This is a genomic window from Pseudomonas sp. ABC1, from assembly GCF_013395055.1.
Classification (GTDB): Bacteria; Pseudomonadota; Gammaproteobacteria; order Pseudomonadales; family Pseudomonadaceae; genus Stutzerimonas.
The window spans coordinates 516450-743392 of the sequence record NZ_CP058349.1 but is presented as its reverse complement, the minus strand read 5'-3'; the positions used below and the strand labels follow the sequence as shown (position 1 = coordinate 743392).

The window sequence follows — 226943 nt, the reverse complement described above, 5'->3', positions numbered from 1 at the left end:
TGGACCAGGAAAGCCTGGTGGCGGCATTGATCTACCGGGGCGTGCGTGAAGGCAAGATCAGCCTGGAAACCGTGCGTGGGCGCTTCGGGGCGGTCGTCTCCAAGCTGATCGAAGGCGTGCTGCGCATGGCCGCCATCAGTGCCAGCCTCAACCCGCGTGATTCGCTGGTGCTGGGCAGCCAGACCCAGGTGGACAACCTGCGCAAGATGCTGGTGGCCATGGTCGACGACGTGCGTGTCGCGCTGATCAAGCTGGCCGAGCGCACCTGCGCCATCCGCGCGGTCAAGAACGCCGACGACGAGCGCCGCCTGCGGGTGGCCCGCGAGGTCTTCGATATCTATGCGCCGCTGGCCCACCGGCTGGGCATCGGCCATATCAAGTGGGAGCTGGAAGACCTGTCCTTCCGCTACCTGGAGCCCGAGCAATACAAGAAGATCGCCCAGCTTCTGCATGAGCGTCGCCTCGACCGCGAACAGTACATCCAGAATGTGGTCAAGCAGCTCAAGGACGAACTGGCGGCCACCGGCATCCAGGCCGAGATCGATGGTCGGGCGAAGCATATCTATTCGATCTGGCGCAAGATGCAGCGCAAAGGGCTGCAGTTCAGCCAGATCTACGATGTGCGTGCCGTCCGTGTGCTGGTGCCGGAGGTGCGTGATTGCTACACCGCGCTGGGCATCGTGCACACTTTGTGGCGACACATCCCCAAGGAATTCGACGACTACATCGCCAACCCCAAGGAAAATGGCTACCGCTCCCTGCACACCGCTGTGCTTGGCCCTGAAGGCAAGGTGCTGGAGGTGCAGATACGCACCCAGTCGATGCACGAGGAGGCTGAGCTGGGCGTCTGCGCGCACTGGCGCTACAAGGGCACGGACGTCAATTCCGGCTCCAACCACTACGAAGAGAAGATCGCCTGGTTGCGCCAGGTGCTCGAATGGCACGAGGAACTGGGCGATATCGGTGGCCTGGCCGAGCAGTTGCGTGGCGACATCGAGCCGGATCGGGTCTATGTGTTCACCCCCGACGGCCACGCCATCGACCTGCCCAAGGGGGCCACGCCGCTGGACTTCGCCTACCGTGTGCACACCGAGATCGGCCATAACTGCCGGGGGGCCAAGGTCAACGGGCGCATCGTGCCGCTCAACTACAGCCTGCAGACCGGCGAGCAGGTCGAGATCATCACCGGCAAGCAGGGGGCGCCCAGCCGTGACTGGCTGAACCCCAACCTGGGCTACATCACCTCGAACCGCTCGCGGGCGAAGATCGTCCACTGGTTCAAGTTGCAGGCGCGTGACCAGAACGTTGCTGCCGGGCGTGTGCTGCTCGAACGTGAGCTGGGGCGTCTGGATTTCCCTTCGGTGGACTTCGAGCGCCTGGCCGAGAAGGCCAACCTGAAAGCCGCCGAGGATATGTTCGCCGCCCTGGGGGCTGGTGACCTGCGCCTGGCGCATCTGGTGGGCCTGGCCCAGCAGATGGTGGAGCCGGAGCGCGGCTCGGACCAGCTGGAACTGATCCCGCGTCGGCCGACACCGATCAAGCCGGGCCGTCGCGACGACGTGCAGATCCAGGGCGTCGGCAACCTGCTGACGCAGATGGCCGGTTGTTGCCAGCCGCTGCCGGGCGACCCGATCGTCGGCTATATCACCCAGGGGCGTGGCGTCAGTATCCACCGCCAGGATTGCGCCTCGGTGCTGCAACTGAGCGGGCGCGAGCCAGAGCGCATCATTCAGGTGAGCTGGGGGCCGGTGCCGGAGAAGACCTATCCGGTGGATATCGTCATCCGTGCCTACGACCGCGCCGGCCTGCTGCGCGATGTCTCGCAGATGCTGCTGAACGAGCGCATCAACGTGCTTTCGGTGAATACCCGCTCGAACAAGGAAGACAGCACCGCACAGATGTCGCTGACCATCGAGATTCCCGGCCTGGGCGCTCTGGGGCGACTGCTTGGGCGTATCTCCCAGTTGCCTAACATCATCGAAGCGCGCCGCCAGCGGACCTCGTGATGGATAGGGAGAAGCCGATGTACCGCCTGGATGACCTGCTGCACCTCATGGCGCGCCTGCGTGATCCGCAGCACGGTTGTCCGTGGGACTTGCGCCAGGACTATCGCAGCATCGTGCCGCACACCCTGGAGGAAGCCTACGAGGTGGCCGACACCATCGAGCGAGGCGATCTTGGTCAGTTACCGGGCGAGTTGGGCGATCTGCTGTTCCAGGTGGTGTATTACAGCCAACTGGGCGCCGAAGAGGGGCGTTTCGCCTTTGCCGATGTGGTCGATGGCATCGTCCGCAAGCTGGTGCGCCGTCATCCCCATGTCTTTCCCGATGGCGATCTCTATGGCGCCGTCGACCTGCCGCGCCTGGACGAGGACGCCATCAATCGGCGCTGGGAAGAGATCAAGGCGCAGGAGCGTGCGGAGCGGGCCGAGAGCCCTCAGCAATTGTCGCTACTGGATGACGTGCCTGTGGCGCTGCCGGCGCTGAACCGCGCGGCCAGGTTGCAGAAGCGTGCGGCACGGGTCGGTTTCGATTGGCCCGACGTGGCGCCGGTGGCGGACAAGGTTCGTGAAGAACTGGATGAGGTGCTGAATGCCTCCGAGCCGCAGGCGGTGGCCGAGGAACTGGGCGACCTGCTCTTTGCCGTGGTGAACCTGGCGCGTCATCTGAACGTGGACCCTGAGGCCGGGCTACGGGCCGCCAACGAGAAATTCGAGCGACGTTTCCGTTTTATCGAGGAGCGCTTGCGCCTTCAGGGCAAAGCCGTCGAACAGGCTTCCCTGGCGGAGCAGGACGCTTTGTGGGAACTGTCCAAACAGCATGAGAAGCATGCGCAGGCATCGACGGACAGGCTATGATCCGGCCTTTCGTCTGGCGGTGACTGTCACCTGATTGGGGGAGGTTATGGGTATTTCATTACGCGATCAGTTGCTCAAGGCAGGCCTGGTCAACGAGAAGCAGGCCAAGCAGGCGGGCAAGCAGCAACAGAAGCAGCAGCGCCTGGAGAAAAAAGGTCAGGTCGAGAAAGATGACTCGCAACGCCAGGCTGCGTTGCAGGCCCAGGCCGAGAAGCTGGCGCGCGATCAGGAACTCAATCGCCAGCAGAAGGAAAAGGCCGAGCAGAAGGCCCGCGCCGCACAGGTCAAGCAACTGATCGAAACCAGCCGCCTGCCGAAGCTGGATATCGACGACTACTACAATTTCGTCGACGACAAGAAGGTCAAGCGCCTTTCGGTCAACGCACTCATGCGCGACAAGCTGTCCAGCGGTTCCCTGGCCATCGTGCGTCACGGCGGTGGCTATGAAGTCATTCCGCGCGATGCGGCCCTCAAGGTGCAGGAGCGCGACCCGCGTCGTGTCGTGTTGCTCAACGAGCGCACGCAGGAGCCGGATGCCGACGATCCTTATGCCGCCTACCAGGTGCCGGACGATCTGATGTGGTGAGGAGAGGCGCATGAGCCAGGATGATCGCATCAAGCTCGATGCCAGTTGGAAAGAGGCCCTGCATGAGGAGTTCCAGCAGCCTTACATGCAGGCGCTGAAGGATTTTCTCGTACGAGAAAAGCAGGCGGGCAAGGTCATCTACCCACCTGGGCCGAAGATATTCAGTGCGCTCGATTCCACGCCGCTGGATCGGGTGAAGGTGGTCATTCTCGGCCAGGACCCTTATCACGGTCCCGGTCAGGCCCATGGCCTGTGCTTCTCGGTACAGCCCGGTGTGCCGGCGCCGCCGTCCTTGCAGAACATCTACAAGGAGCTCAAGCGTGACCTCAACCTGGAGATTCCCAATCACGGTTACCTGCAACACTGGGCTGACCAGGGTGTCCTGCTGCTCAACACGTCCCTGACCGTCGAGCGTGCGCAGGCGGGTTCACATGCCAAGATTGGCTGGCAGACGTTCACCGATCGGATCATTCAGGTGGTCAGTGAGCGTTGCCCGCACCTAGTCTTCATCCTCTGGGGCTCGCATGCCCAGAGCAAGTCGCATCTGATCGATCCTACCCGGCACTTGCTGCTCAAGTCCGTGCACCCGTCACCGCTTTCGGCCCACCGTGGTTTTATCGGCAATGGCCACTTCAGTCGTGCCAACCAGTTCTTGCAGCAGCATGGGATGGAGCCGATAGACTGGCAACTGCCGGCACAGGTTTGAAACCGCAGGCCGGACGTTCTGGGGCGCTGTCAGCGCAGCAGGTGTTTGGCTTCCTGGATGTCGATGTCGGACTCGTCGCCGTGGCGGAACTGGCTGACAGGGTCTATGCCCAGCTTTTGGAATGCCGGTACTTCGGCCCAGGGGAGGCTGGCATAAGGGTGTGACGTGCCTCGGTAGCTCTGCAGGATGGCGACCTGGACGATGTCGGTGTAGTCCGGTGAGCCGGAGTCGCGGTTGAAGTCCTGGTACTGGGTGGGCACCAGGGCGATCCCGTCGATGAACTCCCAGGTGCGCAGCAGTTTTTCGCCGAGGGTCGGGTGTATCTTCTCGATCACATGGTTGAGGCTGATCTCGTCGGCCAGCAAGGCGCGATTCTCTTCTGCGTAGGTCAGGATGGGCAGGATGCCGATCTGGTAGAGCAGGCCGGCCAGGGTCGCCTGGTCTGGCATCAGCCGGGCGTGCTTTCTGCACAGGACATGGCTGATACCGGCGATTTCGGTGCTCTTCTTCCAGACCTCGCGCATCTTCCGGTTGACCACATCGGTGGTCGCCCGGAACATCTGCTCCATGGCCAGGCCGGTCGCCAGGTTGCTCGTGTAGTTGATGCCCAGGCGGTTGATGGCTGCGTGCAGGTCGTTGATTTCCTTGCTGGCCCGCAGCAGAGGGCTGTTGACCACCTTGATGATACGGGCGCTCAGGGCCGCATCGTTGCCGATCACCCGACACAGCTCGCTGGTGCGTATTTCAGGGTTGGACGCAGCCTCGCGGACCATCTGCGCCACTTCCGGCAGCGTAGGCAGAATCAGGTCATCGTTCTCGATGGCCTGAATCAGTTCGCACTGAACTCTTTCCGCTAGGCTGCTCATGCTGTTCCTCGTCGTCGGCTCGTCAGCGCTGAATTTCCCGGTCGCTGTCCAGTTCATAGGGCAGGTCCAGTAGCTTCAGCTCGATCCCGTTCGGTGCGCCGAGGTGGATACGGCCATCGCTCACGGCGTTTTCCTGCAGTACCGCCAGCAGTTCGAAGCCTGCCGCGTCGGTTGCTGCGAGGACAACTTCGCCAACACTGGAGTCATGCACGGGGGAGAACAGCTCACTGCCTGGCTCCGGCAATACGTGTCCTGGCAGGTCTGCGCGTAGGCGTTGCAGCCTGCGTTTGAGCTTGCCCAGGTACTGCATGCGCGCAACGATTTCCTGCCCCGTATAGCAGCCTTTCCTGAAACTTACGCCGCCTACGGCTTGCAGGTTGATCATCTGCGGGATGAACAACTCGCGCGTCCCGCCGAATACCTGGCCGACCCCTGAACGAATCTGGCCCAGTAGCCATTCGTTGAGTGGTGCTTGGGTGGTCGTCTGCAGGATCTTCGCAACCTGTTCGGCCTTTTCTGGCGATACCCACAATTCTACCCGGCGGTTGCCAAGCCCGATGGCGAACAGGCCGTCGGTGCGAGTCACTTGGTTGGCCACGCCAGGGCTGGTCAGGTCCAATGCAGCAAGTTGCGCTTCGCAGGCGAACAGGCCGTGGCGTGTCCAATACTCGCTTTCGTCACTCAGCTTGCACTTGGAGAAAACGGCGTATTTCCCCAGGTCACTCAGTTGGGGAGCGAGCAGTTCACGGGCCATGGCCAGCAGGTAGCCGTCCTCATGGGAGCAGATGCGGAAACTCGATTGCATGCGCCCCTTGGAGGTGCAGCGCGCTCCAAGGCTGGACTGTTCAGGCTTCAGGTAATTGATGTTGCAGGTCAGTTGACCCTGCAGGAATTTGCCTGCGTCCGGTCCGCGTACGGCAAGGACGCCTTCATGCGACAGGAGACAGGAAGAAGCGGTGTCGGTCATGGGTGCCGTCATTGTGATTCCGAGATAAGCATCATAGCAGTGAGCAGTGGCTGCCTGGTAAGGTCGGGCATGCGAAACAACGCTTTCTTTTCATGGTGGTTGATGGCTGCAGCTATATACTGTGCGGCCTGTTCAAAGGAGTTGTGTGGCATGGTCGATCAATCCGAACTCAATCGTCTTTTCTGGCAGAGCCGTCGGGGCATGCTGGAGCTCGACGTACTGCTGGTCCCTTTCCTGCAAGAGGTCTACAGCGACCTCGATGAAGAGGATCAGCGCCGTTATCGCAAGCTGCTCAGTTGTGAGGACCAGGATATGTTCGGTTGGTTCATGCAGCGTTCGGAGCCGGAGGATGCGGACCTGCAACGCATGGTTCGTATGATTCTCGATCGTGTACAGCCATAGCACCTTCGAATGTGCCTGGCGACCTTCACCCGGGTTGCTGGGGCTTTACCTGATGCTCTGGGTGGTGGCGTGCGTGGCGGTCTTGCAGAGTGGTGCGCCGCTGGTGCTGATGGGCGCGATGTTGGCGTTCTGCCTGGTGCACGCAGTCTGGTTCATGTTTCGTTTTGTCTTTCCGAACAACCCTGGCGCATGGTGCAGGCTGCGACATGATGCGCAGGGTTGGCACCTGTGGTGTGCCGGGCAGGGGTGGCAGGATGTGACACTGTGCACGGACACCCTGGCTTCTCCCTTGCTCATCGTCTTGCGTTTGCGCCGCCCGGGCCGTCTATTTGCCGAAAGCCTGTGCCTGCCTGCTGACGCCATGTCGCCCGACGATCACCGGCGCCTGCGTGTTCTGCTCCGATTCAGTCGCCATAGGTGGGCGGTTGCAGAATAGTGTCCTGGGCAACGGGGAGGGTGTCTGGATAGTCCAGCGTATAGTGCAGGCCCCGGCTTTCCTTGCGCTGCATGGCTGAAAGAATGATCAGCTCGGCAACCAGCGCCAGGTTCCTCAGTTCGATCAGGTCGCGGCTGACTCTGTAATTGCTGTAGAACTCGTCAATCTCGCTTTGCAGCAGGCGAACCCGGTGCTGTGCGCGGGCCAGGCGTTTGTCGGTGCGCACGATGCCGACGTAGTCCCACATGAAACGCCGTAGCTCGTCCCAGTTGTGGGCGATGATCACATCTTCATCCGAATCCGTGACCTGGCTGGCATCCCAGTTTGGCAGTGTGGGCGACGGGTCGGGCATGTCTGCCTGGCGAGTGATATCCAGTGCCGCCGAACGGCCATAGACCACGCACTCCAGCAGCGAGTTGCTGGCCAGCCGGTTGGCTCCGTGCAGCCCGGTGAAGCTGGTTTCGCCGATGGCGTAGAGCCCTGGCACATCGGTGCGGCCACGCTGGTCGACGAGGACGCCACCGCAGGTGTAGTGCGCGGCGGGGACGACCGGAATGGCTTGTCGGGTGATGTCGATTCCGTAGCTCAGGCAGCGCTCGTAGACCGTCGGGAAGTGGCTGGTGATGAAGTCGGCTGGCTTGTGGCTGATGTCGAGGTAGACACAATCGATGCCCAGGCGCTTCATCTCGTGGTCGATGGCGCGGGCGACGATGTCTCGTGGTGCCAGCTCCGCGCGTGGGTCGAAGTTCTGCATGAAGCGCTCGCCGGTCGGCAGCTTGAGCTGCGCGCCTTCGCCGCGCAGGGCTTCGGTGACGAGGAAGTTCTTCGCTTGCGGGTGGTAGAGGCAGGTTGGGTGAAACTGGTTGAACTCCAGGTTGCCGACCCGGCAGCCGGCGCGCCAGGCCATGGCGATGCCATCGCCGCAGGCACCGTCGGAGTTGCTGGTATAGAGGTAGACCTTGGCGGCTCCGCCCGAGGCAAGCACGACGAAGCGAGCCTGGTAGGTATCGACTTCGCCACTGTTGCGGTCCAGTACATAGGCGCCCAGGCAGCGTTTTCCGGGCAGTCCCAGTTTGCTCTCGGTGATCAGGTCTATCGCGACACGTTGCTGTTGCAGGTCGATATTCGACCGGGCCTGGGCGCATTCGAGCAGCGAGTTGAATATTGCGGCCCCCGTTGCATCGGCTGCATGGATGATGCGCCGATGGCTATGGCCGCCCTCGCGTGTCAGGTGGAACTCGAAACTGCCGTGTTCATCGCCCTCCGTGTCGCGGGTAAAGGGAACCCCCTGCTGGATGAGCCATTCGATGGACTCCCTGCTGTGCTCGATGGTGAAGCGTACGGCATCTTCCCTGCAAAGCCCGCCGCCGGCATCCAGGGTGTCTTCGACATGGGCGTCGACCGTGTCGCTTTCGTCCAGGACAGCAGCGACGCCGCCTTGTGCCCAATAGGTCGAACCATTGGCAAGGTCGCCCTTGCTGAGTACCGCGATCCGGAAATGTTCGGGCAGGTTGAGTGCCAGTGTCAGGCCGGCAGCGCCGCTGCCGATGACCAGAACGTCGTATCGATGGTAGTGGCTCATGTGGATGTCCGGGCAGAATGTCACCGCCTAGTATATAGATGGCACCCTGCGGCAAAATAGTCTCGGCAGTATGTGGGAACTTTTGTTCTGGGGCTGTTTCTATAGACGGATGATGGATGCAAACTGCCATCGCTTCCCTGCTATGGGTAGTTGCCGCAATATTTGCCAATCAGAACGGCATCCTTGGCTCATCGAGGAGACCGCATGCAATGCCAAGATGCATTGTGGAAAGCGTGCTATGAGGGGGAGAACTTTTGCAGAAAGCCCGAGTCTATTCAGGCAGGTCGGTTTGCTGGTGTGAGCGGATACCCTTCATGTCGATGGAGGCGTACTCATGCTGACCCAGGAGCAGGACCAGCAGTTGGTCGAACGAGTGCAGCGAGGAGACAAGCGGGCTTTTGATCTGCTTGTGCTGAAGTACCAGCACAAGATCCTCGGTTTGATCGTGCGTTTCGTGCACGACTCCCATGAGGCTCAGGACGTGGCGCAGGAAGCGTTCATCAAGGCCTATCGTGCACTCAGTAATTTTCGTGGTGACAGTGCTTTCTATACATGGCTGTACCGCATTGCCATCAATACAGCGAAAAACCATCTGGTCGCACGTGGACGGCGTCCGCCAGATAACGATGTGAGTTCCGAGGATGCCGAATTCTATGAAGGCGATCACGCCCTCAAGGATATCGAATCACCGGAGCGATCTTTGCTCAGGGACGAGATAGAAGGCACTGTGCATCGCACGATTCAGCAGTTGCCCGAGGATTTGCGCACGGCATTGACCCTGCGCGAGTTCGATGGCCTCAGCTATGAAGAGATTGCCAGTGTCATGCAGTGTCCGGTGGGAACGGTGCGCTCTCGAATCTTTCGTGCGCGCGAAGCCATCGATAAGGCGCTGCAACCCTTGTTACATGAGTCCTGAGACAGCGGCGACAGCCAAGAGAGGAATCGCAATGAGTCGTGAAGCACTGCATGAATCGCTGTCCGCGGTGATGGATAACGAAGCGGACGAGTTGGAGTTGCGCCGGGTACTCGCCGTGGATGGCGAGTCAGGCGATGGTGACGAGGAGTTGCGTTCGACTTGGTTGAGATACCAGATCGCTCGTGCCGCCATGCACAAGGATCTGATCGAACCGCGGCTGGATATCGCGGCTGCCGTATCCGCAGCCCTGGCGAACGAGTCCATCGACCACGTCGAGGCACCCCGCGCGGAAACTCCCGTTGCACGGGCGGCTTCTGCCTGGCGCAGTGTCGGGCGCATTGCTGTCGCTGCATCCGTGACGGTCGCGGTGCTTGCCGGAGTGCGCTTGTACAATCAGGACGATGTCTCCGCTCCTCAGTTGGCGCAACAAACCGTTCAGCCAGGCCTGAATGTGTCCGCTGTGCCTCAAGGGCCTGCCATTCTGGCGGGTTACAGCGAAGAGGGTGGCGCCAAGGTGCAGACGGTTTCCGAAACCGAACCGGCCTCCGGCTGGCATGAGCAGCGCCTGCCTTCCTATATCCGCCAGCATGCACAGCAGGCTGCCTTTGGCGACGAAGCCAAGGCTGTCACGCCCCATGCTCAGGCCGCGAGCATGGAAGAGCGCTGAGTAGATTTTGAATGCGTCGCTCCCTGTCGTTCGTTCTCGCGTGGGGCTGGCTATCGACGCCAGCCTTTGCAACGGACGCCGATGAATGGATAAACCGTCTTATCGATGCCGAGTACCGGCAGAGCTACTCCGGCACATTCATCCATGAGAAAGATGGCAACCTGTCGACACATGCCATATGGCAGCAGGTCGGCGATGGGGTGTCTCGGGAGCGGATCCTGCAACTCGACGGAGCGCCCGCCGAGTTGGCCAGGAGTGAAGGTGGCTCCGTTTGCATGTCCGATGAAATGACTGCGTCAGTGGGTCTCTTTCAGGTGCTGCATACCTTTCCTTCCAATCTGGAAGCACTTTCCCGGTATTACGATTTCCGCCTGATCGGTGAGTCCAGGGTTGCGGCAAGGCCGGCCGTGGTACTTTCCGTTACGGCGAAGGACCGCTTTCGGCATAGCCTCGAGCTGCATCTGGACCGTGACAGTGCCTTGTTGCTCAAATCCGTTCTCCATGACGAGCAGCAGAGGCCACTGGAGCGGCTTCAATTCGTGAGTTTCAATACATCGGTCGTACCTGCCCCCAGCGAGCTTGCGTCTGGGGCTGCCTGCAAGCCCCTGGTACCGCGCTCCAGGCACCAGGCATCCGGCTGGTACTCGGACTGGGTGCCTCCAGGGTTCCAACTGCTGGCCAGCGATACCGCGCCTGATCCGTCTTCCGGGGAGCCGGTCACATGGCTTGGCTACGGTGATGGCCTGGCCAGGTTTTCGATCTTTCTCGAACCCTTGAGTGGTGCTGCTGGCGAGGAGGTGACTCGGCAGGCAGGCTCGACAGTGACCGTTTCCCATCGACTCAGTACGAGGAAGGGGGCGGTGATGGCCACGGTGCTTGGGGATGTCCCGTTGCTGGTGGCGGAGCGGGTGGTGTGGTCCATGCGTTATGCCGGGGGAGTCGAGCCTTGATGGACGCGATGGCTGCCTTGCTGTGTGAATGCACCTTGTTTATCGTTTGTCCCTTGGGTTGCCGGGGTGTGGAGGACGGATAGCCTGGGGTATCTGCCGCCATATCGGAAATGTGTTGTACTGGAAGTTGATCCAGTAGTTGTTTTCTTGGCTTTATTCAGTGGGGACTTGGATCATGTTCAATCGAAAGACCTGTCTGGCCTTTTGTGCCGGTATCGCATTGCTGGGCCAGGCCTTGCTTGCCCATGCCGAGCTGCCGGACTTCACCTCGTTGGTGGAGGATGCTTCGCCAGCCGTCGTCAATATCAGTACCAAACAGAATGTCCCGGTGCGCAGCGCCAGCGCGCAGATGCCGGACCTTGAAGGGCTGCCGCCGATCTTTCGTGAGTTCTTCGAGCGCAGTATCCCGCAGGCTCCGGGTAGTAGAGGGCAGCAGCGCGAGGCTCAGTCCCTTGGCTCGGGCTTTATCATCTCCGACGATGGCTACATCCTGACCAACAACCATGTAGTGGCGGATGCCGATGAAATCATCGTGCGCCTGCCTGACCGTAGCGAACTGGAAGCGAAACTGATCGGCGCCGACCCGCGGACCGACGTGGCAGTGCTCAAGGTCGAAGGCAAGGGGCTGCCGACCGTCAAGCTCGGAGATTCGAGCAAGTTGAAGGTGGGCGAGTGGGTCCTGGCCATCGGTTCGCCATTCGGCTTCGATCATACGGTCACCTCGGGCATCGTCAGCGCCACCGGGCGCAACCTGCCGAACGACAGCTATGTGCCTTTCATCCAGACCGACGTCGCGATCAACCCGGGTAACTCCGGTGGACCGCTGTTCAACCTCGCGGGCGAGGTCGTTGGCATCAACTCGCAGATATTCACCCGCTCCGGTGGCTTCATGGGGCTTTCCTTCGCGATTCCAATCGATGTCGCGATGGATGTCGCTGGCCAGTTGCGCACGTCAGGCAAGGTCAATCGTGGCTGGTTGGGTGTGGTCATCCAGGAAGTGAACAAGGACCTGGCCGAGTCCTTCGGTCTCGAGCGTCCGGCTGGTGCCCTGGTTGCCCAGGTGCTCGATGGCGGCCCGGCTGCCAAAGGCGGCCTGCGGGTGGGTGATGTGATCCTCAGCCTGAATGGCAAGCCGATCATCATGTCCGCCGATCTTCCGCATCTGGTCGGTTCGTTGAAACCGGGCAGCAAGGCGAGGATGGAGGTTGTCCGTGAAGGTGACCGCAAGACCCTGAGCCTGGCTATCGGCGCGCTACCCGAGGATGGCGAAGAGGTCGCGGCCAGCGGTAGTGGCCCGGCCAAGAGCAGCAATCGCCTGGGCGTCAAGGTGAGCGAACTGACTGCCGAGCAGAAACGCAACCTCGACCTGCAGGGTGGTGTGGTTATCAGCGAGGTCATGGATGGCCCGGCAGCGATGATCGGTCTGCGTCCAGGCGATGTGATCACGCACCTGAACAATCAGGCGATCAACAGTGCGAGTACCTTTGGCAAGGTCGCCGAGCAGTTGCCGAAGAATCGTTCGGTTTCCATGCGCGTACTGCGTCAAGGGCGCGCCAGTTTCATTACGTTCAAGCTGGCTGAGTGACACTTGCCGGGCAGGCAATAGCCTGCCCGGCCTTGGGAATGCGCTAAACGAAAACGCCCCGACTGGTTCGGGGCGTTTTCGTTGGTGGCTGTGTGGCCTTGGCTCTATTCCTGGGCAGGCCAGAAGCGCAGCGGCTTGCCTTCGGCAGGCCAGAAGCGCAATTGGTCGATGTTGGAGATATCCCAGCGTTCGACCTTGCCCAGAAGGTCAAGGAAGTGCCGCTCCTGCTGCATGATTTCATCGAGGCAGAGCTTGCGCGTGCTACCGATGTCGGTGAAGCGAATGGATTCCCCCTCCAACTGATAGTTGGCGAACCAGTGGTTGCAACCCGCATTGCCATAGGCGCGATCATCCGCCAGGGTCAGGGAGACAGGGTTGCGGCCAATGACGGCATCCTCGCCGACCCATTCGGCAATATAGGTCAGGTGAGTCTGAGGCGGCTGCGGTGCCTGGGAAGGCGAGGCGCTTTCACGGGTGCAGCCCGCGACCGCCAGGCCCAGCAGGGTGATGGGCAGGAGGGCAGATCTCACTGTGCGTGTTCCTTGCAGGTGGGGCATAGATGGCGTCCTTGCAGGCTGGTCCAGCCAAGTTCGGTGATTCGTGCTTCCGCGCTCTGCGCCCGCTGGGCCTGGCCAGTGGCGGCGTCGTGGGCGAACTCGAAGTCGAGGGTTTTCTCGCAGGCGTCACAGTTGACCTGCCAGTTGAGGATTTCCAGTTCTTTGAAGACCGGTCCTTTGGCCACGGCGATCCATTGGCCGGGCGGATTGATCAGGTGGCGAACCTTCTCCACGACCAGGCGTTGCGACAGGTCGCGGCTGCCCTTGAGGGTGACGATCAGGGTGTCTTCGGGGCGTATCGAGCCACCGCTGCCCGTGACCTGATAACGGCCTGGCATCAATGCCCGGCATTCGGTCAGGGTATGGGCGGGGCTCAAGAGGGTGTAGCGGAAGTCGTGTTCGGCCATGGTTCTGTCAGTCGCTCTGCGAGGGCAGCAATGCTAGGGGCTGTTGACGTTTAAATCTACAGTTGGCGGTGCGTATCCAGGGTGGTCGCCCTGCGCCCGTATAAAAGTGCCAGGTTACTCGTCGCGCCCTTCGAGCATGGTTCGCTTGAGCATCACGTAGATCGAGCCGGTGCCGCCATGGCGAGGCAGGCATGAGCTGAAGCCGAGGACTTGCGGATGCTGGCGCAGCCAAGTGTTGACGTGGCTCTTGATCAGCGGGCGTTTGCCATCCAGTCGCGCGGCCTTGCCGTGGGTGATACGCACGCAGCGGATTTCATAGCGGTTGGCTTCTGCGATGAAGGCCCACAATTGTTCGCGGGCTTTTTCCACCGACAAGCCATGCAGGTCGAGACTGCCTTCGAAAGCGATCTGTCCGGCCTTGAGCTTGCGCATCTGGCTGTCCTGCACGCCATCGCGGGCCCAGTAGAGTTCTTCCTCCGCCGTCACGTCGATGACGAACTGATCGGAGAGTCCGTCTATCTGCACGGATACCTGGCTGGTCACCGCATGAGCGCGGCGTTTGGCGATCTGCTGTTGATTGGTGCGAGTCTTGCCGGTATCGGCGCGGTCGTCGGTGATGGGCTTCACGCCACGGACCGCGTCCTTGAACAGTGAAAAGTCGTCGTCTTGCATGGGGGCCTCCAAAGTGGCGGCAGTTTACTCCATGGCATCCGCTACGGGATTTCAGTCACGCTTTTTCATCAGTTCCGGGGACAGACTCAACGAACCGGTCTGGCGCAGCCGGCGGCGCAGGCGACGCCAGAACGCTATTCCGCCCCAGAGCAGCACGATTCCGCTGATCAGCAATGTACTGCCGGTGGCGCGATTGGCCTGCATGGCGAGGATATCCCCGCGTTCGAACAGCAGGAGGGTACCGCTGAACGAGAGCGCGAGGCCGGTAGCGACGATCAGCAGCGCCAGCAGGAGGCCCAGGCGCCAGCGCCAGCCCTTTCTCGGGTCACGTGGCCGCAGGCGGCGCGCATCGAACCTGTCGGATAGTCTCATTCCGGTCACCTCTTGCATGAACAGGGCTATGACCGGAACAGGGGGGGCAGGTTCACTCACCTGCCTGGAGAAGGGCGGTATTTCAGATGAGCGCGTCAGCGTCGTCGACACAGACGGCGAAATTGTCCGCAAGGATGGTCATCTCCACCCGATGCACCAGCTCTGCCTCTATCTGCCCGTCGCCCTGGGGCAGGTGGCGGGTGGCGCAGGCGTTGTCGACCAGGGTGCAACGGTAGCCGTAGTCCTTGGCGGCGCGCACGGTGGTACTGACACTGGAGTGGGTCATGTAGCCGCAGACGATCAGGTCAAGGCGCCCATGCTTCTGCAGCAGGTCATGCAGTTCGGTGCCGGCGAAGGCGTTGGGCAGGCGCTTGGCGACGACCGACTCGCCAGGCAGTGGCGCGGCTTCCGGCATGATCTGCCCGCGCAGGCCCTGAGGGTCGAAGAGGCCGGCGGTGATGCCGAGGTGATGGACGTGAACGACCGGTGCGCCGACCTCCCGTGCGGTCTTCAGCAGTCGGGTGATCTGCGAGAGCGAGGGTTCGAGGTTCGGCAAGGCAAGGGCCCCGTTGCGATATTCTTCCTGAGCGTCGATGACCAGCAGGGTGGCATTGGCCCACTTGGCAGGGGCGTAGCTGCGGCCACTGAGTTGAAGCAGGGTCTGTGGCTTGGACATTTCGGGCTCCTTGTTGAGGTTCTGGGGCTGATTGTCGCGCTGGATTCGAGGGTTGTGAACCTCTGCGGGCTCCAATGTCCCGTCTTGTCGGCGCAATCGTCTTGTTACGAGGGGCGAAAGGCTATCTTAGGGGAAGCACAGAGGAAAGCTCAGTCGCCTTTGGGCTAAACTGGCGCTCCTTCTATCACAGGAGTTGCCATTGTGATCGCTTCGCCCTCCCGCCTGCGCACCCTGCGCGATTATATCCGCTGGGCCGTCAGCCGCTTTCATGCCGAGCACCTGTTCTTCGGCCATGGTACGGACAATGCCTGGGATGAGGCGCGCCAGTTGGTCCTGGGTGCATTGCACCTGCCCTGGCAGATGGCGGACCACTACCTGGACTGCCGTCTCGAAGACGATGAGCGCGAAACGCTGCACGAACTGCTGCGCAAGCGTATCGATGAGCGCGTGCCGACGGCTTACCTGTTGGGACAGGCCTGGTTCTGCGGCCTGCCTTTCGTGGTCGATGAGCGGGTATTGATTCCGCGCTCGCCGATTGCCGAACTGATCGACCAGCGTTTCGAGCCCTGGCTGGCGCAGGAGCCTGCGCGCATTCTCGACCTCTGTACCGGCTCGGGTTGCATCGGTATCGCTTGTGCCTATGAATTCGGCGCGGCCGAGGTGGTGTTGGCGGACCTGTCCTTCGAGGCTCTGGAGGTGGCCAACAGGAACATCGAGCAGCATGAGTTGGAGGATCGTGTCTACACCGTCCAGGGCGACGGTTTCGATGGATTACCCGGGCAGCGTTTCGACCTGATCGTTTCCAATCCACCGTATGTGGATGCCGAAGATTTCGCCGACATGCCCGAGGAGTACCAGCATGAACCTGAACTGGGACTGGCCTGTGGCGAGGACGGACTGGACCTGGTCCGTCGCATGCTGGCCGAGGCGGCCGATCACCTGACCGATAACGGTGTGTTGATCGTCGAAGTCGGCAACAGCCAGGTGCATGTGCAGGCGTTGTACCCTGAGGTTGACTTCACCTGGCTGGAATTCCAGCAGGGTGGCCATGGTGTGTTCCTGCTGGCGGCCAGTCAGTGTCGCGAGCACCAGGCGCTGTTTCGCCAGCGCCTGAAAGGCGTATAGCCATCAGAGGAATGCCGGGCGGGATACGTCTGGCAGCCGCTGCTCAGGCCTTGCGCGCGACGATAACCGCACGCATCGGGGCAGGTAGACCTTCGATCGTCCGGCTGTGATCGTCGGCGTCGAGGAAGTCGGGCAGGGACTGGTAGCGCATCCAGTCGGTGGAGCGTTGTTCTTCGATGCGCGTGACGCTGACATCGACACAGCGGATATCCGCGAAACCGGCCCGGCGCAGCCACAGTTCCAGTGCTGCCACCGACGGCAGGAACCAGACATTGCGCATTTGCGCATAGCGATCTTCCGGCACCAGCACGCTGTGCTGGTCGCCTTCGATGACCAGGGTTTCCAGCACCAGTTCGCCACCCTTGAGCAGGCAGTCGCGCAGCTCAAGCAGGTGATCGATGGGCGAGCGCCGGTGATAGAGCACGCCCATGGAGAATACCGTATCGAAGCCTTCGAGCCGGGCCGGCAATTCCTCGATGCCGATGGGCAGGTGCCAGGCCGGAGCGTCCGGCAGGTAGCGCTTCATGGCCTGGAACTGGCAGAAGAACAACCAGTTCGGATCGATGCCGACCACGCTGTCTGCGCCCGCGCCGAGCATGCGCCACATGTAGTAACCATTGCCGCAGCCCACGTCGAGGATGCGTTTGCCCTGTAGCTCCAGGTGCGGGGCAACACGGCTCCATTTCCAGTCCGAGCACCACTCGGTGTCGACATGGATACCGAACACGTCGAAAGGCCCCTTGCGCCAGGGCGACAATCCCATGAGCGCCTGGCGGGCCGCTTCCTGGGTCGCCTCATCGCATTCGCCATGAAGCTGGAAGCCATCGCGCAGTTCGATGGATCGTGGCGTGATGGCCGGGAGTGCAGCCACGGCCCGGCTCCAGCGCGGCAGGTCGCCGTGGCCGACTGCCAGCCGGGCATCCAGCAAGGCCTGCTGTGACTGGCTCCAGTCGGCCAGCGGTGTGCGGGCCATGTGCCTGGCCAGCGAAGAGAGGTCGAGGTTCATGGCAGGGCGATCAATGAGGCGAAGTTGAGGCATTGGAACCAGGGCGTGACGGAGGAAAAACCAGCCTCCAGCAGCCGTTGCCGATGGGTTTCCAGGCTGTCGGGTTTCATCACGTTTTCGATGGCGCTGCGTTTCTGGGCGATTTCCAGTTCGCTGTAGCCGTTGGCCCGTTTGAACCCGACATGCAGGTCGGTCAGCAGCTCATGCTGTTGTGGGTCTTCGAAACGCAGTTTTTCCGAGAGGATCAGTGCTCCGCCGGGCAGCAGGGCCTGGCGGATCCGGCGCAGCAATTGGGGACGTTGCGGCGGCGGTACGAATTGCAGGGTGAAATTCAGCGCCACCAGGGATGCCGGCTGGAAGTCCAGTTCGAGAATATCGCCTTCCAGCACGTCCACCGGGAGCAGTTCCTGGAACATCGCATCCTGGGCATGCAGGTATTCGCGGCAGCGTTCGACCATGGCCGGCGAGTTGTCCACGGCGATGACCCGGCAGTTGTCGTTGCGCACATGGCGGCGCAGCGCCTGGGTGACCGCGCCCAGCGAGCAGCCCAGGTCGTAGAGGTGGCTGTCGGGTTGGGCGAAGTTGGCCGCGAGTACGCCGATGTTCTCCACGATGGTGGGGTAACCGGGCACCGAGCGCTTGATCATGTCGGGGAAGACGCGCGCGACGTCCTCATTGAATACGAAGTCGTTTACCTGGCCCAACGGTTGGGCGAAGAGACGGTCGGGATCGTGGCTCACGGCGGGTCGGCTACTGGAACGGGGCGGTCATTATAGAAGCAGCGACCGACCCAGGCTACCAGGCCACGCGAAGCGTCGAAGCAGCAGCGGATGCTTGGCGAGCCGAAGGCTGGCCTGCACGGCTGCGGCACCTGAGGCTGCGTTACCTCTATTCCACTTCGATCCGGCAATCGAACAGGTCGGCCGGTTCGCTGTTGTTTTCCCACGGGCGTTGGTAGCTGAGGATCAGGCGACCGGAGCCGGCTTGTACGGCCTGGAAGCGCCAACTGGAGATGCCGTCCGCGCCGACCACATCCTTGCGCGATGAGCGGAAGACTTCCGGGCCGAGGCTTTTCAGGATGTCGCTGGAGGCTTCTTCGATTTTCCAGCGATAGCCCGTGCTGGGGTTGCTGGTCAGGTCGAGGGTCAGTGTCTGGCCGTTCTGCAGTTTCAGTGGGCAGTTCTTGTCATCGTTGACGACCAGGCCGCTGCCGGTGGGTGTCGTGCCGCAGGCGCCGAGCAGCAGTGCGGCAATTGGGGCGAGCAGGCGCAAGGAGGTTCCGGACATGATCGTTTCCATCTGGATTATGTGCCGACAGGATAGCGGGCCTGGGTGAAAAGGTCAGGCCCGCGTGCTTTCAAAAGAGCACCTTGGCCACATCGCTGAAGCGCTTGGCGAAGTGCACGGTCAAGCCTGTCTTGAGGTAGTCGGGCAGTTCCTCGACGTCGCCGCGGTTGGCTTCGGGCAATATCAGCTCGAAGATTTTCTGCCGGCGGGCTGCTATGACTTTCTCGCGCACGCCGCCAATCGGCAGTACGTGTCCGGTCAGGGTCAGCTCGCCGGTCATGGCCACGCCTTTCTTCGCTGGCTGGTTGCGGGCCAGGGAGAGCAGGGCGCTGGCCATGGTGACACCGGCGCTGGGGCCGTCCTTGGGCGTGGCACCTTCCGGTACGTGCAGGTGGACGAACGCCTCGTCGAAGAACGTGGCATCCGCCTTGAAGTCCGCCAGGTGCGAGCTGACGTAGCTGTAGGCGATCTCGGCAGACTCCTTCATCACCTCACCCAGTTGCCCGGTGAGCTTGAAGCCCCGGTTGAGTGTGTGGATGCGCGTGGCCTCGATCGGCAGGGTGGCGCCGCCCATGCTGGTCCAGGCCAGCCCGGTGATCACGCCCGTTCCGCTGAGTACCTGCTCGGTGCGGAACACCGGCTTGCCGAGGTGTTGCTCCAGCGCTTTCGGGGTGATGCGCACGGTCAGTTCGGGGTCTTCGAGCAGGCGTATCACGGTCTTGCGTATCAGCTTGCCGAGTTGCTTCTCCAGTTGCCGCACCCCGGCTTCGCGGGCATAGCCTTCGATGACTTGGCGCAAGGCACTGTCGCTGATGGCCAGGCGCCCCTTGGGGATACCGGCCTTTTCCAGCAGCCGCGGCCAGAGGTGGCGCTTGGCGATGGCGAGCTTTTCCTCGGTGATATAGCCGGACAGGCGGATCACTTCCATACGGTCGAGCAGCGGGCCGGGGATCGCGTCCAGGGTGTTGGCGGTGCAGACGAAGAGCACCTTGGACAGGTCCAGGCGCAGGTCCAGGTAGTGGTCGAGGAAGTCGACGTTCTGCTCCGGATCGAGGGTTTCCAGCAGCGCCGAAGCGGGGTCGCCCTGGTAGCTGGCGCCCATCTTGTCGATCTCGTCGAGCATGATCACCGGGTTCATCACCTCGACGTCCTTGAGCGCCTGCACCAGTTTGCCGGGTTGGGCGCCGATGTAGGTGCGGCGGTGGCCCTTGATCTCGGCCTCGTCGCGCATGCCGCCGACACTGAAACGATAGAAGGGGCGCCCGAGGGATTCGGCGATGGAGCGGCCGATGCTGGTCTTGCCGACACCGGGAGGGCCGATCAGCAGCACGATGGCGCCGCTGATCTCGCCCTTGAAGGCGCCGACGGCGAGGAATTCGAGGATGCGGCTCTTGATGTCGTCCAGCCCGGCGTGGTGCTTGTCCAGCACCTTGCGTGCGCGCTTGAGGTCCAGCTTGTCCTTGCCGTAGACACCCCAGGGCAGGGCTGTGGCCCAGTCCAGGTAGTTGCGCGTCACGGCGTATTCCGGCGAGCCGGTTTCCAGGATCGACAGCTTGTTCAGTTCTTCGTCGATCCGCTTGCGTGCCGCCGGAGGAAGCGCCTTGCCTTTCAGGCGCTGCTGGAATTCGTCGGTGTCGGCGCTGCGGTCATCCTTGGTGATGCCCAGTTCGCGCTGGATGATCTGCAACTGTTCCTTGAGGAAGAACTCCCGCTGGCGGTCGCCCAACTGCCGATTCACTTCGGCAGACAGCTCGTTCTGCAGGTGCGCGACCTCGACCTCCTTGCGCAGCAGCGGCAGCACTTTCTCCATGCGCTTGAGGATCGGCACGCAATCGAGCACGTCCTGTAATTCTTTGCCGGGGGCGGTGGTCAGCGCCGCGGCGAAGTCGGTCAGCGGGGAAGGCGCATTGGGGCTGAAGCGATTGAGGTAGTTCTTCAACTCCTCGCTGTACAGCGGGTTGAGCGGCAGCAGTTCCTTGATGGCGTTGATCAGCGCCATGCCGTAGGCCTTCACCTCGTCCCGTGCATCTTCGTCGCCCTGTGGGTACTCGACTTCCGCCAGGTAGGGCGGCTTGCGCCGCAGCCAGCCACGGATGCGTACCCGCGACATGCCCTGGGCGACGAACTGCAGCTTGCCGCCTTCGCGCGAGGCATGGTGGATGCGCACCATGGTGCCATGTTCGGGCAGGCTGTCCGGGTCGAAGGGTTCGCCGTTCTGGGGCGGGTTGTCGAGGTAGAACAGTGCCAGCCGCTTGTGCGGCGTGTTGGCGACCCGCTCCAGTGTTTCCGCCCAGGGATCTTCGTTGACGATGACCGGCAGCACCTGGGCCGGGAAGAACGGGCGGTTGTGGATGGGAATGATGTAGAGCTTGTCAGGGTGTTCCTGATCCGGCAGCGCCAACTGGGTGGCGGAGATGAGTTCCTGATCGGCATTCCGGTCGGCATTGTCGTTCATTACTGCACCTTGGATTCATACATACCGATATAGATGGGGCGGGCGGTTGGGCTTTTCAACGGGCGTCCGAAGGTATCTCCGAGGGGTAATTGAGAGGCTTTAATTGTTATGTAATAACATGGTAGCTTGTTCGGGCTTCGTTTCTTGACGCCCTTCCTGGGCATTCGTGTTCTGCGATTTACCCGCCTTGCCCGTGCATCGGACAAGGTGTCTTCTGGAGGATTACATGCAACTCATGCGTCATCCCCTGGCCTGGGCCGTGAGCCTGGCCTTTGCTTCCTGCGCCTGGGCCGACGAACCGGTCAGGTTGGACTCATCGGTCATCAGCGCCAGCCCCTTGGCCAACCAGCGCCATGAAATGACCACCCCGGTCGAGGTGCTTGAAGGCGACGAACTCATCAAGCGTCGTGGCGCTACGATCGGTGAAACCCTGGAAGGGCTGCCCGGTGTCAACTCCAGCAGCTTCGGCCCAGGTGTCGGGCGGCCGGTGATCCGTGGCCTGGACGGTGCCAGGGTCAAGGTGCTGAGCGATGGCGTCGAGGTACTGGATGCTTCCAGCATCAGCGCCGACCATGCGGTGACTATCGAGCCCTTGCTGGCCGAGCGCATCGAGGTCCTGAAGGGGCCGGCCAGCCTGCTCTATGGCGGTGGTGCCATTGGCGGTGTGGTGAATGTCATCGACAAGAAGGTGCCGACCCAGGTGCCGGAAAAAGGCTACGAGGGCGAGGCGGAAGTTCGTGCCAACAGCGTGGCGAACGAAGGCGCTGGCCTGTTCGGTATCACCGCGGGCAGCGGCAATTTTGCGGTTCGTGCCGAAGGCAGCAAGAGCCAGGCGAACGAGTACGATATTCCGTCTTCTCCGGGCAAGCAGGAGGGGGCCTACAACGACACCGACAGCTTCTCCATCGGTGGCAGTTTCATCGGCGAGCGTGGCTATATCGGTCTGGCCTACAGCGAGCAGAACAAGCGCTATGGCCTGTTGGCCCACGAACATGCCGATTGCCATACGCACGGGCCGAGCGACTGGCACTGCGGCAGCCATGGTCACGGGCATGGGCACAGCCATGATGACGAGCACGAGGGCGTGCCCTACATCGACATGGAGCAGAAACGCTGGGACCTGCGCGGTGATCTCTACGATCCGCTGCCAGGCTTCGAAAAGGCGCGGCTGCGCGTGGGGCATAATCAGTACCGGCACGATGAGATCGAAGGGAGCGAAGTTGGCACCCGATTCAAGAACGACGCAACCGACGCCCGTATCGAACTGACCCACCAGCCCCTGTTCGGCTGGCGTGGCGTACTGGGCGCCCAGACCTTGCGCCGCGACTTCGAAACCACCGGCGAGGAGGCCTACGTTCCGCCGACGATCACGCGCAACCATGGCCTCTTCCTGTTGGAGGAGTACACTGCCGGCGCATGGCGCTATGAGCTGGGCCTGCGCCATGAGTGGCAGGGCATCGACGCCGACGGCGCCCGTGATACGAGCCACTATGGCACCTCGGTCTCGGCTGGCGCGGTCTGGACGTTCGCCCCCGAGTATTCCCTGGGCTTCTCGCTGTCACGCTCGCAGCGCCTGCCAACGGCCGAGGAACTCTATGCCAACGGCCCGCACGCCGCCTCGCGTACCGTCGAACTGGGCGATACGGACCTGGACGAGGAAACCTCGCACAACGCCGAACTGACCCTGCGCAAGTTCGCCGGCCGCACGACCTTCAGCGTCAGCCTGTTCCGCAACCAGGTGAACGACTTCATCTACGCCGCCGACACCGGCCACGATGTCGGTGGTGGTTATCGCGAGATCGAGTACCGGCAGCAGGATGCGGTCTTGACCGGTGTCGAGGGCGAAGTGCGCTTCCAGGCTACCGATGCTACGGCGTTCACCCTCTTCGGTGACCATGTGCGTGGCAAGCTGCGTGATGGTGGTGGCGACCTGCCGCGCATTCCAGCGGATCGCCTGGGCGTTCGCCTGGACCAGCGTTTCAGCCAGGCCATCGACGGCCAACTGGAGTTCTATCGTGTCCAGCGCCAGGACAGCATTGCCGCTTATGAAAGCGAGACCGCCGGCTACAACATGCTGGGTGCCGGCCTCAGCTACAGCGGTTCGCTGAGCCAGACCGACTACACCCTCTACCTGAAGGGCAATAACCTGCTGGACGAAAAGGCCCGCAACCACACCTCGCTGATCAAGGACGAAGTGCTGCTGCCGGGACGCAACCTGACCGTGGGCGTTCGCCTGGCGTTCTGATCACCTGCTATCGGGATGGCCCGCACTTTGCCGGCCATCCAGTTCGCTGGCGGTGTGCAACGCACCGTCAGCGATGCCGGTAGCTCAGCAGCAGGATGCCGCTGAGTACGATACCGCCGCCCAGCATCTGCAATCCATTCAGCGTTTGCCCGAGAATCAGCCAGCCGAGCGCCAGGGTCGCGACCGGCTCGATGTTCATCACGGGCGCGTTACGCGGCATGTCCAGCCGCGGCATCGTGACGAACAGGACGGAGAACCCGGTTCCGTAAAGCAATGCCAGCACGCCCAGTGCCAGCCATCCGTGCAGGTGCTGGGGAAGCTCGAGCGCCGAGGGCATCAGTTCGGTGCTGCTGACCAATGCGGCACTGGAGAACACCACGCACATGGACAGCAGGCTGCGTACCGAGCCGCGCATGTCCTTCAATTTATGGTCCGAGACCCAAAGCGCCGAGGCAAACAACAGAGCTCCGCACAGTGCCAGTAGCACGCCGTTCTTCCAGGTCGAGGAGATAGGGCCGTTGCCGGCAAGCTGGCCGGGTACATCGAGGGCGCAGATCAGGCCCGCCAGGATCAGCAGCATCAACAGGCCCTGGCGCAGGCTCGGCCTGGGGCCGCCGAGCGCCCAGGTCAGCAGTGCCAGCAGGATGGGAAACAGATTGGCCACCAGCAGTGCCAGTGCGACCGGGATGCGTGCCACCGCCGAGTAGAGGCAAATGCTCTGCCCGGCGATGCACAGACCGAGCAGGAGCTGCCAACCCCAGGCATGCCGCCCCAGGCGGATCCCATGGCCTTGCCAGAAAATGATCGCCCCCAGTACCACGGCGGTGGCACCGGAACGGATCAGCACTGCCAGCAGCACACCCGCGCCGTCATCGAAGGCGATGCGTGCGGCGATATGGTTGCCGGCAAAGGCGCATCCCAGCGTCAGCAGAAGCAGCACGGCAAGGCGGCGTGGTATCAGGGTGTCAGGCATCGTGGGCGAGGCGGGCGGTGAAGGGGGCGATAACATGCCCTGATTCCTGGCCTACGGCAACAGAGTCCGGACACGGCGTCGCGCCATCCCAGCCGAAAGGCCGGTATTTCCCCTGGAAAACCCGGATAATGCCGGCCGATTTGTCTTGCTCGCTATTCTGGTGCCCCGCATGGAAATAAAGGTCAACTTTCTCGACAACCTCCGGCTCGAAGCCAAGTTCGACGACTTCACGGTGATCGCCGACCAGCCGATCCGCTACAAGGGCGACGGCTCGGCGCCGGGGCCGTTCGACTATTTCCTGGCATCCTCGGCCTTGTGCGCTGCCTATTTCGTCAAGCTCTACTGCCAGACGCGCAACATCCCCACCGAGAATATCCGGTTGTCGCAGAACAACATTGTCGACCCGGAGAACCGCTACAAGCAGATCTTCAAGATCCAGGTCGAGTTGCCCGAGGATATTTCCGAGAAGGACCGCCAGGGCATCCTGCGCTCCATCGACCGCTGCACCGTGAAGAAGGTGGTGCAGACCGGCCCCGAATTCATCATCGAGGATGTCGAAAACCTCGATGCCGATGCCCAGGCGTTATTGTTGCCGGTGCTGGACACCACTACCCGCATCCCAGGCAAGGACCTGCCGCTGGAGCAGACCATCGCCAATATGTCCGGCATCCTGGCGGAGCTGGGCATGAAGATCGAGATCGCTTCGTGGCGCAATATCGTGCCCAACGTGTGGTCGCTGCACGTGCGCGATGCGCATTCGCCGATGTGCTTCACCAACGGCAAGGGCGCCACCAAGGAAAGTGCGCTGGCTTCGGCGCTGGGCGAGTTCATCGAGCGGCTGAACTGCAATTTCTTCTACAACGATCAGTTCTGGGGCGAGGACATCGCCAACGCGGCATTCGTGCATTACCCGGACGAGCGCTGGTTCAAGCCGGGGCGCAAGGACGCACTGCCGAAGGAAATCCTCGACGCGCACTGCCGGGCGATCTACGACCCTGAGGGCGAACTGCGTGGCTCGCACCTGTACGACACCAATTCCGGCAACACGGCGCGGGGTATCTGCTCGCTGCCGTTCGTGCGCCAGTCGGATAGCGAGGTGGTGTATTTCCCCTCCAACCTGATCGAGAACCTCTATCTCAGCAACGGCATGAGCGCCGGCAACACCCTGGCCGAAGCCCAGGTGCAGTGCCTGTCGGAAATCTTCGAACGGGCGGTGAAGCGGGAAATCCTCGAAGGCGAGCTGGCGCTGCCGGACGTGCCGCCAGCGGTGCTGGCCAAGTACCCGGGTATCCTCGCCGGCATCCAGGGGCTGGAGGAGCAGGGCTTTCCGGTGCTGGTCAAGGATGCCTCGTTGGGTGGCGAATTCCCGGTGATGTGCGTCACCCTGATGAACCCGCGCACCGGCGGCGTGTTCGCCTCGTTCGGCGCACACCCAAGCTTCGAGGTGGCGCTGGAGCGCAGCCTGACGGAACTGCTCCAGGGCCGTAGCTTCGAGGGTCTCAACGATCTGCCGCAACCGACCTTTGAAAGCCAGGCGCTGACCGAGCCGAACAACTTCGTCGAGCATTTCATCGACTCCAGTGGCGTGGTGTCGTGGCGTTTCTTCAGTGCCCGGGCCGATTTCGAGTTCGTCGAATGGGACTTCTCCAGCCAGGGTGAAGACGCCAACGCCGAGGAGGCCGCGACCCTGTTCGGCATCCTCGAAGGCATGGGCCATGAGGTCTACATGGCGGTGTACCAGCACCTGGGGGCCACGGCCTGCCGCATCCTGGTTCCGGGCTATTCGGAGGTCTATCCGGTGGAAGACCTGATCTGGGATAACACCAACAAGGCGCTGGCGTTCCGTGAAGACATCCTCAACCTGCACCGCTTGAACGACGCCAGCCTGCTGGCGCTGGTCGAGCGTCTGGAGGACAGTGAGCTGGATGACTACACCGACATCACCACCCTGATTGGCGTCGAGTTCGACGACAACACCACCTGGGGCCAACTGACCATCCTGGAGCTGAAACTGCTGATCCATCTCGCACTGCGGCAATTGGACGAGGCGAAAGAGCTGGTCGAAGCCTTCCTGCAGTACAACGACAACACCGTCGAGCGCGGCCTGTTCTACCAGGCCATGAACGTGGCGCTGGAGGTTGAACTGGATGACGAGCTGGACATGGACGACTACGAAGCCAACTTCCGCCGTATGTTCGGTGAGGCGCGCATGGACGCCGTGCTGGGCTCGCTGGACGGCAGTGTGCGCTTCTTCGGCCTGGCCCCCACGAGCATGAAGCTGGAAGGGCTGGAGCGACACCAGCGGCTGATCGACAGCTACAAGAAACTGCATGCGGCACGGGCCAGGAGCGTGCCGGGTCCCGTCTGAACCCGACCTCTGGCAAGGCTGTCCTTCTATAGAGACATCGTCAGTAGAGCCTTCGCCATGTACCCCAGAACGCCGGATGGTCGTTACTTCGTCGTCAACGAGACCCTCTGGCGCTGCACCAATCCGGCGTTGCCGGAAGAGCAGCGCCAGCAACTGGTGAACGAGCTCATGCAGGCACGCCGGCAGGTGAAGCACGCCAAGGCCAACGGCGATGCCGTCGCGCTGAAGAAGGCCAGGGCGGGCGTCGATGCCGCCAAGGTCGCCCTGGGCGAGCGTGGCGAACCCTGGTGGAGCGATGGCAGCCCCGACTACAACCGCCGTCGCGTCACCCGGACGCCCTATGCAGAGTGGTTCCAGTCACTGGGCGAACAGAAGGAAGACGACTGATCCGCTGCGTCGAGGTCAGCCTGCTGTTGCCATGCATACCGTTTGCAGTTCTCGACATCTTTTCGACACCTGCGCCCCCAGAAAAGCAAAAGGCCCCGAAAATCTCTCGATTTTCAGGGCCTTAGGTGACGCGATCTGGAGCGGGCGATGGGAATCGAACCCTTTCCGGCGCCTTGCTGTGATCCGCAACGCCTTGCTTTTCGAGGCTTACCGCCTATCTCAAGCTGCTTTCTTCGGCTCTCTCTTGCACTGATTTCGACACTTTTTCGACACCTCTCCGGGCTAAGTTCGCTTTGCTCCGCTCTCGTCTGCTTCCCCACGTGAATCAGTCTCTTGTGGCCTGAGCGCTATTGCATTGATCTGCTATATCTTGCTGTGCTTGTGCCTTTTTTTGGGGCATAGTTGGCAACCGAGTAAATCGAACCATGTTCAGTGCTTTGCTGTGATTTCGACACTACTCTAGGCAAGGGTTGGATAGGGAGTAATACCTTCGTATTATGGTGTTTTTTGTCATTAAATTAATGCGCTGTACTTAATGTTGTATGTGTTTTCGGGAATTTTTGAGGTGAGTGTATGAGTGTTATTGGTAAGGCCCTTTCGGAGTTGTATTTTTATGAGTTGCGCGTTAGGGCGAGCATTTTTTCTAGGTTACAGTTGCATTATGCGGTATATGCTAGCGTTGTTGCTGTTATTTTTTATATGGGAAGAATGATTGATTACTCTGTTTCGCTTTGTTTTCTGCTTAACTTTTATATTTTTATTTTATTATCTCTACTTTGTTTGTTTCAATCTGTGCGTGCGACTTGGAACGCTTTGATCGGGCATAAATATGAGCTGCTTCCAAAGGCTGGGGAAATGTATGCTTTCGACAAAGTGCTCTTGTCGGATTGTGATAAGATTAGGAATTATAACTCTGAACATGAGGAGAATATTCCTATACCGGATCGTGATGCAAGATTTGAGTTTTATTTGAATGATGCTACTAGTAAGTGTATTGATCATAACCGTAGGGTAAATGAATATCGATATGGCTTGATTAGGACTGCGCTGTTAAATATGCTTTATTCTGGGGGGGCTTTGTTTGTCGCTGTATTGATTTTTGTTGCTGCAGATATGGATTCATCTTCCCCTCGAAAAATTTCAGTGTCTCTTGGTGAAGAGTCCCCGGTGGCAAATAATCTTGACGAGCTTAGTGTTTCTGTGGATAAATTGTTAAAATTTTTTATCCATGAAAGGAGTGAGGCCATGTCTGGTAGTAATGAAAATGGAAGTTCTAGTCAACCCCAAAATCCGTTGCCACCCACACCCACACCCACACCCACACCCACACCCACACCCAAACCACCACCGCCACAGTTGAGTAAGCCTGATTTTCCACAGAATCAGCATTCTTTCGAAAGCTATACTCCAACTATTCCTAGTCGGGTGACGGCCGATAATGAATAAGAGGTAGGCTTTTGAATGAGCCATGTAGCTAAGCTGCATGGCTTTTGGTTGGGTTTCTTGCGTTATGTATTGTGGTCTACCTTTGGCGATAACATGGACTAACTCTTACACGTCTGCATCGTCCTCGCCTTAGCAATAACTGCCGGGTTTTTCGGATCATGTTCCCACCAGAATTTACAGGCTCTGGAGTTCCACACTTCGTCATATCGTGCCTTTTCGGCTGCAATGGCCTGCTGGCGTTTCTGTTCTCTATGGGCTTGTACTTGACGTTGGGCAGCTTGCTGGCGTCTTTGTTGCTCTAGCCGGGCTTTGCGGTCTGCGATCTCTAACTGCTGTGCAAACTCTTTCAGCGCTTGCTCGACACGCCATTCCTGGAAACGGTCGTAGGCAATTTTTCCGCCCCAAAAGCCGCCAATGCCAATGATGGCCGCCAGGACAATAGCGTTCCCCTGGCTGATACCTTGGGATCGGATTCTGTGCGTGTGGTGATAGGTACGTATCTCGTCCTGGTCAGGACGGATGCTGTCTGGGTGTTCTGCCATGTAGCTTCCTTTCAAGGCATACCTTGCCTTGCTGTTGCATCCTGTCGCATAGGTCCTATGCGGTTTACACGTCTTGGCTAGCTGGTGCTCCGGGGCGGTTGAACCAGCGTTGTGCTGCTTCTTTTGTAAGAGCTATCCCGCGCCGGGTGCGGCCAATTTTGCATTGGCTTCATCATATTCCGGGCTGGTCTGTCCGGCCTCAGGGAGTATCTGTCCGCTGGCCAGCCATAGTGCGTATTGTGGATACGCTTTCACAAGCACGTCGATTTCTTCCGTGCTTACTCGGACGGCGCCCTTGCTGACACTGCGCCATCTGTCGTGGTTACCGCCACCTAGCTCACTAGCTCTTTTAGGACCTAGGCGTTTTATCAATGCCCTGGCTCTATCGCCTGCCGTATCCATATAGATAATTTTCATTCTAATAGCTGGGCAATAGCTTCCCATAAGCTGGGAGCTGGGATATATTTGCCCTATGGGAAATTATTGCCCAGCCAGTAAAGCTGGTTAGTGCGAAACACAGCGGAGCTAGAAGGATGCTACCACCAGACGGGTTTGACCCACAAAAGCTGCACGGTGCCCCACCGATGATGCCGTGGCAGGCATTCGCTGATTGGATCGGTATGGGTGAGGAACCGATTGTGGTCCGCACCTGGGTAGAGCGGGGCTACCTGCCAAGCTTGAAGGTCGGGCGGCGGCTGATGGTCAACGTGGCACTGCTGACAAAAGAGCTTTTGGAGCGGGAGTAAATGGAATGAACAAGCCCGACCCTTCTATCGAGGTACCCGCCGATGAATCTCAGCAAGTACCTGCATCAACCGCATCGACTGGACTGCGACTGCTCTGTCTGCTGGTCGAAACGCGAACTGGCGAAACACGCTCTCTCCCAATCCACACGATGCAACCAGTGCCGCCCTTCAACCGTATCCAGGGCAAATGGCCAGACGGTCGTTACGCCTGCTTCGTACTGCGAGAAACACACGCCAAGCGAGCGTCCGCCGAAGTGGTGGCACGTTGTGCACGACAGTGGCAAACCCACACCTTTCGTGCCAATCCACGAACCCTTCGAGCTTGAGGGCTAACCCATGCCTACAGCCATCGTCCTGACTCCCGCGCAAGCCTTCGAACTGCTGCCCTTGGCCAGTGCCCGGCTTGAACACCTGAAACGCCAGCAGACCGCTGCTGACGTGGCAGGCCGTCGCGAGAACTGGGGCGTGACGCTGTGGACCGAGATCGTCCAGGCACTGCGCGGCGACGGATCGGAGAGGGCGACAGCATGAAGCTTGCTCTCGCTTCTGCTTTCAAGGATCAACTATTGATCCGCTTTGTACTGGGGCCGAGTGGGGCCCCGCTCGCGGGGTCGAGGCCTGATACATATCCACGGGCAAAGCCGGTGGGTATGTGTCCCAGTCAACGCGATGACCGCACCGAAGTAAACAACGCAAGTACGGGATTAAGGAAACCCAAAGCAGCGCCTAACTAACCGGCTCACAAGCAATACGACGCACTGCGTGAAGTTGGCGCACCGGGGCTGCTTTGTCTTTGAAACGCGCACAAGCGCAACTAAGTGAGGTAACAACAGATGGCACGTTCGACTATGGAAGTTGCATTCCTGGGTACTCAAAAGACCGAAATGGAAGGGGCCAAGTATGTAAAGGTCTTCTACGGTGACGAACCGGACGGCAAGACCGAACACGGCCTTTCCATCATCGGCATATCCGCTGCGGATGAAGTCGCGGATGAAGTCTTCGCCGCCGGTGCCCAGTTCGAACCGCTGGAGCTGGTCCGCATCACCTTCGACGTGGCGCGTGGTGGCCAGAACAAGGGCAAGAACCTCGCCCTGCATATCGAGGCCGTCAATCCCAAGAAACCGATCAGCCAGGGCACCACGGCTGCTCCTGCTGGCCAGCAACAGTCTGCCGCCAAACCCGGCGACGCTGCCAAGTCCTGATTCAGGGGCCTGACCGATGAACCGGGAAACCATCCTCGATCTGCTGCTGGCAACGCTGGTCTTCGCCAGTGGCTATGCCATGGGTAGTGCTGACGGGTTCCTGGCTGGCGTGAACTTCATCGATCAGGCCCTGCAATGAATTTGATTGCTTGCGACGGTCAATGGACCACCGATAGCAGCGGCGCTGTTCGTTGCACCGGAACTCTGCAAGTTGTCGCAAGCGATCAGATAAACGCCGGGCATCCCGGCATAACTTCCGCCGAGATTAACGAACTCATGCCGTATGTTGTTTTGCTCTTCGCAACAGTGTTCGTTATCCGCGTGGCGGGCAAAGCTATCAAGTGAGGTGTTACATGAAAAACGTTCAAAAGCTGTTGGCTCGTGCTGGTGTGGCTGCTGCTGCCGCCGTTCCTGCTGTTTCCTTCGCTGCGGTCGATGTTACCGAAGCTCTGGCTGAACTGTCTGGCGGTACCGCTGCGGTTGCCGCTCTCGGCGGTGCCGCCCTGGTCATCATCGCTGCTGCTGCCGTGTTCCGCCTGGTTCGCCGGGCCGTCTAACCGGGTACCCCCTGTATTCGTACAGGGGGTTTAACTTTGGTGTGCGTATGTCCATAGACCTTAACTCTTATGTTCTTATCGTCCTTACGCTGGCCTTCGCGTCTCTCCTGCTTTCTCGCTATTAGCGCCATTTCCTTTTCTCCTCTCGCACTCGCGGAAGTCTCTTATTATGGAATTAGCAACTCCAATGTGAGAGAACATTTCTTTTCAACGCCGATGGAAGTTTGCCAAGCTTATTTGCCTCAATTCCCTGGCTCGACAATAGAGATGTCTGACGACAACGGCATGGCTCTTACCTGTAGTTTTGGAAAGCCTGACCCCTACTCAAGCAGCATGATTATTTTGGGCTACAGAACAGTCTTTAAGGAGGATTGCGGCAAAGAAGCATGGGATATGCATAATCCTGACCGTCTCGTTAACTTGCGTGGTGAGAACGGCATCATCATCAAAGATAGCTCAGGGCGCCTTTATGTTGCCGCACCAGAGCAGTCAGGGACTAATGCCTGTTACCTTGGATGTTCTTATACATATAAAAGTCGCTCAGATTGCTACTCGTCTGCCCCAGGAATTGGATTTTGCAATTTTACTGCCGCTCCGACCAGCAAGTTATGCCTGACTATTCCAGGCAAACAATTCGATGGGGCCCAGCAAGGTATGCCGGTCGATTACGACTGGTCCAATCACAACCCAGGTGGAAATACCGGGGGCGGTGATACGGGTGGCGGTAATACCGGGGGTGGAAATACCGGTGGTGGCAATAACAGCGGTGGAAATACGGGTGGCGGTAACTCAGGCGGTGGTAATAACGGCGGCGGCAGTGACAGCGGTGGAAACAATAGTGGTGGCAGTAATGGCGGGCCATCCGAGGTGACGGGTAACTGGGCTACTTCTGCGGACGTTAATAACCTTAGCAGCAAGCTGCTTTCTTCACTGGGCTCTATTTTATCTGAGATAAAAAGCAATAGCCCGGGGGTGGTGCCTGACTCTAAGATAGACGGCGAGCAGTACAGCGGAGTTCTTCGCTCAATGGGCTCTCTTGAAAGCGCGGTTTCACAATCCTCATCCCAGATCACCAACCAGATTGCAAATAATGCAACCTTAATATCACACTATTCAAATCAGATTGTTGACTCATTAAGCAATCAAACTCAGCAACTCACTCGTGAATTAAGCCAGCATACAGCCCAAGTCTCTGGGGCGCTGAATGGGCAAACTGGTCAACTTGCGGGCGCACTCGGTGCGCTGGTTGATATATCCGGTAAAACCTTGGGGGCTGTTGAAAAGATCGCATCATCCAATGGCGATCCTGGTGAAGCTGGCGAAGGTGAGGGCAATGGAAAAGAAAGCTCCGCCTCCGTAGAAAGCTGCTCGACCTTCTCCTGTAAGGGCGATGCCGTGCAATGCGCCATGTTGCGCCGCCAGCATGAAAACGCCTGCTTGGCTCAGGGCGTGGCGGATGAATGGCGTAATGCCGGTGGCAACTCCATGCAAGCCGTCCAGGGCGTTCTCAACGGCGACCCTAACGGCAAGGTTGAAGAAAAGAATGGCGGTGACCTTCGTGCCGCGTTCTCCAACATTGGCGGCTGGGGTAGTGCCTCATGCCCGCCACCGCTCTATGCCCGTTTCACGCTCGCTGGCAGGCCCATCACCATTGAATGGAGTTATGAGCCGCTGTGCCAACTGGCCATCTACCTGCGTCCGGTCATCATCCTGCTCGCTTATCTGCTGGCACTTCGCATCATCATGAGGAGGGATAAGTAATGCCTGCTTTTGTCGTAACCATCCTGCTGTCCATCGTTGGCCATCTTGCCGCTCGCGTCCTGTGGTCTCTGGGCGTCGGCATTGCTACCTATACCGGCCTCGGCTGGATCGTCGATCAGATCGAAACCCTTATTCGAACGTCCTACAACGGCGCACTGGCGGGCATTCCTCAAATCATGTCGCTGATGGGCTTCGACCATGCGATCTCCATCATCTTCGCCGCTGTCAGTGTTCGAATGACACTGATGGGCCTGAGTGCCATGTCTGACACCATCAAGAGTTGGACCTTCACCTGATGGCCACTCTAGTCTTTCGCACGGGGCTGATGGGGCACGGTAAAACCCTTAACTCCATCAAAGAGATCGACCAGCAGGCCAGCAAGGAAACGCGGCTGGTCTACTTCCACAATATCGATGGCCTCGACCCGCAAAAGCTCAAGGCCACGTGGCTGGAGTTCGATGACCCGCTCAAGTGGTACGAACTGCCGGACAACTCCATCATCGTGATCGATGAGGCCCAGCGTTTCTTTCCGCCCAGGTCTTCCGGTACGCCAGTGCCGCCATACTGCTCTGAGGTCGAAACGGCACGGCACAAGGGTTTTGAACTGAACCTGATTACTCAGGACTTCCGCCTGCTGGATGTTCACCTGCGGCGCTTGTGCGATTCGCATATCCACTACTGGAGACCTTTCGGCCTCAAGTCCACGTCCCGCTATCAATTTCAGTGTGCGACCGACTTCGGCAACATGACGGCCAGAAAGGATGGCCAGTTCACCCGCGTCAAGATTGATAAGAAGTACTTCGACGTTTACAAGTCGGCCTCCCACCACAACGTCAAAGCCAAGCTACCTCTGATCTTCTATGCGCTTCCTGCGCTGGCGATCATCCTCGTGCTGCTGGTGTACTACCTGGTCACGTTCTTTACGGACAAGATCGACCCTGGTGAGGCTGAACAGGCCAGCCCGGAAACGGTTGAACAGGTGATCGCGGCAGGACTTGCCAGCGCTGCTGGAGCCGAAGTCCCCCAGATTGAGACAACGCTTTCCTACTACGCGGCGCATACGCCACGCCTGGACTTTCTCCCGTCCAGTGCGCCTGTCTACGATGACGTGACCAAGCCCGCCTCATACCCGGACCTCAACTGCGGTGTACTCAAGAGCAGTGCCGGTGCCATTTCCTGCATGTGCTACACGCGGCAAATCACTCGGGTCCGTATTGATCCGCTGACCTGCTTTGCCCTGGTCGATTACGGCTATTTCGACCATGCCCGTCCTTCCTCCCAGCAGGCACAAGGCCAGGGGGCTTTTATGCCTTCCGCCTCCGCTGGGTTTTCCTCGTTGCCGATCTCCGTTTCGACGGTTTCGGATGCTGAAAAGAACAACCGACCCTGGAGGCGTTGATATGCGCTATCTCTGGCTTTTGCTGCTGTGCGGCTCGTTGACATGTACCGCTGCTGATCGTGTATCCCTGTCGAATCAGGACGTTGATATTCGGGTGGCTATCCCGCTACTGGCGGACTTCTGTGGCCGTAGCATCCTCCTGGGACCATCGGTGCAAGGCATCGTGTCGCTTAACTTCCAGGATGTGGAATGTGATGCCGCCATCGACATGCTGCTGGAGAGCAATGGCCTCTCCAGTCGCTATTTCGGTGATGTGCTGATGGTCACGGCCATGGCTGACAGTGTGGCCAAGGATCGGGAGTCGCGGAACTACGAGCTGCACCATGAACTATCGGGCGAAGTGATTCGCCAAGTGCTGCCGGTCGTGCACGCCAATGCCAGCAGCGTGGCTGAACTGTTCCGGGCGTCGTACCTGAACGCGGCGGACATGCCGGGGCTGTCGATAGCGGTCGATGAGCGAACCAACAGCATCTTTGCGGCATTGCCAGTCACTTATATCGACAGCCTGCGCAGTGTGATTGCGGCGGTCGATGTACCGGTGCGGCAAGTGGTGATCGAGGCGTCCATTGTTGAGGCCAATACCGACTGGTCCAAGAACCTCGGTGTGCGCTGGGCCAGCTCGGCCAACCTGGGCAACTGGAGCGGATCAGCTTCGACAGCAGTAGCCGCTGCATCGGCTTCGACACTCGGTGGCTTCGGCTATCTGAGCAGCAGCCTGTCGCTGGATCTGCAACTGAGCGCGATGGAGTCCAGCGGCCAGGGCGAGATCGTGTCCAGACCTACGGTGCTGACGCTCGACCGGGAAACCGCAACGATCTTGCGCGGCTCTGAAATCCCCTACCAGCAAAGTGCGGGCGATGGTGCGACCAGTGTCCAGTTCAAGCGCGCCGCCCTGCAACTCTCGGTGACACCCGCGATTGCGCCGGATGATGCGGTGGTGATGCACGTCTCCATCAACCGCGACATGCCCGACTTCGGCTCAGCCATGAACGGGGTTCCCCCGGTATCGACCAATCAACTCGACGCGAAAATCCGCATTGCTGACGGGCAAACGGTGGTCCTGGGCGGTGTGTATACGACGAACCAGCAGCAGGGGGCGGACGATGTGCCGGTGCTCTCGAAAATCCCGCTGATGGGTCGGCTGTTCAAGCGCCGGGCGCAAAGCCGGGAGCGCTCGGAACTGCTGATATTCCTGACCCCGAGGGTGGTGCCGGTGGAAGGGGCGTCGGGGCGTGCTGTAGCGGCCTCAGACCCGCGTATGGGGTTGTTCTGATGAACAAGACAAGGATCGGGCGCGGCGGCGGGCGGGTGGGCGAGGCACGAGCTGCACGCGCGCCTACGCGCCCGTGACGTCCCTGTAACACGTCTTATAAACCAATCTTCATTTCCGCAGTATTCAGCATTGGATGAGAGAATGAGCAAGGCAAAAGATCAAATTCGTTTGGATGTTGAGACAGCCCTGGAAGACCCGAAGGGGCGTCTGTTCATTTGCCCTGGTTCTCAGAAAATGACCGACCTGAGCCGGGTTCGGTTGCTCCGTTGCGGAGTGGATACGGTCCGCCAACTGTACCGGGGGATGCTTCGTCCCGAAGTCATGTGCCTGTTTGAGAAACCAGGCACCCTGGTCCAGTTCGCTGGCGAGACGTGGCATGCCGGTCGTGTCGGGCGCGACTCGGGCTACCAGTACAAGCTGCAGAACGCTGACCTTGGCATCATCCTGCTGATCAAGAACTTCAACGCCAAGCTGGAGAACGTCGGTCCACACCTGAAAGTCGAAGTCTCGCCCCATGCCATCGACAGCCAGTCACCGGAAAGTCTCCAGGCGCGCCTGGATGAACTGGCCGGGGAGGTGATGACGCATATCGAGCAGAACCAGTGTGCTGTCCACCTCGCGCTGGACCTGCAAGGCTGGGTGCCTCCTGTCGACCTGATTGCCCGGATGCATTGCCGTGCCCGCAACGTGCGGGATATTTCCGGCATCAACGAACTGCACTGGGACACAAAAAGCAGCGTCTACGGCCGCGGGGAAACCTTCATGTTCGGCTCTGCGGGTGGCGTCCAGCTGGCCATCTACAACAAGACCGATCAGGCCAGGGCAACCGATAAGCTCGACTACTGGGAAAGCGTCTGGAAACGCGGTGACAGCTTCGACGAAAGCGACCCGGCCAACTATGACTCGGAACAGGACGTGTGGCGTGTCGAGCTACGCTACCACCACTCGATCATCCAGCAATTCGCCAGTGGCTCGGTGGATATCCATACCGGCGTGGTGATCGACACGCGCACGTTCTCGGCCTTCTCGGGGCATCTGGACGGCCTGTGGCGCTACGGCATGCTCCAGTTCAAGTTGCTGAGCCGTCCTGGGTACTTCGAACCAATCTGGACCTTGATTCGTGAAGACGTGAAGGTCGATCTGCCGGTGTTCTCGCTGATCGACGACACCGCCTACAAGCGTTACTACAAGACCAGCAAGGGCTTCAGCGGCAAGAACGTCGAACTGTTCCTGGGAAACTTCGTTAGCCTGCTGGCTCGCGAGCGTGTCCCGGCAAAAAAGGCCTATAGGTGCCTGAAGCAGTGGGAGTGCTGGCCAGTAATCCGCGACCACTACGCGGCCAAGGATATGACCGAAGCCATGCTGTTCCACCATATCGAGATGCTTCTGGAAGAGCGGCATGTCAGATGGGGGCGGGCGGTCTGATGGCAATTGAGCAACTGCCCGATGGCCGCTGGAAAGCTGACATAGAACCGATCAAAGGTAAGCGTTTCCGCAAGACGCTCAAGACCAAGGCTGAAGCGTTGCGCTTCGAGGCTACCTGTAGGGCCAAGTGCATCGATACGCCTGATTGGTCGCCCAAGCCGAAGGATCAGCGGCGGCTCTCCGAACTGAGTGAGCGTTATTACGAACTGCACGGCCACACCTTGGCCGATTCTGTGCGCTTGCGTGGGGTGCTGGCCAAGTTGGTTGTCGAGCTTGGAAACCCTGTAGGCGTAAAGTTCACCGCCGACCAGTTCTGTGCACTGCGTGGCCAGTCGCTTGCTGCTGGGGTGCATGGCAAGACACTGAATAACCGCTTGGGTTATTTGAAATCAATGTTCAATGAGCTGATCCGCCTTGGCGAGATCGACTATCCGAATCCTTTGGCCAAGGTACGGCCACTGCGGTTGCAAGAGCGCCCTTTGTCCTTCCTGACTCATGCTCAGATTGAAGAGATTCTGGCTGCCCTGGATACACGACCGATCTGCATTCATATCGGCCTGATCGCTCGTATCTGCCTGGCTACTGGAGCGCGCTGGGGAGAGGCTCAGAATCTGACGGCTGAGCGTGTCAAGAATGGGATGGTGACCTTTGCCAATACCAAGTCGCGGCGAACCCGTACTGTCCCGATTGATACGGCGCTTGAGCAGGCATTGCTCGACCACTTCAAGACCCATGGCCCATTTACCAAGTGCATGCGGCATTTCAGCCGTGTTCTGGAGTCGACCTCGATCAAGCTCCCAGCAGGCCAAGCCACGCATGTTCTACGTCATACGTTTGCCAGTCACTTTGTGATGGGCGGCGGGAACATCCTGACGTTACAGAAAATCCTGGGCCATGCCTCTTTGTCGATGACTATGCGCTATGCGCATCTGTCTCCAGACCATTTGCTCGATGCCTTGCGCTTGAACCCTATCAAGGCAGGGGGAAAGAAGTGATGAGAATACATTCCTTTGACGGAATATTTGTGGGGGGCTATATTCAGCCATGACATGGGATATTGAATACACCGATGAGTTTGGCGAGTGGTGGGCAACTCTCTCGGTTGATGAGCAGGAATCGGTCGCGGTGTCTGTTCAACTTCTAGAGGCACGTGGGCCTTCGCTGGGGTACCCGCATAGCTCGGGTATCAACGGTTCTCGCCATGGTCATATGCGGGAGCTTCGTACACAGCATGATGGACGGCCTTTGCGCACGCTCTATGCGTTCGATCCCAGGCGTTCGGCAATCCTGCTGCTGGGTGGCGACAAGACGGGGGACGGGCGTTGGTATGAGGTCAATGTACCGATCGCTGATCGTTTATACGATGAGCACCTGGATCAGTTGAAAAAGGAGGGTTTGCTCGATGGCTAATAAATTTGCGGACCTGCGAGCCAAAATGCCCGCTGAGTCTCAAGAGCGTGTGATGGCCAAGGCGGAAGCGCTGTTGGCTGAAATGCCCCTGCATGAGTTGCGTCAGGCGCGTGGCTTGTCGCAAAAGATGTTGTCCGAGTTGCTGCATGTACAGCAGCCGGCCATCGCCAAGATGGAGAGACGTACGGATATGTATATCTCCACACTGCGTAGCCACATTGAGGCAATGGGCGGTGAGCTTGAGGTGATTGCTCGCTTCCCTGATGGCGCAGTGAGGATCAGCAACTTTTCCGATCTGGAATCCAACGGCGTTACCGCGTAACCCTTTGCCGTTTTCGACACTTTTTCGACACCTGTGTCCCCTTGAATACAAAAAGCCCCGAAAATCCTTTGATTTTCAGGGCCTTAGGTGACGCGATCTGGAGCGGGCGATGGGAATCGAACCCACGGCTCTAGCTTGGGAAGCTAGGGTATTACCATTATACGACGCCCGCTATAAGCGGTAGCCAGGGCTGTCCGCGAATTGCAGGGTGCTTTTTACCAGAAGCGGTCGTCGAAAAAAAGCCTGGCGTGCTATCAGAGAGCATTTGTCGCGATGGGGCCGCGTATCCGGAGGAGCCAGTGGCAGGATTTTCGGGTTTAGCGGTGTGCCGTTCCCGAGCAAGCATCTGCTTACAGCGTATGGGACTCTGCCGCTTTTGCGCAGGCGGGGCACAGGCAGGCCTGGCCCCGTAAGGATTGCGGAATGCGCTCCAGCGCCTGGCGTTCGATCGGGGTGTGGAAGCACCAGCAGTCGCCCGTCGGGTCGCAGGTATTCGATTGCCCGCAGAGCGGGCAGCGACTCTGGTCGACGGGTTGGCTGCCGGTGCTGTCCTGTTGCATCACATCACGCGCTGGCCTGGGCGGGCGCCGCTGTCCGGGCTGAGCAGGTAGATTTCTTCTCCACCAGGGCCGGCGGCCAGCACCATGCCTTCGGACAGGCCGAATTTCATCTTGCGCGCTGCCAGGTTGGCCACGTAGAGGGTCAGGCGGCCTTCGAGCTTGCTCGGATCAGGGTAGGCGCTCTTGATGCCGGAGAAGACATTGCGCTTTGCATCGCCGATATCCAGCGTCAGGCGCAGCAGCTTGTCCGCGCCTTCGACGAATTCGGCCTTCTCGATCAGCGCGATGCGCAGGTCGACTGCGGCGAAGGCATCGAAGTCGATGGTTGCCGCCAGGGGCGCCTTCAGCAGTTCGCCGTTACCCGGTTTGCTCTGGCTGGCCTCCAGGTCTTCCTTGGAGGCCAGCACCATGGCTTCGACCTTGGCTGGCTCGATACGGGTCATCAGCGGCGTGAAGGTGTTGAGGCGATGCTCGGCGAGCAGGCTGCGATGATCGTTCCAGGTCAGCGGCGGCACATTGAGGAAGGTCTCTGCGGCGCTGGCCAGGTTCGGCAGGACCGGCTTGAGGAAGATCACCAACTGGCGGAACAGGTTGATGCCCTGGGCACAGATCGCCTGGACTTCGGCCTGTTTGCCTTCCTGCTTGTTCAGTGACCAGGGCGCCTTGTCAGCGATCCAGGCGTTGGCACGGTCGGCCAGCGCCATGATCTCGCGCATGGCGCGGGCGAAGTCGCGGTTTTCGTAGGCTTCTGCGATCGACGGCGCCGCGGCGAGGAAGGCCTCGTTCAGTTCGGGGGCCGCACGCTCGGCCACGACAATACCGTCGTTGCCCTTGAGGATGAAACCGGCGCAGCGGCTGGCGATATTGACCACTTTGCCGACCAGGTCCGAGTTGACCTTTTGCACGAAGTCTTCCAGGTTCAGGTCCAGGTCGTCCACGCCGCGTCCGAGCTTGGCCGCGTAGTAATAACGCAGGTACTCAGGGTCAAGGTGCTGCAGGTAGGTGCGAGCCTTGATGAAGGTGCCGCGCGACTTGGACATCTTCGCGCCGTTGACCGTCAGGTAGCCGTGCACGTTGATGCCGCTGGGCTTGCGGAAGCCTGCGCCTTCGAGCATGGCTGGCCAGAACAGGGCGTGGAAGTTGACGATGTCCTTGCCGATGAAGTGGTACAGCTCTGCGCTCGAGTCCTTGCTCCAGAATGTGTCGAAGTCCAGCTCGGGGCGGCGCGCGCAGAGATTCTTGAAGCTGGCCATGTAGCCGATCGGCGCGTCCAGCCAGACGTAGAAGTACTTGCCGGGTTCACCGGGGATCTCGAAGCCGAAGTAGGGTGCGTCGCGGCTGATGTCCCATTCCTGCAGGCCGGCGTCCAGCCACTCGGACAACTTGTTGGCTACCGACTCCTGCAGCGTACCGCTGCGGGTCCACTGCTCCAGCATCGCCTGGAACTGGGGCAGCTTGAAGAAGAAATGCTTGGAATCGCGCAGCACCGGCACTGCGCCGGAGATGGCCGAGCGTGGGTTCTTCAGTTCGGTCGGCTCATAGGTGGCGCCACATTTCTCGCAGTTGTCGCCGTACTGGTCTTCGGCCGCACATTTCGGGCAGGTGCCCTTGATGAAACGGTCGGCGAGGAACATGCCCTTGTCCGGGTCGAAGTACTGCGTCACCGAGCGTGTGGCGATATGACCGGCGGCTGACAGGCGCCCGTAGATCAGTTCCGACAGTTCGCGGTTCTCTTCCGAATGGGTCGAGTGGAAGTTGTCGAAGTCGACCAGGAAGTCGGCGAAGTCGGCGCTGTGTTCCGCCTGCACATTGGCGATCAGTTGTTCGGGGGTGATGCCTTCCTTTTCCGCGCGCAGCATGATCGCCGAGCCATGGGCATCGTCGGCACAGACATAGATGCACTGGTTGCCGCGCAGTTTCTGAAAGCGCACCCACATGTCGGTCTGGATGTACTCGAGCATGTGGCCGAGGTGAATCGAGCCGTTGGCATAGGGCAGGGCGCTGGTGACGAGAATCTTGCGAGTTTCGGACATGGTGATCAAGGCTACATGGCTGACACGGAAAGACCGATCACTATAAAGGAAGCGCCGAGGCAGAGGCTATACGTGGTTGCGGCAACCGGTTGCGCTGCATGCGGCGACGCTGCTGTTATCATGGCCGCCTGTTTTACTCGGTCTTTCTGGAGTACCCATGAGCGTCGTGACTCGTCAGGCGGTTGAAGCCGTATTGCGTCAGTACACCGATCCACATCTTGGTCAGGACCCGCTCAGTGCCGGCTGTGTGCGAGGGATCGATATCCGTGGTGGGCAGGTCGATGTTCGTCTCGAGTTGGGTTATGCGGCAGCGCTGTTCCGCAAGGGCTGGTCGCAGTTGCTCGCGGGTGCCATCGAAGGGATCGAGGGGGTGAAGAGTGCCCAGGTGCAGGTCGAGTGCGTGATCGAGCCGCACAAGGCGCAGGCGCAATTGCCGGGGGTGAAGAACATCATCGCGGTGGCCTCGGGCAAGGGCGGTGTGGGCAAGTCCACCACCGCAGCCAACCTGGCGCTGGCGCTGGCGCGCGAAGGGGCCAGGGTCGGCATGCTGGATGCCGATATCTACGGCCCCAGCCAGGGCATCATGTTCGGTATTCCTGAGGGTACGCGGCCGCAGGTGCGGGATCAGAAGTGGTTCGTGCCGCTGGAAGCCCACGGTGTACAGGTCATGTCCATGGCCTTCCTGACCGATGATCGTACCCCGATGGTCTGGCGTGGCCCCATGGTCTCCGGTGCCTTGCTGCAACTGATCAACCAGACGGCCTGGAACGACCTCGATTACCTTGTGGTGGACATGCCGCCGGGCACCGGTGATATCCAGCTGACACTGGCGCAGAAGGTTCCGGTGGCTGGAGCTGTGATCGTCACCACGCCGCAGGACCTGGCATTGCTGGACGCCAAGAAGGGCGTGGAGATGTTCCGCAAGGTCAATATCCCCATCCTGGGGGTAGTGGAGAATATGGCCGTGCACATCTGCTCCAACTGTGGCCATGCTGAGCATCTGTTTGGCGAGGGCGGCGGTGAGCGCCTGGCGGAGCAGTTCGATGTCGAGTTGCTGGCTTCGTTGCCGCTGTCCATGGCCATTCGCAGCCAGGCGGATGCGGGGCATCCGACGGTGATCGCCGATCCGGAGAGCCAGATCGCCATGATCTACCAGCAAGTGGCACGGACGGTCGGGGCGCGCATTTCCCAGGGTGGGGCAAATGCTGGGCATGGCATGCCGAACATCACGATCACTGACGATTGATCGTTGTCGGCCCGAGAATGAAACGTGTCCGGTATCGAGCCATGTGTCGCTCGCGCAGCGCTGCAGCGAACTCTGGCGCAAGTCGTCAAGAACACTGTTGACGAACGCGGGGGCATCGTCCGCAGCCGATGGGTTGCGGGTGGCCGGGATTTTCCGGCGTTCTGTCATGCTGGCGGGCAGACGCAGTCATGCTTGATGGCAAGGGTTCCAGCTTGGTGCGGTGAGGGCTGGTGATTGAGCAACGGCTGGGGCGGCGGATTGCCGCCACGCCTTGCTATGTAGAAAGCGCACGTGCCAGCACGTCGAAAACCCGCTCATCGGTGGATTGCGCGACGTTGAAACGCAAGAAGTCACTCGCGCCCAATGACAGACTGAAAGCATTGCCCGGTGCCAGAACCACACCGTCCTTCAAGCAGGATCGGGCAATGGTTGCGGCATCTATCCCTTTCGGCAGCCGACACCAGAGGTAGATGCCCGCTTGGGGAACCAGCCAGGGCTCAATGCCAAGGGCTTCGAGCCGTGCAATGGTCTTCATCCTTTCCGTTGCCAGCCGTTGCCGGACCGTCTCCATATGCTTGCGGTAGCCGCTGTCGGTCAATGCCATCAGTACCGCATCAGCGGCCAGCCGTCCGCCCCCGAAGGTCGTGGCGATTTTCAGGTCGACAAGGCTTTCGATCCAATCCCTTCGTGCCGCGATATAACCGCAGCGAAGCGAGGCCGAGATGGTCTTGGAAAAACCGCCGATCTGGATCACCCGCGAGAGGCCATCAAAGGCAGCCAGCCTTGGGGCGGGAGCGATCTCGAAGTCCGCCCAAATGTCGTCCTCGACAATCACCAGATCGGAACTGTCGGCCAGTTTCAGGAGCCGGTGCGCCGTCACGGGGGAAAGTGTCGCCCCCGTAGGGTTGTGGATGCCCGAATTGGTGATGTAGAGGCGGGGAGAATGCTCTTTCAATGCGGCCTCGAACCGCTCCACATCCGGCCCGTTCGGCGTATAGGGCACCCCCACGGCCTGCACACGATGAGCCTTGAGCAAGGCATGGAAGTTGAAATAACAAGGGTCATCCACCAGCACGGTATCGCCCGGCTCCAGCAGGAAACGGCAGATCAGGTCAATGGCCTGCGTGCCCGATTCTGTCAGCATGATCTGCTCGGGAGCCGCCTCGGTGCCCGCTACTGCCAGCCGTCGCGAAAGAAACTGGCGTAGCGCCGGATGGCCAAGCGGCGTGGCGTATTCGGTCAGCTCCACTGTGTCGGCCCGCGCCAGCGCCCGCAGGGCGCGGCGCATCCCTGTCTCATACAGCCACGTGGAGGGTAGCCAGCCGCATCCCGGCTTGAGGACGGTGGCGTCCGCTTCCAGCGACTGGCGCGATACCCACAGCGGATCGACTTCCCGGTCGAGCTTGGGGCCGAGTTGCGTCAATGCGAGCGGAGCGACCGGCCCGCTCACATAGAACCCCGAGCCTGGGCGCGAAGCGACGACGCCTTCGGCGGTCAAGCGTTCATAGGCTTCCACCACGGTCGAGACCGAAACCCGCAGGGCCCGCGCCTGTGCGCGCACGGATGGCAGGCGAGTTCCCGGCAGATAGGTGCGAGAGGCAATCCGCGATTGGATGTCCGTCATTACCGCTTCGATTCTCGTGCCGTTCCGTGCCATTTTTTCCTCACCGTACTGGAGTCTAATCCAATACAGATATTTTCAATTGTATTGGATTGTACCTGGCTTGACCTGCACTGTCGGCGCTCTACTGGAACCCGTCAACCAAGGAGTTCCTGATGGAAAAAACAACGAGCGGCTGGATCAACGGATTTATCGGCGTGGCGATTTTTGCGGGATCGTTGCCTGCAACTCGCGTAGCCGTTGTTGACTTCGCCCCGACGTTTCTGACTTGCGCGCGTGCAACCATTGCCGCCGTGCTGGGCCTTGCGCTGCTGCTTCTGCTGCGACAGCCCCGACCGAAGGCTGTCGACATGCTTTCTCTCGCATTGAGCGCGTTGGGTGGCGTGATCGGCTTCCCACTGCTGACGGCGCTGGCATTGCAACACGTCACATCCGCCCATTCGATCGTTTTCCTGGGGCTGCTGCCGCTCTGCACGGCGGTCTTCGCGGTGCTTCGCGGCGGCGAGCGCCCCCGTCTGGCTTTCTGGCTGTTCTCGACCATCGGAGCAGCCTTTGTCGTCGGCTACGCACTCATGGGCAATGGTGAGGCTTCGCTGCAAGGCGACCTGCTGATGCTGGCCGCCGTTGTCGTGTGTGGCCTGGGCTATGCGGAAGGCGCGCGCCTGTCCCGCACGCTGGGCGGCTGGCAGGTCATCAGTTGGTCGCTGGTGTTGTCGCTGCCCATCATGCTGCCGATCGCGCTGCTGACCTTGCCTGCCTCATTCGACTCTGTAGGCACCCCCGCATGGATCGGCCTCGCCTACGTCTCGATATTCAGCATGTTGCTCGGCTTCGTGTTCTGGTATCGCGGCTTGGCGCAGGGCGGTATCGCGGCGGTCGGGCAACTCCAATTGTTCCAGCCCTTCATGGGGCTTGGCCTGGCTGCGCTGCTGCTTCACGAAAAGGTGAGCTGGACGATGCTGTTGGTGACGGTGGCCGCGGTCGTCTGCGTCGCAGGGGCAAAGAAGTACGCCAAGTGAGCCGCTATGCGCCATGCCTGGGGCTGCTCTGGAGCGCACTTCCTTCTGTGCCGGGCAAGCAGGCCACCAGACGCGTTGGGCGCCTTCTGCGCAGTACCGCGAGGGTAATACTTTGGAGGATGAAACCATGTTTTCCGGTTTGAGTGCTTTCCCGCTGTCTCCCTTGAGTGAGGCCGGTATCGACGAAGCTGCGTTCGCTCGGTTGATCGAACGCCTGGCTACGGCTGGCGTCGACTCCATCGGTGCCTTGGGATCGACCGGCAGCTATGCCTACCTCTCGCGGCACGAGCGCCTGCGTATTGCACGGCTTGCTGTCCAGCATGCGGGCGACGTTCCGGTGGTCGTCGGCATTGGTGCTTTGCGAACGCGCGATGTCCTGGAGCTGGCGCAAGATGCGCAGACGTCCGGCGCTCGTGGCGTACTGCTGGCACCGGTGTCCTATCAGAAACTCTCTGACGACGAGGTGTTCGATCTCTTCGACACAGTGACCCGTTCCTTGTCCGTACCGCTATGTGTATATGACAACCCGGCTACCACGCATTTCGAGTTCAGCGATGAACTGCATGGCCGAATAGCGCAACTTCCCAATGTCGCCTCGATCAAGATTCCGGGTGTGCCGACCGCCCCCGGCGCGGCGCAAGTGCGTATCGAACAGCTGCGTGCCCTGATCCCCCGGCATGTGACGATCGGTGTCAGCGGTGACGCCTTCGCCGCCACGGGTTTGAACGCTGGATGTGAAGCCTGGTACTCGGTGATTGCTGGCCTGTTTCCGCAAATCGCCTTGGCGATCATTCGGAATGCACAGGCGGGGAGTGTGGAGGAGGCTTCGCGCCTCTCCGAGCGGCTCGCGCCATTGTGGGCGCTGTTCCTTCAATACGGCAGCTTGCGCGTTACGGCCACGGCCGCCGAGCTTCGCGGATTGGTTTCCCGTCCTTGCCTGCCTTTGCCGGTTAAGTCGCTGCACGGGGACGTGCGGCAGCGCCTCGCGAGCATGCTCGATGAACTGGAGGTGGCCTGAAGTTGCCATGAAAAAAAAGCCCCGCACGAGTGCGGGGCTTTTTTCATGAAGCTGGGAGGGTTCAGATAACCTGAACTTCCTCGGCTTGCATGCCTTTCTGGCCGCGGGTAGCGACGAAAGAAACGCTCTGACCTTCTTTCAGGGTCTTGAAGCCGTCGCCTTGGATGGCGCGGAAGTGTACGAAGAGGTCGTCACCGGATTGCGGAGTGATGAAGCCGAAGCCTTTTTCATCGTTGAACCACTTAACGGTACCGGTTTGGCGATTGGACATTTGAATGTCTCCTTGAACGAAGTAAATGAAGAGTGGACGGGCTGTTACCCGACCGTGACTGTGTGCAAGGAGTAAAAGGAGTCGTACCAATGATTGGATCGAGATCTAAACATGTAGCGATTCACGGTGACACATGCAGCAGCAGCCGACGCAAGATACCTCATTTGCGTGGTAATGCGAATTTATTTTCACTGGTCATGCGCAGCCCTCTGGATTCAGTTCTTGGCGAGCTCAGGAAATAGTTGCCCACGCCCCATTCAAGGCAGGCTCTTTCGTGGGGCTGGTCGGTTCAGATGGGGTGGCTTCCAGGTGTGGCGTGGCGCCCAGCAGGCCTTTTGCCCGTCGCGCGCCCTGTGTAACGCTGGCGACCTTGGTCATGGCCCTTTGAAGCAGGGCGGTGCCTCGGTAAGATGCGCCATTGCAATTTTTATCATCCAGATCGGGACGCCCACATGAGCATCAAATCGGACAAGTGGATTCGCCGCATGGCGCTTGAGCACGGCATGATCGAACCTTTCGTCGAGCGCCAGGTGCGTGCGGAAGGTGCGAATGCGCTTATTTCCTATGGCGTATCGAGCTATGGCTACGATGTGCGCTGCGCCGATGAGTTCAAGGTGTTCACCAATATCAACTCGGCCACGGTCGACCCGAAGCATTTCGATGAAAAAAGCTTCGTCGATGTGAAGAGTGATGTCTGCATCATTCCGCCCAACTCGTTTGCACTGGCGCGCACCGTCGAGTATTTCCGGATTCCGCGTAATGTGCTGACCATCTGCCTGGGCAAGAGCACCTATGCGCGCTGCGGGATCATCGTCAATGTCACGCCGCTTGAGCCGGAGTGGGAAGGGCATGTGACGCTGGAGTTTTCCAACACCACCACGCTGCCGGCGAAGATCTACGCCAATGAAGGCGTGGCGCAGATGCTGTTCCTGGAGTCGGACGAGGAATGCGAAGTGTCCTACCGTGACCGTGGCGGCAAGTATCAGGGCCAGCGTGGCGTGACCTTGCCCAAGGCCTGACGATCCCGAGCGGCAGCTTCCGCCTGCCGCTCGAAACCACGGGTTCACCCGCCCAGATAGGCGTCGCGTACCCGCGAGTCGTTCAGCAACTCTTCACCGCTGCCCTGGATGACGATGTGACCGTTCTCCAGCACATAGCCACGGTCCGCCAGCTTGAGCGCCTGGTTGGCGTTCTGTTCGACCAGGAAAACCGTCACGCCATCCTCACGCAGCTGTTCGATGATGTCGAAGATCTGCTGGATGATGATCGGCGCCAGTCCCAGGGACGGCTCGTCGAGCAGCAGCAGTTTCGGCCTGCTCATCAGTGCGCGACCGATGGCGAGCATTTGCTGCTCGCCGCCGGACATTGTGCCGGCTCGCTGATGAAAGCGTTCCTTCAGGCGCGGGAACAGGTGCAGCACCTTGTCCAGTTGCTCCTGGAACGGCTCTGCCTGCGTGAAAAAGCCCCCCATCGCCAGATTTTCCTCGACGGTCAGGCGTGCGAACACGCGCCGGCCTTCGGGGACCACGGCAATGCTCTTGCGCATGATCAGCGGGGTTTCCAGGCCGACCAGTTCTTCGCCCTGGTAGCGAATGCTGCCGCTGCTGGCGCGTGGGCTGCCGCAAAGTGTCATCAACAGGGTGGATTTGCCGGCACCGTTGGCACCGATCAGGGTGACGATCTCGCCCTGGCGCACCTCGATATTGATGTCGTGCAGCGCCTGGATCTTGCCGTAGAAGGTGCAGATGTTTTCGAAATACAGCATCACGCCTCTCCCAGGTAGGCTTTGATCACGTCAGGGTTGTCGCGGACCTGCTGTGGGCTGCCATCGGCCAGCGGCGTGCCCTGGTTGATGACGAAGATGTGGTCGGAAATGCTCATGACCAGCTTCATGTCATGCTCGATCAGCAGCACGGTCACGCCGTGCTTGTCGCGCAGCATGCCGATCAATGCCTTGAGGTCTTCGGTTTCCCGGGGGTTGAGGCCGGCCGCCGGCTCATCGAGCATCAGCAGGGAAGGGCGGGTCATCATGCAGCGGGCGATTTCCAGGCGCCGTTGCTGACCATAGGCCAGTGTCCCTGCGTTGCGGTTGGCGACGTCCAGCAGGTCGACCTGCTCCAGCCAGTAGGCGGCGTTTTCCATGGCCTGCCGCTCGCTGCGACGGAAGGCCGGGGTCTTCAGCAGCCCGGAGAGGAAGTTGGTGTTGATATGCCGATGCTGGGCGACCAGCAGGTTTTCCACCGCGGTCATGTCCTTGAACAGGCGTACGTTCTGGAAGGTGCGCACCACGCCCTTGCGGGCGATCTTGTGGCCGGGCAACCCTTCGATCGCTTCGCCGTCAAGGAGAATGCTGCCGGATGTCGGGCGATAGAAACCGGTCAGGCAGTTGAACACCGTGGTCTTGCCGGCGCCGTTGGGGCCGATCATTGACACGACCTGTTTCTCCTTGACGCTCAGGTTCACGCCATTGACGGCCAACAGTCCACCGAAGCGCATGGACAGGCCGCTGGCTTGCAGAATGATGCGGCTCATCGTTTCAACTCCATGTGTGGACGCTGCATGGGCAGCAGGCCTTGTGGGCGCCAGATCATCATCAGCACCATCATGGCGCCGAACATCAGCATGCGGTACTCGCTGAACTCCCGCGTCAGCTCCGGCAGCAGGACCATGATGATGGCGGCCAGGATGATGCCCAGTTGCGAGCCCATGCCGCCGAACACGACGATGGCGAGGATGATCGCCGACTCCATGAAGGTGAAGGACTCCGGCGAAACCAGCCCCTGGCGCGCGGCGAAGAAGCTGCCGGCGAACCCGGCGAAGGTAGCGCCGAGGGTGAAGGCCGAGAGCTTGATCACGGTCGGGTTCAGGCCCAGTGCGCGGCAGGCGATCTCGTCTTCGCGCAGGGCTTCCCAGGCGCGGCCAATCGGCATGCGCAGCAGCCGGTTGATGACGAACAGGGTGATCAGCACCATGACCAGGGCGATCAGGTAGAGGAAGATGACCTTGTTCACCGAGTTGTAGGCAATGCCGAAATACTCATGGAAGGTCTGCATGCCCTCGGCGGCGCGACGGTCGAACGACAGACCGAACAGGGTCGGTTTGTCGATGCCGCTGATGCCGTTGGGACCACCGGTGACTTCCGTCATGTTGCGTAGCAGCAGCCGGATGATCTCGCCGAAGCCGAGGGTGACGATGGCCAGGTAGTCGCCGCGCAGGCGCAGCACCGGGAAGCCGAGCAGAAAGCCGAATATGGCCGCCATCAGACCGGCCAGCGGCAGGCAGATCCAGAACCCGAGCCCGTAGTAGTGCGACAGCAGGGCATAGGTATAGGCGCCGACGGCGTAGAAGCCCACGTAGCCGAGGTCGAGCAGGCCGGCCAGGCCGACCACGATGTTCAGGCCGAGGCCGAGCATCACGTAGATCAGGATCAGTGTGGCGATGTCCACCGCGCCCCGCGAGCCGAAGAACGGCCAGGCCAGGGCCAGCAGGATCAGGGCGAGGATCGCCCAGCGTTGGGTCGACGGCAGGGTAAGGAAGTTGCTGGCGCTTTCCGGGACCCTGGGCAGGCCCGGCGTCTTGCCCCAGGCGGCGCCGAGATAGCCGCGCAGCAATTGCCAGCAGAACATGCCGATGGCACAGGCGACGACGCTCCAGAGTACGGTCGGGCTGGCGCCATGGACTTCGAGACGGATTCCGACGGTGGTGAGCTTCAGGCCCAGTATCGGATAGGCGACGGCGAGTACCAGCAGGGCGCTGAAGAAAGCCGTCTTGAGATTCTTGCTAATGGCGGGGTTCATACTTTCTCGACCTCCGGACGGCCCAGGATGCCACTGGGTCGGAACAGCAGGACGAGTATCAGCAGGGAAAACGCCACCACATCCTTGTACTGGTCGCCGAACAGGTCGGCACCGAAGGCTTCCGCCACCCCCAGCAGCAAGCCACCGAGCACGGCGCCGGGAATGCTGCCGATGCCACCCAGTACCGCCGCGGTAAAGGCCTTGATGCCGGCGAGGAAGCCCAGGCTCGGGTTGATCACGCCGTATTGCATGCCCAGCAGGACGGCGGCCACGGCCGCCAGTGCGGCGCCGATGACGAAGGTCAGGGCAATGATGCCGTTGGTGTTGATGCCGAGCAGGTTGGTCATTTTCAGGTCTTCGGCGCAGGCACGGCAGGCGCGCCCCATCCGCGAGCGCGAGATGAACAGGGTCAGGCCGAGCATGGCCAGCAGCGTGACAATGAAGATCAGCACCTGCATATAGGAAATGACCACGCCGTTCATGCTGCTTTCGCCGAAGATGAAGTTACCGGGCAGCAGGGTCGGGATGGACTTGTCCTTGGAGTCCTGCGCCAGCATCACCTCGTTCTGCAGGAAGAGCGACATGCCGATGGCGGAGATCAGCGGGATCAGCCGGTTGCCGCCACGCAGGGGGCGGTAGGCGACGCGTTCGATGCTGTAGCCGTAGGCGCTGCACACGACGATGGTGGCGGCGAAGGCGGCCATGACGATCAGGGGCAGGCTTTCGATACCGAGCATGGTGAGCCCGGCGATGGCGATGAAGGCGATATAGGAGCCGATCATGTAGACCTCGCCATGGGCGAAGTTGATCATGCCTATGATGCCGTAGACCATCGTGTAGCCGATGGCGATCAGGGCATAGGTGCTGCCGACAGTCAGTCCGTTAACCAACTGTTGCAGGTAGTGGTAGAACTCGGGCATGGGTGTCTCTCGTCGATACCGATACAGAGCGTTTATCGCGGCAACCGTGGTTCAGATCACGCAGCGTTCCCGGGTGTCTGCAGAACGATTGCCTGGGGCGGGCCGCAAAGAAAACCCACGGCGCTTGCCGTGGGTTCTGGGCGAACGGATGTCAGCGTTACTGAGCGAGGGACTTGCTGCCGTCCTTGTGCCACTTGTAGACGGTGAAGTCGAAGCTCGTCAGGTCGCCCTTGGCGTCGAAGCTCAGGGTGCCGGTCGGCGTCTCGAAGCTGTAGGTGCGCAGTGCCTGGGCGACTGCCTCGGGTTCGGTGCTGTCGGCTTTCTCGATGGCCTGGGCGATGACCTCGACCGCCGAGTAGGCGAGCATGATGAAGAAGCCGCTGGGGTTGACGCCCTTGGCCTTGAGGGCCTCGACCAGCGCCTGGTTTTTCGGATCGTCCTCGAAGGCGCGCGGCAGTACTGTCAGCATGCCTTCCGAAGCATCGCCGGCGATCGCGCTGATCTCGGTGTTACCCACACCTTCCGGACCCATGAAGGTCGCATGCAGGCCTGCCTGTTTGGATTGGCGCAGCAGCAGGCCCATTTCCGGGTGATAGCCACCGAAGTAGACGAAGTTGACGTTGGCGCGCTTGAGCTTGGAGATCAGCGATGAGTAGTCCTTGTCCCCGGCATTCAGGCCTTCGTAGAGCGTGACCTTGACGCCGCTCTTCTCCAGGGTTCTTTTCACTTCGCTGGCGATGCCTTCGCCGTATTGTTGCTTGTCGTGCAGGACGGCGATGGTGTCGTCCTTGTGGTGTTCCAGAATGTAGCGTCCGGAAATCGGGCCTTGCAGGTTGTCCAGGCCGATGGTGCGGAACACCAGTTGGAAGTCGCGTGCGGTGATTTCTGGCGCGGTGGCCGACGGGGTCACCATCAGGATGCCTTCGTCTTCATAGATGTCGGACGCGGGTTGTGTCGAGCTGGAGCAGACATGCCCGACCACGAAGCGGATGCCATCGTTGACCACCTTGTTGGCAACGGCTACGGCCTGCTTGGGGTCGCAGGCATCGTCGTAGACGACCCCTTCGAGCTGGGCGCCATTGACGCCGCCGGCCTGGTTGATGCGCTCGATGGCCAGTTGCGCACCGGCGCGAACCATGTCGCCGTACTGGGTGACCGAGCCGGTTACCGGGCCGGGAAGGGCGATCTTGATGGTATCGGCGGCGAATGCACCGCTGGTGGCGCCACTCAGTGCCGCTGCCAGCAGCAGCCCGGAAAGATGTCGTCTGGTTTGCATAAATGCTCCACTTCTAATCGTTATTCTTTGAGTCCTTGTACTGGCCTTGGCCAGTAAGGGGCCGGAGATCGATGCTCCGGCAACTGTACCGGTACAGTGTAGAGGGGTAGCCGTTTTCTTGCATAGCCATCGGAGGGAAGCGCTATCATGTCCGGGTTTTTCTCAAGGGTTCTGGATGATGGAAGAGAAGGGCGTGCTCTACGCGAAGTTGCTCGGGGAGACCGCAGTCATTTCCTGGCAGGAACTGCAGCCTTTCTTCGCCCGAGGGGCGTTGCTGCATGTGGCGGACGGGGTCGATCTGGTCGAGGTGGCCCTGGCGTTCGCCGAAGACGACCAGGCGCGCGTCAGCCATTGGCTGGGTTCTGCCGGGGTCGCCAGGGTCGAACCCGGCAAGGCGCAAGACTGGCTGTCGAGGGACCCTGAACTCTGGGCGGTCGTGGTTGCACCCTGGGTGCTGGTGCAGGAGAGGGGCTGAGCATCGGCTCCGTCTGCTATCGTCGACAGGTCGTAAAAGTGGTATCCCGTGTTTCTCGTTGGCCTGCTAGTCGCTCATGTCTTGTGCCAGGTCAATGCAAGTCGACTCTTGCCTGCCGAGGCAGTGCGACTATTTTATGCTGTTCACATCAATCGAATTGGAGATAGGAAATGCGCAAGGTTCTGGTTGCTTTCGACGGGTCCGATAACTCGAAACGTGCCCTTCAATACGTTGTGGATTTTGCTCGTGAATACTCCGCCGAACTCGACGTGCATGTACTCAACGTGCAGTACTACGAGGGTGGCATGTATGGCGAGTATTTCACCGCCAACATCATCGAAAACCTGAACAGCGGGCTGCTGGCCAAGGCCAAGGGTGTGCTGCAGGAGGCTTCCGACGTTCTGGCGGCCGCTTCGATCAAGCACGAAACCCATGCAGTCTTCGGCAACGTCGCCGAGCAGGTGAGCGATACGGTCAAGCGCCTGGGTTGTGACACCGTCGTGATGGGGACCCGTGGTCTGGGCAGCTTCAGCGGCATGCTGCTGGGCTCGGCGACCACTCGTGTGATCCACGAAGTGTCGGTGCCGGTCATCCTGATCAAGTAAGTGTCATATGAAACGCCGGAGCGAGTGCGCAATGCCTCGCTCCGGCGTTTTGCTATCTGGAGTCCGTGGGGCTCTCAGTTCTTTCCTTTCTTCAACAGGTCCGACAGGTTGGCGAAGGCCTTGAAGGTTTCCTTCGGCCCGAGGTCACTGCCGGGGCGAGCTTCTGCCTGGTACTGATTGTCCGTGTAGCGCGAATGTTCGTTGTCGTGGCAATACAGGCACAACAGTTCCCAGTTCGAGCCGTCTTCGGGGTTGTTGTCGTGGTTGTGGTCCTTGTGGTGGACCGTCAGTTCGCTCAGGCGCTTTCCGGAAAACTCCCGAGCGCAGCGGCCGCAGACCCACGGGTACATTTTCAGCGCTTTTTCCCGGTAACCCTGCTCGCGCTGGCTATAGGGCGTGCTGCTCTTCGTCGTGCTCATCGCATCCTCTTCGCTGCACTGCAAGGAACATGGCGCTTGCAGTGCACTGCGTCATTCAGACCGAGAGGCCCACGTAGACATTCTGCACGTCGTCGTGGGCGTCGATGGCCTCGAGAAAGGCTTCCACTTCTTCGAGCTGTTCCGGCGTCAGGTTGCTGACGGGGTTCTTGGGCTTGTAGCCAAGCTTGGCGGTGTTCACAGTGAAGCCTTGTTCCGGCAGGGCGCGGCTGACGACATCAAGATCCGTCGGGTCGGTGACGAACAGGGTGTTGCCTTCATCGGCTTCTTCGAAATCCTGGGCGCCGGCTTCGATGGCGGCCAGCTCGGGGTCGGCACCGTTATCGCTGGAGGCCTCGATCAGGCCGACGTGTTCGAAGTCCCAGGCGACCGAGCCGCTGGCGCCCAACTGCCCCTTGCGGAACAGTACGCGGATCTCCGCGACCGTACGGTTGATGTTGTCCGTCACGCATTCGACGATCAGCGGCACCTGGTGGGGCGCGAAGCCTTCGTAGGTGGTGTGCTCGAAGTGCACGACTTCACCGCTCAGGCCGGCGCCTTTCTTGATGGCCCGTTCCAGGGTCTCCTTGGGCATGGAGGCTTTCTTGGCCTGGTGCACGGCCAGGCGCAGCTTGGGGTTCATGTCCGGGTCGGCGCCATTGCGGGCGGCGATCATGATTTCCTTGACCAGGCGTCCGAATATCTTGCCGCGAGCATTGGCTGCGGCTTCTTTGGGTTTGGCTTTCCACTGTGCGCCCATGGGGGTCTCGCTTGCTGAGGTGTGAACGGGGAACGGATTTTAGCTCGCCGGGGCCATCACGACGAGCGTGTCCTGCGGTTGTCTGCAGCGTTCAGCACCGCTGGCGCTGGGCGATGATCTCCGGCAGGTCGTCCCGGCGCATGTAGACCAGCAGCGGTGTGGTGATGACCAGACGGTCGTCCACATGCTGGTCGAGCAATATCTGCAGCAGCTCGCGGCGCAGTGCCATCAGGCCGCCCTCGACCGGTTGCCAGACGAATTCGTTGGCCGGCGTGATGCTGTCGTCGGCCACGTCCATGCCGAAGGAGTCTTCGCTGAAGCGGACGATGTGCTGCCCGCTCTTTCTGTTGAAACCGACGAAGCCTTGCAGGCGGTCGGCGGCTGCACAGATGTCGGATGATGTCGTGCTCATGGGTAAACCTCGTATGGATCGTTCGATGGTTTACACGCAAGTGTGCTTCGCTTCGGTGGGTTCCGAAGTCGTCATGGCTGGTTCTGCAAGCGCTCCAGCTCCCTTCGTACCATGGCCGCATAGGGCGGCGGGGTCAGTCGGTAAAGCTCGGTGGCCACCCAGGACAGCCAGTGCGCACCCAGTTCGCTCTTTTTCCGATAGAGGCGGGCGGCCTCGGCGGCGGCCTGGGTGGCATGTTGCTGATGGAATGCTGCGCGGCTCATGTGTGTGTCCGTGACCTGGAGAGCGCCTGAATAACAGATTGGTCATGGCATTTCCAGGCGCCTGCCATGAGCTGGACGTCGCTCCGAGCGGCCTGTCCGGCAATGCAGGCGTGTCGTGGTGAGGGCTGCGCCGGGGCTGGCGGGCATGACATTTGGTCGCAGCAGCAGACGCTACTGCCTTGCCTCGAAGATGTTGATTGGTATGTGTGCGGCATCGCGTTAGGCTTCGGGCTTTCGTCCGAGTCGAGTCGCATCATGTCGGAAGTGGTGAATTTCAAGCACAGGATCTCCCGCCAGCGTCCCCATGGCAGCAGGCCGGAGCCTGTTTCGTCGTTGGTGGACGAGAACCTGCAAGCGGTGATCGACCAACTGGAAAGCGACCGTGGGCGCATCATCAACTCGGCGGCCGTGCGGCGCTTGCAGCAGAAGACGCAAGTTTTCCCGCTGGAGCGTAATGCGGCCGTGCGCAGCCGCCTGACTCACTCACTGGAGGTGCAGCAGGTCGGGCGCTTTATCGTCAGAACACTCTACAAGCAGCTTGGCGAGCGTGCCGGCGAGTACGGGCTGGACGGCCTCGAGGGGGCTTTCGAGAGCCTGGTCGAAATGGCCTGCCTGATGCACGATATCGGCAACCCACCCTTCGGGCATTTTGGCGAATATGCGATTGGTGAATGGTTCGAGCGTTCGCTGGATGCGCTGTTCGAACGTGCAGTGCCGCTGGGTGATGGCGAGGGCGAGCTGCGCACGAAGATGCTGCGTGACCTCAAGCAGTTCGAAGGCAACGCCCAGGCGATTCGCCTGGTGACCACGCTGCTGCGCTTGAACCTGACCTATACGCAGACGGCTGGCCTGATGAAGTACGTGCGTCCGGCCTACGCCGCTAAGCCCGCCAAGGGGACGCCTGGCGCCTATCTGCACAAGAAACCCGGTTTCTATCTGTCGGAAGAGCCTTTCGTCGAGGGCATGCGCAGCGCACTCGGCCAGCAGGTGGGCACCCGGCACCCGGTGGTCTATATCATGGAGGCCGCCGATGACATCGCCTATTGCCTGGCGGATATCGAAGACTCGGTGGAGAAGGGCATCTTCAGCATCGACCAACTGGTGCAGTTGCTATCGGCCAAGTTCGCCCAGCATGCCTCGGCGGAGACGCCGTTGCCGGGGACGCGACGCAGTTTCCGCTCGATGCTGGAGTACGCCAAGGAGCGCGCTGACAAGGAGCCGATCAACAAGGTCGGGGAATTTTTCATCTGGTTGCGGGTGAACATGGTGCATCCGCTGGTGCAGCATGCGGCACGGCAGTTCATCGACAATATCGAGGCGGTCTATCACGGTACGCTGGATCGCGCGCTGCTGGAGGATGACAGCTTGCCCAATGCCATCGTGCAGACCTTCAAGGACGTGGCGATGGAGCATGTGTTCTGCCACCGCGAGGTCGAAACGCTGCAATTGCAGGGGTATCGGATTCTGCAGGGGTTGCTGGACGACTATGGCCGTCTGCTGCGGGTCACCCCGGATATCTTCAAGTCGCTGACGGAGGGTGCCTGCCGCAGCGAACCGCATTTGCAGATGCTGGCGCGGCGTCTGCCGAGCCAGTTGGTCAAGGCCTATCACGAGGCGATCAGGGCGATCGATGCAGATGCGGCGGATGCGCCGTTGTGGGAGTTCTATCACCGCACCCGGATGCTGCAGGACTTCGTCAGCGGCATGACCGATCAGCATGCGCAGGATGAGTACAGGGCGTTGAGCGCGCTGTGAGCGACTGTCCACGGCCGTTATGGCCGCGGACGGTCGATGATCACGCGTGGATCAGTTCAGCAGTTCGGCCGGCACATTGCCGCCGTTCTCGGCCAGTTTTTGCAGGACGGTCTTGTGCAGCCAGATGTTCATGCTGGCCGAGTCGGCCAGCTTGTCCGCCGGGCAGCCGAGTTCGCTGGCCAGCTCCTTGCGGGCGCCCAGGCTGCTGTCCAGGCCGAGCAGTTTGAGCAGGTCGACGATCGAGGTCCGCCAGTTGAGTTTTTCCGGGTGTTTCGCAGCCAGCTCTTCGAGCTTCGCGGTCACGTCCACCTTGCTGATGGCTTGGGTCGTCGGCGCTTCGGAAGGCGTGGCAGTTACCGCGTCGGGGGCGGGTGCCGCATGCGCTTTTTCGCCGAAGCCGAGTTTTTCCAGGATTGTGCTGAACAGGCTCATTGCAGGATTCCTTTGCGGATGAAGTGATGGATGAACTGCTTCGTTGTGACAACGCTTCGTCGAGATTGTCCAGGCCGAGGGTAAATGACTTTTCCATTTCTTGCCCATGGTCACATCTTTGCGTATTTGTGACGTTCGGAAATGGACCCGGCTTGCGTAAAGCGTCGAACAATGGCATAGCTTTAGGCACGCACAGTCATGCCAGAAGGCGAAAGGGGAAAAACCTATGCAAATTCAGGTTCATAGCGATAACCATATCGAAGGCAGCGCCCGACTGGTCGAGTGGGTCAGCGCCAGCGTGGCTGACCGGCTGGAGCGTTTCGACGAAGAGTTGACCCGTGTCGTGGTCCATCTGAACGATGAGAACGGCGACAAGTCCGGTGCCCAGGACAAGCGTTGCCAGATCGAAGCACGCCCGAAGGGGCTGCAACCCATTTCCGTGACCCACAAGGCGGAATCCCTCGAACTGGCCGTGGACGGCGCCATCGAGAAACTGGGCAACGCCCTTACGCACCAGTTCGGCAAGTTGCGCAGCAAGCGGGCGGCGGGTCAGCCGCAGGGTAACGACGGCCTTGCGCGGGCCGAACAGGATGCCCTGCTGGAAGAGGATTTCCTGGCTGACGAGCAGGTCCGTTCGTCCTGATTCTCCGCACCACATTGGCCTGTCCGGAGCCCTTCCGGCAGGCCATTTCCGATGATCCGATACCTTTGTCGCTAGTGTTTGTAATCCCTTCTCAATTATCCATTGCATATTGCCGGAAAAGCCGTTTCAAGACTGATTCTCACTAGGCTTTGATGGTCGATTTCGCTAACCTACCGCCCCGATATGATGTGGCGCGCGATGCCTTTCCGTGAAAGGTGCTGCCCGACTCATGAAACGCTGGGCGATCGTTTTCAGAACCGTTGCCCTCGCTACCTGGAAAAGGCAAAGGTTAAGTCAATGAAGGAAGGTTTCCGCCAGTCGATGGCCTGGCTGCACACCTGGACAGGGCTGGTGGTTGGCTGGGTACTGTTCTTCGTGTTCGTCACCGGTACCGCTGGTTATGTGACGAATGAAATCTCTCGCTGGATGCGCCCCGAGTTGCCCCTTGTCGAGCGTCTGCAGGACGTGGACCGTGGCGCGGCGCTCGAGCTTGCACTGTCGCGTCTGGAACGCGATGGCCTCAATGCCAAGAACTGGAGCATCGAGCTGCCGCACTACGATCAGGGCGCACGGCAGGTGCATGGCCTTGAAATCGCCTGGGAGGAAATGCCCGAGCGTGGCCAGACATGGGGGCGTTACAACAGCGAGGAGCTCGACTTCCGCACCGGCGAAGTGAAGGAAGCCGTAGAGACGCGTAGCACCGGTGGCGGTTCTTTGCTGTACCGGATGCACTATGCGCTGCACTACATTCCCTACGATGTGGCGATTCGCCTGGTGGGTGTCTGCACCATGCTCATGTTGCTTGCCATTGTTTCGGGCGTGATCACGCACAAGAAGATCTTCAAGGATTTCTTCACCTTCCGTCCTGGCAAGGGACAGCGTTCCTGGCTCGACGCGCACAACATCATCAGTGTGATGGCGCTGCCTTTCTTCCTGATGATCACCTACAGCGGCCTGGTGTTCTTTCCCTCGCAGTACATGCCCGCAGCGCTCGACACCCTGTATGGCAGTTCGGATGCCGGGCGCACCAAGTTCTATGACGAAATCTTTGATCGCAACACGGGCGAGGTCTACCTGCCCGTCAGCAAACCGGCTGTGTCGCTGGCGAGTGTCCTGGCGAAGGCCGAGGCACAGTGGGGAGAGGGCAGTGTCGCATCGCTGAGTGTGAGCCACCCCGAGAAAGAGGGTGCCTATATCGACGTGCACAAGCTCAAGGGCGGCCAGTTGCAGGTCTACGAGGCACCGACCTTGCGCTTCAGCGCCGAGGACGGGCAACCGATGATTCGCGAGGAGAAGGGCACGGCGGCAACCGAAACCCGTAACGTGATCCTGTCCCTGCATGAAGGCCGGTTCGCTGACTGGTGGTTGCGCTGGCTGTACCTGCTCTCCGGGTTGCTGGGCTGCGGGATGATTGGTACCGGCCTGGTCCTGTGGACGGTCAAACGGCGTGGGCGTCATCTGAAGAAGGATGCGGCGTCGCGTTTCGATGCCGCTGGCCTGCGCCTGGTGGAAATTCTCAACGCCGGCACCATCGTCGGTCTGCCGGTGGCCGTTGCGGCCTACTTCTGGGCCAACCGCCTCCTGCCTGTCGATATGGCCGAGCGTGCCGACTGGGAGGCGCACAGCCTGTTCCTGGTCTGGGGCTGGACGTTCGTCTATGCGGCGCTGCGTCCGGTGAAGAAAGCCTGGCTGGAAATCCTCTGGATCGCCGTGGTCGCTTACGCCCTGTTGCCTCTGCTCAACGCATTGACCACCGACAAGCACCTGGGGGTTACCGTGCCCTATGGGGATTGGGTCCTGGCCGGTTTTGACCTGACGATGTTCGCCTTGGCGGGGCTGTTCGCCTATGCGGCGTTCAAACTGAAGAAGAAATGGCTGAAGGTCGAGGCCGCGGAGAACGCAGCGAAAGCGACGGTAAAGGGAGCGGTGACGCAATGAATATCAGTGAATCGGCGCGTTATCGCTGGATGGTGGCGTCGCGGGTGCTGGCTGCCGTCGTTGGCGGGTACGCATTGACCTCTGCGATCACAGTATTGCTGGCGTTGCTATGGCCATTGCCCAAGGCGCATGCGGTCCTGGCGGCCACGCTGCTCAGCTTTGCGGTCTACGCCGGCGTTGTCGTCTGGGTCTTCAGCACCCGGAGTGCGACCCGTGCATGGGTGGGCATGGTCGTGCCCACTGCGGTTCTGTCCCTGATCTGTTGGGCGCTTCTGCCTGGAGGCGCTGCCTGATGATCGATGTCCTGATTCTGTTGACCAGCCTGGTGGGCTTCGTGGCATTGGCCCTGGCGATGGACAAGCATGCCAAGCATTTCCTGCGGCGAGCGCTTTCCGTCCGGCTCAGCCGTGTGCTGCGGGTAGTCGGCTGGACGTTGCTGGCGTTGGCGCTCTACATGAACTTCCACGTGCGTGGCTGGAGCGTTGGCAGCGTGGCCTGGCTCGGCTGGCTGACGATTGCCGGAGCCGCCCTGGTGTTCTATATGCCGAACTGGCCATGGCAACCGGTGCAGCCTCAGCCTGCGCGCAAGGGCAAGGAGGTCAAGGTTCCGGAAAGCCCCAGCCTCGACGGCATCAGCAACCCGTGGCGGCGTCGTATCGCTGTCGTATTGCTGTTGTTGCTGCCTGTCGGCTTTGCCGTGGCCTTCGTCAATACGCCCTTGAAGGCGACACTGCGCGACGATGCCTACAGCGATGCGATAGGTCCCTGGGAGTTCACCTTGGCCGAGGTCGACCACAAGCGTCCACAGGAGGCCGCTGGCTCTTTCCACAAGTCGTTCTACATTCGCTTCTGCGAGACATGCGATGCCGACATCCGTGCCGCCTACCTGAAAGTGCGCAAGCCTCGTTCGCTGCGCGCGGCCGGTAATGTCTTCAGTGGCACGCGTTGGGACCGCTGGGTCGAGATTCCGATTCCTCCGGCGGCCAAAATCTCGGATCAGCTCTGGCTGACGGTCGAGGCGAAAGATGGCAGCCTGCACCACAAGGCGATCAATTTTGCCGAGGTTTCCCCTTCGCTGACACGCTTCATCGAAAGCAAGTAAGCGCGACCGCGACAGTCGAAGCCCTCGAAGTCGTGGATGGCGTATTCCTCCATACCCCCAACCGGCGAGGCCGCCAGCATGGCGTCGACCTGCGCTTGGATGTCGTCCAGCTCCTGCATTGCGTCGATCCAGACGCCATGCAGGTGACCGGCGTTGTAGGCGGCTAGGTCGGCAACGCAGATCCTGATCTCTTCGCTCATGGCTTTCACTCCTTCGTCTTCAGGGTTCTGCGCTTGCGCTGCGCATGAACCCCTGCCGACTAGGGCGACTAAGGCGGTCGTGAAAAAATCAGGAAAAATCGCGGAGGCTCCACCCAGCGCAGCGGCCGGGTGGAAACCGTCTATTTTTCCTGATTTTGAGGGGGCAAGAACCCCTGCGTTTTTGTCCTAGAGCAGGTCAAGATCCCAAGCTATAAGGTTAGCCTATTCGGTTAGTCATCGTTCGAGAGCCATTGATTATATGTATCAAGAGGAGGACTGCGTCGTGGATTCAGCGGAGACCCTGTTACGGGTTTTCACGAGATGGCGACTGAATTTCTCTCAGCAAATCGATGAATACCCGGAGTACGGCTGACCTTAGATGAGCTATCCAGGCAGGCTGATCAACCTGGAGCTACCCCGCATCCAATCTTCCTCCGGCCTACCCGCGCCAGTATAAAAAGCCAACCGGTTCCTCAGAATTTTTCGCTTTTCCCAAGAACGTACAAGCAATGTCCAAGGCTGAACGCTTATGGTTTTCGCATGAAGCAACGGATCGTCGAAACAGCCTTCTCGGCGAGTAGATGGTACTCAATCTCAGGAAGGAATTAACAATATGGAAGCTGTAATTTCTCGCAAGCGGGCTGCGATCATTGGCTCGGGAAGCATCGGCATAGACCTAATGTACAAAGCCATGCGTTCTCCTCACCTGGACCTGAAAATGGTCGTGGGACGCAGCCAGGCCAGTGAAGGCTTAGCCCGTGCCCGTGATCTGGGCATCGCCACCTCGGCTGAGGGCATCGACTTTCTGGCGCACCACGCCAGCGGCATCGACATCGTGTTCGACGCCACCTCGGCGCAGTCGCACCGTATCAACGACCAATTCTTTCGCAAGGCCAACCTGATGGTCATAGACATGACACCCGCGAAGATCGGCGCGATCTGCGTACCCTCAATCAACCTCGACAGCATAGTCGCCGAGCGCAACGTGAACCTAGTGACTTGCGGCGGCCAAGCGAGCATCCCGCTGGCCTATGCCATCGCCCAGGCTTTCGACACGCTGGATTACATCGAAGTCGCTTCGACTATCGCCTCTGACAGCGCGGGCATGGCGACGCGCGAGAACATCAATCAGTACATTCTCACTACCGAGCAGGCGCTGCGGCAGTTCAGTGGTACTGGAAAAAGCAAAGCGGTGCTGAACATCAACCCGGCCAAGCCCGGCATCAACATGCAAACCACTGTATTCGCGAAGGGGCGTTACCAGAGTCTGGAGAAGGTGAAAGCAAGCGTGCGGGAGATGGTTGTCCGTGTTCAACGCTACGTACCGGGCTACGAAGTGGTGCTGGAACCGGTGGAAAGCAAAGGCTACCTCACCGTGGGTGTGACTGTGCGCGGCAGCGGCGACTACTTGCCTGCCTATGCTGGCAACCTCGACATCATCAATTGCGCTGCCATCGCGGTCGCCGAATTCAACGCTGTAAGCTGGGAACGGACCGCCGCATGATTGCCATCACTGACTGCACCCTGCGCGACGGCAACCACGCCGTGCGACATCAACTGAGCGAAGCACAGATTCGCCAGTATGCCCAGCAGGCCGATGCCGCCGGCGTCGACATCATTGAGGTGGGCCATGGCAATGGGCTGGGTGGATCTTCAGCGCTGCTAGGAACCAGCTGCCTGGCTGACCGCGACATGCTCGAAGCAGCCCGATCGGTGATCAAGAACGGCCGCCTTGGGATTCATTTCATTCCCGGGCTGGGTACCTCCACCGACCTTTCGACCGCCATTGAGGTCGGGGTCGATGTGTTCCGCATCGCCTCGCATTGCACCGAGGCCAACGTCACAGCGCCCTACATCGAGTCGGTGCGCAATCAGGGCAAGAGCGTGTATGGCGTACTGATGATGAGCCATATGGCCGAGCCCGCAGAGTTGGCGCAACAGGCTGCGCTCATGGCCAGCTATGGTGCCGATGCCGTAATACTGATGGATAGTGCCGGTTACCTAGCCCCCGACGACGTACGCTGGCGCGTGCAGGCAATCCAGGAACTGACTGACATCAAGCTGGGTTTTCATGCCCACAACAACCTTGGCTTGGCGGTGGCCAACTCGATGGCTGCGGTGGAAGAGGGCGCTGAATTGCTAGACGCCTGCATCATGGGCTTTGGTGCCGGAGCGGGAAACACCCAGTTGGAGACCTTGATCGCCGTGCTCAATCGTTCGGGCTATCGCACCCGCTGCACCTTCGATGCTGTGGCCGGGCTGGCGCATGCGTCGCAGCAGTACCTGGACTGCCTGACCCCGCACATCGGCACCGCCAACATCGCTAGCGGCATCAATGGGCTGTTTTCTGGATTCGCGCCGCACATCAAACGTGCGGCCGAACAGTTCAAGGTCGATGAGTTCCAGCTTTACCGCTTGCTAGGCCAACGCCAACTGGTGGCGGGGCAGGAAGACATCATCTTGGAGACCGCCGCCAGGCTGTCCACCACACACTAAACCCAGCTTCAGGTATCGAATCGATGGCTGCTATTGATAAGCAGGGCCTTCGCTCGCCCATGATTCATGAAAAAGTCGCTCACTGGGCGACCTTGACCCCCAATGCAGTTGCCGTTCGCAGTGCATCGGAAACTTTGACTTACACCGAATTAGATCGGCAGTCGTCAGCCCTGGCCGGTTACCTGCACGAGCAGGGCATCGGCACCGGGAGCCTGGTGGGGGTGTATTTCCAACCCTCGCCCGCCACGCTGGTGTGCATGCTCGGTATCCTTAAAAGCGGGGCCGCATATGTGCCGTTGGACGTCGCCAACCCCTCTGCCCGGTTGGCGCAGATGGTCGGGCAACTGGCCGACCTCAAGTTGATCTTCACCTCGGCGCCGTTCATGGCCAACCTTGATGGACAAGCTGTGTCCGTGGCCGACATCGAGCAGGTACGCGCGCTGTCGGAGGGGCTGCCGGTGGCCCGGCCGAGCCATTGGCCAGTGCAGGAAAACACCCTTTGCTACACCGTATTCACCTCAGGGACCACTGGAGTGCCGAAAGCGGTGGCTATCACTCACCGTAGTTGGGCGAACCTGATTGATTGGCACGTACGCGAATACGGCCTGGGGCAGGACTCTAACGGAATCCTGGTATCGGCTTACGGTTTCGATATCTCTCAACGCAGCCTGGTCACGCCGCTGTACAGCGGGGCAGCGATCTCGCTGACCAGCAGCCGCATGTTCGATGGCTACGAAATCGCGGGTTTGATCGAACAGCACCGGGTCGCCAGCATCCATCTGGCCCCCAGTTTGTTGTACCTGATTCTTCAGGCGGGACAGGCCCGTGAGCAATTGGCAAGCCTGCGGCACTTGTTCATCGGTGGTGAAGCCCTCTCGACCGCTCGGGTAGTGGAATGGGCCAAAGGCAAGGGGGCGGCCTGCAACCTGATTCACCAATACGGTGTGGCGGAATGTACCGACGTAGCCACCTGCCACCGCATGGTCGATTACGCCACCTACCTCACTGACGGCATCCCCATGGGCGAGCCGGTGGGCAATTGCCGCGTCGATGTGCTCGATGAGCATGACTGCCCTGTGACAGTCGGCGAAACCGGTCAGATCGTGATCTCCGGCATGGGAGTGGGCCAGGGTTACCTGAACAACCCCACGCTGCAGGCTGAACGCTTTAGACCCATGACCGTCGATGGCGTGACTCGTGCCGCTTACTTCACGGGTGACTACGCTCGCCGCAAAGCCGACGGCAGTTTCATCTGCGTGGGGCGGCGCGATAACCAAATCAAGATCCGCGGCATGTTGGTGAACCTGTCCGAGATCGAGAACGGCGTACGCAACGCGCTAGTCACCGTTGAGGACGCGATCGTGCTCAACACCCAGGCCCAGCCCGGTCAGGAAGCCGAACTCACCGCTTTCGTGACCACCACCGACGAACTGCCAACCCTACGCGATATCAGTCGCCAGCTCTCGGCCCTGTTGCCCAACCACATGCACCCACGGCGATACGTGGCCTGCAAACAGTTCCCCCTGACCCAGAACGGCAAGATCGACCGCCAAGCTCTGTTGGATATGGGCTGAACAACCCGTCACTACCAATAAGGAGTTTCACATGACACAGATGGACCAAAAAATATCCGCTACCACCGGCCTGCCGGCTAGTTCGGTGATCACTGACGATATTCGGGCAGACATCGAATCGTTCGAGCGCAACGGCTTCATCGGCCCGATCAAGTTGTACGAGCCCGAAGAAGCGGCGGATATCCTGCGGGCCTTGCGCGTGGCCAACCACGACCGCTCGCACATCCTGTACGACAACAACATGAACTACGACCGCCACTTCGATATTCCCGAATTGTCGCGGCACATAATGCACCCGACCATCCTCAAGTATCTGCGCGGCATTCTGGGTAGCGACCTACTGTGCTGGCGTTCGGAGTGGTTCGCCAAGTTCCCCGGTGGCCGCGGCACCGAGTGGCACCAGGTGCGCGACTACAGCTATACCGACGGCAATCCGCTGATCGTGCCGACAGAAACGGACTGGAATGCCTACATCGACCTAACCGTGTGGACCGCGTTCACCCCGGCCACCAAGGAAACTGCGTGTATGCGCTTCCTGCCTGGCTCGCACAAAAAGTTCTACTACGACGAGAAGAAGAGTGTCGCTACCGGTCGCAATGGTGATTACCAGCACTCCAAGACCGACACCGGCTTCTTCGGCTATGACTTCTCCGAATTCAAGGTCGACCCGGCCTGGGACCCGGAAAGCGCCAACCCGGTGGACATGGAACTGCAAGCCGGCGAATGCGTGATTTTCACCGCCTCCTGTGCACATGCCTCGCACAACAACACCAGCGAACGGCAAACGCGCCTGGCGATCTCCGGACGTTACGTCCCTACCCATGTGCGGGTGTATCCAGACCTGTCGAGCTACAACGCGCATGGTGAAACCTTCGACCTGACTAACTACGCCACCGTGCTGGTGTCGGGCGCCGACACCTACGGGCACAACCAGGTGCGCAGTGCCAATAACCGAGACCAGGCGTTTTCGTTCGCCGCACTGGAGGAGAAAGCCCCATGCTGAATGCCATTCATGAGATCTGCGCCAAAGCGCTGGATTACCCGCAACTGAAGTTGGACGACGACTTCTTCGACGTGGGCGGCCACTCGTTGATGATGGCCGAGATCCAGCGCCACCTTCACGAGGAACTGAAGGTGCAGGTCGACATGGAGTCGCTCTTTCGCAACTCGTCGGTAATCCAACTGAGCAAGGCCATCCAGCCGTCGTTCAGCCAGCAGGTGGGTTAATGCCGGGCTGGCCGGCCGTTATCAGTCGGCCACCCCTCAAGGAGATAGGAAGATGAGGACCTTTGCGTTGCTGGAGCACACTCACGGCGGTGAGCCAGCAGACCTGACGCTCAAGAGGGCGTCGCTGTTCGCTGCATTCATGAACCGGGCCACCCAATGCGTACCGGTCAGTGCCGACGCCGTCGCGGCCGCCGCGCAGGTGAACAGCCTGCTGGAAAAGGGCCATGTGCATTTCAACGCCTTGGACGGGGGCGCTTTCGAAGCCTTCTATGGCCCCTCGTGCGAGGCCACCGCACAGGTTTCCACACGCATTCCCTTCTGGTCGGAAAAAATCGTCGCGAAAATCCGTAAAAGTGTGCGCCAGTCGCAGGGTGCCATCTGCTCGCTGCAACTGTTTGATGCCGACAATAGCATCGATGTGTTCGTGACCGATTGGAGTTCCTGCACTGCCGCGTGCGCCATCGCCGTGCACAAATATCATTGGTTCACACGCAACCTCGCCGACCGGCCCGATGCGGACAACTACTTCACCGGCGCTTATGTGCGCAACCCGCTGACCGGTGACTTGATGTCGGTGTGGGTCGCTGATTGGGTCAAGCCTGATTTCGGCACCGGTGCCGTGCTGGTCAACCCCGCCCACAACAAGACCGACCTGGATTTCGCTCGACGCGTAGGTTTGCCGATCCGCTTCGCTCTGTCGATCGAGGCGCAGGCTGATGAGCACGCGATGCCTGTTCCTCCAGTACTCAAAACCGGCCACGCGGTGCGGTCGGGCTTTCTGGACGGTAAACCTGCGCCTCAGGTGCACAACGAAACGGTCAACGTGTTGCTGCGCAAGGGCTGTGCCCGGGCGTATGAAGACAAACGCATCCCTGGCGAAGCCATCGCCCGCATAGAACCCACTACACCCGAGCAGGCGCAGCTGTACTGGAGCCCGCACCTGGGCACATTCCATGAGGATGCGGTGCAAGGTCTGCCGGTTCGCGTCGAGTTCAGCGCTAGTTTCAAGGCCGCAGTGACCACCGTCACCCATCGCCCGGACCACCTGCAAGTGGATGCCTCTATCCAGAAAAAGAACATTGGTGCGCTCGCCGCGCTGATCTTCGACCTGGGGGGCTTGGAGGCTTTCGTGCCATTGACGCTGTTCGAATCGGTCGAGTACGCCGGCTGCCGCGCCGACGGTGACCAGACCGTGGACCTGGCGCTGCTGGTGGGTGAAGAACCGGAGAAAGTGCTGGTGATCCGCAAGGCGCTGATCGACCAGATCGACAGCTTTCTTAGTGGCTGCCAGAAGCTTTCGGCCCGGCTCGGCGAAAACGGCACGCTGCCGCCGGATCAAGTGAACACCTTACTGGAACATGGAGACGCGGTATCGGCGTTCCGCTCCCTGTACCAATGGCAAAAACAAATGGTCGCCAACGATGAAGTGATCGACCAGTGCGTCTACACCTCGGTGCTTTCGACGCTCGGCGTTCGGTCGGCTTGAACTAGGAAATCATTTGATGGAAATTTTCCTCTACGCCTTCAGCGTGATGTATAGCCCCGGGCCGGTCAACGTGATGGGCCTGAACGCTGGGCTCACTGGCCAGTTCCGCCGCACGGTTGGCTTTTTCATCGGGGTGGGCTGCGCTATGTTCGCGCTGTTCCTGGTCTTCGGTTACACCGGCGAGGCCTTGATCTCGCGCTCGGTGCTGCCGTACATGGCCTTGGTGGGCGGCCTATACACCCTGTACCTGGCGTTCAAGGTGTTCACTTCCAAGGTGGTGCTGCCGGGCAAAGCGGACCCAGCATCGCCGACCGAGAAACCGCTGACGTTCTGGAACGGCTTTCTGATCCAGGCCTTAAACCCCAAAGGGATGATGGTGGTGCTGCCGATCACCACAGTGATGTTCCCAGCGGCCCACGTCACTGGCATTAGCATTGCTGTGGTCTCGATCATGATCGCGCTGGGGGGCGCCGGTGCCCCGGGCATCTACTCGTTCCTGGGCGCGGTGCTAGGCAAGCGCATTACCAAAGAGTCGTACTTCAATTTCTTCAACCGTTTGATGGGTGTGGGGCTGGCGGTATGCGCGGCCTTTATGTTTCACGACTTCTACATTCATGTTCAAGGGGGCTGAGATGATCAAGCCAGATACGGCAGTCAATTGGAATGCCGTCGACAAAGAGCAGTTGGGGGACCTGATCGTGCGCCAGATCGTGCACGGTGACGAACTGATGATGGTCAAGCTGACGATGAAAGCCGGAGCGGTGGTCAAACACCATAGCCACCCCAACGAGCAGATGACCTACATTCTCAAGGGCAAGATCCGCTTCACCCACGGCTGGGAGATGGAGCAAAGCACCGTGTTGTGCGCCGGCGACGTGCTGCACCTCGCGGCCAACATGCCGCACGCCGCCGAGTGCCTGGAGGATACCGTGGACCTGGACGTGTTCACTCCACCACGGCGGGACTGGTTCGTGGCCAATGGCAGCGACTACTTCGCTCAGCCTGCCGAGGCTGGTCATGACTAGCCCGGCAGCGAACAAGTGGCTGCACCGGACCGTACAGCCCGAGGCACGCAGCCGCCTGCTGTGCTTCCCCTTCGGTGGCGGCAGCGCCTCGTTCTATCGCGACTGGCAAGCGCGGCTGGGGCCAGAGGTCGAGGTGTGTGCCGTGCAACTGCCGGGGCGCGAGGCGCGCTTCGCTGAGCCATTCTTCACCCAGATCGACGAACTGCTACCGCCGTTGGCACAGGCGCTGTCGGGCCTGTTCGACCTGCCTCTGCATTTGTTCGGCTACAGTCTGGGGGCGGGGATCGCGCACCGGTTCGCCAGCTACTGCGCCGAGCATTACCCGGTCGCACGCATCCAGTCCCTGACCGCCTGCGCCAGCTCCGCAGCGCTGGGTAGCCGAGTCAGCTCCTCCGCCATGAGCGACGAGCAGTTCCTGGCGTACATCCAGGCTTTGGGCGGCTTGCCTGGTGAAGTCGTGGATAACCCTGGCTTGCGTGCGATCGCCCTGAAAACGCTGCGTCACGATTTTGCGCTCTCCGAAAGTATTGACTTGCCCACCGCAGCCCCGGTAGCGCTGCCGATCCTGGCGATTGGAGGCGACCACGATCCCTCGGTGCCGGTCGACGGGTTGCAGGCCTGGGCCGCCAAGACCACTCAACCTACGCAGCAGCAGGTATTTCCCGGGGATCACTTTTTCGTTCGCCAGAACCTGCCAGGTGTGCTGCAAGCCCTGCGAAGCTTCGCCGCCGTGTGACCACCAGGAAGGGATAACAACTGTAATGGACTATCTGACTGCTTCGTTCAATATCGCTGCCGGAGCCGCATTGATATTGCTGATGCCGGGGCCTACCAACACTTTGTTGATGACCTCTGGCTATTCCAGCGGGCCCGCCCGCACCTCGCCGTTGATCGCCACCGAGGCGTTCGGCTACAGCATTGCGATCAGTGCCTGGGGCTTCGTGCTGATCGCGCTGGCTACGCGTTACCCCGACCTCGGCATCGGTTTGAAACTGTTGTGTGCAGGCTACCTGGGTCTGTTGGCCTACCGCATCGCCTCGCTGAGGCAGTTGGCGAGCGAGCCAAGGGGCAGCGTGGTCAGCTGCCGGGCATTGTTGATGCTCACGCTGCTCAACCCGAAGGCATTGATATTGGCGTCGGTGGTGTTTCCCCGCGAGGTGTATGCCACCGTTGAGCGCTTTGGTTGGGCGCTGCTCTCGTTTCTGCTCATCCTGGTGCCGATCGGTTTCGCCTGGGCATGGCTGGGCACCGTGGTGAGCCGCACGCCCCACCACAACGTGCACCGATGGGTGCCCAAGCTGGTCGGGCTGTCACTCTTGTCCTTTTCCGTTTACCTGACTTACTCGGCCCTCAAATGAACGTCTGTGACACTCATCGAACTGTATTTCGCAGCCACGGCGCACCCTCGGTGCTCGAACACGAGCCACTTGTGCTGAAGCCATTGGCACCTGGCCAGGTGCGTGTGCGCAACGAGGCGGTCGGGGTGAATTACATTGACACCTACTTCCGCTCCGGGCTATACCCACCGCCGTGCCTGCCCTCTGGGCTGGGCACCGAAGGTGCCGGCACGGTGGTGGAATGCGCGGCTGGCACCCAAGGTTTCGATGTGGGTGACCGCGTGGCGTACGTGCAGTCCGCCTTGGGAGCCTACGCCACTTACCACACCGTGGATCAGCATCGGCTGGTTCACCTGCCCGACGACATCTCCTTCACTACCGCCGCGGGCGGGTTGCTCAAAGGACTGACGGTACTGTGCCTGTTCAACCAGGTCAGCCAACCCCGGCCTGGTGACACGGTGCTCTTTCATGCGGCCGCCGGCGGGGTTGGGTTGCTCGCCTGCCAATACGCTAGGTGCCGTGGCATCCATCTGATCGGTGTGGTGTCTAGTACGGTCAAGGCAGCGCAAGCTGAACAAGCCGGAGCATGGGCCACTTTGCTAGCCGATGAATCCATCGCTGAACGAGCACGGGCACTGACTGGCGGCGAGGGCGTGCGTTTCGTTTACGATTCAGTCGGCCGCAGTACCTGGAGGGCCTCGCTTGGCGCTACAGCTGCCCGCGGCCACCTGATCAGCTTCGGCAATGCCTCCGGGCCGGTCGAGAACGTGGCCCTAGCCGAGTTGGCACAGGCGGGGTCACTGACCGTCAGCCGCCCGATGCTGTTCGACTACATCAGTGACTCGGCATCGTTGCAGGCGTTGGCTGAAACTTTTTTTCAGTGCCTTCGAGATGGCATGGACGTGCACATCGGCGCTACCTTCGCCCTGGCCGACGCTGAGCGTGCGCACGTGCTGCTGGAGAGCCGTAAAGCGACAGGCTCGATCGTGCTCATTCCTTGATGAGGTTTTTTATGACGATCGACCAATGGCCTTCAAGCTGTAGGATCCAAATGTTAATTTGACTCCATGCCTCCTTCAAATTCTTCATGCGATACGCCCCAAGATGGAACAACTTGCTAAGGATCAGCGTCATGATTGAACTGCCTTCCTCCAAAGACTGGGTACGGCACCTCCATCCGGCGTCCAAAATGGAGCGATTGGAGGCTTTTTTCAGTGGGCATGGTTTCGATCCGCACCGGCATGACACCTACGCAATCGGCCGTACCCTGGCAGGTGTGCAGAGTTTCCGTTACCGCGGCGAGGCGCGTAACAGCTTGCCGGGCAGCACCATGGTGCTGCACCCTGACGAAGAGCACGACGGCCATGCCGGCAGTGAGTCAGGCTTTCGCTATCGCATGCTCTACATCACCCCGGAGCTTGCGCAGGAGGTGCTCCACGGCAAACCCTTGCCCTTCCTCAAGGGGGGCATTTCGAGCGATCCGCAGTTGGCCGCCGCTGCCGACAGCATCCTTAATTCGTTCGATGATCCAGTCGACTCCCTAGCTGAGGACGACGCGATTTTCCAGCTGTTCACCCGGCTACAAGCCATGTGCGGTGGACAGCCAGCCAATAATGGCAATTGCTTCACGGCCGCAAACCTGGCGCGTGAATACATGAACGACAACCTACACTTGCCCGTGAGCCTGGACGACTTGGCCGAATGCACGGGGCGTGACAAGTGGAGCTTGTCGAAAGACTACCGGTTGTACTTCGGCACTAGCCCCCACCGCTACATCACTATGCGCCGCCTGGACCTCGTGAAAGCGTCGATCCTGTTGGGGCGCCCACTGAGTGAGGCATCGGTAGACGCCGGCTTCTTCGACCAGAGCCACATGAGCAGGCACTTCAAGAAGGCGTTCGGCGTATCGCCGGCACGCTGGTGCCGCTCCCGCGACAGGGCCTTGGGATAAGCCGCGCATGTTCTGATTGGCATACAGGGCCTGCACAGCCTGCCTGCGAATGGCAGTACAGCATCCCTCATGGTTTCCGTCAGGGGGCTTTCATGCCTTTAGAGATTATTGGAGGTGTTCGTGGTTGATGGCCTGGATGCGCTGCAATACGGCGTTCATGCCATTGCTACGTGAGGGCGATAGCTGTCGTGAAAGCCCCAGTTGCTGGAACCAGTCGACCAGGTCGAGCGTATCCAGGGCCATAGCATCCAGCCCCTGGATACGAGCCAGCAACAGGGCCAGCAAGCCTCGCAGCAAGCGGGCTTCACTGTCGGCGCGAAAATGCCAGTTTCCATTTGGTCGCTCTGCCACCAGCCAGACCTGGCTCTCACAACCCTGTATCCGGTTGGACTCGCAACGCTCGAATGGCTTCAGCGGTTCCAGTTTCGCTCCCCATTTCATCAGTAGGCGCGCATGGTCTTCCCAGCCCTTGCAGGTGGAAAACGCCGCTAGCGCCTCTTGGGCGCTGTCTGGCAGAGCGCTCATAACAGCAACTCCAGTGCTTGCTCCAGTGCCTCGAAGAAGCGCTGCAGGTCGTGCCCGTCGTTGTACAGGGCCAGTGAGACGCGCAGGGCGCCTTCGTGCCCCAGGCTGCGGACCAGCGGCATGGCGCAGTGGCTGCCGCTGCGTATGGCAATGCCTTGCTCGCCCAGCAAGTGCGCCAGGTCGGCAGGGTGAATGCCTTCCACTGTGAAGCTGGCCAGCGCGGTGTCCGGTGTCCCCAGCAGGTGTATGCGGGGGTATTGCTGCAACCCGTCGAGCAGGTGCTGGTGTAGTTGGCGTTCGTGGGCCTGGACCTGCTGTGGGTCCAGCGATGCCAGGTAGCGCAGGGTCGCGTCGAAGCCGATCACCGCACCGATGGGGGGCGTACCGGCCTCCAGCCCCATGGGGGCGGCGCGGAAGCTGGCGTTCTGGTAGTCGGTCTCTTGCAGCATCTCGCCGCCGAACTGCCAGGGCGACAGGCATGCAAGGGCTTCTTCCCGGCCATAGAGGATGCCCAGCCCGTCCGGTCCATACAGCTTGTGGCTGGAAAATACATAGAAATCGCAGCCCAGGGCGCGTACATCCTGGCGTGCATGGACCACGCCCTGGGCTCCGTCGACGACGCTCAGGGCATGGTTGCGCTTCGCCAGCGTCAGCAGTTCCTCAAGCGGCTGCTGGCGCCCCAGTACGTTGGAAAGCTGGCTGATGGCGAGGAGCCGGGTTTTTGCCCCGATGATCGTGCGTGCCTGTGCCAGGTCGATCTCGCCCTGGGCATCCAGTGGCAGCACGCGCAATGCCAGATTGCGACGGCGTGCCAGTTGTTGCCAGGGCAGGAGGTTGGCGTGGTGCTCGAAGGTTCCGATGACGATTTCGTCGCCAGCCTCGAAGCGGCTCTCCAGTGCGTAGGCCAGCAGGTTGAAGGCCTCGGTGGCGCCGTGGGTGAAGACGATTTCGCTGCTCGAGCGGGCATTCAGCCATTGCGCGACGTTTGCCCGTGTCGCTTCGAAGGCGCGGGTCGTGCGTTCGGCGGGCAGGTGCTGGGCGCGGTGGACGTTGGCCGTCCCCTGGCTGTAGTGGCCGAGCAGGGCATCGAGCATCGCCTGCGGCTTCTGCGCCGTGGCGGCGCTGTCCAGGTAGACCTGGCCTTCTGCCTGGAGGGCGACGATGCCGGGAAAGTCCTGGCGCCAGGGCGAGGCGAGTGACGGCATGCCTAGAATCCTGCGAAGAAGTGGATGACCAGCGCATTCACCAGGTCGATGAAGAATCCGCATACCAGGGGTACGAGGATAAAGGCCCGGTGCGCTGCCCCGTATTGTTGTGTCACTGCGGTCATGTTGACGACCGCGGTGGCGGTCGAGCCCAGGCTGATGCCGCCGAAGCCTGCACAGATGACCGCTGCTTCATAGTCCTTGCCCATAAAGCGGAAGACCACCAGCAGGATATAGGCGATACACAGCACCAGTTGCAGGCCGATGGCTACCAGTATGAAGAAGAACACCGATTGCAGCTCCCAGAGCCGCAGGCTCATCAGTGCCATGGTCAGGAACATGCCCAGGCAGATGTCGGAGATCAGCGCCAGCCCCTGTTGCGCCCCTGGCCAGTTGCGCGCCAGCTTGCGCCCGAGCAGGTATGGCAGCAGGTTGCGAATCAGGATGCCGGCCAGCAGGCAACTGACGAAGCGGGGCAGGTTGAGACCTGCGCTTTCCAGCGCTTCGGCGATGCCCTGTCCCAGCAACAGGGCGACATTGAGCCCCATCCAGGCCCAGAGGACGCCGTAGTAGGTGAGTTTGGGTTGCTCTTCTTCGTAGGCGCGGCCAATGTCCAGGTGGGTGTTGTCCGAAGGTTGCAGGCCATGGCGCTGCATCAGGTAGCGGGCGATAGGGCCGCCGATCACGCAGGCTGCAATCAACCCGAGGGTATTGCTGGCGATGCCCAGTTCCATGGCGTTGGCGATGCCCAGGCGTTCGACGAACTGTGGTGCCCAGGCCAGGGTGGTGCCGACGCCGCCGGTGAGCGAAATCGAACCGGCCATCAGCCCGGCTTGCGGCGCCAGGCCGAATACGCTGGCGACACTCATGCCCAGCAGGTTCTGCATGATGATGAAGAGGCTGGCCAACAGCAGCAGGACCAGCAGTGGACGACCACCCTGGAGCAGGGTGCGCAGGTCCGCCTTGAGGCCGATGCCGGCGAAGAAGTACAGCATCAGCAGGTCGCGTACCTGGAGTTCGAACTGGATCTGCGTGTCCAGCACGTAGTAAGCGAAAGCGACCACCGCGGCACAGATGAAGCCGCCAATCACGGGCTCGGGAATGCTGTAGCGGCGGAGCAGTTCGGTGCGCAGGGTGAGGATCTTCCCGGCGAACAGCAGCATGATCGCCAGGGTGAAACTGACGAACTCATCGACAATCAGGATGGACACGGGAGGAGGCTCGAATCATGGGCCGCGCCATGCTGGGGCGCATGGCGCGGCAGTCGCTCAGTTGTGGGCGTGCAGGGCTTCGTTCAGCTCGATGGCGGAACGGTTGGTCTTGCATTCCACGGCGCCGGTCTGGGAATTACGGCGGAACAGCAGGTCGGCCTGGCCGGCCAGTTCGCGGGCCTTGACCACCTGGACCAGTTGGTTCTGGTCGTCCAGCAGGGCGACCTTGGTGCCCGCGGTGATGTACAGGCCCGATTCCACGGTGTTGCGGTCGCCCAGCGGGATGCCGATGCCGGCGTTGGCGCCGATCAGGCAGCCTTCACCGACGGCGATGACGATGTTGCCGCCGCCGGACAGGGTGCCCATGGTCGAGCAGCCGCCACCCAGGTCCGAACCCTTGCCGACGAAGACACCCGCTGAAACGCGGCCTTCGATCATGCCCGGGCCGGCAGTACCGGCGTTGAAGTTGACGAAGCCTTCGTGCATCACCGTGGTGCCTTCACCGATATAGGCACCCAGGCGGATACGGGCGCTGTCGGCGATACGCACGCCGCTCGGCACCACGTAGTCGGTCATCTTGGGGAACTTGTCCACCGAGAAGACTTCCAGCAGGTCGCCTTTCAGGCGGGCTTCCAGTTGCAGTTCGGCCAGCTCGGCCAGGTCCACCGCGCCATGGTTGGTCCAGGCGACGTTGGGCAGCAGCGGGAAGATGCCGGCGAGGTTCAGGCCGTGCGGTTTGGCCAGGCGGTGGGATAGCAGGTGCAGCTTGAGGTAGGCCTCCGGGGTGGAGGTCAGGGCCGCGTCTTCCGCCAGGAGGGTGACCACCAGCGGGCGATGGCTTTCGGCCAGGCGGGTGAGCAAGGCATGCTGGATCGCATCGATGGATTTGATCGCGTCGGCCAGTTCGGCAGCCTGGGTGGTGGTGATGGCGATGGCCTGGTTGCCGCCGCTGTAGCCCAGCAGGGGGGCGATGGCATTGACCAGCGCTGCGTCCGGGTTCAGCAGCGGCTGAGCGTAGAAGACTTCCAGCCAGTTGCCCTGGCGGTTCTGGGTGCCGACGCCGAAGGCGAGGCTGAAGGTGTTACTGGACATCGGATTATCCTTGTGCGGTGCACGCTCGCCATGCGGGCGTGGTTTCAGTTCGTGCTGGCCAGTTCGGCAGCGTAGGTGTCGGGCTTGAAGCCGATCAGTGTCCTGTCGCCCAGTTCGAGTACCGGACGTTTGATCATCGACGGCTGGGCCAGCATCAGTTCGATGGCCTTGGCCTGGTCAAGGTCGGCCTTCTGCGTCTCGTCGAGTTTGCGGAAGGTGGTGCCGGCGCGGTTGAGTACCGTCTGCCAGCCATGTTCGCTGCACCAGAGCTCCAGGTGGGCGCGGTCTATACCGACGCTCTTGTAGTCATGGAAGTCGTAGGGCAGTCCCTGCTCTTCCAGCCAGGTGCGAGCCTTTTTCATGGTGTCGCAAGCCTTGATTCCGTACAGGCGCAGGCCGGCTCTGGTTTCGGCCATGGAATAGTTCTCCTTGGGCATCACTGGGCCATGGATTATGCCATGACCGGCAGTGGAAAAAGTCTGGCTGCCGTCACGCGTTCACGCTCTGCAGCAAGGATTGGAGTTCTTCAATCCCGGTCGGGCGTACGCAACGAGCGATTTCCTGGCCGTCGCGCAATAGGATCAGCGTCGGCCAGAGCTTGACCTGGAACGAACGCCCCAGGCGTCTCTTCGGACCGTCTTCGATCTTCAAGTGATGCAGGGGCTGGCCATGCAGCGCCTTGGCCAGCAAGGGCTGGGCGGCCTGGCAGTGTTCGCACCAGGGGGCGCCGAATTCCAGCAGGACATGGCCCGGCAGCGCATCGACCTCGGTGCGCCTGGGTTCTGACTCGGCATAGGTATCGTTCATGGCCATGGGCTACTTCTCTTGTATTGGGCGTGGTACAGCTTACAACGACCAGGGATTCAGGCTTTTTACCGGGCCTTTGTGCATGAATTGTGACAGCCAGGACGGATTCCCAGAGCCTGTTCACGATCTCGCGAGCTAGAGCCCTGCAAGGCGCAACGACCAACGGGAGTAACAGCCGTAGGCTGGCCCGAAGGGTGAGCGCTAGCGAATCAAACAGGCGAGGAAGCGGAGTTTACCGGTGTAAATGAGCATTCCGAGCCTGTTTTTAACGCATTAGGGCCGACGCGCAGCAGATCGTGGGCAGGCTCTCAGGCTCCTTGCACGAAGGCACGTATACGCTGCGCCGCCTCGATGCATTCGGCCAACGGGGCGACCAGCGCCATCCGCACGCGGCCCGCGCCGGGGTTGACGCCATCGACCTCGCGCGACAGGTAGGAGCCAGGGACCACGGTGACATGCTGGCGAGCGAACAGGTCGCGGGTGAACTGGGCGTCGTCCCCGGGCGTCCTGGCCCACAGGTAGAAACCACCGTCCGGGCGTTTCACATCGAGGACCGGCGCGAGGATATCCAGCACCGCATCGTATTTGCTGCGGTACAGCTCGCGGTTGGCCTGTACGTGCTGTTCGTCGTTCCAGGCGGCAATGCTGGCCAGTTGAGTCTGCACCGGCATGGCGCAGCCATGGTAGGTGCGGTAGAGGAGGAAGGCCTTGAGGATATCCGCATCGCCCGCGACGAAGCCTGAACGCAGCCCTGGCAGGTTGGAACGCTTGGACAGGCTGTGGAACACCACGCAACGCTTGAAATCGCTGCGGCCCAGGGCGGCGCAGGCGCTGAGCAGGCCGGGCGGCGGGTTTTCTTCGTCGAAGTAGAGTTCGCTGTAGCACTCATCGGCGGCGATGACGAAGTCATGCTCGTCAGCCAGTGCGATCAGTTTCTTCAGCGTTTCCAGCGGCACCAGCGCTCCGGTGGGGTTGCCGGGTGAGCAGAGGAACAGGATCTGCGTGCGCTTCCAGGTTTCTGCTGTTACCGCGTCGAAGTCCGGGTTGAACCCGTTTTCTTCCTGGCAGGGCAGGTAATGAGGCGTGGCGCCGGCCAGCAGCGCCGCGCCTTCGTAGATCTGGTAGAACGGGTTGGGGCTGACCACTAGGCCATCCGCCTGGCGGTCGACGACTGTCTGGGTGAAGGCGAACAGCGCCTCGCGGGTGCCATTGACCGGCAGTACATGGCGTGCGGCATCCAGCCAGCCGCTGGGTACGGCGAAGCGCCGCCCGCACCAAGCGGCAATGGACTCGCGCAGGGCCGGGATGCCCAGCGTGGTCGGGTAGACCGACAGTTGCTGGAGGTTGTCAGCCAGTGCCTGGGCCACGAAATCGGGGGACTTGTGCTTGGGTTCGCCGATGGACAGGGCGATGGGGGATAGCCCAGGCGCCGGTTGCACGCCGCCCAGCAGCGCCCGCAGTTTTTCGAAGGGGTAGGGTTGCAGCAGGTCGAGTGCTTGGTTCATCTGTGTCTTGTCTCGAAATCGGTTGTGCGGGTCACGGGGTGCGCAGGGCGCCGAAGTAGCCACAGCCATTCTGGCGCTTGCCGTCGATGCTCAGCACGGCGCTGAGATGGCTGACGGCGCCGCTGGCGCTGTCCACGCAACGTTGCGGGGCAACCCAGAGTTCCAGGCGTTGCTGGTTGGCTTCGCTGCTGAAATTGATCTGGCCCTGTGGCAGTTGTTCTTCCAGGTAGGGGAGTGCCAGGGGCGGTTGGTCCGGGCGCTCCAGCAACAGGCCGCGTGGGCTGATGGAAACCGTCCAGAAAGGCTCGTTGCCGCTGGCACGCAGGGCGAGGGTTGCCAGTTGCGGGTCGTCGCAGCCGTGCCCTTCGTTCTGCAGGCGATAGACCTTGCGTACGTCCAGGCGGGGCTGTCCGTCGGCGCTGGCCTTGCCCAGCTTGACGCCGCCAAGGTCGACGAACAGGCGGCTGGCACCGTCAGCAAAGAGCGCGGCGGCATCGTCGTTGAAACCGCTGTCGCCCTGGTCCAGCACTTGCAGTGTCTGGTCGCCCTTGCAGGTGCTCAGCAGCAGGTTGCCCGCGTCCCTGCGTACTTCGCCTTGCAGGCGCTCCAGGGCCGGGGCGGATGGCTCCGTGGTGAACAGGCTCTGGCAGGCGCCGAGCAGGGGGAACAGCAGGAACAACAAGGGGCGCATACGGATACCTGTCTATGGATGCCGGCAAGAGAAACGCCGGGTCAGGCCCGGCGCGCGAGGGCGGTCAGTTGCCTTGTACGGGCTTGCCGTCGACCTGACCGTTCTCCAGCATGATCTGGTATTCCTTGCCGTCCTTCTCGATCTGGTGCAGTCGGACCAGCAGGTAGTCCCAGTCCTTGGCGAACCAGAGCATGGTCACACGCTTGCTCTGGGTGGGGTCGCGCACACGCTCGACCTTGATGGCGTCGACCTGGCCGGCCTTGGTGCTGACCTTTTCCTCGCCGAGTACGCGGAAGTCGTAGGTCTCGATTTCGTCGCCATCGACCACCTGGTAGCTCATGCTGCGCTTGCCGGCGGCGACGTCGTGTTGCAGGGCCAGTTGATAGGTGGACTTATCCAGCAGGCCGGAGTTGAGCGGCAGCTTGACCTGCTCGCCACGGTCACTGCCGAGGACCTGCTTGCCCGCCCAATCGAAATCCTGCTCGATGCGCTTGCCTTTACCCAGGCCGCTGCGCTTGAGACGGTACTGCTGTGGCAGGAAGCTGTTGCCGTCGAGGGTGAACTGGCTGCGTTCGCTGAGGCTGGCCACCAGCATCGAGGCTTCGAAGTCCAGTTGCCAGCGGTTGCCCTCCAGGCGTTCGAGACTGCGCTTGGCGGTCCCGCTGACCGGTACTTGCTTCCAGTCGGCCGTGTAGCTGGCGGAGAAGGGTTTCAGTTCCAGGGCCTGTACCGGCAGGGCCAGTACGGCGAGGGCAAGCAGCAGGGCGCGGCGCATGGTGTCTCCTAGGTTCGTATGAGTTGGCCAGTGGCCGGTAATGGCGTGCCGTCGAGCATCGCGCCTTGTTCGCCGAGGCGCAAGCGCCCTTCGGCGAACCAGCGTACGGCCAGCGGGTAGATGATGTGTTCCTGCTCATGTACGCGCTGGGCCAGGGACTCCAGGCTCTGTTCGGCGATGATCGGCACGATCGCTTGCAGTACCAGGGGGCCGCCGTCGAGTTCTTCGGTGACGAAGTGCACGCTGCAACCGTGCTCATGGTCGCCGGCCTCGAGCGCCCGCCGGTGGGTGTCCAGTCCCTTGTGCTTGGGCAACAGGGATGGATGGATGTTCAGCAGGCGTCCTTGATAGTGACGCACGAACGCGGGGCTGAGGATGCGCATGAAACCCGCCAGCACCACCAGGTCGGGCGTGTAGCCGTCGATCGCATCGGCCAGGGCTGCATCGAAGGTTTCGCGGTCGGGGTATTCCCGGTGTTGCAGTACATGGGTCTCGATACCGGCCCGTTGCGCACGCAGCAGGCCGGGCGCATCCGCACGGTTGCTGATGACAGCGCGGATACGGGCCGGATTGTCATTGCCCAGGTTGTCGATCAGGGCCTGCAGGTTGCTGCCGGCCCCCGATATCAACACGACCAGATTGCAGGTGTCGGGCATCAGGCACGCTTCAGGTTGTCGAGCAGGACGCGCGGCGCGTCGGCATCGGCCTGGGTGATCGAGCCGATGACCCAGGGCTGCTCGCCGGAGGCGCGCAGGTTCGCCAGGGTTTCGTCGACCTTGTCCTGGGCGACGCAGATGACCATGCCGACGCCGCAGTTGAGTACGCGGTGCATCTCGTGTTCGTCGACGTTGCCTTTCTCTTGCAGCCAGTCGAATACGACAGGGCGCTGCCAGCTGGCGATATCGATGATGGCCTGGCTACCTTCCGGCAGTACACGTGGGATGTTGTCCAGCAGGCCGCCACCGGTGATGTGGGCCATGGCCTTGACTGCGCCGGTGTCCTTGATCAGCTTCAGCAGCGGTTTGACGTAGATGCGGGTTGGCGCCATCAGCAGCTCGGCCAGCGGCTTGCCGTCCAGTTGGGTGTTCTCGATATCGGTGGCGGAGACTTCGAGGATCTTGCGGATCAGCGAGTAGCCATTGGAGTGCGGGCCGGAGGACGGCAGGGCGATCAGCGCGTCGCCGCTGGCGACTTGCGAGCCGTCGATGATTTCGCTTTTTTCCACCACGCCGACGCAGAAGCCGGCCAGGTCGTAGTCTTCACCTTCGTACATGCCCGGCATCTCGGCGGTCTCGCCGCCTACCAGGGAGCAGCCCGCCAGTTCGCAGCCGGTGCCGATGCCGGTCACCACGGTGGCGGCGACGTCGACGTTGAGCTTGCCGGTGGCGTAGTAGTCGAGGAAGAACAGTGGTTCTGCTCCGCACACCACCAGGTCGTTGACGCACATGGCGACCAGGTCCTGGCCGATGCTGTCGTGGCGGTTCAGGTTCAGCGCCAGGCGCAGCTTGGTGCCGACGCCGTCGGTGCCCGACACCAGTACCGGTTGACGGTAGCCGGCAGGAATCTCGCAGAGTGCGCCGAAGCCACCCAGGCCGCCCATCACTTCAGGCCGTGCGGTGCGTTTTGCGACGCCCTTGATGCGCTCGACCAGCGCTTCACCAGCATCGATATCGACACCTGCGTCCTTATAGCTGAGGGAGGGTTGCTTGCTCATAATGATCCGGGCCTGTGGAGGTAATGCAGAACGGAAGGGGCTAGCGGGCCGGGAAACGTGTTCCGGGCCTCCAGAATAAAGTGCGGGATTTTATCAGGCTTGCCATGCAGCAGCCATCCCGAAGGTGTCGATGCCTGGGGGGCGCGCTATATAAAGGTTGGAGCTGGATTGGCAGGTAAGTCTTTGATTGGCTATCTACTGCTTGTATTGCCCAGGCGTGCGAGGCGTTGCGAGCCCGGCTAACCCCTCTACGCAACACGCATGAACTCATCCCTGAGGCTCTACGCCGACATCCCTGTCGGCGAAGGTTGCTCCGAGGGGTTGGCCGGGCTCGCAGTCAATATCGAAGTGACCATAAGAAAAATACCGATACCCGTCGCTCTCGCGCAGGCGGGAGCCTAGGTGCGCGGGCCTATGGCCCGTGCGCTTTTTCCACAGTCCCCTCTGAAGGTGGCTGTGCGGGCGCCAGGCGCTTCCCATCCAGGTATGGCGCGATCATCTCGGTGTCGATGCTGCGTGATCGATCATGGTCATGGTTGCTGCATTCGTATTGCTGCGCCTGGCGGCGCTGTTTAAGGTATGCGGACATTCGTGCCGTGAGAGTTTCCGTCCATGCCTGTCCTTGTCCGTTCCCTTCTGCTGGGGTGTGCCTGCCTCTTTGCGCCATTGGCCTTTTCGGCGCAGGTGACTGGGTTGTATCAGGTTTCGGAGCCTGTCACCGGGCAGCAGGCTGAGGCACGTGCCGAGGCGATGCAGCATGCGTTCGATACCCTGTTGCTGCGTTTGACTGGGAGCGATGAAGGCGCCGCGCAGGCGGATGTGGCGGCCTTGCGCAAGGATCCGAAATCGCTGGTGCGCCAGTATTCCTATGACGGCGATCGGTTGGTGGTGGACTTCGATCCGGTCGCCACCGAGCAGCGCTTGCGCCAGGCGGGTCTGGCACTGTGGGGGCAGAATCGTCCGGCCCTGTTGCTGTGGTGGCTGGGGCCTGTGCCTGATGGCGATGAGGATGCCGGTGCGCAACTGGTGGGTGACGGTCAGGCGGGGGCTGCGATGCTGCGTGAGGCTTCCCTCCACCGTGGGCTGCCGTTGCTGCTGCCGCTTGCCGACTTGCAGGAGCAGTTGCTGGCGACGCCGGAGGCTCTGGGTCAGGCGGATGGCAAGGAACTGCACGAGGCGGCCGAGCGTTATGCCGCCGATGCGCTGCTGGCGGTGGTGGCCAGTGAGAGTGACGGCAAGTGGTCCGCGACCTGGCGTTTGTGGTTGGGTGAGGATGCTGCGAAGGGCAAGGTTTCCGGCAAAAGCCAGGAGGCCCTTGCCGATGCGGTACTGCTGGCCGCCAGTCGGGCCATCGCGCCGCACTATGTCGTGGCGCCGGGGGCGGCTTCGCAGATCGTGCTGGAGGTGTCCGGGGTCGATGTGGAGCGTTTCGCCGAGCTGGAGCGCCTGCTCGATGCCATGGGCGCCACATTATTGCGGATGGATGGTGAGAATGTGGCCTATCGGTTGCAGAGTCGCCCCGAGCAACTGCGTGCGCAGTTGCAGGTGGTTGGTCTGCATGAGCTGGAGGCGGAGTCGAACGATCCGCAGGCGGAGCATGACGAAGAGGGCGTGCTGATGCGCTTTGCCTGGTGATGCTGCCAACGGGGGCGCGTCGGGACGAGGGCGCTTGCCGGGGCGGCTGCTTGTACATTGCCCAGCGCTGCGGCGCTGTTTTCGGGCGGGTGATCGCTATACACTCCCGCCCCTGTTCCGAGCCGGCACCACTGCGTAGACGATCATGAAACCCGTTCAACTGCCCCTGGGCATCCGTCTGCGTGACGATGCCACTTTCGCCAATTTCTATCCGGGCGCCAATGCTGCGGCGTTGGGGTATGTCGAGCGTCTCTGTTCGCCGGATGCCGGGTGGTCCGATGAACTGATCTATCTGTGGGGCGGCTCTGGCGTCGGGCGTAGTCATCTGTTGCAGGCGGCGTGCTTGCGTATAGAAGAGCGGGGCGAACAGGCGGTCTACCTGCCGCTGCGTGATGTGGTCCAGCTCGGTCCGGAACTGCTCGATGGCCTGGAGCAGTATGAACTGGTCTGCCTGGACGACCTGGATGCGCTGGTGGCGGATGCCGCCTGGGAAGAGGCGCTGTTCCACCTGTTCAATCGGCTGCGCGATGCCGGGTGTCGCCTGTTGCTGTCGGCCAGCGTTTCGCCTCGCGAACTGCCGGTCGAGCTGCCTGACCTGAAGTCACGCCTGAGCCTGGCGCTGGTTTTCCAGTTGCGTCAGTTGTCTGACGAGGACAAGTTGCGGGCGCTGCAACTGCGCGCTTCGCGGCGCGGGCTCGACCTGCCGGACGATGTCGGGCGCTTTATCCTGACCCGGGGCGATCGCAGCATGAGCGCCTTGTTCGAGCTGCTCGACCGCCTGGATCAGGCTTCCCTGCAGGCCCAGCGGCGCCTGACCATTCCTTTCCTCAAGGAAACCCTGCACTGGTAGTGCAGGGTTCAGGCTTTGGCGGCAGGGCCTGATGCCGCGGAAAAACGCCAGGCGACGAAGCGACTGCGCTTCTGGCCCTGGGCCATTTCGCCGATGTGCAGGTGGCGTGCGCCCAGTTTGGACAAGCGCTTGCGTAGCAGCTCGACATTACCGGCCTTGGACACCAGGGTGCTGAACCAGCCGACTTGCCCGGCCACCTCGACGCTCTCATCGGCCATGCGGCTGATAAAGGCGATTTCGCCGCCCTCGCACCAGAGTTCATTGCTTTGCCCGCCGAAGTTCAGTGCCGGCAGCTTGCGCTGCGGGTCGAGGCGTCCGAGGTTCTTCCATTTGCGTCGGCTGCCACTGCTGGCTTCGGCCTGCGAGGCGTGGAACGGTGGGTTGCACAGGCTGATGTCGAAGTGTTCGTCACTGCCGAGCAGGCCATGGAAGATATGCTGACGCTCCTGCTGTTGCCGCAGTTCGATGGCGTTGCCCAGGTCGTTGGCACTGACGATGGTGCGCGCGCAGGCGAGGGCGGTGTCGTCGATGTCCGTGGCGAGAAAGCGCCAGCCGTACTCCTTCACGCCGATCAGGGGGTAGATGCAGTTGGCTCCCGTGCCGATATCCAGCGCCCGGACACCCGCGCCGCGCGGGATCGTGCCGCCGTTGTGATGCGCGAGCAGGTCGGCCAGGCCGTGCAGGTAGTCGGCCCGACCTGGAACCGGCGGGCACAGGTAGCCCTCGGGAATGTCCCAGTGAGCGATGCCGTAGAGCTGCTTGAGCAGCGCCCGGTTGAACACCCTTACCGCCTGCGGGTTGGCGAAGTCGATGCTCTGCTTGCCGTAAGGGTTGAGGATCACGTGGTCAGCCAGTTCCGGGCTGGCTGCGATCAGGGCGGGAAAGTCGTAACGGCCCTGGTGGCGGTTGCGCGGGTGCAGTTGGCCTTTCTCGGCGGGGTGTGAAGGTCGGGGCATTGGCTGGGGTACGCAGGGAGGTGGGCGAGGATTTTCCCACACCTCTGGCAAGCCTGCAGGATTCTTCCGGCCAGTCGCACGAAGATCGCCGTGCTTGCTCATATGGACAGGCCGAGGCCGTGCGGGTCTTCATGGCCAGGGCATCCTTTCCCCTGGAGTGGGGCCACAATCCTGCTGTCATGATCCCGTCGCTGCGCTATAATCCCGCCCTTTTCGTTACGCCTGATTGAGAGTACCGCCGACCATGGAAATCAACCCGATCCTCAACAGCATCAAGGATCTTTCCGAACGTACCCTGTCGATTCGGGGGTATCTTTGACTACGATCAGAAGCATGATCGGCTGGTCGAAGTAAACCGCGAGCTGGAAGACCCGAACGTCTGGAACAACCCGGACTATGCCCAGGGGCTGGGGCGCGAGCGCGCCACCCTGGCGCAGATCGTCGAAACCCTCGACGAACTCCAGAGTGGGTTGACGGACTCCAGCGAACTGCTGGAAATGGCCGTGGAAGAGGATGATGAGAGCGCGGCCAACGATGTCGCCACTGAGCTGGCGCGTCTGCGTGGCATTCTTGAGCAACTGGAGTTCCGCCGCATGTTCAGCGGCGAGATGGACGCCAATAACTGCTATCTGGACATCCAGGCCGGCTCCGGCGGCACCGAGGCCCAGGACTGGGGCAACATGCTGCTGCGCATGTACCTGCGCTGGGCCGACAAGCGTGGCTTCGACGCCACCATCATCGAGCTGTCCGAAGGCGAGGTCGCCGGCATCAAGGGCGCCACCGTGCATATCAAGGGCGAGTACGCCTTCGGTTGGCTGCGCACCGAGATCGGCGTGCACCGCCTGGTGCGCAAGAGTCCGTTCGACTCCGGCAACCGCCGCCACACTTCGTTCACCGCGGTGTTCGTGTCGCCGGAGATCGACGACAACATCGAGATCGAGATCAACCCGTCCGACCTGCGCATCGACACCTACCGCTCCTCCGGCGCGGGTGGCCAGCACGTCAACACCACCGACTCGGCCGTGCGTATCACCCACGTGCCGACCAACACCGTGGTGGCGTGCCAGAACGAACGCTCTCAGCACGCCAACAAGGACACCGCCATGAAAATGCTGCGGGCCAAGTTGTACGAGCTGGAGATGCAGAAGCGCAGTGCCGCCTCCCAGGCGCTGGAAGACACCAAGTCGGATATCGGCTGGGGTCACCAGATCCGCTCTTATGTGCTCGACCAGTCGCGCATCAAGGATTTGCGCACCGGTGTAGAGCGTAGCGACTGCGACAAGGTACTGGACGGCGACCTCGACGAGTACCTGGAAGCCAGCCTGAAACAGGGCCTGTAAGGCCAGGCTTCTTCTTGCGGGCGGTCGCCGCCCGCACCCAATTCACCGTGAAACACGCCAGGCAAACGAAACGACCATGAGCGAACAACCGCTGAACCAGCATGCCATCCATGAGGAAGAAAACCACCTGATCGCCCTGCGCAAGGAAAAGCTTGCCGCCGAGCGTGCCAAGGGACTGGTCTTCCCCAACGATTTCCGCCGCGACAGTTACTGTGCGGACCTGCAGAAGGCCTGCGAAGGCAAGAGCAAGGAAGAGCTGGAAGCGCTGGCCATTCCAGTCAAGGTGGCCGGGCGTCTCATGCTCAACCGTGGCGCGTTCATGGTGTTGCAGGACATGAGCGGGCGCATCCAGGTCTATGTCGACCGCAAGGGCCTGCCGGCCGAAACGCTGGAAGCGATCAAGACCTGGGACCTGGGCGACATCCTCGCCGCCGAGGGCACTCTGGCCCGTTCCGGCAAGGGCGACCTCTATGTGCACCTGAGCCAGCTACGATTGCTGACCAAGTCGCTGCGCCCGTTGCCGGACAAGCACCACGGCCTGACCGACACCGAGCAGCGCTATCGCCAGCGCTACGTCGACCTGATCGTCAACGAGGAAACCCGCCACACCTTCCGTGTGCGCTCGCAGGTCATCGCCCACATCCGCAAGTTCCTCGCCGAGCGTGACTTCCTCGAAGTGGAAACGCCGATGCTGCAGACCATCCCTGGCGGCGCAGCGGCCAAGCCGTTCGAAACCCACCACAATGCCCTGGACATGGCCATGTTCCTGCGTATCGCGCCGGAGCTGTACCTCAAGCGGCTTGTCGTTGGCGGGTTTGAAAAGGTCTTCGAGATCAACCGCAACTTCCGTAACGAAGGCGTTTCGACCCGGCACAACCCCGAGTTCACCATGCTCGAGTTCTACCAGGCCTACGCTGACTACGAAGACAACATGGACCTGACCGAGGAGCTGTTCCGCGAGCTGGCCCAGGCCGTGCTCGGCAGCACCGACGTGCCGTACGGCGACAAGGTGTTCCACTTCGGCGAGCCGTTCGTACGCCTGTCGGTGTTCGACTCGATCCTCAAGTACAACCCGGAAATCAGTGCTGACGACCTCAATGACGTCGAGAAAGCCCGCGCCATCGCCAAGAAGGCCGGTGCCAAGCTGCTCGGCCACGAAGGCCTGGGCAAGTTGCAGGTGATGATTTTCGAGGAGCTGGTCGAGCACAAGCTGGAGCAGCCGCACTTCATCACCGAGTACCCGTTCGAGGTGTCGCCGCTGGCGCGTCGCAACGACAGCAACCCCAACGTCACCGACCGCTTCGAGCTGTTCATCGGTGGTCGTGAGATCGCCAACGCCTACTCCGAGCTTAACGATGCCGAAGATCAGGCCGAGCGTTTCCTGGCCCAGGTGGCGGAGAAGGACGCCGGCGACGACGAGGCCATGCATTTCGACGCCGACTTCGTGCGTGCGCTGGAGTACGGCATGCCGCCGACCGCCGGGGAAGGCATCGGCATCGACCGCCTGGTGATGCTGCTGACCAACTCGCCGTCGATCCGCGATGTGATCCTGTTCCCACACATGCGTCCGGAGCTCTGATAGCGGATGCGGGGTGCGCCATGCGCACCTTGCTGAGGTCACCGATATCCAAGGTGCGCGTGGCGCACCCTACGACCTGTCCTGGAGAGTGGCGATGAATACCCGCAACCAGCTCGATGAATACCAGAGCACGGTGCGTGCGCTGTCCGACCGTATCGTCGAGGCGCAGTCGCCGTTGCGCGTGCTGGATGCGGTGAAGTGGGACGACAGTATTCGCCAGGGCTTCTTCGCCGCGGGCGGTCGCGAGCTGCCGGCGGTGAACCGGGCCTGGTACGAGCGCCGTCCGCTGGCATTCGATGCCGGCGCCAAGAAGGAAGAGCTGCAAGCCATCGAGCGGGACATTACCCGGCAACTGGGGCAGTTCAATCCGGTCGGGCAGATCATGCGGCGCATGTGCAAGGAATACCGCATGGTGGTGCGCATGCTGGAAGCGCGCGGCACCGCCGACTTCGGCCTGATCTCCCAGGAGTTGTATGGCGCCGCTTCGGATGCCTTCCATGCCGGCGACCCGACCCTGGCCGACCTCGGCTTGATGCTGTCCGACTACCTGAACAATATCGCCGACCGCAGCGATCTCAAGGACGAAGCCAAGACCCTCGATGCCAAGCAGGCGGTGGAGATTCTCCAGCGTCAGTTGAATGCGGTGTTTGGCGAGGGCGAAGGCGTCATCCGCGTCTTCGAGTCCGATGGCATCCTCGCCGATGCGGCGGCGGGCGCCGACTACATCAAGATTCGCAGCGATGCGTTGTTCAACGAGCGCGACGTGCGGGCGCTGGCCGTGCATGAAGGGCTGGTGCATGTCGGCACCACGCTCAATGGCCAGAACCAGCCGATCTGCACCTTCCTGGCCAAGGGGCCGCCGTCCTCCACGGTGACCCAGGAAGGGCTGGCGATCCTCATGGAAGTGATTGCCTTCGCCTCCTATCCGACGCGCCTGCGCAAGCTGACCAACCGCACCCGGGCCATCCACATGGCCGAGGAAGGGGCGGATTTCCTCGATGTCTTCGCCTTCTTCCGCGAGCAGGGCTATGACGAGGATGAGTGCTACAGCAATGCCAGTCGGGTCTTCCGTGGTTCGACCCCCGATGGCATGCCCTTCACCAAGGACCTGTCCTACCTGAAGGGTTTCATCATGGTCTACAACTACATCCAGCTGGCAGTGCGCAAGGGCAAGCTGGAGCAGATTCCCCTGTTGTTCTGCGGCAAGACCACCCTGGAAGACATGCGCACCCTGCGCCAATTGGTGGAGGAGGGCATGGTGGTGCCACCGAAGTACCTGCCGCAACAATTCCAGGACCTCAATGCGCTATCGGCCTGGATGTGTTTCTCCAACTTCCTCAACCACCTGAGCCTGGATCGGATCGAAGCGGACTACGCCAATATCATCTGATGCTTCGAACCGGCTCTTTCTGACTGGATTTCCCCATGAGCGAACGCAACCCCATTCCTTACATTCTCACTGCGATCGGTACGGTCGCGGCCACGGTCGGTGTGCTGAGCTATTACGGCTACATGCATTTCGCCAAGCCTGAAGATGCCTTGCTGCTGGCGGACTACACCATGCTCAAGACGATTCCGGGCGAGGACTACAAGCTCTCGGCGAAGCCGGCCGACCAGGTCGCGCAGTGCATCGACGGCGTACTCGTCCTGTTCGATGTGCAGCAGAAGGGATTGAGTGGTGTGCTGGTGGATAACCGCAAGCGTGCGGTTCGTTGCGTCGGCGATCAGCCGCCGGTACCGGAAGGTCTGTTGCGCTGAAACGGTCTTGAGACGAAGTCTGAAAGTGCGGCGGGGGCCCTGAGGCCCCCGCGCGGTGTGGTCAGCGTACCGAAGAACGCGGTGCCACGGGTTTTGCGTCGTCGGAGATGGTGACCTCCACGCGACGGTTCATGGCGCGGCCCGATTCACTGCTGTTGCTGGCGATCGGGTAGTCCTTGCCGTAGCCCTGGGACACGATGCGCTGCGGGCTGACGCCGAAGCGGACCAGCGCCAGGCGCACGGCGTCGGCACGGCGCTCGGACAGGCCCTGGTTGTATTGCGCCGAGCCAGTGCTGTCGGTATAGCCTTCGACGATCACCTTGCGCTCAGGGTTTTCGTTGAGGAAGTCAGCCAGCTTCTGCACGTTGTGCAGGCCGCCTTGTTTCAGTTCCGCACGGTTGAAGTCGAACAGCACGTCACCGAAGGTCACCAGGGTGCCGCGCTCGGTTTTCTTGCCTTGCAGTTCGGTCTGCAGCTTGCGGATCTCCGCTTCGCGAGCTTCCAGCAGTGCCTTGGCACGCTCTGTGGAGGATTTCTTCAGGTCGTTCTCTGCGGCGCGCAGGGCGATGGTCTGCTCGGCCAGCTCGATACGGCGCTTGGTCAGGTAGGAGAGCTGATCGACCTTCGCTTCCTTGGCGTCATCCAGATAGGCCTTGTTGGCCTTGTCCAGCGCCTTGCTGGCGTCTTCGGTTTCCAGCGCGGCCAGGGTGTTGGAGCGTGGATCGGATTGCAGTGCGGAAAACTTGCTACGCGCCTGTTCCAGGTTGGCGTTGGGCGGTGTCGAGCACGCTGCGAGGGCAACGGACAGAGCCAGCAGGGCGGGAAGGGTAACGAGCTTTTGCATAATGAGTCATTCCTTTATCTGAGAGGATCGAGCCACGAGGGGGCTTACTGGGCGTTGCGCAGACCTTCGTCACGCAGTTCCTGTACGCCGCGCTGGGCATCTTCCAGTGCTTTCTGGGCCTTGGCCGCCTGAGTCTTGCGCTCGGCCAGGCGGGCATCCCACTCGGCCTGTTCGGCCAGGGTGCGTGCCTTGTCGTAGTCCTTCTTCTGCAGAGCCAGCTCTGCGTCTTTCCACTTCTCCTGTGCGGAGCGGGTCTCGACCGGTGCGAACTCGGTCCCGCCAGCGCTGACGGCGCTTCTCACCGCAGAGTTGGTGACAGCGAACTGCTCGGTCGGCGGGTTGCCGGCGCAGGCGGTCAGCATCAGGCCGCCCAGGGCCACGGCGGCCAGCTTGGGCAGTACGGAGCGCGAATCGCGGTTGTTGAGGGAGGGTTGCTTCATGGTCAGTCTCCTTTGACGAATTGCTGACGGTCGTTGGTATGGGTAGCTGGCTGCATCGTCCGAAATCGCTCCGGGCAACACATGGGCATATTTCTCTGATGCCGTTCGTCGAAAAATGTTCAGTTGCGAGGCAAACTGATGTCACGGTCATTCGGATATCGGCGCTGCGAGAAAGTTCGGTGCGCGGATGTCGGTCATGGTCGATGACCGTATGCTGGGGCGAGCCGATGCTCGGCCCGTAGCGGCGGTGATTCCCGATCCGCCGAGTCAATGGAGAGGTTGCATGGCGAAAATAGACGTGCGCTTGCGTGAGAACGTGCATCTGCTGGGTGAACTGCTGGGCAGGACCATTCGCGAACAGCATGGTGACCGGTTCTTCGAAAAGATCGAACTGATCCGCAAAGGGGCCAAGAGTGCCCGCCAGGGCTCGGCTGATGGTGCCGCCCAGCTTGCCGCCACCCTCGATAGCCTCAGCGAGAGCGAGTTGCTGCCGATGTCGCGGGCGTTCAACCAGTTTCTCAACCTGGCCAATATCGCCGAGCAGTACCACAAGGCCCGGCGGCGCCGTGAAGGCGAAGCGGCACCTTTCGAAGAAAGCATGCTCGCCGATTTGTTGGCCCGTCTGCAGGCGGCAGGCCATACCCCGCAACAACTGGCCCGGCACGTCGCGCAGCTGGATATCGAGCTGGTGCTGACCGCGCACCCGACCGAAGTGTCGCGGCGCACCCTGATCCAGAAATACGATGCTATTGCCGCGCAACTGGCGGCCCGCGATCACACCGATCTGTCCCCGGACGAACTGGCGCGTATCGAACTGAACCTGCAACGGCTGATCGCCGAGGCCTGGCACACCGAAGAAATCCGCCGCAACCGCCCGACGCCGCTGGAGGAAGCCAAGTGGGGCTTCGCCACCATCGAGAGTTCGCTCTGGCAGGCGTTACCCAATGTCTTCCGCCAGGCCGATGCGATCCTGCGTGAAACGGCCGGGCAACCCTTGCCCATTGAGGCGGCGCCGATTCGCTTCGCCTCCTGGATGGGCGGCGACCGCGATGGCAACCCCAATGTGACGTCGACGGTGAGCCGTTCGGTATTACTGCTGGCGCGGGAAGTCGCGGCCGACCTCTACTTGCGTGATATCGAAGATCTGATCACCACCCTGTCGATGCAGAATGCCAGCGACGAACTGCGCGCCCAGGTCGGCGACAGTCCCGAACCCTACCGTGAGCTGCTCAAGGGCTTGCGTGAGCGCCTGCTGGCGACCCGCGACTGGGCTGCCGCCGCGCAGGACAGCGACGTGCCGCCTGGTAGCCAGGTCCTGCAGGACAATGCCGAGCTGCGTGAGCCGCTGGCGCTCTGCCACCGCTCGCTGCATGCCTGCGGCATGCATGTGATCGCCGATGGTGTCCTGCTCGATTGCCTGCGCCGGGTGGCGGCCTTCGGCCTGTTCCTGGTGCGACTGGACATTCGCCAGGACTCCTCGCGGCACAGTGCCGCCCTGGGCGAAATCACCGAGTACCTCGGCCTTGGCGATTACCAGCAGTGGGACGAGGCGCAGCGTCTGGCCTTTCTGTCGGCCGAGCTGGACAGCCGCCGCCCCTTGTTGCCCCGCTGCTACCAGCCATCGGCGCCAACCGCCGAAGTGCTGGCAACCTGTGCGGTGATCGCCCAGGCGCCAGCGGCCTCCCTGGGTTCCTACGTGATCTCCATGGCGCGCAGCGCCTCCGATGTGCTGGCGGTGCAACTGCTGCTGAAGGAGGCGGGCCTGTCACGGCCCATGCGCGTGGCGCCGTTGTTCGAGACGCTGGATGACCTGAATGCCGCTGGCCAGGTGGTCGACTGGTTGTTGTCGCTGCCAGGTTACCGCGAGCGGCTGGCGGGCGCCCAGGAAGTGATGATCGGCTATTCCGACTCGGCCAAGGACGCCGGCACCACGGCGGCGGCCTGGGCGCAGTACCGGGCGCAGGAGGCACTGGTCGATATCTGTGCCCGCCATGGCGTCGAACTGCTGTTGTTCCATGGGCGCGGTGGTAGCGTCGGGCGCGGCGGCGGACCGGCCCATGCGGCCATCCTGTCGCAGCCGCCAGGGTCGGTGAAAGGGCGTTTCCGCACCACCGAGCAGGGCGAGATGATCCGCTTCAAGTTCGGTCTGTCGGGGATTGCCGAGCAGAACCTGAATATCTACCTGGCGGCCATTCTCGAAGCGACCCTGTTGCCGCCGCCGATGCCCGAGCCGCGTTGGCGCGAGGTGATGGAGCGGCTGGCCTGCGATGGCGTCGAAGCCTATCGTTCGGTGGTGCGCGACAACCCACAGTTCGTCGACTATTTCCGCCAGGCCACGCCTGAGCAGGAGCTGGGGCGCCTGCCTCTGGGCAGCCGTCCGGCCAAGCGCCGCGAGGGCGGCGTGGAGAGCCTGCGGGCGATTCCGTGGATCTTCGCCTGGACCCAGACACGGTTGATGCTGCCGGCCTGGCTCGGCTGGGAACGGGCACTGGAGAATGCCCTGGGCCGAGGCGAGCAGCAGGTGCTGGAAAGCATGCGTCAGCAATGGCCGTTCTTCGCGACCCGCATCGACATGCTGGAAATGGTGCTTGCCAAGACCGACGAGGAGCTCGCCAGCCGCTACGACGCGCGCCTGGTTGACGCCTCGCTGCTGGAGTTGGGCGCGCGGCTGCGCGACCGATTGTCGCGTGCGGTCCGGGCGGTAACGGGATTGACCGGTCAGTCACAACTGCTCGCCCACAGCCCCGAGACACTGGAAGCCTTCAGCCTGCGCAACACCTACCTGGACCCCTTGCACCTGATGCAGATCGAACTGCTGGCCCGTTCGCGACAACCCGATGTCGCGGCGGACAGCCCGCTGGAGCAGGCGTTGCTGGTCAGTGTGGCCGGGATTGCCGCCGGTTTGCGCAATACCGGTTGAAGGCGCTGCAGGGGTGAGGGAAGGGCAGAGAACCGGGAGGTGTCGCCGCGTCGGTTGACACCGTTCTCCTGCCTTCCAGGCGGCTGCGTGCCGGGCTCTTCGGGCCTTTTCGCAGGATGGTTTCACCTTGCGCTGAGGCCGGGCCGTCCTGCGTTCACCCTTGTACGGGGTGGGTGCGCTGTGTATCGTGTCCAGCCTTTTGCCATGATGGCAATGATCGAATATTGCGTGCCTTGCTGTGGCCTGCGGGCATTGGACAGCGGGGCATGAGCGCTTTGAGACGCCTGCTTCGGGCGTGACGATAAACAGGTGGCATGGCTGCCGGGCCCATCAGGTTCTGGAGGTTCGGCGGTGGCTGCCAGGGCGATATGGCCTGTGCAAACTTGAGGAGTTTCTGATGCGCGTGATTCTGTTGGGAGCGCCGGGTGCCGGCAAAGGTACCCAGGCCCGGTTCATCACCGAGAAGTTCGGTATCCCGCAAATTTCCACCGGTGACATGCTGCGCGCAGCGGTCAAGGCGGGCAGCGAGCTTGGCCTGCGCGTCAAGGGTGTCATGGAGAGTGGTGGCCTGGTTTCCGACGAGATCATCATCGCCCTGATCCAGGAACGCCTGACCCAGCCCGACTGCGCCAACGGCTTCCTGTTCGACGGCTTCCCGCGCACCATCCCCCAGGCCCAGGCGCTGAAGGATGCCGGTGTGAAGCTCGACCACGTACTGGAAATCGACGTGGACGACGAGGTGATCGTCCAGCGTATGTCCGGCCGTCGCGTGCACCCGGCCTCCGGTCGTGTCTACCATGTCGAGCACAATCCGCCGAAGGAAGCCGGCAAGGACGACGTCACTGGTGAAGAACTGGTGCAGCGCCAGGACGACCTGGAAGAAACCGTGCGTCACCGCCTGTCGCTCTACCATTCCCAGACCAAGCCGCTGGTGGACTTCTATCAGGACCTGGCCAAGGTCGAAGGCACGCCGCGCTACAACCGCGTGGAAGGTGTCGGTTCGGTCGAAGAGATCACCGCCAAGGTGTTCGCCGCTCTGGCCTGAGCTTCCTTCGCGATCTGAATGCAACCCTCGCAGCCCTGCCATCCCGCAGGGCTGCCGCTTTTTGAAGAATCTCCACCATGACGACCTTGCTGGCTCTGGATACCGCGACCGAAGCCTGTTCGGTGGCGTTGTTGCACGCCGGGCGTGTGACCAGCCGCTACGAAGTGATTCCACGACTGCATGCCAAGCGCCTGCTGCCGATGGTGCGTGAGCTGCTGGATGAGGCCGGTGTGCCGCTGACAGCGGTCGATGCCATCGCCTTTGGCCGTGGCCCCGGTGCCTTTACCGGCGTCCGTATCGCCGTGGGCGTGGTGCAGGGGCTGGCGTTCGCTCTGGAGCGTCCGGTGCTGCCGATTTCCACCCTTGCAGTGCTCGCCCAGCGTGCGCTGCGTGAGCATGGTGCGCGGCAGGTGGCAGCAGCCATCGATGCACGGATGGATGAGCTGTATTGGGGATGCTTCGTCGAGCGTGAGGGTGAGATGGGCCTGGCGGGCCTGGAGGCAGTCCTGCCACCAGAGCACGTGACTCTGCCTCGCGCCAGCGCTGGCGAATGGTTCGGCGCCGGCACGGGTTGGGGATTGGCATCGCGCATACCGGTGTCGGTGCAGGGCAGCGATGCCAGTATGCTGCCCCATGCCGAGGACCTGCTGACCCTGGCTCGCTTCGCCTGGGCGCGGGGCGAGGCGCTGGAGGCCGATCAGGCCCAGCCGGTCTATCTGCGAGACAACGTGGCCACGGTGAAGCAGCAGAAGTGAGCGCACTGATTGCCAATTGCCTGGGCGCCAGATAAAGTCGCCCGGTCTGTGCAGGATCGCATGATGTTGATCAACGGTTTATCCTCTTCCGCCTATCCCGTAGAACGCACCCCGGTCGCTCCCGGTCGTGCGCTGGCACCCTATGAGGAAACGCAGCGGATCGCCGACCGTGGTACGAGCGACAGCGTTTCTGGCGAAACCGCTTCCCAGGCATCGACCTCGGCGCAGCAGTCTGAATCCTCCTCCTCTGCAACGAGCATCACCTCGCTTTCGGCCCGTTTCGAAGCGACCATGAGTCGCCCCGTTTCGACCCGTGTCGCCGAGGCACTGGCCAGTTATGCCAGTACCGCCTCGTTCCGTACCGACTTCGACTCCCACGATGTGCTGGGGCTGGACCTCTACGCCTGACCGTGCTGCCTTATTTCATCGGCTGTCCCTCCTGGAACGAGTCCGCCTGGCGCGGCTCCCTGTACCCGACAGCGATGCCGGCCAGCGACTTTCTCAGTCACTACTGTTCGGTCTTCAACTGCGTCGAGGGCAATACCACTCTTTATGCCTGGCCCAGTGAGGAAAAGGTTCGTCGCTGGCTGGCGTTGATGCCCGAGGGCTTTCGCTTCTGCGCCAAGTTCCCACGGGAAATCAGCCAGGCCCAGGACTTGCGCATGGCACTGGAGCAGGTGGATGCCTTCGAGCGCCTGATGGCACCGTTGGGCTCGCGTATCACGCCGTTCTGGTTGCAACTGCCGGCCAGCTTCGGCCCCTCGCGCCTGCCAGAGCTGGTGGCGCTGTTCGAGCATGTCCGGGTGCCGCTGGCACTCGAAGTGCGGCACCGGGCGTTCTTTGCCAAGGGCGACGAGGAGCGGGCGCTCAACCGACTGTTGCTGGACAGGGGTATCGAGCGTATCTGCCTGGATTCAAGGGCACTGTTCAGTTGCCATTCGGACGACCCCGCGCTGTTGCACGCGCAAAGCAAGAAACCTCGGCTGCCGCCACGGCCAGCGGCTTTCAGCGACAGCCCGCAAGTGCGCTTTATCGGGCATCCCGAACTGTCGGCCAATGACCCTTTCCTGGCGCCCTGGCTGGACAAACTGGCCGGCTGGATCGAGCAGGGCCGCACGCCACATATCTATCTGCATACCCCGGACAACCACCGGGCGCCGGAGCTGGCGCTGCGCTTTCACCGGCAACTGGCCGAGCGCCTGCCCGGGTTGCCGGAGCTGCACTGGCCTGAGCCGCCCGAGGAAGCGCAGCTGTCGTTGCTGGAATAGTGGGGCGGTCGCTTGCAGCCACCGGCTGCTTTATCGACAATTGCCGGCCTCGCAGTCCCGGTCCATGTCCATGCCTTCTTCTGCCCCGCGTATTCGTGTCGAAGCGCTCGATTCCCTTTACATCGATCGAGCACGTGCCTGGGCGGATCGCCTGGGTTTGCCGCTTGGCCAGGATGATGCGGATTTCGTCTTGCAACTGGGCGATAACGGCCTGCAGCTGCTTGAGCTGGGGCCACAGGCACCGGGGGCGGTGCGGGTCGATTTCGTCGAGGGCGCGGTGGCGCATCGCCGTCAGTTCGGCGGTGGCAGCGGGCAGATGATCGCCAAGGCGGTCGGAATCGCGCCGGGCATTCGGCCGCGGGTGCTGGACGCCACCGCCGGGCTTGGCCGGGATGCATTCGTGCTGGCTACCCTGGGCTGCGAGGTGCGGATGATCGAGCGCCAACCGCTGGTCGCTGCGCTGCTGGAGGACGGCCTGGCGCGTGCCGCGCAGTCGGCGGACGTACAGGACATCATGCAGCGCATGGCGTTGTTGCCAGGCAATGCCATCGAACTGATGCGCGACTGGAGCGACGAGCCACCGCAAGTGGTCTATCTGGACCCGATGTTTCCGCATCGCGACAAGAGTGCGCTGGTCAAGAAGGAGATGCGGCTGTTCCGGCCATTCGTCGGCGACGACCTGGATGCACCGGCGCTACTGGCCGAGGCCTTGCGCCTAGCCAGTCACCGGGTGGTGGTCAAGCGGCCGCGCAAGGCGCCCGCGTTGGAAGGTGCCGAGCCCTCCTATCGTCTGGAAGGCAAGTCCAGTCGCTATGACATCTATGCCAAGAAGAGCCTGAAAGGCTGAGACTGTCGATTTCCCCAGCCTGAGGATTGCCGCAGGCTGCCCGCGAATTCCCTGCCGATAATCCCTGTCCGTGGCCCACGCTGCTCGTGTGGTGCCAGCAGGATCTGCTGTGCGTGTGTCCGAGCGTCGTTGCTATTTATGTTACTTTATAACATATTTGGCGGCGCGAGCAGGTGAGCTGCTCCGTTCTGACGAGACCCACGACTACCATGAGTACCTTGCTGCCTGACGTTGCCCTGACGGAGCGTTCCTCGACCTGTGTCGCCCTGGACTGGGTCGGCATGGACGGGATCGACCTGCCCATCATGCTGGACGAGCCCGGCTTCACCTATCCCGTGCCGGCGCGGGCGCACGCCCAGGTCGACCTGCCCGACCCGACCATCAAGGGCATCCATATGTCGCGCCTGTACCGGCTGCTGGATGGCTTCTCGGATGCCGAACGGCTAAGCCCCGCCGCCTTGGAGAAACTCCTGCGGGCGATGGTGGACAGCCATGCCGATTGCCATTCGAGCCGTGCCCGTCTGGGGCTGTCCTTTTCCCTGCTGTGCCGCCGTCCGGCGTTGCTGACCGAAGGGTTGAGCGGTTGGAAAGCCTACCCGGCGCAGGTCGAGGCCATCTGGCAGGAGGGACGCCTGTCGCTGCAGGCTTCGCTGCAGGTCGGCTACTCGTCCACCTGCCCCTGCTCGGCGGCCTTGACCCGGCAGTTGATAGAGCGCGCCTTCCGCGAGGCGTTCGGCACATCAGGCGCCGTGGATACGCAACAAGTGGCGGACTGGCTGCGTAACAACGCGACCCTGGCGACGCCCCACAGCCAGCGCAGCGTCGCCGATGTGCGGGTGCGGCTGGAGAGCGGGGCGCGCAGCCTGGGGCTGCTGGCCCTGGTCGACCGTATCGAGGCGGCCCTGGGCACGCCGTTGCAGACGGCGGTCAAGCGGGCGGACGAACAGGCCTTCGCCCGCCTGAACGGGCAGAACCTGATGTACGTCGAGGACGCCGCGCGCCGGCTGCGGCAGGCCATCGATGGCCTGTACCCCGGCTCCAGCGTGAGCGTCAGGCACGTCGAGAGCCTGCACCCGCACGATGCCGTGGCCAGTAGCGCGCAGGGCTGGCCGGACGAGGTGCGCCCATGATCCGCAGGAACCCGTCCGGCCACCTGCCGCTGATCGCCGAGTCGGCCTATATCGACAAGACCGCGATCATCTGCGGCAAGGTGGAGATTCGCGACAATGTCTTCGTCGGTCCCTATGCGGTGATCCGCGCCGACGAGGTGGACGACAGCGGCGATATGCAGCCGATCATCATCGGCGCCAATTCCAATATCCAGGATGGCGTGGTGATCCACTCCAAGTCCGGCGCCGCCGTGACCATCGGCGAGTACACCTCGATTGCCCATCGTTCCATCGTGCACGGCCCCTGTGTGGTCGGCGATCGGGTCTTCATCGGCTTCAACAGTGTGCTGTTCAATTGCCATATCGGCGACGGCAGCGTGGTGCGGCACAACTCGGTGGTGGACGGGCGCGACCTGCCGCCCAGCTTCTACGTGCCGCCAACCGAACACATCGGCCCGCACACCGACCTCGAACGCTACCCGCCGGTGAGCATCTCGGCCTCGGAGTTCTCCGAGGATGTCGCCCGCACCAATATCGACCTGGTGCGGGGCTACAAGGCCCTGCAGAACGAGTTCTGAGCATGGCCGATATCCTCATCCGCAATGCCCGCCTGGTGAACGAAGGGCGCGAGTTCGACGGCGATCTGCTAGTCGCCCATGGGCGTATCGAGAAGATCGCCGGCAGTATCGAGGGCGTGCGCGCCCGGATGGAGATCGATGCCAACGGGCAATGGCTGCTGCCGGGCATGATCGATGACCAGGTGCACTTCCGCGAGCCAGGTGCGCCGCACAAAGGTTGTATCGCCAGCGAGTCGCGGGCGGCGGTGGCGGGGGGCATCACCAGTTTCATGGACATGCCCAACACCCGCCCGGCAACCCTGACCCTGGAAGCCTTGGCCGACAAGAAACGCCGTGCGGCCCGTGGTGCCCGGGCCAACTATGGCTTTCACTTCGGTGTCAGCCAGGACAACCTGGACACCGTTGCCGCCCTCGACCCGCGCGAGGTGGCCGGGGTCAAGGTGTTCATGGGGGCCTCGACCGGCGACATGCTGGTGGACGATCCCGTGCTGCTGGAGCGGCTGTTCGCCTGCGTGCCGACCATTCTGCTGGCGCATTGCGAGGACACGCCGAGCATCCTGCGCAACGAGGCGCGGCTGCGTGCGCAGTATGGCGCGGCGATCCCGCCCGCCGCTCATGCGCTGATCCGCGATGCCGAGGCCTGCTACCGCTCGTCCAGCCTGGCTGTCGGGCTGGCCCGCCGCTTCGCCACCCGCCTGCATGTGCTGCACCTGACCACGGCCCGCGAGCTGGCGCTGTTCGAGCCCGGCCCGCTGGCAGGCAAGCGCATCACCGCCGAAGTCTGCCTGCACCATCTGCTGTTCGACGACAGCGACTATGCGCGCCTCGGCCACCTGATCAAGTGCAACCCGGCGATCAAGCAGCGCAGCGACCGCGATGCCTTGCGCCAGGCGCTGCTGTGCGACCGCATCGACGTGATCGGCAGCGACCATGCGCCCCACAGCCTGGAGGAAAAACAGCGCGACTATGCCCTGGCGCCGGCGGGCCTGCCGCTGGTGCAGCACGCCTTGCCGGCCCTGCTGGAACTGGTGGACGAGAAGGTGTTGCCGCTGACCCGGCTGGTGCACAAGACCAGCCACGCGGTCGCCGAGCTGTTCGCCATCCGCGAGCGTGGCTACCTGCGCGAAGGCTATTGGGCCGACCTGGCCCTGGTCGAACGCCTGCCGCGCCCCTGGCCGGTGGAAGAACAACCGCTGCTGGCGCAGTGCGGCTGGACGCCGTTCCAGGGGCGCCGTTTCCGCCACATCGTGCGCACCACCCTGGTCTCCGGGCAACTGGCCTGGCACGGCGGGCGCGTGCAGGACGACTGCCAGGGGCTGCCGCTCGCCTTCGAGCGCTGACTGAGGACAGGGCGGGCCATGCGCCCGTCGATAAAACCACGTTATATCGCCAGGTATCGCCATGACCGAACAGGAGCTCCTTCGACAACCCGCCAGCGCCTATATGGATGAGCGCCAGCAGGCGTTCTTCCGTGAGCTGCTGCTGGCGCAGCGCCAGGAGCTGCAAGCACGTATCGAAAACGAATTCGAGGCCTTGCGCGAGCATCAACCCAGCAGCGACCCGGCGGATATCGGCAGCGCCGAGGAGCAACGGCAATGGCAACTGCGCCTGCTGGAGCGCGAGAAGAAACTGCTGGACAAGATCGACCAGGCGCTCGAACGCCTGGCACGTGGCGAATACGGCTGGTGCGCCGAAACCGGCGACGCCATCGGCCTCAGACGCCTGCTGCTGCGCCCCACCGCGACCCTGTGCATCGAAGCCAAGGAGCGCCAGGAGCAGCGCGAAAAACATCAGCGTGATCGTGACTGAACGAGGAAACCATGAACCCGCAACGCCTACCTGTAACCGTGCTCTCCGGCTTTCTCGGCGCCGGCAAGAGCACCTTGCTCAACCATGTACTGAAGAACCGCGAGAACCGCCGCGTGGCGGTGATCGTCAACGATATGAGCGAAATCAACATCGACGGCAGCGAGGTGCAGCGCGATGTAAGCCTCAACCGTGCCGAAGAGAAACTGGTGGAGATGAGCAACGGTTGTATCTGCTGCACCCTGCGCGAGGACCTGTTGCAGGAGGTCAGCCGTCTGGCGCGAGAAGGCCGCTTCGATTACCTGCTGATCGAGTCCACCGGTATCGCCGAGCCGCTGCCGGTGGCCGAGACCTTTACTTTCCGCGATGAGCAGGGCCGCAGCCTGTCCGACCTGGCGCGGCTGGACACCATGGTCACGGTGGTCGACGGGGTCAATTTCCTGCGCGATTTCCATGAGTCGCAAAGCCTGGCCAGTCGTGGCGAGAGCCTGGGCGAAGAAGATGAGCGCTCGATCACCGACCTGCTGATCGAACAGGTGGAGTTCGCCGACGTGCTGCTGATCAGCAAGATCGATCTGATCGCCAGCGCCGAGCGCGAGGAACTGACGGCCATCCTGCGCAGCCTCAACCCCCATGCGGACATCCTGCCGGTGAGCATGGGCCAGGTGCCGCTGGAGCGTATCCTCGACACCGGCCGCTTCGACTTCGAGCGCGCCGCCGAGGCGCCGGGCTGGCTCAAGGAACTGCGTGGCGAGCATGTGCCTGAGAGCGAGGAGTACGGCATTGCCGCCACGGCCTACCGCGCCCGGCGTCCCTTCCATCCGCAGCGCTTCCACGACTTGGTCACCCAGCCCTGGAGCAACGGCCGCCTGCTGCGCTCCAAGGGCTTTTTCTGGCTGGCCAGCAAGTACCGCGAAGCGGGGAGCTGGTCACAGGCGGGGGGGCTGATGCGCCATGGCCTGGCGGGTGCCTGGTGGCGCTTCGTGCCCAGGGCGCAGTGGCCGCAGGACGAAGAGGGCCTGCAAGCCATCCTGAAAAACTGGACGCCCGAGGCCGGCGACTGCCGCCAGGAACTGGTGTTCATCGGCCAGAACATCGACTTCGAGCGACTGACGGCAGCGCTGGATGCCTGCCTGCTCGACGACCAGGAGATGGCCGCCGGGGTCGAGGCCTGGCAGCGGCTTGCCGATCCTTTCGGGCCTTGGGGCTGAGCCACTGCAAGGCTTTCTGCAGCGCGCGTCGCTCCGGGGCCGCGGACGTTCGATGGGCGCGGGACGTCTCCATGCCCAGCGCCATGCTGCCAGCGGTCATCGCTCAACGCACGATTGGGTAGAAGCCCTCCGGGGTTGGCGTCCACAGGATATCGCTGGCGAAAGCCTGCTCCAGCGCACCCGAGTGACGGACCTGCTCCGGTGTGCCGCTGTACAGCAGGCGACCTCCAGAAAGAATGGCGATGCGGTCGGCGAAGCGCATCGCCAGTCCCAGGTCGTGCAGCACCAGCAGCATCGAGCATCCCGGCAGGCGTGTGCGCAGGTAGCGCATCAGGGCGAGTTGGTGGCCGACATCCAGGGCTGCGGTCGGCTCGTCGGCGAGCAGCAACGGCGATCCCGCCGCCAGTGCCCAACCGATGGCGGCCCGGGCGCGTTCGCCGCCGGACAGCTGCGACAGGCGGCGCGTCAGCAGTGCACCGATATCCAGTGAATCCACCAGCTCATCCGCGACCATCGCCGGCTTTTTGCCCTCTGCAGACCTGCCGCCCCGGCTGGCGCCGAGGGCGAGCAGCTCCGCGACGTCGAGGTCCCACTGGCTGCGAAAGTCCTGCGGCAGGTAGGCCAGTGCACGGGCTCGTTGCAGCGGGGGAAGGCGCGCCAGTGGCTGGTCGTCCAGGCGTACCTCGCCCGCGCGAGGCTCCAGCAACCCGGCCAGGCTGCGCAGGGCGGTGCTCTTGCCCGAGCCGTTGGGGCCGACCAGCACCAGCAGTTCGCCGTCATGAAGCGACAGATCCAGTCCGTCCAGTACTCGCTTGCCGGACAGATCGATGCACAGGTCGTGTGCGCTCAGGCGTATCGGCGCAGTGGTCATGGCGAAGGCCTCGCACGGATCAGCAGCAACAGGAAGAAGGGCGCGCCGATCAGTGCGGTCAGCAGCCCGAGGGGAATCTCGGCCGGTGGTAGCAGGGCACGGGCGAGGCCATCGAGAACCGCCAGCAACGCCCCCGAAGCCAGCGCGCTGGCCAGTGCCAGCCGCTTGTGGCTCGGCCCCAGCAGCCAGCGCACGGCATGCGGTGCGACCAGGCCGACGAAGCCGACCAGGCCGCCCCAGGATACCGCCAGGGCGGTGATGGCCGCCGCCAGCAACAGCGCCTGGTGGCTGAAGCGCCTGGGGTTCAGCCCCATGCTCTGGGCCACCTGTTCGCCCAGGCCGAGCAGGTCCAGGCCGTGGGCCAGGCGCAGGGTCAGCCATAGGGCGAGGGCCGTCAGCAGCGCGAGCAGGGCCAGGGACGACCAGTCTGGCGTATGGATACCGCCCAGGGTCCAACTGAGCACCACCTGCAGGTTCACGCTTTCGTCGGAGAGGGCCAGCAGCAACAGGCTGCGCAAGGCGCCGAGCAGGGCCGCCACGGCAATGCCGGCCAGCAGCAGGCCGCTGGTGTCGGTGATGCGGGTCAGGCGGGTGATGGCCAGTACCAGCAGGGTCGCGCCCCAGGCACCGAGGAAGGCCAGCAGCGGCAGGGACAGTGCCACCGCAAGCGGCAGCGGCACCAGCAGTGCGATGGCCGCGCCGACCGCCGCGCCGGGGGCGCTGCCAAGCAGGTAAGGTTCGGCCAGTGGGTTGCGGAAGACGCCCTGGAAAATCACCCCGGCCAGGCCCAGGCAGGCACCGACACAGAAGGCGGCAAGCACCCTCGGCAGGCGCCAGTGCACCAGCAACTGGCCAAACGGGCTGTTCGCCGTGCGGGTGTCGAACAGCTCTGCCAGATCGTGCGGGGCCAGCAGGTCCGCGCCCAGCCAGAGTCCCAGTAGCACGGCTGGCAGTGGCAACAGGCAGATCAGGCGGTAACGCGCAGTACGGGTCATGGGGAGGGCATTCCAGGCGATGGCTCGGCAAAGGCCGAAGGGTGCAGCAGGCGTGCCAGTTGCTCGACACCTTCGACTACCCGCGGGCCGGGGATCAGCAGCAGGGCGCTGGGCAGTGCCGCGAGTCGGTTGTCGCGTACCGCGCCAATGCTGGCCCAGCCCGGGCGCTGCGGCAGTGCCTGCAAGCGTTCGGGCGGGCCGGCGACGACGATATGCCCGGGGTTGGCACGAAAGACCGATTCGCCTCCGACCTGGCTCAGCGCATTGCCCGCGAAGACATTCTCGCCACCGGCCAGGCGCAGGATATCGGCGGTGTAGGTGCCGTCGCGCACGCTCAGGTAGGTGCCACGCTCGCTGGCGCCGGTTTCCAGGTAGACGCGAACCGGCGCTTGCCCGGCGAGGCGCGCCCGTACCGCTTCCAGACGCGCATCCAGGTTGGCCAGCAGTTGCCGGGCCTGTGCCTCGTTGCCGGTGGCGCTGCCGAGCAGGCGGATATTCGCCATGACCGTGTTCAGGTCGCGATGGTCGAGCACCAGCGCCGGAATGCCGATGCGTTGCAGCGGCTCGACCAGCGTCGCGGCCTGGCGTGCCGGGGTCATCACCACAAGGTCTGCGCGCAGGCGTGCGATCGCTTCCACGGAGAACCCCAGGCGACCGCCGACCTTGGCGCGCTCTGCGATCTCCGGCGGGTAGCGGGTGAAGGCCTCGACACCGACGATGGCATCGCCAGCACCGATGCCGTTGAGGATTTCGACGTTACTGGCAAAGATCGCGACGATGCGCCGGGGCTTGGCGGGGATTTCCACCTGGCGACCCAGCGCGTCGACCACCAGGCGTGGAAAGCCCTGGCTGTCGACGGGCTGTGCCAGCGCGATGCCGCTCAGCAGCATCAGCCACAGCGGCCAGATACGCGGCATCAGAAGCGGTAATGCGCGCCGAGGTACAGCTCGCGTCCCGGGTTGCTGTTGCCCAGGCCGCCGTTCGAGGCTGCCGGGTCGGCGCTGGTGGAGTGGTTGCCGGTGGCGATGAACAGCGAGCTGCGGTCGATATCGAACAGGTTGTTGATGCCCGAGAACAGCGACAGGTCGCGGGTCAGCTGGTAGTTGCCACGCAGGTTGAAGACCCAGAACGACGCTTTGCGGTGCACGTAGTTGGCATGCGGTTCGCCCGCCGGGATCAGCAGTTTCTCTTCGGTGTTGTAGAAGATCGGCCCGCGCAGGATGGCCGTCAGGCCCAGGTCCCAGGCGTTCTGCCGGCCATAGATCAGGCCCAGGCTGGCCTGGTGCTGGTACATGCGCTGGATCTGGTCGCGGTGCGTGCCGATGAGGGTGCTCGAAGCGCCCCGGTCTTCCATGTCGAAGTTCCAGATGCCGCTGGCGTTCAGCCGCAGTAGCTGTTCGCCCTGTAGGGCCAGCGCGTTGGCCAGGTCGTATTGCCATTGTGCTTCGAGGCCACGGATCACCGCATCGCCCTGGCCATTGGTGTACTGGCTGACCGTGCTGCTCAGCGGTCGGGTGGTGATGCGGTCGCGGATGCGGTTCTGGAACAGTGCCAGATCGAAGAACTGGTTGCCGTGGGCGACGGTCAGGCCGGTTTCGAACTGCAGGCTGGTTTCCGCCTTCAGGCTGGCGTTGCCCAGGGTCTGGGTGCCGCTGGTGGTAGTGAAGTCGGCCGCCAGTTCGCCGGCCAGTGGAGCGCGGAAGCCAGTGGAGACGCCCGCACGCAGTTTCAGCCAGTCGAGTGCCTGGAAGGCGGCACCAAGGCTGTAGGTGACGTCATTGAAGCTGCGGGTCTTCTCCTCCAGCAGTGGCATGTGATCGGTGGCCACGGTGGATGAGCGGCCATAGCTGTAGCGGGCGCCGCCACGCAGGGTCAGGCGATCGTCCAGCAGGCGCTGGATCAGCTCGGCATAGAGGGCGGCGGAGAGGTCGTCGGAGTTGATGTCGTAAGGCGCGGCCTGGCTGCTGGTGGAGCCGCTGACCGAGACACGGAAGCGCTCATTGCGCAGCTTGCTCTTCTCCAGGTCGACGCCTAGCAGCAGGTCGGTGCTCGGGCCCAGCAGAATCTGGGGCGTCAGCCTGAGGCCGTAGCCACTGAGCTTGCGCTCGATGTTGTCCTTGCTGAAGCCGGCGGCGCCGCTGCTCTGGCGTTCCGAGCCCCAGTGCAGGTCGTCGACGTCGCGGAAGGCATAGGCCTGGGCCGCCCAGTTCATCCAGTCGCCGACGCGCGCGGTCCAGTTGGCCTCGATGGACTGGTTGTAGCGGTTGTCGTAGTTGTTGTAGTCCCACTGCGAACCCCGGAAGCCGGCATCGTAGATGCCGTCGGAGCGCAGGGTCAGCTCGAAGCGCTGGTCGTCGCCGGCGTCGTAGCCGAGGGCGAGCAGGCCGCCACGGCGTTTCCAGGCGGTGTTGTGCTGGGTGCCGTCATCGCTGCGGTAGTCGCTGCGGCGCCCGGCATCGAAGCCGATGTAATAGTCCAGCGCGCCGAGCATGCCGCTGCTGTACAGCGAGCCCTGGCCCAGCCCCCAGGAGCCGGCTTGCAGGGTGGCGCCGTTGCCGCTGGTGTTGCGCCCGTCACGGGTGATGATGTTGACCACTCCACCGATGGCCTGGCTGCCGTAGATCACCGATGCCGGGCCGCGGATGATCTCGATGCGCGCCACCTGGGCTGGCGACAGCTTGGAGATGTTCGCCGTACCCGAGCGGCGGCCGTTGACCAGTACCGTCACCTGGCTGCGGTAATCGCGGCCCTGGCCGTCGGTGGAGCCGCCACGGATGTTGATCGAGGTCTGCCCCGGCGTCCATTCGCTGAAGAAGCCGACGGCATTCTCGGCCAGCAGGTCGGTGAGGCTGCGTGCCGACGAGCGCTCGATCTGTTCGCTGTCGATGACCTGGACCGTGGAGGTGGTGTCCCTGAGGGACTCATTGGCGCGCGGCGCGCTGATCAGCGATGAGTCCATCTGCAGGATGCCGGGGCTGCTGTCCGCCACGGCAATGCCTGCCATGCCGAACAGCAGAGGCAGGCTGCCAAGGGTGATACGTGTGTAAGGCATGTGGTGTCCTCTGTCTTCGAGTCGCGTGGTCAGGCGTGCCAGATCAGCGTGGCGGCACATTTGGGGGCGCTGGCCAGCCAGCCGCCGGGAACTTCCTGCAAGTGTTCGCGCAGGTGGGCGTGCAAGTGCCGCAGGCGCTGTTTGTCCAGGGGGCCGAGCTTTTCCTGGAAATGCGCCAGGGCATCGTCGTAGTGGGGAAAGACGGTCGAAAAGCGCCAGTGGGTGAAGTGAATGGCGTCCGGACGCAGCCGTTCGCCGAGGTCGTCCAGCACCAGCAGGTGGCCGGGGGTGGTGTCGCTGCCGTGCAGAGAGGCGGGCAGGAAGCCGGACAGGCAATAGGTGCGCGGGCCTTCCTGGGCCGGCACGTTCCAGGCCAGGGCTCGGCGTGCCAGGGGGCGGACATGTTCGAGAAGGTGGCGTGCCTGGCCGTCCGCCACCGGGATATTGGCGCACAGCACCACCTCGGCGGGCGCCAGCGAAAGACGGGGGATGTCTTGCCACAGGCTGTCATGCAGGCGCAGCTCGATACCTGGCGTTCGGGCTGCGAGAGCGCTGATGCAGGTGCGCATGTAGGCGTTGGGTTCCAGGGCTGTCCAGCGTCCGCTGTCTTGCAGCAGTGCCTGGCCGAGCAGGCCGGAACCTGCGCCGATGTCGAGCAGGTCGCCACAGTGCCCCAACGTCTGGCGCAGGGCTGTACCTACCGTGGACAGGTAGTCGGACGCCGCCAGGTGTTCGGCATAGAAGGCGGCCTCGCGGTCACTCCAGACCGAGGTGGCAGGCGGCGCAGCAGGGGATGGCGTGGGCATCGTGATTCCAGTTGCACAGGATGGGGCCTGGCAGCCGGGCAGGGGATGTGCGCAAGGGTGGGCGGTGCGGGGAATGGCCTGCCCATCGGTCTGCGCCCGCCCACCGCGGGTTGCCGTTCGTTGGAATCAGGCCGGTCTCCGGGCTTGCGAGGGGCATGGAACATTCACCTTCCCATGCCGGCTGGCACAGTGGTCTGTCGAATGTTTCGCTCGCTTACCGTTGCGGGGGCAGCGCCGGACTGGTCAATGCAGATGACGCACCGGCTTCCCGTTTAACCCCATGCCGCAAGACATGGGACACCTGAAACAGTCGGGCATCTGAACATCGCCGGCCGGTTACGTCAATCGGTTGTGCCAGGCCGGATCTGAAAGCAGAAAGGCCACTTCCGCAAGGACGGAAGTGGCCTTTTAACTGGTACCCGAGGCCGGACTCGAACCGGCACGCCTTGCAGCGGGGGATTTTCTTACCACTTCGACTTTCGCCGCCGTCGCGTCCGTTGGAACGCTGCGTTCGTGGTCTGGAGCACGCCTTCACCCTAGCCATCATTCAGCCGTAGGTGCCCGCCGTCTGCTCTCTACACCTTCCCGGTCGCGGGACCGGGCTTGGCTCGGCGTTGGCTCGGATACCGTGATATCCAGGGCGTTCGCCGAGTTTGACGGGCTTCACCTCAGGGGTTTCCCCTTGAGGGCTCAAATGTTCAAGTCCCCTGTGTCTACCATTTCACCACTCGGGCAAGCGGTTGCAACATCCGGCGGCCTTCCGTTCTCGAAACTTCATTCGGGAACGTGTTGCATTCTCGGCCGGATCGTCGCGGCGCAGGACTATAACCACAGGGTAGGGCTTGCGCAAGCGAACCATGGCGGTGCGTCCGTTCGATCATGCCGGAGCGCTGCCCGGAACGGAGGCGCCAGGCAAGGGGGGAAGTGGTCGTCCGGACACAACCTTGGTATGCATTGCAATGGTTGAGCAATGCAGTAGGCTGTGCCGACCGTTACAAAATAATAAAGAGCGTTACATGAGCCCGGACATCAGCTTGCAGCGCAAATTTGTTTCTCCGGAAATCATTTTCGGTGCCGGTTGCCGCCACAGCGTGGGCAATTGCGCGGCCAATTTCGGCGCGCGCAAGGTGTTCCTAGTGTCCGACCCCGGCGTCGTCGCGGCGGGCTGGGTGGCGGACGTACAGGCCAGCCTGGAGCGGCAGAACATCGCCCATTGCCTGTTCACCGATGTTTCACCCAACCCGCGTACCCATGAAGTCATGCATGGCAGCGAGGTGTATCGCAGCGAAGGGTGCGACGCCATCGTCGCGGTCGGTGGCGGCAGCCCGATGGATTGCGCCAAGGGTATCGGCATCGCCGTCGCCCATGGGCGGCCGATCACCGAGTTTGAAGGTGTGGACACGCTGCGTGTGCCCAGTCCGCCGCTCATCCTCATCCCGACCACGGCGGGCACCTCGGCGGACGTGTCGCAGTTCGTGATCATCTCCAACCAGCAAGAGCAGATGAAGTTCTCCATCGTCAGCAAGGCCGCGGTGCCCGATGTGTCGCTGATCGATCCGGAAACCACGCTCAGCATGGACCCGTTCCTGGCCGCCTGTACCGGGATCGACGCGTTGGTGCATGCCATCGAGGCATTCGTTTCCACCGGGCACGGCCCGCTGACCGACCCCCACGCGCTGGAGGCCATGCGGCTGATCAATGGCAACCTGGTGCAGATGATCGCCAACCCGCAGGACATCGCCCTGCGCGAGAAGATCATGCTGGGCAGCATGCAGGCCGGCCTGGCGTTCTCCAATGCCATTCTCGGCGCCGTGCATGCCATGTCCCACAGCCTGGGCGGCTATCTCGACCTGCCGCACGGGCTGTGCAACGCCTCGCTGGTGGAGCATGTGGTGGCCTTCAACTACAAAGCGGCACCGGAGCGCTTCAAGGTGGTGGCGGAAACCTTCGGCATCGACGTGCGCGGCCTGACCCACGTGCAGATCCGCAATCGCCTGGTCCAGCACCTGATCGAGTTCAAGCAGTCCGTGGGTTTCCGCCAGACGTTGAGCCTGCACGGGGTCTCGGTGTCCGATATTCCGATGCTGTCGAAACACGCCATGCAGGACCCGTGCATCCTGACCAACCCGCGTTCGTCGACACAGCGTGATGTCGAGGTCGTCTATGCCGAAGCCCTCTGACGAGCAGCAACAGGCCCTGGCCGGCCTGCTCGGATTGGGCACCCATTCGGCGCGCAAGAGCCACTACCCGGAGTTGCAGGCACGGCTCGAAGAGCTGGAGGAAGAGCGCAACCGCTACAAGTGGCTGTTCGAGCATGCTGTTCACGGCATCTTCCAGGCCGGCTTGCAGGGCGGCATGCGTGCGGCGAACCCGGCGCTGGTACGGATGCTGGGCTATGAGTCGGTCGAGCAGGCCATGTGCGAGCTGAGCAAGCGCTCGCACAACCTGTTCGTCGGTGGGGAGGCCGAGCTCGTCAGCATCCGTCGGACGTTGAGCCAGGAGCGAGGCCTGTTCGGCTATGAAACGCGCCTGCGTCGCAAGGACGGCAGCGCCATCGACGTGATGATGAACCTGCTGCTGAAGCCGGGTGACGAGGCGCTGGTCGAAGGGTTCGTCGCCGACATCACCGAGCGCAAGCAGGCCCAACTGCATCTCATGCAGCTCAATGAGCAACTGGAACTGCGTGTCGCCGAGCGCACGAGTGAGCTGCGCGAGGCGCGTGATGCCGCCGAGGCGGCCAACCTCAGCAAGGACAAATACCTGGCAGCGGCCAGCCATGACCTGTTGCAGCCCCTGAATGCCGCGCGGCTGCTGATCTCGACCCTGCGCGAGCGCAGCCTGCCCGTGGCCGAGCAGACACTGGTGGAACGTGCCCACCAGGCGCTCGAAGGGGCCGAGGACCTGCTGACCGATCTGCTGGATATTTCCAAGCTGGATCAGAGTGCGATCAAGCCGGATATCCACGACTACCGGCTGGACGAGATCTTCCGCCCCTTGTTGTCGGAGTTCCAACCGGTCGCCCAGGCCAAGGGGCTCGAACTCGAATGCTATATCCCGGCCGTTACCATCCGAGGTGATTTCCGCCTGCTGACCCGCATCCTGCGTAACTTCCTCAGCAACGCCTGCCGCTACACCGACCAGGGGCGTGTGCTGCTGGGCGCGCGCAAGCGCAATGGGCACGTGCGCCTGGAGGTCTGGGACACCGGCCGGGGCATCGCGCCGGAGCAGATCGAGTCGATCTTCCTGGAGTTCAACCAGTTGGGGGTGCAGAGAGCTGTGGAGCGGGCAGGGGTCGGGCTTGGCCTGGCGATCGTCGAGCGTATCGCGAAGATGCTCGATTACCGGATCGAAGTGCTGTCGCAAGCCGGGCATGGCTCCATGTTCAGCGTCCATGTGCCGTTGGGGCAACCTGTGGATGAGCCGCAGGCCGGGTTTCCGGCGCTGGTGCCGGTGGTGGGTGACCCCCTGCCAGGGCGCCGCTTGCTGGTGATCGACAACGAGGTCAGCATCCTGCTGAGCATGCGTGCCTTGCTGGAGCAGTGGGGCTGCGAGGTCCTGACGGCGACGGATCGGCAGGAAGCCTTTGCGGTCCTGGCGTCACGGGCGCCCGACCTGATACTGGCCGACTACCACCTGGACCTTGGTGTGACTGGCTGGGACGTGGCACAGAGCGTGCGGCGCCACTTCGCCAGGGCGATACCGGTGGTGATGATCACCGCGGATCGCAGCGACCAGTGCCGCCAGCAATTGCAGGGCCTCAACGTACCCGTGCTGAACAAACCGGTGAAGGCTGGCAAGATGCGTTCGGTCCTGAGCCATCTGGTGCAACGACGCGAAGTGCTTGCGGAACCGGACCCAGGCAGGGTTTCATAACCCTTATTCAGGTAGGGTAATGCTTCCCGGCAACATGGACGCCGTGGAGGCGGGCATTCCCCCCTGGCGGTCTGCTACAGTCTCCTGCGCAGGCCATTTGCTCTGTCCAGATTCAATTGCGTACAACGAGGTATCAGCTTGATTAGGGTGCTGGTGGTCGATGACCACGATCTGGTACGCACGGGAATCGCCCGTATGCTGGCCGATATCACAGGGCTTGATGTCGTCGGTCAGGCCGAATCCGGCGAGGAAGCGATCAGCAAGACCCGCGAGCTCAAGCCCGATGTGGTGCTGATGGATGTGAAGATGCCAGGCATCGGCGGCCTGGAAGCCACGCGCAAACTGATGCGCAGTCATCCGGACCTCAAGGTGATCGCGGTCACGGTATGCGAGGACGATCCTTTCCCGACTCGGTTGTTGCAGGCTGGCGCCGCGGGTTACCTGAGCAAGGGTGCGGCACTGGATGAAATGGTGCAGGCCATCCGCAAGGTCTTTGCCGGGCAGCGCCACATCAGTCCGCAAATCGCTCAGCAACTGGCACTCAAGCCGTTCCAGTCGTCAGCAGACGGATCGCCCTTCGACCTGTTGTCCGAGCGGGAAATGCAGATTGCGCTGATGATCGCCAACTGCCAGAAGGTCCAGGCCATTTCCGACACGCTGTTCCTGTCGCCGAAGACCGTCAATACTTATCGCTACCGCATCTACGAGAAACTGGGGATTTCCAGCGACGTGGAGCTGGCGCTGCTTGCCGTACGCCACGGAATGGTCGACGCCATCAGCTGATGAACACTTTCGACTCGTCCGCTTTCCTGGCCGCCTGCAGCGGACGGCCAGGTGTCTACCGCATGTTCGACAGCGACGGCAACCTGCTGTACGTCGGCAAGGCGAAGAACCTCAAGAAACGCCTCTCAAGTTATTTCCGCAAGACCGGGCAGGCACCGAAGACGGCAGCGCTGGTGGCGAAGATCGCCCAGGTGGAAACCACCATCACCTCGAACGAGACCGAGGCCCTGCTGCTCGAACAGACGCAGATCAAGCAGTGGCGTCCGCCGTACAACATCCTGCTGCGCGACGACAAATCCTATCCGTATGTCCTGCTGTCCAGCGGCGACTATCCGCGCCTGGGGATTCATCGCGGTGCGAAGAAGGAAAGTGGCCGCTACTTCGGGCCTTATCCGAGTGCCCTGGCGATACGCGAGAGCCTGAACCTGCTGCAGAAGACTTTCCTGGTGCGCCAGTGCGAGGACAGTTACTTCCGCAACCGTACCCGGCCTTGTCTGCAATACCAGATCAAGCGCTGCAAGGCGCCCTGTGTCGGGCTGGTGTCGCCCGAGGAATATGCGCAGGACGTGCGCCACTCGAGCATGTTTCTCGAAGGCCGCAGCAATGCCCTGGCCGACGAACTCTCGCGTTCGATGGAGCAGGCGGCGATGGCGCTGGATTTCGAGCAGGCTGCGCAGTTGCGTGACCAGATCGCGCTGTTGCGGCGGGTGCAGGACCAGCAGAGCATGGAGGGCGGCCATGGCAATGTGGATGTCGTTGCCGCGGTGGCCAGTCCGGGCGGTGCCTGTGTGCACCTGATCAGTGTGCGCGCCGGGCGGGTGCTGGGCGGCAAGAACTTCTTCCCCAAGGTAGCCATCGAGGAGCGCCCCGAGGACGTCCTGCTGGCATTCCTCGAACAGTATTACCTGAGCGCGCAGGAGCGCGACTTGCCCAGTGAGCTGATCGTCAATGCCATGCATGAGGATTACGCCACCCTGATCGATGCCATGGCTCAACTGCATGGCGTGGAGATCGGTATTGCGCACCGTGTGCGTGGTACGCGGGCGCGCTGGCAGCAGTTGGCCCTGACCAATGCCGAGCAGGCGTTGGCGGCGCGCCTGGCCAATCGTCAGCATGTCGAGGCGCGTTTCGAGGCGCTGGCGGAAGCCCTGCAACTGGATGCGCCGCCTGCGCGGCTGGAGTGCTTCGATATCAGCCATTCCAGCGGTGAGGCGACCGTGGCGTCTTGCGTGGTATTCGGGCCGCAGGGGCCGATCAAGTCCGACTACCGTCGCTACAACATCGAGGGCGTGGCGGCGGGGGACGACTATGCCGCCATGCGCCAGGCCTTGACGCGGCGCCTGCGCAGGTCGGTGGATGGCGCCGGCAAGTTGCCGGACATTCTGCTGGTGGACGGTGGCAAGGGGCAGCTGAACATGGCCCGGGAAGTGATCGAGGAACTGGGTGTGCAGGGGCTGACGTTGCTTGGCGTGGCCAAGGGTGTCACGCGCAAACCTGGACTTGAAACACTTTACCTGAATGATATCGCCCATGAGTTCACCCTGCCGGGCAATTCACCGGCCCTGCACCTGATCCAGCAGATCCGCGACGAGTCGCACCGTTTCGCTATCACCGGGCACCGCGCACGGCGTGGCAAGACGCGGCGTACGTCAACGCTGGAGGATGTGCCTGGCATCGGTCCCAAGCGGCGCCGCGAGTTGCTCAAGCACTTTGGTGGGCTCCAGGAGTTGTCCCGTGCCAGCAGCGACGAGATTGCCAAGGCACCGGGTATCAGTAAAAAGCTTGCCGAGTCGATTTATGCAACGTTGCACAGTGAGTAGAATCCCCACCAAATCTGTCGATCAATGGTATCCATGAACATTCCCAACATTCTTACCGTACTTCGGGTACTGCTGATTCCGATCTTCGTCCTGTTGTTCTACCTGCCGTTCGGCTGGAGCTACCTGGCCGCCAGCGCGGTCTTCACGGTGGCCGCCGTCACCGACTGGCTGGATGGCTACCTGGCGCGCCGCCTGCAACAGAGCACGCCGTTCGGAGCCTTCCTCGACCCGGTTGCCGACAAGCTGATGGTCGCGGTGGCACTGGTGCTGTTGGTCGAAGAACACGCCAACCTGTGGCTGACGCTGCCGGCAGTGATCATCATCGGTCGCGAGATCGTCGTCTCGGCCCTGCGCGAGTGGATGGCCGAGCTGGGGGCGAGGGCGCACGTGGCGGTTTCCAGCCTGGGCAAATGGAAGACCACGGCGCAAATGGTTGCGCTGGTCATCCTGCTGGCCAACCCGCCGGCCCTGACCATCTGGGTCGGCCTGGGGTATGCCTTGCTGCTGGTAGCGGCTGCGCTGACCATCTGGTCCATGGTGCATTACCTGCTGGCCGCCTGGCCGCACCTGAATCCCGAGGAAAAGAAATAAAACTTTTTTAATCAAGGGGTTGACGGCGCCTTTGGAATCTATAGAATGTCGCCCTGTCACCAAGACAAGCGGGAATAGCTCAGTTGGTAGAGCACGACCTTGCCAAGGTCGGGGTCGCGAGTTCGAGTCTCGTTTCCCGCTCCAATTTATGATTTACAGACATCCACTGACGTCTGTAAATCGTTGAAAACAGGACCTTCGGGTCCTTTTTTCATTCCAGCAACGTCCACTGAAATCCACCTGTATCTGCGACTTTTTAGTCCATAATTTAGTCCATAAATACGGGTAAGCGTGGTTCCGCATTGTTGCTGGGTGCGAGCGGTGATCGAGTCCAGGATGGGCCCTAACTCTGCAAGTTAGGAGCTACACCATGGCACTCTCCGACATGGCCGTTCGCAAGTCCAAAGCAACTGGCAAAGCCTACACACTAGGCGATATCGACGGTCTTTCTCTCGCTGTCACTGCTCAAGGCGGCCGCACTTGGCACTTCCGCTACTGCTGGGCGGGCAAACAAAAACGCATGTCTCTGGGCACCTATCCTGAAGTTGGCCTGCGTGAAGCCCGAGAGCTGCGTGATCAGGCGCGTGCGCTCCTGGCGAAAGGCATCAACCCCAAGCTCGATCGCAAACACAAGCGCCAGGCTGTGAAACTGGCAGATGAGCACACCTTCAAGGCAGTGTTCCTGCAATGGGTAGAGCATCGGAAACTGGAACTCAAGGAGGGTCGCCAGAGTACGCTGTCGCAGATCAACCGAATTTTCGGGAAAGATGTGCTACCCACGCTGGGCAAGCTTTCCATCTACGATGTCCGCCGCACCGACCTGCTTGACGTACTGGCCAAGATCGAACAGCGCCGAGCGTTCACCACCGCCGAAAAGGTCCGGACTTGGTTTAACCAACTTTTCCGCTATGCCCTGGTTAAGGTGGAACGAATGGAGGTCAACCCAGCGTCCGACCTGGATGTCGTAGCTGTTCCCAAACCCCCGGTGGCTCACAATCCTTTCCTTCGCCTGCCAGAGTTGCCGGAGTTGCTGCAGAAGCTGCGCGGCTATCGTGGTGCCTTGACCACACAACTGGGCATCCGTCTGCTGCTTTTGACCGGGGTGCGCACGGGCGAACTGCGCCTGGCGACCCCAGATCAGTTCGATCTGGACAAGGGGCTGTGGACTATTCCGCCCGAAGTGGTCAAGCAACTGCAACTCGACATGCGCAAGAAAGGCAAGCGTGCGCAGGATATTCCGCCCTATATCGTGCCGCTTTCGGTGCAGGCTATGGAAATCGTCCGCCACTTACTGAACGAAGTGAAACCCGCCCAACGTTACCTGCTGTCGCATCGTAGCGATTTGAAGAAGCGAATCAGCGAAAATACCCTCAACTATGCCTTGACCCGCATGGGCTACAAGGATGTGCTGACCGGGCACGGCATCCGCGGCACTATCTCGACTGCGCTCAACGAAGTGGGTTATCTGAAAATCTGGGTCGATGCACAGTTGTCGCATAGCGATCCCAATCAGGTCAGCGCGGCGTACAACCATGCCATGTACGTTGAGCCACGGCGCAAAATGATGCAGGACTGGGCTGACCGTCTCGACCTTCTAGAGCAAAACCAGGTAGAAGCTGCCAGCGCACACCTGAATATCAGCATCGAAGGCATGCCGACCATGATCGAAGATGAACGGCTTACGGGAACAACGCAAAAGATAAACGCCGTTTCGCCTGCTGGCACTGTTCCTGTTGTGGTCAGTACGATCGACCAAAACACGACCTTCCATCGCCTTCCTGCTGTGCCCGTTCTGCAAAAGGCGGCTCAACCAGAAATCGAGGTGTCGTTAATTCAGCGCGAGCGCGAGGAAATGTTGGCCATCTACGAATCACCGAACATCCTGCCGGTGCCTCTATTCGGCAAGCTGGCGGGTAAATCCAAGGACCAGATCAACCGAGAACTGAAAGCGGGTAAGCTGCTGTCAATCAGCCTGGGCAACCGGGGGCAGCGCATACCAGACTGGCAACTGGTGCCGCTCAAGCTCAAATTGGCTCAAGTGGTACTCAAACAGCTTCCTGCAGCTGACACATGGGATCTGTACCACCTGTTGACCAAGCCGCACCCAGGTCTGGATAACCGCGCGGCTATCGAAATCGTGACACCGACCAATCTGGGCAAGATAGTGCAAGTGCTACTGGAAGCAGCATCTTCTGCTTCTGAGGTTGAAGTCACATTGCCAGAGTTCCCTGATCAGGTACGCGAAAGCGTGCGAAAGCTGGTTAGTGATGCAATCTCACATCGTAATGATAGCCAGCCTTTGTCTCCGGAAAGCGCTTTCTCACGAATCTGAGCATAAAAGGAGCGTCTATTGAAATTGGATGGAAGGAACCCTGGATAGATCATTCAGGCGTGAGATAAAGCGATTCAACTGATCTGAATTGTTACCTTCCTTCCGCAAAAGGTAGGTTGTCAGTATCGCTTCTTCTCTATCCATGATGGGACGTGCAACGACATCTGGGTGGCGGCATACCCTCATTTGCGCCGCAGTCACAAAGCCGATCCCATAACCCGCTGCCACCAGAGTCAGCATCATGTCCAGAGAGGTTGCATGCTCAACCAGCTCAGGTTCATCCGCAAGCGCACACAGCAAGCGAGAGACTTGACGGCAATAACCTTCGCATACGTCGGGGTGACACGCAATTACGGGATAGCGAACTGCCTCACTCAGTGGAACACGACCGTGTGCAAGCAATGGATGGCGAGCAGGAACAGCCAGCAGTAAAGGGTCGTGCCAAACGGCCTCAGCCACGATTCCATTGCCAGCATTATTAGCACGCGAGAACCCTGCGTCGAAGTGCCCCTCATGTAGCCCACGTAATTGTTCGGCCAATGGAGCCTCCGTAATTCGCACCTCTACTTCAGGTTCTTCCGCGCGGCAGCGCGCCAGCCAGGTTGATAAACGCGGTTCAGTTGCGCCGTCGGAAACGGCAATGCGCAATATCCCCCGACGCCCCGTAGCAACGGACTTGGCATTTTCTCGGGCCTGCTCAATCGAGGTAAACAGCTTGCGTACGTCCTGTTGGAATGCTCGGCCAGCTGGAGTGAGCTGAGTGCCACGGCGATTGCGAGCAAAAAGCTTCAATCCCATGTCATCTTCGAGTTCTTTAATTGCCCGTGAGAGTGGTGATTGTTCGATATGGAGCCGCTCAGCGGCACGGGCAAAATGGAGTTCCTCTGCTACGGCAAGAAAACAACGAAGATGGCGCAGTTCCATTGGCTTTTTCCTTCTTTCTCACGATTTGATAGATGGAGGCCGGCGCAACCAATCAGCTATGAGTGAATTGGCTGTGCGTACGGCAAACATATGGCTGTCAGCACCTCGTCGTTCAGCCATACGTACCGCACATTCACGCAGGCTCCGCGACGCCATTCTTCGCTCCAGTCCTCAGTCAGACGCAGGACAAGCGACTTGGCCTCACAATCGACGATCTCCGCAGCATGGAAATCCTTGAACTGGAGCACCAACGGATAAAGTGCCTTGTAGAGCGCTTCTTTCGCGGAGAAAAGCAGCGTCAGTGCCCGCGCGCGGCATGGAATGGCCCCTGCCAAGCAGATCAACTCGCTATCACTGCCAACGCTGCGCTGTATGTCCGCCACGGTGGAGGGTGAGATCAATGATTCGACATCAACTCCCAAGGCATGGAACCTTGATGTAGGGGCTACCATGGCCACGGCAATTGATGTGCAGTGGCTGATACTGCCCAGCACACCCGACGGCCAAACGGGTAACCGATCCCTTGCAGCCAAGGGAAAGCCAGAGACAACCCCCATGGCTAACAGAGATCGGTAGGCACAGAGGCGTCCAGCGAGGAATTCCTTTCGCCGTTTGGTGCCCATGTCCCTCACCATGCATTGCAACGCCCAACTGCCCTGGGGAAGCCATGCTTCGGCCTGTATCCCCAGGGCAGTTGGAAAGGCAAGTCCGGTGAGCCGAACGTCAGTCGGCAATTCCAATAGGCCACCAAGATCAGGAATCCACGCCGTTACCGCGTGATCAAGCCACGAAAACATTGGAGGAATGAGTCAATGCTCCTTCGAGGCAAACAGGTAAGGCCCCACGGAAGTTAGCTTCTCGCACGTTTCTTCCCATTCGCGTTCTGGTGTTGAGTGCGGCACCAACCCCGCACCGGCTTGCAGCCATGCCTTGCCTGCCTCACGGTACGCTGATCGCAGCACCAAGGTGGCGTCCAGCGAACCGTCGCTGTCCGCAATCAACACGCATCCGCTGTAAAGCCCCCTCTTGCGCCCTTCATGCCGGCTGATGCTTTCCAGTGCTTCCTTTTTCGGGATGCCGGATGCCGTGACGGCTGGGAACAGCTTTTCGAATGCAGTCCATGCGCTGGCTCCAGGCGCCAGGATGCCTTTCACGTGTGATGCCAGATGCTGGACACTACCGCGCTCCAGCACGTTCATGAAGTCGTCCACAATGACTGATTCACGCTGGCATGCCTGCAACATTTCCTGGACAGCGAGCTTCACCGAGACCGCGTGTTCGGCGATTTCCTTCACGTCTGACTCCAGTTCTTCGCGAAGTTGCCGGTCTGCATCCTGATTCCCCGTCAATGCGCGTGTTCCCGCCAGGGGTTGGGTCGTCACATTGCGCTCGCCATCAACGGTCACGACGATTTCCGGGCTGAAGCCGTATGCCTGAAACTCGCCGTCTTGTAACAAGAACGAGCGGGCGGGCGTATTGGACTGCCGCCCAGCGTAGTAGCTGGCGACCATGTCCACGGTGGACGGAACCTCGACAGGACGAGAGAGGATAACTTTCTGGTAGCGGCCCTCCTGCATGTCCTGTACGGCAGAGGCCACGATTTCACGGTATTGAGCACCACCCGTTGAACGCACATCCAACGCGATAGGCGTATCACTACTGGACAGCACATTTTTTTCGGCCGTCTCGACAATGGCCTTCAAACGGGGGATCTCCTCGGCACTTAGGGCACGCAGTTGCACCGACTCACGCCTGAAGCGGATTTCGCTGTTTGGAATCACGATTCGCAACAACGGACCAGCATTGTGAGGGTTCTCAACACCATAGGTCAGATAGGCGAACTCGAAATCAGCTCGGCCATAAGCACGCCAGTGTTCGAAAGGAATATCTACCAGCGCCTGCTCGATACCTTCACTGGCTGAACTGGTTTGCCAAGTCTTCCCATCACTGCGTCGAACCGTTCCATTCGAGTCGACCATAATTTCCATCGCGCTTCCCAGCCCCAGCGTCCATTCTCCATGATGTTCATACAAGACATAGGGACTGGCTTCATGACGGATGAAGTCGACCACTTTCACAGCCAGTTCGAATGGCGATGTATCTGTTGCCATAGTCTCTTGCTGGTAACGTGACGGCACGGTCTCGGCCGCCCCTGAAGCCCGTTGAGTTGCGATGACAACCAGACGCCGTTTGTCGATTTTTCTTGCGGCGGTCAAAGGCCACTCGTCAATGGTCTCGATCTGGTCTGGTACCTTGTAGTCGCTCAGACCCCTCTCGCGCAGAGCCGTCTTGATACTCATTGGGTCGATGGTCTGTCCCTCCGGCTTGATGAAAACGCAGATTCGCTCACCCAGCAAATCGTCGGGAACCCCAATGGCCACGGCGGCATGAACGCCATGCAGCGAACTGATGGCTTCTTCAACTTCGGCTGCGGAGATCTTCTCACCGCAGCGGTTGATTTGCTCCTTGATGCGGCCTTCCACGATCAGATTGCCACTTTTGTCACGGCGGACCAGATCACCGGATCGGTAGAAACCATCCTCGGTGAAGCTGGATGCGTTCTGTATCGGTGCGCGGAAGTAGCCGCGAATCGTGTAGGGGCCGCGGGTCAGTAACTGCCCGACTTGTCCTTCAGGAACGTCTCGGTCGTCCTCATCGACAATTCGAACCTCGTCTTTGGGAGACAAAGGCCGACCTTGGGTATGAATGATGGTTTCGATTGGGTCGTCCAGCCGTGTGTAGCACAACAGACCCTCGGCCATGCCGAAGACCTGCTGCAGTGGGCATCCAATGACATCGACCAGTTGCCGGGCCAATCCGGCCTCCAGCCTGGCGCCACCGACCTGTATGAGCTTGAGGCTGGACAAATCACTGTCCTCCCATTCACGACCTTCCACCCACAGTTTGGCCAGTGGTGGCACCAGCGCCACATGCGTGACGCCGTGCTGCTCAATCAGCGGCATGGCCTCATCGCAACTGGCTGAGGTTGTGGCTACCACCTTGCCGCCGCATTGAAAGGTCCCCAGAACGCCAGGCGAAGCAAGCGTGAAATTGTGGGCGGCGGGCAGCACCGCCAGAAAAACCATGTCGCGCTCGAATCCGCACAGGTTGGCAGATGCAGTGAAATTGTAGAAATAGTCCCCATGCGTGCGGGGAATCAGCTTCGGCGTGCCCGTTGTGCCACCTGAAAGCAGCAGCAAGGCGATATCACTTCTATCTTGTTCAGGCCATGGGCAGGTGGGCCCCAGCAGTGTCTCTAGGATCAGCACGTTGCGTGTTTCGGACTCTGCGTCCCCATCCATGACCACCAGTCGCAGGCCTTCATGTTTGGTTTGCATCCTGCGCGCCAGCTCCAGATAGTCGTGTTCACCTGTGTCATCAGGGATGAAATAAGCGGCTGGCTTTGCAAGCGCCATCAAAGCATCTATGTCTTGCTCCCTCTGATTGGGCATTGCCATCACGGGAATGGCACCCAAACGCAGTAGCGCAAATACCGTGTAGAAGAAACCGAACGTGTTGGGCAAATGGACCATGGCATGGTCGCCTGCTCGCAGGCCAGCAGCGTACAAGCCACCGGCCAGACGTTCGACGCGTTCTTGCAAGGCGGTATAGGTCAGGGATTCACCACTTTCATTGACCAGGGCCGTGCGCTCGCCATAGTCATGTGCCCATTGCGATAGGCAATGACCCAGAAGCAAAGGCTTGTCGTACTGATTCAAGTTGGTGGCGGATATATCGGCTGTCATAACAAGGTTCCTTTATTTGCAAGCGCACATCGGCATGTGCGCGAAATCCAGTTCAAAACGGCGTCGGATGTGTTCCAGAAAGGCTCTCGGACGCCGAGTGGCATAAAAATGGTCGCCAGCAATGGCTACCGGCCCCTTCGCATCACATAGCCAGCTTTTCCAGGCATCGACCTCCGAGTCCCAGGCTTCCTGGTCTGCGCTGCCATAGATCAGCAAAGCTGGCGTTTGCAGTTGGCGATCAGCAGCCAATGCCTGCGGCAGCCCATAGCTTTCGGTTGCGCGGAAATCCGCTCGCAGCATCGGCATGAACACAGGCCACAAGCCAGGTTCGTTCAACAGTTCCTGGGCGCTGCCACCAATGGCAACCAACTGTTCCAGGAAGGCGCGATCTTCCAAATGGCTGATGAGGCGACGGCCTTGAAGATGCGGCGCATGGCAACCAGAAAGAACCAGGCCATGTGGAGTTGTGCCTTGCTGCTCAAGGCGAGCACAAACCTCATAGGCCACCTGAGCCCCCATGCTGTGGCCAGCAATGACGAGCTGCTGGTAGTCGATTTTCTGTGTCCGAATCGCCACCAAAACTTGGTCGGCAAGTTCTTCAATGCTTGATGCGCAGGGCTCGCTCATTCGATGGTCGCGCCCTGGATAAACCGCCAGCCAGACTTGCAAGTCGACAGGCTGAAGATCGCGCCAACTCCGAAAGGCACTGGCGCTCCCACCGGCAAAGGGGCAAAGCACTAGATGGAGGTCTCCAGTGCCGGGTTCGTTCGGGCTGCAAAGAGGCAACAGGCTATCCATCCGTGCCTCCTTCCTCTTCCTGATCTGCTGCCAGTTCTTTCCAACTGATCAATTTCGGTGGAGACAGATGCTGCTCAGTCACAGGTGGAACGATGTGCAGGACATCGAGCCACAAGCGAGCCAACGCTAACTGGTGTGCTGCACTGAATCCTGCCGGAACGCTGGCACCATCCAAAACCAGGCAAAGCCCGTGCAGGACATGCGCAATACCCGCAGCGCCATCAATTTCAAAGGCGTCACGCCAGTTTTTGGCTGCATCGTGCAGGATCATGGAAGTCGGTCGCGCATAGGCATCTTCCTCCTGGGCATAGCGGTACATCGTGCGATCACGGCTGTCGTGCTGCGTGTCATGGAAAAGCCCCGTCCACAGTACAGGCCCATAGCTTGCTTCCAGCGTCAGATAGCCTGACGGCCAAAGCAGGCTGGCTTGGTGCATTACCAGGCTGTACATATCGGGATCGGACGGGTCCAGATAGGCTTGCAAGCGCAGCACGGCGTGACATCCACCCGGAAGCATCAAGCTGATCGGCACGAAACGTGCGTCGGCACCCTGCAGTAGTTGAACCTGTATCTCGCCGCCCGCAGGAACACCACACGCTTGCAGCAATAAGTCCAACGTCGAATACAACAACTGGCGGCTGGTGGTCAGGTGCGCGGAGCATGGCACCTCACCATCCAGGCAATGGCGGATTCGGGTCGCCCGGTCTATCCAGCAGCGACCTGCCGGTACATGGGGATAGAAGCTGTTGACCCAGTACAGCAGGCCATGTTCTTCAGCAAGCGACTGGAGCCGGGCAATATCATCCGGGTGCAGGGGGTGTTCCTGCACCACATGGACGCCCCGATTCAATAACGCTGCCGCCAATTGGCTGCCTTCTCCATGAGCCACCGTCGAGCGCACCACCACGCAGGCGATGTCGATATCGTCCGGAACTTGCTCAAGGCTTGTGTAGAGTGGAATGCCAAAGTCATGTGACAATTGCTGGGCTCTGCGGCTACCTCGGGCCAGCAGACCGGCCAGTTCAAGACCCGGCAGAGGCTGCATGAAGGCGTTGAGATACACCTCGCCAAATTTGGCACCCACAACCAGCACGCGCCGGTTCTTTCTGATGGCGGCCTGGATCATCGCTCACCCTCCTGGCGGCTTGCCTGAGAGCAAAGCCACTGCTGGACCTGGCGACCCAGCGGAACGGCAACGCTTTCGTCTTCCATGAGTTGCCAGTGCGTTGCCTGAACGACCAGGGTTTGTGCGTGTGCTTTCCAGTCTGTCCATTCGCATTCGGCGGGCTTCCAGTGATCAGGATGACGATCCGCCTCTATCCAGAAGATGGGAACAGGTACGGATGGCCCGACACGGTGTTTTGCCAGCAAATTCAGCAGGCGGTAGAGGCGCGTCAGCCACTGGCGTGCCGCATCCACCGGCATGGCCTCGTTGATAACCCCGGCCTGAACGGCGCCCGTGACGAACGCTTCAATGCGGGCCGATTCGTCAAGGCTGTCCCAGTTGTCCGGCAACACGATCTTATGCTCGCCGGACAGCATCACCATCAACGCGGACAGATCCGCGACAGCGAAGTCGGCTCCATACACAGGATCTATCAGTACCAGCCGGACGGCCTTACCACGGCCATGCAGTATGCGTGCGACTTCGGCAGCAACCGCCGCACCGTAGGACCAGCCGACCAGCGTGGTTGGTGCAGTGCCAATCTGTGCCTGCATCGCACGCAGATAGCCAGCAGCCAACGCAGGCAGCGTATCCACATTGATCTGTTCCGGCGCTTGCAAGCCCCACACTTGAGCATCCAGTGCCTGAGCAAAGGCCATGTATGAGGCCACGCCACCGTCCGAGGCATGGAACACGAACAGGCGTTCATCCGTCGTTCCCTGGGTCAGTGGTACGAGCACATTTTCCATATCCATATTCCTGGTTCCTTTGAGCGTGGCGCAGAAAGCGGCCAACGTCCGATGGGCAAACAGCGCTTGCAGGCTGGAACCCACAACGCCGGTCCGGTTGAGCTGGGCGATGACACGGGTTGCTATCAGGCTGTCGCCGCCGCTGTGGAAGAAATCGCTGGCAGGATTCACCGGCCTGCCAAGGAAGGTCTGCCAGACCTGCGCCACGCTGTTCATCAACGTTTCGTCGGGAGTCCCGCCGGCATCGACGGGCACAACTGGCGCTGCCGCGTCCAAAGCTTGTGTGGCGGTGCTTTTTGACGCGCAAGACAGCTCAGGCGTGAACATGTTCTGCGGTTCGCTCTGCCGCACCTCAACCGCTGGCAATGCCCCATTGAAATGGCGCAGTAGCGTCTGTTCCACCGCCGCACAATCGACATGGGCAGCTCGCACCAGTCGTGCCACGATCACATGCTGGTGAATAGGCGATGCCTCCGATTCCGGCCAAGCCAGCTCCAAAGCGAAGCCACCGTCTTGCAGTGCCTCGCGCCACTGAGCCAGATCCAACATCGCCCGGTCGTCGATGGCGCGCTCATCCTGGTAATTTCCCAAGCCCTCAATGAAGCCCACGCTGGCCATCTGCAACAAGCTGTCTCGATGGGTCGCCTCGATCAGTACCAGGCGCGCACCGGGCTTCATCAGGCTGCCGACCCGGCGCAGTGAGCGCACCACATGGCTGGCGTCGTGCATCACCTGGGCGGCAACCACGAGGTCATAGCCTTCGACCGGGTGCTGCGTGTAGTCGACGGGCTGATTGATGTCGAAGATGCCATAGGCCAGATCGTCACGGTCGGCGAACCGCTTGCGCGCTTCGTCCAGGAAAAACGTGGAGACATCGGTGAAGTGATAGCTGTGAAGGTGTTTGCCAAGCGCGTCCAGCACCGCGCCCGTGGTCGCGCCGGTGCCTGCGCCGACCTCCAGGGCGCGTAGTCCGTCAGCCGTCTCGTCAATTTGTCCCAGCGCTCGCACGATGCGTTCCACATTCCGCGTCACACACTGCGCGGCGGGGTTTTCCGCATACAGAGCGCGGGTGATGGCGTAGTCATCGACGAAGAACAGCTCCAGAGCCGAGCGAGTGCCCTGCAACAGTTGCGCGTGGCATTCCATGCTGCGGTCGAGATAGGCGGCCAGGGTGTCGCCCCAGGCGCTGGTCGGAGCTGCAGGCGGAGCGGGCATCTGGCTCAGGGGCCGCAGGCACACGAAACTCCTGTCGTCCTGATGCAGCCAACCCGCGCTGCACAGGGCGCGAAGCCATTGGCGCACGATACGCTCGAACTGTGGCAGTACCTTCAGGCGCTGGTAGATGCTGTCCAGGTCTGCGGCTTGACGCTCCTGCACGAACAGACCGTGGCTTGCCAGCGTGGCAGCAATGCCATGCAGGGCGCGGGCTTCCAACGCGGCCCACACCGCATCGAACAACTGCTGTTCGGCGTCGTCCAGCGCAGCCAGGTCTGGCGGGTTTTCCAGGGCGGGCCCGGGCAGACTGCCGGGTGAGTAGCCGCGCTGTGCCGCCACGACCTTCACCAGTAACCCGTCCGAGTTGTCATGCTGCCGCACATCGGCCAGCAAGACGCCATCCTGTTGCCACGCGATCGCTTCGATGTCACGCTGATCTACCTTGCTGCCCGCACTGACGGCAGGCCATCCGTGGCGCCCGAACGGTTGCAACTCATGTGAGCCTTCGGACAGCTTCCACAGCCCCGGCTGCTCCATCCGTTGCGGGTGCAGCGCCACGGCCCGCAGGACTGCGTGGAAATCCTCGAACATGCGTTGTGCGGCGCCTTCGGCCAGCACCTCGTCCATGCAGTACCAACTGAACACCAGCTCACCGTCAATCTCCATGACCTGGTGGTCCAGCCAGACCTGCGGGGTCTGCGTGAAGACATGCACGGGATCGCCAAGAAGGCTCGTCATCGCCTGGTCGATGGCCAGGCCATCCAGCGTCATGCCCAGCATGCTGGTGAATACCACCGGCATCAGCGGTTGATGTGTCTGCCCACGGATGCGGCCCACTTCACGCAGCAATTCCACGCCGTTGACCTGGCTGTGCGCCAGATGCTGGCGCAAGCGCTGCTGGGTGTGTTCAATAGCCTGGCGCAAGGTGACGGACGGGTCGCTCAGGTCGAAATCGACCAGCAGCACGGAAGTGAAATCTCCGATCAACTGGCTCATCTGCGGATGCACCGGCCGTCGATTGAAGAACGTCAGGTTCAGCGTGAAGGCAGGCCAGCGCGCCCAGCGCTCCAGCGTCCCGGCAAACAGCGTCATCAACGCAGCCGAAGGCGTCACGCCCCAGGACTGCCATTCCTGTTTCAGCCGCCCCCAGCTTTCACGGTCCAGTACCGCCTGATAGGTCGTGAAGTTCGGCTGCCTGCCATTCAGATCGCATTCGGACAGCGGCAGTCTCGGCGCGGGCGGCAGGTCTGGCAGCAAGTCCTGCCAGTAGCACCAGGATTTGAGCCATTCCTGGCTCTGGTGACGTTCCTGCTCACCGAGCACGTAATCGCGGAAGGTGATCTGCAGGGGTTCCAGGCTGTCGCCGCGATAGAGCGCCGCCAGGTCGTCCATCATCACCTTGAAGCTCTGCACATCGAACAACAGCAGATCCAGGTTCATATGCAGTCGGTAGCATTCACCATCCAGATCGGTGGCAATCAGCTCGAACAGCGGCCAACGATCCGCTGGCAGAACGCGATAGGACAGCTCGCGCCGGGTATCGGCCAACAGCCGCTCCCGCTCTGCGGCAGAAAGCGTCGAGGGGGCGCGCCGCTCGATCCGGTAATCGGGAACGTCCTCCAGAACCCGCTGCTGACCGTCATCACCAATCACCATGCGCAGCATGTCATGGCGGTGCACCAGCGCATTCCAGGCCTGTTCCAGGCGTTCCAGATCGAATTGATCACGGTGCAGATCCCACTCGAACAGCACATGGCAGGCCACGCCACCGTAGTCGATCAGGCTGGTTCGGCCCATCCAATAGGCATGCTGAATCGGCGTTAGCGGGAACGGTTGAAAGCGTCCCTGGGCATCGTGCTCCAGTTGCGCTGGCTGCGGTAGAGTTCCAGGAATTTGCGTCGATTGTGCGGCGATCAGTCGACTCAAGCCGTCGATCGTCAAGTCCTGATAGGCTTGCGCAGCCTCGATACGCACACCCAGGCGACGCTGAATCGTGCTGTTCAGCTCCAAAAACAGCAGAGAGTCCAGCCCCAATTGAACCAAGTCGCGCTTGGGGGACAGGCGTGCAGGATTGTCCAGTCGCAATTGCGCGGCAATCTGGGCCGCCAGCCATTGCGCGACAGCGGCAGCATCGACCAGCTTGTCTGCTGGCAGATCCATGTCCTGGGCTTGCCCTGACGCGGGAGTCTCCTGCGCTACTCGGGTGATGGCTTGCTGCGCTTGCGCCTGTGTCAGGCCCAGTAGCTGCTTGCGACGATCATCCAGATGCTCTGGCAGCACGCGCATCGCCAGACGATAGGGAGCGCCCCGTGAGATAGCCTGTTCCAGGTGCCACAGTCCTTCGGCATCGCTCAACACGCCCATGCCATCCTGGGCCAGCGCAGCCTGCAAACTTTCGTCCGCTGCACGGCCGGTTTCTCCCCAGGCTCCCCAAGCAATGGACGTGACCTGAACCGGGTTGCCAACCTTGGCTGCTGCCTCATAAGCCAGGCCATCCAGATAGGCGCTTGCCAGTGCGTGGCCTGCCTGGCCCGCACTGCCCAGGGCGGCCGCTGCCGAGGAGTACAGCAGCAGATAGGACTGACTATTGACCTCGCGCAGTCTGTCGTAAATGCGTCGCGCCGCATGGGCCTTGACCGCCAGCACCGGGGCCAGCCTATCAACACTCCAAGCCGAGATCGGGCCGTCATCCAGTAAACCTGCAGCATGAATCACGCCCGCCACGCCGCCATCGGCCTGCAGATCGCTCAATACGGCGTCGAGGGCATCAAGGTCGGCAACGTCGCAGACCCGGCACGTCAACGTGGCGCCATGGCATTGCTGCTGATGCGCAATGAAATCGACAGCATCGTCATGCTCGCGATGCGCAAGCAATGCAATCCGGCGTGCGCCGCGGCTGGCCAGCCATGCCGCACTCAATCGGCCAAGGCCTCCCAACCCGCCTGTCACCACATGCCAAGCATCGCCTTGCAGGCTCCGTCCATCCAGTGCAGCGGCGGCATGGCGATGCGATTGCAGCCGAGGCGTTAAGGCATGTCCCTGGCGCACGGCAACCCACTGGGCACCGTCCGTTACGCTTTGCAAGCCGATGATCAGATCCTCCCACGACGCAGCGGCGGCAAGATCGACTGCCACGATGATGCGTCCCGCATTCTGGGTGGCCAGTTCAACGGCGGCAGTGCGAACCAGGCCCCAGGCGGCGTGGTGGGCAGCGTCGACGGGCTCGCCATCGTCCAGCGCCCAGGCCGAGCGTGTCACCATCACGATCCGGCCGCCTGGTTGATCGGCAAGCGTGCCAAGTACGGCATCGGCTACCGTTTCCAGGCTGGCGGCGGTAGGCAACACCAGCAACACCTCTTTGGCATTGCCGTCCAGAGTAATGCCTGCCTGCGCCAGTTCATCCGCCAAAGCCTCACCCGATTGCTGGGCCAGACGGAAATTTCCCGGGGGTATCTCGCTTGAACTTCGGCCAATACGCTCCCAGCACCAGTCATAGTGGGTGTCCGGTGTTGCCGAAAGCATGGGCAGTCCACTGCCATTATCCGAATGCTTGGCAGACAGGTCTTGCCAGGCACCATCGGGGGTGAGCAACGCCAATTCGATTTGTGCAGGCTGCATCAGCCTGGCCTGCCACTGCAGGCGCACCAGGCTCAACCATTCTGGCGCTCGCGTGGGCACCTTGACGATCGGCACATGCCTGCCATCGCCATGGCGGTGTGCCAATTCCCGGCATGCCGCGTCAACCCGATCCATCCATTCACGCTCCTGATCTGCGCAATCAGACCAGTCAGCGAGGTAGCAACCGTCGTTGGTGAGCGCCTGTCCCAGCAGGCCGCTACCCAGTCGCATGGACGCAGCCTGGATGGCAGATGCGCCTGGGGCCGTCGCCAGCACGATGTGCTCACTCATGTCTGCCGTGGCCGTCCCGTCCTCCGGCAGCCATTCGACCTGAGCGAACCCAGCGGCCAGGCACTGCTCACGCCAGTGAGCCGTACTCAGGAACAGTTCACCACCTCGGGCTTGTTCATCATGCAGCGGCAGTACCAGCGGGCCAAAGACGAAATCGAACAGACGCATGGGGCGGGTGATCTCGCGCATCAGCAGCTTGCCGCCCGGTTTGAGCAAGGGCAGCAAGTTCGTCAGCGTGTCGCCCACATGCTGCGTGGCATGGATGACGTTGGCTGCCACGATCAGATCGAAATCGCCCGCAACGAAGCCTTGTGACGCCGCACTTTTCTGCAAGTCGAATTCCCGGAACTCGACGAAATCGAAGCTGGCGAACTTCTGTTCGGCGCGGCGGGTGAAGATTGGCGAAATATCCGTGAACACATAGTGCACGCCTTTCTTGCCAGAAAGCGCAGGCAGCACCCAGGCGGTGGTGCCGCCGGTGCCGCCACCCACTTCCAGTACCTGGTATGCCGGTTGCTGCTGGCCCGGCTCTCCTCGGCTGCGTACCAGATCGGCAACTACACCTGCGGCAATCTGGTTGAAGTAGCGTCCGAAGCTGAAATCCTGATACAGCACTTCCACACCGCTGGATGCGCCTTCCGGGAAGATGATGGCCACGGGCTCAATCGCACCACTCATCATTTCGTACAGGCTGGCACCCGCACGCTGCACAGTGTCGGCAATCACGTCCAGGCCTTCGCAATACCCCTTCAGTTCGTCGAGCAAGCGGTCATGGTCTGCGTGAGGTGCAGCGGTTCGCGTGGCGTAGCGGCCATCCTGCCGTTGCAGATAGCCATCCTCTGCGCAGGCATTGAGCAGTCTCGCCAGCAACTGTCGATGTCGTGGCAACAGGCGCCCGTCGCGCAGGATATCCAGCACCGTCACGCCCAGGTCGATGCGATCTCCCACACAACGCCGCACCAACCGATCAACGTAGATGGCATGCAGTTTGACAACGCAGCGGTACAGCGCTTCCAGGCGCGGCAGGTCCAACGTTTGTGCTTCCTGCAACACCACACTGCGCGCTTTCGGCAGACTGGTGCTCGGCAGGAACTGTGGCGCGCTGCTCATCGTCGTTCCCGCAGCAGGTGCATCGCGCCAGTAGCGCTGCAACTCAAAGGGATACAGTGGTGCATGGCACTTGTGGCCCGACCCACCCAATCGCTCAGGCCAAGGCAGATCGAGGCCGGCCACGAATAATTGCATCAATGCCTGACGCAACGGGCGCTGCGCCGATTGATTGCGCCTGGCGCTGGCCACCCAATGTGCGGCGCTGCCCAGCTCCCGCTGGCCGATACCGGCCAAGGGGGCATCTGGTCCCATTTCCAGGAACAGGCCAGCGCCGTCTTCCAGAGCCTTGTGCAGGCATTGGATGAATCGCACTGGGCGGCGCATATGGTTCGGCCAGAAATCCGGCTGGTTCAACTGTGCCGCGTCCACCACATCGCCGGTCAGGCCCGAGATGAACGCGATCGTGCCAGCCTGTGCATGCAAGCGGTTTGTGGCTTGCCCGAACTCATCCAGTATCGAGTCGAGCATCCGTGAATGGGCCGCCCCCGTGACTATCAGTGGTTTGGTGCGAACATCCATGCTTTCCAGTTCAGCGGCCAGCTTTGCGATCAGGTCACGCTCACCGGAAAACACCAGATGCCGCTCGCCATTGCACGCAGCCAGATCCAGTCCCAGGCGTGTGGCAACGGGCATGGCCTTGGCCTCGTCAGCAAACACCGATAGCATCGCGCCACCGCTGCATCTGTCCATCAATACACCGCGCCTGCGCACCAGGGGCAAGACCTGTTCATGGGTGTAGTGTCCGGCTACGACCGCTGCCGCGAACTCACCGACCGAATGGCCCAGCACCATGTCTGGCATTAAACCTTGCGCCTGCCAATGCGCGGCCATCGCCAACTCGAAGGCCACGATGGCGGGTTGGGCGTATTCCATGCTCTGGAGCAAGCCATCTACGGGCTCCAGCAATGCCTTGCGCAAGCCATCAGCGAATGTGTGATCTTGAGCGTCGAAAACCGCCAGGCAACGGGCCAGACCTGCTGCAAATGCCGGTGAACTGTCATGCCAGGTTTTCGCCATACCTGGCCATTGGGAACCCTGGCCGGTAAACAACCACACCTGTCTGCCTGTCGCGCCATGCCCGGTCTGAACTAGGATGTCGTCCTCACCTCCAGCAAAGGCATGCAGGGCTTCCACGGTTTCATCGCATACGGGCACGGCCAGACGCCATGGCATAGTGAGCAGACGACCAGTCAACGCCGTGCGAGCCACATCAGCGGCAGGTTGCTCTTGCAACGCGGTCGCGTATGCACCCGCCAAGCGCTGCAAGGCCGCCTCACTGTTGGCACTCAACAGCAATACATCCTCGGTGCCGTGTTCTTTGTCGCTGTCAGACCTGGATTGCTGTTGCAACTCTCGCGGCAGAGACGCCACGACCATATGGCAGTTCGTGCCACCAATACCAAAGGACGAAACCCCAGCCACGCGCACCGGAGCCTCCCAGGGCTGTGCATCGTTGGGTACATAGAACGGCCCGCTCTCCAGATGCAATGCCGGATTGGCCTGGCTGAAATTCACGCATGGAGGGATCGTGCCATGCTCGACCGCCAGTACCGCCTTGAGGAAACTGGCGATACCGGCCGCTGTATCCAGATGCCCCATGTTGCTCTTGACGGACCCCAGCGCGCAGGCTGGCCCCTGGTCAGGGGAGTGGAAGACGCCATGCAGTGCCTGCAATTCGATCGAATCGCCCAGAGGCGTGGCCGTGCCGTGGGCCTCGATCATGCCGATTTGCTGGCTGCGTACTCCGGCCAGGCTCCAGGCATCGGCTATCACGTCGCGCTGCCCGAGTACGGACGGTGCGGTATAGCCAACTTTCTGACTGCCATCGTTGTTGATGGCGCTACCCAGCACCACTGCGGCGATCGGGTCACCATCGCGCAGGGCGTCGGACAGGCGTCGAAGCACCACAGCCGCCACGCCATTGCCGCCATAAGTGCCTTGGGCCTGTGCATCGAAAGGCCGACAATGCCCATCTGGCGAGAAAATCATGCCTTGCTGGTACAAATAGCCGCTTACTTGCGGGAAAGACACGGCAACCCCACCGGCAATGGCCATGTCGCATTCGCCCGAGCGCAGGCTTTCGCAGGCCATATGGGTGGCCACGAGCGAGCTTGAGCATGCTGTCTGCACGGTCATGGCAGGACCGCGAAGGTCCAGCTTGTAGGCAGCCCTTGTCGCCACATAGTCCTTGTCGTTGCCCATCAGCGATTGAAGGCTGCGCACATGGGCCACTTCGGCGATATTGATGGCCCCACGCCCTGGATAAGTACTGATCCGGCCCGAGCCGAATACGCCAGTCTTGTGTGGCACTGCCTTGGGCGCATAGCCCGCGTGTTCCAGCGCGTGCCAGGCCATCTGCAGAAACAGGCGCTGTTGCGGGTCGATCAGTTCGGCTTCCTGGCGCGAATAGCCAAACAGCTCTGCATCGAAAGCGTCGGCATCGGGCACCACGGTGCCACGCGGCACATAGGCCGGATCGTCGATGACGGATGCTGGAATACCGGCATCCAGCAGTTCCTGGCGGGAGAATTGCCGGTTGCACTCATGCCCGGCAACCAGATTGGCCCAATAGGCATCGCTATCAGCGGCTTCAGGGAAGCGACTGGCATAGCCGATCACCGCGATTGGCTCGCAGTCCGGGTAATGATGATTCAAGAGTTCTTCAATATTCACACTATGCTCCCACGCCGGCGTTGAGCCCTGGCCTTGCGTTGCGCCAACAGTTCGCGGCGTTCCTCGTTGATGCTGTCGGTGTCATTCGCCACACTCGAATGGCCGTGCAGGTGTGTCGCCAAGGCCAGCGGAGTGGCTTGGGCAAACAGATCGGTGACCAGCAGACCGTCGTGACCGACCTGGGTCAGATGCACATGCAACTGAACCAGCTTCAGAGAGGTAGCGCCTGCATCGAAGAAAGACTGGCGCGGCTGAATCGGACGCCCGACCACCAGCTCGAAATGCCGGCACAACGCTTGCACCAGAGCGTCATCAGCCCGCAGCACCGCGGCCTCTGCCGGTATTTCAGGCGCAGGTTGCGCGGGCGGCGATGAAGCAACCCTGGCGATCCCTTCCAAGCGGGGCACCAGCGTTTCCAGTGGTTGGCTCCACGCTGCATCGTCGGTCGCCAGCCGCTGTAGCAGTGCCACATAGCGATCGAACATGGTCTGAATCTGCTGCGGCTCGAACAGCTCCTGTACATAGTCCCAGTTGAAACGCAGCTCGCCCTCGGACTCGTAAACCTGGTGGTCGAGCCAGACTTGTGGCGTATGTGAAAGCCCCCATCGCGGTTTCATCCAAGAGGCATGTGCCAGGAAGCGTTCCTGCTCGAAGCCCAGTGCGCTGGTAAACACCACAGGCATGGCCGCAGCCGCTTGTCCTGCCCGCTGGGCGAGTTGACGCATCACCTGAATGGCTGAAACGTCGCGATGCAAGAGGTCCTGGCGTAGGCGCTGCTGCAATCCATGAGCACTGCTGCGCCAATCTGCAGCCGGTTGCCAGGCCAACAGCAGCAAGGTCGTGAAGTCGCCCAGCACTTGTTCGATCTGGGGGTGCAGGGGCTGCCGATCGAAGAGCGTCAGGTTCAGGCACAGGTCGTCGCGTTCCGCCCAGGCCGATAAGGTTGCGGCATACGCAGAGAGCAACAGTGCCGAAGGGGTCAACCCCTCGGCCCGGGCGCGGGCCTTGAGCGCCTCCCACTGTGGAGCAGAGAGCCAGGCCGAGAGTCGCGCAAAATGCGGGATACCCACGTCACCAGGCTCACAGCGTAGTGGCAGGCGTGGAGCCGGTGGCAGGCTCTCCACGCGGCGAGCCCAGTACGCCACCGAAACTTCGTTAACCCTGCGCAGTTGCATGTGCTCCAGATAGTCCCGAAAGCCAATCTCCAGCGCTGGCAAGGCTTGTTCTGGGCTGGTGTAGAGCTGTTCCAGCTCAGCGAGCAGGATTTGCATGCTCAGTCCATCGAGCATCAGGTTGTCCAGACATACGAACAGGCTGGCCTTGGCTCCGCCATCCACCATGGCGGCCTGAATATCGAAGACCGGCCAGCGCGATGGGTCGAGTACTTGCCGAGCCAATCGCTCGCGCAATGCCACGGTTGCATCATCATTCAGGTCGGCCACTGGGTGACATGGCAACTTGAAGTCCGGCACCTGTGGCAGCACCAGTTGCATACCGTCCTGCACAATGGCCCGCAAAGTGTCATGTCGACTGACCAGCCGGTTCATGGCCCACTCGAAGCGGGGAACGTCCAGGTCATCGACCTCGAACTCGACGAAGAAGTGTGAGCCAACTCCGCCCAGCGCAAAGCCCGGCTGACGTCCGACCAGATAGGCTTGCTGGACATCCGTCAGCGGGAAAGGTGTGTAGCGACTGGCTGGATCATGGCGCAGGCCATGCGTTGCCAGGGTCTCGCCGCAGTGTACGGTTTCGGCAAATGCCGCCAGTGTCGGGAAGTCGAACAGGTCGCCCAGTCCTGCCGAGTAGCCGCGCCGGCTCAATTCCCCGATCAGGCGAGTCGCCAGCAGGCTATCGCCGCCCAGGCGGAAGAAATGGCTGTCACGGTAGAGGTGCTCCACATTCAGCAGGTCGCGCCACAGCGCAGCGATGGCCTGTTCCTTGTCGCCCAGTGGCAACGGTCGCTCGGCGCCCACCTGAGAAGGAGATTGGCTGCAGCTTTCCAGCAAAGCGCGGTGATCCACTTTGCCATTGGCGGTCAACGGCAAGGCATCCAGGAAGAACAGCCGTTGCGGCACCATGTAGCCCGGCAGCAGTCCTCGCAATGCCTGGGAAAGCCTGTCGGCATCTGGACTCAGAACATCTTGCGGCGCGCGCGCCACCAGGCATTGCACATCGCCCAACAGCGTTTGGGCCTCGTTGTGCATACCTTGTCTGCCGAGCAACTCCTGCCACCAATCGGTATCGTGCAGTCGCCGGGCCAAGCCACCATCCAAGCCATCTGCCAGCAATTCACTGGAGACCAGTGCCAGGCTGGAGACCTGATGCAACTCCTGTACGAAAACCAGAGCCGCAGGTGCAGCCAAGGCCAGTACCGCCTGTATGCCGGCATCCCCCAGTCGGTGCAAGGCATTGTTGGCCCAGACCAGATCGGCCTGGTGCAACTGTTCTTGCGGCACGTCGGCATGCCAGCGCCGACTATCTGCATGCGAGTAACGCTGCAACCTTTCCGCGACGCGAAGCACCATCTCTGGCGATTCGTCCCAGGCGGTGTATGCCACTTCTGCGGCAGTCAGATGCTGGAGCAACTGCGCCGCAGCCAGACCGCTGCGAGCGCCCACTTCATGCAGCTTTACCGGACGACCCAATGTTTTTGCCAGGGTCTGTATCGTGGTGGCCAGTATTCTGATGGCTTCTTGCGTTCCCGGCACACGCAGCAGCAACTGCTCCGGTGCCCAAAACGGATGGTTCAGCAGCGTCTGGGCAGGCCGTTCGCCCCGCAGAATCTGGGCGAGCGCAACATGGTGCGTCAACAACATGTTGGCGGCTTCCCGCAACGGGTGCTCGCCAGGCGGTTGCCAGGCAGGCGGCACTGTTTCCACCGATGTATAGCCGCCATCGGCCAGGCGCTGCAGGTAGCCTGCTTGGCACAGAGACTCCAGCCAGCGTGTCAGCAAGCCTGCCCATTGCGGCTCGGCACCGTATTGGGCCAGTACCTCTTGCACAGTGATCCGGCCGGATAGCTCCAAGCCTTGGCGGGTCAGGTGTTCATACAGAAAGCCCGCCACCAGACGCGCCATATCGGCTTCCTGCTCTTGCCCGGCTTGTTCTGCACTCCACTGAGCAATCGGCAGCAGTGCGGCATAGTCGGCGGGTAGCAGCGGATCGGTGGGTTGCGTACTGAATAGCGCCGTTCCCTGCGGCACCACGAAGGCTGCCAGGGATTTTTCCCGCTCGCCGACAGCCAGCGCGACGGCGCTCTTGACCCCCTCAATTCGCAACAGCGCGGCCTCGATCTCGCCCAGCTCAATGCGGTAGCCGCCCACCTTGACCTGTTTGTCCCGACGGCCAAGAAATTCCAGCCGACCATCCGGCCAGTAGCACCCCATATCGCCTGTGCGATACCAGCGTTCGTCGCTCCATGTCACGAACTGCTGAGCGGTGCGCTCCGGGTCGTTGAAATAGCCCAAGGCCACACCTTCGCCGCCAATCCACAGTTCTCCCGGAACCCAGTCCGGGCAATCGCGCCCTTGCGTATCGGCAACACGGTATTTTTGTCGAGCCAGTGGATAGCCGTAAGGGATGGAGCGCCATTCAGGCGCTACCGACTCCACGTCGAAAACGTTGGACCAGATGGAGGCCTCCGTCGCCCCTCCCATGGCAATGAATTGCCCATCCGGGCGGAACGCGCGGTAACGGCCAGGCAAATCCAGGCCAATCCAGTCGCCTGACAGCATGACTGCTCGCAAGTGTGCAGGTGCCTGGAGATCGAAGCCCTCGCTGTAGGTCAGCAACATGTCCAGTAAGGCCGGAACCGTGTTCCAGATCGTCACGCCGTGCTGCTCGATCACCTCGCACCAGCATGCAGGGTCACGTCGCTGGCACTCGTTGACCAGTACCAGGGCACCTCCCGCCGACAGCAGCCCGAAAATGTCGTACACCGACAGATCAAAATGCAGCGCCGACAGTGCCAATACCCGGTCATTGGCCGAGACGGCATAGCGCCGGTTCAGCTCAACGCAGGTATTGAGCGCCCCTCGGTGGGAAATGATTACGCCCTTGGGCATGCCGGTGGAGCCGGAGGTATAGATGATGTATGCCGGTTCATTGGCATCGACTGCCGCCGGCCCGGCCAGTGGCGCATGTTCGGTTGCGTCCTCCCAGGTCAGGAAAGTGATGCCGTCCACCGCATCGGATGAATCGTCATCACGGCAGACTAAAACCAGTCGCGATCCCGCGCCCTGATAGATAGTGCGCCGCCGTTCCAGCGGTTGATCCGGCGATACAGGCACGTACACCGCACCTGCATAGAGAATGCCCAGCACGGCCACGATCTGGCCGATCCCCTTGGACATGCTGATTGCCACCCGATCACCCGGCTGGACACCTTGCGCTGCCAGTGCGCCCGCGCAACAACGGGCCTGATGGGCCAACTCGGCATAGCTCAGGCGGCGCTCGCCATGAATCAGCGCCACGGCATCCGGTTGGCTTTGCGCCTGTAGCCAGAAACCTGCATGCAGCAACCCTTCGGGGGCTGGCTCGTCACTATAGGCATTGATCTGCGCGCGTATGTCCCGCTGTGCTTGTGGCATCGGATCGGGCAAGGCCTCGTGCCAGGCCTGCGGGTGATCCAGTAAATGTCGCACCAGCCCCACGTAAGCCTGGAACATGGCTTCGAGCATGCCAGGCGGGAACAGGGCTGCGTTGCTGTCCCATTGCAGGAAGACCGAACCGCCATGTTCGTAGGCCAAGTGGTCAATCCAGACTTGGGGTGTCTGGGAAATTCCCCAGCCGGGAGCGCCCAGCGTCCGTTCTACGTCATGACCGAACAGCGGGCGCCCCAGATTGCTGGTGAACACCACTGGAGCCCCGTGCGGGTAAGCCCCCGGTGTTTTGCGCAACTCACGCAGTAGCTCCACGCCAGACCAGTGTCGGTGTTCGTAGGCATCGGTGAACGTCTGCTGGTTGGTTTGTGCCAACGTATCGAAATTCGCGCCTTCTCCCGCAATATCGAGCAACAGGATATTGGTGAAGTCGGCAATCATGCCGTCCACGGCCGAATGCAGTGGCTGGCGGTCGAACAGGGTCAGATTCAACAGAAGCCGCGGTTGGCTGCACCAGCGTGCCAGTACAGCACCGAAGCAAGTGGCCAGCGCCATCGTCGGCGTTACGCCATACTCGCCTGCGCAAGCCTTGAAGCGTGCCCAGTCATCGGCCTGAATCTCCACACGCTGGCGTGAAATACGCACCTGTTTGACCTGCTCTGGTTCGCAGGCCAGGGGCAGTTGTGGTGCATTTGGCAGGCTGTCCAGGCGCTCCAGCCAAAACTCACTGGATTGCTGTCTGATCGACGCATTTTCCTGGTCAGTCTGCGCCAGATAGCTGCGAAAGTCGTAGTCGGTGCTTACGGCGGGCAGGTGCTGTCCGCGTATCAGTGCCGCCAACTCCTCGAAAACCAGGCTGAAACTAGCGGCATCCAACACCAGCAGGTCAATGTCTGCGTGCAGTCTGTGATGACCGTCGGGCAGCAAGGTGAGCTGAAAATCGAAGTTCTCACCCCGTTCGACTGCCAGAACCCGGTGACCGTGCCGTTCACGCATGGCCTGTAAATGCGTTTGGCACTCCGCAGAAGAGGCTGTGCGCAGATCGTGCAGGGTCAAGCCGCGCCAGCGCGTCTCGGGGCGCCGCTGCTGACGGCCATCGTCCAGAAAAGTCACCAACAACATCGGGTGACGTTCGATCAAAGCACCAATGGCCTGTTCCAGGGTATCGGCATCCAGGCCCCGGCCGTCGAACTCCTGGTACAGATGGCAACCCACGCCGCCCAGCGTCTGGTGCGGCGCACGGCCCACCAGATAGGCATGCTGTACGGGTGTCAGTGGGAAAGACTGCCCATCGGCCATGGTCGGCCAGGATCGAGAGACGGAAATCTCCGGTTCCTGCACCTTGGCTGTGCCGTTCCCGGCCACGGCTGGGCGCTCACGTAGCAACTGGCTCCAGCCTCTCAAGGTCGGTTGCTGGTACAAGTCCCGCAGCTTCACCTTGTGTCCGCGTTTGCGCAGGCGATGCATCCAGGCCATCAAGCGCATCGAATCCAGGCCCAGCTTGAGGAAGCTGGCATCAGCGTCCAGTTCGTCTGGCGGCATCCCGAGATCGGCTGCGACCTCTTGGCGCAATGCCTCATCCACCTGCTGCGTCTCGTCTTTTCTGGTCTGCACCGTTTCCGTCATCAGAACCGTCTCCTTTAAATCTATGAACAAAGAAGGGTCGTGGAGCTGTGCGATCAATTGCCAACCAGCGCCCAACCCTCGGCGTCAAGCGTGATTAGTGTTCGCCTCCGGCTTGCAGGCGAGATGTGAGCCAGAACGACCGCAATAGGCGTGGCCCCCCTGTATATGGCCCGATGCGCCTGGCACGCGTACGCAGCACAGGGCGGGTCTCTATTTCGGGTTTGTCTGTACGGGCAAGAAGGTCATGAAGGTCGGTCTGGGCACGGACTTCGAGCAAACCCGTCGCCAACTTGCGGGCCAAGCCATAGTGGCCTGGTGCTCCCTTGACCAACACATCCCTCAATGCCATGCGCCGGAGCGTCTGGTACATGCTGAAGCGCGGCATGGGAGAGCCTGATCGAACCAGTTCCGCATGCAGTGCCGCGTGCTGAACCCATGCCCCGGGAGCCGCCAGACGCAACATGGCGGCAAGAATCTTCAGGCGCGCGAGGCTGCTTTTGAGCTTCGCTTCCTGCAACAGCCATCTGGCCTCACGCATATCACTCATCGAACCACTCCTTAATCCGATCAAAACAGCTTCAACACATGTTCATGGCCTCTGGGCCACCAAATGGCGGTTCAACACCAGCACGTCGTCCTCCGAGAACCGTCCGGCATAGAACTGCAGCTTGGCGTAGGCCTGAAACCACTCCACATAGGTGCGCAGCAAGGCCTGCCGGGCCTGGTAGGACTGGCGCTCGGCATGCAGGGCATCGGTATTGGTGCGTTCTCCACCGGCCACGCTCTTGCGCATGGCATCGACCAGCGCCGCGCTGTCGGCCACGTTCTGGCGCAGCGTGCTCACGCGCTCGGTGCTGGTGGCAAACACCCGGTAGTACTGCTCCAGGGTGGTGGCGGTGGTCTGGGTGGTGCGCTCCAGGTCATAACGGGCCTGGGTCAGCCGGTTGCTGGCCTGGCGCGTGCTGTAGTAGCTGGAGCCGCCGCTGAACAACGGAATCGAGACTTGCAGGCCGATGGTGTTGCTCTTGTAGTCGCGGCCCTTGTTGTTGATGGTGTCCGAAACGATGCGCTCATGGGAGGCATACAGCGACACGCGCGGCATGAACTGGCCTTTCTCGCGCTCCACGGTCAAGTCGTTGTAGCGCACCGCCAGGCGTGCGGCCTGGACCTCCGGGTTCTGCTGCTGGGCATCGCCCAGCAATACCGCCAGATCGCCATCGGGCAAGGCGGGCAACATGGCTGTCTGGTTGATCTCCAGCAGCTCATGGGCATGGACCGATCCGCCCAACAGCGCCGAAAGCTCGCGCAATCGGTCGGCCAAAGCATTTTCATAGGTCACCAGCTCGGATTGGGTAGCGCCAAGCTGAGTGCGAGTCTCCAGAATGTCGATGCGGGTGCCTTCACCCTGGGCCATCATTCGTTCGTTGCCGCGCAGCATGTCCTGGTACACGCGCAACTGCTGGCGGGCCAGTTCCAGCGAATCGCGGGCCAACAAGGCATTCAGGTAGGCGTCGATCAGGGCCACGGCCTGCTGCTGGAACTGCAAGCGGTACTGCACCTCGGCATATTCGGCCTGGGTCTTGCCCATGCGGTAGGTGCTGATGGCAGAGTAGTCGAACAGCGTTTGCTCGATGGTCAGGCCGGCGCGGCGGCCGTAGAAACTGTCTTCGATGCTTTGTCTGCCAGCCGCCGTCGTGCTGTCGTAGTACTCGGTCTGGTTGGTACGGTTGCGCAAGTAGTTGATCGAAGCCTGTGGCAACAAGGCGGCACGGGCTATGTTGCCGCTATCCCGCCCGGCGTCACGGGCCGCGCGGGCACCCAGTACCAGCGGGTCATTGAGCAACATGCGCTCATAAGCCTGAACCAGATCGAGCGATTGCGACTGGCTGGCCAAGGCGGTTGATGCCAGCCCAACACCTTGCTGTGGTGATGCCATTTGCAATTGATGCAAAGGGGAGGCGGGGGAGTGCATGTCTTGGGCCAATACCGTAGGCATGCCGTCGACGTACAGATAGAACGCGAGGGGCGCGACAATGATCAGCTTAAGTGTGTGACTGCGGCTCATCATTCCTCCGTCAGTGCCAGACGGGTACGGTCACGCAGCGGTTTGAGCAGGTAGCTCATCATGGTGCGTTCCCCGGTCTTGACGAAGGCGGTCACCGGCATGCCCGGCTGCAATTGCAGGCCCGGCAATACCTCGCGGCTGTTCAGGTCATCCACACTGATTTCAATGTGGTAGTACGGCATGCCCTGCGGGTCTTCCAGGCGGTCAGCGGAAACGGTCTTGACCGTGCCCGGCAGCTTGGGGGTGGAAGATCGGTTGAAGGCGGCAAACTCCAGCTCTACCGGCTGGCCGGTTTGCACCTTGTCCACTTCCTGCACCGGCAGGCGGCCTTCCACCAGCAAGGGCTGGTCCAGCGGCACGATGTCCATCAGCTTGTCGCCGGCGCTGACCACGCCGCCCTGGGTAAACACCGCCAGGCCCGCCACGATGCCCTCGGTGGGCGCGACGATCTGCATGTTGGTCACTTCGTACTGCGCGCTGTCCAAGCGCGAGCCGAGGTCCGCGGTGCGCGTGCGGGTTTCGGCCAGTGCGGTGCGCAGTTCCTTCTGGTAATCCTCACGCTGCTGAATCAGGCGCAACTGGTACTCCTGCACCTGGCCCTGCAACTGCGCCAGACGGCCCTGGTCATCGGCCACGGAGCCAGCCAGTTGCAGGTATTGGCGTTCGGACTCCAGCAAGCGATTGCGTGCCAGCAGGCCGTCATCGGCCAAAGAGCGCTGCCCGGCCAGTTGCCGCTCAAAGGTCTCGCGCTGGCTGCGGCGCGATTGCAGAATGCGTTGCAGGCTGTCGCGCTGCTCGCGCAGGCCGCGCAAAGTCGCCTCCAGGCCGCCCAGGGTGGCCTGCTGGGCACTGCGGCGGCTGTCGAACAACTGCCGCTGCGCCTGAATAATTTCTGCCGCCTGCAAATTGCCGTCACGCTCGGCTTGCAGCAGGCGATCGTCGAAGCGGATATTGCCCAGGCCGTCCCGTTCGGCCATCAGGCGGTTCTCCGTCGCCAGGCTGCTGAGAAACTGGAACTGCAAGGAATCCAGTTGGTTGCTCGCCACATTCGGCTCCAGTACCACCAGCACCTGGCCTTCTGTGACCCGCTGGCCCTCAGTGACCAGAATGCGTTGCACCTTGCCGCCCGTAATGGGCTGCACCGCCTTGCGGTTGCCGCTGACCACCACCTTGGCCTCTACGGGCACGCCGGCATCCAGCGGTGCCAGCATGGCCCAGCCGAGAAAACCCACCACGCCGACCAGCACGATCAGCCAGCCCAGCCGCACAAAGTGGCGGTCATCCACCGACAGCAGATCATCCTTGGGGTCGATCAGGTCGGCGTCCAGTGAAGAGGCGTCCATGTTCATCGTCGTGCTCATGCTCCCTCCTTGCGTTGCGCAAAGTTCATCGCGGCCCCATAGGAGGGAATGGGCATGACCCGTTGCTGTGGTTGGGGCTGCCCGGAAGTTGGCCTTGGCTGGGCACCGCGTTGCATGCGCTGCATCACCTCGGTCATCGGGCCAAAGTCAGCCTGGGCGCCGGCGTGCAAGATCAGCAGCTTGTCGGCCTGCTTGAGGATGTTGGGTTTGTGCGTAATCAGCACGAGAGTGATGCCTGCTTCTTTCATGCGGCCGATGGCCTTGGCCAGCATGACGTCACCGGCTTCGTCGAGGTTGGCGTTGGGTTCGTCCAGCACCACCAGGCACGGCTCGCCGTACAGGGCACGGGCCAGGCCCACACGCTGGCGCTGCCCGCCAGACAGGCCCATGCCGTTTTCGCCCAGGCGGGTCTGATAGCCCTCGGGCAGTTGCAGAATCAGCTCATGCACGCCCGCCATCTGCGCGGCGGCAATCACCTTGGCCTCATTCACCTCACCGAAGCGGGCGATGTTCTCGGCCACGGTGCCCGCGAACAGTTGCACGTCCTGTGGCAGGTAGCCGACCAACGCGCCCAGAGCCTCCGGGCGCCATTGGTCGAGCGGGGCGCTGTCCAGCCGCACCTTGCCGCGCAGCGGCGGCCAGGCGTTGACCAGGCAGCGGGCCAGTGTGGTCTTGCCCGCGCCGGACGGGCCGATCACCACCAGGGCTTCACCAGCGTTCAGCTTGAAGTTGATGCCATGCAGCACCGGCTGGGTCTGGCTGGGCGGGGCGGCCAGCAACTGCTCGACCACCAGGTTGCCTGCTGGCCTTGGGAAGTCCATGCCCTTGGCCAGCGGCGGAAAGTCACCGAGCAACTGGCTCAGGCGGCGTTCCGCTTCCTTCACCTGCGTCCATTGGCGTGACGCACCCATGATCTGGTCGATGGGTGCCAGGGCGCGGCCCAGCAGGATGGAGCCGGCAATCATCATGCCCGCCGTCATCTGGTTTTCCAGCACCAGCCAGGCACCTAGACCCAGCGCCAGCGATTGCACTGCCATGCGCAGCGCCTTGTTCCAGCCCTGGATCTTCGCCATACGGGCGCTGGCCAGGTTTTGCTCACGCACATAGCCCAGGTGCTGCTCGGCCCAGCGGCGGCGCAGATTGGCCAGCATGCCCATACCGGCAATCACCTCGGCATTGCGCAGGTTGGCCCCGGCATCGCGGCGGGAATTGATCGCCAGTTCTCCGGCTTTTTTCAGGTGCGGGCGGCTGACCCGCTCATTGAGCCAGGCCACACCCATCAGCACCACGGTGCCGCCCAGGGCGAACCAGCCCAGTGCCGGGTGGAAATAGAACATCACCAGCACATACACCGGGAACCAGGGCGCATCGAACAGCGCGAACAGCGATTGGCCGGTGGCGAACTGGCGCAGCTGCTGCAAATCATCCAGCGGCTGTGCGGCATTGAGCTTGCCGGTCTTGAGGTTGGCGCTGAAAGCCGCGTCGTAGATGCGCGGGGCCAGCTTGCGGTCAAACCCGGTGCCCAGACGCAGCACCACCAGGGAGCGTACCCACTCCAGTGCGCCCATCAGGGCATACATGCCCAGCAGGATGACGGTGAGCATCAGCAGGGTCATCTCATTGCCGGAGGCCAGTACCCGGTCATACACTTGCAGCATGTACAGCGCCGGAGCCAGCATCAGGATATTGATGACGCCCGAGAACACGCCGATATGTACGAAACTGCGTTTGTAGGTCAGCAGAGCACGGGCCAATTCACCGTGCGCACCCTCTGCCGGCCGGGATTTGCCCGCCGTCATTACATCACCAGCCCTTTTTACGGAAAAAAAATCCCCCTCCCCATAAAAACGGGGAAAGCCGAAATCTGCCTGCAGCTTGTTTTTGCAGGTGGTTCCGTAAACCGCTAAAATCGACGGCTTCCGGAAAACGGAGCCTGGCCAAAAAGCACCAGGCCCCGGTACTACCCGGTCAAGTGGTGGATCTTCCCGCTAGAAAATCACCACCACTTTTCCGGTCAAACCTCTTGCATTTCTGGAATGGCTGCTTACGCGGCCAGCAGGAGGTCGCTTTCGACTTCTGCGAATGCAGTCGACGCCTCGACCGAGGAGAAGCTGCTCGGTGCGGTAGCGTAGTAGTCGAACGACACGCTGCTGCCGTTGGCGCTCAGGTAGCTGTTGATGACGCTGATGTCGCTTGCGCTGCTGATTGCGCCACCGGAGAAACCACTCAGGTATGCATCCAGCACATACTCGAAAGTCGAGGTGGCAGCCGCCGCTTCATCGAACGTCAAGTCGTAGATGATGGCGGAGTTCAGCGTGACCTGTTCGTAGTACTGCGGGTAGCTGAAGAGGCCTTGGTTGCCAGCATTCACCGTGATGGCGGCATTACCGTTTGCGACGCCGAAGGTATTGAGCGCCACGTAGTCCACCGCCACGTTGAAGTTGTTCACCACCAGCAGGGGTTCGGAGGTGTCGAACGCGGTCAGCGTAGTCTGTCCCGGAGCGTAGCCGGTATCTGCGGCGTAACCCAGCTTCAGAGTATTCAGGCTACCACTGGTCTCGAAGCTGTATTTGCCACCACCTGCATTAACGGTATCCCACGAGAAGCCACCCGTAGACTCCAGGACGAACTTGGAGCCGAAGGCACCAGGCCCGAAGGAATCCAGCCCTTGCCCCGCATACACCTTGAAATCGTAGAGTTCATACGGGAGGCTGCTATTGGGATCGTAGATGCTGTTGAGCTCTCCGGCTCCGCCGGTGTGGTATACATTCCCCACCGTCAGAATGGAACCAATGCTTTTCGTGGCATTGGCACCAGTCTGATTGCCGTTGTCATAGTCTCCCAACCATGCGGTAACGTTACTTTTCAAAGACATGATGTCTTCTCCTTTTCACAAGCCGGTCGCCACACCGGCGAAATATGCTCTGGTCACCATGACCAAAGCGGCTAACCGTCAGAAACGGTATTCCAAGTTGGCCGTCAAAGTGCGACCAGGGTAGAAGTTGTATCCCCATGCGGTGGGTGTGGCTTCCATTTTGTTGGTCACATTGGCTAGATAAATTCCGGCCCTTAACTGGTCGTTGAATTGGTAATTGACAAACAGGTCGAACTTGATGACTTTGGGCCAGAGATAGGCTTCTATAAACTGGCTTTGACTTGGTATCGGTTGGGTTTGTCCTGCCTGCGTTCCAAGGTGGTGATCATCCTGGACGTTTCTGTCATACCAGTAGGCGGCGCGTTGCCTACCGCGATAATGCATCGTGCCGCCCAGTTCAAGCCTACCCTGCATAGGGGTCAGTGCAGCAGTCAGACTGCCTCGAATGGGTTCAATCGTGCCTGCTTCCATCCAGTTCCAGCTTGAATAGCAAAGGCGTTCTCCTTTGCCAATATCGGTATAGGAGTTTCCCCCATCACTTGTGGTCCCTGTTTGGTACGCTCTACCACTAGGCACTTGCCAAGAGCAAAGCTTGTTGTCGTGTCGAATAGGCAGAGTTAGGTTAGTTCGCACATAAAACAAAGGCTGACGATACGCCAGATTCAGTTCAACACCTTGACGAATAAAGGGATTGAGATTATTGACGCTGGCCTGATCATTGCCTATTCCTGGCCAAGGGTAGCCTTCTGGAAGCATGGGGCCCCATGTAATGTAGTTGCGGATGCGATTACGGTAGACATTCACCCCTACATCTAGGCGGTCACTTGCGGCAAGCCAGCCTTCCTTCTTGTAGTTCATCCCCAGTTGCAGCGAGAGATTCTCTTCTGGTTCAAGATAGGGGTTTGCATAGAAATCTGCCCTGTTGAGTTCACCATGCATATACATTTCATTGCTGGTTGGCGCACGCTCGCTGTATCCCGCTTGCGTATAGAAAGTCAGGCCAGTTCCGGGAGGGCTATATGAAACACCAAAATTGGCAGACTTGAGATCCCACTGATGATCTCGCCGTCCTCTGACTGTTCGGAGATTACCGTACTGTGAGTCAGTCTTAATTTTGGCACTGCTTTCTGCTGTGGCGGCTGCCGCAAGTTCTCTTAACTCATTTCCGGAATAGCCTAAGCCACGGTAATAATTTCGCCAATACGATGTACCATAAACAACACCCTCTTGACCGATGTTCCCTTCCGTAAACACCGGGTTCAACACATCAAGCCAAACTCGCTGAAAACCAAAGCCTACACTCGCTTGCCACGGGCCTGAACCTTCCGTGCTTAATGAAAGGGCCAATCCCAGAGTATCTGTACGTGAGTCAGGGTCAAACCGCATCACGTCGATATCTCGTCCTTGCGTCTCTAATAGGTATCTTTCGTAATACTCCGACTCCGTTTCGCTATCAACCTTCTTTCTGGCTTGCCTAAATTCCAATCCAGTATCTAGACGAAAAGGGCCGATAACTTCTGATTCAAAGCGACTGACGTTACTTAGCTTTATCCCTGTTGAGCCGACATCAGTGAAATAGTGAAGAGGTTGGTTTGCGGCAAAACCATCACTACCTCCGGTCCAGTTTTGTTTTCGATCCTGGCTCTCATGGAAAATTTGCACTTCAGGATTGAATATCTCTGAAAAGCTACCTTTCCATTTTAAGCTGGCCACTTGATTTTTCAGCTGTGTTCGGACAGACCATGGGTAGTCATGCCAAGAAGCCTCACCATCGACCCACCAATTATCTTTTGTTGAGTTTTCATTTACAGGAACCCACACAGCAGGTTGTTGGTCTGTTTCGTATTTGGCTTTGCTTGAAAAGACAAATAACTCCAGACTCTGGTCGTAGTCATCATTGAAATAATGCCGCAGCCTTAACATCTGCGAGTCGGTTTCTTTTTGAGTTCCCTTTAATGGATTTTTGGCGGCTTGTTTAAACCACTTGGCTTGATCTGTAGTGAGGCCGCAATTGCTCATCCCTACATATCCATTTGCATGGTAACGGCAAGGGCCGTGCTGATTAATATCACGGATTGATGATCCTGTAACGTCATGATGGAACCATAAATTCCTGCCGTGAATGCCATGCATTAGCTCGTCGTTGCTAATGTTGTCGCCAATTTTATAGAAGTCGTTTTTGCTGTGCGATGCACCGACCATTGCTTCCCAGCGTTCATTTCGCCCACCAAGGAAAAATGACCCAGATGGTTTTTGACCATTGCTATATTCACTGAATCCGGTTGAACCCCGAACCATGCCGCCAAAATCTTTGCCTGGGCGCAGAATATCTTCCAGATCGAGATACTTGAAATCTACCGAGCTTCCCAGGCTACCCAAAGCACCAGTTCCTGAACTTCCGCCTCTTGTGACGTCAATGCTCTTCAGAAACTGCGGATCAATAAAAATGGAGCCGGTCTGGCCGATGTCACGAGTGAAGGCATGGAAATTCTGATTGATCCCTTCAAGCGATTGCGCCACACGCCCATGCCCCGCAATGCCTTGTACGCCAACAGACACTTCTGGCCTGGCATAAAGGCTGTTGACAGACGTACCCGAGATTTGATCAATCAGGTCACTCATGTGGCTGGCACCGCGCCGCTCCACATCTTCCTTACTCGCCCCACTGGTGTTGCCTATGGCCTTCTTTTCTTGTTCGGCTGTGCCGACTACCTCCACGGCATCCAGCATGTGAGGGGCGTCGGCATCGGTGATAGTCAGAACAGACGGTTCTTCCTGGTCAGGGGAGGGGCGCTGTGCGTCCTGGGCAAATGCTTGATGGCCAGAGAGCACCAGGGCAACGGCCAGGCACAGACGGCTGGGGCGCAGGTGCAGGCCATCCTGGCGCTGCTGGGCCGGTCTGCGTGCCGCTTGCCCATGTCGTGTGCAGAAGGCGATGCCCTCTGTGCTTCCTGCGTTGTCTCCCCTGAATACCATCTGAATCTGCCTTTACTACGAACAAGAGATTAAATGATAGGCATTTACAATATTGCGCAAGGCATGCCTATTCCCTGGCTGGGCTCTGTTGCCTCCATGTGCGCTCCTTGCCCCTTGCGGCTGCGATGTCCGCTTCAACAGGGTGGAGTGAGAGCTTGCGATGAAGACTCTTGTGGAAGGCTGTCGATTACCAGCTAAGCCCGATGATTACCAAAAACCGCAAACCGTGCTAACGGTTTACGGGAAAAATTTGACATTTCGGGGTTTTTTGTTGCAGTACACCATGCGCGGCGGGTAAGCACTTGCTTTCGGCCACCGCCGTGGCATGGCCGAAAGCTGTGGTGTGGCGGAGGAGGGCGGGAGTTACTGCAGGCCATCGCTCGCCAGTTGGCGTTGCAGCTTGGGGGTGATGCCCAGTGCACACTGCTTGGGCGAGATGCCGGTGTGGGTGCGGAACAACCGGCTGAAGTGGCTGAGGTTGGCAAAGCCGCAACTGATGGCGGTTTCGGTGACGCTGGTGCCGCGTTGCAACAAGGTGATGGCAACGTCGAGTCGGATGCGGGTCAGGCAGGCATAGACCGAGCAGCCGAACATGGCATGGAAGCCCGATTGCAGGCGTTTTTCGTTCAGGCCCACGGCGCGGGCCAGGGTTTGCACGGTCCAGTCCTGGTCGTAGCTTTTCTCCAGCAGGGCGCGAGCGTCGATCAGGTGTGGCCTGTCGGCCGGAACGGGGAGCTTGGCCTGTTGGGCTGAGAGGTTTTCGCGCAGGAAGCAGGCGATGGCCTCGAACGCCTTGGCGCGAAGGTACAGATCACGCGAGATGCAAGGGCCGGGGTAGGTGCAGCCAAAGCCCAGCAGATCGCAGGCTATGCGTTGCAGGCCGCTGGAGGCGGGCATGACACCGAGGAAGGCGTCGATGTGCGATTGATCGCCAGCCACGGTGCAGATGCGGCTGCGCAAGTCGTCCATCTGCAGGCCAGTCAGGCCAGCCATGGCGGTTTGCGGCATGTGGATGCTGACCATGCGGAAGGCACCTTCAGATTGGCCGTCGAGCACGTCCCAGCCTTTGGCGTATGAGCCTGTCGCCATCATGATGGCCGACCCCGCCTTGGCATCGAGCACGGCACCATCATCGAAGGCAGCCTGCATGCGGCCTTCGAGCAAGATGTTCACGCTGAAGGCCGATGGCCCTTCTGCCTGAAATGCCCATTTGCTGCCTGGGCGACCATTGATGCAACTGATGCACAACCCTTCGCAGGGTTGGTACATGTGCACCGCGTGCCTCCAATCTTCGTGTACGTGGTCCAGCCCTTCTTCCGGCAGTTTGCCTGGGTCAAGGGCTGGTTGGCCGGACACTGTCTCTGCGTTCCCCGCCATAAAAATTTCCTGAAAACATCAAATTTTTTCCGTAAACCGTTAGCGCCATTTTTCTGTTGGCGTAATGATGCTCGATATCACTATTACCTATCTTATCGCTAAATATACAAGATAGACATTGGCAATTGTGATTTACCCGCATCTAGCCCATGACAAAAGCCTTAATCAGGCCACGGACTTTTTCAGTATGTCGATTTCTTCCCTAGTTCCGTCGCGCCTGAGTGCGCGGCAGGTTTTACCTGCTATTGCAGGCATCTATATCAGCCAGACGATTATTACGGCGTTAACCACCCAGGCCCTGCCTTCGCTGTTGCGCGATGCCGGAGCTTCGTTGCAAGTGGCGGGGCTGACTGCCCTGCTATGGATACCCTGGGGCATACGTTTTCTGTGGGCACCCGCGGTGGAACGCTTGCGTTTGCCGGCAGGACGGCTGCAACGACGTTCGCGCACGCTGGTGCTGGGCGGGCAATGGTTGATTGCAGCGGTGCTGCTGGTTCTGGGGCTGGCCGCACTGGCTGGGCATTTATCGCTGGCTGACCACGCCGGGCTGATTCTGGCCGGGCTGCTGGTAGCGGCCTTGGTGGCGGCCACCACGGACGTGGCGAGCGATGGCTTTACCGTGGAGCAGCTTGCCAGCCAACAACGCGGCTGGGGCAATGTGGCCCAGGTAGGCGGCAGTTATGTCGGCGCGATGCTGGGCGCAGGCGGCTTTTTGCTGGTGGTTGGCACACTGGGCTGGCCGCAGGCATTGCTGGCTGCGGCACTGGCGATTGTGCTGTTGAGTGTGCCGATGATGCTGCTGCGCGAACCGCCACGCGATCCGGCATTGGCAGTGAACCACCGGCCTGGCCTGCTGCATGCCTTGCGCCGCCCGGAAGTGCGCACGGGGCTGTTGTTGATGCTGTTGTCGAGTATCGGCGTGCGCCTGACGCTGGGCATGTTCGGCCCCTTCCTGCTGGACAAGGGCTTGAGCCTGGAGGAACTGGGCTGGTTCTTCGGCACGCTGCACCTGGGCGCGGGTCTGACCGGCGCGGTGCTTGGCGGGATGCTGGTGCGCGCCGCACCAGGCTGGCGGGCGGTGTGGATTGCGGTGAGTTTGAAAGCCCTAGTTCTGGCTGCGCTGACCCTGGCGGCACCGACGGCATCCCTGACGGTGTTGATGGTGTTGGTGGGGCTGATGTTCGCAGCACTGGGTTTTGTGTGGGTGGCGTTGTACTCGGCCTTGATGGGGCTGACCTCGCCCTTGCAATCCGGTGTGGATTTCACCTTGTTCCAGAGTGCCGATGCCTTGCTGGCAGTGGCCGGTGGCGTGGCCGGAGGCTGGCTGTCGCAGCATCTGGGCTATGAGGTGTGCTTCGGGCTGGCGGCAGCTTCAGCCGTGGTAGCGGTGCTGGTGGTCAAACGCAAAGGCCCTTCCCTGGACAACATCAGGGAGCTACACGGCGTATGAGCAAAGGCAATTCCCGGGCGGTACCGGGCGTCTGGTCCATCATGCGGCCTGTGCAGGGCCAGATCCGCCTGGGCATGGCATTGGCCGGTCTGGCAGCCGCCTGTGCCCTGGGGGCCTTGTGCGCCCTGGCGTGGGCAGTGCATGCCTTGCTGACTGCACCTGGCCAATGGCCGTGGCCAGCTTTGATGCTGGCTGTCGCACTGACGGTATTGGCCTATGTTTTGCGGCTGACGGCATTCAATCGCTCGCATTTCGCCGCGTTTCAGCTGGAAACCCGCTTACGTACCGATCTTTCCGAGCATCTGGCGCGGGTGCCGCTGGGCTATGTGCAGCAGACCGGCTCTGGCGCCTTGACCAAGGTGATGATGGATGACGTCAAGGCGCTGCATGTGTTTGTGGCCGATAGCACGCCTTTGTATGCGCGGGCTTATGTCTCGCCGGTACTGACCTTCGTGCTGCTGTGGTGGCTGGATTGGCGGCTGGCCTTGGCGGCTACTGCGGTGCTGGCTGTCGGTATGGCAGTGGTATCACTGGCGATGCGCGGCAGCGGTGAGATGATGCAGCGTTACCACGCCGCCAGCGAGGACGTGAGCAAGGCCGTGGTGGAGTATGTGCAGGCCATGCCGGTGGTGCGTACCTTCGACACCGGCACGACCACGTTCCAGCGTTACCAGCAGGCACTCAATGCCTTCGTCGAGGTGGTGTTGCAGTGGTACCGGATGGCGGGTGTGTCGTCGCGCTTGTCGATGGCCATCCTCAATCCGCTGCCCACACTGGCAGTGCTGGTGTGGCTGGGCGGCTGGCTGATCAGCCGTGATGCGCTGGCGGCTTCGACCTGGCTGGCAGTGCTGCTGGTGGGCACGGGCATGGCTGAGTCGCTGCTGCCGCTGATGTCGCTCAAGCACCTGGTCGCCAAGACACAGATGAGCATCCACCGCATTCACGAGGTGATGGCCGAGCCGGAGTTGCCGGTGGTGGATATTGCCCAGGCCAAGGTGCCGCGAGATGCGAGCGTGCGCTTCGAGCAAGTGGATTTCCGCTATACAGCCGATGGTGAGCGGGTGCTGCAAAGCGTGAGCTTCGAGGCAGCGCAAGGCAGTGTCACGGCGTTGGTCGGCCCCTCTGGCGCAGGCAAAACAACCGTGGCGCGACTGATTCCACGCTTCTGGGACGTAAGTTCCGGCTGTATTCGGATCGGCGGCGTGGATGTGCGCGAGATGCTGCCCGAGGTCCTGATGCAGCAAGTGGCATTTGTGTTCCAGGACACGTTTCTGTTTGCCGACACCATCACCAACAACATTCGGCTAGGGCTGGGAGCCGCGACCATGGATGAGGTCATCGCCGCGGCCAAGGCGGCCCAGGCCCATGAGTTCATCATGGCGTTGCCGCAAGGCTATGAAACGCCCGCAGGCGAGCGGGGCGTGTTCCTCTCCGGTGGGCAACGCCAGCGCATCACCATCGCCCGCGCCATTTTGCAGAACCGGCCCATTCTGGTGCTGGACGAAGCAACAGCCTTTGCCGACCCGGAAAATGAGGCGGCACTGGTGGCCGCACTGTCGAACCTGATGCGCGGCAAGACAGTGCTGATGGTGGCGCATCGGCTATCGACCATCCGTGATGCCGACCAGATCCTGGTATTCGACCAGGGGCGGCTGGCTGAGCAAGGCCGGCACGATGCGCTGGTGGCACAGGGCGGCGTGTATGCCCGGCTGTGGCACAACTATGAAACCGCGCAGAACTGGTCGCTGATGGGAGTGCACTCATGAACAAACCACACCCCACGCCCAGCATCACCCCCTTGCTTGAAACCTGGCGGCAACTGATGAGTAGTGCCCGCAGCCGCGCCCCCCAATTGCGGGCCAGCCTGATCGGGCTGGGCTTGGCTGCTGCCCTGCAAGGCCTGGCACTGGCATGCCTGATGCCCTTGTTCCAGGCACTGATTCCGCAGGCGGATTGGACTGCCGCCTGGCCCTGGCTGCTGGCGATGACGGCCTCGATGTTGGCGAGCACGGCAGTCCGTTGGTGGGCCCAGGGCTTCGATTACCGAGGCGACATGGTGCACAACACCCATGAACTGCGCACCGAGCTGGGCGAGCAATTGCGGCGTATTCCGCTAGAGGTCTTGCAGGACAAGCGCACTGGCGCGGTGAATGCCACGCTGCTGGGCAATGTGGACGAGACGCTGAGCTATATCCTGACCGTCGCCAACATGATGGCAACTGCCCTGGTCACGCCGGTGGTGGTGGCGCTGGCGGCCCTGTGGTTCGACTGGCGCATGGGGCTGATTCTGCTGCTGGTGTTTCCGCTGCTGATTCCACTGTACCGCTGGCGGCGTCCGGCCTTCGGGCGCGGCATGCGCATGCTGGCCGATGCCAACGAGCGCACCAGCAGCGATATTCTGGAGTACACCCAGGGCCTGCCGGTACTGCGGTCGGCATGTTGTGTGGGTGAGCATGCTGTGGCTTTGCAGGCAAGTTTCAAGCACCTGGAAATGATCCAGACCATCGGCCAGAAGAAAGGCACCAAGCCGAATCTGATTCTGGCAACCGTCATGGAGCTGGCGATCCTGTTGGTGGTGTTCGCCGGTACCCTGCTGGTCGTGCAAGGTTCGCTGGATGTCGCCATTCTGGCGGCCCTGATGGTGATCGTGGTTCGTTTTGCCGAGCCGCTGGCGACCTTTGTGCTGTATGCCAAGGTGATTGACCTGATCGAGGCCGCGTTGGGCAAGATCAATGCCTTGCTGGCCGTTGCCCCCTTGCCCCAACAAACGCCCGAGCAGATGCCGGACGCCTTTGATGTGGCCTTCGAGGGGGTGCGCTTTGGCTATGCCAGTGCCAAGGAGCCTACGCTGCGGGATCTGAGTGCGCATCTGCCAGCCCGCAGCCTGACGGCCTTGGTCGGCCCTTCGGGCAGCGGCAAGACCACCGTCACGCGCTTGCTGATGCGTCATGCCGACCCGCAGGCCGGAGCCATCACCATCGGTGGCGTGGATATCCGCGCCATCACGCCGGAGCAACTCAATGCGCTGATTTCCGTGGTGTTCCAGGACGTGTACCTGTTCGACGACACCATCCTGGCCAACATCCGCATGGCCCGGCCCGACGCCAGCGATGCAGAGGTCGAGGCCGCCGCCCGTGCGGCCCATTGCCATGAGTTCGTCACGCGCTTGCCCGAGGGCTACGCCACACGCGTGGGCGACATCGGCGGGCGGCTCTCGGGCGGCGAGCGTCAGCGCATCAGCATTGCGCGGGCCATGCTCAAGAACGCCCCCATCGTCATCCTCGACGAGCCTACTGCCGCGCTGGATACCGAGAGCGAAGTGGCGGTGCAGACCGCCATTGATGCCCTGGTGCGTGAGCGCACGGTGATTGTGATTGCCCACCGCCTTTCCACCATTGCCGCCGCCGACCAGATTCTGGTGATCGACGACGGGTTGGTGGTGGAGGCCGGTAAGCATGCCGATCTGCTGGCCTGTAAGGGCCGCTACGCCCGCATGTGGCAGGCCCAGCAAAGTGCCAAGAACTGGCATGCCAGCCGCGACGCGCAACCAAATTTTGACTTAGCAGGAGATTGAATCATGCCCCCCTTCAAATTGCGTCTTCTCAGCCTTGCGCTGATTTCGCTCCATTCCCTGGCAGGAATGGCTACTGCGCAAGCACAAGACGTAGCGACAGACGCCGGGGATGTTCAGTCGCTTGCTCCTGTGGTGGTGTCGGCCAGCAAACGCGGCGAAACCTTGGAACAGCTCAATGGTGCCGCCAGTGTGGCCGACCGCCTGGCCCTGGACGATGCCCAGGTAAGTTCAACCCTGGAGCTGGATCGGGTCTTTCCCGAGCTGTATATGTCGCACAGCGCGACATTCCTGTTCCCGATCATCACACTGCGCGGGGTGACGTCTGCCCAGGACTTCTACAACCCAGCCTTGACGGTTTATGTGGATGGCGTGCCGCAGTTGCCGACCTTTGCCGCCCAGTCGTTGTTGGGGGTTGAGCAGGTGGAACTGCTTAAGGGGCCGCAAGGCACGCTGTATGGCAAGAGCGCTCAGGGCGGCGTGCTCAATATCGTTTCTCACAAGCCAGACAACACACCCCAGTTCGCGGCCCGCGCCGGCGTATCGAGCCGCGATGGCTATCAGGTGCAGGCGGAGGGCTCCGGTCCGTTGGTCGAGGATCTGTTGTACGGGTCGGTGTCGCTGCTGGGCAATGACGTCAATGGAGATATTCGTAGCGACGTGATCGGCAGCGACAAGCTGGGTGGTGTGCGTTCGCGGGCCGGCAACGTGAAGTTGCGCCTGGCACCGACCGGCAGCCCATGGGAGCTGAACCTGAGTGGCGGGCGCGATTGTGCTACGGGTGACCAGGAGGTCTATACCTTGTTCGACGATTACAAGTCGCGCAGGGCCTATGTGTCGCCAAATCTGCCAGAGGCCTACCGGGATTACCGTCAGAAGCGTTGTGCCAACAGTTTCGCTGCCAATGGACAGTACGACTTCGACCAATGGCGTTTGAATGTGATCGCCAGCAGCCAGCGCGTGCATACGTCGCGCCACTGGCCGATCGACATTTATTTCCCGCAGTTCTCCGAGCACTGGAAGCAGAATACCCAGGAAGTACGTCTGTCGACACGGGCGGAGGAGACTGGCGGTGCCTCTTCACGCGCATGGGATGCCGTGTTCGGCCTGTACCGCCAGGAAGTGGATATGTCGCGGGGTTATCAGTTCGACATGGTGGTGCCAAGCCTCTATCGGGTGGTGGATTCGGCATCAAGCAACCGCACCGAATCCCTGGCGGCTTATGGGGATGTGACCTGGCATCTCACCTCCAAGGCGGATATCACAACCGGCCTGCGTTTCACCCGGGATGAGGCCAGAACCCGTTTTGACGGCGAGCAGATGGGCAATGGCTTCCAGGGCCAGGCGGCATCGAACCAGAACACCTGGCTGGGCCACATCGCCGCTGGCTACCAGTTCGCCCCGCAATGGCGGGGCTACGTCAACGTGGCACAGGGCTATAAACCGCTGGGCTACAACCTGGCCCCCTCCAGTGTGGACGATGCCAAGGGCTATGGCCGTGAACGCTCGATCAGCTACGAGGCGGGTGTGCGCTATTCCGCCGATACGCTGCGCGCCAGCATGGCTGTCTACCGCGTAGACAGCAAGGACGTGCAGCTTTATGGCGATGGCGACATGGGCAATCAGACCTTGCGCAACGTCGGTGACACACGCTCGGTTGGCGTGGAGTTCAATACCGAGTGGGATATCACCCGACAATGGACGCTGAGTGCCGGAGGCTTCGTGAATGACGCCACATTCCGCCGCTTCGAGGACTCCAGCGCCTGCACCGGCTGCAAGCACAACGACGTGCCTATGGCCCCCCGCTATGGCTTGACCCTGGCGGCCAAGGGCAATGTGCGGGTGGGCGATACCGTACTGAGGCCGCAACTGTCGGTCCGCCGTACGGGAGCGCATTATTTCGACAGTGCCAATACCTTGCGCCAGAGCGCCTATACCGTCGTGGATGCCGGTCTGGCCTGGAGTCCGACCAACAGCCTGGAATTGATGCTCTATGCCCAGAACCTGACCGACAAGGACTACCGGACTTATGGTTTCTCCTACGGGGCGACCGGCAATTTCGCTCAAGTGGCACCGGGCCGAACCGTGGGGCTGACGGCAACCTATATGTACTGATGCAGGTCTTCGCTTCATTTGGACGGCACTCAGGCCCCAGATCACGATCGGCAACCCCCTTGATGAACACATCGGATATGGAGGCTAAGGTGTCAATACACCCTGATTCACGGCATGCAACGGCCTTCAACCTGAAGCCACTGATGGTGGCCTACATGGCCTGCACGATGGCCATGATGGCGTTCGTGGCGCTGATTGGGCCGATCGCGCGATTGCTGCACCTGCCCGCATGGCAGGCAGGTGCAGTTGTCACGGTGGGCGGTGTACTTTGGATGCTGCTGTCGCGCCCCTGGGGCACCTTGAGTGATCGGCGTGGGCGGCGCGCGGTGCTGCTGATCGGCGTGGGCGGTTTCATGCTGGCCTATTGGGCGATGTGCGCGGTGCTAATCGTGTCGCTGCATGTGCTGCCTGCTGCCGGTCTGGTGTTCGTCGGGCTGCTGCTCAGCCGCGGCGCGGTGGGTGCTTTTTTTGCGGCCATACCGGCAACCGGGCAGGCGCTGGTGGCCGATCACTTCCCCCCGGCGCAGCGAGCCGGTGCGATGGCGTCTCTGGGCGCAGCCAATGGCGTGGGCCTGGTGGTTGGCCCGGCGCTGGCGGCGGCGCTGGCCGAATACAGCCTGGGCTTGCCGTTGTACGTTACAGCGGTGCTCCCGCTGCTGGCCTTCGGCATCCTCTGGTTCAAGCTGCCGCGCAATGAGCGTTCCGCTGGCAGCGAGTCCGCCATGCTGCGCCTGGGCGATGCGCGCTTGCGCAGGCCGATGCTCGTGGCTTTCGCGGCAATGTTCAGCGTTGCCATCGGGCAGATCACGGTGGGTTTTTTCGCCATCGACCGCCTGGGCCTGGAGCCGGGACCAGCGGCCCGGGCCGCTGGTCTGGCGCTGACCCTGGTGGGCGTGGGCCTGATCGCCGCGCAGCTGGTCGTGCGCAAGTTGCAGTGGACGCCACAACGGCTGATTCGCATCGGAGGCCTGATCAGTGCCATCGGTTTCGGTACGGTCGCCCTGGCATCGACCCAGTGGATGCTGATGACCAGCTTCTTCTTCGCCGCGGCAGGCATGGGCTGGGTGTTTCCTGCCTTCTCGGCGCTGGCCGCCAACGCGGTGCAGCCACACGAGCAAGGCGCGGCCGCTGGTTCGGTCGGTGCGGCGCAGGGGTTGGGTATCGTGCTGGGGCCGCTGGCGGGCACGCTGCTCTACGAGGTCGGGCCTGGCGTGCCCTATGTGCTGGTGGGCGTGCTGCTCGCCTTAGTGGCGCTGCTGGCGGTAGGTGCATCGTCCAACCAACAGTAACTGCGGCGGCTCTGGCATGGGCGTCCCCGCGCGCTATCGCAGTGCTGCCCCCTTCGTGTCGAAGTAGTGTGCAATGTCCTTGGTCAAGTGGGCGACATTGATACGGGTTTTGGCGCGAAAGTCTTGTGATACCGAGAAGGAGCTTCCCGGCATCAAGAGGATGCCTCTTGCCTCCAGGCGCTCGATGTAATCGGACAGGTCTTCGATGTCGGGATGCTCGATCCACAGGAACATGCCACCGTCCGGTTCGATCTCGAAGTTCCAGCCGTATTTCCTGAGAGCCTTCTGCCCCAACTTTTGATGGGTCATCAACTGGCGCTGGATTGCCTGTGCGTGCCGGGTGTATGTGCCATCAGCAAGGATGGTGTTGACGAAGCGTTCACAAAATCCGGGAACGGCCACAGAGGTCAGTAGTTTCAAGTGCCTCAACGGGCCCATCAGGTGCGGTGCGCAACCGATGTAACCGATGCGCAGCGATGCAGACAATGATTTCGAGAAACTGCCGATGTAGATGACGTGATCGAGGTCGTCCAGTTCTGCAAAGGTCTGTCGTGTGCCAGGGCAGAAGTCCCCATAGACATCATCCTCCACGATCAGGAACTCATGTTCGATGGCGCGTTTGAGTACCCTGAAGGCCACTTGGGGGCTCAAACCCGCGCCAGTCGGGTTGTGGTAAGTGCTGTTGCAGAAAAACGCCTTAATCTTGTGAGCCTGCAGCAGCCGATCAAGGCTGGCGATGTCCGGCCCCTCCCGCAGACGAGGCACGCCCAAGGGAATGCCGCCGTACAACTTGATCAGCTTGATGAGATTGCCGTTGCATGGCTCATCCACCAAGACGTGATCGCCGGGCGTGATGAGCAAATGCGACACCAGGTCAAGCGCCTGGGTTGCGCCCAGAGTGGTGAGAACCTGATTTGGCGAAAGCTCTATCTGGGTGTGCTTACGCAGATGCACGGACAACTGCTTACGCAACGGCAAGTAGCCCTGAATGTCTCCATATTCCACCAACGCGCTTTGCCCTGAACGTGCGGTCTTGCGCACGGCCTTTGCCAGCGCGTCCGTATCCCGCCAGGGCAGCGGAAGCCAGCCGCAACCCAGCTTGATCTGGCCTGGCGGCGCTTGCAGTAGCTTGTACAGCGGATCGGCCGCCTCACTGGTTTCGGACACCGGCGGCTGATCCGTAGCGGATGCCCAGTTAGAGACGAAAAAGCCACGACCTTGCTGTGCTTCCAATAGGCCTTCGGAGACGAGCTGCGCATAGGCGGTCACAACGGTGTGATGACTGACACGTCTGGATGTCGCGATCTTGCGAATGGATGGCAGACGTTGCCCGGTCGTCCATTCACCGCGCAGCAAGCCAGCCCTGAGCTGCGCCTGAAAATCCACGGAATGCCCTCAAACTGTTTGTAAAAAACTCATAACAGTTTTCAGGATACCACATGAACTGTGCGAGACAGAGGCTGGAAGTGTGGCCAAAATTAAAGGAATAAGCATATAGCGATTGATCGCATAAGCATAGTCAGGGGAGACGGAGCTTTCTTGTGGAAAGAACAAAACTGAATGATTTGGACGAGCACGTAGAGCCTTTCATATTGGCGGCATTGCTGGAATGTGCGAGCAGGGAGGATTACGTCAGCCTGATGAAAACGGATGTGATGGAAACCCTCTCCACCCAGGTTGGCGATGATCTGTTGGCATTCACGGACAAGGACCCTGCTGCCAAATCAGACCCGATTTTCATACTGAAAACATACACCTCGTTCTCTGCGGTTCTGCACTATCGAATATCTCACTGGATTCACAAGGCGAACATGGCTGGTGGAGCCAGCTGCGTGGATGATTCTCTGCCAGGCCTGCTGTCACGGCGGGGAAAGATGCTGTCCGGCGCAGAAATCCATTTTGGTAGCGAGATCGGCGAACGCTTCGTTCTCGATCATGGCTACGGAACCGTCATCGGTGAGACGTCTGTGATTGGCGATGACTGCTACGTCCTGGGTGGCGTCACGCTAGGGGCAAGAGGGATCTGCGGTAATCCCCACGCATCGAGACATCCTCTGGTCGGGCATCGCGTTCAGATTGGCGCGTTCACTTCCGTGCTGGGCCGGATTCAGATTGGCAATGATGTTTTCATCGGCCCGAACTGCATCGTCACGCAAGACATCCCCGACGGATTCAAGGTGAAAGTCAAGTCGTCCATTCAAATGATTTCACCGGAATGCCGAAAGGAAAATTGACATGTTTGATACCGCAGCACATACGAAGAAACTCTATTACCTGGACCAATACTTGACATCCAGCAGCGCAAGAATCGTTGGAATCGACGAAGGCTGCATGGCCTTGGACCGAACTGTTTTATATCCCGAGGGTGGTGGACAGGAGTCTGATACAGGCCTACTCGAAACCCCTTTCGGCACCTTGCACATCATGGCCGCAAAGCTCATGCACGGTACTCCAATCCATCTTGATGGTTTCAACGGCGGGAAATCAGGCGGTGTGATTGTCCACCATGTCGCGCCGCAGGATCAGGCCATGCTTGCGAATCTCACGCCCGGTATGGCAGTGACGGTGCATCTGAATGCAGAACGACGACAGAAATTGACGCTGTCGCACAGTGCCAGCCACTTCCTATACGCGGCGGCAGTGGCACTGCGCCCCGAACTGAAAGAAAACACGATTGGCTGCCACATCAAGGAAGAAGGCGCTCGCTTCGACTTCATCGCCAGCGATCCATTTGTGCCAGATGAGATTGAAGCCATCGAACGGCATGCCAACGCCATGATTGCCCGGGCACAACCGATAACCATCGAAGCGCACCCGGAAAACGCAGATGCCCGCACCTGGATTTATGAGGATATCCGCATTCCGTGCGGAGGAACGCATCTGTCATCTCCGCAAGACATTGGCTGCATTCGGGTAACCCGAAAAAAGCTCGGAAAAAACAAGGAGCGATTGATGTGCGCTTTCGATGACGCACGGATCAGCATTGATAACTACCATGAAACGGAACTGTGAAATGAACCACCGCCTGCCATTCAGGACTTACCTCTACTTCTTGGCGCAGTCCGTCAATCTCACCACCGCCGTGATGTCGGTGACGATGGCTGCACTGGTCGGGGCGGCATTGGCTCCAGAACCGTGGATGTCAACCATCCCTTATGGGTTCCAGTTTCTGTTTGTCATGATCATGACGTACCCGGCATCCCGGCTGATGTCGGCTATCGGCAGGAAAAAGTCTTTCCTGCTTGCCACGATTCCCCTTGCAGCCTCGGGCGTAGCGGGCTTTCTGGCGGTGGAGCGGGGATTATTCCTCCTACTGGTAGTTGCACACTCGCTTCTTGGCATTTATATCGCCTTTGCCAATTTCAATCGGTTTGCCGCCACCGATGGCATTTCTGCTGATCTTAAACCTCGGGCGATTTCCCTGGTGGTCGCAGGCGGCGTTCTTGCCGCCATCATTGGCCCGCTGTTGACGAGCAACCTGAAGGATTTTGGCTCGTTGCAGGCATTCTCTGCCTGCTATGCAGCGTTCGTCGGGCTGGCTGTCGTGTCTCTGGTTTTGAATTTGTTCGTCACGGAGGCTGTGGCCCATCCTGGCCAGGCAAGCAGCTCGGCGAACCGGAACGTCCAGGTTAGGGTTGTGCTGAAAAACAAGGTCATCGTGTTGGCGATTGCCATTGCCGCAGTGGGTTATGGCGTGATGAACCTACTGATGATCCAGGCTTCCATGCACATGTCGAACATGCACGTTCACTTTTCAGACGTTAGTGCTGCGATTCAATGGCATGTACTGGCGATGTTCGCCCCCTCTTTTGTCACGGGTTTTCTTATACAGCGGCTTGGGCTGAGAACCATCATCTTCAGTGGCGTTGTGCTGCTGCTTGCAAGCAGCGCAGTCAATATCGCGTCGCATGACTATCTTGCACTGAGCATTTCGCTGATCGCGCTGGGGCTGGGGTGGAACTTCACCTATGTCGGCGGCAGTGCCTTGCTGACCGAGGCACTGGAAGATTCTCCCGAGCTGTCCGTCAAGGTGCAGGGTTTGAACGACTTCGGGATTTCGGTCATGGCAACGCTGGGCGCGTTTGCGCCTGCATTCCTGCTGACGTGGCTGGGATGGAACGGCACCAATCTCATGAGCATGGGCCTATGCCTGGTGTTGCTGGTGTTTTCGGCGGCGGTACTTGGGCGGCGCAGTCCCGCCAGCGCAGTGTGAGGTGTACGCATGAGCCATCTTGTTCAATGTGCCAACCAGATACTCGTGAAGACGGAGCTGGACAACCCAGGTTGCAGCCACAAATATCGCGCCGCAAAGTTCATCGTAGATCAGGCTGTTGCTTGCGGGGACATCATCCCCGGTGAAACAACTGTCATTGAGAAAACCGGCGGGAACTTCGGATTCGGACTGTTGATGGCATGCCAGGCACATGGTGTAGGCGTGGACCTTGCCATCGGATTGTCATTCAGCCAGCGCAAACGTAATCTTCTGGAATTCTTGGGCGCTCATTTGATAGGCAAGGAAATGCTGGCTGCAGGCATGACGCCGAAAGAGGTTGTCCAATACCACCTGGATGAACAACATGCACTTGGTAAGCAGTATTTTTATACTGACCAATTCCAGAACCGAATGGGCGTTGAAGCCCACCGGCAGCAGACCGGAGCGGAGTTGGTGTCACAGCTAGAGCAGCGAAAAGATGCAGGGCATGAGGTCGTATTGGTCGGCGGCGCAGGGACTGGCGCTAGTTTCACGGGAGTTTCCCTGGCGCTCCGTGATGCCGGTTTTCAGTTCAATACCGTCCTCGTCGAGCCCGAAGGATGCGACATGCGGTCGGGGCTGTTCAGCGAGCATAGGATCGAAGGGATTTCCGTTGGCGTTTCTGCACCATTTCTCGATTGGGGTCTGGTACACGAAGTTCAAACGGTCCAGTTGCAGGAAGTGCTTGCGGCGCAACGCTGGTTTTACTTGCAAACAGGGATATTTGTCGGAAACAGCAGTGCCGCCAATATTGCTGTGGCCCGTAATATCCGAGCAGCAAAGCGGTTTGATGGCGTCCCCATCGTGACCCTTGCCTACGACTCTGGCCTTTGGTACGACGACTTCATGGCCGTAACGGTTTGAGTGGCGTTGCGGCGAACTCGTCAGGAAAGCCTTATTCTTCGTGATGGTCTCCGGGAGATGTAATGGCAACAGAAGACATAGACAAGGCAGCGGTTGGCAGCCTGGGCGAGAAAGGCATTGGATTGTTGGAACGCGCCTGGAACTGGGCGTGGGCCTTGCGGCTGGTTTGCGCGGTGATGTTCCTGGACATGGCCGTGATTCTGCGTACGGGGCATGGGCTATGGCAGTGGTCGTCAGACGATATGGCGCTGCTCAAGGATGTAGGCTGGCTCGCGCTTCTCATTGTCGCGTTTACTGCCTCGGTTGCCTTGGTGATTCCGGTTGTGCTGGTTTTGCTGCGTCAGCTTGTGGCGCTGATTCCCTACAAGGTTACGGCCTTTTTCAGTGTTGCAAGCTCGGATGACCGGCCATATCAGCGAACCCCTGGGTATGTGCCGGCGCGCGCGTTGAGAGACCTGGCGCTGCGCGAAAAGGATGATTTCCTGCTTCGCCTCTATGAGAATCATGTACGGGCCCGGGATGCGAGCCAGGCATCCATTGAGCAGGCGGGGAATTTGACTGCCGCTGCGGTTCTGGTGTCGATGCTGGACTGGGGACTTACTTATGGTTGGATGCCAGGTAGTGTCAGCCTGGTTCAGGCAATCTACGCCGCGTTGGGTGACTGGGCATCCGCTGCCACGGCAGTAGTTTTACTTTGTGCCGGATTCATCCTGAAGTGGGCGTGGTTCGCTCCTTCAACACCGGATGTCATTTATTACCCACCGCTGGATGCAGCGCTGCGCGCCAAGGAGCGCGAGCGTCAAGCTGGTTAAGCGGTCGCTCAGACCACGCGCAGGTACGGATTGTTTGGCGGAAGTTCGTTGAACAGATGCGCGGGGTCTGCCAGCAGATAGCCGTGCAGCCGGCGCGACTTGCGCGGCCCGGTGACTTCGCAGGTCCAGATGTTCAACCCGCTGCTGTGCTTGCGGTGCAGCAGCAGCTTTTCAAACCGTTTTTGCACCCACTGCCATTCTTGCACTTTGTCCTGTTTGGCCAACATCACGATCTGTGGATGTTCCTGGGCGTAGCGTTGGAAGACGCCCGGAGTAACCAGGTAAACGGTATCGGCGACGGTATGCACCAGTGCCCTGGCATCGTTGATGATGAGCTTGCGTGAAGCGATCCCCTGTTTTAGCCATACCATGAAGTGCTCGCCGCTGGGCGTTGTCTGAGGCATGCGGTCTATAGCCGCAGGCGGTTCTGTGCGTGCTGGCGGTGGCAAGGTGTTTTGGAGCAACGCGGTTTCGGGAAGGTCTGCAGGTGCATCAACGCTTGCCTGGGCTGGTGGTGCCGGATCACCAATCAGCGACAACAGGTCTTCCATGGCATCTCCCTGGGCCGGGCTGGGTACAGATGCTGTGGCAGCTTCTTGTGATACGAGGGGTGCGATTGGTGCTGTGGATGGAGATGGCGCAGCGTTCACGGATGTGTCTGCCTGGGTCGTACTACTCTCATCTTCGGGGATTGCAGATGCTATCTCCTCGATGACGGTGCCGGAAAACGGCGCTGGCCGGTCGGTAGGCTCCCAGATCAGCGCAGGCGAGAGCTTGAGGAAGGTGAAGCTGTGCGACCAGCCAGTGTCACTGGTGACAGTCGCCTTCCAGATTGCTTTGTCGTCCGGCCCAGCCTGGATGATGCCGTGGTCTTGCAGCACGTTAAATACCGCTGTGTTGCTCGACGGAATGCCATCAATGCCTTGGGACAGCAGGTGCGCGCGCAGCTTGTCGGAAACAGTCTTGCTCACCAGCCACAGCGCATCGTCCGTGAGCCAGCCATCCGATGCCTGGGGCTGGTTCAGTTTCAGTTCTTCTTTCAAAAGATAGCGCAGACCATCCACCAGTTTGCGCTGCAAGGCATGCTTGGGCGCGGCCATGGCGCGGGTCGGGTCGCCGCCAAGGGCTTGGGCGACCGAGGCGCGGTCAGCTTGCACGACAAGTTCCCCTAATACGCCGGCGTGCTCATATTGCCCTGCCAGGACATAAAGAAGCGCGGACCAGAGCTCGCGATACTCACTGAGCCAGTCCAAGATGTTGCGGTCCAGTATTTGGTGATAGAGCACACCAGTGGCCGCGCTGTGCAGGCGGTATTCCCGGTCTGCCCGATAGCGAAAACGGTATGGTTGTACCAGCACCCCATGCCACGGGTGCCAAGTGCTGCCATCTTCATGCTCGACGTGCAGATCCACGACGAGCTTGCCGATGTCGTGGATCAGGGCTGCATAGGCCACTGCTGCCGTCCAAGCTTCGGACTGCGCGGCTTGTTCTTCAGGCGTGGTGCCAGCGGGAAGCAGATATGACTGCCGCAGCTTGAGGGCGTAGGCCACGATTTCCAGGCCGTGGTCCAGCATGCCGCCGGGATAGGCGTGGTGATGTGCTTCCGAAGCCGGGAAGGCCTGGACCAGCACGGCATAGCGTTCCAATGGTGTGCGGTACAGGGTGTCGAACTGCTTGCGCGATAGCGAAGTGCGTTGCCAGATGTGCTCCAGCAACTTCTGTCGACGGGGTGTTGCCAACAGCGAGGAGGCGGACTCTGGTCGCAGCCACCCTTTGCTGAGTGGTTGCGGCGGCAGAATCACGCTCTCAGGCGCTGCTGGAGCAGCCTTCTTGCGTTGGAACAGTGAAAACATGGAGGACACCGATAGTCGTCAGGGCTGTTGGCCTTTTCCTTTTCCTGATAGAGCCTTTCCCCTTGGCTCCCCTTCCATTCATCCCCTTTGAAGCCATTTGCCTTTTGCCGGGGCCTTTGTAGATATAAGCCGGTCGGTCATATGTGTCGATCAGGAATGCGGCGGCCAGTCAGCCGCTTAGTTGGTTCGTTGCAAAATTCGATTGAATTCAGGTGCGCGAATATGCAATCCTCGCAGCGCGCCGCTCATCGGCGCCGGGGGTGACAACCCGAATCAGCAATCTGCGGGTCGCGTTATGGCGATCCGCAGGGCAGGCGTTCGCGCCTGGCCGGTGGATTGCTGCCGGTTTGTCACCCCTGCGGGTCGCCGCCATCTAACTTGGTGGCGGAGCAGAAAATGCGATCACAAGGGAAAACTGACATGGATCGTTTAGATGACGACATCAAACCCAGCATTTACGCTCAAACTGCATACGAAATGATTCTCTCCGGCGTGCAGCAATTCCAGTCCGAGTATGACCAGAGACGATTTCTGGATTCGCTGTTATGTCAGTGTGCGGTGTTCTCCCGCATGTTTGGGGGCGAAGAAGAGTATCTGGGCATACTTGATAAGCTGCGAACTTTCGATTTTGATGCGGCGGACTTGAATGGTGTAGAAGAGTCGTCGAGTTCAAGCATGCACTGATTGACCTGCGCGCTGGGCAATCAACCTGTCTGGGACAAGAAGCATGTCAGATCAGGTTGAATTCGTACTGCTGTTGCTGCTAAGTGGCTGGGCATAGCACCCGTGCCAGTGAGTTGACCATACTTTCCATGTCAAGCTTGGCATTCCCTGCGCGCGACCGGATACAGAGCCCGAAAAATGAACGTGAACGAGCGTGATGAAGTCCGGTGCATCAGAACGCTCAACGGCTCTGGAATTGGTGCGGAAAGCTCGACCATTTAGAATCAGGCTGGAGTCCACTCGACAACCTGCAGACCATTCGGCGTGATGCTGCACACTAGGAGCACGGCTGATGGATATCGCCGATCAATACCTCCCCATATTTCAGTTCCGTGAGCGGCATAGCCACACGATTGCGGCAACGCCACAGCGGGTGATGGCAGCCGCGCAACGCTACCGCCCCGAACAGGATGTCTTCTTCCGCCGCATGATCGCGCTGCGTGAAGTGCCATTGCGACTGTTGCTACGCCGGAACCAGCCTACGCCACCACCGTTTGGACTCGACCGCTTTACGCTGCTGGCAGCACCAACCGACCACTCCATCGCCTACGGGCTGATCGGCAAATTCTGGCAAGCGGACTATGGCCTGGTGAGATGCCCGGATGGCGCAACATTTCGTGCGTTTGACGCGGTGGGTACGCCCCGACTGTTGCTGATCTTCACCGCAGAGCACTTGCCGCGAGGCCACACGCGCCTGCAGACGGAAACCCGCGTGCATTGCCCGGATCGTGCCAGCCTGTTGCGCTTTGCGCCGTACTGGTATGTGATTCGCCCCGTCAGCGGCTTGATCCGCCAGCGCATGCTGCGCCACATTGGCCGCATGAGCGAATAGTCTGGCTGCATCGGCAACCAAACGTTTGCGACCAAGCCGCTCCCGCGCCATGGCCCTTGCAGCCAGCGGGCGGGATTAACGTAGCGAACAGTGAGTTTGGGTGACACGTCGAAGGTTTCTGGCAGCGTGAGATAAAACAGCACTCTGCAAGTCAGATCCGCCTGCAGGCCAGTTGATTATCTGATGTCGTGAATATTCATTCATGTGTGACATATATCTCAGAATCTAATCAACGCCGCGAGAGGTTGAACAACTTGGCCAAGATAGATTGAAAACATGTCGTGAGGCTCTTGTTGACGAGGTAAGGAATTTTCCTTACAATATGGGTGTCGTAATCAAGGAGAGCTTCCATGCCCGCCATCCACGAAATCGCCACACTGACATCTAAGGGGCAAATCACATTGCCCAAGCCCATCCGGCAGGCGCTCGGCGTCGATGCCGGAGGCAAGCTTGCGTTCGATCTGCGAGGCAGCGAAGTTGTCGTAACCCGTGTGGGTGCCGAGCATGAAGACCCCGCTATCGGTACATTTCTGAGCCTGCTGGCCCGAGACATTGAAGCTGGGCGGAACATTCAGGGTTTGCCCGATGAACTGGCACGGACCATGTTGGAGCACTCTGGGTACGCTGTGAACCTGGATGATGAGATTGACGGGGAAGTGTCACTCTGATGCGACGACATGGTTGGACGCTGCTTTTTCACCAATGTGTGATCGAGCAATTACACAAGCTGCATACGGCCACACGGCGCGCTCAGGAGAACGATCCAGAGGGCTTCGCGTCAAATGCTAACGTCAAGCTCTTTCGGGCGATGAGCCAGTTGATGCTGGATGTGGTTCCGGGTGATCCGTCGCGCGATGAGTTTCGCCAAGGCAACACCCTGGGACATGCCCATCGCCACTGGCGGCGGGCCAAGATAGGAAGGCGCTTCCGACTATTTTTCCGGTACGACTCGAAGGCAAAGATCATCGTCTATGCTTGGGTCAACGATGAACAGACCCTTCGGTCATCGGGCAGTAAATCAGATCCGTATGCAGTATTCGAGAAGATGCTCGGACGCGGAAATCCGCCAGACGACTGGAACGCATTGATACAGGCAAGCAAGAAGGACTGGAGCAAACCAGAATAAACATCCCTCTGTAGCAGGAGAACGAACATGAACTCGACAACCCGCATCAGCACGGCAGAACGCTTGGGTCGCACGGCAGGCCGCAGATGGCGTGCCTATGTACGCGGTGAGCGGCGGGTGTCGCACTGGCTGACCTCCATGGGGATGCCGGTGCCTGGCGCCACCGCGCTCGTGTGGGCGTTCAAGTTGACTGTGCTTGGGATGCTGCTCTACGCAGCTTTCTGGTTGGCGTTGTTGGTGTTGGTGTTTTTCGTAGCAGGAGCAGTGGCATCAAGCGGCCTCGAATGGGAAGAGCCCGAGACTGAATGGCGTACTGGACCTGCCGGCTTCGGACTGTACCGAGGTGATATACGTGTCGATGTTGGAGATCCTTACGACGATGATTAGTCCCCGGTATACAGACTATTTCAGTCGCTTCGATACTGCTCCTGGGCCTTTACTTCCTGCTGACTTTGCACCATCCGTAGATGCCGTCATCATCTGAACTACGTTTCCAGCCCTTACGCCAAGCCAACCAAGGGCTGCAACCCAAAATCCGGGAAGCACGATGAACATCATTCCCAGCACGAAGTTGAGCAGCAGATCGCCAAACGTATTATTCAGTCCCACCAAGGGATCAAAATTGCTGTGAGGACGGTTCCAACCCCATCCCCACCCATAGAGCGCATCCAAGATTGTCGAATCTAGCCAGCGGGCGAGTTGGAACCAGAAATCCACGAAAAACAGCGCGAACTGCACGACGCTCACCGTCACGACCGTCTTCAAGTCGTAGGTGCCGATGACCAACACCAGCGGGATGCAGATGACCAGCGCCATCTTGAGCAGAGAGAGCACCATCGGCAGGGCTTGCCGCACAATATCCATTGCCGGGAAAGCGGCAAGTGAGCCGACCGCAAGCCCCACGTCACCCGCTGCCCGCGTCACGACGTTAGGCACTGTCTTGTCAATCTGCCCGCCGTAGTCCGTATAGACACTGCCCTGGTTGAGCTTCTGCTGCCGCGGAGAGGCAATCGTACGAATCACCGAATCATCCACCTCCGTCCGGCTCAGGAAGCCAGCCCAGCCCGCCAAGCGATTGAGCAGGCTCGGGTCTACCTGGCCCAGCAACCGCGCGCGCAGGCCGTTGCTGCCATCGCTCCACCATTGTTTGCAAGTCGGGTAGCCACCGCCACTGGCTACCTGTGCAAGTCCGGCATCACGGGTACTGTCGTAGGGCCAGGCATCACGCGGCGTGTTGGACCGATAGTTATCGTAGTAGCCTGCCGTGTCGGTGAAAAAGTGTGAGCCAATCCAGGTGACGTCGTGCATCTGTTCATCGTCGAGGTTCGGGCGCTGCATGAACAACTTGGCACGGGCTGGGCCATAGCAATCCTGGCTGAAATCGGCCACTTCCTGGGCCAACACGGGATCGTCGATGCGTGTGGCGTTGATCTCCATGCGCATCTGTCGTAGGTCGGTACCGCACGGTATGGCTGCGACCGAAGCCCCCGTAACTGCCCGAGACAGCGCGTGCATGAAGGCCCACCAGACGGGCAGCTTCGCTGACTGATTGTTGATGGTCGAAAAAGATTGTGACCAGCCGGTGTCGTTGGGCTGAGGCACATTGACCTGGCATTGAGATGAGCGCGCGGTGTCGTATTGGATTGTGTTCAGATCCACGTCGATGAACGGGATACCGGCAAACATCACCACCACGATGGCAACGAACACCCGATTCTCAATGCGCGCAGCCGATAGCATGCCCTTGTTGCCTTCGTCAGCACCTTCGGTGCGAGCTTTGAGCCACTCCTGTACGATGATCGCTACGAAAGGCAGTGCAAACACCCCGCTGGACACCAGTACGGCCCAAATACCGTTGTGGACGATCCAGGACACGAGGGTCAGGTAGTACTCCAGATAATCTGTCGTGAAAAGCGTCATGGCTCCGATCTCCTCAGCCTTGTATCAGTAGGCTGGCTTCCAGCACCACGATAGCGGTGATGCCGGCGATTTCGCTGCGCACCAGGCGGTGCCGTGCCTGCCGCTCACCCTCTTTATTCGCCTCGCGCGCCAGCAGCCGACGGCGCATCCAGACCCAGCCATAGGCCGTTGCGCCATACAGGCACAGCCGCCAGACCAGAAAGTAGCCCGCAGTAGCGGCCAGCCAGCGCTCCCAGCCCGCCACGCTGCCAACGAAGTAGATGCCGACGATATTGGCTCCCACGGCGATAGCGATGAGTGCGGCTGCCCACAGCAGAACCTTCACCGTGCGATGACTGAACAACCAGCGTGGGCGCAACCACCTCGTGCGCAATGGATTCATGGCGTGCCTCCCGGATTGCCCTTCTGGAGCTGATCGAGACGATCGGGCACCGGATCACCCTCATAGACACCACGAGAGCCTGCCGCGCGTGTGCCGTGGCGTTGAATGATGGCCATGGGCGAGTTGTTCGCCAATTCGCGGCGCAGTTCCAGTTCGGTTTTGAGGTTGCGGATTTCCTGGTCGAGCGTGTCGCTCTCATGGTTCACTGCCTCGATGGCCAACTGGTTGGCCGCCACGTTCGGTTCTTTCTTGCCCGTTAGCAGCGTGCGTTGCAGCAGGAGTGCTTTCTCCAGTACCGAAGACAGGGCGACCTCGGAGGCCAGGCGCCGCGCCAGCAAATCTTGATCCGGCTCGTCGCGCAGCGCTTCGATGACGCCGCGGGTAATGGGCAGTGAGGTGCTGCCTGCTTCGTGCAGGTTCTGGAACGACGTGGTGCGCGTGCCGGAAATCAGCTCCTGCAAGGCATTCAGCTTCGTTTCATACTCCTCTTGGATCAGCGGCGTCAGCCCGACTCCAGGCACTGTCTCAGTCTTGGTGCACCCTTCGCAGGTGCGCTGTTCCTGCTCGCCCAGGACGCGCGTGGCCCAATCAGAGGCTTCCTGTGGTGATGTCCAGGTCTGGCAGGCCAGGGTCGTGCAGCTGGCCTGGGCAATGGACGAGGTGTCATTGACCCCGCGCCCGTTCACCAGGTTGTAGCCAGCCCGCGTAACGTCCGACACCACCTTGATCGAGCGTTGTCCCGCACCACCGGCGTTGTTACCGCCCACCCAGGGCACCCCGTCATTGCCACGGCGCGTCTCGGCTTGCTCGATTGCCGAGACGGCATCGGTACTGGAAACCGCATCGCGTAGCGCCATGCCTTCGGCAATCTGGTTCCAGCCGAGCTGGCCGCCGGCGGCATCGGCCATGCGTTCGGCCATGGCGCGGCACGTCAGCTTGGAGCGGTCGAAATCGAGTCGTGCTTGCAGCACGCCATTGGTGAGCAGGTTATAGAGTCCAGGGTCGGCTCTCTGAATGATCAGTGCAGGCAGGGACGCCACGGCGCTGGTGGCACTCTGGATCACGTTGCCCATGATCTGCTGGAAACCGTTGGTGACGCCGTTGAGCTGGTTGCGTAGCGTGGTCTGGATGCTCATGTCGCCGCAGATCAGATTGCTGTTCCAGCCCACACCGACACCAATGGAGCGCATACCTGCCGCACGGCTCATTGACACGGCATTACCGCCGCCGATGGAGTACATGACCTCGTCCCCAATGACAGGGCCGCCGGTCTGGTAGCCGGTCTGCCCCCATGCCAGCCCGCAGGCCAGGGCGATCGCGCCAGCCAGGAGGGACGGATGCAACAGACTGCGCGATTTGATGTAGAGGGGCGTCATTTCAGGATGCTTCATCGTCGTGCCCTCAGTAGAAATCGGTGCTGCCGAGGAACACCTGGCCGCGACGTTCGCAACACGCATACGGCCGCCACAGCGCCCATGCGTAATCGCCTTTCTGCGCCTGGGTCAGAAAGCCATTGCGCGGGAAGACCGTGCAGGACGAGGACAGGACGGGCGTGAGTTCTTGCCACTTGCCAGTGGAGGCATCGCCTTCCATCAGCGCGCCGGCCGGCCAGTAGCCGTCGCGGGAGTTGGCAAGCAACGGCTGATAAACGTGGATCTGCCCGCGGCGCGTGACGACATCGCCTGCGCGCTGGGCCACGACGGCACCGGCCTTGTGATCGTCGGTCTGGTGCAGGAAGCCGCCACGGGGATAGACGGCTCCCCAGAGATTCAGCGTGGTACGCGCCCCGATCTCACGCATGCCCGGGATCAATGCTTCCGGATAAGCCATCTCGGGCACGTTGTAGCGCCAGGCCAGCGTGTCCAAGGTGCTCAGCAAATACGGCATAAGCGCCGTGCCTGCGCCCTCGCAGAAGTAGCCCGAGGACGAGACAAACTGGTTGAACACTTCGGCGCCGGGGTGGCCGATGACATCCGCGTTCTTGAATCGGGCGAGATTGTTTTCGTTGTCGTGGTTCGTGGTGCCGTCACCGCCAGCCTGGGCCGAGGGGTTGGGCATGCTCATGGCCTGAACTTCGATCCAAGGGTTTTCGCCGGTATTCGAGTACGAGGAAACGACCGCATCGGGGATGTAATGGCGGACCTTGACGGAGGTTCGCACCGTGCAGCCGCCCCAGGTGCAGTAGAGCCAGTAGCAGATGCCGACGACCCGGTATTCGAGGCAGTCAGGCGAGGCCACCGATCCGATGATGGTTGCAGTGTTCAGTGCGTAGCTACCGGTCGCGCTCATCATCAGCAGCGAAGCGACGCCGACCCGCAGGCGGCGCATCAGGTCGAATGAGCGGCGCGTCATGGCTGCGCCCCCCGGTACTGCTCAATGCGGGCGATCGCGCGCGCAACGTCCGGTTCGCCATAGACGACGTAGCGTTGGTCCACCACAACGGCCGGGACACTGGTGATGCCCAGGCTCCAGGCGTCGGTGACTCCTTGGTATGCCCCAGCAAGCTGCTTTTGCAGCGTCACGCCACCAGAGTTTAGACGTTGCTGTACCAGCGCCGCTGCTTGCTGGCTGTCTGCTGGCAAATCTTTGGAGAGGTCACGCTCGATCTGTTGGGCAGCATCCAAGACAATGAGCCGGTCAGGTTGGCCTGAAATCGGGTGATTGGCGTCGGTGATCGCCCAGGTTTCCGTCGCATGGACGGGCCCGGCCAGCAGCAGGCAGATTACTGCACTGCGCAAGGAATATAGCCACGGGGAAGTCGGCATCTTTGCACCATCGGAAATGTGGAACACCCCGGTAGTGCAATGGATTCAGCCTGCCACGACAGCAAACAATAGAGTTCTGCCCGTCACCGTATTGTGGCTTGCACCCGCTACAGGCTGGCTTTCAGGTCGGCCAGCGTGGTCATCAAGGTCATGGGATCGAGCGCGGACGGCTCGAAGCCAATGCGCTCGTAGAACGCCTTGGCTTCTGGCGAGAGCGCGTGTACAAGCATGCCGCGAATGCCGATGGCGTCCGCAGCCTGGATGACACGGCGACCAGCGTCTTGCACCAGCGCCCTGCCAAAACCCTGGCCCTGCAGCGATTGATCGACGGCCAGCCTGCCAAGCACCACCACTGGAATCGGGTCTGGCATGTTGCGGCGAAAGCGGCCGGAGGCCTCGGCACTGATGACCGCGCTCGATGCCAGTGCGTAGTAGGCCAGTACGCGCTTATCTTCGCAGACGACAAAGGTTCTGGATGCGCCCGTAGTCTGATTCTTCAGGGCACGGCGCTTGAGCCACTGATCCAGGCTGTCAACGCCGGAAGAAAAGGACTGGACGTCGTGATGCGCGGCCAGCGGCTGCGGCGCTGAAAGCGGCATCACTTTTCCCAGGGAGCGGGTGTGCGCATGGTCTTGCGCAGACGCTCGTTCGGTTGCGGCGGCATGTCCAGACGGGCCAGGAAGGCAGCGTAAGCCTCCTGGTCAACAGCAATGATGGACTGGTCGAGCAACGCTTCCTCGGCCGCCGCACGCGCGGCTTCCAGCACGAAATCCGTGCGGTTTTTGCCCCGTACCTTGGCTGCGCGATCAATCAAGCTGCGTTCTTCAGGTTTGATACGCAGGTTCAGTGTTTCGCGCTTGCCTGGCGTGATGTTCAATGTAGTAGACATGGCCCAATCTCCTGTGATTGGGCACATTTTAGCACCGCGTACTGTCAATGTCATTACGCTTTCTGAGTGGGAATTGGCTGAGCGGCGTTGCGCATGGCACGCATGCGGCGCATCTCCCGCTGCTTCAAGACCTTGCCGGCCTCACCACGCCACAAGGGATCGACCAGTCGTCCGCTCAGGGCCTCTTCGCAATCGCACAACCGATCCAGTGCGCTGAAGGAGTCCAGATTGTCCTGATGCAGGATTTCATCACGAAGACGCACACACCGCGCATGCACCAGCTTGGCTTCACCAGGGGTTTGCACAGGCGGGCACCAGTCCACGACTCGGTTCAGTATCTGTCCACACAGGACTAAGCGGCCATCCTCGTCGCTGAGTTCAACAAAATGAGGAACGAACACGCTGGCGTCCGTCAACTGAGGCTGATCGACGCATTGCCGGGCGAACTCTTCTACCAGATCGATGCAGTCCTCGATCCTACGCGCACCGCGCAACGCAATATTGCGCCATGCCGGCTCGATTGGGTGGGGAACTGTATCGGTCTTCACCAGGATGCCGGTGCAGATCAGCGAATGCAGGCGTGGCAGTTTTCCGAGTTGTCCAACGGCAGTGTTTTTGTGTTTCCTGGTGCGTTGGCGGCGTGATTGGATACAGGCAGTCATCGTTGCGTACTCCCGAAAGTTGGTCAAAACCCATGGTCAACCACGGATGAGGTCTTTCCCCATCAACAATGCGCAACGCGATCACCCGCATATCTGTTTGCCAGCATGGTATGGAGTGGTCACGAACGGCTCATCGGAAAAGAAAACGCACAGGATGCCCTTTGTGCCTGGGCACTCGGGACAATCCTGCGCGAGGTGAAATAGCCGCGCTCGGATAAGCGCGACGGGGAAATGTCGCTACAGCAAGCCGGATTCGGCAAACGAATACGGCTCACCCTGGCCCACGATGATGTGGTCCAGTACTCGCACGTCGATGAGCGCCAGCGCAGCTTTCAGTCGCTGGGTAATATTGCGATCCGCGCTCGATGGTTCCGTAGAACCTGACGGATGCTGATGGGCCAAAACCGCAGAGGCGGCGTTTAGCTCCAAGGCACGCTGCACGACAACACGCGTATAGACCACACTCGAATCAATCGTGCCTCTGAACATCGGCTCATAGGCCAGGACTTCGTGACTGACATTCATGAACACGATGGCGAATACCTCGTTCGGCTCAGCGACGAGCTTCAGGCGCAAGTAGTCCTTGACGGCTTGTGGCCGGTCCATGCAGGGACCACGTTTGAAAACCCGCTGTTCCAACAATGCGATGGCTTGTTTGATGATCCAGTCATCGGTTTGGGGAACAACGGTGGAAATCGACCCCAGGCAGGAATCGTTGACGACAAGAGACATGGCGAACCTCCAGAAGAAATCGGAAGGCGCACCCCCAGTGAGGGCGAGCCCTCCTGGGTTGGGAATTGAACAAGGCGCATCCACCACCGCGTTGCGGTGATTGTTCGCGGCCAGGATGCGAAGCGAACGGGTAGCAGTCAGCACGGAAAAAACCGTGCCGTAGCCTTCAAGACTGCGGGCTACCTGGGATGTCGTCGACATCGTCGACAGGCATTTCGGGGATGGGTGCATCTGGTGTCGTATCAGCTTCGCCTGCGGCCAGCATGTCCATGGCCGACAGCAACAAATCGCCTTCGATCGGCCCCTGCAGCAGAATCGCCTGGCCTGTCTGGCGGTCGAGTAGCCGCACTGAGGGCGTGGCGCTCACGCCGCTGCGCATGGCTTGCTCGGTTTGGGCGCGAATGACGGCATCGGGCCGCTCGCTTGCCAGGCATTGTTCAATGGCTGGTGTCAGGCCGGGATAGTGCAGGCCATCAGGCAGCCCCTGGCCGTCGCTGCGTGTATTTGCATAGACCCACTCGGCGGCTCGCCAGAATGCCGTGTGTCCAGCCGACTCTGCGGCGCATTCGGCCAGACGCGCCTCGGCGGACGCTGCTGGTTCGTGCGCGGCCAGTGGGAAGTGGTGCCAGTGCAGCGTTACATCCGTGTTGTCACTCACCCAGCGCTTGATCTGCGGAAAGTAGGCGCGGCAGAACGTACATTCGAGGTCAGCATAAAGGGTCAGCGTGAAACGGCCCTCTGGATCGCCCATCTGCCAGGGCGGCCCGTCCGCCTGATCTGCTGCAGTCGGCATTGCCGGTTGCCGAGAGGATTGGTCAGACGAGCGGGACATAAGCCAGATCAGCAGTAAAGTGACCAGTCCCACTGCCAGGACCCATAGCCAGCGCCGTTGGCGGTGTGGACGGCGAGAGGTCTCAACCTGCAATGGGATGGAAAGGCGCTTGCGCTTCATGCTGTTCTCCGGGCTATTGCGGCAGGTTCAGGGCTGGCGACGCGATGCCGCGCGCCCGGTCGATTTGTTCGGCCACTTTGAAAGCAGCATCCAGCTCGGTGCAGCCGTATTGCCGCATGATCTGGTAGCGGTTGGCTTTCTCTTCCGGTTCAGTTTGCGCGAGCGCGAGGTACAGGCTTGGCGGCACAGCACGGAATAGCACTTCCATGCTCTTGGAGAGAATGACGCCCTCGGTGAATTTCCCGGCTTCCTTGCGCGCCGAGAGCATCAATGCCTTCTGCGCAGGCGAGAGTTCGCGAAAACGGGCGATTTTCTCGACCTCATCCGGTGGCATCGACAGGCAGATCCACCATTCGATCATCGAGAGCATGGGTTCTGCGGCACGCGGCAGATCGTCAATGTTCTGCGTTGCCAGCCAAAACCACGCGCCCAGCTTGCGCCACATCTTCGTAATTTTGACGACGTAGGGAGCAAGAAGCGGATTTTTCGTGATGATGTGGCCTTCGTCGGTCACATTGATGATCGGGCGGCCCAGGTACTGGTCGCGTTCAGCGATGTTGTTCACTGTGCTGATCAGGCTGATGTACGCGATGGAAAGCTGGGCGTTGTAACCCTCACGGGCGTATGTCGCGAGGTCCACCAAGGTGATGTCGGCTTCGGGCCAGGGAGAGCCATCGCGGTCGAACATTTCGCCATCCGCCCCCTGGCAGAACATGTCCATCGCATCCGCCATCTCCATTAACCTGACGCGCCGCGTCTCCGGCAGTGCCGAATCCTGGCCACGAGTACGCAGCGCATTGCGCACATCGCGCGTGAGCACCGTGTGTTTCTCGGCCACGCATTTCTCGGCAGCATCAAGGATGCACTGGCGAATCAGCGAGCGGTCGGCCCGCGTCATCCTTGCTTCCTCTTTATCTTCGCCGCCGGTAATCATCAGCCGCGCGGTGATCTCCAATTCGCCCAGCACGTCACGCTGCTCGTCCGCCTCCATGGCCGACGCATCCGGTGGCAGGTCTTCGTCCAGCGCGTCCGCATCGAGCGTTTGCACATCGCTGGGCGATTCAATCAGCCGCCGTGCATCGCCAAACGGCGCCAGAGTCACGCCCGAGCCAGGCGCCAATTTCACGCGATTTACGGTCAGACCCAGGCGCTTGGCGAAGTCGCTGAAGAGACCGAAACTGTTGCCAGCCTCCACAATGAACAGTCGCGGCCGGTAGATGGCCGTGACTTGGTTCAGCAAGTTGTTGAGCGTCGCGCTCTTGCCCGAGCCTGTGGGACCGAAGAGAAACAGGTGAGCGTTCATCTGCCGATCCAGGCGGTTGAGCGGGTCAAACGTCAGGCTACCGCCCCCACGGTTGAAGAAGGTAATTCCAGGATGCCCAGTGCCTTGCGCACGTCCCCATACCGGCGAGATATTCGCCACATGTTGGGCAAACATCAGTTGGGTGAACCAGTTGCGTCGGTCCTGGCTGGGGTTGTAGCTGCATGGTAGCCAGCGCTGGTAGCTGTTGAGCGGTGCGACTTCATCATCTTCGCGTACAGGTTGCAGCCCAGCGTTGAGCATCACGTTCGCGAGATCCAGGCCGCGCCGGTCAAGCTCGGCTTCATCTCGTCCGCGCAGATAAAAGACCAGCGTGCCCCGGTACAACTTGTGTGCGCTGCCGATCAGAGAGCGCGCCTCTTGCACATCGTGAAGCGTCTGTTCGGACGCCAGTGTTTCCCCAACGGCTTTTTTTGCCAGGTGATTCAAATGCGATTCGAGAATGTCCTGGGGCGTTGCCACCATGGTCAGGCACATGGTCGTGTCTTCGGGCATTTGATCGAACAGCGTGTTGATGGCGTCCCCTTTGCGGGTCTCGCCGGTCAGGTGGCCGGTGCCGGGTGCCATGCGTAGCCGGTCAGTGACCAGTACCCGATGCGGCATGCCGTCGAAGTACCACACACCGCGTTCCGCGTCGGAGCGCGGCTGGCCGAAAAACAACCGTTGGCTGAAATCTTGCCCACTTGCCAGCTCGATTTCGCCTTCTTCTGGTTCATCGGGATAGCGCGCCAGTGCATAGAAGCGTTCGCGGTCTTCGGCATCCGGGCCGAGCATCGCCGGGCGCGGGTTGAACCAGCGTAGCAACCAGTCGTGAATGTCCGCGCCGGACATGCGTCGTACCTGAATGCCTGCGTTGGCCAGACCGCCGCACAGCCGGTCGCAAACGATGTTCAGCATCTGTTCGGGGGTTTGCCCGCGACGGCTGGCTTGGCCGGTAGTACGGCGATAGATCACCATGCGCACACGCCGCGTCTGGCCGCGCCAAGGTAGGCGCGTGACCACGGTGTCCTCGAACAGGCCGCCAGGCTTGGCGATTGCGCGAAGGTGATGGTTGAAGAACCGAAGATAGAACTCCGTGAAGTCGCAATTGCGGGCGCGTGGCTGCACGTAGTCGCGCAGCGACTGCATGTACTGATCGAAGTTGGTTTCGTCTTGGGCATAGAGCTGGAGCACCCAGGGGTTTTCATCCAGCTCGTCGAAGCTGTCTTGCAGAGCGTTTTCCAGAGCATCGCGGGCGTGTGCGAGCCAGCCAGGTTCCCGACCCTCAGTACCGAGCGGCACCAACTCGTAGAAAGCAGCTACCGATTGCCCATCTTCAAGCAGCATGGACTGCGATTCGGGCTGAAACTCTACCCATGGCAGCAGTTCCACAAAGGACGGCGCAACCTCATACAGCGCCTGCTCGTCGGCCACAGTCGCAGGCTTGCGGCCCTGGACTGCCGAGCCGGGTTCGGGAATGCCCGCCTGGCGCAAGGCTTCGACATGGCGCTGCCAGCCATCAGGCTGTTCTTCATCGCCAGCGGTGGATGCGGTCAACTTCGAGGCGGCCGACTTAGACCAAGGGAATTTCCAGCGCATCAATAGTCCTCCACACGCTCGCCCGGCATGGCGTACTGCACGCGCTGGTACAGGGGGAAAACGGTCGTGTAGCCTGGCACGGGTACAGGGTCCGTGCCCGCCAGGTGGGGGAACACGTACATCACCAGGTCGGGGTTCGGCAGGCGCTGGAACTGACGCTGCACCTCGTTGCGCGCCGTGCGTGTGTAGCGCATCTGCTCGGCGGGTGCAGCCTGCATGTCGGCATCAGTAAGAGGCCGGCGCAGGCTCTGCCGAGCGTCGAGCAACTGCCTGCGGGCCACCTGACTGGCGCCGCCGCCATCACCAGCGTTCTGGTTCCAGATGTCCATCATGGTGTGGTCGCCGTGGGGCAGCAGCTTTTCCTTGCTGGTGGCGCAGCCGCCCAGCACTGCAACGGCGAGGGGCAATACCAGGACCTTCGCCACGTTAGTCAAGTTCGAGCGCATGGGCTTCTCCTGCACGATGGTCGACTTTGCGGCCTTCGGGGTCGTAGTCGATCGCAAGCGATTTTTCGAGGTGAACGGCAACTTTGGCGCCGGGCTGCACATAAACAGCAGCAAAGGCCTGGCTGTAGAGTTTGTTGACCCAGTCAGACATATCGCGCACGCCCCCAGCCAGGATGCGGCCCATGGCTTCATTGCCCGAGATGCCGACGCTGCCGATGGAGCCGTCTGAGCCCACATAGGACATCTGGCCGCTGTCACTGTCGATAAGCGAGGCCGCACCTGCGCCCGCTGCAGTGATCAGGGCTTGTGTGCCGAGATACTGCTGGGCGTTGCTGCGACGCTCGCCGCTGACGCAGGGAATGCCGTGTGGGTCGCTGATCCAGCCCAAGCCCCCTTGTTGGCCCTGTTGCTGGTTGTTCTGCTGGTTGCCGTCACGATCTTCGGGAATCGTGCGCACTGTGCCGTCGTGGAAGACGAAAGTGATGCTGCGCACCTGGCCGCGCACGCACGAAAGCGTCCAGTCGCCGCTGGCGGTGCCGGAGAACACGGCTCCGGCCACATCGGGAATATCAATCCCATTGGCCGTGAGATTGTCCGGGCCGACCAACACTTTGAAGGGGTATGGATCGTTCACCGTACCGTCGATCGGCACGCGCCCAATCAGCGCGGTCATCGCCACGGAGCCCATGAGTGTAGAATTGGTCGGCACGGTATAGACGGCCTTCGCGGTCTTGCCCCCGGTAGCGCGGGCGCCCACGTTCGCCACGGTTTCCGCAGTGGTTTCCAGCGTGCTTTGCGCAGGACCAAAGCTCGTCGGGAAGCTCATGCCGCCGCCTGTGCCACGGCTGCCGCTGCGTCCCTCAGCGGGCTTCGCGTCATCCGGCTCTACCCAGCGCACGCCGCCATCCATGCCAGCTTGGTCGCCATCGCGTAAGCCAAGGCCTACAGGCAAATCAGCGTGACCCTCGCCACGACCGCCAATGCTATCCAGACGCTGTTGAAGATCGGCAAGCAGCCCCTCGGTCTGCTGCCGCTCGCTGGCGGCTTGCTGCTGGTCACGGCGCAGGTTTGAGCGCTCAGCCTCCAGCGCCGAGGTGATGCGTTGGTCGATGGAGTTCTCACGTTGGCGCAAGCGCTGATTCTCTTCGCGCTGCGACTTGTTGTCCGAGAGCGCGCCCTGAAGCTCAGTGCGTAGCTGCTTCACCTGGGCTACCAAGGTAGCCACAGTATCGCGTGGGGTATCACCCTCGATACCCAGTGCCTTCATTTCATCAGGCGTGAGCTGGGCGTTGGTATCCGTGCCTGTCGGAGCAGATTCCCCTCCGCCTGAAAACAGTCGGATGCCGATGAACAGCACCAGGACGACGACGGGAACCATCAACCATTTGAGCAGACCATTACTGCGCATGGCGGGCCTCCTTGTCGTCTGTTGCTTGGTATTCCGGTTCCGCCAAAGGCAGGTGTGCTGCCGGATCGAAGCGGTTGACCGCTGGCAACAATGCTTGCGCCAGGCCACGCCCGCGCGTGACCAGATAAGCCACGGTTGTGTCCTCGGACATCCCTCGCGGACCAAGCGTTTCGTGCTGGAACGTAGCGGTGAGAAAGTCACCTTGCAGCACGCGCGGGTCGAGGGTGACCCAGCCACTGCTGTTGTTGGTCAGGCGCACTGCGGTGACCCACTGGTCCTCCAAGCGCCAGGAGGCGATCGCGGCAGCACGCACAGGCAAGGTCGGCAGCAATGTGCCAAGGTCCAGGTCACGGCGCAGATTCACGCGCATGACGCCAGAGAGCGGCTCGACCGTGCGCAGTGGCGCATAAAGGTTCTGCGCGGCAAAGCGTGTCAAAACGACTGGCACAGGGGTTTCGCGCTGTGTCGTGCGCCCGGCGGGCTGCTCCTGGCTGCGTTCCGTAGCATCGGCAGCCTCTGCTTGGTCGCCGTAGCGTATCGGGCTACTGCTGCCCCCGACGATCCGCACTGGCTCCAATGCAGGTTCACCGTCCTTGGCTGGTTCTGCGGCAATATCCACCAGGATCAAAGCGCCGGAGTCAGCGTCTTGCAGTTGTAGTCGGGTCGGCTCGATCGGCTCACTGGCACGCAGGTACACCGCGCCGCCGGCACTCTGTACACGCAGGCGTTCTCCCACACTGGCTGGTACGCCCACACGGACATTGCGATCAATAAATACGATGCGTTCCTGGCCAACTTGCAGCGGCACGGCAAGCGGCATGCGCTCCCAGCGCATAATCTCCACCGCCTGGGCGGCAGGAGCCATAACCAGGATGGCCAGCCCCAGCCAGGCGAAAGCAGGATGCTGCTTCATGGGGTATCTCCTTGAGATGCTGATGCAGGCAGACCGCCAGATGATGGTCGGATTGGCTCGGGCGCATTGATGCGCTGCGGTGCGCCTTCGTAGCAGTCGAGAACCAAACCAAATGGGTTGCGGGCCGGATCAACATCCATCCGAGCAACCTTGATGGGATAGCGCACCAAGGCACGCTTGACTTGCTCCGCGCCGTAGTACTCGTCGGCGCTGATGTCCAGGGTCACGACCCAATCCCGGTCGGATACCACGCGCACGCGGGCAGACGGGTCATCGCCATAGCCGCGCCCCGGGATTTCATAGATACCGCGCACCCGCTGGCGTAACTCCCCCGTGCTGCGCCGGTAGTCGTAGTCTGCACGCAGGAAAGCCTGGCAGGATGGCGTCAGGTAGGCCGACAGCGCATGCAGGTTACGCGGGTAGTCTTCCTCGCCATTCACCGGCCAGCGGTTGAGTTGCTGGAATACGTAGAACGTGAAGGCATAGACCGATTCGGGGGGAACTTCCCACCACTTGCGCGAGCTGCCAGAACGCAGGTCTGGCGGTACGTGGACAGTCAGGTCGCGTGGCGCGCTCCACCAGCCGCCACCCATGACCAACGCCACGACCACCAGCGCGCCAGCGCCCAAGCGCAATGTCTTGATGTGTGCCTGCAGGTGAGCGATCTCATTCTTGAAGCGACTCATTGCATGCTCCTGCGGGTTGTCCAGAACCCCGACCGAATGATCAATGTATGGCCACCCACCCAGCCCGCCATCAGCGGATAGCGTGTGGCGATGCGCCACTGCAGTTGCCGGTACAACCATGTGTCGGGACGCCCGCGTTTGAGGCGGCGCAGGATGCCGCCTCCCACAAACACGCCGAAGGCCACGCCTAAGACGACGAAAGTAGGCGCGAGCGCGATGGTGTTCAGCGCCCAAGACAGCGGCGCCCCGATCAACAGACCGGCACCACCGGACAGGCCACAACAAATCCACAATTCATCGGCAGTCAAACCGTGCACCACGACCGGGTGACGGTTGAGCCGGTGCGGCAGGAACGTGACCGTTCCGTCCGCACGAAGGTGCTGGTGCTCGGACATACCCGGCCTCGCTTACAGGATGCCGGTGGCTTCGGTGAGCAGCCAGATGCCGATGACGAGCAGGACCGCGCCGATGGCGACAGTCAAGCCAAATTGCCCCCACGTTTTCTTGCCTGTGTGGATCTCGGCATACGTGCCGTAGGCGTGGTAGCAAACCCCAATGAACATTGACGCCACCACCAGCAAAGCAACGAGCATGACAATGTCGTAGCCGTAGTTGCGCACGGTTTCCATGATGCCGTTGCCCGTGCCCCTCGTGGGGTTTTCGATGGTCGGAAGCCCCTGCGCAAACGAGAGTGCGGGCAGCATGGCAGCGCCCACGGCAGCAGCAATGCGCTGGACAAAACGGGTATTGATATGGCTGTGCATTTGATCAGTCCTTTCAGGAGAGGAGGAAGAAACTCAAAACGAGGTACATCGCGAGAAATCGGATGCAGACGCCGAGGAACTGGCGCTGGTTGAGCCGGGATTCGGCCCATCCGACATAGGCTGTTCGGATGGCCCAGACGCCCCAGACGAGCAGGACCGCGAACACGATGCCGATCAGGACGGTCGCCATCGCGGAAGGCGCGATACCGCTGTTGGCTTGAAATGCAGAGACCTGCGCGCCGGTCATGGCCGGCCCTCCGTCGGAGGCGGTGCGCTAGGCCGCTCGGTGCGGTAGTCGCCAGCCAGCTCGGACGGGTCGCGTGGCTGAGCGCGCGACGGTGTGAGGTGCGACTGAATACCTGCGCGAACATGCGACAGGTCAGCCAGCAGACGGGGGTAATCGAAGTGGTAACGCTCGCCGGGCGTGATGGCGGTATGCGCAGCGCTGTGCGTGACCGTGCGCTCCAGTGCATCGAGTTGACGCAACGCGGCAACCAGTTCCTGGCGCTGCGCCGGAGACTCAGCCAGGGTCGTCGGAGACAGTCCTGTCAGAAGAACTGTCATGAGAAAGGTGGGTGCGCCGCGATGTGCGGCGCGCAGCCAGATCGAAGCCAACATCGCGCCATTCCTGTGTCATCAGCAATGGCGAGATCGTGCCGATCAGGACGGCTTCAGGCTGCAAACAATCGGAATTGCATGGCTACCGTATTGATGGTGTTGCAGAAACACATCTCCAGAACGAAACTGTTTTAAAGTGATGCATCATCAGAGACTGAAATGACACAAAAAATCATGAATAGAGAAGCAACAAAAAAAGATCTTTTGCACTATCTCAATGATGCTATGGTCCCTGTCATAGCTTTGAAAGGCCTATGGGGCACTGGCAAGTCTTATCTATGGGGTGAAGTTAAAGACGAGTTCCCACCAGTTGATGGCAATGATCATCTGTATGTGTCCTGCTTTGGCCTTGAGTCTGTAGATCAGATCAAAACAGCTCTATTCCAAAACTCGCTTGGGAAGGCTGAAAAGGCGGTGGGGGGAATACAGAAGTACTCAGGGTTTGCCATTGATGCACTTGAAAAAATCATGGCCAGGGTCCAGCCGGTAGGTGAAGGCGCTGCTACTGTCCTTGGCAATTTAGGTGGTTTGGTGCAGTCGGCGTTGATCGATAAGGTACTTTACTCGCGCTTGGTCGTTCTGGATGACATCGAACGTCGCGGAGATGCCCTCAAAATTGATGCGTTGCTTGGATTTATTGATCTTCTTAAGCGGAATAACTGCAAAGTTCTGCTCATTTTAAATGAGAAGCCTCTAGAAGATGCATATGCGTCGGATTGGAGAACGCTAAAGGAAAAGTGCGTTGATCGGGAAATTACGTTGCTAACTTCTGCCGAAGAGGCTGCTGATATTGGTCTTTGCGCAAATCTTAAATATCGGGATGCTGTAATGAGAACACTGGTACGGCTCTCGGTAACCAATATTCGTGTCATTCAGAGAGTTGGCAGGATAGTGGAAACTGTATTCGAAGATGTGGCAGATCCTCATGGCAGCGTAGAGCATTCTTTTTTGCCGTCAACCGTCTTGATGATCGCACTTAATTTTAACGCTATTCCAAATGGGCCGGATATATCAGTGCTGATGAGCGAGTGGAGCACATGGTGCGTTAAACCAAATTTTTTTGGCCCAGAAAACAAGGGAATGAGTGACGCAGTAGCATTTGCTACGAATGAGGGGCTTACCCGAGATAGGGAGTTTCTGGCTCTAATCATTCAGCACATTCTGACAGGGCATCGACTCAGAGATAAATTTGAAGAGCTCTTTCAGCAGAGAAATAAAAAAGATGCTCATAGCCAAGCGGAAAACGCTGCAGTCTCATACATCGAAAATACGTATCTAGACCCTTGGATGTCGGATGAGGCTTTTATTAGACAGGCCTGTATGAATAAAGAGGCTTGGATTTCCTTATCTGCCGACAAGGTCAGTGCGATCGTCACAGACCTCGAAAAGAGAGGAGCCAATACACTGGCTTCTGAGATCGCAAATGCATGGTGCAAACATTGGAGCAACTCACCAAGTCTATGGTGTAGCCACCTGTTTCCATTGGATAGTTTTCACCCAGTTATCAAAGAGGCCCTTGTGGCGGGTAATCGCCAACTTTCTGCCAGCCCCTCTCTCCTTGATGCCGTATTGAAAATAGCGAGCGGCGGATGGAGTCCTAGTGATACAGATGCCGTCAATAAAGTAAGCATCAAAGAGGCGTGTGATGTAATTCTTGAATTGAATAAAGAGAACTTTGGCACGTTTATTCACTTTTATCGAAAGGAAATAAAGAGCCCCTTACTAGACGGCTCGGGGCAAGCTGTCTTTTCCACTGGAGTCTCCTTATTCTTGGAGGCCGCTCGTCAAATAACAAGAGAAAATACACGGCCACGGCTCACAGAGCTACTGCGAATGCACTTGGGGGAGGTACTCGACATATCTCCTGACGTTTCCGAGCAGAAATCAGACTCCAATCTCACAGGTACTTCTTGAAGCTTCCCGCAGTCAAACTCACAGCCAGTCCCAGCAAGGCTGCGCTGGGTAGCAGGATGGTCAACGGATGAACCGAGATCGGCAGCGCCAGATAAGTGACCCAGGGCAGCAAGGAGAGAGGCAAGAGGCTGGCTTTTGCGCGGTGATAAATGAAACCCGATTCCCGGCCAGCGCCGAACCGGCGCACGTCACGCCGCACTAGCCCGTCAATCAGGCCCACAAACGAGGCGGTTAAGATCAGCGGCAGCGTGAGCACCAGGACCAACAGGCGCACCAGGAACGTGAGCGTAGTGAAAGCTGCGGCGACCAGGTAGCTTTCTGTCCAGACATAGACCTGGCTGATGAAGTATTGAAAATTGCGTTTCTGCCCCTGACTGTACGTACGAGCACTTGCTGCTGTTTGGGTCATACGTTCCATCAGCCCGGTACGCACAAAAAACCACTCGTAGCCAGTGTCCACAAGCTCGTGAGCTGTGCGCCCTGGCTCCTTCACGACCACGCTGCGAGTGAAATGGCTGGACAGATGCCCCAATTCGTAGTTCAGCATCTGTTGGGAGTGGCGCCAACCCTGATCCTTCCAGAACAGGTGCATACCGACGCACTCCACCAAGATCGAGAACAGCAGCGAACCAATCAGCACCCCGAGTAGCCGGAACGGCAGTGTGATCGTACCGACGACTAAACCCTGGCGCTGGTTCTGCGCCTGTTGTGCGGTGGATGCGGCATCACTCATGGCGCAGCCTCATCATCGACTGTTTCGTCAGCATCGGTGGCAACGGCAGGGGGTATTTCATCGAGCAGGTCATCGGGCAAGGGCATATCCTGAAGGGCCGGAGAACTGGTGAACTCCCACCACTGTGTGGCCTCGCTGTAGCTTTGGCGCATGTACTCGGCCAACTGCTGCAAGTCCTTGGGCATCATTTCGTCGGGGTCAGGTGCAGGTAGCGGCATCCTGACTTTCCAGAGCTGCCCACCCTGAAGCAGAGCGAAACACTGTCCTTTGGGTAAAGCGACGACGTGCGATGGCTCAATCATCGGCACACTCGACATACTGATACGATCCTGCGTATTGCTGGTGAAGTCAGTCGCGCCGTGGATGTCCGAGCTATCGGTCGCGCCGCTCACGATGGTGGTCGTATACACCTCGACCTTCGGCAACTGCTTCGTGAGCAATTCAGCAGTAGCCGTCTCGCGCACGCGCAGCATGAACAGGTTGTTGAAGTTACCGATGACCTGGCCAGCTTTCGCGCGGTTGCCGATTCGCGCTTCGATGTCGGAAAGGGTCTGCGTATACGCGGTAACTTGCAGCCCGGCACCGCCACCTTTGTTGATCAGCGGGATGAACTCATCGCCCATCAACTCGTTGAATTCGTCGGCATGGACATTGATCGGCACACGCGCGCCTGCCGATGAGCCCGGCAAACCGTCGTCGACTCCGTGTTTGTAGATGTGGCCGGCGACCGAAACCAAGTCGGAAAACATGGAGTTGCCGACCGCTGCAGCGACCTCGGCGTCGGAGAGCGCATCCAGGCCCACATAGACGATGGCCCTCTTACGGATGATCTGCATCCAGTCGAAGATTGGGCGCGGGTCTTCCAGGTCGGAGTAGTTAGGGGCCAGAAGCTGCGAAATCTTACCGCTGGTGAGCTTTTCCAGCAGCGGCAGCAACGAGGCGACGATCTTGTCGAAGTAGGTCTTGTCGTACCTGACAGCGGAACGCAGTCCGTCCAGCACAGGATCGTAGTTGCGGGCCTGCGAGAGGTACTGCTCCAAGGCCACCACGCGCTTCTCGCGCCCGATCATATTCCTCGGAATGTTTTTCTCGTTGAGCTTGGACTCGATCTGAACAATGACTTCCCAAGCCTTTGGCTCGTGCTTGGAGAAATAATGCTGGGCGTATTCCAGAAACAAGGCGTCGATGTTGATGACGTGTCGCTGGATCAGCAAGTAATCGGGGCGCTGTCCCAGTTCCACCAGCGCACGGGCGATGACGTTGATAAAGCGCCAGGCAAACTCTCTGAAAGCAGCCGAATTGCCCTCACCGGAGAGTTGTCCTGCGACACGGGTTGCCACCTCGCTGATACGCCCGAAGCGCCCCACAGCGTTGTAGCGTGCGGAGATGTCTGGCCAGCCAAGGTGAAAAACGTAGAATTCGTTTTCGCGGCCGGCGCGCTTGGCTTCAACGTACATACGCTTCAATAAGTCGGCATCGCCCTTCGGGTCGAAGACTATGACGACCTCATGCTCGCCTGCTGCATTCTGGCGGCGGATGTCCTGGGTAATGAACAATTCCGCGAGCCTGGTCTTGCCCACACGCGTGGTGCCAAGCACCAGGGAGTGGCCCACACGCTCGCCCAGCGGCAAGCTGACATCTACCTCTTCGGGTTCAATGCCGTGCAGCCGTGGCAGACCGCCCACGGGTGGCAGCGGGCGCACGGGGTTGAAAGCAACGTCCCAGCCTGTGAGTTTCGACAGCCGGGACAGCGGGAAAGGCGCGAACTCCAGTCGTTCCTCTAGGCGTCGGGCCAGTCGGTATGCAGGAGTCGGCTCGACATAGCGCCGAAATTCTGGCCTGTACGTCTGCATCAGCCTGTGGGTGTGCTTCTGCTCCCACAGAAAGCCACGGCCGATGAAGAGCCGCTGCTGGCTGACTGGCACGTCACCGCTGGTCATCACATAGCGCGGCAGGCGGCGAATATTGCTGCGATATCGCAGGATGACGCGGGCATCACGGTAGCGCAACGCGCCATATGCAGCAAAAGCCAAGGCACTGCCAACGCCCATAGCGGGGCTCAACGCGAGCGACCATGGTGCCACCAGGGAGAGAATCGCGGAGCCGGCACATGCAGCAACGGTGTATAGCTCCACCGCTGGCCGCAGCAAGACCTCGACGGGTTGCTTGCCTGACATGGCGTCATTGCTCTATCGCAGTAGCAGAGATCAGCGCCGGGTAGTAGCGCAGTCCCAGCCGTTCGGCCAGTTCGTCGCCTGCCACCGGAGCCAGAGGCACGCACGGTGCCAGTGCACGCAGTTGCTCCAGCGCCTGCATGGTTTCGACGTTGACTACCAGGCCGACCGCACCGCGTTCGCGCAACGAGGCTGCACGGCCCTGCAGCCAGGCGCGTGACAAGTCGTCGTCGCCCACAATGACGAATGGCCGCAGGCCCGGTGCCTCAATCACGCGCCGCGCGACGATGCCGGGCGTGAGCTTGGCGCTGCGCACCGGCAGCATCGCAGCTTCGTCCGCTGGAGTGACGGGAAGCTGGGGTGTTGGGATGGGCGAACGTGCTGGCGCATCACCGCTCGGCTGGAGATGGAGGGCTTCGTAGTACGGCAGCGCCGACGCACCGCCGAGGTCTTCGACCACGATCAGCGGACTACTGGCATGAACGGCCAGCGGCAGACCTGCCATCAGCACAAGCGTACCCTTCACCGTGAGGTGTGCCAGATGGGATCGAATCATGGGGAGGTCTCCTGATGCGCGGGAAGTCCCGCAGCGGTTGAGCGTGCGCCTTGCACACGGGCCAGGTGACGAGACACGCTGCGCCGATAGCGCGCGGCAGGTTCGCCGCCTGCGGGGCGGTGGTAGCGGCCAATTGCGAGCAGCCAGTCCTCACCCGGACTGTGTTGCTCCTTGAGAATGTCGGCAGCGATGGCGAGGTTGCGGTATGGGTCGAACAGATCGCAGGCGTTGGTGTAGCGCTGCTTGTGGTATCCGAGGTTGATCTGCCCCAGGCCTACGTCAATGCGCGTGTGCGGCGTGGACCGCATCGCCTGCTGTAAGCCGGCGCAGGCGTCGGTACGGGTGGCGTAGCGGCGCGACTGGCCCGCGACGTTGAGCGACCAGGGCCACGGCACGATGCGCCCATTGCGCCGAATACCGCTCTCCTGCAAAGCCACTGCATAAAGGACAAGCGACGGAATGTCCGCTCGCTGCGCGGCGAGTTGATAGGCCGGAGGCGGAACCTCCTGCGCATTGGCGACGCAGGCGTACAAGCCAATGGCAAGCACCAGGGCACGCAGGCGTGTGGTCATGGTTGACGCTGCCATTGGCCTTGTACCTCATGCACGGCTGCAGGCAGGTCGCCGGGCAGGCCAAGTGACAGCCAGCGCCCGCCGTCATGGTTGAGCGTGATGCTGCCGCTGCGTACACGCGCTGGGTCGATGTTTGCTCGCTTGGCCCAGTCGCGGATACGCGCGTCGTCCTGACGGCTGCCGACCATATACAGGTCAAACTCAGCGCCCGATGATTGCAGCCGCTGCACAAGTTGGCCGCAGGCCACGCAACCGTCCTTCACAAACACTGCTGTGCGCCCGTTGCCACGCATAGCCGCAGCGCTTGGGCCGTCATCTAGTGAGTTCACACGCTGCATTCCGGGGTTCAGGCGCTGCCAGGCCTCGTCGTAGGCCCGCTGATAGGCCAGCAACTTCTCCACGCGGCGCGCTTCAGCCTGCACTTGAAGCTCGGCATAACGCCGCCGCTCGTCATCCGTGCGGGCCTCGATGCCGAGTGCCGATAAGGGGTCCAAATTGGGCGAGTAGTTGCCCAATGGGCCCTCCATCAATTCCCGGTAGCGTGCCCATTCCTGGGGTTTCAGCCCCCATTCGCTGGCGGTCCGGTCGTCCAGCGTGCGGGCGGCCAGCGGGCGCTCCTGGCTCTGTGCATTGCGCGCCGAGGCTGTGGAGGGCTGCTGCGCCCAGGCGGGCCACTGCACCGACGCCAACATGAGGGCGGAAAGAAGGATCAAGGGCTTCATGGGGTGTGCTCTGGTCAGGGAATTGCCACGCGGCGCGTCTGGTCGCCGGCCTGGAACACTGCGGTGTCGCCATCGATCGCCCGCAAGCGCCATGGGCCGACCGCATCACCGGGCAACAGCACATAAAGCTCGTTGGGCGTGACATCCCCGATGGCCGGCGCGACAGACACGCTGCGCTCGCCCGCGCGCAGCTCGGTGCCGACGATGCGGAACGGCAGCGGCGACGGCTCGGCCTTGGAGGCGGTGACCGGGCGTGATGCGCGCGGCTGGGTGGGTGTTGCGGCGCGGGCGGCTGCTTGGCGCGTCTTGATCTGCTCGATCTCCGCGCGCAGTGCCTGAAGGTCATCGGCGGCGGCAAAGCCGCTCAGCGATTTCTCGAGCTGGACGGCGTGTACTTCCAGGATTTGGCGGGTGTCCTTGAGGTCAGCGGCTGTTGCTGCGGCCGGGCGCTGCTGGATGACTTCGACGGTCTCGGCCAGGTTCGCCGCCTGCGCTTCCAGGCGTTGCATGCGGGAATCAATCTGCTTCTGGTAGGTTTGGTCGCTGTTAGCCTGGTGGTCCAGGATCACGAAGACGCTGAGGCCAATCAACCAGAGCCACATCAGGCTCCGCACCATCACGGCGGCGGTTGATCGCTGTGCGGGTTGCGGGGTGCTCATGGCTGGCCTCCTGAAATTGAAGGCACAAGCGGGAATGTCTGTACCGCTCCGTCGATCAGTGGCTCAGTGGCGGCTTTGGCACCTACGCCGTCGTCGGGCCGCTCGAAGCAAATCTGCCGTGCGCGGTCATCCGCATGAAGTTCCCAGGCCGGGCCAGCCAGCGTGAGCAACGCATCGCGCAAGGTCATGGGGCCGAGGTTCAGGTGTGCTGCCGGCAATGGCAGCGCGTACAGTTCGATTACGGCATGCGCGGTCTGGCACAGGCCGTAGCCGCTGCGTTTGAGTACGTGCCGCAGTCCATCCCCGACAGTGGCGCGGGCATCCTCGGGCATGGACACTTCGATGCTCTGCAACAGCAGGTCGCGCTGCGCCGCCATGGGGGCCAGTTCAACCAGAGTGTAGCGGGCGTAGCGCACGACCGGGATGTACTCGGGCGTCTTGGGTTCGGGCGCGGCCGAGACTTCCTCGATGGCATCAGGTGCGGGCGGCGCGGTCGTCGTCGCGCAGCCGCCAGCCAGCACAGACCAGAGCAGGCCGAGGACTCCCGCCAGCAGGCGGCGTTCGGGTTGGTGAAACCAAGGTGGAGAGAAGTACATAAGCTCAGGCGTCCTGAAACATTGAGCCCTCACCATCGCCGCTAAGGCCAAGGGGAGCAGCAAACAATGCGAACCACGCTATGTCCGATTTGCCGGCAGGGGTCTAGTCGAACAAAATCGGCCAAGAGGGTCCGAAACAGATAGGCTCGGTCGCAGTCGGCGGATGGAGGCGGGCCGCTTGACTGCTACAATTTGTTAAAACACCAGAGGACGGGAGCGTAAATGAGGGTTTCTCGAGTCAGGCTGATCAATTTCGCCAATTTCTCGGATGTCGATGTCGAAACGGGGGAAAGCATCGTCATCGTTGGAGAGAACAAGGTTGGCAAGAGCAATTTCATTCGCGGCCTGCAGTTGATCCTCGATCCGGGTTTGTCTGAGCGAGATCGACAGCTGGGGCTTGAATATTTCTGGGACGGACTTGGCGAAGACAAGGTTGGCGCGACCATTGAAGTCTCTGTGGATCTAACGGACTTCACAGACGATCCCCGGTTGATGGCCCACCTCAACGACTGCGTGATTAATCCTGGCCCTCCTATGGTGGCCCGACTCACCTATCGCTTCCAGCCTAAAGCGGGACTGGGGCGGGCCCCAGAATCGCTGAAAGACTATGAGTACATAATCTTCGGTGGTGACGATCCCGATATGCTCATTGGTGGCGCACTTCGCCGAATGTTGCCAATAGATGTTCAGGCAGCGCTGCGCGACGCTGAAAAGGACCTTGCGAGCTGGCGCAATTCGCCATTGAGGCCGCTCATTGAGGATCTCGCAGCGTCCCTGGATGATGATGCCCGCGAGCAGATCCAGAATCAGGTCGATGAAGCACAGCGAGAGCTGGCCGGTCATGAGGAAGTGGTAGCGACAGCGGAGCGAATCAGCGAACGATTGATCGCTATCGCCGGTGGGCAGCATGCCGTCCCGGTATCGCTAGGACTTGCACCTACGCGAGTCGATGCGTTGTTGCGTAGCCTTCGGCTGCTCATCGACAACGGTGTTCGTGGTGTCGGCGATGCCAGCCTAGGAACGGCGAATCTGATATTCCTGGCCTTGAAGAGCCTCGAACTCGACCGCCTCGTCTCCGAGGGGGAGCGCGACCATACATTCTTCGTCGTCGAGGAGCCTGAAGCGCACCTGCATCCGCATGTGCAGCGTCTTGTCTATCGCTACTTCCTCGGCACAACAGCGGAAGATGAGGACGAAGTCCCTCCGCTGACGACAATTCTCACTACTCACTCACCGCATATCGCAAGCGTTGGACCGATTAGGTCCATCGTTCTCCTGCGCCATAACGCAGTGGACGGAAAAACCATCGCGGTTTCGACCGCAAACGCACCTTTCACACAGAGGGATGAAGACGACCTCCAGCGCTACATCGACGTCACTCGCGGAGAAATATTTTTTTCCCGGGGGGTAATTCTGGTTGAAGGGGACGCCGAGCGCTTCATCATCCCCGCGTTCGCCGAGGCCCTTGGGATTTCTTTCGACATACTTGGAATCACTGTGTGCTCGGTCGGGGGGACTAACTTCACTCCTTATGTGAAGCTTTTAGGTCCTAAAGGGCTAAATATTCCACATGTAGTTTTGACAGATCTCGACCCGGTCAATGGCAAACCTCCACTAGCCCGCAGGCGACTAATTAATCTGCTGAACGAGGTCGATGAAGAGTATGGCTACGATGATGACCTGAATATAGATGATGTGCTCAAGTACGCTGCGGAGTTTGGATATTTCGTCAACGAGAGCACGCTGGAATCCGACCTGTTTGCCGCTGGAATGGCCGAAGCGATGAAGACGGTAATCGAGGAGGAGTTGCCGCTGAGGCAAGTCACCCGGGACGCATTGAAAGAATGGGTCGATGATCCGGATCAGGTCGATGAAGACCGGCTACTGAAGTTGATTGAACGGATTGGCAAGGGGAGATTTGCACAGGCACTTGCGCCGTCGGTGTCTGAGGACGTTTGCCCGGCCTACATTCGCTCTGCGCTGGAGCATATCCACGATGCCGTCTCGTAACGTCGGTACAGCCTACCTGGCTCAGGCTGCCGAGTTGGCTGGAAATCCAGGGCAGTTGGCAGCTTACAACTCTCAAGGACACTGTGTGGTACTCGCCGGTCCCGGGAGCGGTAAGACCAAGACACTCGTCCTAAAGCTCGCCCGCGTCCTAGCCGAAGATGTCGAGTCCCCTCGTGGCGTTGCGTGCATCACTTATAGCCAGGAGTGCGCTCGTGAACTCGCTCGCCGAATTGAAAGCTTGGGACTTCATCAGGCACCTAATCTTTTCATTGGTACGGTCCATGGGTTCTGTCTGCGGCATCTCTTGATGCCGTATGGACGCTTGGCCGGCCTGCCCATATCCTTCCCGCTTTCGGTGGCAACTCAACGGGTCAGTGATCGGTTGTTGAAGCAAACTGGAGACGCGCTTTTCGGCCAGAACCATCCCTACAAGGTCATTGACCTTGGGCGGCATCGCCGTTCCGTCCTCAATCGAAATAGCGTCGCTTGGCGTAGCGAGGAGGAACTCGCTGCCTGGGCCGAGGCCTACGAGGCCGCTCTGCGCGACGAGGGGCTGATTGACTACGATGACATGGTCGTCTTCGGCCAGCGTTTGATCGCCGAGCACAACTGGGTACTACCTCTGGTTCAGGCAAAATTTCCCGTGCTCGCGGTGGATGAGTATCAGGATTTAGGCGTGGCATTGCATCGCATCGTCAAACGCCTTGCCTTCGACGGTGGTGTCCGACTTTTCGCAGTCGGTGATGCGGATCAGTCGATATATGGTTTTACTGGAGCTGATGGTGCCTTGCTCATGGAACTGGCGGCGCGCAGAGACATTGAGGCTGTCCGGCTTCAGTTGAATTACCGCTCTGGTACACGAATTGTGACTGCTTCGGAAATGGCGCTTGGAGAAGCCCGAGGCTATCAAGCGAGCGATCCCGTGCGGCAAACGACTATCGAATTTGTCCTGCGCCCAGGTGGAATGGCGGACCAAGCTACACACGCGGTCGCGCAGATCATCCCCGCAGCATTGGCTTCCAAACAAGGACGAACGCTGGGTGATATCGCAATCTTGTACAAAGACTACCGCGCGGGCGATATCGTCTCCGAAGCTGTGACAGCCGGCGGTTTCGATTACATCCGCGTGGACACTGCAGCGCCTTACCGCAAAGTTTCCTTGACGAGTTGGGTGGAAGATTGCGCGGCGTGGTGCGCGGGTGGCTGGCGTGTCGGACGCCCACAATTGCGCGGACTGATCGACCGCTATCTCGCATTTCACCGAACGAGTTTGGACGATGCACAAGCTAGGCGCCAGGGACAAGAGCTAACCGCTTTGCTATGGGAGTTGCGCGCTGACCAACAACCCGCGCGTGATTTTGTCGCTTCGCTGCGTAACGGCATCGTTGACCGTCTGTTGGCTGCTGAATTAGCACTTGCCGATCAGAAGGAACAACTGGATCGCATGACGGCAGCACTCGCCGAAGGCGGCGCACTGGCTACGCTGGACATGACGAGTTTGGGCGGCCGGGATGGTTCGCCTGATCACCTGAATCTCCTGACACTCCACTCTGCAAAAGGCTGCGAATACGACGTAGTCATCATGGTCGGTCTCGACCTCGGAAATCTACCGTGGCGCAACGAGAGTCCTGAGAAGTTGCGCGAAAGCCGCCGGCTGTTCTATGTGGGACTCACACGTGCTCGCGACGAGGTCCACATGTTGTATTCGGGCTTCGTTGATGGCCGCTATGGCCCCATGCGCCTTGGGCGCTCGCCATTCCTTGATGAACTAGAGGGGCGAATGCGCGCCGCTGGCATTTGAGTGTGAACCAAGGAACTGGAGTGCTGGTCGAGCAACGCCACAGTCGAACTACATGTTTGCAGCCAAGCGATTGGCTGCGAGACGTTCGCGCGAGAGTCTGGCGGCGTTATGCATCGAGTCTAGGTTATCGATACACCATAGACCGTTGATGCAAAGAAAGCGCTCACTAAGCACTGCCTCAAGTAAGTTTGGAAGGGTTGCAGTGAAGAAACCGGCGCCCTTAACCGCTGGGGCAGGATCTAGCTCAAGCATCGCGACTGGCAGGTCAGAAAGACACGGGCCGAAGTGGCCGACCGGAGGGAACTTGCCGCCGAACTCGGTGCGCAGACGCTCCTTTCCCATGCTCTTGGTGATAGTGCTGTATCGCTCCTGCCGCAGCAACCAAAGAGACTTGATGCCCGCCTCGCGGTACCGCTCCTGGCGTTTACGGTAGTCGCGGAGCGACTGATACGATCTTTGGATCTCGACAGCCAACTTAACCCCATTGCGCTCACCCCAGATATCAGCCTGCCAGCGGCCTGCGTTACCCGAACCCGGCATTTCAACCGAGGCACGGCATCCTAGATCTTCGAGCACGCTGCGCACAAGTATCTTTGCTGCCAGGTGCCATTGGCTTTCTTCGGAAGTACTGCACGCACCTCCTAGATGCGCGAAGAAGGGGTACCCATTGGCACTAACCTTGGGAATCGCTGGAGCGTTGCAGCACGGCATCAGTAGATCACCCACGCGGTACACCCGTTGCAACTCCTCCCACTGCGCCTGAGACATACGCAGTGCGTTGGCTGCACCAGTGCCATCTGCATATGCTGCTTCGATCACCATAGCCATAGTGCCTCCTTGAATCTCGGTATTGTCCAATCAGTTTAGCGCTCCCCAGCGATTGGGGCGGGGCGGTGATCGAATCCTCAACTAAAAAAAATGCCGGCCCCTGAGAGGATGCCGGCAGACAAAGGATTACGCTGTTACCAGTTGCCGGGCCAATGCGACCTCGACGGAATCACCGTCCGGGTTAAGCACATCCAGCCCGGATTCGGGTACGTCGCCTGATGTGCTTTGGGACACGAGGATCTTCTTGGCCATCAATGCGAGGCACGCCATCTGCGAAGAGGCGGCATATCCCAAGTAGATGACCTTCACGGCGAGCTTCTGACCGATCCGCCACGAGCGGCGCGCGGCCTGCTGCAGCGTGTATACGTTCCAGCCCGATTGGAGAAAAACAATCGTCGGGAATTCGAGCAGGTCCAACCCGGTCTTGACGAGCTCGGGGTTCGTAATGAGCACGTCGATGCCCCGTTCGATCTGCTCGGCAATCCAGTCCTCTCGCTGGCTGGCATCGACGCTTGCGCGCAGCACCGCCACCCGGAAGCCTTCCTGCTCCAGCAGCATCTTCAGCCGACTCGTGGTATCCCGCGTGCCGGTGTAGACCGAATACACCAGGGTCTTACGACCCGCTTCCTTCTCCTGGCGGCAGATGTTGATCAGTTCACGCTCCTTGGGCATCACCTGCAGCTCGTTGAACTGAGCCGGGGTGAATGCCAACACCTCGCGCGTGCGCGGATGGCGGACCGTCTCTGCCCTGAAGCAGCAGTCGGGCCACGCCAGCAGCGTGTTGAGAACCACGCCCAACAAGGTGGTGTCCCGCTTGCGCAGAGCCTTCTTGAGCTGTTGCGTGAGGCTGGAAGCCAGCTTCTGATACGCCTCGCCTTGCTCGGCGCTCATCGCCACGTCCCGGAACTCCTCGTCATACGGCGGCAGTACGCCACCGATGTCTCGCAGCTTCAGGAAGATGGTGTACGGCAGGATGCAGCGCAGCACGCCCTTGGGGCCGAAGCCCGGAGCCTTGACCGTTCTGACCGTGACCTTGCTGCCCTTGGCCGTCTTGTGGGCCGGACCATCGGATTCGGAATAGATGTCCTTGAGAACACCGTGGTCCCTCATGAAAGCCATCGCGGCGGCGTTCATGCTGCCGTTGCGACTGGGGACGTAGCCGTCTTCGATCATGCGGCCCGGAAGCGCGCGGAACAGCAGGTGGAAAAGATCCTCGGCGTATCCGCCCATCAACGTTCCCGTCAGCGAGATCGTCTTGCGGACCTTGGATGCGATGACACCCATGGCCTGGCCTTGCGCTGAGCCCCCCGTCTTGTACTCATGCGCCTCGTCTGCGATCAAAAGGTCGAACGTGCTGCGCGGCAGATACCTCTTCACATACTCTGAGGGCTGATATCCACCTTCACCAAAGCCGAACTCCATGTTCGCCATGGCCCGCTCCATGCGGTGCGCCTGACGATCCGAGAAAACCAGCTTCCCGCTCGCATCCATCAGATTGATGAAGTTGTGCAGGTTGTCGCCGAGCATCGAAGCGAGGAAGCTGTCACCGAAGGTTTTCATCAAGCGTTGCGCGGTGGCTTCGCCGATGGTCGGAATGCGCTTTAAGGCACGCAGCACGGCCGAGGACTGATCGCTGCCGGACAGTGACCGCGGGCGCATCAGCGTCCACAGAGCACAGCTGCAGCCGTTGCACTTGCGGCGGAACTCTTCCGCCTCCAGTTCCTGAACACTGATCGGCTCGCCGTCGAGATTGGTGATGACCTCCCCGCAGTGCGGGCAGCATCCCACGTCACCATGACGGGTGCGCTTGCGCGCGAAGGCGGGCTTCCAATGGAAGCCCATCCGCATGCGGACGCGACCGAGGATGAAGAACTCTTGGGCCGCAGAAGGTACGCCAAGCTGCTCGCGCAACTTGATGAGCTTGAGCAGCGTGTCCGGGCCGTTGAGCACCCAGACCTTCGCGCCCGCGACGGTTTCGAGAATTTCACGGCGCCACTTGTAGACCAGGTGTGGCGGGCTGAGAACGAGCGTGCGGCGATAGCCTTCGGCATGCAGGACCGCGGCCAGCGCAATGCCGATCGTGGTCTTCCCGGTCCCCATCTCGCCGTTGACGAAGACAGCCCGCTCGCCCTGGTTGACTAGCAGTTCCGAGGCCGCATGCACGACCTCGGCCTGGGCGGGGAACAACTGGCGTTTCAGGCCAGCCAGCACCAGTTGGCGGTGCGGGCGTGGCGTGCCGCTGTAGACGGGCGGGTTGGCCCGGTTGAGAGAGTCCAGCAATTCGTCGCCGAACTCGGAAACGAAGTCCTGAAGGCTCAGGGACAGCTCGGGCGACTCCTGTTCGAGCAGGTCGTCGTCCAGGGACGAAGGATCTACGGCTGGGGCCGCTTCGATGACTTGTGTGTTCATGATGATGCTCCAAAAAAACGGGGCATGCACCACTCCCCAAGGGGCGGTGACATGCCCCAGGTGGGAAGGAAAGACCGGCTGGATTCGGTATCTGGCCGGTGATGAGGAAAATCAGTACTCGCTGGGCAGCAACACCGTCGTGACGCTGCGATCCCATTCGGTGATGACCCAGACCTTCAGGCTCGGGCCGATCTCGTAGGTAGAAAACAGGCGGTTCTCGCCAACTGCAGTGCGGCATCGTTCTGACGCCGGTCGTTATCGGAGAGGTCTCCCCAGTCGGCGGACAGATGCCGCAGCAGATAGGGACGCGGATTGAGCTGGCCTTGTTGAACCAGACTGGCGATGCCCGAGGTCATGACGACCTGGCCGGGGTTGAACCTTGGAAAAGCGTGTTGCGCAGAGGTGGACATGGAGAATGCTCCTTCAAAAAAAGGGGCACTTCTCCCCATCGGGGCGAAGTGCCCCGGTGGGTGGATAAGCAGTTTTTTCAGATACTGATTTGCTCGTCGAGTAGCTTGACAAGCGTCAGGTCGCGATGCTCATCGGTCGTAACGGATACCGTCAAACGTGGTGTGATGATGTAGCGCGAGAAGAGGATGCCTTCCTGGGAAAGCGCATCTTCATTCGAGCGTCGTTCGGACTCTCCGATGCTGCCCCAGTCGCCACGGATATGCCGTTGCACCAGATCAATGGGATCGAGCAACCCGTGGTCATCCAGCCAGCGTACTTTCTCGCTGAGCTTGATTGCACCGACGGAAAACCGAGGTGTCTTCTGGCTGTGGATGGGCTTGTTGGATAGCAATTTCTTGAACATTGAAATACTCCTTGGAGCGTGCGTGGACGGCAATCCGTCCTGTGGATCAGTGGATGGTCAGAACCTGGCCCAGCGTGGCCGAGTCAGGGGTGAGGTCCCAGGCCCGAATCACCGGAACGAATTTGTCGGTAAGGATTCGGGTCTCGGCCAAGGTGCCGTCATCGCGCTCGCGGTATTCCACGGCGGAAGACTTCTGCTTGAACGTGTCACCCTTGACGGCCAAGGTGCGGCCGTTAGGGGACTGCACGACACCGGAGATCGCGCCGGCCGCGAGGGCCAGAGCCAGGTGCCATTGGGACAAGGCGCGTGCCGGAGCACGCAAGGTCTGCTGCGTCGCACCCAGATGGGTCTCGAACGCGGGCCACAAACCCTTCAGGCGCCGCACTTCGTCGGCGAACTGCTCGGGCTCCATGCTGATCCGGTAGAAATGCTCCGGTTCAGCCTGGGACATGGGGACCACATACGGCAGCAACGTCCACTCGGGCGGCAGCTCGTCCGCCTCTAGTTCGCCCTGGCCGATTTGCAACAGACGGGCGCGGGAGGCTTTCACGTCATCGCCCGCCTGCTCACGCTGGCGGACACGACGGCCGAAGATCACGATCTGCTTGAACTGCTTGTCCACGGCCTGAAACACGGACAGGTCCGTGAAATGCCGTGTCAGCCAGCCGACCATCTCCTGATCCAGCACGTGGAACGGGATGATGAAGACCAGGATGCCGCCGTACTGCAACAGGGGCAGCGTGCGCTGGTAGAAGAGTTTTTCCAGCCGCCCACGGCCCTTGCCTTCGTAGCCCAGGTTGCCGTTGGCATCCCTTGCGAGATCGCCATACGGTGGGTTGAGCCACAAGAGGCCGAAGGCCTGCCGCGAGATCATGGTGTCCATGAGGTCGCTGTGAATGCAGTGATCGACCAGCAATCGGGCATGGTTGGCCCGTTCCTGGTCGAATTCGACCGCGTAGGCGCTGGCCTGCTCCGGCCCGAGGGCATGGGCGGCTTCGGCAATGGCGACGCCTTCGCCGGCGCAGGGATCACAAATGCACATCAGCCCATCGCTGGGCGCCAGTGCGTTGAGAGTTCTTTCTAGGGTGGCTTCGTCAGTTGGGTAGTACCCATTTTTCGCAAAATTCCTGGCGAGCCTGGGGAACATCAATGCCATGGAAATCTCCTGGTTGGCGGGGATAAAACACGGAAGCACGCCAAGGCGTGCCTTCGCAGGTGGCTCAAGCTGCTACCGCTTCAGGCATCCAAATCTTGGCCGGATAGGGATAGGCGGTGAGAACGCTCTGGCGGATGAGATCGCCCAGCGCATTGGTGAGTACGGGCACGTCGATAGCGAGTCGGAATCCTTGCAGCGGCCCGAGGGCCATGGGCAGGGAACGCAGCATCTCGCGCTCGCGCAGCAGCGCCAGGACTGGCGATTGCCAGTGGTCCAGCAGCGGCAGCGGGCAGGTTTCCTTGACCAGGTGCCACAGACGTGACGTGGGATCGTCCGCAGAGCGCGGCAGCAGCGCCAAGGCGCTGGCCGAACTCTTGTCGGGCTGGATGCAGCGCCGGTCGAACAGCCACAGATTGACCATCGAGCCGAACAGCGTGCGGCGATAGCTGCGCGTCAGGCGCTTTTCAAGGCGCTCGACCGAGCCGACGAATACGGGCAGCGAGCCGCCCTGATCGGTGATGACGTGGAACTGGTCCAGGCCGTCTTCGCTGCGGCCCAGAGTGAGCCGCCCGATGAACTGCTGGATCGCGGTGTCGCGCGCCCAGACCGAGAGAAAGATCAAGTCACCCTGGTCACTGCAAACGCAGGCATCGGCCATGAGGTCGCTGCATTCGTCGATGCGGTACAGGGGCTGGTTGGATGAAGGTGCAGGCATGGTGATGTCCTCGATGTGAGGGGCGCACCGCCCGCAGGGGCAGTGATTGCCCCGTTAGGGATGAAAAGCGCGCAGCGCCCGGAGGGAATGCCCCGGCTGCGCCGCAGGTGACGTCAGGCTCCCAGTTCGGCGAACGAACCATCGGCCTCATGATTGACGAAACGGTTTCCCGCATTCATCACGGCGTCGATCTGAACCTGGTTGAGCATGCTTTCTGGCACGCTGACCTGAAAGCGCCGCAAGACTTCGCGGTAGTAGTCCAGGTCATGGCCGAACGGGTCGGCCTCGTACAGGTTGCTGTACAGGAAATTCTCGTCCAGAACCTGGATGGTGTCGTCCTCCAGCTCGGCCGGCTTGCGGATGAGCAGGAAGAAGTGCTGCATCGGCCGGTCCCAGCCGAGAATGACGGTGATGGGAAATCCCTTGTGAACGGTTTGGAAGTGATGTTGACTCATGGTGCTGTCCTTGGATGAAAAGAGGCAGCACTGCCCGTCAAGGCAGATACTGTCCCGTTATGAAGCGCCGCACGGGCGGCTATAGGGCGGAATGGAACGATCAGTACGAGCCGCAACCCGCAGGGCAGCAACCCAATGAAATGCCATGCGAGCAAAAGCCATGCTTGGCATTCCAGTCTTGAGTGGCCTGTCTTTGCGCAGGTGACGCGTAGCTCCAATCCTGTGCAATCTGCAAAGCCTGCGCGCGCTGGTCTTCAGGCAATCGCGCGACTTGCGTCTCGACGGCAACGCTGAAGCGCTCTACGTAGTAATCGTGAGACAGGCCGCAGCCTTTCACTGCTTTTGCGGCTTCTGTCTCGCAGAGTGCCTGCCACGCGGATTCATCCAACGTAGAACGGCGGGTATCGCAAACGATAGTGGACATGATGGAGACCTCCAAAAAACCGAGGCCTTCCCCGCTGGGGTAGAAGCCCCGGCGGGTGGATGAAGCAGACGCTGCGGATGCGGTGTCTGCAATTACGCAGGTTGCTGGTTGGCCTGACGGCTCCACTCCTGTGTCTTGAAATCCAACGCATAGCCAAGCTCACCCAGGCGGGCAATTTGCATGCGCAGGGTGCGGCGACCAATGGTTGAATCCAGCTTCACGCTGTCTTCCAGTGGCCACAAGATGCCAAACAAGGCGGCGTCTCCTTCCTCGACACTGCAAGTCGCAGCAGTCTCAGCAGAAGACGATGCATCCGCCCCAAAGGGCGTGGTGTCGATCAGCGGGTCTGCAGACAACCGCACGGGTGCTGGTTTCGCGGGCTTGGAAGCTTTGGAGGGTTTGACCAGCGTTGCCGCAGATTGTGACCCTTGCTCTTCGTCGAGAGGATCGACTTCCTGAGTGGCAAAGCTGCGGGCTTCGTCACGACTTAGCTTGTCGATACCATGAAGCGTCATCCCATCGAGATTGGCACGAACCTCAAAGCGTGCACCACCTGCGACTGGGTAGGTCTTGGCGAAGATGTATCGAATGACGAAATCGCCGTCGTATTTGCCTTCTGGGTACTGCTCCAACTCAGCGTCTTTAACTGCAAACTCACCGATGGGAGTAGTCAGGCGACCGACTGTGAACGGGCCGTTTCGGCCCCGGATTGTCCGCAGCGTAAGTTGGCCAGGAACGACGATAGGCAAGACTGATCTTGTGGGTGCCGATGTGGCTACCATGATGGCTCTCCTTGATGGATAGGAAAAGGCAAGGCCCCGTGAGGGGCCATGCCAGATCAGAACGAAGCAACCAGTGCCGGCTCTTGCTGCTCGACTTCACCTGCGGACTCGCACTCGGCGGGTTCGGTAGGCTGATCGGCAAAGGTGTCGGCAGCGTCCTCGGTTTCGGGCGCGGATGCGCCCTGCACCAGAGTCAGGGGGGCTGCGGCTTGCGGTGCCTCGGCTTGCGCCTGGCTCGTCGGATAGACCTGGATACCGTCGATCTTGATCAGACCGATGTGGATCAGCGTTGATTTCAGACTTGCGGCTGGTTCCCCAGCGCGCTCGCCCTTGGTGCGGATGTACGGATCGGCCTTCATGTCGTTCAACTTGAAGCCAACCAGCACCTTGCGCTCCCCCTCAATGGCCTGTACGCACCGTCGAACCAGGTGCTGGGCTTCAGGGGTGGAGACAATGGTGTCGAAGTAGCGATACTCCGGTTCATCGGCTGTCCCAGCCAACGCGGCAACGGAGCACGACAGGAATGGGTCGCCATCCTTGGGGGTGACTTCTTTCGGACGGTTGAGATAACCGATACCGCGAGTGATCAGCTCGTGCTGCTCAATCGAAGCCAGTTCGGCACGGTCGATCAGTTCGGCCTTGAGCAGTCGCGCCTTGAGGGACGCGGCGGCCTGGCCTTTGTGCTCTCCCTTGTCGCGGATGTACGCATCGCCCCAGAGGTCTCCGAGACGAAAACGCACCAGTGGGCGCTGCCTGGGATCGTCAACGCCGATGTAGCGCTTGACGAGCTTCATGGCCTCGGCACCCGAGACCTTGACATCGAAGTAGCGATAGCTCGGGTCCTTGGCGGAACCGACCAGAGCGGCGATGGTGCATGCAAGGAAAGGCTGCGCACGGCGGCCGCCCCGAACAGGCACTTCACGGGCACGTTGGATGTAGCCGATGCCAGAAGTGTGAATGTCGAAATACGCTGATTTCTGATTGGAAGTGGTGTTCATGGTGAATCTCCATAGGGATGAAGCGGAGACACACCAAGCCCACGCATGCGGGGAAAGGTGCGTAACCCCGCGATGGGTTGATAAGGCGAAAGCATCCACCACCAGGATTGGTGGCCGCTCGCGAACGGATGCGATGCGAGCTGGTTCGGTCACGCAGCAGAAGCTGCGCCGCAACCTCGAAGACCGATGGTTGCCTGGCATGTCGCTGACAACGTCAGCAAGCATGGGATTAGCATGACCAAGCCTGGTGTGCGCGGCATCAATCAATCGGTATCCGCGCGTTCCCCTTTGACTGGCTCATGCTGCTCAGTCGCAGCCGAAAAAAAGGCCCTTCACCTGGACGGATGGAAGGCCTTTGGGGGATAAATAGTCGATAAGCTGCTGATTTATCAGTAGCGCTATTGGTCTTCTACCGCTCGGCAGTCAGTAGTATGCGATGTCATGCTGCCAGCTCCCGACGTTTCCGGGCCACTTTGGCATCAATCACGCTCACGCCGATCTGGCGCCATCGCCCATCGTCGATGAGCCGCTCCAGGACTTCACCCAGCATGTCGAAGTACACCTCATCATGTCGATCGACCAACTCACCTTCGCGGCGCAGTTCCACGACATAGGTGTCGCTTGCGCGGTCGTAGAGAATCGTCACTTGGCCTCCGAACTTCTCGGTTGAAGCCGTAAAGCTGATTGCCGGCGGCGTTTCGATGATCATCGAGGGTTTGGGATCAACCCAAGTGAAGTCACGGGCACCTGCATCGACCAACATATGAGTAATGCGTCGGAACCCATCAGGTGCGGGCATTTCCTCCATTTGCTTGATGAGCTGACCCAATTCCATGCATTGAGGCTTGGGAATGGGCAGTTTGGCTGGCGCAGCACCGAGCATGAGCCGCTTGACGGTATAGGGAACACCATCTGCGGTCATTTCGGTGAGCGTTTCCGGGGTATCAGCACGCAGTCCGTCGAAACGGCGACGCGCATACGGTTCGACATGAACCTTGACGCCCTCATTTGGAACAACGGCAACCAGACGGGGATCAAGCACCGCGAATTCGGTAGGTTTGACCTTGACGACGATGGCGTCGTCGTTGGCCGCGACAACCTTACCGTCAAACGGCTTGGGATCGACAGTAAACCCCATCGTCGAAGACTGGGGCTGGCCGTCATACACCAGATACTTGAATGCTCGGGCGTTGCGCGGTACATGACCAGCAACAAGTGAAGGCATCAGGGTTTTGATAAGGGAACGGTCCATGGAAATCTCCTTGAGAAAAACAAGGGGTTTCCCGTCCACAAGGGAGGGAGTCCCTTGTGGGTGGCGTAGATGGACGCGATGCGTCCAAGGGGAAGACAATGACCAGCGCGGTTTGCCGCACTCGCAGCCTTGAAGGTCTTGGCTGCCTGGGCATGTGTCGGCAACGCCGACGAACATGGAGCAAGGATGGCTTTGGAGTAGTCAGTTCGCTTGCAGAAAACGGCATCGCGTCGAAACCGCTTTCTTGTGCTATGCGCAAGAAAAACCCCTCAGATGAGGGGTTGGTAGAGTCAGGCTTCGTACACGAAGTAGTGTTGACGCTGACGTGGGAGGAAAATGTGCTTCCATGCGTCGCCGCTTGTGTTGCCGCCGTCGAAAATCACCATTTCGTAGTCGTTGATGTCGACATCAATGAGATAGGTGCAGTGAATTTCACGCATCTCCAATCCGCCGCGGATACGTTCAAACACCAGGGTCTGGCCGGTGGCATCGTCCTGACACATGGAATTGATGCAAGCACCTAGTTGCTCCTCGAAGTCGAGTACAGGTGCGATCAGGTCTGGAAACATGGTTTTTCTCCTTCGAAAAATTGCACTGGCCCCACGTCTGGCGACAGGAGGGCCAGCATGGGGACGAAACAAAAGGCAGATGTGTTCTGCGCTTGTCAGTACTCGGATTGCATCAATGGCAGGCCAAGTAGCGCAGGCGCATCGCCATCAAAAATCAGAATGCGCACGTCGGCTTGACCAGCCAGTTCAAGGATGTTTGCCAGATCGTCTGGGATTCCCTTGTCCTTGTGCTCTTGCCGAATCTGCTGCGCGTCAATGCCCATGACGTGCTCCAGGTTGTGGTCTGTCCAGGGCGTGGAAATGAGCTTGAGACCGATTGCGGGACTCTCTGGTATCGGGAAGGCAACGAACAGCAAGTTCTCTGATGCCTCACGACTCGCCAGACTGGACAGGTAATGCCAGGATCGCTCGGACAGGTGCGCGCTACTGATTTCCCAGCACCGGCTGTAGTACCCGGTCTCGAAATTCAGGCGCTGTAGGGCTTCACGCGCAGCTTCAGATGAATAGGTGTCGCCAATGTGGATCGGGCGACCGTCGAAGTCATTGCCATGGATGGCGTACACCACCGCACCAGCAATGCCATCGCCATTCGTGCCTGCAACTGCATCACACTCGGCCTGCAGTTCAGCACTGATGGATTCATTGCCATTTCTGATCAGCGCAAAGTCGTTGGTGACGATGCAGAAAGACGAGAGCAGTTCTTCATCACGAAGATGCTGCTGGTTGGGATGAAGCGGACGCCATACATGCGGGCTTCCATCCTCATAGCTGATAGACAGCGTTCGGATGATTCTCAGATTCCAGTAACCGCGAATGAAAGGATTGGAATGTTGGGACATGGGATTTCTCCTGATTGAATCGTGGAGGCAATCCCGCCAGCGGGGATTGGCCCCCGGTGGGTTGAAAGCAGAAAAGCGCTAGGCCGCGCTGATCGTTGGTGGTTGAGCCAGCCGCTCGGCAATGCGGTGGCGGACTTCCTTGCGGAACATCTCGTCGTTGATTCCGGCCAGTAAGCTGGCGGTTTCCAAAGCGATGAAAGCCGAAGCCTCTTCGACATCCTTATCCAGAAAAGCTTGCCGTAGTTGGCTGCCAAGCTCCCGAATTCGGGTGGATGAGCCCAAAAGGCGGATTTCACGGCTCAGGAAGCAGCTTTCGCCGCCAAATTCAAACAGCCGAGGTTTGCTGCAATACCAGCACCCTTCGAACTGAATGGCGGTCAGGTGATGGCCGTCATCGAAGCAAGTCGCGATAAGCAGCAATGCATCCAGATCAACACTGTCCTCGAATGGATGATGTTCGATCAGGTTTTCCAGATCTTCGTCATCCTCTGCATCGAAGTGAACGGCCAGCGTCCCCAGGACACCTGCTAATGACGAACCATCTCTTTGATCAGGTATGTCCAGGCCCAGTGATGCCATGAGATCAACAAGACCTTCCAATACGTCGTCCCATTGTGGGTCGTTGGTCTCGGCAATCCGGGCGATGTAAGCATTACCATTGCCGGGATAGTGCTCATCCAGTGCGAAAGCTGTGAACAGCGCTCTGATGATGGGAGTGACATGGTCGAGCATGAGCACGCCAGTCCCTTCGTAGTAGTTGTTGGCCATGATTGGCTCCTTCCGAGAAGTGAGCGGAGCCAATCCATCCATGCGGACAGTGGCATCCGCGTGGAAATGGCCAGAAACAGGAAGGTTCCGAGCCATGTTAGGAGAATGGTGCTATTCGCCAAAGTTGCTGGGGTCCCCCAGTGACTTCAGCAACTCGATCAGGCCGCAATTGGCCAGCATATAAAGCTCGTTGTAGTCACTGCCGTCCGGCGCCCGTTCGGTTGCATTGATCCTGCTGTCAAGATCAAGAATGCTTTGCCGGATGCGTTGGGCGATCTGCAACGGAGATTGGGCTTCGCCATCGTCATCCACGCCAAGGGCGCGGAGTACGGCACGCGGCGAAAGCGCAGGCTTGGAGAATGACTCGTACACGCTGGGAATTTCTGCATGGCAGCGTGCGTCCAGAACATCGTTACCGATGTTGAAGGTCGTCAACTCATCATCGGTTGCGCCGTCATCGTCGTAGTCCACGATGGCAATGTGCGGAAGCGGCACCTGTCCGGGCCAGTCCTCGACGAGTGTGACCTGGACGAGTCCGCCTTCGATGACGACGGCGATGGATGGGGTTCGGGGCATGGATCACTCCTTGGAATAAAAAGGAGGACATGGCCCTGGATGGGAACACATGTCCCCGTGGGGTTGGAAAAGCGCATGCAGTGATGCGGCGAGAGCGGATTACCAGCCGCTGTAGTGCAACACCAGCTCGGCAATCACCTTGCGGCGTTGCAGATCCAGGCCACTGAAATCAGCAAGCCCATGGAATCCGCAACGCTTGAGCAATGCGCCTCCCTTGCGCTCGTTGTAGAAACTCACCATGGCAGCAAGAAACATGCGTTCCCCGCCGCTCATGACACCAATGGCCTTGCTGATCCTCGGCACATCGGGGCATAAATCCCATTTGTCCTGTGCCTTGTTCAGTCCATCGAGCGTGCCCTCACCGAACCACTGAGGTCCGGCAATCTGCACACCACGCTTCCAGGCTTTGAAAAACGCATCAGGAGCAACGGCAAAATGCCGTTGCTCCTGTGCGATCTGCTCGACGACTTCCGGAGGCAGAAGCTGGTTCATGAGGTACTTTCTCCCGATGGATCAAGGAATGGCGAGCTGGGACCAGCCGCCTCTTTCAAGGGCACGCTCCGCTGCACGTTGGCTACGGAAATATTCACGAGACTCCCGAGAAACGGGACCTTCGGTATCGCGCGTGCCGATGTAATGGCCTGCAGCGCTGTGAAGCACTTCGAGCAGCAGATACTTGCCTGCATAGTTCAGGGCCAGATAGCCATAGGATGCTTTGGGGGACATGGTTATGCTCCTTGAAGAAAGCGAGGCCTTGTCCCTGGCGGGATGGCAGCTCCCGCACGCGGTTGAAAAAAAGCATCAACGCCACAAGTGGCGCGCGTCCGCAGACTCGATGCGATAGCGGACTGGTGGGTCGCACGGGGAGAACCCCGCGGCAGCCTGAAAACCCCGACTGCTGGCATGTGCTGACGAATCAGCGAACATGCAGGAAGCTTCGATCAACGCTGAGCTAACGTCATGCGGAAAAGGGAATCGGAGACCGCCCTGATTGATCAGCGAAAAGCTGGGGGCGAGCTCTCGGTGGACAGTGTGGGCGACTCGTATGCCTTGGCCGAGACCATCAATGGCCTGTACAAGGCTGAGGTGATCCATCGTTGTTCCTGGCAGAATCGGGAAGCAGTGGAGTTAGCAACGCTGGAGTGGGTGGACTGATTCAACCACCGACGGCTATTGGAGCCCATCGGGAACATAACGCAAGCAGAAGCAGAAGCAGAGGCGATCTACTATCGACAACTTACCGAGTTGGCCCAAGCGGCATGACTCACACCAAAGAGCCTCCGGAATTTTCGGAGCGGTTCATTCGGTAATTCTCAACAAGCCCTGACAGCATTCATTTTCGGCGTTATGATCATGTGTTTGACGTGAGGGTAGAGAATGCAAACTAGGGACGTTCTTCAACTTGGTATGCGGCATCTGCAAAGCATGGCTGGGCACGACTTTGATGTGTTGACCGTCAGCCAGCCTATCAGCCCAGAGGCGGCGGTGAATCTCTCCAAGATCATCTCCAAGTTGTCCCCGCTTGTAGGCAACCTGATTGAGTTCAACACCGTTGAGTTCTTAAACGATCAGCCGGACTTCTCCGGTTTCGGGTCTTGGCTCCGGCAAGACCCTGGCTTTCCGGATACGATTTTCCAGGGGGCGGTTTGGCCGACTCCAGGGTTCGAGATCAAGGCGTGGTTCCCGCTCGCAACTGAGATCACGGCACGCTTCAAGGACAGCCAGAACCATTTTTCCCAAGACCAGACCTACGTTGCCATGCTGGCTTGGCTGCCGGAGATGGTTATCTACGGCAAGCCCAAGATCGTTGGAGTCTGTGTCGTATCCGGGCTATCTGTCGCCCAGGCGCGTGACAACCATTACCACAATCCGCCGGACTATCTTGTTCTGGAGCCCGAAGACACCAGCTCGCGCACAGCCAACTTGCAGCAGACGAACACCAACGGATACAAGTTTCAGGGAAACAGGGCGCAGTTTGATGAAGCACAGCGACTTGTCGCGAGCTGGGGGGACAACGGCCATCAGTACCAGCCAACGCCAGAGTACCAAGCTCTTCTGCGACAGTTGATCCGGCTGTATCCCTACCGATTAGATACCAATTACGCAAAGATGGATCGCATCGCCCATCCGGAGATTGAACTCTTCAAGAGTAGGGTGTATCAGCAACCCATCCACGGTATGACGATCTACGAATGGAACTGCCTCTTGAGCAGGGGATCTGATCAGCAGATTCGTCAAGCCTTGGAGGTTCATCTCGGCATCAGAGAAGAGAGCGCTGAAGACCTTCTGCTCTGAGGCGCTCCAGTCCATAGTGAAAATAGGTAGGGTCTATTTCAGCCGAATAGGCCCGCCTGCCCAGGCGATGGGATGCCACGGAAGCAGAGAACAAACCGCCGAACGGCTCCCATACGACATCACTCGCATCTGTGGTCGCCTCGATGATCTGGGTAAGAAGGTCTAGCGGTTTCTGATTAAGGTGAACAGCCTTCCCACCAGGCACTGAAAAGCGTTCGCTGCCGCGAAGCGCAGGACGCTCCCACACATTCGTGACACCGTAGGGGCACTTAAATTTTGCGCGCATTTTCTCCCACTCCTGCGCCGTCCCTGGGTTCTCCCCATTAAGGGAGAAGTACGGTCTGCCCGCAGGGTCTCCGTGCTCGTTGGCGTATGACTGCAATTTCTCAAACATGTCCGGCGGCGGGAAGTACCAAAGGTGCCCCTTGTCCAGATACTTCCGGGCTGCAGCATCCGCCACTCCACAAGCTGTGTTCGCGGCTTTTCTCGGCAACCCCGAACGACTCCACTCGCTGATAAGCCATTCCTTTAGGGGCGTGCCACCGACGCGGGCTTCCATCACATATTGGACGCACACTTCCGTCGTTACGGGAAAACGCCGAATCTTGCTGGTATTGACGTTGCCAGCAATATGCCCCTTGCCCTTATTCCAGATATTCGCATTGACATAGCGCCAGCCATATTTTTCAAGAATCGGGTGGGCAGCAGCCCAGCCAATTTCGCTATTCCAGAACCAGAGAGTCGTTTGGGCGGTTGCTTGGCGCGACCAAGCTGCGATATGCGGCTCATACCATTCCGGAATTCCAGTGTGGTCTGACGTATCGCCTTCGAAGCCCAAGACCCCGTATGCACCATCACTGATGATACACGTGGGGGTTTCCCAGTTCTGATAATGCAGTAGGCTATCTCCGAAGGAAACAGTGACTAGATCGTTTTGCCAATGGTAATCATCAAGGGGCGCTTCTCTAGTTACGGCTTTGCCGCGCCCCACGGTGCTAGTTCGTTCCCGTTTTCCGGACTTGACTATATCGTCCATCATTTAATCCTAATCGTCGCCCTTTACTGAGCGGTGCGCTCGCAGTGCGCGGTGGTCTTGGCGGCAGCAGCACTAGTGCGTGTTCGCAGGCCCAGCGCCCACACATTTGGGCCGTGGGCGGTGCGTCTCGCGGTTCGCACCAGTTTCGGCGGCCTCGGCTGCTGGTCTTGATGTGCCAAGCTGGCAACCAATACTCCCTTGCGCCTATCGAAGGCTCCGAACGCAAAACCTGGCATCTTACCCGTTGTGGGTCGCCTGGTCGACCCTGAGCTGTTACGCCACAGCCCGCCTAGAGAGGGCTAGGTCGCGGCTTCAATGCCACTGCTACGCTCCCGTAGAGCTGCGTCGGATTGCGTGGCATGCCAAGAGAATGGCGGGGTTGGGGGTTCATGTTGGGTCTCCTGTTCGTGTGGCCTATGGCCGGTACGTTGCTGGGCAGGAGAAAGATGCCGAAGGCCCAGTGGCCCTCGGCTCGGAAGGAAAGAAAAACCACCCGTGGGCTGATTGGCAGACCAGGTCGTCGCTAGAACCGGCTGCGCATCAAGCAATCACACCCGACCCATATCGTGGCTGGGGTCGGTACGTCTGGCGCACATCCGCGCACAAAAGGAGCCCAGTTTTTCGCCGTTGGGCACGGCATCGAATACCGCTGACCGAGAAGGGTCTCCGGATGGCTCGCGATCCGGCAAGCCATCCGGGGACCCTTCGTAGAAGCGGAAAAATGCAGATCAGCAGAACGCGCCGGCGGCGGTTCGTGTAGAAACTACCTTCAAGTCCCACAGCGGAAGACGGCTGGCGGGACGCGCACACGAATCAAGAAGGCGTTGCGCGCTGGGCGTCCCGCAGGGTGTGCGGGACAAAGGCCGTGCCGCCAAGGCGGACGCGGCTCACGGGGAACGGGGTCGGTCAGGAGCCTTTGCGGCTGCTACTGCTACGACGTGGGGTGGGCGAAGTGCCACGCTTGGACTTGCTGGATTCGACAGGCAATGTGCCTTTGCAGTCTGGATACTTGGAGCATGACCAAAACGGGCCGCTCTTGCCGGTGCGTTGGCGCGTGGGTGCGCCACACTGCGGGCGGGTCCCTGGGGAACCTTGATGGACAGAGACATGCTGCCGTACTGTGCGATCAACTGCGAAATCCAGGCGGCCTGTTTGCCAATGAATACGTCCAGGGTGAGCTGTCCAGCCTCGATCATGTCGAGCGCCTGCTCCCACACGGCGGTGGTTCCGGGGTCGGCAATCGCCGCGGGCACGGCGTCGATCAGCGTGAACGCCGCATCCGATGCGCGAATGGAGCGTCCTTTCTTCAGGAGATAGCCACGCGTCAGCAGGCCGGTGATGATGTTGGCGCGAGTGGCTTCGGTGCCGATGCCTGTCGTGTCCTTCAGCTTCTGTTTCAGGCGCGGGTCCGTTACGAAGCGCGCCACGCCTTTCATCGACTTGACCAGTTCGCCCTGTGTGTAGGGCTTGGGCGGCATGGTCTTCAACGTCTTGATCTCGACCTCGGCCACTTGGCATGACAGCCCCTCGCGCAGCGCGGGCAGCACCTGGCTGCGCGCGGCGGCTTCGCTGTCCTCGTCCGCTTGCGGCTCGGCCAGCACCAGGCGCCAGCCCATGACGACCACCTGCTTTCCGGTGGCCACCAGCTTCTGCTGGCCGCAGGAAAGCTCGGCCTCAGTGCGGTCGAACTCGTGGTGAGGGAGGAATTGCGCCAGGTAGTGCGCGCGGATCAGCCGGTACACCGCAAGTTCCTTCTCGCTCATGGCAGAGAGGTTTGCGGGTTCGAGCGTCGGGATGATGCCGTGGTGGGCCGTCACTTTGCCGTCATTCCAGGCGCGCGAGCGCTGGGAGCGGTCGAGGTGGCTCATGATCGAGCGCAGCGAGGGATCAGTCTTGAGCAAGCTGTCCAGGACAGTCGGCACTTCCGCGAACATGCTTTCGGGCAGATACCCGGAATCAGAGCGAGGATACGTCGCGGCCTTGTGGGTTTCGTACAAGGCCTGTGCTATCTCCAGTGTTTCCTGCACGTCCAGGCCGAGTTTCTTGGAACAAACTTCCTGTAAAGTGCCCAGATCGAACAGTAGCGGCGGGCCTTCGCGCACGCGCTCGGTCTCGACCGACACCACTTGAGCACTGCCCGCAGCGCGGATTTGCTGCGTGGCCTGCTGTGCAACTAGCTGCTGCAGGCAGCGGCCCGCGTCGTCGGTGCAGCCATCGGGCGGAACCCACTGTGCGCTGAAAGCCTGGCCGCCTGCGGACAGGGACGCGTCGATGGTCCAAAACGGCACCGACTTGAAAGCCGCGATTTCCCGATCACGATCCACCACAAGCTTCAGCGTCGGGGTCTGTACGCGTCCGACGGACAGCACGCCGTCGTAGCCTGCCTGCCGGCCCAGCACGGTGAACAAGCGGCTCAGGTTCATGCCCACGAGCCAGTCGGCGCGAGAACGTGCCAACGCCGAGTAGTACATCGGCAGCGTGTCGGCCGAAGGCCTCAGCTTACCAAGTGCGGCGCGGATCGACGCATCGTTAAGCGCTGATAACCACAGGCGTTCGATGGGGCCGCGGTAGCCGCAGAGTTCGATTATCTCTCGGGCGATCAACTCGCCTTCGCGGTCGGCATCGGTAGCGATAACAAGATGGGTCGCCTTCGCCAGAAGCGCCTTGACGACCTTGAATTGCGTGGCAGTCTTCGGTTTGACCTCGACGCGCCATTGTTGAGGAATGATGGGCAACTGCTCCAGCGACCAGCGCTTGAGCGCCGCGTCATAGACCTCTGGGGCTGCCGCTTCTACGAGATGGCCGATGCACCAGGTGACTGTGACGCCGGAGCCGCTGAGACAGCCTTCACCGCGCTGCGTTGCGCCGAGAATCCGCCCTATATCCTTGCCTTGGGAGGGCTTCTCGCAAAGAAAGAGTCGCATACTGCTGTATCCGAATAATGATCATGCCGGACAGCATGGCGGTAAGGTCTAAAGTAGGTAGCGAACAATAGGAACGTGAATGTCCCCCGGTTGATAGGCTTTTGATCACTGTTCTCTCTGCGGCTGCGATCTCCACGGAGAGAGTTAGTTTTCTCTTTGGGAGAGCCGATTTTGCAGCAGGAACCAGCACATGTTCAAAGCAAAGGAGCGACCCAGCCTCGCCATTTGCTCTTGGGGAATACCAATCGGGCGATGCGCACCTGGGCTAAGAAACCGAAACACTCCAGCCAAGCCTTTCTCTTCCTCGATGGTGATCTCGCCCGACTTGCTCAGAAATGCAATGACGGAGCCCCAACTTGTTGGTTCGTACGTTCCATTCCCTGGATGTTGTCGCGCGACGTCTGCAGCGACATCCACGGCCAAAGTTTCGAGAGCGACCCGCGCGTTCGTCAAGGCCGCGTTGTAATCCGGTGGACTGGAACGAAAGGCCTCTGCTGAATCATTGATCTTGTTGATGATGGCTTCGTGTTGAGGTGGAGCTGATTGGCGTAGTGCAGTGACGAGGTCATCCTCCATCGGTGCAGCGTCTGCAATCGAGGGGTCAGCCTGCAGCAAGCGCTTATCTTGAACAATATAACCATCAAGCAATAGACATTGAGTCAAGTCGTGTAGACGCTCATCAAATATGAGCTTGGGCGAAATATTCTTTCGTAGGTTGCCAGTTGTCGCCACGATCTCTTGCAGCACGAGCAGCAAAGTTCTGTCGCTCTGATCGCGGATCGTGTTATTCAGGCTCATCTGCAAGTTGGCATATGAAAGAGACAGATGCTGGACGTTGTACTTGGCCAGTAGCGTGATTGAGACGGAAACGTCCTGTTGAGCAAGAAACTGGGCGAGGGAGTACCTGGTTCGTTGACTGATCATTTGAATGCTCCAAATCAAAAAATTTCCTCCAGTATCCGACAAGAACGGTCGTTTGCGCGAAGGATGTTTCGTTTGGTAAGCAACCCAACAACGTTCACTGGATGTTAGTGGATCTATCCCCTGGGGATAGTTGAGTGGGGAGGGCGAGCGGCAGAGTTTCTCAGCAACCGCCCTCCATGCTGGTTCATTTCCTGCGCTTGGTCTCTTTGGGGACTGCTGATTCCTGGACGTTTTGTGATTTCAGCTCCGCGTCCTGCGACTTCTGACTGAGGGTCACGGATTCGATGCGGAAAGGCAGAATGCCAACGCTGCGCGCGTTGATCTGCCAGGTCTCGCGTGGCTGATCCTCATTGTCCGTCCAGGGTTCGCGCTCCATGCGGCCGACAACCAGCACGCGCATGCCTTTCTGATAGAGGTTCTTCCAATGCGCGGCGTCGCGGTGCCAGACTTCTACTGGTGCCCAGAAGCCGCCACGATCCTCGAAGTCACCGACTTTGGTCGGAACAGGGTTGTCGAAATACACGTTCAGCCGAAGCAAGCGCCGTGGCTCGTCGTTGCTGTTGGGGAATTCCCGAAATTCGGGAGGCGAGCCGATATTGCCTTCGCCAGAAAAATGCGTGCTCATATTGCAATCTCCATCAAGGTAGTTGAAATCTGCGCGAACCTGCGTCAGTGCAGACACTGCTGGTCGATGAATGACCGAACGAGTTCGCAGCCAATGAAATGCCGCTGAAGTCGCAAGGCGACGGCACCTGTGGCGGTCTCATACCGTCCCCCTACGCTCAGCCCTAGGCTGGCTGCTGGCACTCAACCGGCGCAGGAAGACATCTTCTGCCTCTGCGGCCTTGCTGGCGCACTCTTTGGCCTGCCTGCCCATCGTGTGCAGGAGACTGATTTGCATATTCAGCGTAATGCGTTGCAACTCAATCTCGTGCAGGTCGGCCAGCAGATTTACCGGTGTGCCGGTACTCGCCATCAATCCCTGCCACAAGGACACGCCCATGGCGGACCTGTCGCGCTTGCGCCATCGTAAAAAAGTCGTGCCTGCGCCAGTAGTTTGCTGGGCCAGCTCAATGGGTAGCAGGTGGAATGGATGCCCGACTGCCTGTTGCAGCACCTGCCGTTGCGCCAAGGCAATCAGTTCGTCGCGCATGCCAAAGCACTTACTGGCCCAGTCCTCCAAGTCCCCCTTACCCTTAAAAGGCTTTAAAAGGCCTTTTTGAGAGCCTGCGTGTTCCAGCTTCATGAAGGCAACCTGTTCCAGCGCGCGGAAGTAGCGTGGAATACGGCTCGGAACCATCATGCCGGTTCATCCTCGACGGTACTGGCTTCGATTGGATCGCCGGAGGTGGCCTCTTCATCTTGGACAGTTGCTGTTCCAGCACTCTCAGCACGCTGCGGCTGTCCCCGACGCGGGATCGGCGGGGCAAATTTTGAACGCAGTGAGCCTTCGAGAACGTCCTGCGGCAGTTCGCCGTATTTCTCCAGCGCCGTCCGCGCTGCGGCATTGTTCGCCGCAAAATCATCGCGGGTGCAGCCTGAGTACCGGAACTGCTGCGCCAGTGAAAACAGGCTGCGCAGTGCATGCGCGCCTTCGTTGAGCCAACGCTCCAGAGTGTTGCGGTCGATCAGCGCAGTGTGGTGAGCCAGGATGAGCTTGCGGGCAATATCGTCGTAGTCGGCCAGCAGATACACGGCGGCGAAGCCGAGCTGGGCATTGACGAAAAGTGGCAGCTTGACTGGTTGGACGTTGAGGTTCTCACCCAGGCTCAAGGCGGCGGGGACACCGGCCAATGCCTGCTCAACCTGTTCACGCAAAGCATGCAAAGTGGCCTTGGTCTGGTCGAGTTTGTCCTCGATCCTGAGCATCCACCAGTCGCTATAGGGGTCGTCTTGCTCCGAACCACGCTTCATTTTGTTCATCTGAGAGATGTAGCCATTGAGCCCGACGATGCCAGGCCGCCCTTCGGCTGCGGCCCGGCCATGCCAGATGCGTGATGCGTGATGCGTGTGAAGCGTCAGCGACATTGCGCTGCGCAAGGAGCCGAGATTGAGTTGCAGAGGTTCACTGGTTGCCATATTGACTGCTCGCTGTTGAACAAGGAGCCATCAGCATCGGCGTACAAAGGAAGGCAGTCAGTCAACAAACCGGAACCCGTCAGGTCCCGGTTCAGGACGCGGAGGGTGTATGCGGCACGAGCTATCCCCAGGGGATAGCTCCAAGGAAGTCCAATGACCGCTTCGACCTGTCGAGCTACGATAGCGTTCTATTGCAAACAAGGTTCAGCAGGGGGAAAACAATGGATGAGCGCGTTCAATTGGTTGTGAATGGTGAGCAACATGCGCATGGAGACGCCGTTGTGGAGTTGCTCGGGTATGCCCATCACTTTGAGTGCATGGTGGCTTTCGCCAAGGGCTCCGCGCTGGCCACATTGCTGAAGCCGCTGGAACAAGCTCTCGCTCGCGGCATGACGGCTCGCGTCGCGGTCGGCCTGAGCTTCCATCTCACCGAGCCGGCCTTGTTACGTAAGTTGCTTTACCTGTCAACGCAGCATGCAATGCAGTTGTACCTGAGCGATACGAACACCACCTTCCATCCCAAAATCTATGCAGGACAAGCGCCGCAGCAGTCCACTGTGATCGTTGGCTCTGCCAACATGACTGCCGGCGGGCTGGGTGACAACCACGAAGCATCGGTGATGATCAACGGCTCAGATAACGCCCTGTTCTTGTCGGTTCAAGCGCAGTTCAATCAGCTCATCGCTGATGGGGCGCTTGTCCACGCGACCAAGAAGCGGGTTGATGCCTATGCCGTAGAGTTTTCCATTCAGGATGCATGGCGAAAGATGGCCAAGAAGCGCGCCGATCGTGTCAGCCGTAATGACCTGCAGGACCTAACGGTGCTGGTCGACCACTTGAACGAGATGAAACGTGATGATTCGTCACATGGTTTTGCTGCGCAACAAGTGCTGCGGCAGGGAAATCTTCGGCTGGCTCGGCACCAGATTCGGGCCTTGGCTGTTCCAGACAGAGACGGTACGCGGAGTTTCCTTACGCAGTACGAGACCCTGATTAACCTGTTCCATTCGGGCGGACTGCACCGCGCCAAAACCCGTGTCGCCAGTGAGCCGGCTCGATTCTTGGCGGCAATCGCCGATATCACCAGTCAGTCCCATCTTGGGCAAGCCGAGGCCTTCAATGTGCTGCATACGCATTTCCAGCACATCAAAGGGGCAGGTATCAACTTGCTGACAGAAATCCTGCATGCGCTGAATCACAAGCGCTACGCGGTGATGAATCAGAACGCCGTAACCGGACTTGCGGTAGCTGGTTTCGGTGGCTATCCAGTGCATCCGACAAAGACGAACGTCGATGGCGAACTCTACGCGCGTTACTGCCAACAAGCCCGATCGGTGCAAAAAGACTTGGGACTGAGCAGCCTTACCGAGTTAGACGCCTTGTTCAACTACGTGTATTGGCAGGAAGAGCCCGAAACATAGCTGGCAACCTGGATAGTGCGAACTATCCCCAGGGGATAGCTCTGCTAACGACCACTGGCGTCTGCTTCATAGTCTTTGCGGTGTGGTCAGGGTTTGCTCAGCAGGTCGCGCAGCCGCTCGATGTGCTGTCGGGCTACTTCTGGTGGCACCACATTCCGAGGTGACTCAGGTGGTGGCGCTGGTGCGGGTGATGAGGGTGGCACGGGTGCGGCCTGCTTGGCCCATGCATTGAACTCCCCGCGAATTGCGCGCTGAATGATTCCAAACAGATACCCCGCAGGGTTGCGAACATTCTGATTACTACAGCGCACAGCCCAATCGTCCAGCACTGCCTGCCTCAGCGAAGCATCGACCTGCTGCAAAGCCATCCTGACACCTGTTTGCTGCTCTGCTTTCAGTTCCGTGAAGCGCTTGGGCCAGTGCAGATTGCCCAGCGCGCGTGCTTGCGCGGTAGTAAGTACTTTATTAATACAACTACTACGTACTGTACGGGCCTGCTTCGGATTCCGAAGAGAGGCGTCTGGCGCGGGTTCCGGGCTTGCTTCGGATTCCGAAGTGGGGTCATCACGATTCCGAAGAAGGCTCGTCGGCCCTTCTTCGGAATCGTGAGTGGCATCCCCTTGTGAATAACTTTCGGTCTCAGTGATGCTCTGGCTGCCGAGACGTTCGGCCAGGATGTGCAGCCGCGAAGGCAGTGTCCGACCGGACAGTAATGGGTCTTCTCCAATTTCCTTGAGTGTGTGCAGGCCCACGATCTGCACAGATTTGGCAGAGTGGCTGAGAGCCTGGCTGATAAGCTGCAAGTAGTCCGGGTCTAGCTGCATTGCCTCGAACGGCGTCAAAGGTTCATCGTGCAGGACGTACAGATTTCCGAGGATACGGCCGGTCTTTGAGTCACGCCGCCTCCGAACGAGGCTCAGCCAACGGGTCAGGCGCAGCAGCGTTAGTGCGCGCGCCACGGTTTCGTGCGAGGCTTGCCCGGCACACGGCATCGAGGCCAGCCAGGGGCGAAGCTGTTCATAGGTTGGGAACGCCGTCACGCCGTCGTCGTTGAGCATTAGCCGGAACACCTGCCACGCATTCCGTTCCAGTGGTGTCAGGCGGCGGTCGAGAAACAGCCTTCGCGGCACAGTTTCATGCCGGTTGCCACTAAACAAAAAACCGTCGCCGGATGCGCCACTCGAAGACGTTGTGCTTGCCGGTTCAGGCATGGTGGCAGGCGCACTGGGACTGGGCGCGTGGTCAAGGTGCTTGAGCGCTGTATCGAACAACTCGGAAAGTGCGACGGGGCCACGATTGGGTGAGGTATCGTCCAAAGTCATGGTTCAACCCAACCCTTGATCGACCCAAGCTTTAACAGCAGCCCAGACAACCGAAAGCGGCAAATCCATGCCTTCGGCCAAGTCCATCGCCGCGTCAAGGATGGAGCTTTCATCTTCCAGTTCGACATTTCTGCTGCTGGTGATGGCTTTCCAGCGGCGCCACAATTCCGTGTCCTGATCTTCATCCAGAACGGGATGCCGACCCTTGCGCTTGGGCAGGCCCAGCACCTCGCGACGCAACGCCACTTCCTGGTGTGTGAGGCCGTAGAAGCGGCTGACCATTTCTGTGCTGGCACCCAGCCTCAGCATCCGGTCAACTGTGGCGATTTCTTTCTCGACATCCTGGGCCTGCTGGAGCAGCCGACGGAGTACGTCACGATTGACCGTCACAGAACACCAGGAGACGCTGGCATTGGTCAGCACGCTGATCAGCGCAGGGTGTTTGAGGGCATCGAGTTCTTCCTCACCAAACCCCATCAGCTTGCATCGGCGCAGTTGCCCATTGCGAAGGTCATAGAGCGCCTGAGCGATGACGGCCTGGTTGAGTGGGTGTGGTGCGGACATGCAGGCCTCCCTCGCTCACATTTCAGAGCCCGCGGCTCCGGCATTCAGATCTCGCAGGCGTCGGGCCAAGCGTAGCAGGCGGAACAATTTAACCAGTGCTGTGTCGCTCAATCGTTTTTCTCTTTCACCGCTGCTCGGTCCTTGTCCGTGAAGCAGCGCAGGCAGGTCAGCGGCGATCTGGCTGCTATTCCCCTCGACATCTGGCGAAACCTGGCCAGCCAAGCACGCCAGCAGTGCAAGTACGGCGCGGGCGTGCGGCAATGATGCCTGTGCATCGAAACGGCATGTGAAACCCAAGCCATCCGGGCGGTCCTCAATGCACGCATTAAGGTCTGCTTCGCTGGCTATTTCTCGCGCGAACTGCGCAATGTGGATGCGCAGTCGGTCAGGCGTGTCCAGGCCAGGTTCGATATGCCAGATGTCGGAAATTGGATAAAGCCCACCCGCTTGAACGGGGATAGATTGCAAGACATTGGTCGAGAAATCGGGCAGCACATCGCCCAGCTCATCAGCGAGCATCCGCTGGATGGATTGGAGGCGCTCGGTTGTCGGTGCCGGTGATACGATGTGTTCTTTTAGCTTCTTGCTAGGCGCAGTCGTAGGGTTTCCTGCTGATGACTGGTTTGCCCCGGCTTCGTCCTCGTGTTCCTGTGACGAGGGTTCTGGTTCCAGCACTGTGCCCGACAGTGTCTGTGCTGGCGGACGCGCAATAGCCGCAGGTTCGGGCAGTACGGGGGGCACTGATGGAGGAGTCGGGTCGCTGACCAGGGCGCGGTGGCGGCTTTCGGACTCGGTGACATCAAGGGCCAGCATGTCGTAATCCATGCCCAACAGTTCGGACATCTGGCCGAGTAGCTCATCCTGCACCCGTTGCGACGAGAACTCTTCTGCCTGGGCGTCGAACTGCGACAGCACTTCCTGGAAGAATTCATCGAAATTTTGTACCAGCCGACGGCCTTTGGTATGGCGTTCCCATGTGAGCATGCAAGCTCTGCGCATCACCGACAATCGTTCGACCTGGTGACGACCCAATCCGCCATAAAGCAGCGTAGGAATAGCTGGTAACAGATATCGCACCGCATCGGCCATGCGGCTGATATGCGACTGCTGGACGGGGAAGCCGTCTGCAGCGAGGCGACGGGCCAGTTCGGACTGGCTCAGGCTGGTGCCTGTTTCCTGCTCGTAGAATTCGCGTGCTTTCTCCACGCCCAAGGCACGTTCAATGAACGTGAGCCCGCCACGCAATTCGTTCTCGGCCAGATGCCCTGTCAGCATGACGACTTCGCCGCGGTTGGGCCACGGCCGAAACAAGCACGATATGCGGAAAAACCGCTCGTCTTTCGTCTCCGCCCAGAGTTCGCGCAGGATCGCCAATCGCGTATTTCCACCATTGCGGATGATGTAGTGATCCTCGCCAGAACGCCGGGTTATGGCTGGTGCCGCATCTAGGCCACGCTCACGAATGGAGGCTTTGATTTCCTCGTAGGCAGGATTGCGCTTCTTGCGCGGATCGTGATCGTAGGGCCGCAATTGATCGAGGGTCACGATCATGGGCGTATCAGCAATAGGATCGCTCAATGAGGTAGCTGATGACCCATTGCGCTCGAACCCTGCGGCCAACAGCTTGCTGGCCATCGTTTGGGAGGTCATTTCAGCCATGACTGCCTCCTTGCATCAAGGCATCGCGATCGGCACGGCGGATCTGGGCGCGGGCATTCAAGGCCGCTCGGTAGTCGCTTGCCGTCGAACTGGTGTAAATGGCCGTGCAGCCCGGTTTTGTGAATTTAAGGTGGCCTCCCGAGGTACGTTTCACATGCCAGCCTTCGCCAACAGCGAACTCGATCAGCGCACGCAGTCGCTTGTGACCTCGTGCCAGTTCATGTGCGTTTGCCATGAGACCTCCCGGCATCAAGAGCAGACGGTTCGCGACCTGACACGCAGACTAAATCGGCGTGCCAGGCTGGAAACAGTTCACCGGCAAGCGAGCGCATCGTGTTCAGCGCAGAGGGGGCTACTCTGCCTGGCGGTTGCCGGTATTCGACACGATGAACCGGCAGTCCGCGAGTAGCGGCGCGTGGATAGACTTCGATGGCCGGCACCACGGTGTCTAGCACACGGATACCCTCATGGTCTTGAAACAGGTCGCGCAATGCCTGCTGGATCAGCTTTGCGTTCGAGGAGACTGGATGTACTCGGTTAATGAGCAAACGCAGTGGTGGCGGTTCAATGCCGAGATGTCGGTACGGTGCGATGTCCTCAATCAACTGCATGGTGCCACGGCGCAGTTCGCGAGCTGCGAGGATTTCCGGGGTCACTGGTGACAGTGCCAGATCTGAAGCCAGCACTGCCATCTCCAAGGTCACGCTACGTGCGCCTTGGGTGTCGATCAGAACCAAATCGTAGAATGGGGCCAGGATCGGTAGCAGGTGCCGCAGCCGTAAGCGTCCGTCCGGAGCGTGCAGCAAGAGCGTATTCAGTTCACCCCGGTGATCGTTTGAGATCACCAGGTCAAGGCCCGCGATGATTGTGCGGGAAACGAGTTGCCCGAGATCGCGCTCATTGAACGCCAGCAACTCATAGATACCACCGGAAGCGCGATGGGCCAGTTCGTAATAGCTCGACAGCGTAGGTTGCACGTCGAGATCGAGCAGCAATACACGCAGCCCTGCATCTGCGGCAAAGCCGCCGAGATTGGCTGCTGTGGTCGTCTTGCCCACGCCGCCTTTGGTCGAGATGATGGAGACAACCTGCATGGGGCTTCCCCTCACTGTTCTTGTGGGAGAGCCGATTGCGCCCGGTTTTTGAGCCGTTCGCTGATCCACTGGTCGATTTCCGCCGAATCCCAGCCAACCGCACGGATGCCAAGACGTAGCGCCTGTGGAAATTGGCCTTTCTTCATCAGGGAGTAGATGTGAGCGCGCTTGAAACCAGACTTCGCTTCGACTTCATCGAGCCGAAGAATACGGCGCTCACCCGGGTGCAATATCTGCGTTTGCGACATGATGGTCACTCCTTAACGCTCAGTGGCGTTTGTTGGCGTGACCTCTATTCAATAGACATGGCTGTGGAAGTACATTGCATATGCAGTTTCCGAGACTGCAAATACAAGCTGGACTTCCTCATCACATTGCATTACGTAAATTCCGTTTTGCACTGGCAAACTTACCGTTCAGCGTTCTTTCCGTGATGCCCATCGCACCTCCATGGTTAGCGACCATCGCGCTGACGATAGCCTCTTGTGTCCTGAAGCTGGAGTACGGCACTCCTGAAGGTGACTGACTGAGCATCAACTCAAGCATCCCTCCTATGATGTTGAGGTAAGTCGTCTCTGCGCGATCACTGATGGGGCATTGGTTGCAGGCGGGAATCACGGTGGATTGTTT

The 226943-nt window shown here is 60.6% G+C and carries 213 protein-coding genes, 2 tRNA genes, 4 pseudogenes and 1 riboswitch (2 of these 220 cut by a window edge); of the genes and pseudogenes, 98 read left to right on the top strand and 121 right to left on the bottom strand.

Features of this window, described 5'->3' with window-relative positions; genetic code table 11:
• The 4 genes in view from relA to ung are tightly spaced (at most 46 nt apart) and all read left to right on the top strand, a layout consistent with a single transcriptional unit that may run on beyond the window.
• Positions 1-2006, top strand: partial view of a GTP diphosphokinase gene (gene relA / locus HW090_RS03135; protein WP_179112111.1) — the 3' portion only. The gene continues 238 nt to the left of window position 1, outside the view; only the last 2006 of its 2244 coding nucleotides appear in the window; the start codon falls outside the window, past its left edge; the stop codon is at positions 2004-2006.
• A gap of 17 nt (positions 2007-2023) precedes the next feature.
• Positions 2024-2857 (top strand): nucleoside triphosphate pyrophosphohydrolase, encoded by an 834-nt coding sequence (gene mazG / locus HW090_RS03130; protein WP_179112110.1) that lies wholly within the window; start codon positions 2024-2026, stop codon positions 2855-2857.
• Between the two features lie 46 nt (positions 2858-2903).
• A complete protein-coding gene (locus HW090_RS03125) occupies positions 2904-3443 on the top strand; it encodes a DUF2058 domain-containing protein (protein WP_179112109.1) in 540 nt (179 codons plus the stop codon).
• Positions 3444-3453: 10 nt separating this feature from the next.
• Positions 3454-4149 carry a uracil-DNA glycosylase gene (gene ung, locus HW090_RS03120; RefSeq protein WP_179112108.1) on the top strand — a complete coding sequence of 232 codons (696 nt, stop codon included), beginning with the start codon at positions 3454-3456 and terminating at the stop codon, positions 4147-4149.
• A 29-nt stretch (positions 4150-4178) separates the two neighbouring features.
• Here ung and HW090_RS03115 read toward each other — a convergent pair whose 3' ends face one another.
• Together HW090_RS03115 and HW090_RS03110 are read right to left on the bottom strand one after the other, a co-directional pair.
• Positions 4179-5015 (bottom strand): HDOD domain-containing protein, encoded by an 837-nt coding sequence (locus tag HW090_RS03115; protein WP_179112107.1) that lies wholly within the window; start codon positions 5013-5015, stop codon positions 4179-4181.
• Positions 5016-5037: 22 nt separating this feature from the next.
• Positions 5038-5982 carry a folate-binding protein YgfZ gene (locus tag HW090_RS03110; protein ID WP_179112106.1) on the bottom strand — a complete coding sequence of 315 codons (945 nt, stop codon included), beginning with the start codon at positions 5980-5982 and terminating at the stop codon, positions 5038-5040.
• A gap of 150 nt (positions 5983-6132) precedes the next feature.
• On the opposite strand from HW090_RS03110, the gene HW090_RS03105 reads away from it, so the two are divergent.
• Complete coding sequence (locus HW090_RS03105) at positions 6133-6384, top strand: succinate dehydrogenase assembly factor 2 (protein WP_179112105.1); 252 nt, start codon at positions 6133-6135, stop codon at positions 6382-6384.
• A 52-nt stretch (positions 6385-6436) separates the two neighbouring features.
• Positions 6437-6820 (top strand): protein YgfX, encoded by a 384-nt coding sequence (locus tag HW090_RS03100; protein WP_256930729.1) that lies wholly within the window; start codon positions 6437-6439, stop codon positions 6818-6820.
• Here HW090_RS03100 and nadB read toward each other — a convergent pair.
• Positions 6789-8402: an L-aspartate oxidase gene (nadB, locus tag HW090_RS03095; RefSeq protein ID WP_179112104.1), complete on the bottom strand. Its 1614-nt coding sequence runs from the start codon at positions 8400-8402 to the stop codon at positions 6789-6791. The genes HW090_RS03100 and nadB overlap by 32 nt on opposite strands.
• 334 nt (positions 8403-8736) lie before the next feature.
• On the opposite strand from nadB, the gene rpoE reads away from it, so the two are divergent.
• From rpoE to HW090_RS03075, 4 genes are all read left to right on the top strand, one after another.
• On the top strand, positions 8737-9318 hold the full coding sequence (rpoE, locus tag HW090_RS03090; RefSeq protein ID WP_179112103.1) for an RNA polymerase sigma factor RpoE: 582 nt from the start codon (positions 8737-8739) through the stop codon (positions 9316-9318).
• Positions 9319-9349: 31 nt separating this feature from the next.
• Positions 9350-9985 (top strand): sigma-E factor negative regulatory protein, encoded by a 636-nt coding sequence (locus HW090_RS03085; protein WP_179112102.1) that lies wholly within the window; start codon positions 9350-9352, stop codon positions 9983-9985.
• Between the two features lie 11 nt (positions 9986-9996).
• Complete coding sequence (locus tag HW090_RS03080) at positions 9997-10935, top strand: MucB/RseB C-terminal domain-containing protein (protein WP_179112101.1); 939 nt, start codon at positions 9997-9999, stop codon at positions 10933-10935.
• Between the two features lie 175 nt (positions 10936-11110).
• Positions 11111-12520 (top strand): DegQ family serine endoprotease, encoded by a 1410-nt coding sequence (locus tag HW090_RS03075; RefSeq protein ID WP_179112100.1) that lies wholly within the window; start codon positions 11111-11113, stop codon positions 12518-12520.
• A 104-nt stretch (positions 12521-12624) separates the two neighbouring features.
• Here the strand turns inward: HW090_RS03075 and HW090_RS03070 are convergent, their stop codons facing one another.
• The 5 genes from HW090_RS03070 to HW090_RS03050 all read right to left on the bottom strand — a co-directional run bounded on the left by HW090_RS03070 (position 12625) and on the right by HW090_RS03050 (position 15204).
• Positions 12625-13050, bottom strand: coding sequence for an META domain-containing protein (locus HW090_RS03070; RefSeq protein WP_256930728.1), 426 nt, complete (start codon positions 13048-13050; stop codon positions 12625-12627).
• Positions 13047-13484: a hypothetical protein gene (locus HW090_RS03065; protein WP_179112098.1), complete on the bottom strand. Its 438-nt coding sequence runs from the start codon at positions 13482-13484 to the stop codon at positions 13047-13049. The genes HW090_RS03070 and HW090_RS03065 overlap by 4 nt, the downstream gene beginning before the upstream one ends.
• Before the next feature lie 114 nt (positions 13485-13598).
• A complete protein-coding gene (locus HW090_RS03060) occupies positions 13599-14156 on the bottom strand; it encodes a Smr/MutS family protein (protein WP_179112097.1) in 558 nt (185 codons plus the stop codon).
• Between the two features lie 51 nt (positions 14157-14207).
• Positions 14208-14528, bottom strand: a complete 321-nt coding sequence (locus HW090_RS03055) for a hypothetical protein (RefSeq protein ID WP_179112096.1) — start codon at positions 14526-14528, stop codon at positions 14208-14210.
• Between the two features lie 82 nt (positions 14529-14610).
• On the bottom strand, positions 14611-15204 hold the full coding sequence (locus HW090_RS03050) for a cysteine hydrolase family protein (protein ID WP_179112095.1): 594 nt from the start codon (positions 15202-15204) through the stop codon (positions 14611-14613).
• Between the two features lie 201 nt (positions 15205-15405).
• Here HW090_RS03050 and prmB point away from each other — a divergent pair, with 201 nt between their 5' ends.
• Positions 15406-16329, top strand: a complete 924-nt coding sequence (gene prmB, locus HW090_RS03045) for a 50S ribosomal protein L3 N(5)-glutamine methyltransferase (protein WP_179112094.1) — start codon at positions 15406-15408, stop codon at positions 16327-16329.
• Positions 16330-16372: 43 nt separating this feature from the next.
• Here the strand turns inward: prmB and cmoB are convergent, their stop codons facing one another.
• The 4 genes from cmoB to lon form a co-directional block, all read right to left on the bottom strand.
• Positions 16373-17335 (bottom strand): tRNA 5-methoxyuridine(34)/uridine 5-oxyacetic acid(34) synthase CmoB, encoded by a 963-nt coding sequence (cmoB, locus tag HW090_RS03040; protein ID WP_179112093.1) that lies wholly within the window; start codon positions 17333-17335, stop codon positions 16373-16375.
• Positions 17332-18075, bottom strand: a complete 744-nt coding sequence (gene cmoA / locus HW090_RS03035; RefSeq protein WP_179112092.1) for a carboxy-S-adenosyl-L-methionine synthase CmoA — start codon at positions 18073-18075, stop codon at positions 17332-17334. Before cmoA ends, cmoB begins: the two co-directional genes overlap by 4 nt.
• 148 nt (positions 18076-18223) lie before the next feature.
• Positions 18224-18622 carry a protease inhibitor I42 family protein gene (locus HW090_RS03030; protein ID WP_179112091.1) on the bottom strand — a complete coding sequence of 133 codons (399 nt, stop codon included), beginning with the start codon at positions 18620-18622 and terminating at the stop codon, positions 18224-18226.
• Between the two features lie 70 nt (positions 18623-18692).
• A complete protein-coding gene (gene lon, locus HW090_RS03025; RefSeq protein ID WP_179112090.1) occupies positions 18693-21077 on the bottom strand; it encodes an endopeptidase La in 2385 nt (794 codons plus the stop codon).
• A gap of 226 nt (positions 21078-21303) precedes the next feature.
• Here lon and HW090_RS03020 point away from each other — a divergent pair, with 226 nt between their 5' ends.
• Complete coding sequence (locus HW090_RS03020; protein ID WP_179112089.1) at positions 21304-23322, top strand: TonB-dependent receptor; 2019 nt, start codon at positions 21304-21306, stop codon at positions 23320-23322.
• A gap of 67 nt (positions 23323-23389) precedes the next feature.
• On the opposite strand, the gene HW090_RS03015 is transcribed toward HW090_RS03020, so the two are convergent.
• Positions 23390-24331 (bottom strand): DMT family transporter, encoded by a 942-nt coding sequence (locus tag HW090_RS03015; protein ID WP_256930727.1) that lies wholly within the window; start codon positions 24329-24331, stop codon positions 23390-23392.
• Between the two features lie 133 nt (positions 24332-24464).
• Here HW090_RS03015 and HW090_RS03010 point away from each other — a divergent pair, with 133 nt between their 5' ends.
• The 3 genes from HW090_RS03010 to HW090_RS03000 all read left to right on the top strand — a co-directional run bounded on the left by HW090_RS03010 (position 24465) and on the right by HW090_RS03000 (position 28496).
• Positions 24465-26663 (top strand): OsmC domain/YcaO domain-containing protein, encoded by a 2199-nt coding sequence (locus HW090_RS03010; RefSeq protein ID WP_179112088.1) that lies wholly within the window; start codon positions 24465-24467, stop codon positions 26661-26663.
• A gap of 57 nt (positions 26664-26720) precedes the next feature.
• Positions 26721-27050, top strand: coding sequence for a hypothetical protein (locus HW090_RS03005; RefSeq protein ID WP_179112087.1), 330 nt, complete (start codon positions 26721-26723; stop codon positions 27048-27050).
• A 573-nt stretch (positions 27051-27623) separates the two neighbouring features.
• Positions 27624-28496 carry a hypothetical protein gene (locus HW090_RS03000; protein ID WP_179112086.1) on the top strand — a complete coding sequence of 291 codons (873 nt, stop codon included), beginning with the start codon at positions 27624-27626 and terminating at the stop codon, positions 28494-28496.
• Between the two features lie 98 nt (positions 28497-28594).
• Here the strand turns inward: HW090_RS03000 and HW090_RS02995 are convergent, their stop codons facing one another.
• Entirely contained in the window at positions 28595-29038 is a 444-nt protein-coding gene (locus HW090_RS02995; protein WP_179112085.1) for a hypothetical protein, read from the bottom strand.
• Between the two features lie 533 nt (positions 29039-29571).
• On the opposite strand from HW090_RS02995, the gene HW090_RS02990 reads away from it, so the two are divergent.
• The 15 genes from HW090_RS02990 (at position 29572) to HW090_RS02925 (ending at position 39133) form a co-directional block, all read left to right on the top strand.
• Entirely contained in the window at positions 29572-29784 is a 213-nt protein-coding gene (locus HW090_RS02990) for a DNA-binding protein (protein ID WP_256930670.1), read from the top strand.
• 42 nt (positions 29785-29826) lie between these two features.
• The gene (locus tag HW090_RS02985) at positions 29827-30117 is read left to right on the top strand and encodes a DUF5447 family protein (RefSeq protein ID WP_179112084.1); all 291 of its coding nucleotides are present in this window, start codon (positions 29827-29829) and stop codon (positions 30115-30117) included.
• Between the two features lie 3 nt (positions 30118-30120).
• Positions 30121-30315 carry a hypothetical protein gene (locus HW090_RS02980; RefSeq protein WP_179112083.1) on the top strand — a complete coding sequence of 65 codons (195 nt, stop codon included), beginning with the start codon at positions 30121-30123 and terminating at the stop codon, positions 30313-30315.
• 302 nt (positions 30316-30617) lie between these two features.
• A complete protein-coding gene (locus tag HW090_RS02975; RefSeq protein WP_179112082.1) occupies positions 30618-30986 on the top strand; it encodes a hypothetical protein in 369 nt (122 codons plus the stop codon).
• A gap of 16 nt (positions 30987-31002) precedes the next feature.
• On the top strand, positions 31003-31125 hold the full coding sequence (locus HW090_RS17820; RefSeq protein ID WP_256930726.1) for a hypothetical protein: 123 nt from the start codon (positions 31003-31005) through the stop codon (positions 31123-31125).
• Positions 31122-31331: a hypothetical protein gene (locus tag HW090_RS02970; RefSeq protein ID WP_179112081.1), complete on the top strand. Its 210-nt coding sequence runs from the start codon at positions 31122-31124 to the stop codon at positions 31329-31331. The genes HW090_RS17820 and HW090_RS02970 overlap by 4 nt, the downstream gene beginning before the upstream one ends.
• A gap of 8 nt (positions 31332-31339) precedes the next feature.
• Positions 31340-31543 (top strand): major capsid protein, encoded by a 204-nt coding sequence (locus HW090_RS02965; RefSeq protein WP_179112080.1) that lies wholly within the window; start codon positions 31340-31342, stop codon positions 31541-31543.
• 189 nt (positions 31544-31732) lie between these two features.
• The gene (locus HW090_RS02960; RefSeq protein WP_179112079.1) at positions 31733-33304 is read left to right on the top strand and encodes a virulence factor TspB C-terminal domain-related protein; all 1572 of its coding nucleotides are present in this window, start codon (positions 31733-31735) and stop codon (positions 33302-33304) included.
• Positions 33304-33600 (top strand): DUF2523 domain-containing protein, encoded by a 297-nt coding sequence (locus HW090_RS02955; RefSeq protein WP_179112078.1) that lies wholly within the window; start codon positions 33304-33306, stop codon positions 33598-33600. Before HW090_RS02960 ends, HW090_RS02955 begins: the two co-directional genes overlap by 1 nt.
• Positions 33600-34703, top strand: a complete 1104-nt coding sequence (locus HW090_RS02950; protein WP_179112077.1) for a zonular occludens toxin domain-containing protein — start codon at positions 33600-33602, stop codon at positions 34701-34703. The genes HW090_RS02955 and HW090_RS02950 overlap by 1 nt, the downstream gene beginning before the upstream one ends.
• Before the next feature lies 1 nt (position 34704).
• The gene (locus tag HW090_RS02945; RefSeq protein ID WP_179112076.1) at positions 34705-35976 is read left to right on the top strand and encodes a secretin N-terminal domain-containing protein; all 1272 of its coding nucleotides are present in this window, start codon (positions 34705-34707) and stop codon (positions 35974-35976) included.
• Between the two features lie 141 nt (positions 35977-36117).
• The gene (locus HW090_RS02940) at positions 36118-37401 is read left to right on the top strand and encodes a hypothetical protein (protein ID WP_179112075.1); all 1284 of its coding nucleotides are present in this window, start codon (positions 36118-36120) and stop codon (positions 37399-37401) included.
• Positions 37401-38396, top strand: coding sequence for a tyrosine-type recombinase/integrase (locus HW090_RS02935; protein ID WP_179112074.1), 996 nt, complete (start codon positions 37401-37403; stop codon positions 38394-38396). Before HW090_RS02940 ends, HW090_RS02935 begins: the two co-directional genes overlap by 1 nt.
• Before the next feature lie 49 nt (positions 38397-38445).
• Positions 38446-38811 carry a type II toxin-antitoxin system RelE/ParE family toxin gene (locus HW090_RS02930; protein ID WP_179112073.1) on the top strand — a complete coding sequence of 122 codons (366 nt, stop codon included), beginning with the start codon at positions 38446-38448 and terminating at the stop codon, positions 38809-38811.
• Positions 38804-39133: an XRE family transcriptional regulator gene (locus HW090_RS02925; RefSeq protein ID WP_179112072.1), complete on the top strand. Its 330-nt coding sequence runs from the start codon at positions 38804-38806 to the stop codon at positions 39131-39133. The genes HW090_RS02930 and HW090_RS02925 overlap by 8 nt, the downstream gene beginning before the upstream one ends.
• A 98-nt stretch (positions 39134-39231) precedes the next feature.
• Here the strand turns inward: HW090_RS02925 and HW090_RS02920 are convergent.
• From HW090_RS02920 to metG, 3 genes are all read right to left on the bottom strand, one after another.
• Positions 39232-39305 (bottom strand) — tRNA-Gly (locus tag HW090_RS02920).
• Between the two features lie 178 nt (positions 39306-39483).
• Complete coding sequence (locus tag HW090_RS02915) at positions 39484-39693, bottom strand: cysteine-rich CWC family protein (protein ID WP_179112071.1); 210 nt, start codon at positions 39691-39693, stop codon at positions 39484-39486.
• On the bottom strand, positions 39693-41726 hold the full coding sequence (gene metG / locus HW090_RS02910) for a methionine--tRNA ligase (protein ID WP_179112070.1): 2034 nt from the start codon (positions 41724-41726) through the stop codon (positions 39693-39695). Before metG ends, HW090_RS02915 begins: the two co-directional genes overlap by 1 nt.
• A gap of 157 nt (positions 41727-41883) precedes the next feature.
• Here metG and apbC point away from each other — a divergent pair, with 157 nt between their 5' ends.
• Complete coding sequence (apbC, locus tag HW090_RS02905; protein ID WP_179112069.1) at positions 41884-42972, top strand: iron-sulfur cluster carrier protein ApbC; 1089 nt, start codon at positions 41884-41886, stop codon at positions 42970-42972.
• A gap of 274 nt (positions 42973-43246) precedes the next feature.
• Here the strand turns inward: apbC and HW090_RS02900 are convergent, their stop codons facing one another.
• Entirely contained in the window at positions 43247-44629 is a 1383-nt protein-coding gene (locus HW090_RS02900) for a PLP-dependent aminotransferase family protein (protein ID WP_179112068.1), read from the bottom strand.
• A 119-nt stretch (positions 44630-44748) separates the two neighbouring features.
• Here HW090_RS02900 and HW090_RS02895 point away from each other — a divergent pair, with 119 nt between their 5' ends.
• Both HW090_RS02895 and HW090_RS02890 read left to right on the top strand, forming a co-directional pair.
• Positions 44749-45612 carry a DMT family transporter gene (locus HW090_RS02895; protein WP_179112067.1) on the top strand — a complete coding sequence of 288 codons (864 nt, stop codon included), beginning with the start codon at positions 44749-44751 and terminating at the stop codon, positions 45610-45612.
• Between the two features lie 127 nt (positions 45613-45739).
• On the top strand, positions 45740-46630 hold the full coding sequence (locus HW090_RS02890; protein WP_179112066.1) for a dihydrodipicolinate synthase family protein: 891 nt from the start codon (positions 45740-45742) through the stop codon (positions 46628-46630).
• A 61-nt stretch (positions 46631-46691) separates the two neighbouring features.
• On the opposite strand, the gene HW090_RS02885 is transcribed toward HW090_RS02890, so the two are convergent.
• Positions 46692-46901, bottom strand: coding sequence for a cold-shock protein (locus HW090_RS02885; protein WP_179112065.1), 210 nt, complete (start codon positions 46899-46901; stop codon positions 46692-46694).
• Positions 46902-47353: 452 nt separating this feature from the next.
• Here HW090_RS02885 and dcd point away from each other — a divergent pair, with 452 nt between their 5' ends.
• The gene (dcd, locus tag HW090_RS02880) at positions 47354-47920 is read left to right on the top strand and encodes a dCTP deaminase (protein ID WP_179112064.1); all 567 of its coding nucleotides are present in this window, start codon (positions 47354-47356) and stop codon (positions 47918-47920) included.
• Between the two features lie 44 nt (positions 47921-47964).
• On the opposite strand, the gene HW090_RS02875 is transcribed toward dcd, so the two are convergent.
• From HW090_RS02875 to HW090_RS02855, 5 genes are all read right to left on the bottom strand, one after another.
• Positions 47965-48666, bottom strand: coding sequence for an ABC transporter ATP-binding protein (locus HW090_RS02875; RefSeq protein ID WP_179112063.1), 702 nt, complete (start codon positions 48664-48666; stop codon positions 47965-47967).
• Positions 48666-49433 (bottom strand): high-affinity branched-chain amino acid ABC transporter ATP-binding protein LivG, encoded by a 768-nt coding sequence (livG, locus tag HW090_RS02870; protein WP_179112062.1) that lies wholly within the window; start codon positions 49431-49433, stop codon positions 48666-48668. Before livG ends, HW090_RS02875 begins: the two co-directional genes overlap by 1 nt.
• The gene (locus HW090_RS02865; protein ID WP_179114803.1) at positions 49430-50686 is read right to left on the bottom strand and encodes a high-affinity branched-chain amino acid ABC transporter permease LivM; all 1257 of its coding nucleotides are present in this window, start codon (positions 50684-50686) and stop codon (positions 49430-49432) included. The genes livG and HW090_RS02865 overlap by 4 nt, the downstream gene beginning before the upstream one ends.
• 8 nt (positions 50687-50694) lie before the next feature.
• On the bottom strand, positions 50695-51618 hold the full coding sequence (gene livH / locus HW090_RS02860) for a high-affinity branched-chain amino acid ABC transporter permease LivH (protein WP_179112061.1): 924 nt from the start codon (positions 51616-51618) through the stop codon (positions 50695-50697).
• Between the two features lie 157 nt (positions 51619-51775).
• The gene (locus tag HW090_RS02855; protein ID WP_179112060.1) at positions 51776-52894 is read right to left on the bottom strand and encodes a branched-chain amino acid ABC transporter substrate-binding protein; all 1119 of its coding nucleotides are present in this window, start codon (positions 52892-52894) and stop codon (positions 51776-51778) included.
• Positions 52895-53069: 175 nt separating this feature from the next.
• Between HW090_RS02855 and HW090_RS02850 the strand changes: the two genes are divergently transcribed.
• Together HW090_RS02850 and HW090_RS02845 are read left to right on the top strand one after the other, a co-directional pair.
• Positions 53070-53369 carry a DUF2288 domain-containing protein gene (locus HW090_RS02850; RefSeq protein ID WP_179112059.1) on the top strand — a complete coding sequence of 100 codons (300 nt, stop codon included), beginning with the start codon at positions 53070-53072 and terminating at the stop codon, positions 53367-53369.
• Between the two features lie 170 nt (positions 53370-53539).
• Positions 53540-53974, top strand: coding sequence for a universal stress protein (locus tag HW090_RS02845; RefSeq protein ID WP_179112058.1), 435 nt, complete (start codon positions 53540-53542; stop codon positions 53972-53974).
• A 74-nt stretch (positions 53975-54048) separates the two neighbouring features.
• On the opposite strand, the gene HW090_RS02840 is transcribed toward HW090_RS02845, so the two are convergent.
• From HW090_RS02840 to HW090_RS02825, 4 genes are all read right to left on the bottom strand, one after another.
• A complete protein-coding gene (locus HW090_RS02840) occupies positions 54049-54393 on the bottom strand; it encodes a YajD family HNH nuclease (RefSeq protein WP_179112057.1) in 345 nt (114 codons plus the stop codon).
• Between the two features lie 55 nt (positions 54394-54448).
• Positions 54449-55150 carry a YebC/PmpR family DNA-binding transcriptional regulator gene (locus tag HW090_RS02835; RefSeq protein ID WP_179112056.1) on the bottom strand — a complete coding sequence of 234 codons (702 nt, stop codon included), beginning with the start codon at positions 55148-55150 and terminating at the stop codon, positions 54449-54451.
• 91 nt (positions 55151-55241) lie between these two features.
• A complete protein-coding gene (locus tag HW090_RS02830) occupies positions 55242-55562 on the bottom strand; it encodes a DUF2025 family protein (protein WP_179112055.1) in 321 nt (106 codons plus the stop codon).
• 71 nt (positions 55563-55633) lie between these two features.
• Complete coding sequence (locus HW090_RS02825) at positions 55634-55825, bottom strand: hypothetical protein (protein WP_179112054.1); 192 nt, start codon at positions 55823-55825, stop codon at positions 55634-55636.
• Positions 55826-56080: 255 nt separating this feature from the next.
• On the opposite strand from HW090_RS02825, the gene dgt reads away from it, so the two are divergent.
• Positions 56081-57580 carry a dGTPase gene (gene dgt, locus HW090_RS02820; protein ID WP_179112053.1) on the top strand — a complete coding sequence of 500 codons (1500 nt, stop codon included), beginning with the start codon at positions 56081-56083 and terminating at the stop codon, positions 57578-57580.
• Between the two features lie 51 nt (positions 57581-57631).
• Here the strand turns inward: dgt and HW090_RS02815 are convergent, their stop codons facing one another.
• Positions 57632-58012 carry a DUF3597 domain-containing protein gene (locus HW090_RS02815; RefSeq protein ID WP_179112052.1) on the bottom strand — a complete coding sequence of 127 codons (381 nt, stop codon included), beginning with the start codon at positions 58010-58012 and terminating at the stop codon, positions 57632-57634.
• 226 nt (positions 58013-58238) lie between these two features.
• On the opposite strand from HW090_RS02815, the gene HW090_RS02810 reads away from it, so the two are divergent.
• The 4 genes from HW090_RS02810 (at position 58239) to HW090_RS02795 (ending at position 61695) form a co-directional block, all read left to right on the top strand.
• Positions 58239-58655 carry an HPF/RaiA family ribosome-associated protein gene (locus HW090_RS02810; RefSeq protein ID WP_179112051.1) on the top strand — a complete coding sequence of 139 codons (417 nt, stop codon included), beginning with the start codon at positions 58239-58241 and terminating at the stop codon, positions 58653-58655.
• A gap of 297 nt (positions 58656-58952) precedes the next feature.
• Positions 58953-60593 carry a PepSY domain-containing protein gene (locus HW090_RS02805; RefSeq protein ID WP_179112050.1) on the top strand — a complete coding sequence of 547 codons (1641 nt, stop codon included), beginning with the start codon at positions 58953-58955 and terminating at the stop codon, positions 60591-60593.
• Positions 60590-60886, top strand: a complete 297-nt coding sequence (locus tag HW090_RS02800) for a DUF3649 domain-containing protein (protein ID WP_179112049.1) — start codon at positions 60590-60592, stop codon at positions 60884-60886. Before HW090_RS02805 ends, HW090_RS02800 begins: the two co-directional genes overlap by 4 nt.
• Complete coding sequence (locus HW090_RS02795) at positions 60886-61695, top strand: DUF3325 domain-containing protein (RefSeq protein ID WP_179112048.1); 810 nt, start codon at positions 60886-60888, stop codon at positions 61693-61695. The genes HW090_RS02800 and HW090_RS02795 overlap by 1 nt, the downstream gene beginning before the upstream one ends.
• Positions 61696-61709: 14 nt before the next feature.
• Here the strand turns inward: HW090_RS02795 and HW090_RS18075 are convergent.
• Positions 61710-61895: pseudogene (locus HW090_RS18075) on the bottom strand (antirestriction protein ArdA); the annotation flags it as partial.
• Between the two features lie 613 nt (positions 61896-62508).
• On the opposite strand from HW090_RS18075, the gene HW090_RS02785 reads away from it, so the two are divergent.
• The 12 genes from HW090_RS02785 to HW090_RS02730 all read left to right on the top strand — a co-directional run bounded on the left by HW090_RS02785 (position 62509) and on the right by HW090_RS02730 (position 72991).
• On the top strand, positions 62509-63399 hold the full coding sequence (locus HW090_RS02785; protein ID WP_179112047.1) for an acetaldehyde dehydrogenase (acetylating): 891 nt from the start codon (positions 62509-62511) through the stop codon (positions 63397-63399).
• Positions 63396-64391 (top strand): 4-hydroxy-2-oxovalerate aldolase, encoded by a 996-nt coding sequence (gene dmpG / locus HW090_RS02780; RefSeq protein ID WP_179112046.1) that lies wholly within the window; start codon positions 63396-63398, stop codon positions 64389-64391. Before HW090_RS02785 ends, dmpG begins: the two co-directional genes overlap by 4 nt.
• A gap of 23 nt (positions 64392-64414) precedes the next feature.
• Positions 64415-65965: an amino acid adenylation domain-containing protein gene (locus tag HW090_RS02775; RefSeq protein WP_179112045.1), complete on the top strand. Its 1551-nt coding sequence runs from the start codon at positions 64415-64417 to the stop codon at positions 65963-65965.
• 31 nt (positions 65966-65996) lie between these two features.
• Positions 65997-66968 (top strand): chlorinating enzyme, encoded by a 972-nt coding sequence (locus HW090_RS02770; protein WP_218673560.1) that lies wholly within the window; start codon positions 65997-65999, stop codon positions 66966-66968.
• The gene (locus HW090_RS02765; RefSeq protein ID WP_179112044.1) at positions 66962-67192 is read left to right on the top strand and encodes an acyl carrier protein; all 231 of its coding nucleotides are present in this window, start codon (positions 66962-66964) and stop codon (positions 67190-67192) included. Before HW090_RS02770 ends, HW090_RS02765 begins: the two co-directional genes overlap by 7 nt.
• 67 nt (positions 67193-67259) lie before the next feature.
• On the top strand, positions 67260-68678 hold the full coding sequence (locus tag HW090_RS02760; protein ID WP_179112043.1) for a class I tRNA ligase family protein: 1419 nt from the start codon (positions 67260-67262) through the stop codon (positions 68676-68678).
• A gap of 16 nt (positions 68679-68694) precedes the next feature.
• The gene (locus HW090_RS02755) at positions 68695-69309 is read left to right on the top strand and encodes a LysE family translocator (RefSeq protein ID WP_179112042.1); all 615 of its coding nucleotides are present in this window, start codon (positions 68695-68697) and stop codon (positions 69307-69309) included.
• Between the two features lies 1 nt (position 69310).
• Positions 69311-69703, top strand: a complete 393-nt coding sequence (locus tag HW090_RS02750) for a cupin domain-containing protein (protein WP_179112041.1) — start codon at positions 69311-69313, stop codon at positions 69701-69703.
• On the top strand, positions 69696-70439 hold the full coding sequence (locus HW090_RS02745) for a thioesterase II family protein (RefSeq protein WP_179112040.1): 744 nt from the start codon (positions 69696-69698) through the stop codon (positions 70437-70439). The genes HW090_RS02750 and HW090_RS02745 overlap by 8 nt, the downstream gene beginning before the upstream one ends.
• Before the next feature lie 25 nt (positions 70440-70464).
• Complete coding sequence (locus HW090_RS02740) at positions 70465-71061, top strand: LysE family translocator (RefSeq protein WP_179112039.1); 597 nt, start codon at positions 70465-70467, stop codon at positions 71059-71061.
• Positions 71058-72041 (top strand): quinone oxidoreductase, encoded by a 984-nt coding sequence (locus HW090_RS02735; protein WP_179112038.1) that lies wholly within the window; start codon positions 71058-71060, stop codon positions 72039-72041. Before HW090_RS02740 ends, HW090_RS02735 begins: the two co-directional genes overlap by 4 nt.
• Positions 72042-72172: 131 nt before the next feature.
• Positions 72173-72991 (top strand): AraC family transcriptional regulator, encoded by an 819-nt coding sequence (locus HW090_RS02730; RefSeq protein WP_179112037.1) that lies wholly within the window; start codon positions 72173-72175, stop codon positions 72989-72991.
• A gap of 105 nt (positions 72992-73096) precedes the next feature.
• On the opposite strand, the gene HW090_RS02725 is transcribed toward HW090_RS02730, so the two are convergent.
• From HW090_RS02725 to purM, 11 genes are all read right to left on the bottom strand, one after another.
• Positions 73097-73516 (bottom strand): SufE family protein, encoded by a 420-nt coding sequence (locus HW090_RS02725; protein ID WP_179112036.1) that lies wholly within the window; start codon positions 73514-73516, stop codon positions 73097-73099.
• Complete coding sequence (locus tag HW090_RS02720) at positions 73513-74721, bottom strand: aminotransferase class V-fold PLP-dependent enzyme (RefSeq protein ID WP_179112035.1); 1209 nt, start codon at positions 74719-74721, stop codon at positions 73513-73515. Before HW090_RS02720 ends, HW090_RS02725 begins: the two co-directional genes overlap by 4 nt.
• A 2-nt stretch (positions 74722-74723) precedes the next feature.
• Entirely contained in the window at positions 74724-75884 is a 1161-nt protein-coding gene (gltS, locus tag HW090_RS02715) for a sodium/glutamate symporter (protein WP_256930782.1), read from the bottom strand.
• 105 nt (positions 75885-75989) lie between these two features.
• Positions 75990-77024 (bottom strand): 2,3,4,5-tetrahydropyridine-2,6-dicarboxylate N-succinyltransferase, encoded by a 1035-nt coding sequence (dapD, locus tag HW090_RS02710; RefSeq protein WP_179112034.1) that lies wholly within the window; start codon positions 77022-77024, stop codon positions 75990-75992.
• Between the two features lie 44 nt (positions 77025-77068).
• Positions 77069-77440 carry an ArsC family reductase gene (locus HW090_RS02705; RefSeq protein ID WP_179112033.1) on the bottom strand — a complete coding sequence of 124 codons (372 nt, stop codon included), beginning with the start codon at positions 77438-77440 and terminating at the stop codon, positions 77069-77071.
• A 73-nt stretch (positions 77441-77513) separates the two neighbouring features.
• On the bottom strand, positions 77514-77837 hold the full coding sequence (locus tag HW090_RS02700) for a thioredoxin family protein (protein ID WP_179112032.1): 324 nt from the start codon (positions 77835-77837) through the stop codon (positions 77514-77516).
• Between the two features lie 302 nt (positions 77838-78139).
• A complete protein-coding gene (dapC, locus tag HW090_RS02695) occupies positions 78140-79336 on the bottom strand; it encodes a succinyldiaminopimelate transaminase (protein ID WP_179112031.1) in 1197 nt (398 codons plus the stop codon).
• Between the two features lie 31 nt (positions 79337-79367).
• Positions 79368-80027, bottom strand: coding sequence for a COG3650 family protein (locus HW090_RS02690; protein ID WP_179112030.1), 660 nt, complete (start codon positions 80025-80027; stop codon positions 79368-79370).
• A gap of 64 nt (positions 80028-80091) precedes the next feature.
• The gene (locus HW090_RS02685) at positions 80092-80802 is read right to left on the bottom strand and encodes a DUF3108 domain-containing protein (protein ID WP_179112029.1); all 711 of its coding nucleotides are present in this window, start codon (positions 80800-80802) and stop codon (positions 80092-80094) included.
• A gap of 8 nt (positions 80803-80810) precedes the next feature.
• A complete protein-coding gene (gene purN / locus HW090_RS02680) occupies positions 80811-81458 on the bottom strand; it encodes a phosphoribosylglycinamide formyltransferase (protein ID WP_179112028.1) in 648 nt (215 codons plus the stop codon).
• Complete coding sequence (purM, locus tag HW090_RS02675; RefSeq protein WP_179114800.1) at positions 81458-82519, bottom strand: phosphoribosylformylglycinamidine cyclo-ligase; 1062 nt, start codon at positions 82517-82519, stop codon at positions 81458-81460. The genes purN and purM overlap by 1 nt, the downstream gene beginning before the upstream one ends.
• A 609-nt stretch (positions 82520-83128) precedes the next feature.
• On the opposite strand from purM, the gene HW090_RS02670 reads away from it, so the two are divergent.
• Complete coding sequence (locus tag HW090_RS02670) at positions 83129-84151, top strand: DUF2066 domain-containing protein (protein WP_373416359.1); 1023 nt, start codon at positions 83129-83131, stop codon at positions 84149-84151.
• Positions 84152-84296: 145 nt separating this feature from the next.
• Positions 84297-85001 carry a DnaA regulatory inactivator Hda gene (gene hda / locus HW090_RS02665; RefSeq protein ID WP_179112026.1) on the top strand — a complete coding sequence of 235 codons (705 nt, stop codon included), beginning with the start codon at positions 84297-84299 and terminating at the stop codon, positions 84999-85001.
• Between the two features lie 8 nt (positions 85002-85009).
• On the opposite strand, the gene rlmF is transcribed toward hda, so the two are convergent.
• Complete coding sequence (gene rlmF / locus HW090_RS02660) at positions 85010-85957, bottom strand: 23S rRNA (adenine(1618)-N(6))-methyltransferase RlmF (RefSeq protein ID WP_179112025.1); 948 nt, start codon at positions 85955-85957, stop codon at positions 85010-85012.
• Positions 85958-86201: 244 nt separating this feature from the next.
• Here rlmF and prfB point away from each other — a divergent pair.
• The 4 genes from prfB to HW090_RS02640 all read left to right on the top strand — a co-directional run bounded on the left by prfB (position 86202) and on the right by HW090_RS02640 (position 90634).
• Positions 86202-87297 (top strand): peptide chain release factor 2 gene (gene prfB, locus HW090_RS02655; RefSeq protein ID WP_179112024.1). Its coding sequence is split into 2 segments (ribosomal slippage): positions 86202-86273 and positions 86275-87297, totalling 1095 coding nucleotides; the frame shifts between segments, so codons are not numbered across the junction.
• A gap of 76 nt (positions 87298-87373) precedes the next feature.
• On the top strand, positions 87374-88876 hold the full coding sequence (gene lysS / locus HW090_RS02650; RefSeq protein WP_179112023.1) for a lysine--tRNA ligase: 1503 nt from the start codon (positions 87374-87376) through the stop codon (positions 88874-88876).
• A gap of 94 nt (positions 88877-88970) precedes the next feature.
• Positions 88971-90266, top strand: coding sequence for a flavohemoglobin expression-modulating QEGLA motif protein (locus HW090_RS02645; RefSeq protein WP_179112022.1), 1296 nt, complete (start codon positions 88971-88973; stop codon positions 90264-90266).
• Positions 90267-90301: 35 nt separating this feature from the next.
• A complete protein-coding gene (locus HW090_RS02640) occupies positions 90302-90634 on the top strand; it encodes a hypothetical protein (RefSeq protein ID WP_179112021.1) in 333 nt (110 codons plus the stop codon).
• A 61-nt stretch (positions 90635-90695) separates the two neighbouring features.
• On the opposite strand, the gene HW090_RS02635 is transcribed toward HW090_RS02640, so the two are convergent.
• Positions 90696-91478 carry an OmpA family protein gene (locus HW090_RS02635; protein ID WP_179112020.1) on the bottom strand — a complete coding sequence of 261 codons (783 nt, stop codon included), beginning with the start codon at positions 91476-91478 and terminating at the stop codon, positions 90696-90698.
• A 44-nt stretch (positions 91479-91522) separates the two neighbouring features.
• Positions 91523-91918 carry a DUF4398 domain-containing protein gene (locus tag HW090_RS02630; protein ID WP_179112019.1) on the bottom strand — a complete coding sequence of 132 codons (396 nt, stop codon included), beginning with the start codon at positions 91916-91918 and terminating at the stop codon, positions 91523-91525.
• A gap of 283 nt (positions 91919-92201) precedes the next feature.
• On the opposite strand from HW090_RS02630, the gene ppc reads away from it, so the two are divergent.
• The 11 genes from ppc to zigA all read left to right on the top strand — a co-directional run bounded on the left by ppc (position 92202) and on the right by zigA (position 103457).
• Positions 92202-94838 carry a phosphoenolpyruvate carboxylase gene (ppc, locus tag HW090_RS02625; protein WP_179112018.1) on the top strand — a complete coding sequence of 879 codons (2637 nt, stop codon included), beginning with the start codon at positions 92202-92204 and terminating at the stop codon, positions 94836-94838.
• Between the two features lie 397 nt (positions 94839-95235).
• Complete coding sequence (adk, locus tag HW090_RS02620) at positions 95236-95883, top strand: adenylate kinase (protein ID WP_179112017.1); 648 nt, start codon at positions 95236-95238, stop codon at positions 95881-95883.
• A gap of 77 nt (positions 95884-95960) precedes the next feature.
• A complete protein-coding gene (gene tsaB / locus HW090_RS02615; protein ID WP_179112016.1) occupies positions 95961-96638 on the top strand; it encodes a tRNA (adenosine(37)-N6)-threonylcarbamoyltransferase complex dimerization subunit type 1 TsaB in 678 nt (225 codons plus the stop codon).
• 63 nt (positions 96639-96701) lie between these two features.
• Complete coding sequence (locus tag HW090_RS02610) at positions 96702-97046, top strand: hypothetical protein (protein ID WP_179112015.1); 345 nt, start codon at positions 96702-96704, stop codon at positions 97044-97046.
• Entirely contained in the window at positions 97043-97906 is an 864-nt protein-coding gene (locus HW090_RS02605; protein WP_256930781.1) for a DUF72 domain-containing protein, read from the top strand. The genes HW090_RS02610 and HW090_RS02605 overlap by 4 nt, the downstream gene beginning before the upstream one ends.
• Positions 97907-97976: 70 nt before the next feature.
• Positions 97977-98753 (top strand): class I SAM-dependent methyltransferase, encoded by a 777-nt coding sequence (locus HW090_RS02600; RefSeq protein ID WP_179112014.1) that lies wholly within the window; start codon positions 97977-97979, stop codon positions 98751-98753.
• 209 nt (positions 98754-98962) lie between these two features.
• Positions 98963-99883, top strand: a complete 921-nt coding sequence (gene folE2 / locus HW090_RS02595; RefSeq protein ID WP_179112013.1) for a GTP cyclohydrolase FolE2 — start codon at positions 98963-98965, stop codon at positions 99881-99883.
• Positions 99880-100440 carry a carbonate dehydratase gene (locus HW090_RS02590; RefSeq protein ID WP_179112012.1) on the top strand — a complete coding sequence of 187 codons (561 nt, stop codon included), beginning with the start codon at positions 99880-99882 and terminating at the stop codon, positions 100438-100440. Before folE2 ends, HW090_RS02590 begins: the two co-directional genes overlap by 4 nt.
• A 2-nt stretch (positions 100441-100442) precedes the next feature.
• Positions 100443-101780 carry a dihydroorotase gene (locus tag HW090_RS02585; RefSeq protein WP_179112011.1) on the top strand — a complete coding sequence of 446 codons (1338 nt, stop codon included), beginning with the start codon at positions 100443-100445 and terminating at the stop codon, positions 101778-101780.
• A 61-nt stretch (positions 101781-101841) separates the two neighbouring features.
• On the top strand, positions 101842-102249 hold the full coding sequence (gene dksA / locus HW090_RS02580; protein ID WP_179112010.1) for an RNA polymerase-binding protein DksA: 408 nt from the start codon (positions 101842-101844) through the stop codon (positions 102247-102249).
• 11 nt (positions 102250-102260) lie between these two features.
• Positions 102261-103457 (top strand): zinc metallochaperone GTPase ZigA, encoded by a 1197-nt coding sequence (gene zigA / locus HW090_RS02575; RefSeq protein ID WP_179112009.1) that lies wholly within the window; start codon positions 102261-102263, stop codon positions 103455-103457.
• Positions 103458-103560: 103 nt separating this feature from the next.
• On the opposite strand, the gene HW090_RS02570 is transcribed toward zigA, so the two are convergent.
• Genes HW090_RS02570 through HW090_RS02550 form a run of 5 tightly spaced genes read right to left on the bottom strand, consistent with a single transcriptional unit; the run spans position 103561 to position 109181 of the window.
• Positions 103561-104328 carry an ABC transporter ATP-binding protein gene (locus HW090_RS02570; RefSeq protein WP_179112008.1) on the bottom strand — a complete coding sequence of 256 codons (768 nt, stop codon included), beginning with the start codon at positions 104326-104328 and terminating at the stop codon, positions 103561-103563.
• Complete coding sequence (locus HW090_RS02565) at positions 104325-105323, bottom strand: iron ABC transporter permease (protein ID WP_179112007.1); 999 nt, start codon at positions 105321-105323, stop codon at positions 104325-104327. The genes HW090_RS02570 and HW090_RS02565 overlap by 4 nt, the downstream gene beginning before the upstream one ends.
• Positions 105320-106240, bottom strand: a complete 921-nt coding sequence (locus HW090_RS02560; RefSeq protein WP_179112006.1) for an ABC transporter substrate-binding protein — start codon at positions 106238-106240, stop codon at positions 105320-105322. The genes HW090_RS02565 and HW090_RS02560 overlap by 4 nt, the downstream gene beginning before the upstream one ends.
• Entirely contained in the window at positions 106240-108375 is a 2136-nt protein-coding gene (locus HW090_RS02555) for a TonB-dependent receptor (RefSeq protein ID WP_179112005.1), read from the bottom strand. The genes HW090_RS02560 and HW090_RS02555 overlap by 1 nt, the downstream gene beginning before the upstream one ends.
• A gap of 29 nt (positions 108376-108404) precedes the next feature.
• Positions 108405-109181, bottom strand: coding sequence for a class I SAM-dependent methyltransferase (locus HW090_RS02550; RefSeq protein WP_179112004.1), 777 nt, complete (start codon positions 109179-109181; stop codon positions 108405-108407).
• Between the two features lie 111 nt (positions 109182-109292).
• Positions 109293-109501: riboswitch (cobalamin riboswitch) on the bottom strand.
• A 696-nt stretch (positions 109502-110197) separates the two neighbouring features.
• Between HW090_RS02550 and ercA the strand changes: the two genes are divergently transcribed.
• From ercA to HW090_RS02515, 7 genes are all read left to right on the top strand, one after another.
• Positions 110198-111361 (top strand): alcohol dehydrogenase-like regulatory protein ErcA, encoded by a 1164-nt coding sequence (gene ercA, locus HW090_RS02545; protein WP_179112003.1) that lies wholly within the window; start codon positions 110198-110200, stop codon positions 111359-111361.
• Positions 111345-113054: a NahK/ErcS family hybrid sensor histidine kinase/response regulator gene (locus HW090_RS02540; RefSeq protein ID WP_179112002.1), complete on the top strand. Its 1710-nt coding sequence runs from the start codon at positions 111345-111347 to the stop codon at positions 113052-113054. The genes ercA and HW090_RS02540 overlap by 17 nt, the downstream gene beginning before the upstream one ends.
• A 138-nt stretch (positions 113055-113192) precedes the next feature.
• Positions 113193-113837 (top strand): UvrY/SirA/GacA family response regulator transcription factor, encoded by a 645-nt coding sequence (uvrY, locus tag HW090_RS02535; protein ID WP_179112001.1) that lies wholly within the window; start codon positions 113193-113195, stop codon positions 113835-113837.
• Complete coding sequence (gene uvrC, locus HW090_RS02530) at positions 113837-115657, top strand: excinuclease ABC subunit UvrC (RefSeq protein ID WP_373416358.1); 1821 nt, start codon at positions 113837-113839, stop codon at positions 115655-115657. The genes uvrY and uvrC overlap by 1 nt, the downstream gene beginning before the upstream one ends.
• 33 nt (positions 115658-115690) lie before the next feature.
• Entirely contained in the window at positions 115691-116248 is a 558-nt protein-coding gene (gene pgsA / locus HW090_RS02525; protein ID WP_179112000.1) for a CDP-diacylglycerol--glycerol-3-phosphate 3-phosphatidyltransferase, read from the top strand.
• Between the two features lie 68 nt (positions 116249-116316).
• Positions 116317-116392, top strand: a tRNA-Gly gene (locus HW090_RS02520).
• A 226-nt stretch (positions 116393-116618) separates the two neighbouring features.
• Positions 116619-118580, top strand: coding sequence for an integrase arm-type DNA-binding domain-containing protein (locus HW090_RS02515; protein ID WP_179111999.1), 1962 nt, complete (start codon positions 116619-116621; stop codon positions 118578-118580).
• 15 nt (positions 118581-118595) lie between these two features.
• Here HW090_RS02515 and HW090_RS02510 read toward each other — a convergent pair whose 3' ends face one another.
• From HW090_RS02510 to HW090_RS02445, 14 genes are all read right to left on the bottom strand, one after another.
• A complete protein-coding gene (locus HW090_RS02510) occupies positions 118596-119504 on the bottom strand; it encodes a LysR family transcriptional regulator (RefSeq protein ID WP_179111998.1) in 909 nt (302 codons plus the stop codon).
• Between the two features lie 56 nt (positions 119505-119560).
• Positions 119561-120127: a 4'-phosphopantetheinyl transferase gene (locus HW090_RS02505; protein ID WP_179111997.1), complete on the bottom strand. Its 567-nt coding sequence runs from the start codon at positions 120125-120127 to the stop codon at positions 119561-119563.
• A gap of 186 nt (positions 120128-120313) precedes the next feature.
• A complete protein-coding gene (locus HW090_RS17965) occupies positions 120314-123250 on the bottom strand; it encodes a salicylate synthase (RefSeq protein ID WP_179111996.1) in 2937 nt (978 codons plus the stop codon).
• Positions 123251-123262: 12 nt separating this feature from the next.
• Positions 123263-124048 carry a thioesterase II family protein gene (locus HW090_RS02495; RefSeq protein WP_179111995.1) on the bottom strand — a complete coding sequence of 262 codons (786 nt, stop codon included), beginning with the start codon at positions 124046-124048 and terminating at the stop codon, positions 123263-123265.
• Positions 124041-125159 carry a Gfo/Idh/MocA family oxidoreductase gene (locus HW090_RS02490; protein ID WP_373416378.1) on the bottom strand — a complete coding sequence of 373 codons (1119 nt, stop codon included), beginning with the start codon at positions 125157-125159 and terminating at the stop codon, positions 124041-124043. Before HW090_RS02490 ends, HW090_RS02495 begins: the two co-directional genes overlap by 8 nt.
• A gap of 11 nt (positions 125160-125170) precedes the next feature.
• The gene (locus HW090_RS02485) at positions 125171-134869 is read right to left on the bottom strand and encodes a type I polyketide synthase (protein ID WP_179111993.1); all 9699 of its coding nucleotides are present in this window, start codon (positions 134867-134869) and stop codon (positions 125171-125173) included.
• Positions 134866-141096, bottom strand: a complete 6231-nt coding sequence (locus HW090_RS02480) for a non-ribosomal peptide synthetase (protein ID WP_179111992.1) — start codon at positions 141094-141096, stop codon at positions 134866-134868. Before HW090_RS02480 ends, HW090_RS02485 begins: the two co-directional genes overlap by 4 nt.
• Positions 141097-141190: 94 nt before the next feature.
• Positions 141191-141643, bottom strand: coding sequence for a hypothetical protein (locus tag HW090_RS02475; RefSeq protein WP_179111991.1), 453 nt, complete (start codon positions 141641-141643; stop codon positions 141191-141193).
• 42 nt (positions 141644-141685) lie between these two features.
• Positions 141686-143032 (bottom strand): TolC family outer membrane protein, encoded by a 1347-nt coding sequence (locus tag HW090_RS02470; RefSeq protein ID WP_179111990.1) that lies wholly within the window; start codon positions 143030-143032, stop codon positions 141686-141688.
• 128 nt (positions 143033-143160) lie between these two features.
• The gene (locus HW090_RS02465) at positions 143161-144522 is read right to left on the bottom strand and encodes an HlyD family type I secretion periplasmic adaptor subunit (protein ID WP_256930723.1); all 1362 of its coding nucleotides are present in this window, start codon (positions 144520-144522) and stop codon (positions 143161-143163) included.
• Positions 144519-146321 (bottom strand): type I secretion system permease/ATPase, encoded by a 1803-nt coding sequence (locus tag HW090_RS02460; protein ID WP_179111989.1) that lies wholly within the window; start codon positions 146319-146321, stop codon positions 144519-144521. The genes HW090_RS02465 and HW090_RS02460 overlap by 4 nt, the downstream gene beginning before the upstream one ends.
• Before the next feature lie 245 nt (positions 146322-146566).
• On the bottom strand, positions 146567-147397 hold the full coding sequence (locus HW090_RS02455; protein ID WP_179111988.1) for a hypothetical protein: 831 nt from the start codon (positions 147395-147397) through the stop codon (positions 146567-146569).
• A gap of 78 nt (positions 147398-147475) precedes the next feature.
• Complete coding sequence (locus tag HW090_RS02450; RefSeq protein ID WP_179111987.1) at positions 147476-150373, bottom strand: TonB-dependent receptor plug domain-containing protein; 2898 nt, start codon at positions 150371-150373, stop codon at positions 147476-147478.
• Positions 150374-150736: 363 nt separating this feature from the next.
• The gene (locus tag HW090_RS02445) at positions 150737-151642 is read right to left on the bottom strand and encodes an AraC family transcriptional regulator (protein ID WP_179111986.1); all 906 of its coding nucleotides are present in this window, start codon (positions 151640-151642) and stop codon (positions 150737-150739) included.
• Positions 151643-151937: 295 nt separating this feature from the next.
• Between HW090_RS02445 and HW090_RS02440 the strand changes: the two genes are divergently transcribed.
• From HW090_RS02440 to HW090_RS02420, 5 genes are all read left to right on the top strand, one after another.
• Positions 151938-153200, top strand: a complete 1263-nt coding sequence (locus tag HW090_RS02440) for an MFS transporter (protein ID WP_179111985.1) — start codon at positions 151938-151940, stop codon at positions 153198-153200.
• A complete protein-coding gene (locus tag HW090_RS02435) occupies positions 153197-154966 on the top strand; it encodes an ABC transporter ATP-binding protein (RefSeq protein WP_179111984.1) in 1770 nt (589 codons plus the stop codon). The genes HW090_RS02440 and HW090_RS02435 overlap by 4 nt, the downstream gene beginning before the upstream one ends.
• Positions 154963-156774: an ABC transporter ATP-binding protein gene (locus HW090_RS02430; RefSeq protein WP_179111983.1), complete on the top strand. Its 1812-nt coding sequence runs from the start codon at positions 154963-154965 to the stop codon at positions 156772-156774. The genes HW090_RS02435 and HW090_RS02430 overlap by 4 nt, the downstream gene beginning before the upstream one ends.
• A 3-nt stretch (positions 156775-156777) precedes the next feature.
• A complete protein-coding gene (locus HW090_RS02425) occupies positions 156778-158886 on the top strand; it encodes a TonB-dependent receptor (protein WP_218673559.1) in 2109 nt (702 codons plus the stop codon).
• Between the two features lie 77 nt (positions 158887-158963).
• Positions 158964-160175: an MFS transporter gene (locus HW090_RS02420; protein WP_256930778.1), complete on the top strand. Its 1212-nt coding sequence runs from the start codon at positions 158964-158966 to the stop codon at positions 160173-160175.
• A 33-nt stretch (positions 160176-160208) separates the two neighbouring features.
• Here the strand turns inward: HW090_RS02420 and HW090_RS02415 are convergent, their stop codons facing one another.
• Complete coding sequence (locus HW090_RS02415) at positions 160209-161561, bottom strand: PLP-dependent aminotransferase family protein (protein ID WP_179111981.1); 1353 nt, start codon at positions 161559-161561, stop codon at positions 160209-160211.
• 155 nt (positions 161562-161716) lie between these two features.
• On the opposite strand from HW090_RS02415, the gene HW090_RS02410 reads away from it, so the two are divergent.
• The 5 genes from HW090_RS02410 to HW090_RS02390 all read left to right on the top strand — a co-directional run bounded on the left by HW090_RS02410 (position 161717) and on the right by HW090_RS02390 (position 166103).
• A complete protein-coding gene (locus HW090_RS02410; protein ID WP_256930722.1) occupies positions 161717-162409 on the top strand; it encodes a serine O-acetyltransferase in 693 nt (230 codons plus the stop codon).
• Position 162410: 1 nt separating this feature from the next.
• On the top strand, positions 162411-163187 hold the full coding sequence (locus tag HW090_RS02405; protein WP_179111980.1) for an alanyl-tRNA editing protein: 777 nt from the start codon (positions 162411-162413) through the stop codon (positions 163185-163187).
• Between the two features lies 1 nt (position 163188).
• Positions 163189-164388 (top strand): MFS transporter, encoded by a 1200-nt coding sequence (locus tag HW090_RS02400; protein ID WP_179111979.1) that lies wholly within the window; start codon positions 163189-163191, stop codon positions 164386-164388.
• Between the two features lie 9 nt (positions 164389-164397).
• A complete protein-coding gene (locus HW090_RS02395) occupies positions 164398-165291 on the top strand; it encodes a PLP-dependent cysteine synthase family protein (protein WP_179111978.1) in 894 nt (297 codons plus the stop codon).
• A 62-nt stretch (positions 165292-165353) separates the two neighbouring features.
• Positions 165354-166103 (top strand): hypothetical protein, encoded by a 750-nt coding sequence (locus HW090_RS02390; protein ID WP_179111977.1) that lies wholly within the window; start codon positions 165354-165356, stop codon positions 166101-166103.
• A gap of 8 nt (positions 166104-166111) precedes the next feature.
• Here the strand turns inward: HW090_RS02390 and mobH are convergent, their stop codons facing one another.
• Positions 166112-167956, bottom strand: coding sequence for a MobH family relaxase (gene mobH / locus HW090_RS02385; protein WP_179111976.1), 1845 nt, complete (start codon positions 167954-167956; stop codon positions 166112-166114).
• A gap of 420 nt (positions 167957-168376) precedes the next feature.
• On the opposite strand from mobH, the gene HW090_RS02380 reads away from it, so the two are divergent.
• The 5 genes from HW090_RS02380 to HW090_RS02360 all read left to right on the top strand — a co-directional run bounded on the left by HW090_RS02380 (position 168377) and on the right by HW090_RS02360 (position 171024).
• Positions 168377-168640: a hypothetical protein gene (locus HW090_RS02380; protein WP_179111975.1), complete on the top strand. Its 264-nt coding sequence runs from the start codon at positions 168377-168379 to the stop codon at positions 168638-168640.
• 331 nt (positions 168641-168971) lie between these two features.
• The gene (locus HW090_RS02375) at positions 168972-169511 is read left to right on the top strand and encodes a hypothetical protein (RefSeq protein ID WP_179111974.1); all 540 of its coding nucleotides are present in this window, start codon (positions 168972-168974) and stop codon (positions 169509-169511) included.
• 350 nt (positions 169512-169861) lie between these two features.
• Positions 169862-170179, top strand: coding sequence for a type II toxin-antitoxin system PrlF family antitoxin (locus HW090_RS02370; RefSeq protein ID WP_179111973.1), 318 nt, complete (start codon positions 169862-169864; stop codon positions 170177-170179).
• Positions 170179-170637: a type II toxin-antitoxin system YhaV family toxin gene (locus tag HW090_RS02365; protein ID WP_179111972.1), complete on the top strand. Its 459-nt coding sequence runs from the start codon at positions 170179-170181 to the stop codon at positions 170635-170637. Before HW090_RS02370 ends, HW090_RS02365 begins: the two co-directional genes overlap by 1 nt.
• 27 nt (positions 170638-170664) lie before the next feature.
• Positions 170665-171024 carry a DUF3742 family protein gene (locus HW090_RS02360; RefSeq protein ID WP_179111971.1) on the top strand — a complete coding sequence of 120 codons (360 nt, stop codon included), beginning with the start codon at positions 170665-170667 and terminating at the stop codon, positions 171022-171024.
• A gap of 15 nt (positions 171025-171039) precedes the next feature.
• Here HW090_RS02360 and HW090_RS02355 read toward each other — a convergent pair whose 3' ends face one another.
• The 19 genes from HW090_RS02355 to HW090_RS02265 form a co-directional block, all read right to left on the bottom strand.
• Complete coding sequence (locus HW090_RS02355; RefSeq protein WP_179111970.1) at positions 171040-172557, bottom strand: conjugal transfer protein TraG N-terminal domain-containing protein; 1518 nt, start codon at positions 172555-172557, stop codon at positions 171040-171042.
• A gap of 13 nt (positions 172558-172570) precedes the next feature.
• Positions 172571-172939, bottom strand: coding sequence for a hypothetical protein (locus HW090_RS02350; protein WP_179111969.1), 369 nt, complete (start codon positions 172937-172939; stop codon positions 172571-172573).
• A complete protein-coding gene (locus HW090_RS02345; protein ID WP_179111968.1) occupies positions 172936-174330 on the bottom strand; it encodes an integrating conjugative element protein in 1395 nt (464 codons plus the stop codon). The genes HW090_RS02350 and HW090_RS02345 overlap by 4 nt, the downstream gene beginning before the upstream one ends.
• Before the next feature lie 10 nt (positions 174331-174340).
• Positions 174341-175291 (bottom strand): TIGR03756 family integrating conjugative element protein, encoded by a 951-nt coding sequence (locus tag HW090_RS02340; protein WP_179111967.1) that lies wholly within the window; start codon positions 175289-175291, stop codon positions 174341-174343.
• On the bottom strand, positions 175288-175704 hold the full coding sequence (locus HW090_RS02335; protein ID WP_179111966.1) for a TIGR03757 family integrating conjugative element protein: 417 nt from the start codon (positions 175702-175704) through the stop codon (positions 175288-175290). Before HW090_RS02335 ends, HW090_RS02340 begins: the two co-directional genes overlap by 4 nt.
• 107 nt (positions 175705-175811) lie before the next feature.
• A complete protein-coding gene (locus HW090_RS02330; protein ID WP_179111965.1) occupies positions 175812-176303 on the bottom strand; it encodes a GNAT family N-acetyltransferase in 492 nt (163 codons plus the stop codon).
• Positions 176303-176593, bottom strand: a complete 291-nt coding sequence (locus tag HW090_RS02325) for a DUF1778 domain-containing protein (RefSeq protein ID WP_134587219.1) — start codon at positions 176591-176593, stop codon at positions 176303-176305. Before HW090_RS02325 ends, HW090_RS02330 begins: the two co-directional genes overlap by 1 nt.
• A 53-nt stretch (positions 176594-176646) precedes the next feature.
• Positions 176647-177255 (bottom strand): hypothetical protein, encoded by a 609-nt coding sequence (locus tag HW090_RS02320; protein ID WP_179111964.1) that lies wholly within the window; start codon positions 177253-177255, stop codon positions 176647-176649.
• Positions 177256-177492: 237 nt separating this feature from the next.
• The gene (locus HW090_RS02315; RefSeq protein WP_179114794.1) at positions 177493-177987 is read right to left on the bottom strand and encodes a JAB domain-containing protein; all 495 of its coding nucleotides are present in this window, start codon (positions 177985-177987) and stop codon (positions 177493-177495) included.
• 166 nt (positions 177988-178153) lie between these two features.
• Positions 178154-178939, bottom strand: a complete 786-nt coding sequence (locus tag HW090_RS02310; protein ID WP_179111963.1) for a DsbA family protein — start codon at positions 178937-178939, stop codon at positions 178154-178156.
• A 13-nt stretch (positions 178940-178952) separates the two neighbouring features.
• Positions 178953-181838: a conjugative transfer ATPase gene (locus HW090_RS02305; RefSeq protein WP_179111962.1), complete on the bottom strand. Its 2886-nt coding sequence runs from the start codon at positions 181836-181838 to the stop codon at positions 178953-178955.
• The gene (locus tag HW090_RS02300) at positions 181838-182284 is read right to left on the bottom strand and encodes a TIGR03751 family conjugal transfer lipoprotein (RefSeq protein WP_179111961.1); all 447 of its coding nucleotides are present in this window, start codon (positions 182282-182284) and stop codon (positions 181838-181840) included. Before HW090_RS02300 ends, HW090_RS02305 begins: the two co-directional genes overlap by 1 nt.
• A complete protein-coding gene (locus HW090_RS02295; protein ID WP_179111960.1) occupies positions 182265-183692 on the bottom strand; it encodes a TIGR03752 family integrating conjugative element protein in 1428 nt (475 codons plus the stop codon). The genes HW090_RS02300 and HW090_RS02295 overlap by 20 nt, the downstream gene beginning before the upstream one ends.
• Complete coding sequence (locus tag HW090_RS02290) at positions 183682-184605, bottom strand: TIGR03749 family integrating conjugative element protein (protein ID WP_179111959.1); 924 nt, start codon at positions 184603-184605, stop codon at positions 183682-183684. Before HW090_RS02290 ends, HW090_RS02295 begins: the two co-directional genes overlap by 11 nt.
• Positions 184602-185291 (bottom strand): PFL_4703 family integrating conjugative element protein, encoded by a 690-nt coding sequence (locus HW090_RS02285; RefSeq protein WP_179111958.1) that lies wholly within the window; start codon positions 185289-185291, stop codon positions 184602-184604. Before HW090_RS02285 ends, HW090_RS02290 begins: the two co-directional genes overlap by 4 nt.
• Positions 185288-185686: a TIGR03750 family conjugal transfer protein gene (locus tag HW090_RS02280; RefSeq protein ID WP_179111957.1), complete on the bottom strand. Its 399-nt coding sequence runs from the start codon at positions 185684-185686 to the stop codon at positions 185288-185290. The genes HW090_RS02285 and HW090_RS02280 overlap by 4 nt, the downstream gene beginning before the upstream one ends.
• A gap of 12 nt (positions 185687-185698) precedes the next feature.
• Positions 185699-186055 (bottom strand): TIGR03745 family integrating conjugative element membrane protein, encoded by a 357-nt coding sequence (locus HW090_RS02275; protein WP_179111956.1) that lies wholly within the window; start codon positions 186053-186055, stop codon positions 185699-185701.
• Between the two features lie 13 nt (positions 186056-186068).
• On the bottom strand, positions 186069-186302 hold the full coding sequence (locus tag HW090_RS02270; RefSeq protein ID WP_179111955.1) for a TIGR03758 family integrating conjugative element protein: 234 nt from the start codon (positions 186300-186302) through the stop codon (positions 186069-186071).
• Complete coding sequence (locus HW090_RS02265) at positions 186299-186673, bottom strand: RAQPRD family integrative conjugative element protein (RefSeq protein ID WP_179111954.1); 375 nt, start codon at positions 186671-186673, stop codon at positions 186299-186301. Before HW090_RS02265 ends, HW090_RS02270 begins: the two co-directional genes overlap by 4 nt.
• A gap of 159 nt (positions 186674-186832) precedes the next feature.
• On the opposite strand from HW090_RS02265, the gene HW090_RS02260 reads away from it, so the two are divergent.
• Positions 186833-188587 (top strand): ATP-binding protein, encoded by a 1755-nt coding sequence (locus HW090_RS02260; RefSeq protein ID WP_179111953.1) that lies wholly within the window; start codon positions 186833-186835, stop codon positions 188585-188587.
• On the opposite strand, the gene HW090_RS02255 is transcribed toward HW090_RS02260, so the two are convergent.
• Genes HW090_RS02255 through HW090_RS02225 form a run of 7 tightly spaced genes read right to left on the bottom strand, consistent with a single transcriptional unit; the run spans position 188571 to position 194599 of the window.
• Positions 188571-189320, bottom strand: a complete 750-nt coding sequence (locus tag HW090_RS02255; RefSeq protein ID WP_179111952.1) for a TIGR03747 family integrating conjugative element membrane protein — start codon at positions 189318-189320, stop codon at positions 188571-188573. The genes HW090_RS02260 and HW090_RS02255 overlap by 17 nt on opposite strands.
• On the bottom strand, positions 189317-191497 hold the full coding sequence (gene traD / locus HW090_RS02250; RefSeq protein ID WP_179111951.1) for a type IV conjugative transfer system coupling protein TraD: 2181 nt from the start codon (positions 191495-191497) through the stop codon (positions 189317-189319). Before traD ends, HW090_RS02255 begins: the two co-directional genes overlap by 4 nt.
• Before the next feature lie 4 nt (positions 191498-191501).
• Positions 191502-192050 carry an integrating conjugative element protein gene (locus HW090_RS02245; RefSeq protein ID WP_179111950.1) on the bottom strand — a complete coding sequence of 183 codons (549 nt, stop codon included), beginning with the start codon at positions 192048-192050 and terminating at the stop codon, positions 191502-191504.
• The gene (locus HW090_RS02240) at positions 192047-192637 is read right to left on the bottom strand and encodes a transglycosylase SLT domain-containing protein (protein WP_179111949.1); all 591 of its coding nucleotides are present in this window, start codon (positions 192635-192637) and stop codon (positions 192047-192049) included. The genes HW090_RS02245 and HW090_RS02240 overlap by 4 nt, the downstream gene beginning before the upstream one ends.
• Entirely contained in the window at positions 192619-193344 is a 726-nt protein-coding gene (locus tag HW090_RS02235; protein ID WP_179111948.1) for a TIGR03759 family integrating conjugative element protein, read from the bottom strand. Before HW090_RS02235 ends, HW090_RS02240 begins: the two co-directional genes overlap by 19 nt.
• Positions 193345-193358: 14 nt before the next feature.
• Positions 193359-194003: a hypothetical protein gene (locus HW090_RS02230; protein WP_179111947.1), complete on the bottom strand. Its 645-nt coding sequence runs from the start codon at positions 194001-194003 to the stop codon at positions 193359-193361.
• Positions 194000-194599: a PilL N-terminal domain-containing protein gene (locus tag HW090_RS02225; protein WP_179111946.1), complete on the bottom strand. Its 600-nt coding sequence runs from the start codon at positions 194597-194599 to the stop codon at positions 194000-194002. Before HW090_RS02225 ends, HW090_RS02230 begins: the two co-directional genes overlap by 4 nt.
• Positions 194600-194821: 222 nt before the next feature.
• Between HW090_RS02225 and HW090_RS02220 the strand changes: the two genes are divergently transcribed.
• Together HW090_RS02220 and HW090_RS02215 are read left to right on the top strand one after the other, a co-directional pair.
• The gene (locus HW090_RS02220) at positions 194822-196609 is read left to right on the top strand and encodes an ATP-dependent endonuclease (protein ID WP_179111945.1); all 1788 of its coding nucleotides are present in this window, start codon (positions 194822-194824) and stop codon (positions 196607-196609) included.
• A complete protein-coding gene (locus HW090_RS02215) occupies positions 196596-198410 on the top strand; it encodes an ATP-dependent helicase (RefSeq protein ID WP_179111944.1) in 1815 nt (604 codons plus the stop codon). The genes HW090_RS02220 and HW090_RS02215 overlap by 14 nt, the downstream gene beginning before the upstream one ends.
• A 48-nt stretch (positions 198411-198458) precedes the next feature.
• Here HW090_RS02215 and HW090_RS02210 read toward each other — a convergent pair whose 3' ends face one another.
• The 17 genes and pseudogenes from HW090_RS02210 to HW090_RS02130 all read right to left on the bottom strand — a co-directional run bounded on the left by HW090_RS02210 (position 198459) and on the right by HW090_RS02130 (position 211721).
• Entirely contained in the window at positions 198459-199238 is a 780-nt protein-coding gene (locus HW090_RS02210; protein WP_179111943.1) for a competence protein CoiA, read from the bottom strand.
• Positions 199239-199364: 126 nt separating this feature from the next.
• Positions 199365-201647, bottom strand: a complete 2283-nt coding sequence (locus HW090_RS02205; protein WP_179111942.1) for a helicase-related protein — start codon at positions 201645-201647, stop codon at positions 199365-199367.
• A gap of 111 nt (positions 201648-201758) precedes the next feature.
• A pseudogene (locus HW090_RS02200) lies at positions 201759-202057 on the bottom strand (hypothetical protein).
• Between the two features lie 77 nt (positions 202058-202134).
• Positions 202135-202461: a methyltransferase gene (locus HW090_RS02195; RefSeq protein WP_179111941.1), complete on the bottom strand. Its 327-nt coding sequence runs from the start codon at positions 202459-202461 to the stop codon at positions 202135-202137.
• Positions 202462-202507: 46 nt separating this feature from the next.
• The gene (locus HW090_RS02190; protein ID WP_179111940.1) at positions 202508-203617 is read right to left on the bottom strand and encodes a DUF6094 domain-containing protein; all 1110 of its coding nucleotides are present in this window, start codon (positions 203615-203617) and stop codon (positions 202508-202510) included.
• Between the two features lie 64 nt (positions 203618-203681).
• Positions 203682-204332, bottom strand: a complete 651-nt coding sequence (locus HW090_RS02185) for a hypothetical protein (protein ID WP_179111939.1) — start codon at positions 204330-204332, stop codon at positions 203682-203684.
• Between the two features lie 113 nt (positions 204333-204445).
• Complete coding sequence (locus HW090_RS02180; protein ID WP_179111938.1) at positions 204446-204787, bottom strand: hypothetical protein; 342 nt, start codon at positions 204785-204787, stop codon at positions 204446-204448.
• Positions 204788-204887: 100 nt separating this feature from the next.
• Positions 204888-205211: a hypothetical protein gene (locus tag HW090_RS02175; protein ID WP_179111937.1), complete on the bottom strand. Its 324-nt coding sequence runs from the start codon at positions 205209-205211 to the stop codon at positions 204888-204890.
• A 92-nt stretch (positions 205212-205303) separates the two neighbouring features.
• The gene (locus HW090_RS02170) at positions 205304-205993 is read right to left on the bottom strand and encodes a DUF3275 family protein (protein WP_179111936.1); all 690 of its coding nucleotides are present in this window, start codon (positions 205991-205993) and stop codon (positions 205304-205306) included.
• A 56-nt stretch (positions 205994-206049) separates the two neighbouring features.
• Positions 206050-206991: a DUF3577 domain-containing protein gene (locus HW090_RS02165; RefSeq protein ID WP_179111935.1), complete on the bottom strand. Its 942-nt coding sequence runs from the start codon at positions 206989-206991 to the stop codon at positions 206050-206052.
• Between the two features lie 439 nt (positions 206992-207430).
• Complete coding sequence (locus tag HW090_RS02160; protein WP_179111934.1) at positions 207431-208243, bottom strand: GTPase; 813 nt, start codon at positions 208241-208243, stop codon at positions 207431-207433.
• A 290-nt stretch (positions 208244-208533) separates the two neighbouring features.
• Entirely contained in the window at positions 208534-208812 is a 279-nt protein-coding gene (locus HW090_RS02155; protein ID WP_179111933.1) for a uridylate kinase, read from the bottom strand.
• A 95-nt stretch (positions 208813-208907) separates the two neighbouring features.
• Positions 208908-209651: an ABC transporter substrate-binding protein gene (locus tag HW090_RS02150; protein ID WP_179111932.1), complete on the bottom strand. Its 744-nt coding sequence runs from the start codon at positions 209649-209651 to the stop codon at positions 208908-208910.
• Positions 209652-209729: 78 nt separating this feature from the next.
• On the bottom strand, positions 209730-210419 hold the full coding sequence (locus HW090_RS02145) for a hypothetical protein (RefSeq protein WP_179111931.1): 690 nt from the start codon (positions 210417-210419) through the stop codon (positions 209730-209732).
• A gap of 111 nt (positions 210420-210530) precedes the next feature.
• Entirely contained in the window at positions 210531-210995 is a 465-nt protein-coding gene (locus HW090_RS02140) for a hypothetical protein (RefSeq protein ID WP_179111930.1), read from the bottom strand.
• Between the two features lie 99 nt (positions 210996-211094).
• The gene (locus HW090_RS02135) at positions 211095-211487 is read right to left on the bottom strand and encodes a hypothetical protein (RefSeq protein ID WP_179111929.1); all 393 of its coding nucleotides are present in this window, start codon (positions 211485-211487) and stop codon (positions 211095-211097) included.
• 21 nt (positions 211488-211508) lie between these two features.
• On the bottom strand, positions 211509-211721 hold the full coding sequence (locus tag HW090_RS02130) for a hypothetical protein (protein WP_179111928.1): 213 nt from the start codon (positions 211719-211721) through the stop codon (positions 211509-211511).
• A 276-nt stretch (positions 211722-211997) separates the two neighbouring features.
• On the opposite strand from HW090_RS02130, the pseudogene HW090_RS17795 reads away from it, so the two are divergent.
• Both HW090_RS17795 and HW090_RS02120 read left to right on the top strand, forming a co-directional pair.
• Positions 211998-212258: pseudogene (locus HW090_RS17795) on the top strand (IS3 family transposase); the annotation flags it as partial.
• Between the two features lie 144 nt (positions 212259-212402).
• Positions 212403-213290 carry a hypothetical protein gene (locus tag HW090_RS02120; RefSeq protein WP_218673558.1) on the top strand — a complete coding sequence of 296 codons (888 nt, stop codon included), beginning with the start codon at positions 212403-212405 and terminating at the stop codon, positions 213288-213290.
• On the opposite strand, the gene HW090_RS02115 is transcribed toward HW090_RS02120, so the two are convergent.
• From HW090_RS02115 to HW090_RS02090, 6 genes and pseudogenes are all read right to left on the bottom strand, one after another.
• Positions 213256-214326 (bottom strand): DNA methyltransferase, encoded by a 1071-nt coding sequence (locus tag HW090_RS02115; RefSeq protein WP_218673557.1) that lies wholly within the window; start codon positions 214324-214326, stop codon positions 213256-213258. The genes HW090_RS02120 and HW090_RS02115 overlap by 35 nt on opposite strands.
• A 906-nt stretch (positions 214327-215232) precedes the next feature.
• Positions 215233-217250 (bottom strand): annotated as a pseudogene (locus tag HW090_RS02110) (DNA topoisomerase III).
• A gap of 144 nt (positions 217251-217394) precedes the next feature.
• Complete coding sequence (locus HW090_RS02105; protein WP_179111925.1) at positions 217395-218174, bottom strand: hypothetical protein; 780 nt, start codon at positions 218172-218174, stop codon at positions 217395-217397.
• Positions 218175-218358: 184 nt separating this feature from the next.
• Complete coding sequence (locus HW090_RS02100) at positions 218359-218799, bottom strand: single-stranded DNA-binding protein (protein ID WP_179111924.1); 441 nt, start codon at positions 218797-218799, stop codon at positions 218359-218361.
• 138 nt (positions 218800-218937) lie between these two features.
• Positions 218938-219477 carry a DUF3158 family protein gene (locus tag HW090_RS02095; RefSeq protein WP_179111923.1) on the bottom strand — a complete coding sequence of 180 codons (540 nt, stop codon included), beginning with the start codon at positions 219475-219477 and terminating at the stop codon, positions 218938-218940.
• Positions 219474-220253 (bottom strand): PFL_4669 family integrating conjugative element protein, encoded by a 780-nt coding sequence (locus HW090_RS02090; RefSeq protein ID WP_179111922.1) that lies wholly within the window; start codon positions 220251-220253, stop codon positions 219474-219476. The genes HW090_RS02095 and HW090_RS02090 overlap by 4 nt, the downstream gene beginning before the upstream one ends.
• Positions 220254-220474: 221 nt before the next feature.
• Here HW090_RS02090 and HW090_RS02085 point away from each other — a divergent pair, with 221 nt between their 5' ends.
• The gene (locus HW090_RS02085) at positions 220475-221674 is read left to right on the top strand and encodes a phospholipase D family protein (protein WP_179111921.1); all 1200 of its coding nucleotides are present in this window, start codon (positions 220475-220477) and stop codon (positions 221672-221674) included.
• Positions 221675-221760: 86 nt separating this feature from the next.
• On the opposite strand, the gene HW090_RS02080 is transcribed toward HW090_RS02085, so the two are convergent.
• The 7 genes from HW090_RS02080 to HW090_RS02050 form a co-directional block, all read right to left on the bottom strand.
• Complete coding sequence (locus HW090_RS02080; protein WP_179111920.1) at positions 221761-222996, bottom strand: STY4528 family pathogenicity island replication protein; 1236 nt, start codon at positions 222994-222996, stop codon at positions 221761-221763.
• A gap of 3 nt (positions 222997-222999) precedes the next feature.
• Complete coding sequence (locus HW090_RS02075) at positions 223000-223560, bottom strand: DUF2857 domain-containing protein (protein ID WP_179111919.1); 561 nt, start codon at positions 223558-223560, stop codon at positions 223000-223002.
• Between the two features lie 15 nt (positions 223561-223575).
• Positions 223576-225219: a ParB family protein gene (locus HW090_RS02070; protein ID WP_179111918.1), complete on the bottom strand. Its 1644-nt coding sequence runs from the start codon at positions 225217-225219 to the stop codon at positions 223576-223578.
• Positions 225212-225454 carry a type II toxin-antitoxin system HicA family toxin gene (locus HW090_RS02065; RefSeq protein ID WP_179111917.1) on the bottom strand — a complete coding sequence of 81 codons (243 nt, stop codon included), beginning with the start codon at positions 225452-225454 and terminating at the stop codon, positions 225212-225214. Before HW090_RS02065 ends, HW090_RS02070 begins: the two co-directional genes overlap by 8 nt.
• Positions 225438-226313 carry a ParA family protein gene (locus HW090_RS02060; RefSeq protein ID WP_179111916.1) on the bottom strand — a complete coding sequence of 292 codons (876 nt, stop codon included), beginning with the start codon at positions 226311-226313 and terminating at the stop codon, positions 225438-225440. The genes HW090_RS02065 and HW090_RS02060 overlap by 17 nt, the downstream gene beginning before the upstream one ends.
• Positions 226314-226324: 11 nt before the next feature.
• A complete protein-coding gene (locus tag HW090_RS02055; protein WP_179111915.1) occupies positions 226325-226561 on the bottom strand; it encodes an AlpA family transcriptional regulator in 237 nt (78 codons plus the stop codon).
• A gap of 121 nt (positions 226562-226682) precedes the next feature.
• Positions 226683-226943: the final stretch of a hypothetical protein gene (locus tag HW090_RS02050; protein WP_179111914.1), read on the bottom strand. It continues 483 nt past the right edge of the window; only the last 261 of its 744 coding nucleotides appear in the window; its start codon lies off the right edge, out of view — the gene reads right to left on this strand; it ends in the stop codon at positions 226683-226685.

Bases quoted from the DNA above. Each gene is read 5' to 3' on its own strand.
- mazG (WP_179112110.1), top strand. From the start codon at position 2,024: ATGTACCGCCTGGATGACCTGCTGCACCTCATGGCGCGCCTGCGTGAT.
- HW090_RS03125 (WP_179112109.1), top strand. From the start codon at position 2,904: ATGGGTATTTCATTACGCGATCAGTTGCTCAAGGCAGGCCTGGTCAAC.
- ung (WP_179112108.1), top strand. From the start codon at position 3,454: ATGAGCCAGGATGATCGCATCAAGCTCGATGCCAGTTGGAAAGAGGCC.
- HW090_RS03115 (WP_179112107.1), bottom strand. From the start codon at position 5,015: ATGAGCAGCCTAGCGGAAAGAGTTCAGTGCGAACTGATTCAGGCCATC.
- HW090_RS03110 (WP_179112106.1), bottom strand. From the start codon at position 5,982: ATGACCGACACCGCTTCTTCCTGTCTCCTGTCGCATGAAGGCGTCCTT.
- HW090_RS03105 (WP_179112105.1), top strand. From the start codon at position 6,133: ATGGTCGATCAATCCGAACTCAATCGTCTTTTCTGGCAGAGCCGTCGG.
- HW090_RS03100 (WP_256930729.1), top strand. From the start codon at position 6,437: ATGCTCTGGGTGGTGGCGTGCGTGGCGGTCTTGCAGAGTGGTGCGCCG.
- nadB (WP_179112104.1), bottom strand. From the start codon at position 8,402: ATGAGCCACTACCATCGATACGACGTTCTGGTCATCGGCAGCGGCGCT.
- rpoE (WP_179112103.1), top strand. From the start codon at position 8,737: ATGCTGACCCAGGAGCAGGACCAGCAGTTGGTCGAACGAGTGCAGCGA.
- HW090_RS03085 (WP_179112102.1), top strand. From the start codon at position 9,350: ATGAGTCGTGAAGCACTGCATGAATCGCTGTCCGCGGTGATGGATAAC.
- HW090_RS03080 (WP_179112101.1), top strand. From the start codon at position 9,997: ATGCGTCGCTCCCTGTCGTTCGTTCTCGCGTGGGGCTGGCTATCGACG.
- HW090_RS03075 (WP_179112100.1), top strand. From the start codon at position 11,111: ATGTTCAATCGAAAGACCTGTCTGGCCTTTTGTGCCGGTATCGCATTG.
- HW090_RS03065 (WP_179112098.1), bottom strand. From the start codon at position 13,484: ATGGCCGAACACGACTTCCGCTACACCCTCTTGAGCCCCGCCCATACC.
- HW090_RS03060 (WP_179112097.1), bottom strand. From the start codon at position 14,156: ATGCAAGACGACGACTTTTCACTGTTCAAGGACGCGGTCCGTGGCGTG.
- HW090_RS03055 (WP_179112096.1), bottom strand. From the start codon at position 14,528: ATGAGACTATCCGACAGGTTCGATGCGCGCCGCCTGCGGCCACGTGAC.
- HW090_RS03050 (WP_179112095.1), bottom strand. From the start codon at position 15,204: ATGTCCAAGCCACAGACCCTGCTTCAACTCAGTGGCCGCAGCTACGCC.
- cmoB (WP_179112093.1), bottom strand. From the start codon at position 17,335: ATGAACCTCGACCTCTCTTCGCTGGCCAGGCACATGGCCCGCACACCG.
- HW090_RS03030 (WP_179112091.1), bottom strand. From the start codon at position 18,622: ATGTCCGGAACCTCCTTGCGCCTGCTCGCCCCAATTGCCGCACTGCTG.
- lon (WP_179112090.1), bottom strand. From the start codon at position 21,077: ATGAACGACAATGCCGACCGGAATGCCGATCAGGAACTCATCTCCGCC.
- HW090_RS03020 (WP_179112089.1), top strand. From the start codon at position 21,304: ATGCAACTCATGCGTCATCCCCTGGCCTGGGCCGTGAGCCTGGCCTTT.
- HW090_RS03015 (WP_256930727.1), bottom strand. From the start codon at position 24,331: ATGTTATCGCCCCCTTCACCGCCCGCCTCGCCCACGATGCCTGACACC.
- HW090_RS03010 (WP_179112088.1), top strand. From the start codon at position 24,465: ATGGAAATAAAGGTCAACTTTCTCGACAACCTCCGGCTCGAAGCCAAG.
- HW090_RS03005 (WP_179112087.1), top strand. From the start codon at position 26,721: ATGTACCCCAGAACGCCGGATGGTCGTTACTTCGTCGTCAACGAGACC.
- HW090_RS03000 (WP_179112086.1), top strand. From the start codon at position 27,624: ATGAGTGTTATTGGTAAGGCCCTTTCGGAGTTGTATTTTTATGAGTTG.
- HW090_RS02995 (WP_179112085.1), bottom strand. From the start codon at position 29,038: ATGGCAGAACACCCAGACAGCATCCGTCCTGACCAGGACGAGATACGT.
- HW090_RS02990 (WP_256930670.1), top strand. From the start codon at position 29,572: ATGCTACCACCAGACGGGTTTGACCCACAAAAGCTGCACGGTGCCCCA.
- HW090_RS02985 (WP_179112084.1), top strand. From the start codon at position 29,827: ATGAATCTCAGCAAGTACCTGCATCAACCGCATCGACTGGACTGCGAC.
- HW090_RS02980 (WP_179112083.1), top strand. From the start codon at position 30,121: ATGCCTACAGCCATCGTCCTGACTCCCGCGCAAGCCTTCGAACTGCTG.
- HW090_RS02975 (WP_179112082.1), top strand. From the start codon at position 30,618: ATGGCACGTTCGACTATGGAAGTTGCATTCCTGGGTACTCAAAAGACC.
- HW090_RS17820 (WP_256930726.1), top strand. From the start codon at position 31,003: ATGAACCGGGAAACCATCCTCGATCTGCTGCTGGCAACGCTGGTCTTC.
- HW090_RS02970 (WP_179112081.1), top strand. From the start codon at position 31,122: ATGAATTTGATTGCTTGCGACGGTCAATGGACCACCGATAGCAGCGGC.
- HW090_RS02965 (WP_179112080.1), top strand. From the start codon at position 31,340: ATGAAAAACGTTCAAAAGCTGTTGGCTCGTGCTGGTGTGGCTGCTGCT.
- HW090_RS02955 (WP_179112078.1), top strand. From the start codon at position 33,304: ATGCCTGCTTTTGTCGTAACCATCCTGCTGTCCATCGTTGGCCATCTT.
- HW090_RS02950 (WP_179112077.1), top strand. From the start codon at position 33,600: ATGGCCACTCTAGTCTTTCGCACGGGGCTGATGGGGCACGGTAAAACC.
- HW090_RS02945 (WP_179112076.1), top strand. From the start codon at position 34,705: ATGCGCTATCTCTGGCTTTTGCTGCTGTGCGGCTCGTTGACATGTACC.
- HW090_RS02940 (WP_179112075.1), top strand. From the start codon at position 36,118: ATGAGCAAGGCAAAAGATCAAATTCGTTTGGATGTTGAGACAGCCCTG.
- HW090_RS02935 (WP_179112074.1), top strand. From the start codon at position 37,401: ATGGCAATTGAGCAACTGCCCGATGGCCGCTGGAAAGCTGACATAGAA.
- HW090_RS02930 (WP_179112073.1), top strand. From the start codon at position 38,446: ATGACATGGGATATTGAATACACCGATGAGTTTGGCGAGTGGTGGGCA.
- HW090_RS02925 (WP_179112072.1), top strand. From the start codon at position 38,804: ATGGCTAATAAATTTGCGGACCTGCGAGCCAAAATGCCCGCTGAGTCT.
- HW090_RS02915 (WP_179112071.1), bottom strand. From the start codon at position 39,693: ATGCAACAGGACAGCACCGGCAGCCAACCCGTCGACCAGAGTCGCTGC.
- metG (WP_179112070.1), bottom strand. From the start codon at position 41,726: ATGTCCGAAACTCGCAAGATTCTCGTCACCAGCGCCCTGCCCTATGCC.
- apbC (WP_179112069.1), top strand. From the start codon at position 41,884: ATGAGCGTCGTGACTCGTCAGGCGGTTGAAGCCGTATTGCGTCAGTAC.
- HW090_RS02900 (WP_179112068.1), bottom strand. From the start codon at position 44,629: ATGGCACGGAACGGCACGAGAATCGAAGCGGTAATGACGGACATCCAA.
- HW090_RS02895 (WP_179112067.1), top strand. From the start codon at position 44,749: ATGGAAAAAACAACGAGCGGCTGGATCAACGGATTTATCGGCGTGGCG.
- HW090_RS02890 (WP_179112066.1), top strand. From the start codon at position 45,740: ATGTTTTCCGGTTTGAGTGCTTTCCCGCTGTCTCCCTTGAGTGAGGCC.
- HW090_RS02885 (WP_179112065.1), bottom strand. From the start codon at position 46,901: ATGTCCAATCGCCAAACCGGTACCGTTAAGTGGTTCAACGATGAAAAA.
- dcd (WP_179112064.1), top strand. From the start codon at position 47,354: ATGAGCATCAAATCGGACAAGTGGATTCGCCGCATGGCGCTTGAGCAC.
- HW090_RS02875 (WP_179112063.1), bottom strand. From the start codon at position 48,666: ATGCTGTATTTCGAAAACATCTGCACCTTCTACGGCAAGATCCAGGCG.
- livG (WP_179112062.1), bottom strand. From the start codon at position 49,433: ATGAGCCGCATCATTCTGCAAGCCAGCGGCCTGTCCATGCGCTTCGGT.
- livH (WP_179112061.1), bottom strand. From the start codon at position 51,618: ATGCCCGAGTTCTACCACTACCTGCAACAGTTGGTTAACGGACTGACT.
- HW090_RS02855 (WP_179112060.1), bottom strand. From the start codon at position 52,894: ATGCAAACCAGACGACATCTTTCCGGGCTGCTGCTGGCAGCGGCACTG.
- HW090_RS02850 (WP_179112059.1), top strand. From the start codon at position 53,070: ATGATGGAAGAGAAGGGCGTGCTCTACGCGAAGTTGCTCGGGGAGACC.
- HW090_RS02845 (WP_179112058.1), top strand. From the start codon at position 53,540: ATGCGCAAGGTTCTGGTTGCTTTCGACGGGTCCGATAACTCGAAACGT.
- HW090_RS02840 (WP_179112057.1), bottom strand. From the start codon at position 54,393: ATGAGCACGACGAAGAGCAGCACGCCCTATAGCCAGCGCGAGCAGGGT.
- HW090_RS02835 (WP_179112056.1), bottom strand. From the start codon at position 55,150: ATGGGCGCACAGTGGAAAGCCAAACCCAAAGAAGCCGCAGCCAATGCT.
- HW090_RS02830 (WP_179112055.1), bottom strand. From the start codon at position 55,562: ATGAGCACGACATCATCCGACATCTGTGCAGCCGCCGACCGCCTGCAA.
- HW090_RS02825 (WP_179112054.1), bottom strand. From the start codon at position 55,825: ATGAGCCGCGCAGCATTCCATCAGCAACATGCCACCCAGGCCGCCGCC.
- dgt (WP_179112053.1), top strand. From the start codon at position 56,081: ATGTCGGAAGTGGTGAATTTCAAGCACAGGATCTCCCGCCAGCGTCCC.
- HW090_RS02815 (WP_179112052.1), bottom strand. From the start codon at position 58,012: ATGAGCCTGTTCAGCACAATCCTGGAAAAACTCGGCTTCGGCGAAAAA.
- HW090_RS02810 (WP_179112051.1), top strand. From the start codon at position 58,239: ATGCAAATTCAGGTTCATAGCGATAACCATATCGAAGGCAGCGCCCGA.
- HW090_RS02805 (WP_179112050.1), top strand. From the start codon at position 58,953: ATGAAGGAAGGTTTCCGCCAGTCGATGGCCTGGCTGCACACCTGGACA.
- HW090_RS02800 (WP_179112049.1), top strand. From the start codon at position 60,590: ATGAATATCAGTGAATCGGCGCGTTATCGCTGGATGGTGGCGTCGCGG.
- HW090_RS02795 (WP_179112048.1), top strand. From the start codon at position 60,886: ATGATCGATGTCCTGATTCTGTTGACCAGCCTGGTGGGCTTCGTGGCA.
- HW090_RS02785 (WP_179112047.1), top strand. From the start codon at position 62,509: ATGGAAGCTGTAATTTCTCGCAAGCGGGCTGCGATCATTGGCTCGGGA.
- dmpG (WP_179112046.1), top strand. From the start codon at position 63,396: ATGATTGCCATCACTGACTGCACCCTGCGCGACGGCAACCACGCCGTG.
- HW090_RS02775 (WP_179112045.1), top strand. From the start codon at position 64,415: ATGGCTGCTATTGATAAGCAGGGCCTTCGCTCGCCCATGATTCATGAA.
- HW090_RS02770 (WP_218673560.1), top strand. From the start codon at position 65,997: ATGACACAGATGGACCAAAAAATATCCGCTACCACCGGCCTGCCGGCT.
- HW090_RS02765 (WP_179112044.1), top strand. From the start codon at position 66,962: ATGCTGAATGCCATTCATGAGATCTGCGCCAAAGCGCTGGATTACCCG.
- HW090_RS02755 (WP_179112042.1), top strand. From the start codon at position 68,695: ATGGAAATTTTCCTCTACGCCTTCAGCGTGATGTATAGCCCCGGGCCG.
- HW090_RS02750 (WP_179112041.1), top strand. From the start codon at position 69,311: ATGATCAAGCCAGATACGGCAGTCAATTGGAATGCCGTCGACAAAGAG.
- HW090_RS02745 (WP_179112040.1), top strand. From the start codon at position 69,696: ATGACTAGCCCGGCAGCGAACAAGTGGCTGCACCGGACCGTACAGCCC.
- HW090_RS02740 (WP_179112039.1), top strand. From the start codon at position 70,465: ATGGACTATCTGACTGCTTCGTTCAATATCGCTGCCGGAGCCGCATTG.
- HW090_RS02735 (WP_179112038.1), top strand. From the start codon at position 71,058: ATGAACGTCTGTGACACTCATCGAACTGTATTTCGCAGCCACGGCGCA.
- HW090_RS02730 (WP_179112037.1), top strand. From the start codon at position 72,173: ATGATTGAACTGCCTTCCTCCAAAGACTGGGTACGGCACCTCCATCCG.
- HW090_RS02725 (WP_179112036.1), bottom strand. From the start codon at position 73,516: ATGAGCGCTCTGCCAGACAGCGCCCAAGAGGCGCTAGCGGCGTTTTCC.
- HW090_RS02720 (WP_179112035.1), bottom strand. From the start codon at position 74,721: ATGCCGTCACTCGCCTCGCCCTGGCGCCAGGACTTTCCCGGCATCGTC.
- gltS (WP_256930782.1), bottom strand. From the start codon at position 75,884: ATGCTGCTGTTCGCCGGGAAGATCCTCACCCTGCGCACCGAACTGCTC.
- dapD (WP_179112034.1), bottom strand. From the start codon at position 77,024: ATGTCCAGTAACACCTTCAGCCTCGCCTTCGGCGTCGGCACCCAGAAC.
- HW090_RS02705 (WP_179112033.1), bottom strand. From the start codon at position 77,440: ATGGCCGAAACCAGAGCCGGCCTGCGCCTGTACGGAATCAAGGCTTGC.
- HW090_RS02700 (WP_179112032.1), bottom strand. From the start codon at position 77,837: ATGGCCATGAACGATACCTATGCCGAGTCAGAACCCAGGCGCACCGAG.
- dapC (WP_179112031.1), bottom strand. From the start codon at position 79,336: ATGAACCAAGCACTCGACCTGCTGCAACCCTACCCCTTCGAAAAACTG.
- HW090_RS02690 (WP_179112030.1), bottom strand. From the start codon at position 80,027: ATGCGCCCCTTGTTGTTCCTGCTGTTCCCCCTGCTCGGCGCCTGCCAG.
- HW090_RS02685 (WP_179112029.1), bottom strand. From the start codon at position 80,802: ATGCGCCGCGCCCTGCTGCTTGCCCTCGCCGTACTGGCCCTGCCGGTA.
- purN (WP_179112028.1), bottom strand. From the start codon at position 81,458: ATGCCCGACACCTGCAATCTGGTCGTGTTGATATCGGGGGCCGGCAGC.
- HW090_RS02670 (WP_373416359.1), top strand. From the start codon at position 83,129: ATGCCTGTCCTTGTCCGTTCCCTTCTGCTGGGGTGTGCCTGCCTCTTT.
- hda (WP_179112026.1), top strand. From the start codon at position 84,297: ATGAAACCCGTTCAACTGCCCCTGGGCATCCGTCTGCGTGACGATGCC.
- rlmF (WP_179112025.1), bottom strand. From the start codon at position 85,957: ATGCCCCGACCTTCACACCCCGCCGAGAAAGGCCAACTGCACCCGCGC.
- lysS (WP_179112023.1), top strand. From the start codon at position 87,374: ATGAGCGAACAACCGCTGAACCAGCATGCCATCCATGAGGAAGAAAAC.
- HW090_RS02645 (WP_179112022.1), top strand. From the start codon at position 88,971: ATGAATACCCGCAACCAGCTCGATGAATACCAGAGCACGGTGCGTGCG.
- HW090_RS02640 (WP_179112021.1), top strand. From the start codon at position 90,302: ATGAGCGAACGCAACCCCATTCCTTACATTCTCACTGCGATCGGTACG.
- HW090_RS02635 (WP_179112020.1), bottom strand. From the start codon at position 91,478: ATGCAAAAGCTCGTTACCCTTCCCGCCCTGCTGGCTCTGTCCGTTGCC.
- HW090_RS02630 (WP_179112019.1), bottom strand. From the start codon at position 91,918: ATGAAGCAACCCTCCCTCAACAACCGCGATTCGCGCTCCGTACTGCCC.
- ppc (WP_179112018.1), top strand. From the start codon at position 92,202: ATGGCGAAAATAGACGTGCGCTTGCGTGAGAACGTGCATCTGCTGGGT.
- adk (WP_179112017.1), top strand. From the start codon at position 95,236: ATGCGCGTGATTCTGTTGGGAGCGCCGGGTGCCGGCAAAGGTACCCAG.
- tsaB (WP_179112016.1), top strand. From the start codon at position 95,961: ATGACGACCTTGCTGGCTCTGGATACCGCGACCGAAGCCTGTTCGGTG.
- HW090_RS02610 (WP_179112015.1), top strand. From the start codon at position 96,702: ATGTTGATCAACGGTTTATCCTCTTCCGCCTATCCCGTAGAACGCACC.
- HW090_RS02600 (WP_179112014.1), top strand. From the start codon at position 97,977: ATGCCTTCTTCTGCCCCGCGTATTCGTGTCGAAGCGCTCGATTCCCTT.
- folE2 (WP_179112013.1), top strand. From the start codon at position 98,963: ATGAGTACCTTGCTGCCTGACGTTGCCCTGACGGAGCGTTCCTCGACC.
- HW090_RS02590 (WP_179112012.1), top strand. From the start codon at position 99,880: ATGATCCGCAGGAACCCGTCCGGCCACCTGCCGCTGATCGCCGAGTCG.
- HW090_RS02585 (WP_179112011.1), top strand. From the start codon at position 100,443: ATGGCCGATATCCTCATCCGCAATGCCCGCCTGGTGAACGAAGGGCGC.
- dksA (WP_179112010.1), top strand. From the start codon at position 101,842: ATGACCGAACAGGAGCTCCTTCGACAACCCGCCAGCGCCTATATGGAT.
- zigA (WP_179112009.1), top strand. From the start codon at position 102,261: ATGAACCCGCAACGCCTACCTGTAACCGTGCTCTCCGGCTTTCTCGGC.
- HW090_RS02570 (WP_179112008.1), bottom strand. From the start codon at position 104,328: ATGACCACTGCGCCGATACGCCTGAGCGCACACGACCTGTGCATCGAT.
- HW090_RS02565 (WP_179112007.1), bottom strand. From the start codon at position 105,323: ATGACCCGTACTGCGCGTTACCGCCTGATCTGCCTGTTGCCACTGCCA.
- HW090_RS02560 (WP_179112006.1), bottom strand. From the start codon at position 106,240: ATGCCGCGTATCTGGCCGCTGTGGCTGATGCTGCTGAGCGGCATCGCG.
- HW090_RS02555 (WP_179112005.1), bottom strand. From the start codon at position 108,375: ATGCCTTACACACGTATCACCCTTGGCAGCCTGCCTCTGCTGTTCGGC.
- HW090_RS02550 (WP_179112004.1), bottom strand. From the start codon at position 109,181: ATGCCCACGCCATCCCCTGCTGCGCCGCCTGCCACCTCGGTCTGGAGT.
- ercA (WP_179112003.1), top strand. From the start codon at position 110,198: ATGAGCCCGGACATCAGCTTGCAGCGCAAATTTGTTTCTCCGGAAATC.
- HW090_RS02540 (WP_179112002.1), top strand. From the start codon at position 111,345: ATGCCGAAGCCCTCTGACGAGCAGCAACAGGCCCTGGCCGGCCTGCTC.
- uvrC (WP_373416358.1), top strand. From the start codon at position 113,837: ATGAACACTTTCGACTCGTCCGCTTTCCTGGCCGCCTGCAGCGGACGG.
- pgsA (WP_179112000.1), top strand. From the start codon at position 115,691: ATGAACATTCCCAACATTCTTACCGTACTTCGGGTACTGCTGATTCCG.
- HW090_RS02515 (WP_179111999.1), top strand. From the start codon at position 116,619: ATGGCACTCTCCGACATGGCCGTTCGCAAGTCCAAAGCAACTGGCAAA.
- HW090_RS02510 (WP_179111998.1), bottom strand. From the start codon at position 119,504: ATGGAACTGCGCCATCTTCGTTGTTTTCTTGCCGTAGCAGAGGAACTC.
- HW090_RS02505 (WP_179111997.1), bottom strand. From the start codon at position 120,127: ATGGGCACCAAACGGCGAAAGGAATTCCTCGCTGGACGCCTCTGTGCC.
- HW090_RS17965 (WP_179111996.1), bottom strand. From the start codon at position 123,250: ATGACAGCCGATATATCCGCCACCAACTTGAATCAGTACGACAAGCCT.
- HW090_RS02495 (WP_179111995.1), bottom strand. From the start codon at position 124,048: ATGGATAGCCTGTTGCCTCTTTGCAGCCCGAACGAACCCGGCACTGGA.
- HW090_RS02480 (WP_179111992.1), bottom strand. From the start codon at position 141,096: ATGACGGAAACGGTGCAGACCAGAAAAGACGAGACGCAGCAGGTGGAT.
- HW090_RS02475 (WP_179111991.1), bottom strand. From the start codon at position 141,643: ATGAGTGATATGCGTGAGGCCAGATGGCTGTTGCAGGAAGCGAAGCTC.
- HW090_RS02470 (WP_179111990.1), bottom strand. From the start codon at position 143,032: ATGGCATCACCACAGCAAGGTGTTGGGCTGGCATCAACCGCCTTGGCC.
- HW090_RS02465 (WP_256930723.1), bottom strand. From the start codon at position 144,522: ATGAGCACGACGATGAACATGGACGCCTCTTCACTGGACGCCGACCTG.
- HW090_RS02460 (WP_179111989.1), bottom strand. From the start codon at position 146,321: ATGACGGCGGGCAAATCCCGGCCGGCAGAGGGTGCGCACGGTGAATTG.
- HW090_RS02455 (WP_179111988.1), bottom strand. From the start codon at position 147,397: ATGTCTTTGAAAAGTAACGTTACCGCATGGTTGGGAGACTATGACAAC.
- HW090_RS02450 (WP_179111987.1), bottom strand. From the start codon at position 150,373: ATGGTATTCAGGGGAGACAACGCAGGAAGCACAGAGGGCATCGCCTTC.
- HW090_RS02445 (WP_179111986.1), bottom strand. From the start codon at position 151,642: ATGTACCAACCCTGCGAAGGGTTGTGCATCAGTTGCATCAATGGTCGC.
- HW090_RS02440 (WP_179111985.1), top strand. From the start codon at position 151,938: ATGTCGATTTCTTCCCTAGTTCCGTCGCGCCTGAGTGCGCGGCAGGTT.
- HW090_RS02435 (WP_179111984.1), top strand. From the start codon at position 153,197: ATGAGCAAAGGCAATTCCCGGGCGGTACCGGGCGTCTGGTCCATCATG.
- HW090_RS02430 (WP_179111983.1), top strand. From the start codon at position 154,963: ATGAACAAACCACACCCCACGCCCAGCATCACCCCCTTGCTTGAAACC.
- HW090_RS02425 (WP_218673559.1), top strand. From the start codon at position 156,778: ATGCCCCCCTTCAAATTGCGTCTTCTCAGCCTTGCGCTGATTTCGCTC.
- HW090_RS02420 (WP_256930778.1), top strand. From the start codon at position 158,964: ATGGAGGCTAAGGTGTCAATACACCCTGATTCACGGCATGCAACGGCC.
- HW090_RS02405 (WP_179111980.1), top strand. From the start codon at position 162,411: ATGTTTGATACCGCAGCACATACGAAGAAACTCTATTACCTGGACCAA.
- HW090_RS02400 (WP_179111979.1), top strand. From the start codon at position 163,189: ATGAACCACCGCCTGCCATTCAGGACTTACCTCTACTTCTTGGCGCAG.
- HW090_RS02395 (WP_179111978.1), top strand. From the start codon at position 164,398: ATGAGCCATCTTGTTCAATGTGCCAACCAGATACTCGTGAAGACGGAG.
- HW090_RS02390 (WP_179111977.1), top strand. From the start codon at position 165,354: ATGGCAACAGAAGACATAGACAAGGCAGCGGTTGGCAGCCTGGGCGAG.
- mobH (WP_179111976.1), bottom strand. From the start codon at position 167,956: ATGTTTTCACTGTTCCAACGCAAGAAGGCTGCTCCAGCAGCGCCTGAG.
- HW090_RS02380 (WP_179111975.1), top strand. From the start codon at position 168,377: ATGGATCGTTTAGATGACGACATCAAACCCAGCATTTACGCTCAAACT.
- HW090_RS02375 (WP_179111974.1), top strand. From the start codon at position 168,972: ATGGATATCGCCGATCAATACCTCCCCATATTTCAGTTCCGTGAGCGG.
- HW090_RS02370 (WP_179111973.1), top strand. From the start codon at position 169,862: ATGCCCGCCATCCACGAAATCGCCACACTGACATCTAAGGGGCAAATC.
- HW090_RS02365 (WP_179111972.1), top strand. From the start codon at position 170,179: ATGCGACGACATGGTTGGACGCTGCTTTTTCACCAATGTGTGATCGAG.
- HW090_RS02360 (WP_179111971.1), top strand. From the start codon at position 170,665: ATGAACTCGACAACCCGCATCAGCACGGCAGAACGCTTGGGTCGCACG.
- HW090_RS02355 (WP_179111970.1), bottom strand. From the start codon at position 172,557: ATGACGCTTTTCACGACAGATTATCTGGAGTACTACCTGACCCTCGTG.
- HW090_RS02350 (WP_179111969.1), bottom strand. From the start codon at position 172,939: ATGAATCCATTGCGCACGAGGTGGTTGCGCCCACGCTGGTTGTTCAGT.
- HW090_RS02345 (WP_179111968.1), bottom strand. From the start codon at position 174,330: ATGAAGCATCCTGAAATGACGCCCCTCTACATCAAATCGCGCAGTCTG.
- HW090_RS02340 (WP_179111967.1), bottom strand. From the start codon at position 175,291: ATGACGCGCCGCTCATTCGACCTGATGCGCCGCCTGCGGGTCGGCGTC.
- HW090_RS02335 (WP_179111966.1), bottom strand. From the start codon at position 175,704: ATGCCGACTTCCCCGTGGCTATATTCCTTGCGCAGTGCAGTAATCTGC.
- HW090_RS02330 (WP_179111965.1), bottom strand. From the start codon at position 176,303: ATGCCGCTTTCAGCGCCGCAGCCGCTGGCCGCGCATCACGACGTCCAG.
- HW090_RS02325 (WP_134587219.1), bottom strand. From the start codon at position 176,593: ATGTCTACTACATTGAACATCACGCCAGGCAAGCGCGAAACACTGAAC.
- HW090_RS02320 (WP_179111964.1), bottom strand. From the start codon at position 177,255: ATGACTGCCTGTATCCAATCACGCCGCCAACGCACCAGGAAACACAAA.
- HW090_RS02315 (WP_179114794.1), bottom strand. From the start codon at position 177,987: ATGTCTCTTGTCGTCAACGATTCCTGCCTGGGGTCGATTTCCACCGTT.
- HW090_RS02310 (WP_179111963.1), bottom strand. From the start codon at position 178,939: ATGAAGCGCAAGCGCCTTTCCATCCCATTGCAGGTTGAGACCTCTCGC.
- HW090_RS02305 (WP_179111962.1), bottom strand. From the start codon at position 181,838: ATGCGCTGGAAATTCCCTTGGTCTAAGTCGGCCGCCTCGAAGTTGACC.
- HW090_RS02300 (WP_179111961.1), bottom strand. From the start codon at position 182,284: ATGCGCTCGAACTTGACTAACGTGGCGAAGGTCCTGGTATTGCCCCTC.
- HW090_RS02295 (WP_179111960.1), bottom strand. From the start codon at position 183,692: ATGCGCAGTAATGGTCTGCTCAAATGGTTGATGGTTCCCGTCGTCGTC.
- HW090_RS02290 (WP_179111959.1), bottom strand. From the start codon at position 184,605: ATGAAGCAGCATCCTGCTTTCGCCTGGCTGGGGCTGGCCATCCTGGTT.
- HW090_RS02285 (WP_179111958.1), bottom strand. From the start codon at position 185,291: ATGAGTCGCTTCAAGAATGAGATCGCTCACCTGCAGGCACACATCAAG.
- HW090_RS02280 (WP_179111957.1), bottom strand. From the start codon at position 185,686: ATGTCCGAGCACCAGCACCTTCGTGCGGACGGAACGGTCACGTTCCTG.
- HW090_RS02275 (WP_179111956.1), bottom strand. From the start codon at position 186,055: ATGCACAGCCATATCAATACCCGTTTTGTCCAGCGCATTGCTGCTGCC.
- HW090_RS02270 (WP_179111955.1), bottom strand. From the start codon at position 186,302: ATGACCGGCGCGCAGGTCTCTGCATTTCAAGCCAACAGCGGTATCGCG.
- HW090_RS02265 (WP_179111954.1), bottom strand. From the start codon at position 186,673: ATGTTGGCTTCGATCTGGCTGCGCGCCGCACATCGCGGCGCACCCACC.
- HW090_RS02260 (WP_179111953.1), top strand. From the start codon at position 186,833: ATGACACAAAAAATCATGAATAGAGAAGCAACAAAAAAAGATCTTTTG.
- HW090_RS02255 (WP_179111952.1), bottom strand. From the start codon at position 189,320: ATGAGTGATGCCGCATCCACCGCACAACAGGCGCAGAACCAGCGCCAG.
- traD (WP_179111951.1), bottom strand. From the start codon at position 191,497: ATGTCAGGCAAGCAACCCGTCGAGGTCTTGCTGCGGCCAGCGGTGGAG.
- HW090_RS02245 (WP_179111950.1), bottom strand. From the start codon at position 192,050: ATGATTCGATCCCATCTGGCACACCTCACGGTGAAGGGTACGCTTGTG.
- HW090_RS02240 (WP_179111949.1), bottom strand. From the start codon at position 192,637: ATGGCAGCGTCAACCATGACCACACGCCTGCGTGCCCTGGTGCTTGCC.
- HW090_RS02235 (WP_179111948.1), bottom strand. From the start codon at position 193,344: ATGAAGCCCTTGATCCTTCTTTCCGCCCTCATGTTGGCGTCGGTGCAG.
- HW090_RS02230 (WP_179111947.1), bottom strand. From the start codon at position 194,003: ATGAGCACCCCGCAACCCGCACAGCGATCAACCGCCGCCGTGATGGTG.
- HW090_RS02225 (WP_179111946.1), bottom strand. From the start codon at position 194,599: ATGTACTTCTCTCCACCTTGGTTTCACCAACCCGAACGCCGCCTGCTG.
- HW090_RS02220 (WP_179111945.1), top strand. From the start codon at position 194,822: ATGAGGGTTTCTCGAGTCAGGCTGATCAATTTCGCCAATTTCTCGGAT.
- HW090_RS02215 (WP_179111944.1), top strand. From the start codon at position 196,596: ATGCCGTCTCGTAACGTCGGTACAGCCTACCTGGCTCAGGCTGCCGAG.
- HW090_RS02210 (WP_179111943.1), bottom strand. From the start codon at position 199,238: ATGGCTATGGTGATCGAAGCAGCATATGCAGATGGCACTGGTGCAGCC.
- HW090_RS02205 (WP_179111942.1), bottom strand. From the start codon at position 201,647: ATGAACACACAAGTCATCGAAGCGGCCCCAGCCGTAGATCCTTCGTCC.
- HW090_RS02195 (WP_179111941.1), bottom strand. From the start codon at position 202,461: ATGTTCAAGAAATTGCTATCCAACAAGCCCATCCACAGCCAGAAGACA.
- HW090_RS02190 (WP_179111940.1), bottom strand. From the start codon at position 203,617: ATGGCATTGATGTTCCCCAGGCTCGCCAGGAATTTTGCGAAAAATGGG.
- HW090_RS02185 (WP_179111939.1), bottom strand. From the start codon at position 204,332: ATGCCTGCACCTTCATCCAACCAGCCCCTGTACCGCATCGACGAATGC.
- HW090_RS02180 (WP_179111938.1), bottom strand. From the start codon at position 204,787: ATGAGTCAACATCACTTCCAAACCGTTCACAAGGGATTTCCCATCACC.
- HW090_RS02175 (WP_179111937.1), bottom strand. From the start codon at position 205,211: ATGTCCACTATCGTTTGCGATACCCGCCGTTCTACGTTGGATGAATCC.
- HW090_RS02170 (WP_179111936.1), bottom strand. From the start codon at position 205,993: ATGGTAGCCACATCGGCACCCACAAGATCAGTCTTGCCTATCGTCGTT.
- HW090_RS02165 (WP_179111935.1), bottom strand. From the start codon at position 206,991: ATGAACACCACTTCCAATCAGAAATCAGCGTATTTCGACATTCACACT.
- HW090_RS02160 (WP_179111934.1), bottom strand. From the start codon at position 208,243: ATGGACCGTTCCCTTATCAAAACCCTGATGCCTTCACTTGTTGCTGGT.
- HW090_RS02155 (WP_179111933.1), bottom strand. From the start codon at position 208,812: ATGTTTCCAGACCTGATCGCACCTGTACTCGACTTCGAGGAGCAACTA.
- HW090_RS02150 (WP_179111932.1), bottom strand. From the start codon at position 209,651: ATGTCCCAACATTCCAATCCTTTCATTCGCGGTTACTGGAATCTGAGA.
- HW090_RS02145 (WP_179111931.1), bottom strand. From the start codon at position 210,419: ATGGCCAACAACTACTACGAAGGGACTGGCGTGCTCATGCTCGACCAT.
- HW090_RS02140 (WP_179111930.1), bottom strand. From the start codon at position 210,995: ATGCCCCGAACCCCATCCATCGCCGTCGTCATCGAAGGCGGACTCGTC.
- HW090_RS02135 (WP_179111929.1), bottom strand. From the start codon at position 211,487: ATGAACCAGCTTCTGCCTCCGGAAGTCGTCGAGCAGATCGCACAGGAG.
- HW090_RS02130 (WP_179111928.1), bottom strand. From the start codon at position 211,721: ATGTCCCCCAAAGCATCCTATGGCTATCTGGCCCTGAACTATGCAGGC.
- HW090_RS02120 (WP_218673558.1), top strand. From the start codon at position 212,403: ATGCGGCATCTGCAAAGCATGGCTGGGCACGACTTTGATGTGTTGACC.
- HW090_RS02115 (WP_218673557.1), bottom strand. From the start codon at position 214,326: ATGGACGATATAGTCAAGTCCGGAAAACGGGAACGAACTAGCACCGTG.
- HW090_RS02105 (WP_179111925.1), bottom strand. From the start codon at position 218,174: ATGATCAGTCAACGAACCAGGTACTCCCTCGCCCAGTTTCTTGCTCAA.
- HW090_RS02100 (WP_179111924.1), bottom strand. From the start codon at position 218,799: ATGAGCACGCATTTTTCTGGCGAAGGCAATATCGGCTCGCCTCCCGAA.
- HW090_RS02095 (WP_179111923.1), bottom strand. From the start codon at position 219,477: ATGATGGTTCCGAGCCGTATTCCACGCTACTTCCGCGCGCTGGAACAG.
- HW090_RS02090 (WP_179111922.1), bottom strand. From the start codon at position 220,253: ATGGCAACCAGTGAACCTCTGCAACTCAATCTCGGCTCCTTGCGCAGC.
- HW090_RS02085 (WP_179111921.1), top strand. From the start codon at position 220,475: ATGGATGAGCGCGTTCAATTGGTTGTGAATGGTGAGCAACATGCGCAT.
- HW090_RS02080 (WP_179111920.1), bottom strand. From the start codon at position 222,996: ATGACTTTGGACGATACCTCACCCAATCGTGGCCCCGTCGCACTTTCC.
- HW090_RS02075 (WP_179111919.1), bottom strand. From the start codon at position 223,560: ATGTCCGCACCACACCCACTCAACCAGGCCGTCATCGCTCAGGCGCTC.
- HW090_RS02070 (WP_179111918.1), bottom strand. From the start codon at position 225,219: ATGGCTGAAATGACCTCCCAAACGATGGCCAGCAAGCTGTTGGCCGCA.
- HW090_RS02065 (WP_179111917.1), bottom strand. From the start codon at position 225,454: ATGGCAAACGCACATGAACTGGCACGAGGTCACAAGCGACTGCGTGCG.
- HW090_RS02060 (WP_179111916.1), bottom strand. From the start codon at position 226,313: ATGCAGGTTGTCTCCATCATCTCGACCAAAGGCGGCGTGGGCAAGACG.
- HW090_RS02055 (WP_179111915.1), bottom strand. From the start codon at position 226,561: ATGTCGCAAACGCAGATATTGCACCCGGGTGAGCGCCGTATTCTTCGG.